Source organism: Mycobacterium sp. smrl_JER01 (assembly GCF_048513595.2).
Lineage (GTDB): Bacteria > Actinomycetota > Actinomycetes > Mycobacteriales > Mycobacteriaceae > Mycobacterium.
Genome location: NZ_JBLXXK020000001.1, coordinates 567,086 through 793,366, shown reverse-complemented (window position 1 = coordinate 793,366; position 226,281 = coordinate 567,086). Strand labels below are relative to the sequence as shown.

The window sequence follows — 226,281 nt, the reverse complement described above, 5'->3', positions numbered from 1 at the left end:
AAGCATCCGGCGCTCGTCGCGTCCCGTACCCCCAGCACCCACCAGCCGCCGTCCCGGGCCGGTCCCAGTACGGCATCGTGACCGGAGAGCACCTGCGCGCAGCCGGTGAGCTGTGCCGGGGTGACCTGCGGGGTGTCCATGCCGATCTGCACCACCGGCAACCCCGCCGACACCGCGGCGGCGTCGAGGTGGGCGTTGGCCAGCCGCTCGGCGAAACCCGGGCCACGCTGCGAGATCACGGTGAAATCGGTCAGGCGCGACCTGATCTCGTCCGCTCGGCAGGCGTCGTCGAGATCGCCGGTCAACGCGACCACCCGCGCCGCGGCGCGGGTGTGGGCCACCGCGTCGAGAGTGTCCAACAGGGCACAGGCCGCGATGTCGGCGGCGGCGACGTCGCCGAGCACGGTGGCCAACCGGGTTTTCGCCAGGCCGGGCACCGGCGCCTTGGCAACCACCAACACGCACACCGGGATCACGAGATCACCCGGTAGAAGTCCCACGCGGCGGTCGCCGACCCGCGCACCGACCCGCTGACCTTGGAACTCCCGCCGGTACGGGGACCGTAGGCCACGTCGTGCTCGGTGACCGACCAGCCCGCCCGCGCCGCCCGCACCAGCAGTTCCAGCGGATAGCCCGAGCGCCGGTCGGTGACCCCCAGCGCCAGCAGCGCGTCCCGGCGGGCCACCCGCATCGGCGCGACGTCGTGCACCTGCAGCCCGTACCGGCGGCGCAGACGCAGGCATACCGCCGCCGTACCGAGCCGGGCATGCCACGGCCACCTCAGGCCCGGCACCGGGCGACGACGCCCGACCGCCATGTCGGCGCCCCGCTCGACCTCGGCGACCAGGGTGGGCAGCTCCCGCGGATCGAGGGAGCCGTCCGCGTCGAGGACGGCCACGATCGGCGTCGCTGCTGCCAGCACACCGGCGTGGACGGCCGAGCCGTAGCCGGGTCTGTGCTCGGTGACCACCTCGGCGCCGTGGCGCCGGGCCACCTCGGCGGTGTCGTCGGTGCTGGCATTGTCGACCACCAGCGCCCGATACCCGGCCGGGATGGCCGCCAACACGCCAGGAAGACACGCCGCCTCGTCGCGACAAGGCAGCACCACTGTCACGGCGCCATCGGGCATGGTCCTCAACGTTAGGGTAACGACGCAGGTGCAGCGTCGGGCAAGCCTGACGAAAGCGTGACATCAGCCCAGGTAGTGGCGCTACCGCGCTACCCTCGGTGTGGTGACCAGGGTGCTCATCGCCGACGACGACGGCGTCGTGCGCGACGTCGTTCGGCGCTATCTCGAGCGCGACGGTCTCGACGTGTGCACCGCACACAACGGCACCGAGGCGCTGCGGCTGCTCGGATCCCGGCGCATCGACGTCGCGGTGCTGGACGTGATGATGCCCGGCCCCGACGGGATGGCGCTGTGCCGCAGCCTGCGGCGGGGTGGCGACTACTCGGTACCGGTGATCCTGCTGACCGCGCTGGGCGAGGAAGAGGACCGCATCGCCGGGCTGGAGGCAGGCGCCGACGACTACCTGACCAAACCGTTCAGTCCCCGTGAGCTGGCGCTGCGGGTCCGGTCGGTGCTGCGTCGCTCCCCTGCCACCGGGGGCGCCCTGCCGGTCGACATCCGGTCCGGGGACTTGACGGTCACGACCGCCTCGCGCACGGTGACGGTCGCGGGCAGCCCGGTGAGCCTGACCAACCGCGAATTCGACCTGCTGGTCTTCTTCCTGACCCACAGCGACACCGTCTTCACCCGCGAGGATCTGCTCAAACAGGTGTGGCACTGGGACTTCGGCGATCTGTCGACGGTAACCGTGCACGTCAAGCGGCTGCGCTCCAAGCTTGGCGACCGGCACCGGGTCCAGACGGTGTGGGGCCGCGGCTACATGTGGGCATCCGGTGCCGCCGGCTGACGTGTGGGAGATCGTCGGCTGGGCGCTGGCCTGCTCGGTGCCGGTGGTCCTGGTCGGCGCGGCGGTGGTCCGGTTGGCGCGCTCATGGTCGCTGGCGGTGAGCATGGTGGCGCTGGTGCTGATCCCGGTGCTGGCGACGTTGGCCGGGGTGCTGGGCGCGAGCGGGTTCATGATCACCCAGACGTTCGAGAAGACCGCGGTGGTGCTGGCCATCGTCTCGATCGTGACGATCCCGGCTGCGGTGATGCTGGGCCGCTATCAGGCCCGACGCACGGTGTGGGAGGCCGAGATCCGCGACTCCGAACGGGCCGCCGAGCTGTCGCGTCGACGGTTGGTCGCGTTCGTCAGCCACGATCTGCGCACCCCGCTGGCCGGGATCCGGGCGGTGTCGGAAGCGATCGCCGACGGTGTCGTGCCCGACGAGGAAGTCCGGGTGCATGCCAAACATATCGAGCACGAATCGGTTCGGCTCGCCGAGATGGTCGACGACCTGTTCGAGATGTCGAAGATCAACGCCGGTGCGCTGACACCGTCGTTCGACAAGGTCGCGCTCGACGAGGTCGTCGACGATGTGCTCGCCGCGCACCGGATCGCGGCCGAACGGGCCGGGGTGACGCTGCGGGCGAACATCCCCGAGCAGCCGGTGCGGGTGCTCGGCAGCGACCGCGCACTGGTTCGGGTGCTGTCGAATCTGGTCGCCAACGCGATCGCGCACACCCCGTCGGGGGGAAGCGTCGAGCTGGCGCTGGGCGCCGATGAGAACAGCGCGTGGGCCCGGGTCGACGACACCGGTGTCGGTATCGACGAAGCCGATCTGCCGCGGGTGTTCGACGTCGCCTACCGGGGTTCCAACAGCCGGGTGCCACGCACCGATTCGTCGCTGCCGAGCGGATCGGGGCTGGGGCTGGCGATCGCCGCCGGCCTGGTGCAGGCTCACCGCGGCACGCTCTCGGCGCACAATCTGCCGACCGGGGCCCGGTTCGAGGTGCGGCTGCCGCTCGCTTGAGGCCGGAGGGGTCGGCCGGCCGGGCCGAGTGTCCGCGAGGGTGCAGTCCGGGTAGTGGACACCCCGTCGCAGCTACCGTGTGAGCACCCTCGGCGGATCAGGCCCGCTCAGCCCGGCAGGGAGTTGCTCAGCCGTTCCGCGGCGGCCAGGTAGTCCTCGATGAACTCGCGCACCACGTCGCGGGCGGGCTTCACCTTGTTCATCAACCCGACGCCCTGCCCGACGAAATACGTCGCGAGAGCCTGCGCGCCCTCGTGCCCCTGCGCCGCCAGCACGTCGATCCGGCGGATCACCGGCTCGCACAGCATCGACTGCAGTGGCAGGCCCAACGGCTGGTGGCCGTCCTTGGCCGGAGCCCACGCATTCGTCCAGTCCGAGACCAGCTGCCGCGACGGCTTACCCGTGCGCCCGGCCGACCGCACGGTGTCGCGCGACGTCGCGGCCAGCATCTTGGCCACCGTGTGCGGCGCCGTCTCGGCCTCTTCGGTGGTCAGCCACACCGAGCCCGTCCACGCGCCGGCTGCGCCCATCGCGACCATGCCGGCCATCTGGCGGCCCGTGACGATGCCGCCCGCCGCCAACACCGGTGTGGAAACGCCCAGCGCTGCCAGTCCTTCCAACACCTCGGGAACCACCACCAAGGTGCTGACCTCACCGCAGTGCCCGCCGGCCTCGGTGCCCTGCGCGACGATCAGATCCACGCCCGCCGCGGCCTGTTTGACCGCGTGCTCCTTGGCTCCGACCAGCGCCGCGACCGGGATACCCCGTTCCTTACCCGCCTCGATCATGTAATCCGGCGGTACGCCGAGGGCGTTGGCGATCAGCTTGACCGGGTGCGTCAGCGCGACGTCGAGCAGTTCGCGGCCGGTGTCGCCCGACAGTGAGGACCCGCCGAGGCGTCGCTTCGGTTCGGGCTCGATGTAGTGGGCGCGCAGCAGCTCGTCGACCAGGTCACGATAGGCCTGCGGGATGCGGCCGGCCAGATCCGCGCTGGAGAGCTTCTCGCCCTTGCCCTCGAACTTGGCGGGCACGATCAGGTCGACCCCGTAGGGCTTACCGGCCACCGCATCGTCGATCCAGGTCAGCTCGCGATCGAGCTGCTCGGGGGTGTAGGCGGTGGCGCCGAGAACGCCGAACCCACCGGCATTGGTGACCGCGGCCACCACATCGCGGCAATGACTGAACGCGAAGAGCGGGAAATCGATACCGAACTGTTCACACAGCGCTGTGGACGTCATCGCAACAGTATGACTTGACACGCGTCAAGACGAAGGTGTGGGGCCTCGCAGCGGCGCGGTGGCGAACTCGCGCAGCCCGTCGGCGGGGTCGACCGCGGCGCGGAAACCCAGCACCTCGGCGGCCAGGGCCGGATCGGCGACGATGTGGCGGACGTCGCCGCTGCGGTACTGACCGGTGACCACCGGCGCGGCGTCGCCGCGGACCTCGCACAGCGCGGCTGCGACATCGCGGATCGACACGGGCCTGCCCGAGCACACGTTGAGCGCGCGAAACCCGTCCGGCGCCGCCGAGACCGCGGCGACGTTCGCCGCGGCGATGTCGTCGACATGGACGAAGTCCCGCATCTGGCCGCCATCCTCGTAAACCCTCGGCACCTCACCCGATTCGAGCGCGGATCGAAAGATCGCCGCGACTCCCGAATAGGGAGTGTCGCGCGGCATGCCCGGTCCGTAGACGTTGTGGTAGCGCAGCGCCACCACCGACCCCCCGGTGGCCTCGGCCCACGCCAACGCGTAGTTCTCCTGGGCGAGCTTGCTGGCGGCATACAGACTTCGCGGCTGTAGCGGCGCGTCCTCACCGACCAGCGCCCACTCGACGGGCTCACCGCCGACCGGACAGCGGTGGTCGAACACCCCGGCCTCGAGGTCGGCCCGCCGCCGCGGCCCCGGATTGACGTCGCCGTGTTCGGGACAGACATAGCGCCCCTGTCCGTACACCACCATGGAAGAAGCCAGCACCAACCGCCGGCACCCCACCGCGAACATCTGCGCCAGCAGCACCGCGGTCCCCAGGTCGTTGTGCGCCGCATAGGAGGGCGCATCGGCGGCGTTCACCCCGGCCCCGACGACCGCCGCCTGGTGACAGACCACCTCCACACCGCCGAGCGCCGCCGCCACCGCGTCGGCGTCGCGCACGTCGACCCGTCGCACGCCGCCGGGCAGGACAGCACCGTCGCCGTGCGCGGCCGGCAGCATCGCGTCCACCGCGACCACATCGTGGCCCGCCGCGCTCAGCCCGGCGTGGATACGACTGCCGATGAAACCGGCCGCGCCGGTCAGCAAAACCCTCATGGCAGATCGAAAGGCAACTGCACACCCGCATGCGGCAGGCAGTGGGTGCAGGTGCGCTCGACGTCCACCTGGTCGAGCGCCTCGTGCACCAACTTCTTGAACGGCACCAGGTTGCGTTCGAACTCGGCGAACACGTCCACCGCCCGCACGCCCTGCCCGCTCTCGATACCCGCATCCAAATCTGTCACCAAAGCGATTGCGGCATAGCACATCTCAAGTTCACGAGCCAGCACCGCCTCTGGATATCCGGTCATGTTCACCAGGGTGAAGCCCTGGTCGGCGAACCACCGGCTCTCGGCACGGGTGGAAAACCGCGGCCCCTGGATCACCACCATCGCCCCACCGTCGACGACACCGGGCAACCCGGTCACCGCGGCGCGCAACGACGGGCAGTACGGATCGGCGAACCCGACGTGGATCCCCCCGGAGTCGAAATAGGTGTCGGTGCGGCCGGAAGTCCGGTCGACGAGCTGATCGGGGACCACCATCGCGCCGGGCCCGAGCTGCGGGTCGAGGCTGCCGACCGCGCACGGCCCGAAAATGCGGCGCACACCGAGCGCGCGAAGTGCCCACATGTTCGCCCGGTACGGCACGGTATGTGGCGAGAACTCGTGTCGCACACCGTGCCTGGGCAGGAACGCGACATCGTGGGCACCCACGGTGCCGACCGTGATGGATGCACTGGGCGGGCCGTAGGGGGTGTCCAGGCTGACGCTGCGCGCGTCGGTGCCGAAGAACGAATAGAAGCCGCTGCCGCCGATGACGCCGAGCACGTGCTACGCGTCGTCCTCGTCGAGCTGTTGCGCGGCCCGCCGGGCCCCGTCGCGGATCTCGAACACGTCGGTGGCGAAACCGCCGAGGGTGTTCGCGACATCCTTGACCGCCGTGGTGATGATCGAGGTCACCTCCCCGACCGCCGATGCGCCGGCCGCGACGATCTCCTGGACCGCGTCCTTGCCGATCTCGGTCCTGCTCAGTCGGTCGTCCATGCGCCCAGTCTGCCACGGCCGACACCTGCAAGACTGACCGTCGTGGCCACTTTCGCCCAATGGGTCGAGGGGGCGCGTCCCCGCACGCTGCCCAACGCCGTCGCACCCGTCATCGCCGGCACCGGCGCCGCCGCCTGGCTGGACGCGGTGTCGTGGTGGAAGGCTGCGCTGGCGCTGGTGGTGGCCGTGGCGTTGATCGTCGGGGTGAACTACGCCAACGACTACTCCGACGGTATCCGCGGCACCGACGACGTCCGGTCCGGTCCGCTACGGCTGGTCGGCTCGAAGCTGGCGGCACCGAAGGCGGTGCTGAGCGCGGCCGTGGCGAGCCTGGCCGTCGGAGCGGTCGCGGGTCTGGTGCTGGCCTGGTTCTCCGCGCCGTGGCTGATCGCGGTCGGGGCGGTGTGCATCGCGGGCGCATGGTTCTACACCGGCGGCTCCACACCGTACGGCTACCTGGGCCTCGGTGAGGTCGCGGTGTTCGTCTTCTTCGGTCTGGTGGCGGTGCTGGGCACCCAGTTCACCCAGGCGCTACGCATCGACTGGGTGGGTGTGACGCTCGCCGTCGCGATCGGCTGCCTGTCGTCGGCGGTGCTGGTGGCCAACAATCTGCGCGATATCCCGACCGACGCGCAGACCGGCAAGATCACCCTGGCGGTGCGGCTCGGTGACGCCCGCACCAGGGTGCTCTACCAGGTGCTGCTGGCGATCCCGCTCGTGGCGACGCTTCCCCTGATGCTCGCGACGCCGTGGTGCGCGGTGGGTCTGGTCGCTGTTGCGCCCGCGATCCGCGCTGCCAGGCCGATCCGCGACGGATCGGGCGGCAGAGACCTCATCCCGGTGCTGCAGCACACCGGTCTGACCATGCTGGTCTGGGCGGTCACGGTGGCCGCCGCACTGGCACTCACCTAGCGGGTCCGGGCGGGTATCGCCGCGGGCGGGCACCGGCGACGCGCGTTTGCGCGCCCGATTCGCGTGGTACATGCAGCGGGATGAACGCTGCGCCGATGCCGAGGGAGTCCGCTGACGAGGTCCGTGAGGCGCACCGCGTCGTCGCGGCGCTGGCCGAGGCGTTCTCGGCCAAGGTGGTCGGACAGCAGCATCTGCGCGAGACGCTGCTGATCGGGCTGCTCACCGGCGGCCACATCCTGCTGGAGAGCGTGCCCGGGCTGGCCAAGACCACCGCGGCGCGGGTGATCGCCGAGTCGGTCGACGGACAGTTCCGCCGCATCCAGTGCACCCCCGACCTGCTGCCCAGCGACATCATCGGCACCCAGGTCTACGACGCGGCGACCACCTCGTTCGTCACCCAACTGGGCCCGGTGCACGCCAACGTGGTGTTGCTCGACGAGATCAACCGGTCCAGCGCCAAGACCCAGAGCGCGATGCTGGAGGCGATGGAGGAACGCCAGACCACGATCGCGGGCACCGTCTACCCCATCCCGGAGCCGTTCCTGGTCATCGCGACGCAGAACCCGGTGGACCAGGAGGGCACCTACGCACTGTCGGAGGCCCAGACCGACCGGTTCCTGCTCAAGGAGATCGTGCGCTATCCGTCCCCGGAGCAGGAGGTCGAGGTGCTCACCCGACTCGACGCCGGACTGTTCGACAAGGACCGGCACAGCAGGCCGGTGGCGGCCCTCGACGACATCCGCCGGCTCCAGCGCATCACCCGCGAGGTGTACCTGAGCCGGGATCTGATGCTCTACGCCAGCCGACTCGTCGGCGTGACCCGCGATGCCGCCAACTACCTGCCCGGCCAGATCGCGCGACTGATCGACTACGGCGCCAGCCCCCGAGCCACCATCGCGTTGTGCACCTCGGCGCGCGCGCTGGCGGTCCTGGCGGGTCGCAATCACGTGGTCCCGGGCGACATCGCCGACCTCGCGCACCGCGTGCTGCAGCACCGCCTGATCCTCGGGTTCGAGGCGGCCAGCGCCGGGGTGACCCCCGATGTGGTGATCGACGCGGTGTTGCGCGCGGTCCGGGTGCCCTGAGCGGGCGCCGATGGGCAAGCACCTCAACCGTGCCAGGGCGCACTTCGGCACCGACACCCGCGGTCTGCTCGAAGGTGGCCGGCACGCGTTGTTGCACACTCGCAGCCTGGAGTTCGACGAGTTGCGACCCTACGTGCCCGGCGACGACGTGCGCGACATCGACTGGAAGGCCTCGGCCCGCTCGGGCTCGGTGCTGATCAAGCGGTTCGTCTCGGAGAAGCACCACAAGATCCTGCTGGTGGCCGACGCCGGCCGAAACATGCACGCGATGGCCTCCGGCGGTGAACGCAAATGCGATGTCGCGCTGAACATCTTGGGTGCGCTCGGCCTGATCACACTGGGACGCGCCGACGAGATCGGGATGGTCTATGGCGACGCGCGGGGCAGCCTGCGGGTGCGGCAGCGCCGCGGCGAGAACCACATCGAGAGCATGCTGCAGAGCTACCACGCCCATACCGGCAAGTCCGGCCCCAGTGACATCGCGAGCCAGTTGACCTATGTGGCAACGCATTACCGTCATCCGCTGCTATTGGTCGTGGTATCCGACGAACCCGATCCCGACGAGCGTCTCGCCGGCGAACTGTCCCGGCTGACCGCCCGACACGACGTGATGTGGGCCATGGTCGCCGACATGCCGGCATCCGAGGCCGTGCACGGCGGCTACGACGTCGCGTCCGGTCGGCCCGTCCTCGGTTCGGCGGCGGTCGATCCGCGCGTGGTCGCGGCGTACCGGCGGGCCGAGGACCGGCGCATCCAGCATCTGGCCGAATTCATGACTGCACAGGCGGTTTCGCATGTGACGATCTCGCGCACCGACCAGATCCGGCGGGCCGTCACCGACATGACCAGGGTGTGGTCGCGTGCCGGATGACCTGCTGGAGTTCGTCAGCGGACCACCCTCCTACTCCAGGCTGTGGCTGTGGCTCGGCATCGCGCTGCTGGTGGCCGTCGTCGGCTGGTTCGCGGCCATCTTCGTCGCCACCTTGCCTGCCCAGAACCTGCGAAACACCCCCGGGCTGCGCACCTCCCACGCACGGCTGTTGCGACACCGCTACGCCAGGACCGCAGGCGAGATCACCCGCCGATACCGTGCCGGAGAACTCACAGCCCAACAGGCCGGCACTGCGCTGAGTCACACGCTGCGCAGCTTTCTGCACCAGGCCACCGGTACCCGCGCCCAGTACATGCAGTTGCGCGCGCTGGCGGCCGGAGACCTGGCCCACGCGGTACCCGTGCTGGAGGCCCTCGGCACCGCACAATTCGCCAGAGACCCCGACGTCGACGTCGGCGAACTCGGCGACCACACCGAAGAGCTGATCCGATCGTGGAACTGACATGGTGGCCGGTGCTCGCCGCCGGGATCGGCGCCCTGATCCTGGCGGTGGCACTGGCAGTTCTGCTGCCGATCCGCAGCGATCAGGAGCGGCAGCTGCCGCTGGCGCACACCGCGCGGCTGACCAGGCTGCCCGAGTACCGGGCGGTGGTGCGCCGACAGACCCGGACCGCCATGGTGGCGTTGACGCTGCTGATCCTGTTGTACACGGCGACCGCGCTGGCCAGCGCCCGCCCGAGCGGGACCTTCTGGGACGCAGACGGTTCCGACCCCCGCGACGACATCATGCTCTGCGTCGGGGCGCCGTCCACCGACGAGGCGACCGGCAGCTTCCTCGGCCACTTCGCCCGGGAGGCCGCCACCGTCTACGGGTCCGAACGGATCGGGCTGACCTCGCTGAACCGGCGGATCGTGCCGCTGACCCGCGACCATCAGTTCGCCGCCGGGCGGCTCTCGGAGTTCGCCGGCGGACGTTCGGCCGCGCCGCTGAACGCAGCGGTGACCTATGACGACTACGCACCCACCGTCGCCGACGCGCTCGCACTCTGCATGACCGGATTTCCCGACTTCCAGGCACCCGGCGACACCCGCCGCGCATTGCTCTACCTGGGCCCGGGGGCCCTGCGCGCACCCGGGGACGACCGGCCGTCGCTGTACACCGACGCCCAGGTCGCCGACATGGCGAGGCAGGCCGGAGTGCAGATCAACGCTATCGCCACCCCCGGTCGGGACACCGCCGCGCTGAGCACCGCCACCGAGGCCACCGGCGGACAGTTCTTCCGATTCGACGCCGCCGCCATCGACGGGCAACTGGACACCATCCGTGCACACCCGCCGGGGGGCACCGACGACGGCTCCGACGTGCGGGAAGACTCCCCGGTCGTCGTCCTCGTCGTCGCGCTGGCCCTGGCGGCGCTGCTGGGGGTTTCGCTGCTGGCGGTGCGACGATGAACTTCGATCCGGTTCTGCCGCCAGCGTTGCTGGCGGTGACCGCGGCGGCGCTGGTCACCCTGCGCGCGATCGCGCTGGGCCCGGCATCCCGGGCCGGACGCCGGACGGTGCTGCGGTGGTCGACCACCACCGCGGCGATGCTGCTGCTCGTGCTGGCCGCGGCGCGGCCGGGAAGCGGGACCACCGACGTCCTCGACGCCGGGCAGCCCCGGCCGGAAGACGCCAATGTCTACCTCGTCGTCGACCGGTCGGCGGATTCGGCCCGCACCGGGCCCGACGGGGTGCCGCGGATGGCTCAGATGCGCGACGACATCGAAGAACTCATCGACGCTCATCCCGGCGCCCGGTTCGCGCTGATCGGGTTCGCGTCGCGGCCGGCGATCGAGTGGCCACTGTCTGACGACACGTGGAGCCTGGAACCGGTCGTCGACGCGCTCACGCCCTACCCCGGCCCGACCGCGGCCGGCACCGAGGTCAACGCCGCCGCGGCAGCGAATGTGCTGCGCTATCAGATGATCGCCGCCGGTCAGCAGTATCCGCGAGCACCGAACCTGGTGTACTACCTCGGCTCGGGCGCACCCGAGTCGACGGCGCCCCAGGGCACGTTCGACACCGCCACGCCCGACGGCGGTGCGGTGCTCGACTACGGCACCGGCGAGGGCAGGTTGCGCGAGATCGCCGGACAACTGGAACTGCCCTACGTGGCGCGCGGAGACGGTCAACCGTTACCCCGCGACGAGGAAACCGAGCGCGATGCCGCCGCCGTCCCCGACCCCGGCGAGGCGACGCCACGCGTCGAGTTCTACTGGGTACTCACCCTGCTGGCGTCGATGTTCCTGCTGGTCGAGATCTTCTTGACCGCGCGGGATCTGCTTCGGGCCCGCGCCACCCGCCGTGAGGTGCTGTCATGACACAGGTCCCGGCCCGGATCCGGCGGCGACGACGACTGCTGCTGGCGTCGGCGGTGCCGGCACTGGTCGCCGTCTTGATCGCGGCGAAGTTGATCTCGGTTGTGGTGTTCGGTGATTCGGCGCAGCGGCACTTCGCCGCCGGTGAGATCGGCGCTTTGCGCCAGGATGTGTCGGTGCTGCAGACACTCGACCTCGTCGAACCCGGTAATGCCGCGTCGGCTGCGGGCGGCCTCGCGGTGCTCGAAGGCCGTCTGGACGAAGCGGACGCCAGCTTCTCCGAGGCGCTGGCCGGCACCGACCGCGACCGGTCATGTCCGGTGCGGGTGAACCTCGCCCTGGTGCGGGAGCGCCACGGTGACATCGACGCGTGGGAAGCACGATTGGATATGGCGCGTCAGCGCTACGAGAGCGCGCTGCAGGTGATCGCCCAAGCACCTGAGGGTTGCTTCGCCGACAACGAGGATCCCGATCCCGAGCGTCGTGCGGTGCGCCACGACGCCGACGAACGGATCACCGCCAAGATCGCGGCGCTGGGCTCGGTGGCTCCCCTCGCACCACCGGCGCCCCCTCCCCCGGGAGCGGCCGTCGCCCCGCCGCCGGCACCGCCGTTGACGGCACCCGACGAGGCCGGGCCCACCGAGGAACGTCGCCTCGACCGCGGCGGCGATCCGCTCGAAGTTCTGCGACAGCTGCTGCGCGACGGGGCCGTCGCCTAGCCCCGCCGCGTCGGCAGGTCGATCACGCCGTGCTGTGTCGCGTCATCAGGTCACGCGCGCGTGGTGCCCGTCCAGTACTCGGCGATCCTGCCGTTGGCGATGCGCAGCAGATCATTGCCGACATAGCGGGCGGGCCCGTCGCCGGTGGAGCCGGTCGCGACCCAGCGGGCCGCGAGCAGATCCCCCTCGCCGAACGGTCCGATCTCCACCGCGAACAACAGCTCCTTGAGCTCCGAGCGGGTCTGGTCGACCACAGCTTGAAGCTCGTCGGGTCCGTGCACCTCGTGGGTCGGCCAGTGCCCCACGAAATCCGGCGACACCAGATCGCCGGCGATGCGTTCACCTGCCCAGAGACCATTGATCCAACGGTGGTAGAGCCGCTGCCCCACCAACGCCTTGGGGCTAATAACACCTCTGTGGTTTGTGAGACCCCGAGGGCGGGTCATGACCTGCGGATTACTCATGACACTGTGTTACCCGCCACAGCGCTCAGCTAAGCCTTACGGCAGCACCCCGACGTTACGCCCATGGCATTGACTGTCACTTTCCGCTGGTGTCGTCCCGATCGTGGGGCCCGCCGCCCTGGCCGCGCAGCCGGGACTGCAACTGTTCCCGGTCGCGGCGACGCCTTTCGTCGATCACCGCGATGCTCGCGTTGGCTCGCCGACGCAGCGGCGTGAACAGCCAGATACCCAGCGGCAAGCCGACGACGAACGCGAACAACAGCGCGACCACGACCGGGAACTCGCGGATACCGAGCAGATGACCGGCCCCGAGGATGCCCGCCGTCAGCACCACGACGAGCGCCAACCGCGCTGCGGTGTAAGCGAGCACGTCAAGAATGAGTCGCGATCCCGCCGGTCGATCATCAGCCACGATCCGAGCCTACCGAGGACGCGTATATTGACAGGAAGGAGGTTTTGAGTGGCCTATTTGCTCCTGATTCTCGTCTTGGCCGGACTGGTGTACGTCGGCTGGCGGGTGACCCGGATGAACGCGAACCGACCGCGCACCCGGGTGATCGGACCCGACGACGATCCCGACTTTCTGCGACGGATCAACCCGCGCGACGATCAGCCGCGCCCCGACCAGCCCCGGCCCTGACCACACGCGTGCGGCGCGTGCGGCCCGGCCGCTACCCGACCGGGTCGGAGCGGCGTGCGCCCGGAAACCCGTCGGCGACCACAGCGGCCAACTCCAGCAGTGCTTCCCGGGTGTCGCGGCGCAACCGGTCCAGGCTGATCTCCGCGCCTTCCTCGAGATGCGGGTCGAACGGCACCTGGCAGACCGCCCGGCAGCGCCGCGCGAAATGATCGACCACTTTGGTCAGGTCGACCTTCGCACCGCCCCGCTTCGCCCCCGCGCGCACACCGTTGATGACGGCGATCGAATTGCGCACCATGTCCTCGTGGCCATGTGCGTCGAGCCAGTCCAGCGTCGCTGACGCGCTGCGCGCCCCGTCCACCGAGCCGGAACTGATCACCACCAGCACATCGGCCTTGTCGATGACCCCCGCCATCGCCGAGTGCAGCATGCCGGTGCCACAGTCGGTGAGCACCACGCTGTAGAAGCGCTCGAGCACATCCACCGCACGGCAGTAGTCGGCGGCGCTGAACGCCTCGGAGACCGCGGGATCGCTTTCGGAGGCCAGCACCTCAAGCCGGCTGGGCCCCTGTGAGGTGTACTGACGGACGTCGCTGTACGCGGCGATACCCTCGGCGTCCCGCAGCAGGTGACGTACCGTCGCCGGGGTCTCCACCGGCACCTTCTGGCTCAGCGTGCCGCGGTCCGGGTTGGCGTCCACCGCGACCACCCGATCGCCGCGGGTCGTCGCGAAAGTCGCTCCGAGAGTCGCGGTGACGGTCGTCTTTCCGACTCCGCCCTTCTGGGAGAGCATCGCTATCCGGTAGCAGCCCCGCAGCGGGCGCTGGACCCGCGCGATGAGCTGGTTGCGCCGAATCACCTTCGGGCTCTCCCCGACATTGATCAGCCGGCCGGATCCCCGGTAGAGCCATTTGCGCCAACCGGCCGACGGGCCGCGGTTCGCGGTGCCCAGCAACGCCACCGTGGACAGGTCCAGATAGGGGGCCTGGTCACTGCTGACGATCGGCGACACACCCTCCGGCGGCGTCGGAGCCGTCCACTCGGCGGGAACCGGCGCCATCGGATCGGAGAACCGTTGCTGTGCACGAAAACTGCTCGGCACGTTGGCCAACAGTCACTCCCCTCTCCATGTCGTCCGATTGTCGGCTCAGCCGCCCCATCCCTCTGTCGGCTCAGCCACCCCATCCGATTGTCGGCTCAGCCGACGCCAGCATACGAGTGCAGACCGACGGTCACGAGGTTGATGAAGAACAGGTTGAACACCATCGCGACGAAGCCGGCGATGTTGATCCAGGCCGCCTTGCGGTCCCGCCAGCCCGCGGTCGAACGGGCGTGCAGGTAGGCCGCATAGATGACCCACGCGATGAACGACACCGTCTCCTTGGGATCCCAACCCCAATAGCGGCCCCAGGCCTCTTCAGCCCAGATCGCACCGAAGATCACCCCGAATCCGAACACCGGAAACGCGAAGATCGTGGTGCGGTAGGCGATCCGGTCGAGGATCTGCGCATCGGGCAGTTTGGCCACGATGCGTCCGACGGCGTCGGTGCGGCCGGAGTCGCCGAGCCGCGACATCTTCACCAGGAACAGGATGCTGGCCACCCCCGCCACCAGGAACACCCCAGAGCCGAGGCTGACCACCGATACGTGGATCGGCAGCCAGTACGACTGCAGCGCGGGCATCACCGGCGCGGCATGCGAGTACAGCCACTTACCCGAGACGGTCAACAGGATGAGCACCGGAAGCAGGACGAAAACCCACAGCGACCGATACTGAGGGCGGCGCAACACCCAGGCCGCGGCCACCAACCCACACCAACAGGTGAGGTTGATGAACTCGTACATGTTGCCCCACGGCACCCGTGAGGTGGACAACCCGCGCAGCACGATGCACGCCAACAGCAGAATGATCCCGACGTAGGTCAGCGCGACGCCGGAGGTGCCGAGCCGCTCATCGAACGGGCGCCGCGGCGCGTCGACGACGACGCCGGGCGCCGTGCTGTCGCGGCTTACACCGCCGGCGCCGACCAGCTCACGGCTGTCGGCCTTGCGGCTGCGGCTGTAGGCCAGTTCGACGGCGAGCAACAACAGCGCCGCGAGCAGCACCAGCACCGACGACGTGAACGCCAGATCGGAATACCGGGCCAGCCCGATGTCGACGGCCGTGTTCATCGGCGCTCCGTTCGGTTACGAGCTGCACTCATGGGTGATCCGCTTTCTTCTCTTGCGTCGGCTCGGCGGACCCCATGTCGGCGAGAAGCCGCGCCGTCAACCGTTCGAACTCGTCGCCCCACCCGGAGTTGTCGGTGCGGGCCAGGCCGCCCAGCTCGACGTTCACCGTACCCGCCGCCCCCGGCGCGAGCCGCACCCAGACGCGGCGACGCCGGACGATCAGCGACACGAGCAGCCCGCCCATCATCGTCATCGAGAACACCAACACCCAGATCTGGGCCGGGTCGTGGGATACCTGGAGGTTGACGAACGGCACAGCGCCGTCGAACCGGACGACCGTGCCGTCGGCGAGCCGGGTGTCCTCGCCGGCCCGCAGGTTAACCCGCGCCGCCTTGGTGAGCCGCCCCTGGTCGATCATGCGCGGGTCGAGGGTGAACAGCGACTGGGGTCGTCCGGTGTCGAGCCCGGTGTCGCCGCGGTAGACGTCGATGGCGACGGCGGGGTCGTTCATCTCCGGAAACCGGGACGACAGCAATGTGCCGTCGAGTTGAGCGGTCGGGGCGAACAGACCCTGGATGGCGAGCTGGTTGCGGCGCCGTTCCCGCTCGTCGGAATACGTCCCCCCGGGCGGGTCGAATCGCATCGCCCCCGACGACAGGAACGTGATCTGGTCCTCGGGCCGCCACTGCAACGTCTGGGTGCGGGTCTGTCCGTCCGGGAAGGTCACCGAGAACGTCGGCGCGTAGCCGTGCCCCTGCAGATAGACGCGGTCCCCGCCGACGCGCAGTGGCTCGTTGACCTTCAACAGGTAGGACCGCCAGGTGCCGGTGGTCAGATCGTCGCCGGCCTGATAGTCGATGTCGGCCTGGAAACCGACCGCCTGCCCGTTCTCCAGGTAGGTGGCGGTGAAGTCGTTGACCCGCACGCACATCGGGTACAGCGATGTGCCGTCGACGGTGTTGCCGGCGCGGAACGAGTCAAAGGCGGCCGGGGATGCGGTGCAGAACCCGGGGCCGCCGTCGGCGACGACGATCACGTTGCCCTCGTAGCTGAACATCTTGCCCGCGGCGATCGCGACGAGCAGCCCGAGCAGCGAGAAGTGAAAGACGATGTTGCCGAACTCGCGCAGATAGCCCTTCTCAGCCGAGATCTCGACCATCGGCGCCGTCGCCGGAGCGGCTCCGGTGACTGCGGTCGGAGCGTCCCGGCGGGTCGTGCGGCGCCAGCCCCGCAGCCGCGCATCGACGGCCGCGGCCACCGCGTCGACATCGGCGGCCGGCACCTCGGCGGCGTGGTGCTTGGGCAACCTGGCCAGGTTGCGGGGTGCGGGGACCGGGGTGGCGCGCAGGCTGCGCACATGTTCGATCATGCGCGGGGTCAGACAACCCACCAGCGAGATGAACAGCAGCACATAGATCGCGGTGAACCAGAAGCTGGAGAACACGTCGAAGGCCTGCACGCGGTCCAGCCACGGGCCCAGGTTCGGATACTCGGCGATGTACTCGGCGACCCTGGTCTCGTTGAGGTTCCGCTGCGGCAGCAACGCACCGGGGATCGCGGCCAGGGCGAGCAGGAACAGCAGCACCAGCGCGGTGCCCATCGACGTCAGCGTCCGCCAGGTGTTGCGGATCAGGGCGAACAGCCGCGACACCGCACCCGGGGAAGCCGGGGGACGCGGGTCGGTGTCCTCGCGCGGGGGTGCGGTGACCATCAGATCGGGAGCCTGACATCGCTGACGAACGCGTCACGCACCCAGGACACGAACTCGTTCCACAGACCGGTGACCAGAGCGACACCCACCAGAATCATCAGCACGCCGCCGAACACCTGGATGGTCCGGGTATGTCGGCGTAACCAGCCCAGTCCCGCGACCGCCCGCGCGGAACCGAACGCCAATGCCACGAACGGGATCCCGAGCCCGAGGCAGTACGCGATCACCAGCACCACCCCGCGCACCACATTGCTGCCCTCGGTGGCCGAAGCCACCGCGATCACGCCGGTCAACGTGGGCCCCAGGCACGGCGTCCAGCCCAGCGCAAACACCGCGCCGAGCAGCGGGGCCCCACCAAGGGTGGAAACCTGGCGCGGCGTGAACCGGGTGTCGCGCTGCAGCATCGGCACCAGCCCGATGAACACCAGACCCATCAGGATGGTGACCACCCCGCCGAGCCGTTGCAGCAGAAGCTGATTGGTGATCAGCGTGGTCGTCATGCCGAGCACGGCGACGGTGCCGAGCAGGAAGACCACGGTGAACCCGGCCACGAACAACGCGGCCGCACCGGCCACCCGCAACCGCGCACCCTTGACCGCGACCGCCCCGGGGCCGGCGCCGCGGTCGTCGACCCCGACCACCGCGGCCAAGTACGACAGATAGCCGGGCACCAAAGGGATCACACACGGCGACGCGAACGACACCAACCCCGCGGCTGCGGCGAGTCCCATCGCCAACAACAGCGGGCCGGTCGTCGTCAGCTGGTCGATCTGGTCCAGATTCATCGCTCGGCTGCCAGCCGCTCGACGACAGGTTGTAGGTCCTCGGCGAGCAGTTCACGCAGGAACACCGCCGCCACCCGATGCTCACGGTCGAGCACCACCGTCGACGGGATGACCGTGGTCGGGTAACGCCCGCCGAACGCGATCATGGTGCGCATCGGCGGATCATAGATGGACGGAAACGTCACCCCGCGATCGATGATGAAGTCGCGAGGCGCGTCGATGTTGTTGTCGCGCACATCGATTCCGAGGAAGGCCACCCCCTGGTCGCGGGTCGCCTCATAAACCTGCTGTAGCTGGGTGATCTCGGTACGGCACGGCCCACACCACTGCCCCCAGACATTGATGACCACCACCTGACCGGCGAAGTCGTCCAGCGAGATCGTGGTGTCGGTGTCCATCAGATCGGGGCCTGCCAACGGCCCGGGAGTACCCCGGTCCGACGGCGGATCGTAGAAGATGTCGGTCTGCCCGCCAGGGGCGACGAACTCGAAGGTGCCGCCCTGCGCGACGGCGTCGCTGCCGGTGGCACAACCGGCGAGCACGGCGGTGGCCGCGCACGCCGCGAGCACCGTGCGCATCAGGGCCACCACCGGTTTCACTGTCCGGCCAACTCCGCATACCCCCAGCCGACACAGGTCCCGTCGTAAAAGTAGAACGACGTCACCGACGCGAGATTGCACATCCGCTTGGTCGGGAAATGGTGCAACGGGCGGTCGGTCATCGCGCGGCGCAGGGTCTCCACCGGCAACTGGTGACTGACGCACACCGCCTCGTGCCCCTCCGCGGCAGTACGGGCCCGGTGAACCGCGCGTGTCATGCGGGCGGCGATCTGCCGGTACGGCTCACCCCAGGACGGGGTGCGCGGATTGCGGAGATGCCACCAGTTCCGCGGATCTCGCAATGCCCCGTCTCCGGGTGAAACACGCTGCCCCTGAAAGACATTGGTCGACTCGATCAACTCGTCGTCAGTGTCGATGCGCAGACCGTGCCGTGCCGCGATGGGGGCGGCGGTCTCCTGCGCGCGCTCCAGCGGCGAAGCCACGATGTGGGTGATGTCGCGGGTGGCCAGCCAGTCGGCGACGGCCTGGGCCTGCGCCCGCCCCCGGTCCGACAGGTGGTAGTCCGGCAGCCGGCCGTAGAGGATCTTCTCCGGGTTGTGCACCTCACCATGGCGCATGACGTGCACGATCGTGGGATTGGCGCCTCCGGCACCGGAATTCTGATCGGCGCCTCCGGCACCGGGAGTCGGCGTCGTCATGCCCTCGCCTGCGCCGCGGCCCGCGCCGCCGCGGGCAGCGCCGCGGCGATGGTGTCGAATGCGTCGTCGTCGAGAGCAGTCGAGACGAACCAGCATTCGTAGGCGCTCGGCGGCGGGTAGACCCCGGCATCGAGCAGAGCATGGAAGAACGCCGGAAACCGCCACGTCTCGGTGGCACGGGCCGAGGCGAAGTCGGTCACCGGTTCGTCGCCGAAGAACACGCTGAACATGTTGCCGGCCCGCGGAATACGGTGGGCCACACCGGCTTCGGTGAGCGCGTCGCCGATCAGGCCGACCACCCGGTCGGCGTTGGCGTCCAGGGCGGCGTAGGCGGCATCGTCGGCTGCGCGCAGCGTCGCCAACCCGGCGGCCATCGCGACCGGGTTGCCGGACAGCGTGCCCGCCTGATACACCGGCCCCAGCGGGGCCAGCCGGTTCATCACCTCGGCGCGTCCGCCGAAGGCCGCGGCCGGTAGCCCGCCGCTCATCACCTTGCCGAAGGTGAACAGGTCGGCCTCCACCGGGTCCAGTCCGTACCAGCCGGCGCGGCTGACCCGGAAACCCGTCATCACCTCGTCGACGACGAGCAGTGCCCCGTGCGCGGCGGTGATCCGGCGCAGTTCGGCGTTGAAACCCGGCAGCGGTGGGACCGTACCCATGTTGCCGGGGCTGGCCTCGGTGATCACACACGCGATCTCGTCACCGAAGCGGGCGAACACCTCTTCGACCGCGGCGACGTTGTTGTACGGCAGCACGACGGTGTCCGCCGCGGCAGCGCCGGTCACTCCCGGCGACGACGGCAGACCCAGTGTCGCGACCCCGGAGCCGGCGTCGGCGAGCAATGCGTCGCTGTGGCCGTGGTAGCACCCGGAGAACTTCACGATCTTGGCGCGGCCGGTGAACCCGCGAGCCAGCCTGATCGCACTCATGGTCGCCTCGGTGCCGGAGTTGACCAGGCGCAACAACTCGACAGGTGCGACCCGCTCGATGATCTCCCGAGCCAACTCGGACTCCGAAGGGGTCGGCGCGCCGAACGACAGCCCGTCGGCGGCCACCCGCTGCACCGCCTCGACGACTGCGGGGTGCGCGTGCCCCAGGATCATCGGGCCCCACGAGCACACCAGGTCGACATATCGGTTGCCGTCGGCGTCGGTCAGCCGGCACCCGTTGGCCGAGGTGATGAACCGCGGTGTGCCACCCACGGAGTTGAATGCCCGCACCGGCGAGTTGACCCCGCCGGGGATCACCGAGGACGCGTCGGCGAACAACTTCGCGGACAGGTCGGTACTGCTCATGCCGACCAGTGTCCCAGCCGGGTCAAAAGCGTCAACTACAGGGTGTAGTGGTCACCGGACCTCGGTGAGCCGGAACACCGGATGGTCGGCGTCGGCGGGCAGTTGCCGCCAGTAGCTCTCCACCACCTTGCCCGCCAGCGGCCGATAGACGGCCATGACCGGTGCGCGCTGCTCAACCGGGATCTCGGCGGCGATATACGCGGTGTGACCGACCTTGACTTGCGGGTTCGCTCGCACATTCTTGACCCAGTCCGACTCCCCGCGCGTCGAGACCAGGTATCTGACGCCGTCGACCTCGGGCACCACAACCGGAATCTGCTGCGGGTGACCGCTGCGCCGACCCGTCACCGTCAGCGTCTCCCCCATCCCGAACACCATCGCGATCGGGTTGAAGATCCGCCTGGTGAACCACGGCGGCTTGAGGTAGGCCACCCCATGAGTGTGATCCGCGTCAGAGTGCTGCCGCAACAGCCGGGGGACGTATCCGCCACTTCCCCGCCGGGGCTGGTCGGCCGCATCATGGCGGCATGCAACTACCGCAATGGCTGGCGCGGTTCAACCGCCGCGTCACCAATCCGATCCAGCGGCTGTGGGCCGGCTGGGCACCCACGATGGGCATCCTCGAACATGTCGGTCGGCGCTCCGGGAAGCGCTACCGGACACCGCTGACCGTGTTCTCGACCCGCGACGGCGTCGCTGTGCTGTTGACCTACGGGCCCGACCGGGACTGGCTGAAGAACCTCCAGAGCGCGGGCGGCGCGACCATGCGGCGCCACGGCAGGTCCTTCGAGGTCACCGAACCCCAGGTGGTGGCCAAGGCGCAGGCCGCACAGTCGGTGACCGGGATGATGCGACCGCTGTTCGCGGTGCTGCCGTTCGAACAGGCGGTGGTGCTGCGGCGCGTCTGACGCCGTCAGCCGCGGGGCTCGACGTGCGCGCGGATCGGTCCGTGCGCCACCGTCGTGAACGGCACGTCGACCCGGAAATCGGCATCCGTCGAGCGGACCCGCAGGCTACGGATGATCGTCGCCAACGCCAGCGTGGTCTCCAGCCGCGCGAAGTGCTCACCGATGCACGACCGGGCACCGCCGGCAAACGGGACGTAATGCCAGCGGTCCCTGGCCGCCGAGTTCTCCGGACTGAACCGGTCGGGGTCGAACCGCTCCGGATCCGGCCAGACCGTCGGGTCCCGGTGCAGCGCATAGATGCCCACCGCCAGCAGGGTGCCGGCTTCGACGCGATAGCCGCCGACGTCGATGTCGCGCACCGCCAGCCGGCCCACTCCGGCCGCGGGCGGGCACAACCGCAGCGCCTCGTGCAGCACCTGCACGGTGTAGGGCAACCGCGGCACGTCGGCGGGTTCCAGTTCACGATCGCCCAGTTCGGCGGCCTCGGCCGCCACCCGGGCCTGCACGTCGGGATGGTGCCCCAGGATCCAGAGCGCATAGGTGAGCGCGGTCGCCGTGGTGTCGTGACCGGCGAGCATGAAGATCAACAGGTCGTTGCAGATGTCCGCATCGGACAGCGACAAGCCGGTCTCCGGATCCGTCGCCGCCATCAGGGCGCGCACCAGCGGCGCATCCCGGGTGGGATCGTCGCGACACGCCTGCAGGATGTCGGCGGTGACCGCCAGCATCGACGCCACCGCCGCCTTGGCCCGCCGACGGGCCGGCGTCGGCAACCAGCGCGGCGCCCGCACCGGGCGCAGGGCCCGGTCCGCGGTGTAGGACGAGGCGACGTGCATGTGCTCGGCGATCACATCGGCGCTGTCGTTGAGGTCGACGCCCAGCACCGACCGGCCCAGAGATTGCAGGGTGATGCGGCGGCACTCCAGGTCGAGGTCGACGTCACCGCCGCCCTGCCAGGTGTCGACGAACCGCTGCGCGGCCCGCGACATGTGGCCGCCGAACAACCGCACGTTCTGCTTGGTGAACACCGGCTGCAGCGCACGTTTGCGCGGACGCCACTGTTGGTTGGGCAGCACGAACAAGCTGTCCCCGGCCATGTCCTGCACTTCTTCATGGACGATGCACCGCTCCGAAAAGGCGTCATTGCGGCCGAGCACATCGCGGATGCCCTCCGGGGAGAACACCGCGACCAAGGGCGGGAACAGCCACTTCGGCGCCACTTGGACCCGGGTGATGGGTCCACCGGCGGCGCGGATCCGCAATTGTCCGGTGTCGAGTGTGCGCACCAACGCCAACAGCTGCCGGTACGGGAGCGGGTTCCTGGGCACCGGCGGCAGGCCGGCCACCCCGGTGTCAGTCCCGGCGACCACTGCGGTCATTCCACGTCAGCACCGCTCCCCGGCCCGCGGTCAGCACGGTGCCCGGCATCACCCGCAACCGGTACGGCGCCAGCCGCAGCACCGCGAACGCGTCGCAGGTGGGGCCGTCCTTCCACATCGGGATGATGGACGGGTCATAGCCCACCGGCTCCGGTCCGGTCGCGAACTTCTGCCACACCGCGGTGCGGGTGTCGTCGTCGGTGTACCACTCGGTGAGGCATTCGGCCGAACACGTGTCGTGGTTCGTGCTCCAGTAACTCACCGACACCTCGGGATGCGCGGCCAGATGGGCGCGCTTGAGCGGGGTCGGCACGGTCGCGATCCAGCCGAACAGGTCGGTGCCGTCCCACTCCCAGATCGGGTGCAGAATGCGGGTGCGGGGTTTGCCGTCATCATCGACCGTTGCCACCGAAGCCCACACGATCGAGTGGGCCATGCCGACGAAGGCGGGGGCGATCTGATCGAGCGGCGTCACGAGTTCACCTTAGGCACACGGAATTCCTCCCGCTGCCAAGGGCGTCACTCGTCGAGCTTCCTCTTGAACTCCTCGGTGTTGCGGTACTCGACGTTTCCCTCCTCGGCCGAGGTCTCGACCTTGCCCTTGTGCTCGTCGTCGACCCAGTCGGTGACCGAGGTGCCCGACACCGTCCCGCCGCTGCCGGGCAGCGTGGTGGTCTGCAGATCCTCGGAGTAGGCCTTGGCCATCTCCTTGGCCTTCTCCCGATGTTCGTCGGTGATCTCGGGCTTCTCGGTGAGTTGCTGGTCCGCTGCGCTGTCCTGGTCCATGGCTTTCGGGATGACCGAAAGTGTGATCTACGAAACACGCCGTCATGCGGGCACCGTCCGGAGCGCGGCGGGCAGGCTGGGCAGAAAGTGCTGACGGGCGAAGGCACGGATGTCGTCCGGAGTCTGCAGGGGTCGGGCGCTGGGCAGCAGCAACACCATCGCCGCGTACCGCAGGATGCAGTCGGCCAGCTCGTCGACCGCGTCGGGCCCGATGCGCTCGGCGAACCCCGGAGGAAAGATGACCCGCAACGCCTCGGCCATCCGGTCGATCGCCGCGCGGTGATACCGGCCCGCCAACTCCAGGACGAGTCCGGGTTCTTCGGTGATCATCTGGTGCAGCACCCGGTGCCGCCGGAACTTCAGGATCGACAGGGTGAACGCCTCGACGTAGTAATTCGACTGAGGGCCGGCTTCGTTGAGCTCGGCGGCGATATCGGCGAAGAGTTCGACGTTCTCGCGCTCGATCACCGCGCCGACCAGCTCGTCCTTGTTGGCGAAGCGTCGGTAGATGGTCGTGCGGCTGACCCCGGCGCGCTTGGCCACGTCCTCGAGCGCGACCCGGCGAAAGCCGTGCCGCTCGAACTCGACCACCGCGGCGTCGAGGATGTGCCGCGTGGTGTCAGTCGCTGTGGCGGGCATAACCCTTGACGGCGTAGCCGCTGTACCGCACCCGCATGGGAAGACGGTCCCACACCCAGTTCACCGGACGTGAGCGCCACAGCGCGGCGAAGCGCTGATACCGGCGTTCCTGGCGGTCGGTCCAAGGCAGCGCGAGCAGCGTCCGCGCCCGCGGCGGCAGCCCGCCGGTGGTCAGAAACGCCGCCAGCGGGTTGAACACCGGTGCGACGAGCCGCCACACCAGCGGGTGCACCGCCTTGGGCTTCGGGAAGCCTTTGGTGACGTAACCCACGCCGTATTTCGCCGACGGGTGGGCCACCACGACCCGGTCCATCATCCGGTCCCAGTACTGCTCGAATTCGGCGTAGGTCGCCGGCATCGGGCGGTCGCTGACGCCGTAGCGGCGGTACCAGGTCTTGGACTCCAGCCAGATCTGCTCGCGTTCGGCGTCGGTCAGACGCTTCACGAAGGTGTCGGCGAAGTAGTAGATCTGCTCGACGAACGTCGCGTGCGCCCAGAAATACGTCTCCGGATCCAGGGCGTGATAGCGCGCGCCGTCGGTTCCCGGCATCTCGCCTTTGACGTGGTGGTGGAAGTCGCGGACCTGCCGGCCGGCGTTCTCCTCGTCGGAGCCGTAGACGGTGTTGAAGATCGGCGGGATGGTCCGCCTGAGCCGCTCGGCGGTGTCGGCGAAGAACGTCGAATGGTCATACACACCCTGGCCGAGTTCGGCGAGCATGTTCTGCAGCACCGCCGGCCGCGGGCCGATCAGGTACATGCGGTTGTCGCCGAAGTACCGCCACACCAGGGACTCGGGGCCCAGGGGCAACGCATCGGGTTCCGCGCCACCGAGGGGTTGACTGGGGTCCGCCAGCTCCGTCATGGGCAACAGTGTTACAGATTTTGCACTTTGTTCCAACACTGGTGTGGGGCAGGCCACACCGACAGACCTGGGTGGGCCGCGACCGGGCAGCGACCGGGCGACGGGGCGTTCGCGGGGCGTTCGCGGGGGTGGGGGTTCGCGAGGGTGCACCTGTAGTCGTCAGGCGCGTCCTGTGACTACCCAGAGCGCACTTTCGCGGCCATGAGCTACCGAGAGCGCGCCCTCGCGGCGGAGCGGGCCTGCCGCAGCCGTGAGATGCCGAGGACAGCGAGCACACCGGCCGCGGTGGCGAGCAGCAGCGACAGCGTGATCATGGGCGCGGAGTAGACCTGCGACGTCGTCGACGGTTCTCCGGCGAGCACCGGGGCGACGACGACGTCGGTGCTGGCACCCAGCCAGCTCAGCACACACCCGACGGCTGCCGCGGCCGCCAGCACCAGCTGCAGGACGGTTCCCCGGCCGGCCTTCTCGCTCATGACGCCGGCTCCGGCGGGATGCGCTCCTCGATCAGATTGGTCAGCGCGGCGCGGAGCTGCTGGTGTTTGCGGGCCCACGCCTGCGCGGTGCGATCGTTGGTGAGCCGCACCCCGATACCGGTGCGCCCGCGCGGTACGCCGGTGAGCTCGCCGAGCGCCCGCGCATACTGCCATTTGGGTGTCTCGGCGCCGGTGGCCTCGGGATAGATGCGCACGATCTCGTCGGTGGGGGTGATCTCGGTGCCCTGACGCAACTTCTCGGTGGTCAACTCCACCGACGTGTGAATCCGGGCCGCCTTGACCTGGATCGCCAGGAACCCCGATACCAGCACGAAGAACAGACCTGGGACCAACCACTGGATGCCGTACCCGGCGGACATCTGGATCATCGCCATCGCCACGCCGGCCGCCGGACCGGCCAGCACCCACAGCCAGCTCGCCCCTTGCTCGTAGAACAGCACCTCGGGTGCGTCAGCGGGTTCGGTCACGCCGCGCCCTCCTGTTGGAACCACAGTCGCGCCGACGGCTGAACCAGCAGCACCGCACCGACCAGAACGGGCAGCAACCCGAGCAGGATCAGCGGCTGCGCCACCCCGACGCCCAAGGCGAGCAGGCCGATGACCAGCACCGCGGCGAAGCACAGTGCCAGCGTCGCGAGACGGAACCGGGCATCGCCGCCTCGGGCGCGGCCGACGAGAAATGCCAGCGCGCCGGCCACCAGCACCGCGCCGACGCCGCTGACCCGGTAGACCGTCAGGTAGTTGCGCACCTGATCGTCCGAGATCGCCGGCGGGATGGCTGCGCGTGCTGCCTCGAACGTCGCGGTTGCGGCCATCAGCCCGCCGACGATCATGATGACGGCGCCACCGATGATGCACCAGAATGCGAGATCGACGATGCGGGGCCTACTGGGCGGCGTGGGCGCGGTCATGGTCGGGTCAGCCTAGCGAATCAGCGGGTGAAGAATCCGTGGGAGTCTTTGCGGTGCAGCAGGTACACCCCGCCGACGATCAGCACCGAACCGACGATCACCGGAACGGCGTACGCCATCGCCGTCACGGCCGGCCGGTCCACGCTGAACAGGCTCGACACCGAATACACCACCGTCGCGATGGCCCCGCCGGTCAGCAGTGTGCGCACCCAGCGGTATCCGTGCCGCAGCAGGATCAGGAACGTCAGCACCACGGCCACCACGACAGCGACGAACACCAACGACAGCGCCAGGATCAATCCGTTCGGGAATTCCTGGACGGCGAGCAGGTCGACGACGTAACCGGCCGTCATCAACGGCAGCGCGACCACCCACAGCCAGAAGCCGGTGTCGACATCCGGCGGGCGGGCGGGAGAGGAACCGGGCGGGCGGGCGGGAGAGGAACCGGGCGGGCGGGCGGGCGAGGAACCGGGCGGGCGGGCGGGTCCGGTCGACTGCTCCCAGGGACCCGTCACGACAGCCAGTGCGCGACGTCGGCGGCCCAGTAGGTCAGCACGATGTCGGCGCCGGCACGCCGGATGCCGGCCAGCGATTCCAGCACCACCGCGGGCAGGTCGATCCAGCCCTTCTCACCGGCGGCGGCGATCATCGAGTACTCCCCCGAGACCTGGTAGGCCGCAACCGGGACCCGGGAGATCTCGGCGGTGGCCCGCACCACGTCGAGGTAGGACATCGCCGGTTTCACCATCACGATGTCGGCACCCTCCTCGAGGTCCAGCAAGACCTCGTGCAGCGCCTCGCGGCTGTTGCCCGGATCCTGCTGGTAGGTGCGACGATCGCCCTGCAGACTGGAGCCGACCGCTTCCCTGAAGGGCCCGTAGAAGCCGGAGGCGAATTTGGCCGCATAGGCCAGGATCGCGGTGTCGCTGTACCCGGCGGCGTCCAGACCGTCGCGGATGGCGGCGACCTGGCCGTCCATCATGCCGCTCGGGCTCACCACGTGCGCGCCCGAATTCGCTTGCGCGACAGCAAGTTCGACATACCGCCGATTGGTGACGTCGTTGTCGACCCGACCGGTGGCGTCGACCACGCCGCAGTGCCCGTGGTCGGTGAACTCGTCGAGACAGGTGTCGGCCATCAGCACGGTGTCGTCCCCGAGGTCTCTGGCCAGGTCCCGCAGGGCCCGGTTCAGAATGCCGTCCGGATCGACACCGATGCTGCCGGTGGGGTCTTTGTCCTCATCCCTGGGGACACCGAACAACATCAACCCACCCACACCGGCGTTGACGGCGTCGGCTGCCGCTCGGCGCAGCGACGCCCGGGTGTGCTGGAGGACACCGGGCATGGAGTCGATCGGTCGCGGTTCCTCCAGGCCGTCGGCGACGAACATCGGCAGAACCAGATGCCGCGGCTCCAGCGTGGTCTGGGCGACCAGACGGCGCATCGCCGGGGTGGTGCGCAACCGCCTGGGACGGTGTCGGGGGAACCCCACAGTTGGCTCCTCGGCTAGCGGCGGCGACTCTTCTTCCGCGGCGGCGGCAACGCCCCCTCGGCGCGCAGCCGAGCGGCGTGCTCGGCCAGTGCCTCGACCAGGGGTCCCACCGCGGCCACCTCGGGCTGGACGTCGACCCGCAGGCCGAACTCCGCGGCGGTCTCGGCCGTCTTGGGCCCGATGCAGGCGACGATGGTCCGGGCGTGCGGCTTACCGGCGATACCGACCAGGTTGCGCACCGTCGAACTCGAGGTGAAGCAGACGGCGTCGAACCCGCCGGTCTTGATCATCTCGCGGGTGTGCGCCGGCGGCGGCGCCGCACGGACGGTGCGGTAGGCGGTGACATCCTCGATCTCCCAACCGAGTTCACGCAAGCCCTCGGCCAGCGTCTCGGTCGCGATGTCGGCCCGCGGCAGCAGTACCCGATTGACCGGGTCGAAGATGTCGTCGAACGGCGGGAACTCGTCGAGCAGCCCCAGTGAACTCTGCTCACCGGTGGGCACCAACTCGGGGTTGATCCCGAACGCCCGCACGCGTTCCGCCGTCGCCTGGCCGACACACGCGATCTTCACGCCGGAGAAAGCACGGGCATCGAGGCCGAACTCGTTGAACTTCTCCCACACCGCGCGCACGGCATTGGTCGAGGTGAACACCACCCACTGGAACCGGCCGTCCACCAAACCCTTGACGGCCCTTTCCATCTGCGCCGGACTGCGAGGCGGCTCGACCGCGATGGTCGGCACCTCGATGGGCAGCGCGCCGTGACCGACCAGACGATCGCTCATCTCACCGGCCTGATCCTTGGTGCGCGGCACGAGCACGGTCCACCCGTACAGGGCGCGGCTCTCCCACCAGTTCAACTTGGCGCGGTTGGCGACGGTGCGGCCGAGGGTGACCACCAGCGTGCCGGTCAGCGGACCGGCCACTTCGGTGGAGGCCGGCTTGTCCAGCACGGCCTTGTCGAGCAGACCGCCCAGCGTGGTCTCGATCGAACGCTGTTGGCAGGTGGTGCCGTTCGCGGTGACGACGGCCGGGGTGGCGTCGGCCAGACCGTACTCGATGAGGGTCCGTGCCGCCTCCGGCAGGTGCGACGCCGTCGCGTGCAGGATCAGTGGTCCGGGGGCGGCCGCCAGCGCCGCCCAGTCGACGTTCGGATCGCGAACGTCGGCGACGGTGTGCGAGGAGCCCAGCGGCAGCCCGGCATAGGTGGGCACCGCGGAGGTGCCCGGCAGGCCGGGGACGATCTCGAAGTTCAGCTGTGTCTTGGCCAATGCGCTGATCTCGGTGATCACCGAGTCGATGGACAGCGGATCACCGGCGACCAACCGCACCACGTCCACCCCGGTACGGGCCTCGGTGGCCAGCGTCTTGGCGACCTCGGCCGGATCCCCCAGCGCGGGACGCACATCGGGCCCCCCGGGGATGACCGCGCCCTCGGCGGGAGCGGCGGCCTCGGCCGACTTGGGGGCGTCAGCGGGCTTGGCGTCTGCCGGCTTGACCGCGTCGGTGGATTTGGCCGCCGCGCCCGCGACCGGCGGCAACGGGCCGGACGGCGGAGGCAGTTCCGAGCCCACCAGGGCCAGCACCGCCTCGGGCACATCAGGATCGGTGAACACCAGGGCGGCGTTGTTCAACACCGCGCGCGCCCGTGTCGTCAGCAGGCCCGGATCCCCGGGCCCTGAGCCGACGAACGTGATGCGGCCGGGCTTGCCCTTGCGTCCTCGCAAGCTCATCAGTCTCTCCCGCCTTCGTCCAACAGATCGCGCGCTCCCAGCTCGAACAGCTCCTCGGCCACCGAGAGCCCGAGCTCCCGTGCCCGATCGGGTGTCCCGATTCCGGACGCGCGGATCACGTCGGATCCGTCCAGCGTCGCCACGCAGCCGCGCAGCGACAGCTCTTCGAAGACTCGGCCGTCCTCATCGATCGACTCGACCACCTCGGCGATCGCGCCCACCGGTGCGGAGCAACCCGCCTCCAGTTCGGCCAGCAGGGTTCGCTCTGCGGTGACCGCCGCTCGTGTGTCGGCGTCATCGAGTGTCGCCAACAGTTGCGCGAGCGCCGTATCACCGGCACGGCACTCGACGGCCAAGGCCCCCTGCGCCGGCGCCGGCAACATCTGTACCGGCTCCAACGCCTCGGTCACCGCGTCGAGGCGACCGATGCGGGCCAATCCCGCTCTGGCCACCACGATGGCGTCGAGTTCACCGCTGCTTACCCTGTTCAACCTGGTATCTAGGTTGCCTCGTAGGGGGCGGATTTCCAAACCGAGACCCAGTGCTCTAAGCTGTGCCGCCCGCCGCGGGGAGGACGTGCCGATCACCGAGCCGACCGGCAACTCTCCGAGCACCAGACCGTCCCGGGCCACCAGGGCGTCCCTGGCGTCTTCGCGCACCGGAGTCGCGGCGATCGTGAAGCGCGGGTCGGCCGCCGTCGGCAAATCCTTGTACGAGTGCACGGCCGCGTCCACCGTGTCATCGGCGATGGCTTCACGCAGCGCGGCCGTGAAGACGCCGACCCCGATATCGGCGATGGCCGCATCGGCCTGACGGTCGCCCTCGGTGGAAATGATGACCAACTCGGCGTCGTGTCCGGCCGCGATCAGCGCGTCGCGCACGGTTGCCGCCTGGGTGGTGGCAAGCAGGCTACCCCGGGTGCCGATACGAATCACGCGTCGACCTCCGGCAGTCCGACCGTCACTCGGACTGGTCGAGATCGATGGCAAGGGAACCCATTTCGTTGATGTCGGCGATGGGACCCAACTCACTGCCGGCGACCGCGTCGACGGCGTGCTGGTCGAGTTCGAACAGCTCCCGCAACGCTTCGGCGTAGCTGTCACCACCGGGCGCGCTCGCCAGCTGCTTCACGCGCACGGTGGGCGCGTGCAGCAGCTTGTCGACGACTCGGCGCACGGTGTTGGCGACTTCGTCGCGGTGCGCGGAATCCAACCCCGGCAGCCGATTGTCCAGCCTGAGCAATTCGGCCTCGACGACGTCGGCGGCGCGCTGGCGCAGCGCGGTGACGGTCGGGGTGACCTCGGCCATGCGCTGACCGGCCAGGTAGCCGGCCACCTCGGCCGCGACGATGGTGCGCGCGGCGTCGGCATCGGTGGTCGCGGCCCGGGCCGAGGGCTCCCGCAGGATGCGTTCCATGTCGACGACGAAGACGCCAGGCAGACCGGCCACCGCCGGGTCGACGTCGCGCGGCATCCCCAGATCGCAGATGACCAGCTCTTTGGGCTCCCTGACGTGGGCCAGTCCGCGGTGCACGTCGGCCAGCGAGACGACCGGACGGACCGCACCGGTGCAGCTGATCACGATGTCGGCGTCGGTGAGCAGCGGCGGCAGATGGTCGAACGGGAACGCATCGGCCGACAGTCCGTAGCTGCGGATGTTCTCGGCGAGTTTCTTGGCTCGCGGCAGCGTCCTGTTCACCACGTGGATCCGCTCGACGCCGGCGCGCATCAGCTGCTTGGCCGCCAACGCGCCCATCGAGCCGGCGCCGACCACCACTGCACTGCGGCCCGCCAGCGAGCCCACCTTCTTCTCCGCCGTCTCCAGGGCGACCGACACCACCGACGCGCCTGCGGCGTCGATCCCGGTCTCGGAGTGCACCCGCTTGCCGACGGCCAGCGCCCGCTGCGACAGCTCGTGCAGGGTGCGCCCGACGGTGTGATTGGCTTCGGCGGAGGCGTAGGCGCGCCGGACCTGGCCGAGCACCTGCGCCTCACCGATCACCGCAGAATCCAGCCCGCTGGCGACGGCGAACAAATGCTCCACGGCCGCCTCGGCATAGCGCACATAGGCGTACTTGGTCAGATCCTGCAGTGACATGCCCGAGTGTTCGGACAGCACCTGTCCGATGACCGAGAGTCCGCCGTGGAATGCCTCGACCACCGCATAGATCTCCACGCGGTTGCACGTCGAGAGCACCATGGCCTCGGTGACCAGCGACGACTGCAGCACCTGGGCGATGATCTTGGCCTGATCGGACTCGTCGTTGCTCAGTTGTTCCAGAACGGACACCGGCGCGCTGCGGTGTGAAACCCCGAAAAGCAGGACGCTCATGGCTTCCTCACCACGATCAGCACGGATTCAAAGGTAGTCGTTCACCAGCTGGCCCACCAAATTTGCTCTTGCCACCGTGAGATTGCTCCCCGCACGCGAAATGCTGGTGCACCCCTCGGGGAGGGCGTTCCGTCGCCTTCGCCGTGGGCCAGGTCACGGGACACGCGCACGGTCGCGGCGGCCCGGCGGTCAGCCGGCGAGGTCCGCGCGCAACCGGTCCTCGTCGATCTCCCAGTAACTGTGCTCGGTCCCGTCGAGCAGGATCACCGGCAGCCGGTCGCCGTACTCGGCGCGCAATGCGGCATCTCCGGCGGCGGCGGCCTGGTCGACATCGGTCACCGTCAACACGAAGGCCAGTTCCCCGGCCAGCTCGGCCAACCTGTTCGCCACGGTCGCACACATCGGGCAACCCGCACGCGTGAGCAGCTCCACCTGTCGGTCCACCCCGCCAGTATCCCGGGCAGGTGGCCTAATCTTGAAGCCGTGTCCGTTACCGGAGGATCCGAGGTCGGTTCCGGCAGCCGGGCGCAGGAACTCGCCGGTGAGGTCAGCGCCGAAGTCGCCGCCAAGGGGTTGGCGCGGGCCCTGGATCCGATCGTCAGCCCGCCACCGCCACCGCCGGACCTGACGGCGGCGGCCTTTTTCGATGTCGACAACACGCTGGTGCACGGATCGTCGCTGGTGCACTTCGCCCGTGGCCTGGCCGCCCGGGAGTACTTCACGTACCAGGACCTGGCCCGCTTCGCGCTGGCCCAGGCGAAGTTCCAGTTCACCGGGCGGGAGAACAGCGACGACGTCGCCGCGGGCCGCCGTAAGGCACTGGCGTTCATCGAGGGACGTTCCACCGCCGAGTTGGTCGCGCTCGGGGAGGAGATCTACGACGAGATCATCGCCGACAAGATCTGGCCGGGCACCCGGGCGTTGGCGCAGATGCATCTCGATGCCGGGCAGCAGGTGTGGCTGGTGACCGCGACGCCGTACGAACTGGCCGACACCATCGCCCGCAGGTTGGGTCTGACCGGCGCGCTGGGCACGGTCGCCGAGTCCGTCGACGGGGTGTTCACCGGCAGGCTGGTCGGCGACATCCTGCACGGGTCCGGCAAGGCGCACGCGGTGCGTTCGCTGGCGATCCGTGAGGGCCTGAACCTGCGCCGCTGCACCGCGTACTCGGACAGCTTCAACGACGTGCCGATGCTGTCGCTGGTCGGCACCGCGGTGGCGATCAACCCGGACGCCGACCTGCGTGACCTGGCCCGGGAGCGCGGCTGGGAGATCCGCGACTTCCGCACCGCCCGCAAGGCAGCACGGATCGGGGTGCCGTCGGCGCTGGCCCTCGGTGCCATCGGCGGTGCGCTGGCGGCCGCCGTGTCGCGCCGTGAGCAGAAGTAGATCGGTTCCACCACACCGGGACCGCAACGATCGCCGAGAACGGGGTGCCGGTGCGACGTTGATAGGCTCGCGCCGCTGTCGGCAGAAAACGGAAAGACGTGCATGGCCATCGCAGAAGACATCATCGGAACTCACTATCGGTATCCCGACTACTTCGAAGTCGACCGGGAGAAGATCCGCGAGTTCGCGCGCGCCGTGAAGGACGATCATCCGGCGCACCATGAGGAAGCGGCGGCCAAGGAGTGCGGCTACGACGCGCTGATCGCGTCGCTGACCTTCCTCGCGGTCGCCGGCCGGCGGGTGCAGCAGGAGATCTTCAACCAGTTCGACCTGCCGATCAACATGGAGCGGGTGCTGCACCGCGACCAGAAGCTGGTCTTCCACCGGCCGATCGTGGCCGGCGACAAGCTGTGGTTCGATTCCTACCTCGACTCGGTGACCGAGTCGCACGGCGCGGTGCTCACCGAGATCCGCGGCGAGGTCACCGACGACAACGGTGAACCGGTCATCACCAGCATCATCACCGTGATGGGCGAAGCCGAATCCGACACCGAAGCCGACGAGTTGACCGCGCAGATCGCGGCCAAGCGCGATGCTGCGGCACTGTCGAAGTTCGTCGCCGGGAAGAGCGCGTCGCAGGACTGAGAGCCCCGTCAGCCGAAGAAGGTGTTCCTGCGGTTGGCCAACAGCTGGTAGAGCGTCTGCTGGATGGTTTCGCGCACCTGGTCGGTCAAGTCGAACGTGATCATCGGATCGTCGGACGCGGACTCGTCGTAATCCGTGGTGTCGATGGGTTCGCCGAACTGGATGTACCACTTCGACGGCAGCGGCACCACACCCAGCGGGCCGGCCAGCGGGAACAGCGGCGTGACCGGGAAGTACGGCAGGCCGAACAGCCGTGCCATCAACTTCACGTCGGCCATCATCGGGTAGATCTCCTCGGATCCGACGATGGAGCACGGAATGATCGGCGCCTTGGTGCGCAGCGCGGCCGAGACGAATCCGCCACGCCCGAAGCGCTGCAGCTTGTACCGGTCCTTGAAGTTCTTGCCGAGGCCCTTGTATCCCTCGGGGAAGACCGCGGTGAGTTCGCCGGCGGCGAGCAACCGGTGGGCGTCGTCGGTGCACGCCATGGTGTGGCCCGCCTTACGGGCGGCCTGCCCGATCATCGGCATGTCGAACACCATGTCCGCGGCCAGCAGACGCAGATCGCGATGCGCGGGGTGTTTGTCGCGCACAGCCACCTGGGTCATCAGACCGTCGAACGGGAGCACTCCGGCGTGGTTGGCCACCACCAGCGCCGCACCCGTCTCGGGGAGGTGCTCGACGCCGCTCACCTCGACCCGGAACCACGAGTTGAAGAACACCCTCAGCAAAGGCAGGAAGACGGCGTCGTTGAGGTGCGGATCGAACCCGAATTCGTCGACGGTGTATTCACCGGTCATCCGCTTACGGATAAAGTCGGCAACCGCGGCGATGCGCTGAGCGAGCTCGTTGGGCGCCGCGTCTTCACCGCCGGCGCCGGCGGTCGAGGCCCGGCGCTGATCGATCTCGTGGACGACCGCGGCGATCTGCTCGGCCGAGGCGCGGCTGCCGGGGTCGGTCAACAGCGACGGGTGTCGCCGCGCTGCGTCGGCGCGCTGCGCCGCGGCACGCCGCTGAGCCGCACTGCGACCCGAATTCGCGTGCAGCGGTATCACTTTCGCTTTGGGCTCACCCGCCACCGTCAGTCCCTACTTCCCCCAGTTCCCCCGGCTTCGCACTTGAGAGGTGAGTTTACCGTCCCCAGCGTTGCGCCGCCGCCACCGCGCGATTCTCCACGCTCCGTATCCACCGGGGGTCCACGATCGGTGTCAGGCCGCGACCACGCACGTAGTCGTCGAAGGCCTCGGCGGTGGTCCACTTCGGCGTGTAGCCGAGCTCGGTGCGCATCCTGGTGGTGTCCATGACGCGGCCGTAGCTCAGATAGTCGAGTTGTTCACGATCGAGCTCGGTGTTGCGGGTGGCCCGCCACAGCGAATCGACCGCGACGAGCGCCGAGCGCGGCACCGGTAGCGCCAGCCGCCCGGCCCGGCGGATGGCCTGGCTCATCATGATGACGCCGGATGCCCCGATGTTGTAGGACCCGGCCTTGCCTGCCATGGTCGCGCGCTCCAGCGCGCCCAGGGCGTCCTGTTCGTGCAGCAGCTGCAGCCTTGCGTCGTGGCCGATCACCGTGGGCACCACCGGTCCCGCCAGATACCGAGATAAAGCGGTATCCATGGCCGGTCCGATCATGTTGGCCAACCGCAGAATCGTGACCGCGATGTCAGGCCGGCGACGGCCCAGCCCGCGGGCGTAACCCTCGATGTCGATGCTGTCGCGGGCGAAACCCTCGCCGGGCGGCCGGCGGCGGCTGCTGCTCTCGGTGAACAGCACCGGATCTCGCGAACTCGACCCGTAGACCTCCGACGTCGACTTCAGGATGACCCGCCGCACCGAGGGCGCCTTCTGACAGGCCGCGAACAGCTGGATCGCGCCCATCACGTTCAATTCCTTGAGCGTCGCCCGACCACCGGCGCGGGGGGAGTAGGACGCCGCGGCAGCGTGCACCACGGTGTCGACCTCGCCGTTGCGGATGACCTTGGCGATGAAGGGGTTGCGGATGTCGGCGCGGACGAATTCGGCGCGGCCCATCCGCCGCAGCAGATCCTTGCTCGGTGCGATCGCGTCGACCGCGATCACGTGGTTGATCAACGGGTTCTGCGCCAGGCGTGCGGTCAGGTACCCGCCGAGGAACCGACAGGCACCGGTGACCAGCACGACCTTCGGGTAGTTGAGACCGTCGCGGGTGTCCGAGCCGTCGTCACCGGCCCCGGAACGATCTCCAGACCGGGCCTCGGAATCCATCCAGTCAGCCTAGCGGCGGACGCAGCGCCTTACTTGCCGAGTTTTCTGCGCTGCACCCGGGTGCGACGAAGCAGCTTGCGGTGCTTCTTCTTCGACATGCGCTTGCGCCGCTTCTTGATGACAGAACCCATGAACTCCGCTACCTAGATGTGTGTGTAGATCCGTCGGATCTCGTCAGTCTCGACCGGTCACCTTACCTGGCAGCGGCCCCGGCGCCGAAATCCGGCTGCGGGATCGGTGCCCACCGACACCGGCCAAAGCCGCCGCATACCGGTCGATACGCTCAGATACCGACCCTCGCCACGTCTGACCGGCGTCCGCTAACCGGCGTCGAAGTACGAACTCTCCAACATGTCGTGGACTGCTTTGGCGTGCACCCGGAACGACCGGCCCACGCGCACCGCAGGCAGCTCGCCGTTGTGCACCAGGCGGTAGACGGTCATCTTGCTCACGCGCATCAAACTCGCCACCTCGGCGACGGTCAGAAACTGCGCTCGTGGTTGTTGGCCATCGGTCTGCCCGGCGTCTCGCGCCGCCTTCCCGCCAGCCGAATCCCGCGAAGATGGCCCGTTCATCGACGTCATCGCAACCCAATCCATCAGGCACGGGCAGTTCCAGCGGCTTCCCCACCGCTGGCACCAACCCGTGCTTACCACTGGGAGAATAGCGTGGCAGGTGGGGTTACTGCGACGGGTGTGGGCTAATCCGTTCCAAATTCATGAACTACTCGGATGTAATTCCGAGCTGTTCAGAGCGTGTTTTGGCGGCCGCGACGGCGTCGGCGACCGCTGCCCGCAGCCCACCGCGCTCGAGTTCCCGCAGTCCAGCGGCGGTGGTACCGCCCGGGGAGGTCACCGTGGCGCGCAGCTGGGCCGGCGAGGTGTTCATGGCCGACCCGGAGGCCGGATCGCCGGACGGGGTGGACTCGTCGAGGTGCTCGAGCAACATCGCGGCCGAACCGGCCATCGTCTGCACAACCAGATCGGTGGCCACCGGGCGTGCCAGACCGGCGTCCACGGCGGCGTCGACGAGCGCCTCGGCCATCAGGAAGAAGTAGGCCGGCCCCGATCCCGACACCGCCGTGACCGCGTCGATCTGAGACTCCGCGACCGTGAGCACACCGCCCACCGAATCGAACAGCTGCGAGACCTCTTTGAGGTGTTCCGGGGTGGCGAATCGGCCTGGGGCGAGCGCACTGACGCCCCCGCCGACCAACATCGGGGCGTTCGGCATGACCCGCACGACCGGTGAACCCGCGGGCAGCTTGTTCTCGTAGAACGCGGTGCTCACCCCCGCGGCCACGGTGACGAAAACCTGTTCGGCGGCGTTGCTTTCGGCGCGGGCCGCGGTATCGGCGATCTCGCCGATGAGATGCTGGACGTCGGCGGGCTTGACCGCGACGATGACATAGTTGGCAGCGTCGACCGCGTCGGCAACCGTCGTCACCAACACCGAGTACTTCTCGGACAGGTATTTCCCGCGGCCGGGATTCTTCTCGGCGACAACGAGGTCCTTGACCTGCTTACCGGCGCGCAGCAAACCTGCGAGCAGCGCCTCACCGATATTGCCACCGCCGATGATCGCGATTCTGGCCATGCCGCACAGCATTGCACGGGTGACACGGCCGTCGCCCGCCGGTCAGCACTCCGCCGACTCCACTCTGACTGTCGACTCCGCCGACTCAAGCCCGACTGTCGACTCCGCCGACTCAAGCCCGACTGTCGGCTCCGCCGACTCAAGCCCGACTGTCGGCTCCGCCGACTCAAGCCCGACTGTCGGGCACCATCGCCAGCTGACGGGTCTGCACGACGATGCGACCCTCGCAGTCGACCACGATGTGGTCCTCGTCGAACCAGTCCTGACCGATCTGGGTAGCTGTGCACATGACGCGCAACCAGCCGTCGGCCGGTCGTGCCCGCAGATAGGCCGTGAGCTGAACCGTCGGCGCCCACCCGAACCGGTTGACCCCGAACGTCACCGGCGCCGACACGTCACCGCACAGCAGCGCGAACAACACGTCGGGCGCGACCCCCTTGGGCCGAACCCAGTACTCGATGACGGGCATCCCGCCGTCCGCCCGGGGCGAGAACGTCGTCAGCGACGGTCTGATGTCGCATCCGTGCGCCAGGTGCACGACGTCGGCCATCGAATGGCCGGGGCCGATCGGCTCCAGCCCCGGCGGCGGTTCCGGCGTCATCAGCGGAACCACCGGGTTGACCGACAACAGCGGCGGCACATGGTGTTCCGGGACGCCCAGGGTGATCGCCGCACGCAGTGCCGTCCTTGTCGGCCCGCCGCCGCCATGATCATCGGCCCGCATCGCCTGTCGGAGCTCCACGTCGATCAGGCTGACCCGGCGACCACGCTTGCGCATTGTGGTCACGACCTCCATCGGGCCCGGATCGGGCGCCCACAGAAAGCTGCCGGACACCGCAATCGGTTCGACATCCGGATCGCCGAACTCGGTGCGGGCCGCGTTCGCACACAGCGCCAGCATCGCTCCCCCGTGCACCTTCGGTCCGATCGTCCAGTGCTCGTTGAGCACACCGTGATAGACGCCGTCGCCGGCCGGGGACAACGCCATCGCATCGGTGAACAAGGTCGAACCGGTCATCGCGGCATCATCGCACGCGCTCAGCGCAGCAGATGCCGGCGCGCGAACTGCAGCGACTCGGTCAACAGCGCTTCGCGTTCGGCGGCCGCGCGCACACCGGAGGTGCTGACTTCCAGGATCACGTGACCGGCGAAATCACTCGTGGCGAGCATCTGGCAGATCTCCACGGTCGGCTGGGTGCCGCGGCCGGGAACCAGATGTTCGTCGGTGGATGCGCCGCTGCCGTCGGCCAGATGCAGATGGACCAATCCCTCGCCCATCCGGCGGGCCATCTCCACGGCGTCGGTGCCCGCGGTCGCGGTGTGCGACAGATCCAGGGTGAAATGCGCGTGGCCGCCGTCGAGCGGGTCGTAGGACGGCGCGAACGCCGAGATACCGGGCCCGGGGTTACCGCCGCGCTTGCGCATCCGTTCGATCGACGTCTGCCCGGCACCGAAAAACCGGTCGGCGCGGAACGGGAACATGTTCTCGACCGCCACCATGACCTCACTGGAGGCCTCCAGTGCGGCAACCTGGTCACTGAAACCGTCGGCGTAGCGCCGCTGCCACCGGAACGGGGGATGCACCACCACGGTCTGGGCTCCGAGCTGTTCGGCGGCGCGCACACTGCGCTCCAGCTTCGGGATCGGGTTGGCACCCCAGACCCGCTGGGTGATCAGCAGGCAGGGCGCGTGCACTGACAGCACCGGCACCTCGTACTGCTTGGACAACTGGGCGATCGCCTCGACGTCCTGGCTGATCGTCTCGGCCCACACCATCAGCTCGACACCGTCGTAACCCAGCTTGGCGGCATATTCGAAAGCGGCCTCGGTCTTGAGGGGGTAGACCGAGGCCGTCGACAGACCGACCTTGATGGCGGGGCGCACGGGGGCTATCGGCTCGCGGTTCCGTCGTTCATCCGGACTGCAGCAATGCCAGCGGGCCCAGAGTGACCAGCGCTCCGACCGCCACCGCGATCAGGGTGCTCCCGATGTCCTCGGTCTTGCGGACCACCCGCACACCCACCACCAGGCCGAGTATCACCAGCACCGACAGCACCAGCGCGACGATGTTGTTCCACTTCCACAGCTGATCGAATGCGACGAACAGGCCGGCCCCGAAGACCACCGCGATGATGCTCTGGCCCACGATCCACACGCCGTGGACGAACGACGACATCCGGCGCGGCTCGCTGGGCTCGTCGTCGTCGAGGTAGTCCTCGTCGAGGTCGGTTTCGTCGACGGCGGTGTTCTGCGGCGTTGAGCGCCTACCCCGCCGAGCCAGGTCGTCGGCGACGGTCTGCCCTCCGAACAGCGGCTCCTCGGTCGAGCGCAGATACGACGGCAGTTCGTCGTCCGCGTCCTCGGCGTCGAGCTCCGGCGCCGGGACGTCGGCGTCCACCGCCAGTGCGGCTTCGTCGTCGAGATCCTCGATCTCGGGAGCATCGGCGACATCCTCGACGGTGTCGACTGCACCGCCGTCCTCGTCCACCGGATCGGGGGTCCACTGCTCGGCATCGACCGAGGAGCCCTTCCGGCCGAAGCGTCCCAGGCCGAACCGCCGGACCGGTTCGGCGTCACGCTGCTCGACGTGCGCGACATACTCGGCGACCGCGTCGGCATACTCGTCGTCCTCGAGATCGGATTTGGCGCGGGTGTGCTCGAGCCCGGCGTCTTCAATTTCGGTGTCTTCAATTTCGGCGTCTTCAGCCTCGGCGTCTTCCGCCTCGGTGTCCTCGGTCTCGGTGTCTTCCACCTCGGCGTCGGCGCCCTTCGGGGGCTCTGCCTGAGCAAACGTCTGCGGTTCAGCCGAGTCCCGCCCTTGCCGGTCCTCTGCAGGGGCCTCGTCTATGTCCTCGTCCGGCGCGGAGTCATCGGCCGGCGCTGTCTCGGTGGTCGGCACCGGTGTTCCTGCGGCGTCGGGGGCCTCGATCCCGGTCTCGGTTTCCGAACCGGCCTCCGGGCGTGTCTCCGTGGCAGGTTCGGCCGCGGCTGCCGCCGGGGCGGGCGGAGGATCATCCGGACGGACGATCGGGATCTCACCGGTGAGCTCGGCGACGGTGACCGCATCGGCGTTGCCGCGGCGCCGACGCCTCCGGCCGCCGGCCGGAGGCGCACCGATCGTGCCGTTCCTGGCCAGCAGCTCGGCGACCGAGATCGGCCGGGTGCTGCTGTGGTCGTCGTCAGATCCAGTCATCGCCTGTTGCCTTTGCGCCTCGCCGCTTCATACTCCAGCATTACGCACGGACACCGGCCGCGCGGGCCGATTCTCCGCCCACCTTGCCGTGTTTGCTCGAACCTGTCGAAGCGCCGGCTCCGCCCACCAGGGCACTGCCGTCGGCCTCGGAATCAAGTTTCCGCAGGATGAGCCCCTCTCGTAGTGCCCATGGACAGATGTCGACGCTGTCGATGCCGAGGGCTTTCATGCTCGCCTCTGCCACCAGAGCGCCCGCGACGATCTGAGGTGCCCGATCGGCGCTCACCCCTTCCAGTTCTGCTCGGTCAGCCGCGGTCATCCTAGAGATGAAATTTATGAGTTGACGAAGACCCGACGCCGTCAACGTGCGCTTGACCCGCGGACCAGCGCCGGACGGTGCGGCACCGGTCAGCCGGGCCAGCGATCGGAACGTCTTCGAGGTCGCCACCGCGAGGTCGGCCGCACCGGCCTCGGAGACGGTGGCGGCCGCCTCGGACAGTTCGTTGGACAGCCAGTCGCGCAGCATCGCGACCCGTCGGCGCCCCGGCGGATCATCGGGTAGCCATTCGCGGGTCAGCCGGCCCGCGCCCAGCGGCAGCGACAGCGCGACGTCGGGTTCCTCGTCGACACCGCTGGACAGCTCCAGGGAGCCGCCGCCGATGTCGATGTTGATGATGCGCCCGGCGCTCCAGCCATACCAGCGACGCACCGACAGGAACGTCAGCCGAGACTCGTCGACACCGCTGAGGACGCGCAGTTCCACCCCGGTCTCGTTCTTGACCCGGGCCAGCACGTCCTCGGAGTTCTTGGCATCCCGTACCGCGGAGGTGGCGAACGCCATCAGTTCGGCACACCCCGAGCTGGTCGCGATTCGGGCGAACTCGTCGACCGTCCCGATCAATCGGTCGGCGCCCCGCCGGGTCAGCTTGCCCGAGGTGTCGATCGCCTCGGCGAGCCGCAGCGAAGCCTTGGTGGAACTCATCGGGGTCGGGTGCCCACCACGACGGGCGTCCACTACCAGAAGATGGACGGTATTGCTGCCCACGTCGAGCACGCCTAATCGCACTCATCCAACCTAATGGGTCTACCGTGGGAAACCGTGACCGCATCGCCTTCGCATCCTGGTGAGGTCGAACTGGATTTCGCCCGCGAGTGGGTGGAGTTCTACGACCCGGACAATCCCGAGCACCTGATCGCCGCGGATATGACATGGCTGCTGTCGCGATGGACGTGTGTGTTCGGCACCCCGGCGTGCAAAGGCACCGTGGCGGACCGGCCCGACGACGGATGTTGTTCGCACGGCGCGTTTCTCTCCGACGACGACGACCGGGCCCAGCTCGACGACGCGGTGAAGCTGCTGACCGACGAGGACTGGCAGTTCCGCGACAAGGGCCTGGGCCGCAAGGGCTACCTCGAGCTCGACGAGTACGACGACAAGCCGAACTGGCGGACGCGAAAGTACAAGGGCGCATGCATCTTCCTGAACCGTCCCGGCTGGCCGAAGGGCATCGGGTGCGCGTTGCACCAGAAGGCCCTGGAGATCGGGGTGGAGCCGTTGACGCTCAAACCCGAGGTGTGCTGGCAGCTGCCGATCCGGCGGACCCAAGACTGGGTCACCCGCCCCGACGGTTCGGAGATCCTCAAGACCACCATCACCGAGTACGACCGACGCGGCTGGGGTGAGGGCGGCGCCGATCTGCACTGGTACTGCACCGGCGACCCCGGCACCCACGTCGGGGCCAAACCGGTGTGGGAATCCTATGCGCCCGAGCTCACCGAGCTGCTGGGCGAGAAGACGTACGCAGAGCTGGCCGCGATGTGCAAGCGGCGCAGCGGTTTAGGACTGATCGCAGTGCATCCGGCCACCCGCGCCGCCCAGTGAGCCGGTCGGCGGACAGGCCGCAGCGTGGTTCAGGTCCCGGGGCGCCGCGTCACCGGTGGACAATGAGCCGCGGTGCCGCGCCCCGACGGATCGCCGGTGCGACCGGTCTGCCCTGCAGGAAGCCCGCGACCGTGCCTGCCTCGATCGCGCGCCGGTAGACCGGCAACGCAGCGCACACCGCGTCAACCGTGACGTCGACATCACCGTCGCCGTGTGCCGCGGAGGTCACGAACGACTGCCCCAGCACCCCGCGACGCAACAATTCCTGCAGGAAAAGCGCACGGTAGGCCTGCGACGGCCGACCGTCGGCATCGCGGGTGGCGAAAACCAGACACGACGGCCGGCCCAGTACCTCGACGTGACCGGTCAGCCCGGCGTCGGCGACGGCTGCGGCCACACCGGACGCGAGTCGCCGCCCCGCGTGTTCCATCCGGGCGATCGGATCTTCGGTACGGTAGGCGGTCACGACCGCGCGAAAAGCCGCCAGCGCCGACGTCTCGGGGCCGTGCGTGGTCGACAGGAGGAAGACCCGCTCGCCGTCGGTGGCAAGTCCCCCCAATTCCATGAACTCCCGCCGGCCCGCCAACGCCGACAGCGGGAAACCGTTTCCCATCGCCTTACCCCAGCAGGACAGGTCCGGTGTCACGCCGTACACCGCCTGTGCGCCGCCAGCCGACCAGCGGAAACCGGTGATCATCTGGTCGAAGATCAGCAGCGTTGCGTACCGGTCACACAGTTCGCGCACCCCGGCCAGGAAGCCGGCGTCGGGCTCGGCGGTCGCGGTGGCCGCCTCCATCACCACGCACGCCACGTCCCCGGCAGCCAGCACCGTCGACAGGGACACCAGATCGTTGTAGCCAAACCTCAGTGTCGACGCGGCATGGTCTGCCGGGATCCCGCCGTCCATGGCGGTGGTCCCGATGAACCAGTCGTCGGTGGAGAAGAAGGGCTGATCGCAGATCGCGACCTTGACCCGCCCGGTCACCGCGCGGGCCAAGCGCACCGCCGCCGTGGTGGCGTCGGAGCCGTTCTTGGCGAACTTGACCATGTCGGCGCCGGGCACCAGATCCAGGAAGTCCTCGGCGGCAGCAACTTCCAGCGCGGTTGGCCTGCTGAAGCTGGTACCCCCGGCGATTGCCCGAGACACCGCATCGACGACAGGTCGGTAACCATGGCCGAGTGTCACGGCGCGCAGCCCCATGCCGTATTCCACGTACTCGTTGCCGTCGACGTCCCACACCCGGCACCCGTCGCCGTGGGTCAGCACCGGCGGCATGAATTCCGGGTACTGGTCGGCGCCGCGCGCATAGGTGTGCGCGCCGCCGGGAACCAGCCGGTGCAGCCGATCCTGCAGCTGCCTGGATCGGGCGAAAGTGCGCACCGGGGAGACGAATTGGCTGTCAGGGACCCAACGACCGGCCAACTGTGGCCAGCGTGCCGACACCTCGGCCAACAGGTCGTCCACAGTCAGCAGGACCCGGTCGGGCTCGGCGGCGACGAGCTCGTGAGGCGCGATGATCGGCACGTCGGTTCCGGGCATTCGCCGGCCCTGCTTGGCCGGCGACGCGTCGGCAACCCCGCCGATCAGACCGCGATGCACGCCGGCCCGGCTCAGCAGGGCCACCGCCCGGGACGCGGCGCCGTACGCGTAAACGCGCCGGCCGGCGTGCCGCTCCTCTTCGAGCCAGCACCGCAATGCCACCGCATGAGCGTCGGCGGCATCCTGCAGAACAGCCACCGACGCCGGATCACTGAGCGTTGCTTCGGCTTCCAGTAGCGCGGCCACGGTGGAGTCCGGCGCTGCGGAACCGTGTACGGCGGCCAGGAGCACTGTGCCGCCGTAGAGATCGAACGTCCAGGCCGCGGCAGCGCGCATACCCACCCGGTGCAGCAACGACACCACGGCAGGAGTGGAGTAATAGGCGAAGTGTCCGTGGCGCAACGCGTTCCACTGTCCATGCGCCACGATCGCCGACAGACTGTGGAACTGGAGCAGCAGCGTGCCCTTCGGCGCAGTCGCGCAAGCCCGCCGCCGGAAGGCCGATCTCTGGTCGGCGTCGTGCATGATCCCGAACGAATCGACCACGAGATCGGCGGGACCCGGACCGTCCCGGTAGCCACGCTCGGCCAGCAGCGGTAGCCATGTGCCGCCGTGCGGGCTGCCGAATTCTCGGACAGTGCCACCGCGGGCCAACAGTCCGGCCGCCGCGACCCGCCGGACAGCTTCGGCGGCCTGGTCTTTGAGCGCGTGAGGTTCCACCCCTCGCGGTTCAGCGGTCTCGGTGTCGTCGTCGGCGAGCTGGGCCAGGCCACATTCCGGGCACAGGTCCATCGCCAGCGGGTGCGACACTTCCGCCGGGTCGACCGCCTGGTGCGCCGGCGGGAAGTGGTCTGCCGCGGGCATCATTCCGAGATCGAGCACCCTGTGCAGCCGACCCTGCCCGCAGCCGCGGCAGCCTCCGGTGCTCATAGTCGGTCACGCTGTCCGGCCACCGGGGCATGGGCCGGGCACACCCAGTCACACGCTTGCTTCGACATGTCGCATTTCCTTGTCGAGCCTGCCACCGTCGCGCAGCTGAGCCAACCGGGCCAACCGGGTGAACCGTTGTTCCAGGTCTGCCGCAGTGAGCCCGTACCGGAGGTACGCCGAGGCCAGCTCGGCAGCGCCCTGCGCCACCGACACGGTCGCCTCGAAGCCGAGTTCGCGTCGAGCTCGGTCGAAATCCACCCGGTAGGAGCGCGGGTCGGCGCCTGTCTCCCCGGTGATGAGTACTTCCGATCCGGGCACCGCCACCGCCACGCTCTGCGCGATATCGGCGACGGTGACGTTGTTGCGCTCGCTGCCGATGTTGAAAGCACGGCAGGAGATCTCGGAAGCAGGAACGTCAAGGCAGGTGATGAAGGCGGCCGCAATGTCGCGGGCATGCACCAGCGGACGCCACGGTGTGCCGTCGGAGAGCACGCGGACCACTCCGGTCAGCACCGCCGAGGCCACCAGGTTGTTGAGCACGATGTCGGCGCGCAAGCGCGGCGAGAATCCGAATGCCGTGGCGTTGCGCAGAAATACCGGGCTGAAACCGGTATCGGCGAGCGCTGCCACATCGTCCTCGACCCGCACCTTGCTGACCGCGTACGGCGTCAACGGGCGCAGCGCGGCCTCCTCATCGACGAGTTCGTCGCCCGCGGCACCGTATACCGAGCAGGTCGAGGCGTACAGGAAGCGTGACACGCCAGCTTCCTTGGCCATCAGCGCCAGACGCACAGAGGCGTGGTGGTTGATCTCATGGGTGACCTCTGGCACCAGCGCGCCGAGCGGATCGTTTGACAGCGCAGCCAAGTGGATCACCGCATCGAAGCCCTGCAGCTGTCCGGGCTGGACATCGCGCAGATCGATGCCCAGACCGGGCAGATCGGCCGGTTGCGGTCCCAGTACACAGTCGGAGAAGAACCCGGCGTCAAGGCCGACCACCTCGTGACCAGCGGCCTGCAGCATCGGCACCAGCACGGTGCCCAGATACCCGAGATGACCTGTCACGAGCACACGTTGGGTCATACCGCACCCCGCTGCCCCAGCACCAATACCGCCTTCTCCGCCACAAACGCTTCCGCGTGCGGACTGCGGCACTGCACGCCGCGCAGCCGCGAAAGCCCGAGGAATGACTGCTCGTCGAACCAGTCGCGTCCGGTCTGCGACGGGTAGTGCTCGTGCAGCAGAAGCGCCTTCTGTGTGGCGGTGTCGGTATCGAGGGGCTGGAATACGTTGGGCGAAGGAGTATCTGACTCCCATTTGAGAATCTCGTAACCCAAGATCAGATGATCGCGAAACTCGGTGGGGATCAGTTCGGCGAGCAGGCGGTGGTCCTGGTGTGCATCACCACGGTGTGGGCCGAGCACCAGCTGCGGTTCGCACCCACGGCGGAACGCCGCCACACCGTCCTTGACCTGCTGCCAATGCGCCGGCGTCCGGCCGTCAGGCAGACCGAGCAACGTCATCGCCACCTCCGCCCCCGGACAGAACGCCGCCAGCGCTGCACGTTCCTCGGCTTCACGGGCGGTGCCCGCGCCACACAACACCAGCGCGTGCACCCGTAACCCAGGGTTATTTCGAGACAGCGTCAGCAGCGTAGCGCCGGCACCGATGGCGATGTCGTCGCAGTGCGCGCCCAGCACCGCGACGTCCCGCAGCGCACCGGTCGACAGTTCGATCACGAGGCTGCCTTGGCGTGCTCCCACAGCGCCCACGGACGGCTGCCGTTGCGGTAGCCCTCGTCGAGTTCGGCACGCTCCTTGAAGGTGTCGGCCGGCTTCCAGAACCCGAGATGTCTGTAGCCGTAGAGCTTGCCCTCGGCGGCGAGCCTGCCGCACACGTCTTCGACCAGATCGCAGTTCTCGGTGAGCAGGTCGAGCATTCGGGAGCTCAGCACGAAGAACCCACCGTTCTCCCAGATGGGCAGCCGGGAAACCGGGGTGATACCGCTGATCAGAGCCGAGCCGCCGGCGTCGCCGTCGATGTCGACGCAATGGAAGGACGACTGCGGCGGAACGATCAGCATCGAGGCGGCCGCACCCGAGGCCTTGACCTCGTCGATGATGTCGTTCATCGGAGCGTCGGTGAGCACGTCGGCATAGTTGGCCAGGAAGTACTCGTCGCCCTCGACGAACTGGCGGACCCTGCGGAGCCGTTCTCCGATGGGTGATTCCGCGCCGGTGTCGACGAAGGTGATCGACCAGTCGCTGATGTCGGTCTGCAGCAGCTCGACCTTTCCGCCCCGTATCACGAAGTCGTTGGACACCGACTCCTGATAGGTCAGGAAGTAGTTCTTGATGTGTTCGGCGCCGTAGCCGAGGCACAGCACGAACTCGGTGTGCCCGAAATGGGCGTAGTAGCGCATGACGTGCCAGATGAGCGGCCGCGGACCGATCATCTGCATTGGTTTGGGGATGGTGTCGTCGCTACCGTTGCGCATCCGCATTCCGTAGCCACCACAGAACAGCACGACCTTCATTTCAGGGTTCCTTCCGTCGGGTCGACGATGGTCAGCGTGGGGAGTGGGTACACCAGCTGTGCTCCCCAGTCGGCGGTGTAGGCGAGTTGTTCGGTGATCTCGGAGCGCAGGTTCCACGGCAACACCACGATGACGTCGGGGCGGTCCTTGTCGAGTTGCGCGGGCTCGTGGATCGGGATGCGGGTCCCCGGGGTGAATCGCCCGTGCTTGTAGGGGTTTCGATCAACGGTGTACTCGAGGAGGTCGGGGCGGATTCCGCAGTAGTTGAGCAGCGTGTTGCCCTTGCCCGGGGCGCCGTATCCGACCACCCGCTCGCCTCCTGCGCGGCATTCGAGCAGAAAGCGCAGCAGATCGTGCCGGATGGTCTGGGCACGGTGCCGTAAGCCGAGGTAGCCATCGAGGTCGTGCAGGCCGGCGTCCTGCTCGTCGGCGAGGGCCACGGCGACCCGATGCGACGGCGTCGCAGCGCATTCGCTGGGTCGCGCCCACAGCCGGATCGAACCGCCGTGCGTCGGCAGCATCTCGACGTCAACGACCGACAGCCCTCCCGCTGCCAGTGCCCGGCTGGCCGAAAGCACGGTGTAGTACTGGAAGTGCTCGTGGTAGACGGTGTCGAACTGGCCCAGCGTCACCAGGTTCAGGGCGTGGTGCACCTCGATACTGACCCATCCGTGGTCGTCGACGAGGGTGCGCAAGGACCGGGTGAATCCGCGTAGGTCGGGAACATGGGCGTAGACGTTGTTGGCCACCACCAGATCGGCCGGTCCGTGCTGGGCCCGGATGTCGGCGGCCACCCCCTCGTCGAGGAATGCCGAGATCGTCGGCACGCCCCGCTTGCGGGCTGCCGCACCGACGTTCACCGACGGCTCGACGCCCAGGCAGCCGACGCCCGCCCGAACCACATGCTGGAGCAGATAGCCGTCGTTGCTGGCCACCTCCACCACGAACGAGTCGGCACCAAGACCCACCCGCTCGGCGGCGTCGTCGACGAACATCCGGGCGTGGTCGACCCAGCTGTCGGAATAGGACGAGTAATAGGCATACTCGGTGAAGATGTCCTCGGGGGTGATCAGCGCCGGGATCTGCAGGAGCAGGCAGTCCTGGCACAGCCGCAGGTGCAGAGGATACGTCGGCTCACAGACGTCGAGTTCGGCAGCGGTGAGGAACTTTTCACACGGGGGTGTGGCGCCCAGATCCAGCACACTGTGCATCCGGCTCGAACCACACAGTCGGCACGTCATGAACACTCCTTCTGGTAACGGAAGACCGTCGTGGTTTCGTCGGCCAGCCTGATGCACCACACCGGGCTGGCGGCGAACATGTCCTCGAAGCGTTCGACGGTCTGCGGCTCGGCGTGTCCGAGGTAGTCGAGGGCGGCCTGCGCCTCGTCGGTGAACACGAAGTAGGTGTCGCCGCCGGCGGCGGCAGCCAGCGCGGTGACCTCGTCGAAGCGCGCGCTGTCGGGGAAGCCGATATCGAAGCCGGGCCATCGCTGGAAGATCGACGAGTCGTAGTTGTCGTCATAGGCCGCCAGCGAGACCGATTGGGCCGTGGCGCGGCTGGGAAAGCCTGCGGTGTGCAGATTCCACACCGTGACCGGTCCGCGCACACCGTCGGTCAGGCTGTTGATCAGTGCCAACTGAGACGGCTTCTGCACGTTGAGGTTCCAGATGCCGTAGTAACCCTGCAGCCCGGCGATGGCAATCGCGGCGAGGCCGGTGGCGGCGATCGCCGGCACGACGGTGGCCGCCCGGTGGACGGACCGACGGACTGTGACGGCTGCGACCGCCAGTGGGGCGATGAGCACCGCGCAGCCCGGCAGCGCGTACAGGTAGACGCGGAAGATCGCCTCACCGCCATAGCTGTTGAGCATCAACAACACGAACGGGGACATCGCCAGCACGACTGGGATGACCACCGACCGCTTCCGGCGCCACCACACGACGGCGGCCACCAGCGCCAGCAGCACCACCGTGGCCGAGAGTCCCCGGCACACCAGCGAGGTGAACATCTTTGCCGCCGAGCCGGCGTACTCGGTGTTTCCGGAACCGTTGGCCACCGGGTTCAAGCTCGACAGCCCGCCGTGCGCGAACACGATGTAGCTGCGCGGAATCAGATAGCCGATCAGCACCACCCCGTACGGCAGGGCGACCCACCACGGCCGGATCTGCCGGGTGAGCACAAGGACCACCACCACCCCGAAGACCCAGAACGGGGTCAGTTGATGGGTCGGCACCAGCGCGGTGAACATCCCGAAGGCCAACCATCCGGCCGCCGGTGCGGCCGGCGACGCCACCAGCGCCACCACCACCCCGAGGCCGAGCACGAATGCGAATGCCTGGGGCGCGAAGTAGTCCTGCGCCACCCAGTTCGCCAACTCGGCGACCATGACCGCCGTGAGCGCCTCGCGCCGGTTCAGGCCGAGTGTCGCGGCCAGCGCACCAATGAGCAGGGCCAGCACCAGGTGGGTGGCGGGTGCGAACCAGTGGGCCAGCGTGGTCGGGTCCAGAGCGGTCACTTCGCAGAACCACGCAAACGTGGTGAAGAACGCGGGCCATTCCCGGTAGACGTCCACACCCGACGGCGGCAGGCTGTGGTTGTTCAGCAGATAGTCGACGATCCCGAGGTGTTTGTAGGTCCAGGGGTAGATCGGCAGGTCGGTGACGAGCGTCGCGGTCAGGCGCAGTACGGCGATGACGGCGCCGATTGCCAATGCAGCAGTGACCAGCGATCCCCGGCGCACCGCTGTCACGAACGCCCAGACGAGCACGGTGGTGACCATCACGAGGACGGGCCCGGTGCCCGTGAAGAGCAGCCCGTACGGGGAATCGGCGGCATCGGCCATCCCGGGCAGCGCCACCGCCCACACACAGAGCGCCACCACGATCCACAGGTACGGCGCGCTCACCCGCCACTGGTCGGGTGCCATCGATGCCGGCCAATGAGGGATCGGGGCAGAACGGCTCCGGGCGTGCAGCAGTGCCGAAACGGCGACCGCCGCGATCAAGGACAGCAGCAACGGAACCGGAAGCCACCGGCCCGACCAGCCGAGGATCGCGGTGGCCCCCGCGACGACGGCCAGACCCGTGACCGGAACCACTGCGACAACCACCGCTGTCGGCAGTCGAATCCACAGCACGGTCGCGAGTCCGGGACCGGACAACACGAATGCTGCCAGCAGCACGGCCCGCACCGGTGACGCGAGCGGTACCAGCGACAGCGGGCCCACGACGGCGGAGGTCAGCGCGAACGTCTCGACCCGCCAAGCCGATGTCGCTACGGTGCGCAGGGAGGGCACCCGCCGCGGGGGTTCGACCTTGCGGTGCCGCCCCCGCGCCGGTGTGGGCGCGGGCGGCGCGACCGGACGCTCCAGGAGATCAGTCACCGGTCACCCGCACCCAGTCGACGATCATCGAGGCAGGAAACGGCGTGCTGTCGTCGGCAGGACCGGGCCACGTCCCGCCCACGGCCACGTTGAGCAGCAGGTAGAACGGCTTGTCGAAAACCCACTGCTGGTCGGCCGAAAGGTCCTCGGCGCGAAAGACAGTCGTGGTGCGGTCGTCGACACCCATGGTGACCACGCCGGGGGCGCGCTCCACCCAGTAGGTGTGGAACTCGTCGACGAAGGCGGGATCGATGGGGACCGAGCCCGCGAGTTTGTACTCGACTCCGTCGGTGGTGGGCCCGATGGCTCCGTTGTGGATGAACTGTGCGTCGCCGATTGTCTCCACCACGTCGAGTTCACCGCTGCGGGGCCAGTCGACGGTGTCGATGTCGCTGCCCAGCAGCCAGAAGGCGGGGTGCAGTCCGGCACCTCGGGGAAGTCGCAATCTGGCCTCGGCACGGCCGTACCCGAACGACAGACGGTCCTTGGTGGTCAACCGCGCCGAGGTGATCCGGTCACCGTCACGGCGCGCGGTGATGACCAGATGCCCGCTTCCGTCGAGTGCGGCGTTGGCCGGATCGTCGGTATAGATCTGTGTTTCGTCGTTGCCCCACCCGCCGCCGCCGACCTCACGGCCCCACCACGCCGGATTCGGTGGCGCACCGGCGGGCCCGGAGAAATCGTCGAACATCACGAGCGCGGCTGCCGCGGTAGGACGTTCGATCACAGACAGCAGCGCCAGCGGCAGGATCCCGACCACGACGACCGTCCCGACCCGTAGCCAGGTGCGACTCGCCGGCGCCGCGTGGCGCCCCCGGCCGCCGGGATCGGCGCCGGTACGGCGCAGCCAGGCGATCGCCGGGCCGATCAGTATCGCGGCGGAAAGCGCTTCCGCGGTGAAATACGCCCAGCCGACGCCGGTCACACCGAGTGACTTCGTCGCCAGAAACGACCCACCCACGATCACCACGGTCACCAACGTCTGCACCCACAGGTAGAGCGACAGCCTGCGCTGGACACGGGCGAACCCCTCGTAGGCGGCACCGACAGCCGACAGTGGCAGGAACCCTGCGGCCAGCCACAGCAGATTGTGCGCCTCGGCGCGGTACTCGGGGCCGGCGAGCCCCAGCATGAGCGGTCCGAACACCACCAAGCCCGCCGACGCCAGCACCGCCACCGCGGCCAGCATGCGCACCATCCGCCAGGACAGAGCCCCGACCTGGCCGGGGTGGGCGGCCACCTCGGCCACGTACGGGCTGACCACCAGGTGCAGCATCAGGTAGAGCGCGCTGATCATCGCCCACGCCACGGCGAAGTGGGCGTTCGCCGCAGCGCCGAGCTGGTTGACCACGATGAGGGGCACCATCAGCGGACCGAGCGACCACAGCGACGCGATACCGAAGGACGATCCGAAGTACGACCACATCTCGCGGCGCGGAGGCAGATCCGCCGCGCGGTGCCATCGCGGGTGGCTCCGGCTTCGGCGGTGCAGCACCACATACGTGCACAGCGCCGCCGCCGCGGCGGTCAATGTCCAGCTCAGCACGATGGTGACGGCCTGCTCCCAGATCGCCAGGGCGGCCACCGCAGCCAGCTTCGCCACCGCGTGAGCCAGGTTCTTCACCGCCGACCAACGCGCCACTCCGAGTCCGGCCGCAGCCTTGTCCAACAGCGCGAACACCGCCAGAACCAGCACCATCAGCGGGAAGGTCGCTCGTGCCCAATCGGTGTGGAACAACGGATCAGGCGGCACCAACGCCACCAGCGCCGTGCCGGTGAGCACTCCCATCCCGCAGACGAGCAAGAATCCACGGTTGAGCAGAACCGGTGCCCGCACTCCGGCCACCGGCAGGAACCGCTCGTAGAGCACGTCCAGGCCGAGGGTCGACATCGTCGCCAGCAGCACCGCGGAGGTGATCAGTGCCGAGGCCAGACCGACCTGCTCGGGCGGGAAGAGCCGGGCCACCACTGCCCAGAAGGCCAGCCCGAGAACGCCGGTCGACGCCGTCGACACGATCAGCGCCACCGTGTTGAACCTGAGGTTGCGCTCGGCGGGCCCGTCCGCATCGAATTCCGGGTGTCCGTGCGCGACGGTGGCGCTCACGTCAACTCCAGCAGTGGCGCGGGTCGGCGCCCTTCGCGCAGCGAGGCTCGATACGCTCGGAAACCCGCGAGGACCGAACGCCAGGCCGGGGTGCTCAAACCGTTCGGCAACAGGTGGGCCAGGTCGTCGGCGGGGCGCGATGTGGCAGCCGAGTAGGAGAGGTAGCGCAGGAACTCCGGGGCCTTGCCCACTGCCGTCGCGACCGCATCCGGCGCGGTACGACGGTCACAGGCGATCTTGGCGATCCACGCGCCCAGTCCCACCCCGTACGTCCGGCTCTGGGCAGCGAGTCCGTCACCGCTGGCCCGGTGCCGGTGCCACACGACCGCCGCAGGGTCGTACACCAGTTGACCGCCGGCACGCAGCACCCGGAAGAACATGTCGAGATCCTCGCCGCCGCCGGTCGGCGAGCCCGCCCCCAGCGCCTCGTCGAATCCACCGAGTCGCAGTAGCACGTCACGGTCGACGGCGAAGTTGGCCCCGGTGCCGTAATGCCCCACTGCGAAAGGGAACAACGGAATGTCGGCAGGAGGGTCGGCCCGGTCGAAGACCCGTACCGACATGCACTCGGACCAACCCACCCGGCTGTCGAAGTACGCCTGCGCGGGGGTCCGCAATTCGGCCGCGGGCACCAGCCCGGATACGCACGACACCGCCCGGCCACGGGTGAAGCCGCGGGCCACGGCGGACAACCAGTGCCGGTCGACCACGACGTCGTCGTCGGTGAACGCGACCACATCGCCCGCCGCCGCAAGAAGTCCGGCGTTGCGTGCCCTCGACAGGCCCGGCCTCGGCTCCTCGATCACACGTACCCGCGGGTCGCCCAGCGCTTCGACGTGACGGCGGGTCGCGTCGGTCGCTGCCGCGTTGTCGACGACGATGACCTCGAAGTTCGGATATTCCAGGGCAAGGACGGAGTCCAGCGCAGTCTGCAGCATCGCCACGCGGTCTCGTGTGCAGATGACAACAGTGATGGCAGGGGTGGGCACCTCGCCGGTCGGTGCACCGGCGGATGTCGTGGCGTCCGGGCTCGGAAGTTCGGCCAGCCTGCGGCGCAACTGCTCCACGTCGAGCAACCCGTCGACGACGTCGAGTGCGACGAAACCGAGCGGCCCGGTCCCGGTTCGCACCAGTAATCGGGCGTGGCGATAGCCTTCAGCGCCATACAGACGCAGACTCGACGGCCGGTGGACGACCGGCGTGTGGTCGGAATACGTCGCATCCCAATAGATCTCTCCCACCCAGCTGGCTCCGCTCCACTTCGGCGGCTCTGGGGTCGCCAACACCGGGTGGATGGTGATCTCGGGAACGGCGATGTCGGTCATGGCAACACGCTCCGACGGACCAGGCGCCCGCGTATATAGCCGGCGGCGGTGGCGCCCAGACCGAGGACGATCATCGCGGCACGCGCTCGTCCGCCGCGTCGGGCGGACACGAGCTCGCGGACGAGGGCCCGGGGCAACACCCGCGTGCTGTACGCCCATTCGCTGTCAAGGGATCTCACTCCGTCGGCCAGCCTCGTCACCACGGCTTTGGACAGGCCCTCGTGGTAGCAACGGCGGACGAAGTACCGCGGCGTCGCGCGATCGACCGTGACGTAGTGCCGGACACGTGCGGCGGGGTCGAGCAGTACCCGACTCGCCGGCCGCAGCGTCCGTAGCCGCAGGAACAGCTCGGTCTCCTCCCCACCCACCGGGACGGTGCCGACACGGCCGACTTCGGACCGGAACTCGCCGACCTCGGTGAGCGCTTCCCTGCGCACGGACATGTTGCACCCCAATGGGTTTCGCACCGACGCCAATCGGCGGGGCTGGCCGCGGTAGCTGCAGCCCACTACCCAGTCGAACTCTTCAGGCATCCAGCGGGGACGTTCGCCGGGCCAGACCGGCGTCGCGTGTCCGCCGACGGCGACCACCCGCGGGTCTTCGTAATGGCGCAGCAGTGCCCGACTCCACCCGGGTTCGGCGGCCGCGTCGTCGTCGACGAATGCCACCACCTCACCGGTGGCGACCCCGATACCGGCGTTTCGGGCCCCTGAGAGACCCGGAGCGCAGGCGCTGCGCGTCAGCACGATGCGCCGATCGGCGCCGAATCGCTCGGCCGAGCGCCGGTAGAGCTCGTCGTTGTGATCGATGACGACGACGACCTGCAGCTGCGGTGCACCGTCGGCGAGCACCGACTCGACCGACCGGCACAGATCGTCCCAGCGCTCGGTGGTGTAGGCACAGATCACCACCGACAGACTCTGCACCGGTCGCCTGTCCGCCGGTGCGATGTAGGGCAGTCTTCGGCAGTTGTGCACCCTCGGTTCAACGGGCACGGAAGGCCCCCTGCGGCAGCGCCTTCCGCGACACCGAACCCCAGCGGCTGCTGCGCGCACTGCTGAGCGCATACAATCCCGTCCGCCGGATCTGCATGTCGTAAGAGCGGAGCCGTCCGTAGACGACATCGCCGGCGGTGATGGGCCAGCGCGGGTCGGCGGCCAGTTGACCGGTAAAGCCGAGCAGTTGCGTGAGCTGCGACCGCGCCGAGGTCAAGGCCGTCGTCGAACCGCTGGCGATCCGGAACGCGGCGAGCGTCGTGGACAATCCGAAGAAGTCGCCGTGATCGAGTAGGCGCACCCACAGATCCAGCTCGCTGAGAAACGATGTCACGGGCCGGAAACCGCCACACCGCTCGAAGTCGGCGCGCCGGAACATGGCCGCAACGGGCGGCCCCACCGGGTTGGTGCCGCTGCGGACGATGCGCCGCACGACGCGCTCGGCCGGCTGGCGGCCGAGGATGCCGGTCAGCCCGCGCGCGGGACGCATCACCTCGCCGGCGTCATCGATGAAATCGGTGCGCGCAGAGACGAGGCTGACCTCGGGAATGGCATCGAGGACCTTGGCCTGCACACGCACACAGTCGAGGGTCAGCGTGTCGTCGGCGCAGACCAGTTTGACGTACCGTCCGCGGCTGTGGCGGACCGCGATGTTGAAGTTGTCGATCATCGGAACGGTTGTCTGGTTGCGCAGCACCCGCAATCGAGGATCGGCGAACTGCTGCAGAAGCCCAGCGGTGCCGTCGGAGCTGTTGTTGTCGATCACTACCACCTCGAAGTCGTCGCTGTCCTGCGACAGCACGCTGTCGAGCGTGGCCTTCAGATGCCGCTCTGCCTGGTAGGCGGGTATGCAGACGGATACAGCAGGGTGGGTGCGGGATTTCCCCACCGCCAGTTCCGGCGAGAACAGTACGGGTGTCATGGTCATATCACCGACAGCGCTGTGGTCTACGCCGGACACTCGGCGGACGCCGGCGCTTGGGCGGCCCGGCCGGTGAGCCCGGAGCGATGTCCGCGCATCACGGTGCGCAACACCCGGATACCGTCGCGCACGGCACGGAGATTGGAGCTGCCGTACCGACGCGGCATCTCCATGCTGGGCACCTCGGCGATGCGCAGACCGGCCTGACTGGCACGCACGGTCATCTCCGCTTCGATCTCGAAACCCGTTGCCTGCAAAGACAACAGGCCCAGATAGCGGCGGTGGAATGCGCAGTAGCCGTAGCACAGGTCGGTCAACTCACTGTCGAAGAGGCGTTGAACACCGTGAGCAGGAACTTGTTTCCCAGCCGCCGGAACGGGGTGATGTCGAGCGATCCACCACCGGCGATGAATCGCGAACCCTTCACGAAGTCGTAACCGTTGGCCAGGAAGTGCAGGTAGTGGCGGATCTCCTGGGGAGCCATGCTTCCGTCGGCGTCCATCATCACGATGACGTCACCGGTGGCCGCCAGGAATCCGGTGCGCAGCGCGTCGCCCTTACCCGTCCCGGTCTGCGGCACCACGGAGATGTCGGGGCGATAGCTGCGCGCGGTGATCACCGTGGCGTCGGTGGAATTGCCGTCGACCAGGATGATCTCGTCGACGTCGTCGGCGATCTGCTCCAGCACCCAGGCGATGTTGCGCGCCTCGTTGCGCACCGGGATGACCAGACTGACGGTCATCGCCGATCCGCGAGAGGCGCGCTGCACCGTGGTGGCGCCCGTCAGTCTCGCTCGGTCGCCGTCGATCAGGTCGGAAGCGCGCATCACCGCGGTGGTGTCATGCCCGTTCTGCGCCGCCAATTCAGTCACGCGTGACTCCTATCTGTTGAAGGACCGTGCCGCCCGGCGCGGATCCGAGGGGCCCGTCCGGGCCGCTTCTCGCCTACTCGCCGATCCACCCCGGAGCACTCAGCACACCGGCGCGCAAATCTCTCGATATTCGCTGGCCAGTCGACTTCGCCTCCCCCGGGCGACAGTTGAAAACGCTAGCACCGCTTGCTGCACTGTTCTAGGCAAACGCTATAGGTACCTGGCTAACCAAACCTGACAGATCGAGTCAGAATTCGGAGTTGCTGAGCAATGAGCCATTTGACCACTGTTTACGATGCTGCAGGACCTGCCCGCGTTCATGATGCGTGCCGGGATCACCGGTGAATTGCAGAGTTCGCCATCGTCATAGCAAACTTCTAGACGATTCCCACGACTATGCTGTGACGAACTTCACAGGGACGCGCAGCGGACTTTTTGCCGACAAAAATAGGTCGCTTGTAAAGTAATGGCAAACTTGCCATGGACACCTGACCGGGCAGCACCGCACCATGTCCGGCGGCGCGGATTCACGGCGCGTCGATCGTCACCGACCGACCGAACACGGGGAACGCCGAACACAGGAAACGCCGACGCGCGCACATCGACACGCGGACACGACGTCAGATACTCGGGCATGAACGTACTCGGGCATGGACGACCGCCCGATCGCCGCCGGGGCTACAACCGGCGGCGGAAGGACCGCGAAACGCTGAAGTCAGCCCTCGAGTTTGTAGCCCAGCCCGCGCACGGTCACCAGATGCACCGGGTTGGCCGGGTCGGTTTCGATTTTGCTGCGCAACCGCTTCACATGCACATCGAGGGTCTTGGTGTCACCGACATAATCGGCGCCCCACACCCGGTCGATCAGCTGCCCACGGGTGAGCACTCGCCCGCTGTTGCGCATCAGGTACTCCAGCAGGTCGAACTCCTTGAGCGGCAACGTGACCGCCTGGCCGTTCACGCTCACCACATGGCGCTCCACATCCATCCGCACCGGGCCGGCCTCCAGCACACCGTCGGCGATGCCGACGTCCTCGGCATCGGAACCACGGCGCAGTACGGCCCGGATCCGGGCGATCAGCTCGCGCGCCGAATACGGTTTGGTGACGTAGTCGTCGGCGCCGAGCTCCAGTCCCACCACCTTGTCTATCTCGCTGTCGCGGGCGGTCACCATGATGACCGGCACACTCGAACGTGACCGCAGCTGTTTGCAGACATCGGTGCCGCTCATACCGGGCAGCATGAGATCCAACAACACGATGTCGGCCCCGGCCCGCTCGAATTCGGCCAGGGCCGAAGGCCCGTCGGCCACCACCGTGGCCTCGAAGCCCTCTTTACGGAGGAGGAAGGCCAGGGGATCCGCCAAGGACTCCTCGTCCTCCACGATCAACACACTGGTCATCGGAAATTCAGTCCTCTCGGTCGGCAAGTGCGTCGGCATCAACGGCATCGTCGCCGTACAGATGATGGGGGATGGCCGCGGGGATCGACAGTGTGAACGTCGACCCGGTGCCCGGCTGACTCCACAACCGGATGGAACCGTTGTGGTTGGCGGCGACGTGCTTGACGATCGCCAACCCGAGACCGGTGCCGCCGGTAGCTCGGGACCGTGCCTTGTCGACACGGAAAAACCGTTCGAACACCCGCTCCTGATCCTCCGGTGCGATACCGATACCACGGTCGGTCACCGCGATCTCGATGTTCGCACCGCGGCGCCGCCGACTGATCGACACCGCAGAACCGTTGGGCGAGTATGCGATAGCGTTGGAGATCAGGTTGGCCAGCGCAGTCACCAACAGGGTCTGGTCACCGAGCACCTGATAGCCCGTCGGTGTGTCGGTGGTAACCGCGATGTCGGCGTTGTCGGCGGCGACCTTGTGCCGCGACAGCGCCTCGGAGACCACGGTGTCGACGTCGACGGCCCCCAGATCCGGCAGGCGTTCACCGCCTTGTAGCCGGGACAGCTCGATCAACTCCCCGACCATGTCGGCCAGGCGGGTGGACTCGGTCACCATCTTCTCGGCGAAGTGCTTGACGATCTCGGGGTCCTCGGCGGAGGCCAGCACAGCCTCGGCGAGCACGCCCAGCGCGCCGACCGGGGTCTTGAGCTCGTGGCTGACATTGGCCACGAAGTCGCGCCGGGTTGCCTCCATCCGGGCATGCTCTGACTGGTCGTCCACATAGACCACCGCGAACCGGCGATCCTGTTCGGTCAGCAGTTGCACGTGGCCGCGGATCGACAGCCCGGAACGCCCGGGACGGCTACGTCTGCGCGGCGACAGGTCGAAGCCGATAGGTTCACCGCCGGCCAGGGTGCGTTCGGCGGCCGACCAGGCCCGGTCGTCGAGCAAGCGGTCACGCACCAGACCGAGTTCCTGAGCGCGGTCGTTGGCGAAGACGACATCGCGGAAGTTGTCGACGACGGCGATACCCACCGGGGACTGCGACACGATGTGCTCCAGCATCTGGGACACCGTGATGCCCGACTGTTCCCTGGAGCGGCGCTGTCGGCGTTCCAGAAGGCCGGGGGCCATCCGCACCCCGAACACCACACCGACCGCCAATGCGAGCAGTGCCACCACCGCTGCGAGCAGCAGCGCCGATATGACACTCACGGGCAGATCGTACGCATTCGGTGAACGTCATCCCAGCAGCGTGCGGCCAAAACGGGACAAGTCACACGGCCAGAGACGGAAGTTCGGATCGACGTCCTCCTCTGTTAACCCGCTGTTTGCCGGGGGCCGGAACGGGACCTGCCTACTTGGCTCCCTGGGCGGCCACTGCCGCGGCTCCCGCCGCCGCCGCCTCCGGGTCGAGATAGCTGCCACCGGCCACCGTCGGTTTCAGATCCACGTCCAGGTCGTAGCGCAGCGGGATACCGGTGGGAATGTTCAGCCCGACGACGTCCTCGTCGGACATCCCGTCGAGATACTTCACCAGCGCCCGCAGCGAGTTCCCGTGCGCGGCGATCAGCACCGTCTTTCCCGCCTTCAGGTCGGGGACGATCACCTCGGTGAAGTACGGAACGAAGCGCTCGACGACGTCCTTGAGGCACTCGGTGAGCGGAGCGCCGCCGGCGATATCGGCGTACCGCGGGTCGCGGTCCTGGCTGAACTCGCTGCCCGGGTCGATCGCCGGCGGCGGGGTGTCGTAGCTGCGGCGCCACGCCATGAACTGTTCCTCGCCGTACTTGGCCTTCGTCTCGGCCTTGTCGAGGCCCTGCAGTGCGCCGTAATGACGTTCGTTGAGGCGCCAGTCGCGGTGCACCGGGATCCAGTGCCGGTCGGCCTTGTCCAGTGCCACATTCGCGGTGGTGATGGCCCGGCGCAGCAGCGAGGTGTACAGCACGTCGGGAAGACGGTCCTGGGCCTTGAGGAGTTCGCCGGCCCGGACCGCCTCGGCCATCCCCTTCTCGGTGAGATCGACGTCGACCCAGCCGGTGAACAGGTTCAGCGCGTTCCACTCGCTCTCACCGTGGCGGAGCAGGATCAGCGTCGCGGTATCTGCCATGACCCGATCCTCTCACGCCCCGGGTCGGTCGTCCGTGTCGTCGTCTCGGTCGTCGGAGAACAGATGCTCGAAGGCCTGAAGGTTCTTCAACGATTCGCCGCGCGACACCCGCCACTCCCATTCCTTCTGGATGGAGGTGCGGAACCCCAGTTCCAGCAGCGTGTTGAAATCCGAGTCGACGGCTTCCAGCACCTGGCCGAGCACGCGGTCGATCTCCTCGGCGGTGACCGAAGCCAGCGACATCCGGCCCACCAGGTAGATGTCGCCGAGATTGTCCAGGGTGTAGGCGACCCCGTAGAGCCTGCGGTTGCGCTTGAGCAGGAACCGGTACACGCCCTCGTGGTTCTCGTCGGGTTTGCGGCACACGAACGCCTCGACCCGTACCGAGTGCTCACCGATCGACAGGATGGTGTTGGTCTTGAGCCTGCGCTCCCCCGGCAACGCCACCACCAACCCGGGCAGCCCGCCGGCGGCACCGCCGTGGCGGCTGTATTCCAGTTCGTGCTCGTCGAGCGTCCGCTCGATGAGGTCCTGGACGGCCTGCTCGCTTCCCCCGCTCACGCACGCACCCCGCGCCGGATCGCGAACCGCCGGCCGCTGCGCCGGGCCGACACAGCACGCTGGTGCTGGGCGCGATGATCGGCGATGGCCCGGCCGTAGCCGGCCAGCAGCGCGTCCACGGTATGCGACCAGGAGAACGTGGCAGCGTGCTCGACGGCCGCGCGGCGCATCGGTGCCGGGTCGGCGCCCAACACCTCGCCCAGCGTCGCGGCCCACGCTGCCGGATCGTGACCGTCCACCAGCGCGCCGCTGACACCGTCGCGCACGGCGACCGGAAGTCCTCCGACCGCGGCCGCCACCACCGGGGTCCCGCAGGCCTGGGCCTCCACGGCGACCAGGCCGAAGGACTCGGAGTAACTGGGCACCGCCACCACATCAGCGGCCCGGTACACCCGGGCGAGATCTTCGCGAGACTGCGGAGGAAGGAAGGTCACCCGGTCGCCGATACCCAGATCGGCAGCAAGGTGCACAAGGTTGTTCGGGGTGGCCAGACCCGAACCCGAGGGCCCGCCCGCGATCAGGACCTGCACACCCGGCAGCAGAGCGACCGCGCGCAGCAGCACATCGGGCGCCTTCAGCGGCTGGATTCGACCGACGAACGCCACGATCCGCGCTCCCGGGTCCAGACCGAGAGCGGCGCGCGCGGCTCGGCGGTCGCCCGGCGTGAAGGTCTTCAGGTCCACCCCCGGATGCACCACGTCGATGCGTGCGGGGTCCGCGTCGTGCAGCGAAACCAATTGCTGCGCCTCATGTTCGGTGTTGACGATGAGTCTGTCGGCCTCGTCTACGACCTGCTGCTCACCGACCGAGCGCATCGGCGGCTCCGGGCTGTCCCCGGTGGCCAGCGACGCATTCTTGACCGCGGCGAGGGTGTGCGCGGTATGCACCAGCGGCACCGCCCACCGGTCGGCGGCCAACCACCCCACCTGTCCGGACAACCAGTAATGGGAATGCACGATGTCGTAGTAGCCCGGCTCGTGCGTGGCCTCGGCGCGCAGCACCCCTGCGGTGAAGGCGCACAGTTGGGTGGGCAGATCGTTCTTGTCCAGCCCTTCGAACGGCCCGGCCACCACATTGCGCACCAGCACCCCGGGAGCCACCGGCACCACCGGCTGGTCCGACGACGACGTCGCCCTGGTGAAGATCTCCACCTCGACACCGCGGGTGGCCAGTTCCAGCGCGGTTTGCAGCACGTACACGTTCATGCCCCCCGCGTCGCCAGTACCCGGCTGGGCCAGCGGGGATGTATGCACCGACAGCACCGCCACCCGGCGCGGCTGGGGCATTCCGGAAGTCGGGCCGCCCGGTTCGGTCGCTAGACGCACACCGTCATGTCTACACCGCCCGCCTGGGGCCCCGACTCAGGCACTCACTTCGGGCCTGCGTGGGTGAACCGCATTCACGCCCCGCGCGCGTCGCATCGCCCCGATCGGGTCGGCATAGAGCCCGCCGAGCGAGACGATGCCCGCCCCCGCCTCCTGGATCCGGTTGCCGAACGAGGTGACGCGGATGTCCCGGTGGGGCAGCACCGATCGCCGCGCGAACGCCTCCTCGACCAGCGGCATGCCCTCCGGGTATTCGGTGAACGCCTGCCCGCCCACCACCAGATCGTCGGGGTTGAGCATGTCACGCAGCAAGGCGACCGCCTCACCCAGTACCCGGGCGCGTTCGGCGACCAACGCGGCCGCCTGCTCGTCGCCCTGCCGGGCCGCGCGCAGCACCGCCGTGACCGTCGAGGCGGGTCCTTCGGTCGGCACGACACGTGCCCGACGAGCGGCGGCCAGCACCGCCTCGTCGCTGACCGTGGACTCCAATTGCCCAGTGCCGCCGAGAATTTCGGAGAATGCCGGCAAGCCGGCAATGGTTCCGGGCCCGCTCGCCGGGGAATGCACCTGCCCGCCGATCGACAGCGCATAGCCGACGGTTTCCCTGGCGTACACGTACAGGCTGGTGGCGGGTCTGGTGGGCTGCCGCCGCGCACCGAGGAGCAGTTCGGCGCCCGCCATGGCGTCGACGTGCGAGGCCACCGACACCGGCAGCCCCAGCGCCTCGGCGAGCACCGGACCCACGGGTGCGTCCGCCCACCCCAGGCGCGGGTGATCGAGATAGCCGGTGGCGCTGTCGACCACACCTCCGGTGGCCACCCCCGCCCAGAGCGGGCGGCGCCGGTGCCAACGGCTCAGATAACGGCGGGCACTGCCGGCGAGGCCGGTCAGCGCCGCCGACTGGGGCCCGCGCGGCGTCGGCGTCTCCACCACGTCGAGTGTGCGTCCGAACAGGTCGGCGGCCACGATGCTGGTGGTGCGGGCACCAATGTGGATTCCGAGGGTGAAGAACGGTTCATGGTTGACCTCCACGGGCACCCGGGGCCGCCCGATCGCACCGGACACCGCCAGATCCGCGCGCTCGCGCAGCACTTCGGCCTCCAGCAGGGCGGTGACCTGGCGGTTCACCGTCGCGATGCTCAGGCCGGTGAGCTGGGCGATCACATCCCGCGCGATCGGCCCCCGTTGGCGGGCGGCGGCGAACACCGTGGCGGCGGCCGCCTCGGGCACACGCAGCGCCGGTGCAACGATGTGATGAAGCAGTGCCTGCGGATAACGCCCGCCGGAGACGGTGCGCTTCGCGGAACGGGGGCGCTGCGCGATGGAGATGGTGGATGCGCTCACGGGATGGTCCTTCGTCGAGTCGGCCGGTGGGGTCAGGGCCACACCTGGGGACTCAGCGGGACGTGATCGATCCGGGCTCAGTCAGGCGCGGCGGGATGCGCAACAACAACACGCACGCCGCGCGGCAGCGAGAACTGCCTGACTGTTCCAGAACACGCGGTCAACTTAGCACGACTACGCGCACCTGCGCGAAGGGAGGATGAGTGGACCCGGTCACAGGTCGAGTCGGGTCCGTTCTGCCGGCTGGCCAGGTGGGCAGTGGGCCTAGTCTTGAGTCATGACGACGCCCACAGATTCCCGCCGGGTCGCGGTGGTCACCGGAGCCAGCGCCGGCATCGGCGAAGCCACCGCGAGAACCCTTGCCGCACAAGGCTTTCACGTGATCTGCGTGGCCCGTCGACTGGCGCCGATCCAGGCCCTGGCCGCCGAGATCGACGGCACCGCGATCGTCGCGGATGTCACCGACGCCACCGCGGTGGCCGCGATGGCCGGACGCCTGGACCGGGTCGACGTGCTCGTCAACAACGCCGGCGGCGCACGTGGACTGGAGTCGGTCGCCGACGCCGACGTCGATCACTGGCGCTGGATGTGGGAGGCCAACGTACTGGGCACCCTGCACGTGACGCGGGCACTGCTACCGAAACTGATCGAGTCGGGTGACGGCCTCATCGTCACCATCACCTCCATCGCCGCGGTGGAGATCTACGACAACGGCGCCGGTTACACCTCGGCCAAACACGCTCAGGGCGTGCTGCACCGGACGCTGCGCAGCGAGCTTCTCGGAAAACCGGTGCGGCTCACCGAGGTCGCGCCCGGCATGGTGCAGACCGAGTTCTCGCTGAACCGGTTCGACGGCGACAAGGAACGCGCCGACAAGGTGTACCAGGGCGTGACCCCGCTGATCGCCGAGGACATCGCCGAGGTTGTCGGGTTCGTCGCCAGCCGTCCCTCCCACGTCGACCTCGATCTGATCGTGGTGCGGCCGCGCGATCAGGTCAGCGGCGCCAGCGGATCCCGGTTCAACCGCAGTTAGCCCGGCCGCGTCTCAGCAGTCTTTCAGCGAACTCACCGTCAATTTCTTGGCATACGCCCGGGGCAATTCTTGGCCGGGCGGGCCACGCTGGAGTCATCCCTCCGAAGCGCCTCATCCCTACCGAAACGACTCATCCCTGCCGCAACGACGAAGTCGAGGAACTCCGATGACATCACTGCCGCTGACCGCCCTGCCGTCAGACCCCAACCTGTCGCTGGATGCGTTGATCCTGGACGCGTTCTGGACCGGCGACGAGTGACCTGAGCCGGTCGACCCGCCGAGGCAGAACCCGCCCGCGGCACTATCCGCCGGGTCGGTCGCCCACCGGTTGCGGTGCCTGCGACGGCGTCACCGGCGCGGTGCTGGGGATGCTGCCGGGGGAATCCCGGTCCGACAGGGCCGACATCGTGACCCACTCGTCCCACGGCACCGCCCAGTCCCAGATGTCGCCGTCGGCGTACGACAGCTGCAGCCGGGTGCCGGTCACCTCGACCGGGTCGCCGTACATGGCGGTGTTGAAGTACTGCTCGGCATCCTCCAGCGACAGGTTGATACATCCGTTGGTGACGTTACTGTTGCCCTGCGCCCCTGAGCTGGCCGGGTTGGCGTGGATGAACTCGCCGTTGTTGGAGATCCGCACCGCAAAACGCTCCCGGACGTTGGCGTACCCGGCCGCCGGATTGGTCATGTAGAAGTCCTCGTACTTCTCGGTGACCACGTGGATGCCGCTGCGGGTGACGTTGCGGTCCAGATCCCCTTCGCCGTAGCTACACGGGAAGTCCATGATCACGCCGGCGTCGGTGACGACCTGGATGCGATGCGACGACGCTTCGGCCTTGACCACCTGGAAACGGCCGACGCCGAAATCCAGTGTGGAGTCGGCGGCACCGTAGCCGCCGTCACCGAACGGCACACCGTAGAGCTTCGCGTCGACGTGCACGGTGGTGCCGGCCGGGTAGTACTCCTTTGTGCGCCAGTGCACGCGCGAGCCGGCGGTCTCATCGGGCAGCCACGCCCAACTTCCTTCGACCGGCGGGGTGGTGGTCACCGTCAGCGCCTTTTCCACCTCGGCGCGGTTCTGCTCGCCGATGGCCGCATCGAACTGCAGGATGATCGGCGCGGCGACCCCCACGGTCTGGCCGTCGGCGAGCTGGAACCGGCCGTTGACCTGGACCGCCGGGGTGACGGTGGTGAACGATCCGCCCAGCGCAACGCTGTCGCCGTCGCCGCCGACGACCGTGCCCGACCAGGTGTACTCGACGCCGTAGCCGAGCGGCTCGGTCACCGTGAACGAGGTCCGGTCCCGGTTCAGCGCCCCCGCGACGACCTTGCCGTTCTGATTGGTCAAGGTGACCTTCTGGAACCGGCCGTCGGCGACGTCGACTCCGACGCGGGCGGTGGGGACGACGTCGACGGAGGCGTCAGCGGGTTCGTAGGTGATCGTCGGGGACTTCGGTGCGTCGCCGGCCGCGGCACCGTCGTTCCGGTCCCCGTCGGTGGCCATACAGGCTGCCAGCGCGCTCGGCGCGACGACGCCCACCGCGAAGGCGGCGAGGGCACGCCGCCTGGTGATCGACGGCAGCGGTTCGGCAGGGCTCACGTGAACCCAGGGTACCTAGAGAGCGCACCCGACCAGCACAGGCTCGGGTGTGAGTTCGATCCCGAAGGCTGCCCGGACACCGTCGCGCACCGTCCTGGCCAGGGCGATCACGTCGGCAGCGGTGGCGGTGCCGCGGTTGGTCAGCGCCAGCGCATGCTTGGTCGACAGCCGGGCCGGCGCTTCGCCGCCGCGGTGCTCGGCTGGGTATCCCCTGCCGAACCCGGCGCGCTCGACCAGCCAGCCGGCGGCCAGCTTCACCCCGCCGGGGGCAGGGTAGTTGGGCACCGGACCGTCCACGGAGTCGGCGATCCGGTCGAATTCGGCGCGGCTGACCACCGGGTTGGTGAAGAAGGAGCCCACACTCCAGGTGTCGTGATCGGGATGCTGCGGATCGTCGTCGAGCACCATCCCCTTGCGCGCCCGCAACGACAACACCGCCGCGCGCACCCGGCCCGGGTCGGCTCGCTCTCCCGGTTCGACGCCCAGCGCGTCGGCCAGTTCGCGGTAGCGCAGCGGGGCGCTGCGACCGGACACGTCCAGCGCGAACTCCACCTCGAGCACCACCCACTTCGATGAATGCTTCACAATGCTTGTGCGGTAACCGAATCGGAGAAAATCCGGCGATACCCACAGATCCGCACCGGTGTCGCGGTCGAGCAGCCTGACCCGGCTGATGGTGTCGGCGACCTCGGCGCCGTAGGCTCCCACGTTCTGCACCGGCGTGGCACCCGCCGAGCCAGGAATCCCCGAAAGGCATTCCAACCCGCCCAGCCCGTGCGCCAACGCGGTGACCACGACGTCGTCCCACACCGCGCCCGCCTCGGCGCGCAGCACCGCACCGTCGACGACGATCCCGGTGTTCGCCAGCCGGACGACGGTCAGATCGGTCAGGTCGTCGGCGATCACCACGTTGGACCCACCCGCCAGGATCAGCGCATCGGGGCCGGCGAAGCGCACCGCCGGAGCGATCTGCGCGGTGGTGGTGCAGGTGATCAGGCGGCGCGCCGACGGGCCGACGCGCAGCGTGGTCAGGGGCGCGAGCGGCACGTGCTCGGCAAACGGCACGCCGCCGGACTCGGAAGGGACCACGGCGGCTAACGGTAGCGTGGCCAGCTATGCCACGTTCATTCGACATGGCCGCCGAATACGAGGGCACGGTCGAACAGGTGCACCGGGCGTTCAGCGACGAGCGGTACTGGCTCGTCCGGCTGCGCGACTCGGGCGCCGACCACGCCACGCTGGACGAGATGACCGTCGACCCGGAGGGCAGTATCCGCGTCAAGACCACCCAGACGCTGCGCTCCGACCGGCTTCCCGCGGTTGTCACGCAGTTCCACCGTGGGGACCTCAGTTTCGTGCGCGAGGAGATCTGGACCCCGGTGGCCGACGGCCGGGCGTCGGCGACGGTGCGAGGTTCGATCCCGGGTGCGCCCGCCGGGCTCGACGGAGATGCGGTGCTGGCCCCGCTGGACAGCAGGGCCAGGATGGCGTTGAAGGCCACGGTCGAGGTCAAGGTGCCGTTGGTCGGCGGCAAGATCGAGAACTTCATCGGCAGTCAGCTGGTGGATCTGGTGATCGCCGAGCAGCGATTCACCACGGTGTGGATCACCGAGAACAGCTGATCGGGTCTCTACCATCGAGCCATGGTGCAGGGCTTCCCATGCTCTTCGGGTATGCCGCCACTGGGGCAGGTGACCCGGGGCACCACCGGGCACAACCGGCTGCGCCGCAGCGATCGCTGGCTGGTGCATTCCTCCCGGGTGCGCACCGCACTGCAGACCGCTGAGGATCCGCTGGTGGTCGACCTGGGCTACGGCGCGAAACCGGTGACCACGCTGGAGCTGGCGATCCGGCTGCGCCAGGTGCGGGCCGACGTACGGGTGGTCGGCCTGGAGATCGACCCGGACCGGGTGCGCGCCGGGCAGGCGGTCGTACGGGCGGGGCACGCACCGGGGGTGCATTTCGCGCTCGGCGGTTTCGAACTGGCCGGACATCGGCCGGTCCTGGTGCGGGCCTTCAACGTGCTGCGCCAGTACCCGGTCGACGACGTCGCCGACGCGTGGGCCGCGATGCGTCGGGCGGTGGCACCCGGCGGGCTGATCGTCGACGGCACCTGCGACGAGTTGGGTCGGCTGTGTTGTTGGGTGCTGCTCGATGAGCGCTCTCCGGTGAGCCTCACGCTGGCCTGCGACCCGTTCGCGATCGAGCGCCCGTCCGATCTCGCCGAGCGGCTGCCGAAGGTGCTGATCCATCACAACGTGGAAGGCCAGCCCATCCACACGCTGCTGCGCGCCGCCGACCGGGCCTGGGCCAGCGTGGCCGGACACGGTGTGTTCGGCCCCCGGATCCGGTGGCGAGCGATGATGGAACTCCTTGCCGGGGAAGGCTTTCCGGTGAGCACGCCGCGACGCAGTCTGCGCGACGGAGTGCTCACCGTGCCGTGGTCTGCCGTCGCCCCCGTCGGCTGAGCCGACCGCCCGGCACGGCACGCCGGTCAGGTTCGGGGCGCTTCGGCGACCGCCTTTTCGGGAACGAGTGCCCGGTCCTGGGCACCGGCGAGGGCCTCGTCCAGATCGTCGGCGACCTGAATGTCGAGTCCGCGCAACGTCGCCGGCCTGGTCGCCAGCGCCACGACGACATAGGCCAGCAGCGAAGCCCCGAACGCGATGAAGGTCGGGTAACCGTCGAACGTCGCGTCGAAGAACCCGGTTTCGACGTAGAAGATGGTGTTGTCCACCCCGTACATCGTCGGTGTCATCGCGAACAGGCCGAGCCGCACCACCAGCCCCACCACGATGGCGGCCAGCGCGGCGGCCGCCGTCCCCCGCCGCCAGTACAGGCCCAGCACGAACGGCACGATCAAACAGGCCAGCAGCAGGTCGAACGCCAATGTCAACAGGATTCCGGTCTGCGGCACCTTGAGTGCGAACAACACCGACACCGCGGCCACCGGCAGCATCGCCCACCGGGTTGCCCGCAGCAGCGGGTCCGGTCTGCCCTCGACGTGTACACGTTTGACGTTGCCGACATTGCGGACCGCGACGGCGGCGGTGCCGAGAATCGCCCCGTTGGCGGTGCTCATCGATGCGCCGACGATGCCGGCGAGCACCAGCACGGTGAGCCCGATCGGGGCATAGTCGGCGAGCAGGACGAACAGCACCGGCCCGTCGCTGCCCTCCGGCACGACAGCGGTCGACGCCAAAGCCACCAGGGCGAACGGAATGCCGATCGCTGCTGCGCCGGCCGCGCCGATGAAACAGGCCCGGCGGGCGGTCTCCGGTGACCGGGCCGAGAAGATCCGCTGCATGAAGTCGATGGCCACGATGTCGCCGATACCCAGCGCGATCAGCGTCGCCCAGTTGATCGCGGCGCCCTGCGCCGGGTCACCGAGCTGTCCGAGATCGAACGGTCCCATACCCTCGGGAACGGTCAGCCCGTAGGTCACCGCGACCCAGATCAAGGTCGCGACCGCGGCCACCAGGATCAGGCTCATCTGCACGATCGCGGTGTAGGCGTCGGCGAGCATGCCGCCCGCGCCGGTGTAGAGCAACACGATCCCGGCGATCAACACCACACCCACCCAGTACGGGAAGCCCACGAAGTACTCGAACAGATACCCGCCCGCCACCAGGTTGCCCGCCACCAGGATCGCGAACGCCACGATCATCAGCGCCGACGAGACCATCTCCACCGGCCGGCCGAATCTCAGCCGGTAATAGTCGGGCAGCGTGGTCAGCCCCATCCGGTTCATCGGTTTGGCGAAGAAGATGCCGGTGATCAACAGGCACAGGCCCAGTCCGAGTGGCAGCGCCGCACCCGCCCAGAAACCGAACTCCGAGGACAGGTCGGTGTTGCCCAACGTCGCGTTGGTGTCCACCGCCTGCCCCATCAGAGCGGCCCCGACCAACGGCAGAGTCAAATTGCGCCCGCCGACAAGGAAATTCGTGCTGTCGCCACCCACGCGGCGGGCCACCGCGAGGCCGATCAAGGTGACGACGACAATGCTCAACCCGACACCGAGAAGAATCACCGGGAGCCTCCTGAACGTGCGCTGGAGTCTCCCGGGTTTTTGTCCCGCCGTGGAACGGTCGTGCTTCGGTGCCGGCCGCATGCACCTCTCGGACCAGACCCGGCCTGGTGGCCGACGGAACCCTAGGCGCGCCCCACACATGCGTGTGAGTCCACGTCAGGAAAGACCGTCCGCATTACGTGACGTCGCGCCGTGTGTTAACGCTGCGTTTCCTCTAGCGCTGGACAGGAATTCGGTGCCGTGCCAACAATGGTCTCAGGCGCGGCGAGTTCACCGCGCCCCGGACGAGGTGCGTCGTACCCGGTCTGCGACAAGACGGCGCGATGAGGAGAACTCATGTCCGATCGACTTGATCCGTCGCTACCCAACGCCGAAGGTGCGTGGGCCCAACAGGCCGAGGCCAGGCTCGGCGACCGTCGCCTCCGCGAGGAGATCGACCGAGGTCTCAGTTACGGACTCGAAGCCGCACCGACCATCAACGACCGCACCATCTCGACGTTCGTCCGCGGCGAGAAGCCCCACTTCGCCGGCGAGCGAGGCACATTCCTGAAGTGCCCGTTCGTCGAGGATGTCAACGAGGTCGACGACGCCGAGGTCGCGATCTTCGGCGTCCCACTCGACGCCGGCGCCACCTACCGGCCGGGAACCCGGTTCGGACCGCAGGGAATCCGCCGCTCCACCAACCTGTTCGGCACCTACAACTACGAATCAGGGGTCGATCTGCGTGAGCAGCTGAACATGGTCGACATCGGCGACGTGTTCACCATCCCCGGCAACCTGGAGAAGTCGTTCGACCAGATCAGTCAGGCGATGGCGCACGTCGCGCAGCGCGGGGTGATGCCGGTGGTGCTCGGCGGCGACCATTCGATCGGCTTCCCCACCATCCGCGGGCTCGCCCCGTACATGGACGGCAACATCGGCATCATCCATTTCGACCGCCACGTCGACACCCAGGAGACCGACCTCGACGAGCGGATGCACACCACGCCGTGGTTCCACGCCACCAACATCCGCAACGCTCCCGCAACCAACCTGGTCCAGATCGGGATCGGCGGCTGGCAGAGTCCACGCGAAGGGGTGAAGGTGGGCCGGGACCGCAAATCGACCGTCATCACCGTCGGCGATGTGGAACGGGTCGGCGTGGAGAAAATCGCGGAAATAGCGCTCGAGGTCGCGTGGAAGGACGCCAAGGCGGTGTATCTGTCGTTCGACATCGACGTCATCGACGCCGGGTTCGTGCCCGGCACCGGCTGGCCCGAGCCCGGTGGGCTACTGCCCCGGGAGGCGCTGAACCTGGTGAAGATGGTCTCCGAGCCCGGTCTGGCCGGTATCGAGGTCGTCGAGTGCTCACCGCCCTACGACTGGGCCGAACAGACCGCGCTGATGAGCTCGCGGGTCATCCTCGACAGCCTCGCCGCCCAGGTCCGGTCCGGCAAGCTCGGCCGCAAGGCCGCCAAGGCCGATCGGCCCGCCTGGGGCCCGTAACTAGACTCGCTGGCCATGGGCGTGCAGCAGCAAGAGGCCGCGCGGACGGCCATCCGGGTGGGCCTGGCCCAGATCCGCAGCGGAACCGATCCGACTGCCAACCTCGGCCTGGTCGAGGAGTACGCCACGCGAGCCTCCGAGGCCGGCGCCGCACTGGTGTTGTTTCCCGAAGCCACCATGTGCCGATTCGGGGTGCCACTGAATCGGGTCGCCGAACCGTTCGACGGGCCGTGGGCCTCGGCGGTCCGGGAGATCGCCGCCCGCGCGGGCATCGTGGTGGTGGCGGGGATGTTCGTGCCGTCCGGGGATGGGGTGCGGGTCACCAACACGCTGATCGCGACGGGCCCCGGCGTCGAGGCCAGGTACGACAAGATCCACCTCTACGACGCGTTCGGTTTCACCGAGTCCAGAACCGTCGCGCCGGGCCGTGAACCGGTGGTCATCACCGTCGACGGGGTGCGGATCGGTCTCACGCTGTGTTACGACATCCGCTTCCCCGAGCTCTACGTCGAACTGGCCGAACGCGGGGCCGAGATCCTCACCGCGCACGCGTCGTGGGGAACCGGTCCGGGCAAACTCGACCAGTGGACGCTGCTGGCCCGCGCCCGCGCCATCGACACCAACAGTGTGGTCGCCGCGGTGGGCCAGGCCTATCCCGGCGACGAGATCGCCGCGCTCGGACCGACCGGGGTGGGCGGCAGTGTGGTGACCTCGGCGCTCGGCGAAGTGCTGGCCTCGGCGGATGCGGACCCGCAGCTGCTGATCTGTGATGTCGACCTGGAGAGGATCCGCAAAGCCCGTGAGACGGTCGCGGTGTTGCGCAACCGCTCAGGTTTCGCTCATCGCGGTAGGGCACAATCGCTGGCGTGACTGATCCCTGGGCCCGTCCGCCGCAACAGCCCGGCCCGCCGCCGCAGTTTCCGCCGGGCCAACCCCCCGGCCAGGTGCCGGGTGCGGCACCTGCCACACCGCAGGGAGGTTCCTCGTTGCCGGCGAAACTGAAGAACCTGTTCAGCGATCCGCTCTCGATCGTGCTGGTCGTCGTGATCGTGCTGGCGCTGGTCTTCGCCGGACTGCTCGGCGGGGAGCTCTACGCCCGCAACCGGGCCGACACCGTCGTTGCGGGAACCGTGGAGTGCGTCGTCCAGGACGACGCCACCGCCTCGTTCGGCGTGCTGCCGCCGTTCCTCCTGCAGCACGTGTCGGGCCACTACACCAACATCCGCATCGAGACCGCCGGCAACCAGATCCGCGACGCCAAAGGTATGAAGGTCAACCTGGACATCAACGATGTGCGCCTGGAGGACACCCCGACCGGAGCCGGCACCATCGGTTCGCTGGTCGCCAACATCACCTGGAGCACCGAAGGCATCAAGCAGACCATCCAGGGGGCCATCCCGCTCGTCGGAAGCTTCGTGACCGGGGTGACGACCAACCCGAACGACGGCACCATCGAACTCGAGGGTGCCCTCGGCAGCATCACGGCTCGCCCGACGGTCGCTGACGGTGGTATCGCATTGCAGGTGCAACGGGTCACCGGCCTCGGCTTCACCCTGCCCCGCGAGGCCGTGCAGCCCGCTTTGGACGCGTTCACCTCACAACTGACCCAGGACTACCCGATGGACATCCGCGCCGATTCCGTCGAGGTCACCGATTCCGGTGTGGTGAGCCAATTCTCGACCCGCAACGCGTCGATCCCGAAGCAGACCGACGACCCCTGCTTCGCCGGGCTGTAAGGGGTCAGTCGATCTGCAGCTCCCCCATCGGTGACCACCCGTCGGCGGAGATGTCGGCATGCACGATACGTGGTGTCGCCCGCAGGGCTGGTCGCATCGCAGCCAGTCCTGCGGCGAAATGGTCCGAGGACACATGTGCCACACCCGCCCGCTGATCCCGGAATGCCTCCACCAGAACGTATTCCGACGGATTGTCCAAACTGCGTGACCAGTCGAACCAGAGGTTGCCATCCTCGGCACGCGTCGCGGCGGTGAATTCCTCCGTGATCGCCGGCCAGGACTCTCGGAAATCCTCGGACACCTCGAATTTCACCACAATGAAGATCACCGCGGGTCGCTCCTTCTAGTAGATGTTCGAGGGGCGGACCATACCTTCGGCCAAGTCACCGAAGCCGGGTGCCATGATCGCACCGGGGTTGCCCACGACCTGCTCGACGATCGCCGTCTCGGTCGTGATCAGCAGCGCGGCAATTGATGCCGCACTCTCCAACGCGGCCCGGGTCACCTTCAGCGGATCGATCACGCCCTCGTCGAACATGTCCCCGTACTCTCCTGAGAGCGCGTTGAATCCGTGCCCCAACGGCAGATCCTCGACGATCTGCACCACATCGTCTCCCTCGAATCCCGCATTGTGCGCGATCCAGTGCAGCGGCTCGGCCAGCGCCCGGCGCACGACCTGCACACCGATCGCTTCGTCGCCGGGCAGCGTCACCGCGGCCAGGCAGCGATGCGCCTGCGCCAACGCGGTACCTCCGCCGGAGACCACCCCCGCCTCCACCGCGGCTCTGGTCGCGGCCAGTGCGTCCTCGACCCGCAGCATCCGCTCCTTGAGCTCGACGCTGGTGGCACCGCCGACCCGGATCACCGCGACCCGGCCCGTCAGCCGCGCGATCCGCAGGTCAAGGCTGTCGCGGTCGGCGTCAATTCGGGCCCGCTCCCGTTGCGCCTCGAGCTGCCCGATCCGCGCCGCCACCCGCGGGGCGTCACCGTGAGCGCCCACGATGGTCGTGCTGTCCTCGGTGACGGTGATCCGGTCGCACGACCCCAGATGGCCCGCCGTCACCTCACCCAGCTCCAGGCCGGTGTCCTTGGCGATCACATGCCCGCCCAGCGCAACGGCAAGATCTTCCAGTTCGGCGACCCTACGGTGCCCGAACCCCGGCGCTCGAACCACAACCGACCGCATCGTGTGGTGCATATTGCCGCCGACGAGCAGCTGCAGCGCGGGACCGTCGACGTCCTCGGCGAGCACCATCAGTGGACGATCGGCGCGTTTGGCTGCTTCGATCGTCGGCATGATCTCCTGCACCGCGGTGATCTTGTTGTTGGTCAGCAGTACCAGCGGATTGTCCAGAACCGCTTCCATCCGATCCGGGTTGGTGACCATATAGGCCGAGGTGTAGCCGTGGTCGAACTCGATACCGTCGACAATGTCCACGCTCAGGCCCAGGCAATCGCTCTCCTCGGTGGTGATGACGCCGGCCTCGCCGACCCGCTCGACCGCCGAGGCGACGACCTCACCGATCGCATCGTCGTCGCTGGCCGCCAGCGTCGCGATACGCAGCAGATCATCTCGGCCGCCCACCGCTACTGCGTGTTCGGTCAGCGACCACAGCACCAGCGGGACGGTCTTCTCGATGCCGCGCCGCACCCGCATCGGGTTGGCTCCCGCGTCGACTGCGCGCATCCCTTCGCGCACCATCGCCTGGGCGAGCACCGTCGCGGTGGTGGTGCCGTCCCCGACCAGCCCGTTGGTACGCATCGCCACCTCCTTGACCAGCTGGGCTCCCATGTTCGCGAACGGATCGCCCAGCTGGATCTCCCTGGCGATGGTGACGCCGTCGTTGGTGATGGTGGGCGGACCGGTGAGCTTCTCCAGTACTGCGTTTCGGCCCTTCGGCCCGAGCGTCACCTTGACGGCGTCGGCGAGTGCGTTGACCCCACTCTCCAATCGGGTCCGCGCATCGCTGTTGTACCGCAGCTCCTTTGCCATGGTGTGTGTCCTTCCTTGTCGTCGAGGTCAGCGCTCAGGGCACCAGAATGGCGCGGCCACGAACTCGGCCGGCATCGAGATCGTCTATGGCGGTTTGGAATTCGTCGAGTGGATACTTGTGAGTGTGCAGAGTGACCTTGCCCTGGGCGGCCAACGCCATCAGGTCCTGTAGATCGTTGTACGAGCCGACGAGGTTGCCGATGAGGTTGATCTCGGTGCTGATGATGTCGATGGTTGGTATGTCGATGTTCTCGCCGTAACCGACGACGTAGTAGTTACCGGCCCGGCGCAGCATCGCGACGCCTTCACGGGTCGCGCCGCCCTCGCCGACGAAATCCAGGACGGCTTCGGCGCCGTGTCCGCCGGTGAGCTCCAAGATCTGCTCGACATGGTGGCCGTCGGCGACGATCCCATCGTCGGCGCCGATGTCCTCGGCCAGGGCCACTGCAGCGGGATTTCGATCGACGACGACCACCCTGGTTCCCGAGATGGCTTTGAGCACTTGGATTCCGATATGTCCCAGTCCCCCCGCCCCGATCACCACACAGGTGTCGCGGGGTCCGGTGGCACGGGCCACCTTGGCCGCGGCGTGATAGGCCGTCAGCCCCGCGTCGGCCAGGGCCGCGACGTCGGCGGGCTCCAGCGAATCATCGATCTTCACCACGCTGCGAGCCGTGGTCCGCAGGTACTCCGCGTAACCGCCGTTGGTGTCGATGCCCGGGAACTGGCTGCTTTCGCAGTGCACATCGTCACCCGAGCGACAGGCGCGGCACAATCCGCAGGTGATCAACGGATGCAGGATCACTTTGTCCCCCACCGCGACATTGGTCACCGCAGCACCCACGGCGTGCACCCAACCGGCGTTCTCGTGGCCGATGGTGTAGGGCAGGTTCACCCCGGACTTCTGCTCCCACTGGCCTTCGAGAATGTGCAGATCGGTGCGACACACCCCCGCCCCACCGATACGGACGATGACGTCCAGCGGTCCCTCCACGACCGGTTCGGCGATCTCCTGCAGCTGCAACTTGGTGTGGTACCCGACCACCTGGACCGCCCTCATGGCAGCTCCTTCGTTCTGTTGTCGACGATCTTGGGCATGACTGTGGCGCCGTCCTCGTAGCGGGTGGCCAGCAAGCCGCGGCAGAAATGTGTGTTGCCCTCCATGGAGATCCGCACCGACCGCGCGAACCGCAGCCGCATCGGGACCTGCTCGGGGGGTAGTGCCTGCCCGTCGTCGCCGACCACGACGCGACTGTTCGGGCAGATGCTGAGACCGAGCGCGAATCGCCGTCGCAGCAGTGCCGACTTGTCGCGGCCCGCGGGCAGATCGTGCAGGGTGATCCGATGAATATCCCCTTCGGCCAGCCGATCCCGATTCATCAGCCGAGTGACACAACGCTCCATTGCGGCCGAATGGGCTTTGCGTGCAAACGTGCGTCGCAACTCGTCGAGGCTGTCCTGGGCTTCGACGCCGAAGGTGCCGACGTAGCCGGCGCCCGCCGCCAGGCCGGCGTTGATCTTGTGGCTGTCGTGGTGGTCGTCGAGCAGGACCCTGACCTCGCCGGCGTCCTCGACCACCTGCAGCGCATCGAGCGCGTCGGAGGCCATCAGATAGGCGAAGTTGGGCGAGCAGAACGCCGTCGGCAACCGCAGGTGCACTTCGACACCGGTGTCGTCGAGCGTGACCGACCGCACGAAGCCCAGATCGGTGATCGGCTCGTCGAGTTCCGGATCGGTGATTGTCGACAATGCTGCCAGCACGTCGTCGATGACGCCGGTCCGCGCCATCATGGCCGTCACAGCGGCACCGCCTCTTTGGCACCTGCGGCGACCTCGACCTGGTCCTGTCCGGGCGTGGGGAGCTGCAGTTCGGCGGGCACCGGCAGGTCGTAGAGCGCCGCGGCGTTCAGCCCGAGGATCTTGCGCTTCTGGTCGGTGGTGATGGGTGCATACTCGGTCATGTCCTGCGGGATCTGGAAGTCGACGAACTTCTCGATCAGCCACTTCGGGGTCCACAGCGCGTAATCGCTGGCGAACAGGATCTTGTCCTCGCCGATCCAGTACAGCAGCTCGCCGATCACCTGGGCGAAGTACCGCGGCCGGGAGTGGATGAACGGAATCGCGACCGCCAGACCGCCGTAGACGTTGGACTCCTGCGTCGCGATCCAGCAGAAGTCCTCGAGCCGGGGTAGCCCGCAGTGCTCGACGATGAAGTTCAGCTCGAGGTAGTCGGTGGCCACCTTGTCGATGTCGGCGACGTCGAAAGCGTCCCGGTCCAGCGGCCGGATAGTCGGCCCCTTGTGCACGTGGACGTTCTTGATGCCCAGCTCGATGCATTCTTCGAGGTAGCGTCGCGACCATGGGTCGTCGAGCTTGTAACCGCGTGAATCTCCGTGCCATTCGGCGGTGTAGAGCTTGACACCTTTGAGGTTCATCCGATCGGTGTCGCGGCGCAGCTGTTCCAGACCCGACTCGCCGTAACGCGGATCGTAGGCGTGGTTATAGGTGAGCCGATCCGGGTGCCGTTGCGCCAGCCCGAACGCCTCCTCGGTCTGACCGAAGTTGTTGACGTAGAAGTCACTGAGCAGTGTGGCCTGGAAGATGGCGTGGTCGACGTAGCCGTCGACGAACAGGTCACGCATCAACCGCTCGCCGCCGTAGTAGGTGTAGGTGTCGTAGTCCCACACCTCGGACTCAGGGCTCAGATTGCGGTGATAGTCGTAAAAGCAGTCGATGAACTGCCTGCCGTGGATGTTCTTGTGATTGCTGGAACGGCCGTCCCAGATGTGGACGTGACCGTCGACGATGAAGTACGAATCGCCGTCTTTCTCATACATTCGGGCTCTCCTGATCTCGTGTGGGCTCTCGCTGCGGTCACGGGACGATGACCCCGGACAGCAGTGCGTTCATGGCTACCGGGCGGTGAGGTCGAACCCGATGTACTCGGCAGCATCCTCGGGGCTGGCGAACAGCAAGGTCCTGTCATCGAGGTGGACCATCCGGCCGTAGTGGGTTGAGCTGATCTCCTCGAAGATCGCCCCGTCGAACTCCTCGCCGAGCGCCTCGGTGAGTTCGGCGTAGTCGAATTCGATCAACCTGATGCCGTCGACGCGGATCATCGAGGGGTATTCGGTGAGTTCCACGCCTTTCTTGCTCCCCATGACATCGGCCACCACCCGCCCAACCGGGGTATTCATCAGCGTGACGCCGCACTTGTTGGAGAACTCGGTCGTCGACCCGAACTGCATGGTCATTTGGTGTGCTCCTTCTTCTCGGATGCGGTGTCGCTCTCGGATGCGGTGTCGTACTCCAGCCCGATCGAGTGGAGCAGGGAGGAGAACTTCCCTTCGGCTGCACTCAGGCTGCCGGCGAAGGTGACAGCCTTCTCCGCGGGCTGCGACCACAGCGGCTGCAGCGAGCGCGCGGCCGCCAGACAGCGCGGCACCCAGGTGTCCAGCCATTGGGTGAACAACGCCGTGTTGGCGTCGCCGTACTGCTCGTCGCGGGTGAGGATCCGGAACAGGTTGCGGGTGTAGGCGACGTCGCGGTCGTAGTCGTGTTCACCGGTGCCGACGATGGTGGGCGTGATGTAGTCGCCATTACGAGCGGCGATCTGCATCACCAGCTCGCTGCGGAACAGGGACCCGACGAGCTGCTCGAAGACGATGTTGGTGGCGAACAACAGCTGACACCAGTCCCCGACCGCGGTCAGCTGTTCGACGACCTCGCGGGTCGGTTGCCAGTCCGGCGCTGACTGCCAGACCTGTTTGTGTGCTTGTCCGTCGAATCCCCCGTCCTCCCCCACCTCTTCGGAGAGGTCGAGGTTGAACAGCGCCAGGTCCTGGGCGAACCTCAGCTTGTGGGCGGCGTTGACCGCGACCGCGGTGTTGATCATGTTGGTGGGACCCGACCGCTGAATGGACGTGAACACGTGCAGAGCCAGGCCGTTCTCGGCATGCATCCATGCGCCGAGGTTGTTGGCCAGGAACCGCAACCAGGCCGAGTTCCAGCCGTCGTAGGCGCGGGCACGCTTGGCGTTCTTCAGACACAGCTCGACCTGGCGCACCACGGCTGAATTATTGCGATAGATGGTCTGGTCCCATTCCTCGTTGGGATCCAGAAAGGCGTGCCAGTCCGACGATTTCGCGTCCGTCCACTCCTGCGGATAGCCGCCCGGCCCGTCGCCGAATCCGTAGATCCAGCCCTGGGACAGATGTCGTTCCGGATCGGGCTGCACATCGACGGTGACGTCTTCGTACATCGTCGCGCGCATCTTGGCCGGCTTGTAGTACGAGTACGTGCGGCTGCGCGAACTCGGGAACTCCAGCGCACCCGCCTCCGAGTCGGTGAATTCGATCTTGGGGAAACTGCGTGGTTTTGGCGCGGTTGGGGCGGACATGAGTGACCTTTCAGTCGAATGCAGGGCTGGTGAACTTGTCGTAGAAAATCTGGTCTTTGGGTACGGCCTGGGATTCGAGCAGTGCCAGGGCGGCATCGACCATGGGCGGCGGGCCACACAGGTAGATCTCGGATCTGGCTATCGCAGGTTCGTTGGCCGCGACCACATCGGTGACATTGCCGGATTCGACCCGCAGATGGCCGGGAAGCTCGCCGTCGATCTCCTCCGACAAGCAGGCGATGAACTCGAAATCATTGAGCCCCTTGCCGATTTGTGTGATCTCGTCCAGATAGAACAGGTCGGCTGCGGTGCGCGCACCGTAATAGAACCGCACCGGGCGAGGGCAGGACGTCTCGCCCATGTGCCGCAGCAGCGACAGGATGGGCGCCATCCCGGCTCCCCCGCCAACGCACACCACCGGCAGCACATGGCCGTCTTTGAGTGTGAACGAACCATACGGACCGGTCAGGCTGATCTCATCGCCGGCGGCGAGCCCGCCGTCCAACAGGCTTGCGAACTTGCCTCCCGGATACTTCTTGATGAGAAATTCCATTCGGCTGGAATCTGCTCCGGTGGTGGCCATCGAGAAAGAGCGGTGTTCGTCGCTCCCCGGGATGTGGATGTCGGCGTACTGACCCGGCTTGAAATCGAACGCTGCCGGTGCGACCGCCTCAAGGTGCAACGAGACGATGTCCCGAGTCATCGGGACCAGGGCGGTGATACGGGTGCGCACGTCCTGGATGGGGATGCCGCCGAGGAGTTCGTCCTCGTCGAAGTTCAACAGCTCGACCGTGCAGTCGCCGTATGCATGCGATTTGCACAGCAGCACATACCCTTCCTCCACCTCGGCGTCGTTACAGGCGAACGTGGAGTAGTCAGCCATCTGGATGTCGCCCTCGAGGACATAGGATTTGCAGGCCGAACAGCGGCCCTCCCGGCAGCCGTGCATGAGGTGGACGCCCTGACGGAACGCTGCATCGAGGATGTTCTCGTCCTCGGATACCTGGATCTCGATGCCGACGGGTTCGAAGTTGATGCGGTGTGAATCAGCCATGTCTGTCTCCTGCAATGTCGGTGGGCGGCGCGGTTGGGGATACACGCGCCGCCCACCGCCGTTGTTCTCAGGCGGGGACGCCGCCGGCCCGGTAGTCGGCGAGGTGGGCCTCGCGTTCGGCGTCCGACATCTGGTTCAGCAGAACGTTGGGGCTGTTGAACACGTTGCCGCGGATGTTGTCGAGGGTCCACATCTTGGTCGGGTCCAGATCCAGATGCGGCTGCGGGATCAGGGTCTTGCCGTCATCGCGGACGTAGCCCAGGTCCGCGACGATGTCGGCGAGGTCCTTACCGTGGTGCAGCGTCTCCCACTCCCGGAAACCGGTCAGCCGGCCCATGTTCGGGGTTGGACGGCCCTCGTACTCGCCACGGAAGGCCACCGCGTCGGTCCAGTGGCAGGTTTCCGAACAGTAGGTGCGCCACTGCCCGTCGACCTTGTCGACGACCATGTCCTGGCGCACCAGCGCCGGCACCATGCACGTCCAGCACCGGTGCGGATACTGGTAACCGACCTCCTCGAACGCAATCGGCTTGTTGCGCCCCGGATAGGCCAGCCGGTTGTAGTCCTCCCACCAGCGACCGAACTTGTTGTACCAGCCGGGGTACTTCTCTTCGAACCACTCGAAGTCCTTGTCGGTCATGGCGTCGATGCGCCAATAGTTGACCGGCCAGCCGGTGGCGAAGAAGCGGGCAACCTCGTGCACATAGTGCTTGTCGACGATACGTTTCCACGCCTCCTCAACCAGGTCGTGCGGGATGGTCAGCCCGTACTTCTCCAGCGGCAGAAGGTAACTGCGGTAATAGTCGTCGTAGATCCAGCGCCGCCACATTTCGGCGTAGCTCTCGCGGTCCTTGCGGCGGTCCTTGGTTCCGTACTCGATGAAGGTGCCGATGGCGGCGTCGACCACGCAGTGGTTGTTCCACCACGCATAGCGCAGATCGCGCTCCAGCAGCGGACGGTTGCGCTCATCGGCCAGCGCCATCAGCAGGATCGAGTAACCGTTGGAGATGTGGCGGGACTCGTCGGACTGCACCGAGTGGAACACCGTCGGCAGCAGATAGTCGCCGTTGGCGGCGGCCTCATCCGGCATCGCGACGAAAAGTGTGTTCGTGAAGGCGGTCTCGGCGACGACGGTGAGGTAGATATTGGCTGCGGTGATCGCGTCTCCGGTGATGAAGCCCTCACCGAACTGCCTGCCGATGGTGCCCGCGTAGTTGTTCGCGAACGCCTTCTCGGTGATGTCGAAACCGGCGGGGTCGATGTAGTTGTTCATATAGAGCTTCTTGAGGTTCATCTGGATCGTCGAATGCCGGACCTCGTCGATCATCTGGACCGCCAACCCGTTGTGGATCTCCGGATTCGGTACGGCGTCGATGGCCATCGGCATCGCGCGGGCCGCCGAGATCTCCGGGAAGGGGATGATCGACAGGAACAGCTTCTGCCACTCCAGCCAGCGCTGCTGGACCTGACGGAACATGTTGCCGCGGATGGCGCCGTCCATGGCGCCGTAGACGCGGTTGTCCTTCTCCTCCTCCATCGGGAAGTACGACCGCATGATCTGCTTGAGCGGATCCTTCTTCGGAGCCTTCTCGAACGTGTAGTCGGTTCCGAAACGGGTGGCCGGCGTGGCGAATGTCGGTTCCCACGACAACTCGGTGATCTTCGCGTGAGCCTTCGTCAGGCTTTGCCTACTCAAAGTGCGCCTCCTGGCTGCGGGCCGGTCTGACGCCGGCGTCGAGGACGGTGGGATGTGCGTGATGCGGTGGAGCGCCTCCGATACAACCGGGCGAGCTGACTCATAGACGTCTCACTATGAGACGTGGATCACACTCATCGAGCCGTCCGCTCCGCTGCGCCGGAAATCTCAAAATGAGACGCCGCGCTGCGCGGACACGCCTAGGCTCCCCCCAGCAGCCCATACCGACCGAGGTAGCGCCCAACCATGGTCAACGATGCCCACGCCGCCGATGCGCAACGGGCGAGGGAGCAGTTCCTCACCGCCGGCGCTCTGTTCACCGACGCCGTCGCCCCTGGTGTGCTCAACTCCTGGCGCCGCTCACGCGACCTGCAGGTTCATCCGGATCGCGTCGACCTGCCGTACGTCCGTGAACCCGACTCCGACACTCCCCTGACCCACGCCGCGGCCCCGGTGCTGCGCCGGATTGCCGACGACCTGTCCGCCCAGTCCGTCAGCGTGATCCTCACCTCGGCCGACGGTCTGGTTCTCGACCGGATCGCCGCCGATCCCCGGATCGGGCGCACCCTCGATGAGGTCCGGCTGGCCCGCGGATACAGCTACGCCGAGCGTTTCGCCGGGACCAACGGGATCGGCACCACGCTGGAGACAGGCGCCCCGGCCTTCATCCGCGGCAGCGAGCACTATGTCGGGACCTTGGGCCGGCTGGCATGTGCCGGCTCGCCGGTCCGTGATCCGATCACCCGCAGGATCCTCGGCGTGGTCGACCTGACGTGCTGGGCCGATCACGCCGACCCACTGCTGTTCGTGCTCGCCAAGAGTGCGGGCAGCCAGATCGAGGACCGTCTGCTCACGATGCGCAACGAGACCGAGACCCTGCTGCTCGACGCCTACCTGACCCACAGCAGGCGTTATCCCGCCGGTGTGTTGGCGATCGGCGGCGATGTCGTGCTGATGAACCCGCATCTACGGCAGGGTCTGGACTCGGCCGACCAGGCGGCGCTACTGGACCGGGCCTCGGAGATGGCGCGCACCGCGTCGCGCAGAACCTGCGTCGACGCCCTACCCAGCGGGATCACGGTGAAGATCTCGGCCGCCGAAGTCGTCACCGCACCAGGCAGCGTCGTATTCCACGTTGCGATGCACACCGGTGAAGCCTCACACCGGCCGGCCGGAGCGCCCTCGATACCACGCCTGGGCGGGCGCAGCAGTTCGTGGCGACGCAGCTGTGCGCAGGTCCAACGGTGCTACCGGGACCGAGACTGGGTGGTCATCGAAGGTGAAAGTGGTTCTGGCAGGTCACGACTCGGTCAGGCGGTGGCACAGTTCGTCACCCCCGAACGCACCGTGCGGATCTTGCGGCCGGCTGACTTTTCCACCGGCGACCAGTTCGTCTGCGAGTTCGACGCCGAGACCGATTGCCCGGACTTCGCGGTCATCCTCGCCGATGTCGATGAACTGCCCGACGATATTCTCGAACCGCTGACGTCGAGCCTGCAGGCGTGCGCCGGGCGCGGCTGGGTGGCGGCGACAATGAACTCCGACCGGCATTCCGCACTGGTGGACATGCTGTTGTTGCCGTTCTTCACCCACACCGTCACCGTGCCCGCACTGCGACACCGCATCGAAGACCTCGACGACCTGGTGCCGTTGCTGCTGGCAGAGCTGACCCGCGGCGCGGAGGTCCGGATGGACGCCGAGGCGATGCGCCAGCTGGCCAAGCTGCCGTGGCCGGGCAACGTTGCGCAGCTGCGCGCGGTGCTCGCCGACACCGTCACCCGACAACGATCCGGCGTCATCGGCGTGGACAAACTTCCCGCCACCTGCAGGTCGCTGACCCGGCGCAGGCTCAGTCAGCTCGAGGCCCTCGAGCGCGACGCCATCGTCCGCAGCCTGGCCGAGAACAGCGGAAGCAAGGCTGATGCGGCAGAGGCACTGGGGATGTCGCGGGCGACGATCTACCGCAAGATCAAGGATTTCGGCATCACCTGACGCTCAGTCGAGCCCGTCGAGCACCGCCCGGGTGCCGGACAGGCCGAGCCGGGTGGCGCCCGCGTCGAGCATCGCAACCGCATCGTCCGCGGTGCGGATCCCGCCGCTGGCCTTGACGCCCAACCGTGCGCCGACCGCGTCGGCCATCAGCTCGACGGCACGCACCGAGGCGCCGCCGCTGGGATGAAAACCGGTGGACGTCTTCACGAAATCGGCGCCCGCGTCCTCGGCGGCACGGCAGACGTCGACCAGCAGCGGCTCGCCGCGCAGCTGCAGGATCGCGGCCGACTCGACGATCACCTTGAGCACGGCCCCCGGCACCGCCTCGCGCACCGCCGCGACGTCGGCCCGCACGGCGCCGAGCTGGCCCCCGATCGCGGCACCGAGGTCGATGACCATGTCGATCTCGCCGGCCCCGGACTCCACGGCCAACCGGGCCTCACCGGCCTTGACCTCCGAAACATGCTTACCGGACGGGAATCCGACCACCGAGGCCACGGTCACGTGGGGCGCCAGCAGTCGCACCGCCCCGACGAACGTCGGCGACACACAGATCGCGAAGGCGCCGAGTTCGGCCGCCTCGGTGACCGTCGCCTCGATGTCGGCCTCAGTGGCCTCGGGTTTGAGCAGGGTGTGGTCGACGAGAGCCGCCACCTGAGCGCGGGAATAGGAGCCCATCAGAAGGGTTCTTCGGTACCGCCCGGATTGCACCTGGTGGCCATCATCTCGTCGGGGCCGACCTCAGGGCGCCAGGGTTCCAGATTCCAGCTCGTCTTGCCGGGCTGGGCGAACTCGGCGAAGTTCCAGTGGCACATGAACTGTTCCCGCATCCCCGGGATCGCGGCGTCCGGCGAGAGCGCCAGCACCTCGACCCACGCGGCCTCGGCCAGCGGCTGGGTGCCGGCGTGCCCAGAGATGCGACGCGCCGACGCAGTCGGGTACACCCGCAGACTCGACAGGTCTCCCCATTTGGCCCACACCGCCCGCTCGATGTACGGCGGCGCCGGCGATACCGGGGTCGCCTGCGCGGCCGGAACCGGGACAAGCGCAGGAGCCAGCACGCCCGCTGCCAGCACGGCGGCGGTCAGCAGTGCGCGCATCAGCGCGACTTTCCCTGGATCTCCAGGATCTTGGGACGCACGTCGACCAGATACACGCCCGCGGCGACCGCGGCGATCGCCACGCCCATGATGCCGAGCACCAACGCCAGCAGCACGCCGACGCCGAGGATGACGAGCCATACCGGCTTGGTCAGCTTGTCGGCCGCGGTGAAGGCATCGGGACGCTGCATCGCGGCGTGCACGAAGGCATACACCGATGCCACCAGGACGGCGATCTGCAACGCAAAGAGGACGTAACCCACCAGGCCTTGGAGCTCCACGCTCAACAGCCTATGCGGGTTACGTCCCCTTTTCGACTTCCGCCGCTCATCGGCGGTGGTGTCGGGTGCCTACTTCTGGGTGACCTTCTTGGCGGGGGCCTTCTTCGCCGGAGCCTTCTTGGCCGGAACGCTTGCGGTCGACTTCGCCGGGGCCTTCTTCGCCGGGGCCTTCTTGGCGGCCTTCTTGACCGGCTCGGCCGCCGACTCGCTCTTCTTCGGCAGTTCGACGCCCACCAGTTTGGCGGCCCGCTCGCCGACCGCGCGGGTCTGCGACGCGACGTTGCCCAGCGCCTCCTGGGTCAGCTCGACCGCCTGGTCGGTGTACTCCTCGACCCGGTTGGCCGCCTCCTCCAGTGCGGGCTGGCTGCGCAGGCGCTCCAGCGCGGCCTCGCCGCGCTCGATGAGCTTGGTGTAGGTCGACTGCGCGGCCTCGGCGTAGCCCTCGGCGAACTTGCGCAGTTCCTCGGAGGTGAGCCGATCGCGGATGTCGCCGAACTGCGCGGGCAGGTCTTCCTGCAGCTTCGCGACGCGGGCGCGGCTCTCCTCGACCCGGGATTCGGCGTCGGTGCGGGCTTCGCCGGCCCGCTCGCGCAGGGTGGCGACGATCTCGTTGACGCGTTCCAGCGCCAGGTCGGCGGCACCGACCGCGGCGAGCAGCGGGGCCTTCAGGTCGTCGATGTCGAGCTGGTTCTTGGTGGTGTCAGCCATGGCTGTGTCCTTCCTTTGCAAGGTTGAGTTCTGTGATTGATTGCGGAGTCTCGGGGATCTCTAGAGGGCGCTTGTGGTGTTCAGTCGTGGGCTCCTCGTCTGCGTCGTTGACACTGTCCCCCCGCACATAGCCCACTGAATCCGGGCCCACTGAGTCCGGGCCCACTGAGTCCGGGCCCACTGAATCCGGGGCCGCCGAGTCTGCTTCGGCGAGGGCCACCTCGTTCTGCTGACAGAACGAGGTGTAGATGTCGAGCAGCACCTGCTTCTGCCGCTCGTTGATCGCCGTGTCGGTGACGATGGCGTCGCGAACCTGGTTCGTCTCACTCGGCTCCAGGATTCCGGCTCTGATGTAGAGCACCTCGGCGGAAACCCGCAGTGCTTTGGCGATCTGGCTGAGCACATCTGCCGACGGTTTCCGCAGACCCCGCTCGATCTGGCTGAGATAGGGGTTGGACACTCCCGCTTTCTCGGCGAGCTGCCGCACCGAGACCTGGGCCGCTTCGCGCTGCGACCGGATGAACGAGCCGATGTCCTGCGCAGCGTTGGACACGACCGCGGCAAGATTTTCGTCCTGCGACATTCGTGACCTCCTCGTGCGTGGGTGACCGTTACCGACAAATCCCACGGTACGACTGGGTGCTAACTTTTGCAAGCACCCGTTAGCGCAGGTCAGAACAGTAGATGGGCTATCGAATAGATGACCAGCCCGGCCAGCGAACCCACCACTGTGCCGTTGATGCGGATGAACTGCAGGTCACGGCCCACATGGAGTTCGATCCGGCGACTCGCTTCGGCGGCGTCCCACCGCTCGATGGTGTCGGTGATGATCGTTGTGATCTCCGCCCCATACTCGCCGACCAGATGCTGGGCCCCGCGCACGATCCAGTTGTCGGCCTTGTCGCGCAGGTCGGCGTCGTCGCGCAGCGACTCCCCGATGCGGACCACGCTGTCGGCGATCCTGGTGCGCAGCGAGGACGACGGATCGTCGACCGATTCCAGGATGATGCGCTTGGCGGCCGTCCACGCGGTCTCGGCCGCCCGGGCGACCTCGTCCCGGCCCATCAGCTGTTCCTTGACGTTCTCCGCCTTCTGGATCGTGGCCTCGTCGTTCTGGAGGTCGTCGGCGAACTCGAACAGGAACTTGGTGGCCGAACGACGCAGTTCGTGATCGGGGTCGCGACGCACCTTGTCGGTGAAGTCCATCAGCTCGCGATGAATGCGGTCACCGACCAGATGGTCCACCCACCGCGGTGACCAGGTCGGCGAGTCGCGCTCGATGACGCGCTCGATGACCTCGCCGGCGTTCAGCGACCATTGGAACGCGCGATCGGCCAGCAGCTGCAGCAGAGCCTCCTGGCGACCCTCCACCAGGAGCGTGGACAGCACCCGTCCCACCGGCGGCCCCCATTGCGGCTCGGCGATGCGCTTGATGATCATCCGGTCCAGCACCTGCTGCACGTCCTCGTCGCGCAACATCTCCACCAGCACCCGCAGCACCGTCGCCGTCTCGGCGGCGACCCGCTCGGCATGGCCACGGTCACACAGCCACTTGCCCACCCGACCGGAGACGTCGGCGTCGCGCAGCTTGGTCTCCACGTTGGCCGGCGACAGGAAGTTCTCCCGGACGAAGGCCCCCAGGCCTTCGCCGAGCTGATCCTTCTTGCGCTTGATGATCGCGGTGTGCGGGATCGGGATGCCCAACGGATGTTTGAACAACGCGGTGACCGCGAACCAATCGGCGAGCGCACCGACCATGCCGGCCTCGGCGGCCGCCCGCACATAACCCACCCAGGGCGGCACAGCGCCGCGGGACTGCGCCCACGTACAGACCAGAAAGATGACGGTGGCACCGAGCAGGAAGCTCAGCGCGACCAGCTTCATCCGCCTCAGCGAGCGCCTGCGGTCCTCGTCGGCAACCGTATCCGCGCCGGCGATCGTCTCGGCGAAACTCGGTCGCTCTCCGCCGTGTCGGCCGGAGGGGGCGTCTACTCGGTGAGCCACCTGTCCATCATCCCCCGCTGGGACGACTGCCAGCGCTTGGCCACCGTATTATCGACAGGGACATAGGGAACGGATCACCGCGAACGTGGCACAACACTCCCCGCCGGTGGCGGCCAAGACCGACGGACGGAAACGGCGCTGGCACCGGCATAAGGTCGAACGCCGAAACGAGCTGGTCGACGGCACCCTCGAGGCCATCCGCCGGCTCGGCAGCAACGTCAGCATGGATGAGATCGCCGCCGAGATCGGCGTCTCCAAGACCGTGCTCTACCGCTACTTCGTCGACAAGAACGATCTCACCACCGCGGTGATGATGCGCTTTGCGCAGACCACCCTGATCCCCAACATGGCCGCCGCCCTGTCGTCGAACCTGGACGGCTACGACCTGACCCGCGAGATCATCCGCGTCTACGTCGAGACCGTCGCGGCCGAACCCGAGCCGTACCGGTTCGTCATGGCCAACAACTCGGCCAGCAAGAGCAAGGCCGTCGCCGACTCCGAGCAGATCATCGCGCGCATGCTCGCGGTGATGCTGCGACGGCGGATGGTGACCGCCGGGATGGACACCGGGGGCGCCGAACCGTGGGCGTTCCACATCGTCGGCGGCGTCCAACTCGCCACCCACTCCTGGATGTCGAACCCCCGGATGTCCGCCGAGGAGCTCATCGACTACCTGACGATGCTGTCCTGGAGTGCGCTCTGCGGCATCGTCGAGGTGAACGGATCGCTGGCCAAATTCCGCGACAGCCCGCATCCTTCCCCGGCATTGCCCTCCCAGCTGCTTGACTAGCACGCATGAGCGAGCCTGACGACCTGCCGTCCCTGTGGACCCATGAACCGCACGTCGAGTTGATGTTCCGGCCGGGAGACAAGGTGGCCGACATCGATACCGACGCCACCCCGGGATTCCGAGGGGACAAGTCCGACGCCCCCACCCTTCAGGAAGAGCGCAATGTGCGCTTCGCCGAACTGCAGGAGATGCTCTACGCCAACAGCCGTTCCGGAGACACCCGCTCGGTTCTGCTGGTGCTGCAGGGAATGGACACCGCAGGCAAGGGCGGGATCGTCAAACATGTTGTGGGAAGCTGTAATCCGCAAGGCGTCCAGTACCGCAGCTTCGGTAAGCCGACCCAGGAGGAGTTGTCACACCACTACCTGTGGCGGATCCGCAAAGCGCTGCCGACCGCCGGTCACATCGGGGTCTTCGACCGCTCCCACTATGAGGACGTGCTGATCGTGCGCGTGCACAATCTGGTCCCGCCTGATGTCTGGGAACCGCGCTACGACGAGATCAACGCGTTCGAGCGCGAACTCGTCGACAGTGGAACGGCGCTGGTGAAGGTCGCGATGTTCGTCTCGCTGAAGGAGCAGAAGGCGCGGCTCGCCGAGCGACTCGAGCGACCGGACAAGTACTGGAAGTACAACCCCGGCGATATCGACGAGCGCCTGAAATGGCCTGCCTACCAGGAGGCGTACCAGGTGATGTTGGATCGGACCTCCACCGAATACGCGCCGTGGCACATCGTGCCGTGCAACCGGAAGTGGTACAGCCGGCTGGCCATCACCGAGCTGATGATCGAAGCGCTCAAGCGGCTCAACATGTCCTGGCCGCCACCGGACTTCGATGTCGAGGCGGAGAAGAAGCGGCTCGCGTCGGCTTAGCTCCAGACCGTCAGCCTTTGACGAGGGTGAACTGTCCGACGTTGGTGATGCCACGACGGAAGAAGTCCGCACAGCCGGTCAGGTAGTGCATGTAGCGCTCGTAGACCTCCTCGGAGGTGATCCTGATCGCCTCGTCGCGGTTGGCCGCGAGGTTGGCGGCCCACATGTCCAGCGTGCGCGCATAGTGCGGCCGCAGCAGGTGAGTGCGCTCCAGCGTGAAACCGGTATCGGCGGCCAGCTTTTCGATGTCCTCGACGGCCGGCAACTGCCCGCCGGGGAAGATCTCGGTGCCGATGAAGCGCATGAACTTCAGATCCGAGATCGTCAACTTGATGCCGTTGTCGCGGAAGAACTTCTGGGTGTGCGCCAATATCGTGTGCAACAGCATCCGGCCGTCGGCCGGCAGGATGTCATATGCGCGCTCGAAGAACAGCGGGTAACGCTCGGCCTTGAACGCCTCGAACGCTCCGATGGACACGATCCGGTCCACCGGTTCGTCGAACTCCTCCCAGCCCTGCAAACGCACCTCGGCGGTCCGCGCGGTGTCCAGGCTCGCCATCAACGCCTTGCTGTATTCGTACTGGTTGCGGCTCAACGTAATTCCGATGACGTTGACGTCATACTTCTCCACCGCGCGGCGTAGCGCGCCACCCCAGCCGCACCCGACGTCGAGTAGCGTCATCCCCGGTTCAAGGTTCAGCTTGCCCAAGGCGAGGTCGAACTTGGCGATCTGCGCCTCGTCGAGCGACATGTCGTCGCGCTCGAAGTACGAGCACGTGTAGCCCATCGTCGACCCGAGGAAAAGCGCGAAGAACTCGTTGGACACGTCGTAGATCGACTGCGATTCCTCGTAGTACGGCGACAGATCGGACACGGCGTTCGACATCGGCTCGGCACCCCTTGCGGTTCTGCGCCGACCGAGAGCGCAGCAGACACCGGGGTGGGCCGCACACGTGCCCTACCGCAGTCCCGGCTGCCTTCTGAACCGGCGCGTCAATATTCCGCTACGCAGGGTAGCCAAGATCTCGGCTCGGCGCATATACCCCCGCTGAGCTGTGCCGCGGCCGTATCGGTCAGCTATCAGTAGGTGTAGAAGCCGCTACCCGACTTCTTACCGAGCTGCCCGGCCTCGACCATGCGCAGCAGCAGCGGCGGCGGGGCGAAGTGCGGGTCCCGGTACTCGTCGTACATCGAATCGGCGATCAGTTTCATGGTGTCCAAGCCGATCAGGTCAGACAGTCGCAGCGGCCCCATCGGGTGCGAGAGTCCGGCCACCACCGCGGTGTCGATGTCCTCGACGGTGGCCACCCCGGCCTCAGCCATCCGGATGGCGGACAGCAGGTAGGGCACCAGCAGCGCGTTGACGATGAAGCCGGACCGATCGCCGCAGCGCACCACCTTCTTGCCCAGCACGTCGCCGGCGAACTGCTGCACCCGCGCGATGGCCGCGTCGGAGGTCACCAACGTGTTGATCAGCTCCACCAGCGGTAGCACCGGCACCGGGTTGAAGAAGTGCAGTCCGAGCACCCGGCTCGGATTCTTGGTCGCAGCCGCAATTTTCATGATCGGGATGCTGGAGGTGTTCGAGGCCAACACGGCGTCGGGATCGGTGATGATCTCGTCGAGCGCAGCGAACAGCTTGCCCTTGACCGTCTCGTCCTCGACGATCGCCTCGATGACCAGTTGCCGGTCGGCAAGGTCGGAGAGGTCGGAGGTGAAGGTCAGGCGGGCGAGAGTCACCTCGAAGTCGTCGGCGGCCAGCTTGCCCTTGGCCTTCGCACGCTCCAACGACGCCGTGATGCGGTCGCGGCCGGCATTGGCGAGCTCTTCGCTGGGCTCGTAGACGACGACGTTCGCGCCTGCCCTGGCCGAGACCTCGGCGATCCCAGAGCCCATCTGCCCTGCGCCGACCACCCCTACACGTTCAATGCTCATCTGCCCTCTGTCCTGTTCACGTGCTGTCCTGTTCACGTGCTGTCCTGTTCACGTGCGGGCGCTCTCCCCGCATCCCGGGTAACCGCGCTTGCTGTGTGCCGCGGAGCACTTCTGCACCGACATGCGTCAGACCCCGCCCAAGATTTCTGGGCGGGGTCTGCGCTGTCAAGTTCCGTGCGGACGCCCGTGGCGCGAGCGTGCGTCACGAGCGTGCGCGATGTCTGCGTGTGGCCCGGCGTGGCGCCTGCAGACACGCACTCTCGCGGGGTGAACCGCTGTTAGTGGAACTGTCCTTCTTCGGTCGAGCCTGCCAGCGCGGTGGTCGAGCTGGTCGGGTCCACCGTGGTGGCGATCCGGTCGAAGTAACCGGCGCCGACCTCACGCTGATGCTTGGTCGCGGTGTAGCCGCGCTCCTCGGCGGCGAACTCGCGCTCCTGCAACTCCACATACGCCGTCATCTGGTTACGGGCGTAGCCGTGCGCCAGATCGAACATCGAGTAGTTGAGCGCGTGGAAGCCGGCCAGCGTGATGAACTGGAACTTGAAGCCCATCGCGCCGAGCTCCTTCTGGAACTTCGCGATCGTCGCGTCGTCGAGATGCTTGCGCCAGTTGAACGACGGTGAGCAGTTGTAGGCCAGCATCTGGTCGGGGAACTCGCTCTTGACGCCTTCGGCGAACCTCTTGGCCAGTTCGAGATCCGGGGTTCCGGTCTCCATCCAGATCAGGTCCGAGTACGGCGCGTAGGCCTTGGCTCGGGCGATGCAGGGCTCGAGACCGTTCTTGACCCGGTAGAAGCCTTCGGCGGTGCGGTCACCGGTGATGAACGGCTGATCGCGCTCGTCGACATCGGAGGTGATCAGCGTGGCGGCCTCGGCGTCGGTGCGGGCGATGACGACCGTGGGCACCCCGGCGACGTCGGCGGCAAGACGCGCCGAGGTCAGGGTGCGGATGTGTTGCTGGGTCGGGATCAGCACCTTGCCACCGAGGTGGCCGCACTTCTTCTCCGAGGCCAGCTGGTCTTCCCAGTGCGAACCGGCGACACCTGCGGCGATCATCGCCTTCTGCAGCTCGTAGACGTTGAGCGCACCACCGAAACCGGCCTCGCCGTCGGCGACGATCGGGGCCAGCCAGTTCTCCACCGAGGTGTCACCCTCGACCTTGGCGATCTCGTCGGCGCGCAGCAGCGCGTTGTTGATGCGACGGACGACCTGCGGCACCGAGTTGGCCGGGTACAGGCTCTGATCGGGGTAGGTGTGACCGGACAGGTTCGCGTCACCGGCGACCTGCCAGCCCGACAGGTAGATCGCCTTGAGTCCGGCGCGCACCTGCTGCACGGCCATGTTGCCGGTCAGCGCACCGAGCGCGTTGACGAAGTCCATATCGTGCAACTGGTCCCACAGCACCTCGGCGCCACGGCGGGCCAAGGTGTGCTCCTCGACGACGTGACCCTGCAGAGCGACGACGTCGGCGGGCGTGTAGGTACGGGTGACGCCCTTCCAGCGCGGGTTGTGGTCCCAGTCGTGCTGGATCTGCTCGGGCGACTTCGGTGTGCCAACGGTCGACATCGGGTTACTCCTTCGAGTTGCGCACTGCTGAAGGGCTTGGGACCCTCAGCAGGTTGTTAATCCTCCAGCGGTGTGGCTGGCCTGCTGATCCGAGGATGCACCACCGCATAACCGCAGGTCCACCTGTTTCGCTTGCCAATTTCCGCCAACCAATTCGGCGAAGTTGCAAAGTTTGCAAATCAGCGCCACAGCTGAAACGGTTCAGAAACTACTGGCCGGTAGCACGTCTTGGCTGGTCAGTACGCCCGTACTGTTTAACGGAAGCGATTCAGAGCGGAAAGATCGCGGCGACGGCTTTCGTCTCGTCGCCGACGGCATATGTGAGCGTTGTAACAGTCCGATCGGTCAGCTCGGGACCGAACGTGTCGGTCGATCCGGGCCGATGGACATGGCGGATGATCTCGAGTTTGTCGCCGAGTGCCACCGGCAGATCGTGCTCGATGGTCACCCGCAGCGGCCCCTTCATCAGTTCGGGCTGCGAGTAGAGGTAGTCCTCGACGACGCTCCAGTACACCGAGTTGTTCATGTGGTCGAAGATGTCGATGTCACTGACGCGGACAGGGTAGTCCCGGACGTGCTCGGCATCTGCCCGGCTACCGGCCGTCAGGTACGGCTTCCAACGCAGCCGACTCTCGTCGGTGGTGCGTCGCAGACCTTCGATGAAGTCGTCGGAGATCCGCGCCGGCCCCTGTGTCTCCCGATTGATGTTGATCCAGAACGCCTCGGATTCGACCAGACCACCCTTGCGGCCCTCGATCCGCACCCGCATCTCGCACCACCGGTTCGACGTCCCCGAGCACCACCGTCGCAGCCGCAGCATGTCCTTGAACACGACGGGCTCGATCATGTCGATCATCGTGCGTCGCACGATCCACAACGGATGGGTTTCCTCGTAACCCATCTCGCGCAGCTGATCGGTGCCGATGTCCTGAATGTGACGGGTGGCCGCATCGAATTTGAGCCTGCCCTCGCGGTCCACGTCGGCCACCCGCAGCGGCCACTGGATGTCGAAGACGTCCGGATGCGGGTCGGGGACGGGCATCATCGTCTTGGCCAGGCCTGAAGCCCCCGGGGTGGTACTCACGGACTCCGATACTGCCACATCCGACCCGCGTGCCAACGCTGCGAATTCATACTTTGCAGCGTTGTTAGTCTGGTTGATGTGGCCAAGACGTTCGTCGGCGCGCGCATCCGGCAGCTCCGCAGCGAACGCGGCTTCAGCCAGGCCGCGCTCGCCCAGATGCTGGAGATATCGCCGAGCTATCTGAACCAGATCGAACACGACGTCCGGCCGCTGACCGTGGCGGTGCTGCTGCGGATCACCGAGTTGTTCGGGGTGGATGCGACGTTCTTCGCGTCCCAGGACGACACCCGCCTGATCGCCGAGCTGCGCGAGGTGATCATGGATCGCGATCTCGACGTCGACGTCGATCCGGCCGAGATCGCCGATATGGTCGGCGCACACCCCACCCTGGCCCGCGCCATGGTGAACCTGCATCGCCGTCATCAGCTCACCACCACCCAGCTCGCCGCGGCCACCGAGGACCGGTTCAACGTCGGAAGCGGCACCGGGTCGGGATCTATCACGATGCCGCACGAAGAGGTGCGCGACTACTTCTATCAGCGGCAGAACTACCTCCACGAGCTGGACACCGCAGCCGAGGAACTCACCTCGGGCATGCGGGTCCATCGGGGTGATCTCGCCGGCGATCTGGCCGACCGATTGCGATTCGTCCACGGTGTCACCATCATTCGCCGCATCGACCTCGGCGAAGGTGTGCTGCACCGTTACGATCCGACGACCAAGCGGCTGGAGATCGGGGCTCAGCTCTCCTCGGGGCAGACGGTGTTCCGGATGGCCGCCGAGCTGGCTTATCTGGAGTGCGGTGAGCTGATCGAGAAACTGGTCGCCGAAGGCAAGTTCACCAGCGACGAGTCCCGCAAGCTCGCCCGGATGGGACTGGCCAACTACTTCGCCGCAGCGACGGTGCTGCCCTACGGACAGTTCCACGAGGTGGCGGAGAAATTCCGCTACGACATCGAACGTCTCTCGGCGTACTACGCGGTCAGCTACGAGACCACCTGTCACCGGCTCTCCACCCTGCAGCGCCCCTCGATGCGGGGCGTCCCGTTCTCCTTCGTCCGGGTCGACCGCGCGGGGAACATGTCAAAACGCCAATCCGCCACCGGGTTTCACTTCTCGTCCAGCGGCGGGACCTGCCCGCTGTGGAATGTCTACGAGACGTTCGCCAACCCGGGCAAGATCTCGGTACAGATCGCCGAGATGCCCGACGGGCGCGCCTACCTGTGGGTGGCGCGGACGGTGGAACGGCGGGCTTCGCGCTATGGTCAGCCGGGTAAGACATTCGCGATCGGCCTGGGCTGCGAATTGCGGCACGCCCAACGGCTCGTCTACTCCGAGGGGTTCGATCTGTCCGGTCACAACGCCACTCCCATCGGTGCCGGCTGCCGGGTGTGCGAACGTGACAACTGTCCGCAACGCGCGTTCCCCGCACTCGGTCGCGCGCTCGACATCGACGAACACCGCTCGACGGTGTCGCCCTACCTGGTGAGGCAGCAATGAGCACGCCTGAACGTCCGCACGAAGGAGCCCCCGATGACGCCACGGACTCCGTTCGCGTCCCACCGGGCGGGTTCAAGGACCTCGGCCCGGTCAACTGGGCGATCGCCAAGATCGGCGCCCGCGGCATCCGCAGACCCCGATTCAGCCTGATGAACGTCCTGGGCCGGCACCGGCTGCTGCTGCCGGTCTGGTTGCCGCTGTCGGCGTATCTGCTCTACGCGGGCAAGCTCTCCCGCCGCGACGCCGAAACGGTGATCCTGCGCGTCGGGCACCTGCGTGGCAGCGAGTACGAACTGCAGCAGCACCGCAGGCTGGCCCGCAGCCGGGGCCTCGATCCCGACACCCAGGCCAGGATCTTCGAAGGTCCCGACGCCGACGGCCTGACCGACCGGCAACGGCTGCTGATCACCGCGACCGACGAGTTCGTCGTCACCCGGGGGGTGTCGGCGCAGACCTGGCAGGCCCTGGCGGCTCACTACACCACCCCGCAGCTCATCGAATTCTGCATGCTGACAGCACAGTACGATGGGCTGGCGGCGACCATCGCGACGCTGCAGGTACCCCTGGACTTCCCCGACTGAGCCCGCCGTATCCGACGGTCAGTAGACGCTGGTGGTCGGTACGACCCTGTCCCCGCCGCGCGCCTTGGCTTCGTACATCGCCGAGTCGGCCGCCGAGATGACGTCGATCAGGTCGAAATCCGGTCGCGTACAGGTCGCCAGACCGATGCTGACCGTGATTGAGGGCTGGGCGGGCGCCGATACCGCGGTGCGGATTCGCTCGGCGACCGCGCCGGCCTGATGCGCCGGGATGCGATCGACGACCAGGAACTCCTCTCCACCCCAGCGCACCACGACGGCGTCCTCGCGCACGCTCGCCCGGATCCGGCGCGCGGTGCGGATCAGGACCTCGTCACCGACCGCGTGCCCCATGCTGTCGTTGACGCCCTTGAAGCCGTCGACGTCGATCAGCAGCGCGCACAGGTCGGAGGTCGCCGGCGCCCCCTCGTTGAGCCGTTTCATCGACACGGCGAGTCCCCGCCGATTGGTCAGCTCGGTCAGCGGGTCGGTCAGCGACTGCTTCGAACTGCCCTGCAGCAGCCAGAATCCGAACTGCAGAGCGGGCAGGATGCAGACGGTGACCAGCAACGCGATGACGGCCCGCGACACCGCCACCTGCAGACCGTAGTCGGGTGTGGACGCCGCCAACCAGACCGCGATGCCGACGACCGAGATCGTGCACCAGGCGATGTGGGCCAGGTGCATGCGCGGACCGTGGAAGAACACCACGTAGCCGCCCGCGCACAACAGGATCGGAATCCCCGACATGGCCAGGTTCGGGTCCCCGAACAGCAGCGCCGACAACGTCATGATGATGTCGACATACACGACCAGGGCCGCCGACTCCCGAACGGTCGGCCACGGCAGCAACGCCCAGCGCGCCGCCCAGGCCAGCGAACCCACACCGACCACGGCCCAACCGATGCGGAACACCGCGGCATCGGCTGCGGGCGGGGCGAACGCGTTCACCAGCGCGAGCACCCCCATCGTGAAGCCGATGCCGGCGATCACCCAGCGCAGGATCGGGAGGAGTCCGCAGTTGCGCAGGAAGTCGATCCGCCACTGGTAGTCGTCGCGCTGCCGCCACCACTGCGCCAGCAACCCTCGGACGGATCCGTCCCCCATTGGCACATACTAGGCACCGGTGAACGCTGTCCGATCACGAAATGCGATGTCGGACGCAATTTGTCACCGTGGCAGCTACAGGGTCACCGTGACAACTACAGCGTCACCGTGACAACTACAGGGTCACCGTGACAACTACAGCGTCACCGTGACAACTACAGGGTCACCGTGACAACTACAGGGTCACCGTGACAGCTACAGGTATGTCACGCCCAGCACGGCCAGCGAGAACAGCACCGGCGAGATCGGCAGCGCGCACAGGAATGCCGCCCAGATCTCCGACGTGCGGTCTTTGCGCCGCATTTTGTGCCAGCCCAGCAACCCGCACAGCAGACCCGCCGCGACCGACACCCCGGCCACCACGAGCACCCAGAAGGACACGTCCGACGACGAGATCGCCGCCGAGATACCGGCCAACCACAGGATGTGACCGACCACCAATCCGCCGACTCCGGCGACCCAGAGCGCCCTCAACTAGAAGTTGATCATGTGGCCGACCAAACCGTGGAAGCACTCCTGCAGCGCCTCGGACAGGGTCGGGTGGGTGTGCACGTTGCGGGCCAGCTCGTTGGCGGTCAGATCCCACTTCTGCGCCAGGGTCAGCTCGGGCAGCAACTCCGAGACGTCCGGGCCGATCAGGTGACCGCCGAGTAGCTCGCCGTACTTGGCATCGGCGACGAGCTTGACGAAACCGGTCGGGTCGGCCAGTCCGTGCGCCTTACCGTTCGCGGTGAACGGGAACTTCGCGACCACGACGTCATAACCCTCGTCCTTGGCCTGTTCCTCGGTCAGCCCGAAGCTGGCCACCTGGGGCTGACAGAACGTCGCGCGCGGCAACATCCGGTAGTCGCCCAGCGCCAGTGTCTCGGCTCCGGCGATGGTCTCGGCGGCCACCACGCCCATCGCCTCGGCGACGTGGGCCAGCTGCAGCTTGCCGGTGACGTCGCCGATCGCATAGATGTGGCTGACGTTGGTGCGCATGTAGTCGTCGATGCCGATGGCCTTGCGGTCGGTCAGCTCCACCCCGGCCTTGTCCAGTCCGAAGCCCTCGACGTTGGGCGCGAACCCGATGGCCTGCATCACCTTGTCGGCCTTGAGCTCTTCGGATTTACCGTTCTTGCTGACCGTGACGTAGACCGAGCCGTCGGCGCCCTCGTCACGGATCTGCTCGACCTTGGTGCCGGTCAGGATCTTCACGCCCAGCTTCTTGTACTGCTTCTCGATCTCCTTGGAGACCTCGGCGTCCTCGTTGGGCAGCGCGCGCGGCAGGAACTCGACGATGGTGACATCGACACCGTAGTTCTTCAGCACGTAGGCGAATTCCATGCCGATGGCCCCGGCGCCGGCGATGATGATCGACCCCGGCAGCTCCCGCGACAGGATCTGGTTCTCGTAGGTGACCACGTTCTCGCTCAGCGAGGTGCCGGGCACCAGCCGGGTGCTCGAACCGGTCGCGATGATCGCGTTGTCGAACTCGACCTTCTGGGTGCCGCCCTCGTTGAGGTCCACCTCGATGCTGTTGGCCCCGGTGAACTTGCCGTAGCCGTGGATCTCGGTGATCTTGTTCTTCTTCATCAGGAAGTGCACCCCGGCCACCCGGCCGTCGGCAACCTTGCGGCTGCGGTCGAAGGCAGCGCCGTAGTCGAAGCTCGCTTCGCCGCTGATGCCGAATGTCTTGGCTTCCTTGGTGAAGATGTGGGCCAGTTCGGCATTGCGCAGCAGCGCCTTCGACGGGATACACCCGACGTTGAGGCAGACACCGCCCCAGTACTTGGGTTCGACGATGGCAGTGCTCAGCCCGAGCTGCGCGGCACGAATGGCCGCGACGTACCCGCCGGGACCGGCTCCGAGAACAACGACGTCATAGTGGGTCACGGTTCTCACCCTAACGGGCGCGGCAAGACGAGTGCGTCCGCTGTGAGCTCCTCGATCAATGCGGGGTCGTGGCTGACGAGCACGACCGCGGCGCCGGCCGCCGAGATCTGCCGCAGCAGCCCGACGACGGCCCCGGCGGCGATCGGATCCAGCATCGCCGTCGGCTCGTCGCACAGCACGAATCCGGCCCGCTGGGTCAGCACACGGCCCAGACAGGCGCGCTGCAACTGCCCGTCACTGACCTGACCCGGAAAGCGGTCCAGCAGCTCGGGTTCCAGTCCGACGCGCACCGACACGTCGTCGAGGCGAACCCGTTCCCCACGGATCGCGGCGGGTTCGGCGATGATCTGCGCAAGTGTCCAGCGCGGATTGCAGACCAGCCGCGGGTGCTGGGCCAGCAAGGCCACCGCCCCGGTCGGCGGCGCAGGGCTGCCGTCGTAGCGGACCGTCCCGGCGTCGGGACGATGCAGACCGGCCAGCACCCGCAACAGCGTGGTCTTTCCGCTGCCCGATGCGCCGGTGACACCGGTCACCGACCCCGCCGGGGCAGCGAGGTCGACGCCGTCGAGAACCGTCCTGCCGCCGAATGCGACGGTCAGACCGGTGGCCTGCAGACCCCTCATACCGGCACTGCGCCGAGCAGAGCCCGGGTGTAGGGGTCGGCGTCACCGAGGACCTCGGTCAACGGCGCCTGGGACGCCACCGTGCCGCGGACCATCACCGCCACGTCGTCACACACTGCGGCCCGCAGCAGCGAGGGCATGTCATGGGTGATCACCAGCACCGCGGCGCCGCCGGCGGCGGCGTCACCGAGCAGTCGCCAGACCAGCGCGGCGTTGTCCGGGTCGAGCGCGGAGGTCGGTTCGTCGGCGAGCAGCAGCGCGGGCCGGCCGGCCAGCGCCGCGGCGATCGCGACGCGCTGCGCCATGCCGCCGGACAGTTCATGCGGGTAACGGTCGGCCACTCCCGGCGGCAGGGCGACGGCCGCGCACAGCTGGGCGGGGGTGCGGTCGGCGCCCAGGCGAGTGCAGACTTCGGCGAGCTGCGAGCCGACCGTGCGGACCGGGGTGAACGACGTGGCCGCCGACTGCGGCACCATCCCGATCCGGTGACCGCGCAGGGCCCGCCAGGCCCGTTCGTCGCCGGTGCGCACCTGGTCGCCCGCGATGCGGATCTGCCCCCGAACGTGGGAGCCGGGCGGCATCAGGCCCGACAGGGCGGCCGCGACAAGTGACTTGCCGCAACCGGACTCGCCGATGAGCGCGGTGACCCGACCGGCCCGCAGCTCCAGATCGACGTCATCGAGGACACGAACCGCCGCCGCGTTCCGTCCGCGGCCCAGGTCGATGTCGACGGTGAGGCCGATCAGCCGGGCCGCGGTCGTCATCTCGCGCGGGCCGGTCACCACACCGCTCCCGTGGGCGGACTGTGCCGGTTGCGCACACTGGTGCCGGCCGCGGCGAAGGCCAGTGCGGTGGCGATGAGCGCGGCGGCGGGCAGCGCAAGTGTCCACCAGGCCCCGGTGAGCACATCGCCGCGCGCCTCACTGAGCAAAGTGCCCAGACTCGCCCGGTCCGGCGAGAGCCCCACGCCGAGGAACGACAACGTGGATTCGTGCCACACCGCGTGCGGTAACAGCACCACCATCGCCACCAGTGCCTGCCCGGTCACCGCCGGCACCAGATGACGACGTGCGACGAACCAGCGGGAGGCGCCGGCCAACTTCGCGGTCTGCACCCACCCCGCATCGGCGACCGCGAGCAGTTCAGCACGCACCACGCGAGCCACGGCCGGCCAATGCGTCAGGGCGATCGAGGCGATGATCGCCAACGGGGCACCGCGCCACATCGCGGCGATCACGATGCCCACCACCAGGTGCGGCAGCGCGTTGAAACCGTCGACGAGCCGCATGACGACCGCGTCGAACCAGCCGCCGACGAGGGCGGCCAGCACGCCGATCGTCATGCCCAGGGCGGTGGCCGCCAGCGCGCACACGACGGCGATCAGCAGCGACACCCGCAGCCCCTCGGCCGTCCGCACCAACAGGTCGTATCCGGAATGGTCAGTGCCGGCAAGGTGTTCGGGGCTGGGCGGACGCAGCGCGGCGGAGAAGTCGGCGATCTGGTCACCGGCGAGGAGTGGGATCCCGACGGCGGTGACCGCGATGGCGCCGAGCACAATCCACGGCCAGTCCGGGCGCCACCGGGTGCGCACCGCTACCGGGGTGGTCATGCGGTCATCCTGATCCGCGGGTCGATGGCGACCGCGGCCGCGTCGGAGAGCGCCGAACCGGCCAGCACTGCCGCCGCGGCGGCCACCGTGAGCGCAGCAAGTAGCGGAAAGTCCAGGGCTGCAGCCGATTCCACCAGGACAGCAGCCATCCCGGGCCAACCGAACACGGTCTCGACGATCGCCGCACCTGCGATCAACTCCGGGAGCCTGGTACCCAACAGCGCCAGCGTCGGCAGCACCGAGACCGGTGCGATGTGACCGCGCAGCAGCTCCCAGCCGTACACGCCGCGGGACCGGGCGCCGCGCACCGCGTCGGAGTCGATACCGGCCACCACCGCGGCGCGGGTGGTCAGTAGCAGCCACGGGATCATCGACACGGTGAGCGCTATCCACGGCAGGATCCCGTGGCGCAGCACCCCTTCGAACGTATAGCCGGCACCCGGTGCGGCGGCCCCGGATGCCGGCAACCAGCGCAGCCCGACCGCGACGACGACGACGAGCGCGAGCGCGACCACGAACGGCGGGACCGCGGCGAAGGTGACGGAGAACCCGGTGCACAGCCGGTCGATCAGCCCGCCGCGCCGCATGCCGGCCAGGCAGCCCAACAGGACGGCCAGCGCCGTGGCCGTCAGCAGCGCCGCACCGGACAGCACGAGCGTGAACGGCATCCGTTCGGCCAGCACCGTGGTGACCGGCTGCGATTGGGTCGAGGACCAGCCGAGGTCTGCGCGGGTGAGCCCCCCGACCCACTGCCACCAGGCCTGGTACCAGGGTTGGTCGGTCTGGTAGGCCACCCGCATGGCGTCGCGCTGGGACGCGGTGGCGAACTGGTAGTTGCCGCCCAGGTAGGCGGCCAACGGGTCGAACGGCGACAGCGATGCGACGAAGAACATCGCCGCCGAGATACCGGCCGTCAGCGGAATCGCGATCGCGGTCCGCAGCGCCAGTAGCCGCGCGGCGGCACGCCACCGTCGCCCCGGACGGTCGGGGGCTGCGTGTTCGGCGACCGCGACGGTCGCGGTCGGTGTCAGCGTGTCCATGCCTGCACGTTCCACCAGGGACCCCAGGACACGCCGTGCGAATGCGGCTCCAAGATCGGCGCGCTCTGCTGCCAGCCGAGGTCGCGATAGGCGTAGGTGTGGTCGAGGAAGGCCAGGAAGACGTGTGAGGGTTCAGCGGTGTAGACGCCCTGGATCTGGCGGTACAGCTGGTCCTTCTCGGGCCCCGACGGCGACCTGCTCGCCTGCTCGAGGAGTTCGTCGAGGCCCGGCGCGGTGAAGTTCCCGGGGTTGGAGTACGGCGAGGAGTCCGGTACCCGGGTGTGCAGGGTGTCGTACACCTGGGAGTCGATGCTGTAGGGCCGGGCTCCGCCACCGAGCACGACGGCCGCATCGCCGAACCTGGTGTCGATGTCGTCCCAGCTGGTGCCGCGCGGCCGCACCTCGATGCCCAGTGGGGTCATCGCGGCTGCGTAGGCGACCGCGAGATCACGGCGCAGCGTGTCCTGGGCGTTGTAGAGCAGCTCGAAGGACGCTCGCGCGCCGTCTTTCTCGCGGATCCCGCCGGCACCGATGCGCCACCCAGCCTCGTCGAGGAGGCTGCCGGCCCGGGTTGCGTCGAAGGAGTACTGCACGGCGGGGTCATAGGCGTCGCCGTAGGCCTCTGCCACCGGCGTGCTGGCCGGACGGCCATAGCCCACCAGCACGTCGCGCACCATCGCGTCGCGGTCCACCCCGAGGTTCATCGCGAGCCGGGCACGCGCGTCGGCGGTGAACGGATTCCCGGCGGGCAGCGCGATCCCTCGCCAGTCCGCGGACTGCACGGCCACCGTCCGCACATTCTCGCCATTGACCGAATCGACAAGTCGCGGAGGGAGATTGGTGCCGTCGACGGCGCCGGAGACCATGCTCTGAGCGCGGGCATTGTCGTCGGGAGCGTAGGTGTAGACCAGACGGCGCACCTGCGCCGGTTCGCCCCAGTAATCGTCGCGTGCCACCAGTACCGCCTGGTCGGGGCGAAGGCTCTCCAGCCGGTACGGACCGGTGCCGACAGGAGCGGTGTTGACCCCCCAGTCGGCGGCCGGGCCGGCCTCGACCTGCTCCGAGGGCAGGATCCCCAGGAGCAGGTGGGGCCGTGGGTCGGCGGCGGTGTTCAACTCGACCGTCACCGCGTCGGGACCGTCGGCACGCATCGAGACGATGGGTGCCACCGACGTGGAGATCTCCGAGGCCACCGCCGGATCGCCGACCGCGGTGTAGGTCGCCACCACATCGGCGGCGTCCAGCTCGCTGCCGTCGGAGAACGCCACGCCGGAACGCAACGGAATGCGCCAGCGATTGGGGCCGGCCGGTTCGGGTTCGCCGGCGGCCAGGGCGGGCTCGAGCTCGGGTACCACGGTGTCGGTGGTGGCGCTGGGCCGGTACAGACCGTCGTAGAGGGGTGAGACGCCGGATTCGGAGTAGCCGCTGACCGGGTTGAACCCGCCGAGTGCGTAACTCTCGGCAAGGACGATCTGGTCGGCGTCCCGCTCGTCGGGGGCGCCGGCACAGCCTGCGATCAGCGCCACGAGCGCGATACCTGCCGTACCGGACCGTCGAACGATCGTCGCCCTCATCTGTCTATCTGAACATATGTGCACACTCCTGGCACGGGCGGCCGGGAGCCGCTATCCGATACCAAAGATACGAAATTCACTAGATATTGACGGAGACGTCACGTATGGTGACAGCACCGCGATGAATCAGCTGCTCAAAGCATGTCACGGCGGAAGCATTCGGTTCACTTCCGATTCATCGCGGCGTTGCTGAAATCGCACCAACGGTGCGCGTTTTCGGCGATGCCATCCGAGGGTCGCGGGTGCGGCCGAGAAGGGTCAGGCCAGATGTCGAAACACCGCAGGGTCGGACAACACCGGGCGCCCACCGCGAAGGTGCATTCGTTCCTCGGCACCGGCGTCGCCGGCGCAACCATGGTCGGGATCGGCATCATGGCCGCGCAACCGCCGGTGGACGTGCTGGCGGACACGGTCGACGTGCGGCTGACCTCCACCGGCTACGACTGCGCGCCCGGCGGCGTGGTCGACTGCGCGATCGGCGACGTGATCGAAGGCGCGTTCGGCGGTGGCGGTTCGCCCACCCCGAACGCTCTGTGGTCGGCCGATTCCACTGCCCGGCCGATGATCGGCGCGGGCGGCTGGCTGATCGGCAACGGCCTCAGCGCCGCCGAGGACTGCTCGGGTACCGCCTGCAACGGCGGCAACGGCGGCCTGCTGTGGGGTAACGGCGGCAACGGGGCCAACGGCGGCAACGGCGGCAACAGCGGCTTCCTGGCCGGCGACGGCGGTCACGGCGGCAACGCGGCCGGAGCAGGGCTCGACGGAGGCCACGGCGGCAAGGGCGGACTGTTCCTCGGCAACGGTGGCAACGGAGGCGCCGGTGGAGCCGGCTCGGCCGGGGCGGCCGGTTCCTCCGGCGGCGACGGTCAGGCCGGAACCTCGGGCGGCAACGGCGGGAAGGGTGGCAGCGGCGGCCTGCTCCTCGGCCGCGGCGGCAACGGAGGCGCGGGCGGTGCCGGCGGCGCAGGCGGGATCGGCTCCACCGGCGCCGACGGCCCGAGCGCGAGCAACGCGGGCCAGGACGGCAGCGACGGAGCCGACGGCGGTGACGGCGGTGACGGCGGCGCGGGCGGTAAAGGCGGCGCGGGAGGTTCAGGCGGATTCCTCGGCCGACACGGCACCGGCGGAATCGGCGGAGCAGGCGGCGACGGGGCGACACCCGGAGACGGCGGCCGCGGTGGATCGGGAGCCGACGGGTCCAGTGGCGGTCATGGCGGAGCAGGCGGCAGCGGCGGCACGGTGGGCCGCGCCGGAGCCGGCGGCGCGGGCGGCTTCAGCGGCAACGGCTACGCCGCCTCCGGCTCGGATGGCACCGCCGGACCGGCCACCGGGTTCTTCGGCAACGGCGGCGACGGCGGCCGGGGCGGCAACGCGCTGGCTGCGGGCGGTTCTGGTGGTGCGGGCGGCGCGGGCGGTGACGGCGGCGCGATCGGCAACGGCGGCAACGGCGGCGCGGGCGGTACAGGGATGTCGGGTGCACACGGCGCCAACCCGGTGGCCGGCGGGGCAGCCGCCGGCGGCAGCACCGGCGACGCCGGAGACCCCGGCGCCCAGGGCGGCAACGGCGCCCCCGGCGTCCTAAACCCCGACGGCACCGCGCAGTCCGGCGGGCACGGCGGTGACGGCGGCGACGGAACCTCGGCGACCGGGAACGCGGCATCGGGAGCCGGCGGCCACGGCGGTTCCGGCGCACCCGGACAACACGGCGGAAACGGCGGAAACGGTGGACGCGCACAAGGGTTCGAGGATGCCCTGGCCGGCGCGGGCGGTGACGGCGGTGCCGGCGGCGGCGGTGTGGCCGGGCAGGCCGGTGGCGGGGGTGGCGCAGGTGGAGCCGGCGGGGCCGGCGGCACGGTGCGCGGCAACGGCGGCAGCGGCGGTGCCGGAGGTGACGGCGCGCACGGAGGTGACGGTGCAGCCGGCGGCGACGGCGGCAACGGCGGCCACGGGGGCCAGGCCACCAGCAGCCTGCAGGATCCGACGACACCCCAGGGCGTCCCGTCCACACGCGGTGCGGCGGTATCCGGCGACGGTGGAAACGGCGGACGTGGCGGGCACGGCGGCGCCGGCGGCGCCGGCGGCGCGGGCGGAGACGGCGGCGCCGCGGGACAGGCCCGGGCGGTCGGCTACAGCGACGGCACGCACGGGACCGGCGGTGTGGGCGGCAACGGCGGCAACAGCGGGACCGGTGGCAACGGAGGCGTCGGCGGCAACGGGGGCGTCGGCGGCGCCGCCAATCCCGGGGGTACGGGCAGCGCCGGCGCGGGCGGCAACGGCGGCAGCGGAGGCACCGGAGGCAACGCAGGCGCAGTCGGCCACGGCGGTGCGGGCGGCAACAGCGGCAACGGCACGCGCGCGGCGTCCGGAATCGACGGAAACCTGCCGATCGAGCCCAGCGGCATGGGCGGAAACGGCGGAAACGGCGGCAATTCGACGGGCAACTATCCCGACCCGGCCGTCGGCGGCACGCCGGGCGGCAACGGCGGACGCGGCGGCGACGGCGGCAACGTCGGCCACGGCGGTACCGGCGGGAACGGCGGCAGCGGAGGGTACGGCGGTGTCGGCGTCAAGGGCGCAGGCGCCACTGAACCAGGAGCCGACGGGACCGACGGCGGCAACGGCGGGCACGGCGGAAACGGCGGTCAGGGTGGTGACGGCGGCAACGGCGGGTCGATCTCCGGCGATGCCGGAAACGGAGGACGGGGCGGCAACGGTGGCTGGGGTGGCGACGGCGGCACCGCCCTCGGCAGCGGTGGTGCCGGCACCTTCGACGTCAACGACGGCCGCGGCGGCGACGGCGGCAGCGGCGGCGACGGCGGTCACGGCGGCAACGGCGGCGACGGCGGCAAGGCCGGCAGCGCGAGCAACGGCGCCGCCGGGCGCGACGGCGACGGCGGCAACGGCGGCAACGGCGGAACCCAGGGCGGTGCAGGCGGCGGCGGTGCCGGCGCGGCCGGTACCGCCGATCACATCGACGGCGGTGACGGCGGTGACGCCGGCCTGGTGGGCAACGTCGGCACCGGCGGTCAGGGCGGCAACGGTCACGTCAATGGCAACACCGGGGCCTCCGGACCGCCGCGCACCCTCAACAACGGCGGGGGCGGTGCCGGCGGTAACGGATACAGCGCGACCACCCCGGGCGCAAGCGGCGGTAACGGCGGCAACGGCGGCAGTGGCGGCACCCTGAACAGCAACGGCGGCCGCGGTGGCAACGGCGGCAGCGGAGCCAACGGCACTGCCGGAGCGACCGGGACAGGACCCGGGGTCTCGGGCGCCGACGCACCGATCGCGGGTGGCAACGGCGGCAACGGCGGCAACGGCGGCGCAGTGCTCGGCGGCACCGGCACCGGTGGCGCCGGTGGCAGCGGAGGCGCGGGTGGCCACGGATCTGCCGGCGGTAACGGAGTGGCCGGCGCCGCGGGCACCGGTCAGAACGGCGGCAGTGGTGGCAATGCCAGTTCCGGCGGATCCGGAGGCAGCGGCGGTGCGGGCGGTGCGAACCTCGGCTCGGGCAAGGGCGGCCCCGGCGGTGCAGGAGGCCGCGGCGGCAACGGCGCCAAGGGCGGAAACGGCACCGCAGGCGGCAGCGGGACCACACCCGTCGGTAACGGTGGCTCCGGGGGTAATGGCGGCAATGGCAGCACCGGCGGGACGGGCGGCCTCGGCGGCGACGGCGGCTCGTCGGTCGGTGGAGCGGGTGGCACCGGTGGGGCGGGCGGCACCGGCGGGTCCGCAGGCGCCTCAGGCTCGGCGGGCAGCGGTGGCAACGGCACCGGCGGCGGTTCCAAGGGCGGCAGCGGAGCACCCGGGACCGCAGGCACCGCCGGCTCCAACGGCAGCGCCGGCGCCGGTGGGAGTTCCGGCGCACCGTAACCCCTGCTGTCGGCCGGCACCGCCGGCCGACAGTCGGATCCGTCAGCCGCGCAACGGTTCTCGGCTGACCGCTGTCAGCCTGCGATCCAGCCCAACCCGTAGCTGGCATACAGCAGGCCGGCGCCGACCGCCGCGGCGAACGGTGCCGACATCAGCGCGATCGCCGTCGCCGCGACGCCCGGCCGATCCTGAACCATTGCGGTCAACAGACTGCCGACGACGCACGCCACCACGAGCACCAGGACGGCGAACACCGGCAAGGTCTTGTCCACGGAGTGAAACCACCAGAAGTACAGGCCCGCCCCGGCTGCCCCGCAGACCAGCCACATCGCCGTGACGACGAGCACGAACCGCCACCGACCCACGTCTGCGGCCACCGCGGGTACCGCGACCGGGCGCGCCGGCGGCGCCGGCAGCTCGCCGGCACCGGCAGGCTCCTCGATCACCGTGCGCGGCGTGTGCTCAAGCACCGGACGCCACCTGAATCGCGGTCAGCGCCCCGAACCATCCCGGCCCGATGGCCAGGATCATGGCGCCGACGGCGGTCATCCAGCGCCGGCCCGACATCAGGATCATCAGCATGCCGATCACGCCGGGTACACCAATCACCAGCCCGATCGCGAGGTCAGGACGAATCACCGTACTGAGTTCGACTGCCACCAGCAGCGCGGCCATCATGCCGAGAGCGACGCCGATGATCATCACTCCGGCCAGCACCGATGCTCGTGGCAGCGGGATCACAATCTCGACGATAACGCCGCGGTACCGGTAAGCCGGTGCGGCGCGCCCTAGGTGCCAAGCGGAATCGAGCAGGCGTCCTGGGTCTGAGGATCGGCCTCGGAGACGATGTGTGTTCCGTCGGCGGCGGGCCGCTCACCGCGTTCGTAGGCAGCGCCGGTCACCGGCGGGACCCCAGCCAGCGCTCGGTTCTCGTCGTCGGTGAAGGCCCGCCCCCGCGACAGGAACCGCTTGCCCTCCGGGGATTCCAGGCTGAACCCGCCCCCGCGGCCCGGCACCACGTCGATGACCAGCTGGGTGTGCTTCCAGGTGTCGAACTGCGGTCCGGAGATCCACACCGGCACACCGTCGCCGACGTCGAGCACGGCGAGCAGCACATCGCGGTCACCGACCAGGAAGTCGCCGTGCGGATAGCACATCGGGGAGGAACCATCGCAGCAACCGCCGGACTGGTGGAACATCAACGTCCCGTGTCGGTCCTGCAGGGTCCGCAACAACTCGGCGGCGGCCTCGGTGACCAGCGCTCGCTTCGGAGCGTGTTCGTCGGCGGTCTGTTCGTCGGCGGCGTGCATGTCAGCCATTGTCCTCCTCGGACGCATCGGCGGCGCCGGCCGTTCGGGCAGTACGGATCGCCGGTGCGGTCGACGGCGGCAGCAGCATCCGGCGGTCGGCGGGAAACTCGATCTGCAGCTCGACCGAGCCGGCGAAGCGGTACGGCTGCGCTGCCAGCAGACCGGCGAACTGCTTGCGCAGCCGCGACATCTCGGCGCGCACCGTCACCACCCGCGACCGGTCGCCGTAGAGATCCTCGGCCAGCTGCGGCGCCGTCCGGCCCTGCCGCGAAATAGCCAGGGCACAGAGGATTTCCGCATGTCGCAGGGTCAGATCGTGGCGCCAGCTGCCGAACTCGCCGGCCATCACCAGCGACGGCGAATCCGGATCGGTGAAGTCAAGTCGCACCTGGGAGACCCGGGCATCGACGTCATCCTGTTCGGCCGGCCGCACCAGCCAGCCGCCGGGCAGCGGTTCCACCGCGCACATTCCCAGCGCGGTCAGCCACACCCGCCCGGGCCCCATCTGCTCAGGCAGCAGGATGCGGTTGTGCAACGGCATGGCGTCGACGGCCGCGACCCACCCCTCGGTGTCGACGGCCAGCGCCGGGCTGTCCATCCGCGCCAGGATCGGAGCGGCGAGCGCACGCAGCCGGTTGAGGGTGCGGTCGTGGTCCTGCCGCAGGTGCGACTCAGCCAGGCGGGCGACCGCGGCCACGAGCGCGATGGTCGTCGGGTGGACCGTCGCGGCCGGACCCGATACGTCGACCACGCCGATCACCTGCCCGGTCCGCGGGTCGCGGATCGGGGCGCCCGCACAGGTCCAGGAGTGATGGCTACGCAGGAAATGCTCGGCGGAGAACACCTGCACAGCGCGCTGCGACACGAGTGCGGTGCCGATGGCGTTGGTGCCGACCGCGCCCTCACCCCAGTTCGCACCCTCGACGAAACCGAGCCGATCGGCATTGCTCAGCACGGCCGGTGACCCGGACCGCCACAGCACCCGTCCACGCGCGTCGGCGACGACGAGGATGTTGTCCCCGTCGGCGACCAGCGATTCCAACCCGTGGGAGATCTCGCCGAGCACCTCCATCAGCCCGGACGACCGGCGCAGCATCTCCAGTGCCGCCGTCTCGACCACCGGCGTCCCACCCTCGTCCGGGTCCCGGCGCATACCGCCGGCCATCATCCGGCGCCACGACTCGCCGATGATCTCCCGGGGCCGCGCCGGAGCGCGGTGCCCGGCCATGGTTGCGTCGTAGACAGCCGACATCAACCGCGCGTAGCTGCGCGGGTCCTCACCGACCGCGACCGCGGGTTCAGGCACGGGTGAACTGCCGATAGTGCCGGCCATCAACCCCGATTGTGCTCCTCATCTCAGCGGTAGACCAGGCCGCCGTCGATCAGTCCCGCTTGGCCGGTCATATAGTCGGCATCCGGGCCGGCCAGATACGACACGAAGCCGGCCACGTCCTCGGGTGTCTGGGCGCGGCCGAGCGCGATGCCACCGACGAACTTGTCATAGGTCTCCCCTTCGGCGGCGCCGGTCAGTTCGGCGAAGCGCTTGTCGATCTCGACCCACATGTCGGTGCCGACCACGCCGGGGCAGTAGGCGTTGACGGTCACGCCGTCGACCGCGTGCTCCTTGGCGGCGGCCTGGGTGAGCGCCCGCACGGCGAACTTCGACGCGCTGTAGACGCCGAGCATCTCGAAACCGTCGTGCCCGGCGATCGAGGAGGCGTTGATGACCTTGCTGGTCTTACCGGCCTCCTTGTTGCCGAGTTCCTTGAACTTGGCCACCGCGGCCTGAATGCCCCACAGCACCCCGTTGATGTTGATGTTCCAGACCCGGGCGGCCTCCTCGGGCGTGACGTCGGCGATCGGTCCGACCAGCGCGATACCGGCATTGTTGACCATGATGTCGAACCCGCCCAACGCCGAGGCGGCATGCTCCACCGCCGCGAACACCTGCTCGCGATCACTGACGTCGGCGACGAAGGTCGTTGCTTGAGAACCTATTTCGGCGATCTCGGCGGCGACCTTGTCGATACCGTCCTGACTGACGTCTACCAGCGCGATGTCGGCGCCGTCACTGGCCAGCCGCAGCGCGATGCCGCGTCCGATGCCCCGGCCGGCGCCGGTGACCAGGGCGACCTTGCCCGTCAATGCCGTTGTCGTCATGAATGTCACTTCTCTTTCTCGATCAGCGAGGGATCAACCAGTACCTTCATCTTCTTTCCGGCATGAAGGGCTTCAAACCCCTCCTCGACGACATCGTCGAGGCGGATCCGGCTCACCCACCCATTGGTGTCGTACGCGCCCTCGGCCATCAGCGCGATCACCGCCTCGAAGTCGGCGCCGGTGTAGCACAGCGACCCCTGAATCCTGGACTCGTTCATCACCAGGTTCAAAAGCGGTGTCTCCAAAGGCTTTTCATAGATCGCCACGCTGATCATCGGTTTGCGTGAGCCTACACAGGCGAGCGCAGTGGCCACCGCGGGCGTGACACCGGCGGCGTCGAACACCGCATCGGCGCCGGCCCCGCCAGTGTGGTCGGCGATGAAGGCCGGCACCTCGGTGGCGGTCGGGTCGAGTGTGGCGGCGCCCAGCGCTTCGATGGCAGCCCGCCGGGTAGGTGACGGTTCGACGACGAACACATCGTCGAGTCCTTTGCCGCGCAACGCAAACCACAATCCGATGCCGATGGGGCCGGCGCCGAACACCATCGCGGTATCGCCCGGGCGCACGTCGGCCAGGGTTGCGGCGTGATAGGCCACCGACATGGATTCGACGAGCGCGCCGAGCTCCAGTGAGACGCTGTCAGGCAGGCGGTGCAACATGGTCGTCGGTACGACCGTGTACTCGGCCATCCCGCCGTCGGACATCAGACCGTGGAAGCCGATCTGTTGGCATACGTTGTAGTTGCCGGCGCGGCACGGACCGCAGTGGTCGCACTTGTAGATGGGTTCGACGGCGACCCGGTCGCCTTCGCTCCACCCGCTCACCCCGTCACCGACCGCGGTGATCGTCCCGGAGAACTCGTGGCCCATGGTCAGCGGCAGTTGCGCACCGGTCAGCGGATGCGGTGCGGTGGGCACGAAGATCGGTCCGGCGTAGTACTCATGCAGGTCGGTGCCGCAGATCCCGTTGAACCCGACCTTGAGCTTGACGGTGCCCGGCGCGGGCTCCGGTTCGGCGACGTCACCGACGTCGAGCTTGTTCGGTCCGTAGTACACAGCTGCTCTCATAGCGGCATGTCTATGTGACCGGCGACACAGCGCGAAAGAGTTGCAGGGGGTTGCAGGCGGTCGGGTCCGGGTTGCTTCCCGTGCTGCAACGCTTCGCAACTCTTGCGGAGGCCGGCCGTATCGGTGTGGTCTGGCTCACATGACTTCAACACTTGAACCTCAGACCACACCGGACCTGTCGCCCCAGCAACACGTCGACGCCTGGCTGGCCGACTTCGAGGCCGCACTGGCGGTGCGCGACATCGACCGGGTCACCGGCATGTTCGCCGTCGACAGCTTCTGGCGTGACCTGGTGTCTTTCACCTGGAACCTCAAGACACTCGAGGGCCGTGACCAGGTCGCCGACATGCTCGGGGCACGCCTGCTCGAGACGGACCCGTCCGGCTTCCGCACCCGCGAGGCACCGGTGCAGGACGGATCCGGGGACGACGCCGTGATCTCGGCCTTCATCGAGTTCGACACCGCTGTCGGCCGCGGAACCGGGCATCTGCGCCTCAAGAGCGACTCGGGAACGCTGCGGGCGTGGACACTGCTGACCGCACTGCAGGAACTCAAGGGCCACGAGGAGCGCAAGGGCGCCAACCGGGTCCTCGGCGCGGTGCACGGCGACGATCCGGACCCACGATCATGGGCGGAGAAGAAGGCCGCCGAGGACGCCGAGCTGGGTCGCACCATCCAGCCCTACGTGCTGGTCATCGGTGGCGGGCAGGGCGGCATCGCGCTCGGTGCGCGGCTGCGCCAGCTCGGGGTGCCCGCCATCGTCGTCGACCGCCACGAGCGTCCTGGCGACCAGTGGCGCAAGCGCTACAAGTCGCTGTGCCTGCACGACCCGGTCTGGTACGACCACCTGCCGTACCTGCAGTTCCCGCAGAACTGGCCGGTGTTCGCGCCCAAGGACAAGATCGGCGACTGGCTGGAGTTCTACACCCGCGTGATGGAGGTGCCGTACTGGTCGAAGACCACGTGCCTGTCCGCGTCCTTCGACGACGCCTCCCAGACCTGGACCGTCGAGGTGGACCGCGACGGTGAACGGCTCACTCTGCACCCGACCCAGCTGGTGCTGGCCACCGGCATGTCGGGAAAGCCGAACGTGCCGACGCTGCCCGGCCAGGACGTCTTCCGCGGCGACCAGCACCATTCGTCGGCGCACCCCGGACCGGACTCCTACGTCGGCAAGAAGGCCGTCGTGATCGGGTCCAACAACTCCGCGCACGACATCTGCAAAGCGCTCTACGAGAACGGCGTCGACGTCACGATGGTGCAGCGCAGCTCGACGCACATCGTCAAATCCGACACGCTGATGGACATCGGCCTAGGGGATCTGTACTCCGAGCGCGCACTGGCCGCGGGGATGACCACGGAGAAGGCGGATCTGACCTTCGCGTCGCTGCCGTATCGGATCATGCACGAATTCCAGATCCCGCTGTATGACCAGATGCGCGAACGCGACAAGGCGTTCTACGACCGCCTCGAGGCCGCTGGTTTCGAATTGGACTGGGGAGCTGACGGTTCCGGGCTCTTCATGAAGTACCTGCGCCGTGGGTCGGGGTACTACATCGACGTCGGTGCCTGCGATATGGTCGCCGACGGCCGGATCAAGCTGGCCCACGGACAGGTCGACCATCTCACCGAGGATTCGGTGGTGCTCTCCGACGGCACCGAACTGCCCGCCGATGTGGTGGTGTATGCGACCGGGTACGGCTCGATGAACGGCTGGGCCGCCGACCTGATCGGCCAGGACGTCGCCGACAAAGTGGGCAAGGTGTGGGGCCTGGGCAGCGACACCCCGAAGGACCCCGGTCCGTGGGAGGGCGAGCAGCGCAACATGTGGAAGCCCACCCAGCAGCCCAACCTGTGGTTCCACGGCGGCAACCTGCACCAGTCGCGCCACTACTCGCTCTACCTCGCGCTGCAGCTCAAGGCCCGTTTCGAGGGGATGGCCACCCCGGTCTACGGCCTGCAGGAGGTCCATCACCTGAGTTGAGCGCCGCCCAGAGTGCAGCCAGGGTCGTCATCCCGCGGGATTGGCAACCCTGGCTGCACTCTCGCGGCTGGGCAGTGCGCAGAATGGTGGGGTGACCGAGACCCGCGCACAGCAGACCGACACCGACGCCTACCTGTGGCTGGAGGAGGTTACCGGCGACGACGCGCTGGCCTGGGTCCGCGAGCACAACGAGCCGACGTTGACCGAGCTCGCCGGCGAGCGCTTCGAGCAGATGCGCGCCGAAGCACTCGACGTGCTCGACACCGATGCCCGCATCCCCTATGTGCGCCGCCGTGGCGGGTACCTCTACAACTTCTGGCGCGACGCGGACAATCCCAAAGGCGTGTGGCGGCGCACCACACTGGAGAGCTACCGGGGTGCCCGCGATGAGCGCTTGCGCGAAGAGCAGACGGTAACCGATGAGCGCTTGCGCGAAGAGCAGACGGTAACCGATGAGCGCTTGCGCGAAGCGCAGACGGTAACCGATGAGCGCTTGCGTGAAGAGCAGAAAATACAGTGGGACGTCATCATCGACGTCGACGAGTTGGCACGCGCTGACGATGAGAACTGGGTGTGGGCCGGCGCCGAGGTGATCGAACCGCACCACACCCGGGCCCTGGTCAGCCTGTCGCGGGGCGGCTCCGATGCCGCGGTGGTACGCGAGTTCGACATGCGGACAAGGACGTTCGTCGACGGTGGGTTCGAGCTCGCCGAAGCCAAATCGCAGGTCTCCTGGGAAGACGAGGACACCTTGCTGGTCGGCACCGATTTCGGCGCGGGCTCGCTGACCGAGTCCGGCTATCCGCGGCTGGTCAAACGGTGGCGGCGCGGTCAGCCGCTCGCCGAAGCCGAGACGGTGTTCAGCGGGGCGGAATCCGACGTGGTGGTCGCCGGCTCGCGCGACCGCACCGAGGGTTTCGAACGCACGCTGGTCAGCCGGGCCCTGGACTTCTTCAACGAACAGGTCTACGAACTGCGCGACGGTGAGTTGATCCGCATCGACACGCCCACCGACGCCAGCATCTCGATCCACCGCGAGTGGCTGCTCATCGAACTGCGTACCGAATGGACGTACGGCACTCAGCGCTACCCCGCCGGATCCCTGCTGGCCGCCGATTACGAGACTTTCCTCGACGGCACCGGCGAGCTTCAGGTGGTGTTCGCCCCCGACGAGCACACCTGCCTGCATCATTACGCGTGGACCCGGGAGCGCCTGGTGGTCGTCACGCTCGCCGATGTGGCCAGCCGCGTACAGGTGTACACGCCGGGGTCATGGATCGCCGAACCGGTGACCGGACTACCGGCCAACACCAACACGACGGTCGTCGCGGCCGACCCGCTCGGTGACGAGATCTTCCTGGACTGCTCGGGTTTCGACGCTCCGTCGCGGCTCCTGCACGGCACCGCCGGCGGTCGACTCGACGAGATCAAACGGGCCCCGTCGTTCTTCGACACCGCTGACCTCGAGGTGAGGCAGCACTTCGCCACCTCTGCCGACGGGACGCAGATCCCCTATTTTGTGGTCGGACACCGGCATCGCGAGGGTGCCGGCCCGACGCTGCTGGGCGGCTACGGCGGCTTCGAGGTAGCCCGCACACCGGGTTACGACGGCGTACTGGGACGGTTGTGGCTGGCGCGCGGAGGCACCTACGTACTGGCCAACATCCGCGGGGGTGGCGAGTACGGCCCCACCTGGCACACCCAGGCCATGCGCGAAGGTCGCCACCTGGTCGGTGAGGACTTCGCCGCCGTGGCAAAGGATCTGGTGGACCGCGGTATCACCACCGTGGAACAGTTGGGCGCCCAGGGCGGCAGCAACGGCGGGTTGCTGATGGGCGTCATGCTGACCAAGTACCCGCAGCTGTTCGGCGCGTTGGTGTGCAGCGTGCCGCTGCTGGACATGAAGCGCTTCCACCTGCTGCTGGCGGGTGCGTCGTGGGTGGCCGAGTACGGTGATCCCGACAACCCCGACGACTGGGCATTCATCTCGGAATACTCTCCCTACCAGAACATCTCGACCGACAAGCGGTATCCCCCGGTGCTCATCACGACGTCCACCCGCGACGACCGGGTACACCCCGGCCACGCGCGGAAGATGGCCGCGGCGCTGGAGGCCGCCGGCCATCCGGTGCGCTACTACGAGAACATCGAGGGTGGCCACGCGGGCGCCTCCGACAACCCGCAGATCGCCTTCCGCTCTGCGCTCGTCTATGAGTTCCTGCACCGCACCCTGGACAGGCACTGATATGACTTCCATAGGTAAATCGCTGGCCGTGGTCGGCGTGGCCGCGCTGCTGCTGGCGGGCTGTGCGCACGATGTGACCGGCACAGCGGTGACGGCGACCGGCGCGGCCGGAGCGTCGGCGTCCGGGGGTGGCGAGGACCTGTGCACCACGGTGGACGCCCCGCTGGAGGACGTCCCGAACGAGAACGACGGCGAGCCGTTGCTGCGCATCCCGGTGCCGGACGGCTGGGAACGCAACACCATGATGGACAGCCAGATCATCCGCTTCACCATCGTCTCGACGGATCTGATCGCCGACGACTTCGCCACCAACGCCGTCGTCACGCTGGAATCCGCGCCCGGCGGCCAATCCCCTGATGAGGTGTTCGATCAGAACCGGGGGAATCTGGAGACCATGATGGGCGCATTCGATCTCGATACCGAAGACAACACGACCTGCGGTTTCCCCTCGGAGACAACCCATTACACGGCTCCACCGATGGGCCCGGCCCCCGAGCGGCCGATCATCATGCACGCTGTGGTCGCCGAGGCCGACAACACCACCTATCTCGCAACGCTGACAATCCAGACCACCGATCCGGACAACCCGAAGTACATCAGCGATTCCCGGCAGATCGTGGACGGGTTCCAGCTGCTGTTGCCGGGCTCGTGAGCACCGCGTCCTGGTTGTTGTTGGGCGCCGGCGCGTTGGCCTTGCTGCTCGGCGCCGCGGTGCCCGGATGGGACACCGCGCAGCTGCCCAAACGCGCCGTCAAACGCCGCATCTACTGGACCGGCACCGCCGTCGGGGTCGTCCTGCTGTTCCTCGGCGGCCTGCCTGACGTGCAGAGCTCGGTCGCCTCGGCCGCGGCCGCGGTGATCCTGATGACCGGCTGGGCCTACTTCCGCACACCGCATATCAAGATCGGCGGCCGGATTCGTGCGGCCTACGGTCCGCACCGCGAGCCGGATCCACCACCGGCGGTGTAACGCTTGACGTTCTTCTCCGCACTACACCGGTGATCGTCGCGCAACCGTTGTGCGACACCGCGCCGAGAGGAATCGAGATGACCGCGTTCACCACTACCGAGCGGTCGCTGTCCCGTCTGGACAGCGTCGCCGCCACACTGGCCCGGTACGGGCTCGTCGTCGTCATCGCCTGGATCGGTGCGCTCAAGTTCACCGCCTACGAGGCGCAGGGCATCGCTCCGTTGGTCGCCAACAGCCCGCTGATGAGCTGGGTCTACGACGTCTTCTCGGTGAGGACGTTCTCGGCACTGCTCGGTGTCCTGGAGATCGCCGCCGCGCTGCTCATCGCGGTCAAACCCTGGTGGCCCAGACTGTCGGCGGCAGGTTCGGCCGTCGCCATCGGGCTGTTCGTCGCCACGCTGAGCTTTCTAGTGACCACCCCGGGTGTCTTCGAGGCCTCGGCGGGCGGTTTCCCGGTGCTGTCGTCGACCGGGCAGTTCCTGATCAAAGACGTCGCGCTGCTGGGCGTCGCCGTCTGGACGCTGGCCGACGCACTCAGAAGTTCGCGACCCTGACCGAGCGTGACCGGCTACCATCTCGCCGAGATGATCAGGACCTCAGCCGCCGAGGCCGACCTCATCGCCGCCCTGCGGGCGCGCGATGAGGCCGCGTTCGCCACGCTGGTCGATCAGCACACCCCGGCGATGCTGCGGATCGCGCGCGGATACGTGGCCAGCCACCAGGTCGCCGAGGAGGTCGTGCAAGAGACCTGGATCGCGTTGCTGAAGGGGATCGACGGTTTTGCCGGCCGGTCGTCGCTGCGTACCTGGCTTTTCACCGTGCTGATCAACATCGCCAAAACCCGCGGATTGCGCGACCGTTCGGACGCCGACATCGAGATCACGGCGTACACCGGCGGTACGGTCGACCCGAAGCGGTTCCGCGCCCACGACGATCCATGGCCCGGCCACTGGAAAGCCGAGGAAACCCCAGCTCCGTTCCCGGACACACCGGAGGGTTCGGCGCTGGGTGCCGAACTGCTCGCGGTGACCCGACGTGAACTGGACAAACTGCCCGAACGCCAGCGCCTGGTGGTCACCATGCGCGACATTCTGGACATGGATTCTGCCGAGGTGAGCCGGCTGCTCGCGCTCAGCACGGCCAATCAGCGCGTGCTGCTGCACCGGGGGCGCGCGGCGATACGACAGGCTCTGGAGAGCTACCTCAAGGAGACGATGTGAACGCCGAACGCCCCATGGACTGCGACGAACTCGTGGAGCTGGTCACCGGCTACCTCGACGGGACGCTCGACGTGCACACCCGCGCCCGGTTCGACGAGCATCTACTCGACTGTGACGGGTGCGCCAACTATCTGCAGCAGTTCCGCGGCACCGTGACCACCCTCGGCAGACTCGCCGAAGACGCCATCGAACCGCAGTTCCGGGACAGGCTCCTCAACGCCTTCAGGGACTGGAGCTGACCATGTCCGCACCCGAGTTCGAGACCCTGATCTACCGCACCCGCGAGGCGGTCGCCACGATCACGCTGAACCGGCCCGAACAGTTGAACACCATCGTCCCGCCGATGCCCGACGAGATCGAGGCGGCCATCGGTCTGGCCGAACGGGATTCGAGCGTCAAGGTCATCGTGTTGCGCGGCGCCGGCCGGGCGTTCTCCGGCGGCTACGATTTCGGTGGCGGGTTCACCCACTGGGGTGAGTCGATGAACACCGACGGCCGTTGGGATCCGGGCAAGGATTTCGCGATGGTCTCGTCCCACGAGACCGGCCCGACGCAGAAGTTCATGGCGATCTGGCGGGCCTCCAAACCAGTGATCGCTCAGGTGCACGGATGGTGTGTCGGCGGCGCCAGCGACTACGCGTTGTGCGCCGACATCGTGATCGCCAGCGACGACGCCGTCATCGGCACCCCGTATGCCCGCATGTGGGGTGCCTACCTGACCGGGATGTGGATCTACCGGCTGTCGTTGGCGAAGGTGAAGTGGCACTCGCTCACCGGTGAACCACTGACCGGGAAAGAGGCCGCCGCAGTGGAATTGGTCAACGAGTCGGTGCCGTTCGAGCGACTGGAGGCCCGCGTGGCCGAGATCGCCGGCAAGCTGTGCGCGATCCCGCTGAGTCAACTGCAGGCGCAGAAGCTCATCGTGAACCAGGCATTCGAGAACATGGGTCTGTCCTCGACGCAGACGCTCGGAGGCATTCTGGACGGCCTGATGCGCAACACCCCCGACGCGCTCGGTTTCATCGACCGCGCCGCGCGCGACGGGGTACGGGCCGCGGTGCAGCGGCGCGACGGGCCCTGGGGGGACTACAGCCAGGCTCCACCGGAACGCCGGCCGGATCCGCGTCACATCATCGAGCCGTAGTCCCGGCCCCCGAGCGACCCGTAAGCGCAGTACCGCGCTACTGAGGCCGGTCGTCTCAACGCAGGTGACGATTTCCCCCGGGGCACCGAACGAAGGGGCAACATCATGGCGATTCATCTGCCACACAGAGTTACGGCTTTGGCGCACTGGAGAGCTCATCATCCCAAGCACGTCAAGTCCGACTGGGATGTGCACCTGCATCCCCATCACCAGGCGTTCCTCGAAAGTGCGTTGATGGCACGGATGATGGACCGGCTGTAGCCGGTACGGCACCCACGAGCGCCGCTGCGCCGGGCTCGCCCGGCACCACCTCCTCGTCCCAGGCCGACTCTTTACGTTACGATGCCGTTTCATTATTATGGACGGCATGCACGACGTGGTCGTGATAGGCGCCGGACCGACCGGGCTGACGCTGGCGTGCGCACTGCGACTTCACGGCCTGACGGTGCGGGTGATCGATCGGGCCACAGGGCCGGCGACGACGTCGCGAGCCAACTTTCTGCACGCCAGGGGTTCAGAGGTGCTCGGCCGCATCGGGGCGCTGGGCACGCTGGCCGACGAGTCATTACGCGCCATGCGGATCACCAGCTATCTGGGTGAGCGTCCGCTCATGACATTGGAGTTCGGCGACCCCGGAATGCACACCGCCGCACCGCCGATGGTGATCTCACAAGCCAAGGTCGAGGCCGCGTTACGCGCCCGCCTGGCCTCCCTCGGCGTGACGCCGCACTGGGGCAACGGACTCTGCGGGCTGCGCCACGGCAACGGTGCGGTCATCGCCGAACTCGACGACGGTACCGAGGTGCAGACCCGATGGCTCGTCGGCTGTGACGGGACGTCGAGCACGACCCGCACCCTAGCCGGGATCGGATTTCCCGGCGTCAAGCTGACCGAACGTTGGCTGCTGGCGGACCTGCACCTGGACTGGGATCTCGACCGCGGCGGCACCACGGGCTGGATCCACCCCGACGGCCTGCTCGGTGCGATGCCGATGCCTGACCCCGGCGGCCGCGACGATCTCTGGCGGGTGTTCGCCTACGACCCGGGCCGCGCTGAGAAGCCCAGCGCAAGCGAAGTTCTGGACAGGATGCGGCAGGTCATACCGCAACGCAGCGGGCGTCGAGTGGTCGTCGGCGATGCCCAATGGCTGTCGGTCTTCACCGTGCATCGCAGGCTCGCCGACCGGTATCGGCAGGGTCGGATCCTGATCGCCGGCGATGCTGCCCACGCCCATGCCCCGTTCGGAGGCCAGGGCATGCTGACCGGGATCGGTGACGCGGAGAACCTGGCCTTCAAGCTCGCACTGGCCACCCGCGGGCTGGCCGCCGACCCGTTCGTCGACACCTACCAGGCCGAGCGCCGGCCGTTGGCGACCGATGTGCTGCGCGGTACCAGCGCGGTGACGCGAGTGAACATCGCAGGCAACCCGATCGGCCGATTCCTGCGGGACCGGATCGCGCCGACGCTGTTCAGTAGGGCGCCGATGCAGCGGTGGATCACCTACACCGCGTCCCAGCTGTGGGTGAGCTATCGCAAAGGCCCGCTGGGGGGCCGCGGCCCCAAGCCACGTCCGGGCGACCGCATTCCCGACATGGACTGCCTGCGACCCGACGGCAGCTCTACGCTGCTGCACCGCGAGCTCGGCGGGCACTGGGCGCTGCTGACACCCGCCGGCGCGGCACCAGGCTGCGCCGACGCGGTCCGACACCATCTCGCCGACTACGTCACGATGCTGACCTACGACGGAGCCACGGCGATGCTGATCCGGCCCGACGGCCACTTGGCATGGCGCGGCGCGGCCGGCGACAGCGACGGCGTAAACCGTTGGCTCACAGGCGCGTTGACAGTAGGTCGCGCCCGGTGAGCCCCCGTGGGCGGCCGAGGGACTCGGCCGCCGAGATGGCCATCCTGCGCGCCGGGCTTGAGCTGTTCATCGACCACGGCGTCGAAGGCGCCAGCATGGAACAGATCGCCCGCAGGGCCGGAGTGGGCAAGCCGACGATCTACCGGCGCTGGTCGAACAAGGAGGAACTCATCTCGGCCGCGATGGAGAGGCTGATCGTCGCAGACACCCAATGGGCGACACCGGATTCGATTGCCACGCAATCACCGTACGACCTCGTCGAGGCCGCGATCGACAGCGCCGCAGCCGCGACCACCACGCCGCAGTACCGCGCGCTGGTGGCGCGTGTCTTCGGCTCGGCGGTCAGCCATCCCGAGTTGATGGCCACCTATTGGCGCCGCCACATCCTGCCGCGCCGCCGGCTGGCGACCGCGTTACTGGAGCGGGCCCGCGAACTGGGCACCATAGCCGCCGATGCCGACCTCGACGTCGCCATCGACATGATGGTCGGTGCGGTGACCTACCGGGTGCTGCAACCCGACCCGCCCGACGCCGACGAGATGCGGCACTACCTGCGCGCGGTGTACCACCACATCGGACTGCTGCCGGGCTGACGGAAACTCCGGTGCCCCGGTCAGCACACATCACACAAGATGGGTACCTCTGCCGGACGCCCCTGCCTAGTCGTTACCCAAGGACCGGCGAGCATGCCAACGCTCCAGAACTGCCGGGATCTCTGCCATCAGAAAGGCGTAGAAGTCCCGCATCTCGGTCAGCCGGGCACGGGCCGGGCTCGACACGTTGGTGGCGACAATCCCTGCATCAGCGGCATCGAGAAGTGCGGCTATCGTCTCATTTTGGCCGGTGTACAGCATTGCCCAGGCGTCGGGCCGGAGCCGGAAATGATCACGGCGACTGCTCCGTGCGGGCACGCGCTCGGCCAGCCCGACCGCCGTCAACGTCTTCAATGCGCCCGAGATCGACCCCGCGCTGGCGTGCAGATCGTCGGCCAACTCGGCCATCGTGACGCTGGGCTGCTCGGAGAACAACAACGCTGCAAGCACCCGCGCCGTCATGCGCTGCAGCCCGTGGCCTGCGAGAACAATCGCGAGCCGCTCGGCCGCCTCATGCAGCTTGGGCGAGGGAGTCACCGGCGAAACCTCCTGCGGGTAAATAGTCTTCAATAATTTCTGAAAGTTTAGTACAGTCAGTCGCGGTGCTCCGGGAAGTCTGGTCGGAATGCGTATCCGGCTGCCCAGCGAAGGTTGACACAGACACCATGACCACCGATTCCGTCATCGACGTCCGCGATCTCACATACACCTATCCGAAGACCGCTGAACCCGCGGTGCGGGGAATGGATTTCGCCGTGGGCCGGGGGGAGATCTTCGGCTTCCTCGGTCCCAGCGGGGCAGGCAAATCCACCACGCAGAAGCTGCTGATCGGGCTGCTGCGCGGGCATGGGGGCCAGGCGCTGGTCTGGGGACGCGATCCGCTCGACTGGGGACCGACCTACTACCAGCGCATCGGCGTGTCCTTCGAGCTGCCCAACCACTACCTCAAGCTGACCGGCGCGGAGAACCTGCAGTTCTTCGCGTCGCTCTACGACAGGGCCGTCCCCGACCCTAGAAGCCTGCTTGACGACGTCGGTCTCACCGACGCGGCGGACATCCGGGTCGCCAAGTACTCCAAGGGCATGCAGATGCGGCTGACCTTCGCGCGATCGCTGGTGAACAATCCCGAGCTGTTGTTCCTCGACGAGCCGACCTCCGGCCTCGACCCCGTCAACGCCCGCCGCGTCAAGGACATGATCCTTGACCTCAAAACCCGCGGCCGCACCGTCTTCCTCACCACCCACGACATGGCCACCGCCGACGAGTTGTGCGACCGCGTCGCGTTCGTCGTCGACGGCCGCATCGTCGCCCTCGACGCACCGGCCGAACTCAAGATCGCGCGGAGCCGGCGCCTGGTTCGCCTCGAGTACCGCAGCGGCCACGGCACATTGCAGACCGCCGAGTTCCCGATGGACGGTCTGGCCGACGACCCCGAGTTCCACACTGTGCTGCGGGAGCACCATGTGGAGACCATCCACAGCCGCGAGGCCAGCCTGGACGAGGTGTTCGTCGACGTCACCGGCAGGAGCCTGGCATGAAGCGGTGGGTCAGTGCGCTATGTCTGGAAGTCACCCTGCAGGTACGGCAACGATTCCTCCATGCCGCGGTCATCTCCGGGATGCTGTGGCTGGTGATGCTGTTGCCGATGCCGCAGCACCTGCGCAGCATCGTCGAGCCCTACGTGTTGATCGGCGACATCACGATCATCGGCTTTTTCTTCATCGGCGGCGCGGTGTTTTTCGAGAAGCAAGAACGCACGCTCGGTGCCGTCATCTGCAGCCCGCTCCGGTTCATCGAGTACCTGTCCGTGAAAATTCTTGTACTTACGGGTGTTTCACTGTTCATCGCGGTATCGGTGGCAACCACGACGCACGGCACCCACTTCCGTCCGGCGTTCCTGGTGGCCGGCGTGCTGCTCGGCACCGTGGTGATGCTGCTGGTGGGCTTCATCTCGGCGTTGCCGTTCGACTCGGTCAGCGACTGGTTCCTGTCCACGGTGGTGCCGCTGGCGATCCTGTCGCTGCCGGTGATGTACATGCTCGGCGTCTGGACCAACCCGGCCCTCTACCTGGTCCCTACCCAGGGCCCGCTGCTGATGTTCCTCGCGACCTTCGACCAGGTCAGCCTCGCACCGTGGCAGGTCGGCTACGCCGTGCTGTACCCGCTGGTCTTCGCCGTGCCGCTCTACCGACTGGCCGGGGCCATGTTCGAGCGCTATGTCGTCGAGCGGTCGGGGGTGGCGTGATGACCACACCGACGACACTGAGACTTCGGGCGTGGGAAGCGTTCGGCCGCAACGATCTTCGCGGCACCTATCGCGACCCACTGCTGGTGATGCTGGTGCTGGCGCCGGCTATCTGGACGGTCGGCACCGCCGTGGTGATACCTAGATTGTCGGTCGCGCTGGCGCAGCGCTACGACTTCGACCTGGTGCCCTACTACCCCCTTGTGGTCACGGGACTGCTGCTGCTGACCAGCATCATCATCGTCGGCGGCCTGGCAGCATTCCTGGTGCTCGACGAACTCGACGCGGGGACATTGACGGCGCTGCGCGTCACACCGGTGTCGTTGGTGAGTTACCTCGCCTACCGCGCCGTCACCGTCATCGCGATCACCACGGCCTACGTGGTGGTGACGATTCCGCTGACCGGGCTACTACCTGTTTCGGTGGTGTGGCCTCTGGTCCCCATCGGGCTGGTCGCCGGCCTGTCGTCGGTGGTGACGATGCTGCTGATCGTCGCGGTGGCGAGCAACAAGGTGCAGGGAATCGCAATGCTGCGTTTACTGGGCCTGCTCATCGCCGGAATACCCTGCCTGCCCTGGTTCATCGACTCCGCGTGGAACCTCGCGTTCGGTGTGCTGCCGCCATACTGGCCGGCGAAGGCATTCTGGGTCGCTTGCGAGCAGGGCACCTGGTGGCCGTACCTGCTAGGCGGCATCGTCGTCAACACCGCCGCGGGCTGGCCCCTGCTGCGTCGGTTCGTCGCGAAGAACACCTGAGCGCGGCCGGACCGTCATGCTCGCTCTGAGCCGCGCAGCAGCCCGCCCAGCACAGCGCCGATGACGCCGAGCACCACCAACGCGCCCCCGGCCAGCAACGTGTAGTTGAGCCATTGGTGCAGGCTGCCGGCGGCGTACTCGACCATCACCTCGGACGCGGTCCGGATGTCTCCGGTGGTGTGGTCGAGGCCGGCGTCGATGAACCTTCCGGCGACCTCGATGCCTGCCCACCCCGCGGCGCCCACCAACAGCGCGGACACACCGAGCGCCGTGAGCGCCTTGCCGCGCGACCTGGCCGCAGCCAGCGTCGCCAACGCGAGCAGCCCGGCCAGCACCGCGGCACCGATGGCAGCCCACGGGCCCCAGGTGGCCAGCCAGCGCAGCTTGCCGGGCTGCAACTCGGGGGTGTCCACCGTGATCGGAACCGTAAGGGTGGGTGGCACCTGCAGGTCCAGCGTGCCCAAGGTGGCCGAGAAAGACGGATCCGACAGCATCGGCGCCACGTCGATCAGCCACTCGTCGGTGGAGTTGCCGCTGGGTACGGCTCCGGTGAACATCCACCGGTGCGCGATGCGGTTGGCCTGCGCGAACTGCTCGGGGAAACCGGCGTTGCGGGTGTAGGAGTTGGCCACCTCACCCACGAGCTCGGGGTTGAGCGAATATCCGTTCTCGGCGCCCAGCGCCACCGCCTGGGTGGTCAGCTCGGCGGCCATGGCGTCCTGAAGCCGGGCGTCGCCGCCCGCCGAAGCTGCCAGCGCCGCGTAGCCGTCCTCGTCGACGATGTGCGTCTGCGCCCACACCGCCGGGACGGCGACTGCCAGCGCAACGGTCGTGACGAGCCACAACAGCAGCGTGGCGAGAAAACGCACGCGTCCTCCTGTGCCCTGCGGCAGGTCGGGACGCGTCCCCGATCAGTCGGAGAGGGCGCGTCCCACGATGAGCGGGTCGGGCCGGCCCACCACCTCGTGGTCCTTGTTGTCGTAGTCGAACTTACTCAGTACATAACGCATCGCGTTGATGCGGGCGCGCTTCTTGTCGTTGCTCTTCACCACGGTCCACGGGGCGGTCTCGGTGTCCGTCCAGGCGAACATGTCCTCCTTGGCCGCCGTGTAGTCCTCCCATTTGTCCAGCGAAGCGAGATCGGTCGGAGAGAGCTTCCACTGCCGCACCGGGTCGACCTGGCGGATGGTGAAGCGGGTGCGTTGCTCGGAGGCTGTCACCGAGAACCAGAGCTTGGTCAGGCTGACGCCGTCATTGACCAGCATCTGCTCGAAAAGCGGTACCTGGCGGATGAACTCGGCGTGCTGCTTGGGTGTGCAGAAGCCCATCACCCGTTCCACGCCGGCCCGGTTGTACCAGGACCGGTCGAAGAGCACCATCTCCCCGGCCGAGGGCAGGTGCTCCACGTAACGCTGGAAGTACCACTGGGTCCGCTCCTTTTCGGTCGGCTTCTCCAGCGCCACCACGCGTGCCCCGCGCGGGTTGAGGTGCTCCATGAACCGCTTGATGGTGCCGCCCTTGCCGGCCGCGTCACGTCCCTCGAACACGATGACGTGGCGGTGCCCGTTGGCCTGGCTCCACTTCTGCAGCTTGAGCAGCTCGATCTGCAGCAGCCGCTTCTGCTCCTCGTAGTCCGGGCGCTTCATTCGCTCGTCGTACGGATAGTTCTCCCGCCACGTATCGACGACCTTGTCGCCGGGCTGGATCAACAGAACGGGATCGTCATCATCGTCGTCGACGACGGTGTATCCGGAGAGGTCGAGGGTCACCGGCGCAAATTATCGGCTCTCCCGGTCCGGATGGTGACGCGCAGGTGAACGCTGGGCGGCGAGCTACCTCGCCACCCGTCGGGGACGGATCAACGCGAGCTTGGTCATCAATGTGTTCATCCGCTTCAGGGCGCGCGGCGAGTTGTTGTAGTAGTTGCCGCCGGCGCCCAGATGAGTGCGCGGGCTGACCACCGTCTCGATTCGACAGTACTTACGCAGGCCCTCCGGACCGCCGAACCGGGCGCCGATCCCCGAGGTCTTCCACCCACCCATCGGGGCGGTGGTGCACATCAGGTTCGAGATCACGTCGTTGACGTTCACCCCACCGCAATCAAGTTGCAGCGCAACGGCTTCAGCGCGCTCGACATCCTTGGAGAACACCGCCGCCGACAGCCCGTACGGGCTGTCGTTGGCCAGCCGGACCGCCTCCTGGACCGTGGACACCTTCATGATCGGCAGCGTGGGGCCGAACGTCTCCTCGCTCATACAGGTCATCGAGTGGTCGACGTCGACCAGGACCGTGGGCTCGTAGAAGCTGCCCGGGCCACTGCCCCGCCTGGCGCCGGTCAGCGCCCGGGCGCCTTTGGCCACGGCGTCCTCGACGTGGCGCGCGGTGATCTCGACCTGGCTGTCGTCGATCAGCGCACCGAAGGCGAAACCCTCCCCCGCGCCCATCTTGAGTTTTTCGACGTCGCGCACCACCGCGGCGACGAACTGGTCGTAGACCTGTTCGAGTACGTACACCCGCTCGACCGAGACACAGGTCTGACCGGCGTTGAACATCGCGCCCCACACCGCGGCGTGGGCCGCCAGTTCCACGTCGGCGTCTTCGAGCACGATCATCGGATCTTTGCCCCCGAGTTCCAGGCTGACCGGGGTGAGTCGTCGGGCGGCCCGCTCCATCACCTTCGCGCCGGTCGCGCTGGAGCCGGTGAACTGGACGAAGTCGGAGTTGTCGATGACGGCCTCGGAGACCTCCCGGGCGCCCTGGGCCAACGCCAGGACATCGGGGCCACCGGAGTCCAGCCAACCGCGCAGCAGTAGCTCGGCGGTCAGCGGCGTGCGCTCGGACGGCTTCAGCAGCACCGCGCAGCCCGCGGCCAGCGCTCCGATCGCGTCCATCAAGGCGTTGGCGACCGGGTAGTTCCACGGCGCGATGATGCCGACGACGGGCCGGGGACGGTAGTGCACGGTGATCTTCTTGATCGACAGGAACGGCAGCGACGCCGGGCGCGACTCCGGAGCCAGCGCCTTGGCCATGGTCCGGACGTAATACGACGTGATCATGATGATCAGCGGGACTTCCTGGGCGGCATCTCCGGCCGATTTGCCGGTCTCGGCGATCAGCAGCCGCTCGATCTCCCCCCGGTGGGCGCCCAGCCACACCGCGTAGCGGGCCAGTACCTTCGCTCGTCCTTTCGGCCCGCGGGCTTCCCACTCCCGCTGCGCGGTCCGCAGTCCGGCCGCCACTCGGGCCACATCGGACGGGTCGGTCCAGCGCACCTCGCCGGCGACGGCGCGGGTGGCCGGGTTGATGATCGTCCCGGTGCCGGTGAACGTCGAGGAGGGAATGCCCGTGGTCACGTCAGACGTCGCTGTCATGGGTCCATGCTAACCACCGCTGTGATCCAGCTCGCACCGGGGTTTGACACCCGTCAAGTTTGCCGTCCGTCCAGCCGGGCGAGGGTCACCGTCAGGCACACCAACGCACTGGCCAGCAGCACCGCACCGATGGCATCGGTGAAAAAGTGGTAGGACACCGCCTGCCCGAGGACACCGAGCACCATCGCGGTCGCCGCCACGGCGACCGCCCATGTCGTCACCCCCAGCAGCAGGACCGCCATCGCCAGCACCACGAAGGTCACCGTGGTGTGCCCGCTCGGGTAACACAGCGCACTGCCACCGGTCGCGTCGTCCTTCACGCGGCCGAACATCCGCTTACCCACCCGGGCGGCGACCACCGCCAAGCCCGGGGTCACCACGGTGGCCGCGGCCAACCGCCAGCGGCGCTGCACCAGTGCGCCGATGAACACCACGGCGCACAACACCATGACCACGGTGCCGTCGGTGAACACCAGCAACCATCCGAACTCGGGATGACGGCGGCCCAGCTCCTGGAACCAGTCGTCGACCGGGGTGGAACCCTTGCCGACGGCGAGGCCGAGCAGGACCAGACCGGCGAGTCCGATCGGCGGCCACCATCGGATCAGCGATTTCAGCGCACAATTCCCCGGATGTAGGCAGCCTGGCCGAGGTGCTGCGCGGCGTCATCGATGATGCTGACCAACCGCGCGCCGGCCGTCACCGGTGGTGTCCAGTGCCGATCGATCACGCGGGCGAGTTCGTCGGCCGAGAGCGATGCGACGTACTCCAGCGACACCTTGTGCACTGCGTGGTAGTAGCCGGCGAGCAGTTTCGCCGGAGCACGCACCTTGGCCACCTCTTCGGGGGTGTGCCCATAGCCGTGCGCGTCGCGGGGCAGGTCGAGGGCGAACCTGTCGACCCAACCCTCGCGGAACCACACCTGCTCCGCACCGGCCAGATCGCACACCTGGGCGTCCTGCATCCGGGCGCTGTGCCAGATCAGCCATGCGATCGTGTTGGCCTGCGGCGCAGGCCGATAGTAGGCGACATCGTCGGTGAGATCCTCGGCCAGATCGTCGACATGCTCGATGAGGCGGGTGAACGAGTCGCGCAGCAGTTCCCGGGCGGTATCTATGTCGCGGCTCCCCGCGGCTTCGACATCGGCCATGTCCGCCAACCTACGCGCCGCCCGTCTGAGCGCCGTGGAACACCGCTTCGATGTTGTTGCCGTCGGGGTCACGCACGAAGGCCCCGTAGTAGCCGGGGTGGTACTCGGGCCACAGCCGCGGAGCGTGCAGCGACTCGGCACCGGCCGCGGTCGCTGCCTCATAGAAGGCCTGCACGGCATCGACACCGGAAGCCGCAAAGGCGATGTGCACCTCACGGTTGGGGCCCGTGGCGTCGCCGGAGCTCATGTCGGCGATCCAGAAGTCGGGTTTACCTTCGGTGCCGTAGCCGATGGCTACCTGAAAATCCATCTGGCGCGTGTAGCCGAGCACGCCGAGAACCTTGTCGTAGAACGCTTTCGACTTCTCCCAGTCCGCACAGTTGATTCCGAAGTGGTCGATCATGGGCTCACCGTACATTCGGGGTATGACATATGACCTCGTAATCCGCGGTGGGACTGTGGTCGACGGCTCGGGCGGAGCGCCGTTCGTCGCCGACGTGGCGATCCGCGACGGTGTCATCACCGCGGTGAACCGCGCAGACAACACCGCGGTGAACCGCGCAGACAGTCCCGCGGTGAACCGCGCAGACAGTCCCGCGGGTACCCGCGAGATCGATGCGACGGGGCTGCTGGTCACCCCGGGCTTCGTCGACCTGCACACCCACTACGACGGGCAGGCGATCTGGTCGGACCGGCTCACCCCGTCCTCGGCGCACGGTGTCACCACCGCGGTGATGGGCAACTGCGGCGTCGGGTTCGCGCCCTGTCGCCCCGCGGACCACGATGTCCTTGTCGACGTGATGGCCGGCGTGGAGGACATCCCCGGTGTGGTCATGGTCGACGGCCTGCCCTGGCACTGGGAGACCTTCCCCGAATTCCTCGACGCGCTGGACAGCGGCCGCAGGGACATCGACGTGGCGGCGTTCCTGCCGCACTCTCCACTACGGGTCTACGTGATGGGCCGGCGCGGCGTCGACCGTGAGCCGGCCACCGCCGAGGACCTGGCGATGATGCGCAAGCTGGCCGCCGAAGCCGTGCACGCCGGTGCGCTGGGCTTCGCGTCGTCGCGGTTCACCCTGCACAAAACCCAGAGCGGGCGACCCATCCCCAGTTACGACGCCGACCGGGCCGAGATCGAGGCCATCGCCCGCGGTGTCGACGACGCCGGGGGTGGGCTGATCCAGTTCGTCCCCGATCTCGTCGCCGGCGACTACGAACCGGTGTTGCAGACGGTCTTCGACACGGCCACCGAGATCGGTCTACCCGTCACCTTCACGCTGGCCATCGGCAACGCCGGGGACCCGTTCTACCTCGACGCACTGCGAATGGTGGAGAAGGCCAACGGCAATGGCGGCCAGATCACCGCGCAGATCTTCCCGCGGCCGATCGGACTGATGCTCGGACTGGAGTTGTCCGGCAATCCGTTCGTGATGTATCCCTCCTACCGCGAGATCGCTGCGCTACCCCTCGCCCAACGGGTGGCAGAGATGCGCAAACCCGAAGTCCGCGAACGTATCCTGGCCGACAAGCCGGAATCCGACGGACACCCTTTGATGTTCGCCGCGCAGGCCTGGAACTACATGTTCCCGCTCGGCGATCCACCCGATTACGAACCGGCACCGTCGGATTCGATCGGCGCCCGCGCGCAGGATCGCGGGGTGAGCCCGTCGGAGGAGGCCTACGACCGACTGCTCGACGACGACGGCCACGCCATGCTGTTGGTCACACTGGCGAACTTCCGGGACGGATCCCTGGACACCGTCGCCGAACTGATCCGCCGCGACGATGTGGTGTTGGGCCTCGGCGACGGCGGGGCCCACTACGGAATGATCTGCGACGCAAGCTTTCCCACGTACATGCTGACGCATTGGGTGCGCGACCGACCCACCGGACGGCTGCCGCTCGCCGACGCGGTGCGCGAGCTGACCTCGGTCCCCGCCCGGGTCGCCGGGTTGGCCGACCGCGGTCTCATCGCTGCGGGCTACAAGGCCGATCTCAACCTCATCGACGCCGCCGCGCTGCGACTGCACAAGCCGGTCGTGGTCAACGACCTGCCCGCGGGTGGCCGACGGCTGGACCAGACCGCCGACGGTTACGTGGCCACCCTCGTCTCGGGTGAGGTGATCGCCGAACGCGGCGTCCCCACCGCCGCCAGGCCCGGGAAACTGGTGCGCGGCCGGCAACCGGCGCCGACAGGATGACGGTGCGCGCTGCTGCTCGGGTGGCGCCTCAGGTGTGAAACCCGCAGGAACGGGGAAAGGACATGTCATGGGTCAGCTGTCCATGCCGTCCTTCCTTGCGCTCGCAGCAGCTGTCCTGATCCTCAACCTGCTGGTCAGCGGTATCCGTGTGCTGCGCGGCCCCGACATCCGCGACCGGGTGGCCGGAGTCGCGCTGCTGTCGACGACTGGGGTCGGGGCGTTGCTGGTGATCGCCGAGTTGGTCGACGAGCCGGCACTGCGGACCGCCGGTCTGGTGGTGGTCGCGCTGGCCGTCCTGATCGTGCTCGTGCTGGTCACCGGTCAACACCCGCAGCAGGACCCCAGCCCGTGATGTCGGTGGTGAGCGCGGTGTTCATCGGCGCGGGATGTCTGTTCTACACCTTGGGCACGGTGGGCATCCTGCGGTTCCCCGACCAGCGCAGCAGGCTGCACGCACTCACCAAAGCCGACAATCTCGGTCTCGGGCTCCTGGTCATCGGACTTGCGATCGCATCCGGCGCCCCGGCCACCGCCGGTCTGCTGATCCTGATCTGGCTGCTGGCGCTGGCCGCCAGTGCCACGGCTGCCGGGCTGCTCGCCCGGAGCGACACGTGATCGCTGTCACCCTGCTCGACGTCCTGCTCGGAGTCGGCGTGCTGGTCGCGGCGACGGCGGCGCTCATACATCCGGACCGGGTCGCGTCGGTCACCACCTTCCTCGCGGTCGGCGTGCTGCTGATCGCAGTGTGGGCCCGCCTGGGCGCACCCGACGTTGCCCTCGCCGAAGCCGCGCTCGCGGCCGGGGTGACGGGGGCCATGCTGATCGCGACGGTGGCCCGGGACACCGATCGGGTCCGAGCCCTACGGTGGCCGGCGCTGGCCGGCGAACTGCTCGTCGCACTCGGGCTGGGGGGCGCGCTGGGGGTGGTGCTCGTCGGCGCCGCCGCGCTCCCCGGGCAGGATTCGTTGGCCTGGCAGGCCACCGATCAGCTCGGCGAGGCGGCGGTGTCCCACCCGGTCACCGCGGTATTGCTCGATTACCGCGCCTACGACACCCTGCTGGAGATCGTGGTGTTGACGGTCGCGGCGATCGCCGCGCTGTCGCTGCATCCGCGCGGTTCGTTGCGTTCGGTGGACGTCCCTGTCGACCGACGGCCGGCCCTGGTCGGGCTGGTCCGGGTGTTGGCCCCGGTGCTGGCCCTGCTGGCGGCCTGGCTACTGGTGGCCGGATCGTCGCAGCCGGGTGGGGCGTTCCAGTCGGGTGCGGTCATCACCGGACTGCTGATGCTGGCGTTGCTGACCGGGGGCGTGCGCGTTCCACCGGGTCCGCTGCTGAGGGCGCTGATCGTGGTGGGTGCGTTGGTCTTTCTCGCGCTGGCGGTGCTGACCGCGGGCGCCGGCGGCTGGCTGCAGTTGGCCCCGCCCTGGGGCGGTGCGGCGGTGGTGGCGGTGGAGGCGGCGCTGGCCGTGTCGATCGGCGTCGCGCTGGCAGTGCTCATCGTCGCCCAGGAGCCGAGCCGATGAGCCGCATCGACTGGTTCCTCATCCTCGGGTCGGTGCTCGCCGTGCTCGGCTCGCTGCGCCTGCTGTTGAGCGCCGACGTCGTGCGCCGCATCGTCGCGCTCAACATCGCCGGCGCCGGTGTGTTCGTGATTCTGGTCGCCCTGGCCGCCCGTACCGACCCGCCCGATCCGGTGCTGCACGCACTGGTGCTGACCGGGATCGTCATCGCGGTCTCGATGACCGGGCTGGCGCTGGTCCTCAAACGCCATGCCGACGATCCCGCCGAATCCCGCCCGGCCGAGGACGACGAGTGAACCTCACCGCATGGCTGATCGGACTCCTCGTGTTCGGGCCGCTGATCGGCGCCGCTCTGGCCGCGGTGATCCCCCGTGTCGGCGCCGCGCTGTCGCTGGTTTGCGGCAGCGCGGTGCTGATCGCCGGGCTGCGGTTGGCCGGCACGGTGTCCGAGCACGGACCGGTGGCCGTCCAGCTCGGCGGGTGGGACCAACCAGTGGGGATCGGGCTGCGAATGGACGGGCTGTCCGCGGTACTGGTGCTCACCTGCGCGGTGATCGGTCTGCTGGTCGTGGTGTACGCCACCGGATCGCAGCGCACCCAAGGCAACCGCTTCTTCTTCGCGCTGTGGCTGGCGCTGTCGGCGGGACTGAACGCCGTGTTCGTCGCGGCCGACCTGTTCAACACCTACGTGGCACTGGAACTGGTGACGGTCGCCGCGGTGGGCGCGGTGGCGTTGGGTGGGCGCGCTGCGGCCGGGGCCGCACTGCGTTATCTGCTGGTCGCCGTGGCCGGGTCACTGTGGTTCCTGCTGGCGGTGGCCTTGCTGTACGCACAGGCCGGGTCGCTGTCGCTGGCCCAGATCGCCGAGCGCGCCGAAGGTCCACACGTGGCCGTCGCCCTGGTGATCGCCACCGTGGGCCTGGCGCTGAAGTCTGCGCTGGTGCCGATGCATGCCTGGCTGCCACCCGCGCACGCCGGGGCACCCTCGGCGGTGAGCCCGCTGATGTCGGCTCTGGTGATCAAGGCGTCCCTGTTCGTGTTGTACCGGCTGTGGACGACGTTGCCCGTCGACGCCGCGTTGCTCGCGGTGTCGCAGGCCGTCGGGTTGCTCGGGTGCCTCGCCGTGGTGTGGGGCAGTGTCGCGGCGCTGCGCCAGCAGCGGCTCAAGCGGGTGGTGGCCTACTCGACGGTCGCGCAGGTCGGCTACCTCGTGCTGCTGATCCCGTTGGTGGCGCCGGCGCTGACCGACGATGCGCTGCCACTGGACCGGCACGTCGCCGAACTCGCGGTGCAGGGAACGGTGGCGTTCGTGGTCGGTCACGCACTGGCCAAGACCGCGATGTTCGCAGCGGCGGGCTGTCTGCTGTACAGCTACGGCACCGACGAACTGTCCGCGCTGCGCGGTGCGGCCGCCACGCACCGGGTTCCGGTGTTCACCTTCGGCGTGGCCGGCATCGCGCTGGCCGGGCTGCCGCCGGCGATCGCGTTCACCGGTAAATGGCAGTTGCTCACCGCGGCGCTGGTTGCCGGCCAATGGTGGTGGCTGCCGATCCTGCTGTTCGGTGCGTTGCTCACCGCCGCCTACACCGTCCGGGTGTTGGCCATCGTCCTGGCCGAGCCGACCGAGCAGCCCCCTCGGTCCGGACCGCCGGCACCGGCCCGGATGCGCTACAGCGCGCTACTCGCCGCAATGGCGGCCGCCAGCCTGGGCGTGGGGTTCTCGGCGGCGACGACGCTGTCCTCGGTAGGCCTGCCGGTGGTGACGCCGTGACCGGGTCGCTGATCCCGCTGGCCATCCTGGCCACCTCGCTGCTGCCGGCGGCCGCGGTGTTCCTGCTGCCGCCGGACGCTCACCGGGCCCGCGCGGTCCTCTGCCTGGGCGGCGCCACCGCCAAGGTCACGCTGGTCGCGGCGCTGATTCCGATGGTCGCCGCCGGGGAGCGGTTCACCATCCGCAGCCCCTTCGTCCCGGGCGTCGACCTGGTGCTGAGAGTCGAACCGTTCGGCCTCTATTTCCTCGGTCTGTCCTCGGTGCTGTGGCTGCTGACCACGGTGTACGCACTCGGCTATTTCCGGGGCGCGGACCGGCTGAACCGATTTTTCGGCTTCTTCAGCCTGTGCGTGGCCGCCACCAGCGGTATCGCGCTGGCAGGAAATCCGCTGACATTCGTGATCTTCTTCGAGATGCTGACCCTGGTGACCTATCCGCTGGTGGTGCACGACGGCACCCCGGCGGCATTCCGGGGCGGCCGGACCTACCTGGCCCACACCCTGGCCGGCGGCACCGCACTGCTCATCGGCGTGGTGTGGCTCACCGCCGAGATCGGCTCCGTCGACTTCGACGAGCGCGGCAGTCCGGTGATGACCGAGTTCGGCCGGGAGAACCCGGTCGCGGCGGTGTCGATCTTCATGCTCATGCTGGCCGGCCTGGGGGTGAAGGCCGCGCTGGTGCCGCTACACGGCTGGCTACCGAGGGCCATGGTGGCTCCCGCGCCGGTCAGCGCGCTGCTGCACGCCGTGGCGGTGGTCAAGGCCGGGGTGTTCGGGGTGGTGCTGCTCGTCGACTACATCTTCGGGGTCGAGCTGGCCGCCGAACTGGGCTTGCTCACCCCGCTGGCGGTCCTGGCCGGGTTCACGATCATCTACGGCTCGGTGCAGGCGTTGCGGCAGGACGGACTGAAGGCCCGGCTGGCCTACTCGACCGTGAGCCAGGTGTCCTACGTGGTCCTCGGTGTCGCCACCACCTCGGTTCTGGCCACCACCGGCGGCATCGCCCACATCGTCAACCAGGGCATCATGAAGATCACCCTGTTCTTCTGCGCCGGCGCGTTCGCCACCGTGCTGGGTGTCAGCAAGGTGTCCGAACTCGACGGCGTGGGTCGCCGCATGCCGGTCATCTCGGCGGCGTTCACCATCGCGGCCGTCGGCATGGTCGGTATCCCACCGCTGGCCGGGTTCCTGTCCAAGTGGTATCTGGCCAGTGGCGCCGTCGACGCCGATGCGGCCTGGGTGCTCGGTGTCCTGGTGCTGTCGAGCTTGCTCAACGCCCTGTACTTCTTCCCTGTCATCGGGCGGCTGTGGTGGCGCGACGGCACCGTCGGTCCCCGGACAGCGGGTTTGGAGGGACCCGCGACACTCGTCGTCCCGACCGCCGTCACGGCCGTCCTGGTGCTCGGCATCGGCGTCTTCGCCGGCTGGATCTACTCCCCGCTGGAGTTGGCGCGGTTGATCACCGAAGGGATCTACGGACTGTGAACGATGCGGGTCTGTCCGTGATGCAGGCGCTGCTGTGGGCGCTCGCGGTGGGAGCGCCCACCGCGACCCTGGTGTTGCTGGCTGCCACCGCGTCCCGTGACCGCCGCGCCAACGTCCGGGCCCGTCGGGTGCTGATCAGGATCGCTCCGGCGACGACGGCGCCGGCAGGATTGCTGGCGCTGGTCGGCCCGGCCGCCGGGGTGCTGGACGCCCCGTGGCTGGTGCTGGGCACCCGGCTCGAAGTGGACGAGCTGGGGCGGCCGCTGCTGCTGCTCGCCGCGGTGCTCTACGGCACCGCGCTGACCGCGGTGGCGTTCAGCACCACCCCGCGAGCCCATCTGCTCTCGGCGTTCCTGCTGCTCAGTTTCCTGGGCAACTCCGGGGTGTTCCTGGCCGCCGACACCGTCAGCTTCTATGTCTCGTTCGCGGTGATGAGCCTGGCCGCCTACGGCTGCGTGGTGCACACCCGATCGGAGTCGGCCCGCCGCGCGGGGCGGGTCTATCTGGTGCTGACCATGATCTCGGAGATGGCGGTGCTCAGCGCGTTGGTGCTGGTGGTGGCCGCCGGTGGCGCACTGGTCACCGACGCCCCGGCCGCTGTCGCGAACTCCGAGCTGCGCAACGTGATCGTGGCGCTGCTGCTGGTCGGTTTCGGCATCAAGGCGGGCTCGGTGCCGCTGCACGTCTGGCTGCCGCTCGCGCACCCGGCGGCCCCGCCGGCGGCCAGCGCGGTCCTCTCCGGCGCCATGGTCAAGGCCGGTCTGATCGGCTGGCTGCGCTTCCTGCCGCTCGGCGAGGTCGCGCTGCCCGGCTGGGGGCTGACACTGACGGTGCTGGCGCTGTCGGGGGCGTTCCTGGCGTTGCCGCTGGGGGTGCTGCACAGCGATCCGAAGGTGCCGCTGGCCTACAGCACCATCAGCCAGATGGGTTTCCTGGCCATGCTGGTCGGCATCGCGCTGGGGCAACCCGACCTGGCCCCGGCCTGCGTGCTGGCCGCGGTCGTCTACGCGGTACACCACGGGGTGGCCAAGGGCGGCCTGTTCCTCGGCGTGGCGATCTGGCAGCGGCACTACGCCGGGCGTTGGCGGCTGGTGGTGCTCGCGGTGCTGGCCCTGCTGGCGATCGCGGTCGCCGGCGCCCCGCTGGGCTCCGGCGCGGTGGCCAAGTATGCGGCCAAACAGGCCGTCGCCCCGGTGGCGCTGGGCCCGGTGCAGCTGGCCGATCTGCTGCCCTGGGTGGGCACGGTGTCGACGCTGCTGCTGGCCCGCGCCGGCTGGGTGCTCATCCACGGCAAGCAGGGCCCGACCCACCACCCCGACCCCGCGCTCTACAGCTGGGTGGTGCTGGCACTGCTGGGCAGCGGCGCCACCTGGCTGCTGGCCGAACGCTGGGCGCCGCTGGTCTCGGTGCCCGGACTGGACGCGGTGACGGTCTGGGACGCCAGCTGGCCGGTGCTGGTCGGTGTGCTGCTCGCCGCGGCGGTGTGGGCGCTCTCGCACGCCGAGCTGCTGCCCCGCCGGCTGGGCCACCCTGACGGCACGCTGCTGCCCGCCGGCGATCTCGTCGTCGTGGAGGAAGCCGCGCTCACCCGGGTGGTCGCGGCGGCCCGACGCGCCGGCAGTTGGTCGGCAGCAGGTCTGACGGCGCGGGTCGCCGAGCGATTGACGCCACGCCGGCTGCCCGTTGCCGGCGACCGGTTCGAGATGGCGCTGTCGGGCTGGATCACCTCCGGACTGGCCATCATCACCGTGGCCGCGATGTTGGGGCTCGCCTTGCTGCTGGGGTGGCGGTCATGATCCGGTGGGTGCGGGCCGCGCTGCTGCGCGCACTGGTGTTCGCCGGGTTGTGGTGGCTGCTGACCGAGGGATCGGGCGCCTGGTCCTACGGTCTGCCGATCGTGACCGTTCTGACCGTGGTGACGTTGTGGCTGTCCGCGCCGGTGACGACCCCGCGCAGACCGCTACCGGTGCGGACGCGGGCAGCGCTACACGTCGTCGGCTGGTTCCTGGGCCATTCGGTCCGCGGCGCGGTCGACGTGGCGCGGCGGGCACTGGCACGGCCCGTCGACGTCGACCCGGTCGACGAGACCTTCCCGGTGCAACTGACCTCGCCGCTGGGTCGCGTACTGCTCACCGACTTCGCCACGCTGACCCCCGGAACGCTGTCGGTCGACCTCACCGAGACCCCCGACGGGCACGTCCTGCACCTGCACATCCTGCACCGCGACATCGACGCCCACGGGGCGCTGTCCGAACTGCAAGACCATCTGGCCGACCTGCTCGATCCGCCACAAACCGACCGAAAGGAACTATGACCGCTCTGCCCCACGCCGTGCCCGCCCCCCGACCCCTGCTGCGCCACGCCGGCGGCTACCTGCCCATCGAGGACCACGGTCTGATCGGCGACGGCAGCACCTGCGCGCTGGTGGCCCGCGACGGCGCGGTCTGCTGGCTGTGCCCACCGCAGTTCGACGCCCCGCCCCTGCTGGCCTCACTGCTGGACTCCGAGCGCGGCGGGCACTGGACCATCGCACCGGAGGGACTCGACGGCGGCGAGCAGCGCTACAGCGATGACACCGCCATCCTGACCACCACGTTGCGCGGTGCGGGCGGTGTGGTCGAAGTGACCGACTTCCTGGCGCTGCGGGCCGGGGCCGACCTCACCGAGATCGTGCCGTCGGCGCGCGGCCAGTTCGTCCGGATCGCCCGGGTGGTCTCGGGTGCGGTCACGTTGCGGGTCCGTTTCGCGCCGCGGCGCCGCTGTGAGTTCGGCCGAGCGGGCGGAGCCTGGCGGATCGAGAGCCCCGATCACCCCGGATTGCCGTTGCAGCTGCGGTCCTCCCACGAACTGCACCCGGCCGACCACGGTGCGCTTGAGGCGCGGGTCGAACTGCGGGCGGGCCAGAGCTACCACAGTTCGCTGGTGTGGTCCCCCGATCGTCAGACCCATATCGGCACCTCGGTGCAGACCCTGGCCGAGCGGACCGCCCAGGTATGGCGCCAGTGGGCCGCGCGCGTCGACTACGAGGGGCCGCAGCGTGGGCTGGTTCGCCGCTCCGCGCTGACGCTCAAGCTGCTCGACCACGCCTCCACCGGCGGCATCATGGCTGCGGCCACCTCATCATTACCGGAATGGGTTGGCGGCGAACGCAATTGGGACTACCGCTACACCTGGGTGCGGGATGCCGCGTTCTCCACCTACGCGCTGCGGCGTATCGGGCTGACCAGCGAGGCCAACGCGTTCCTGTCCTGGACACTGGCCTGCGCCGACCGTGACGGCAGGCCGTCGATCATGTACGCCCTCGACGGTGGCCAGCCACCTCAGGAGACCGTCGACGACGGACTGCGCGGATGGCGGCATTCGCCGCCGGTGCGGTGGGGCAACGGCGCGGCCGGTCAGACCCAGCACGATGTCTACGGCGAACTGCTCGACGTCGCCTACCAGTGGGTGCGCGCCGGCGGTGAGATCGACGGGCACCTGTGGTCGACGCTGCGGGGGCTGGCCGACGCCGCGGTGCACAACTGGCGCACTCCCGACCACGGGATCTGGGAGATCCGCGGCAGCGGACGACCGTTCACCTACTCGGTGGCGATGTGCCAGGTCGCCGTCGACCGTGCGGTGCGTATCGCCGAGTTCACCGGACACCAGGGGCCGGTGGAACAGTGGCGGGCGGCTCGCGAAGAGATCCGCGACGCGGTGCTCTCCGGTGCGTGGGACACCGACCGCCGCACCTTCACCGAACAGCTGGCCGCCGACGGGTCGCCCCGCGGCGGGTTGGACGCGTCGCTGCTGGCGCTCCCGTTGCGGCGGGTCATCGCGTTCACCGATCCACGGATGATCGCCACGGTCGAGGCGGTCCGGCGCGAACTCGACGCCGGTGACGGACTGCTTTACCGCTACCGCCACGAGGTGTCGCCCGACGGGCTGGAAGGCCACGAAGGCGCCTTTCTGCTGTGCTCGTTCTGGCTGGTCGACAACCTGACCGGCCAGGGCAGGGTGGACGAGGCCATCAAGCTCTACGACTCGCTGTGCAACCGGACCAATCACCTGGGCCTGCTCAGTGAGGAGATCGATCCGCGGGACGGGTCGTTCCTGGGGAACTTCCCGCAGGCGTTCAGCCACATCGGAGTGATCGCCAGCGGCCACCGGTTGGCGCAGGCGATCCGGGGTCGGCGATGACCGCGGCGCGCCCGCTGGTGGTCCTCGGCGGCGCCGGCGATCTGACCGCCCGGCTGCTCCTACCGTCGTTGGCGCATCTGGTCGCGTCGGGGGTCGACACCGTGCGACTGATCGCGGTGGCCGACCGCGACCTCGACGACACCCGCTACCGCGACTGGGTGAGCGCACAGTTGGCCCGCCACGATCCCGACGCGCCGGCCGGGACGCACGACATCGTCGCCGAGGCGGCGGTGTTCATCAGGGGTGACGTCACCGAGCCGCAGACCCTGCAGGCCGCGCTGCGGCACACCGACGGGGAACCGCCCATCATCTATCTGGCCCTGCCCAACGCGGTGTTCGCCGATACGCTGACCGCGCTGGAGCGGGCCGGCGTTCCCGAGGGCACCATCATCGCCGTCGAGAAACCGTTCGGCTCCGACGGTGCGGACGCCCGTTGCCTCAACGACCTGCTGCACCGGCTGGTGCCCGAATCGGCCACCTTCCGGATCGACCATTTCCTCGCCAAGCGCACGGTCCTCAACATTCTCGGCCTGCGCTTCGCCAACCGGCTGTTCGAGCCGGTGTGGAACAACCAGCACGTCGACCGGGTCGAGATCGTCTACGACGAAACGCTGGGACTGGAGGGCCGGGCCGGCTACTACGACACCGCCGGGGCGCTACGCGACATGCTGCAGAATCATCTGCTCCAGATCCTGGCGCTGGTCGTGATGGAGCCGCCGCACGCACTCGATTCCGCGTCGCTGGGCGCCGCCAAGGCCGAAGCGCTGCGTGCCGTGCGCACCCTGCGCGGGCCCGATGCCGTGCGGGCCCGCTATCTGGGCTACGCCGAGGAGGACGGGGTCGAGCCGGTCCGGGGGACCGAGACCTTCGTCGATGCCGTGGTACACGTCGACAGCTGGCGCTGGGCCGGAGTGCCGTTCCGGTTGCGGACCGGCAAAGCGCTGCGCCGGGTGCGGAAGGAGGTCTGCGTGCATTTCCGACCGGTGCCGCACTCGCCGTTCACCGGCCCGTTCCCCGAACCCAACACGCTGCATCTGGATCTCGACACCGACGCGATGACCCTCGAGCTGGACGTCAACGGCGAGAACGACCCGTTCGACGTGGAGCGGCGCCGGTTCAGCACCGACCCGGCGCCGCCGCCGGTGCCGGCCTACGCGACGGTGCTCGCTGCTCTGCTGGCCGGGGACACCACGTTGTCGATCACCGATGAGGAGGCCGAGCAGAGCTGGCGCATCGTCAGCGATCTGCTGGCCGACTGGGACGACGAGCACGGCAGGATCGACGAATACGCCCCCGGCTCGGATGGTCCGTCGTCGCCGCCGGGCTGGCCGTAGGCACGAAAAAGCCCGGTCCCCTGCGGGACCGGGCTTCTTCGTTTCTGAGCAGGACTTAGAAGTCCATACCGCCCATGCCACCGGTCGGGTCGCCGGCGGGTGCGGCGGCCTTCTCCGGCTTGTCGGCGACGACGGCCTCGGTGGTGAGGAACAGCGCCGCGATCGAGGCTGCGTTCTGCAGCGCCGAACGGGTCACCTTCACCGGGTCGGCAACGCCGGCCTTGAGCAGGTCCTCGTACTCACCGGTCGCGGCGTTGAGGCCGTGACCCGCGGGCAGGTTGGACACCTTCTCGGCGACCACACCGGGCTCCAGACCACCGTTGAAGGCGATCTGCTTGAGCGGAGCCGACAGCGCGACACGCACGATGTTGGCGCCGGTGGCTTCGTCACCCTTGAGACCGAGATCGTCGAGCGCGGGAGCCGACTGCAGCAGAGCCACGCCGCCACCGGCGACGATGCCCTCCTCGACGGCGGCCTTCGCGTTGCGGACGGCGTCCTCGATGCGGTGCTTGCGCTCCTTGAGCTCCACCTCGGTGGCAGCGCCGGCCTTGATCACCGCAACACCGCCGGCCAGCTTGGCCAGGCGCTCCTGCAGCTTCTCGCGGTCGTAGTCGGAGTCGCTGTTCTCGATCTCGGCGCGGATCTGGGCCACCCGGCCAGCGATGGCGTCGGAGTCACCGGCGCCCTCGACGATGGTGGTCTCGTCCTTGGTCACCACGACCTTGCGGGCCTTGCCCAGCAGCGCGACGTCGGCAGTCTCCAGGGACAGACCGACCTCTTCGCTGATGACCTGGCCACCGGTGAGGATCGCCATGTCCTGCAGCATCGCCTTACGACGGTCGCCGAAGCCCGGGGCCTTGACGGCGACGGACTTGAAGGTGCCGCGGATCTTGTTGACCACCAGGGTCGACAGGGCCTCGCCCTCGACGTCCTCGGCGATGATCAGCAGCGGCTTGCCGGACTGGATGACCTTCTCCAGCAGCGGCAGCAGATCCTTGACGGTCGACACCTTGGAGCTGACCAGCAGGATGTAGGGATCCTCCAGGACGGCTTCCTGGCGCTCGGCGTCGGTCACGAAGTAGCCCGAGATGTAGCCCTTGTCGAAGCGCATACCCTCGGTGAGCTCCAGCTGCAGGCCGAAGGTGTTGGACTCCTCGACGGTGATGACACCCTCGTTGCCGACCTTGTCCATCGCCTCGGCGATGAGCTCACCGATCTGGGTGTCGCCCGCGGAGATCGCGGCGGTGGCAGCGATCTGCTCCTTGGTCTCGACCTCCTTGGCCGACTTCAGCAGCGTCTGGGTGACTGCTTCGACCGCCTTCTCGATGCCACGCTTGAGGCCGAGCGGGTTGGCGCCGGCGGCCACGTTGCGCAGGCCCTCACGGACCAGCGCCTGAGCGAGCACGGTGGCGGTGGTGGTGCCGTCGCCCGCGACGTCGTCGGTCTTCTTGGCGACCTCTTTGACCAGCTCAGCGCCGATCTTCTCGTACGGGTCCTCCAGCTCGATCTCCTTGGCGATGGACACACCATCGTTGGTGATCGTGGGGGCGCCCCACTTCTTCTCCAGGACGACGTTGCGACCCTTGGGGCCCAGCGTCACCTTTACCGCGTCGGCGAGGCTGTTGAGGCCCCGCTCGAGGCCGCGACGGGCCTCTTCGTCATACGCAATTGTCTTGGCCATTGCGAAGTGTTTCCTCCGGATTGGGGATGCACGTCTTGTGGTCGGATTCGATGCCCGCGACGGACGATCGGGGCTGTGCTCGCAGATGCGGCCCCGACCTCACCGGCCCGACCTAGCACTCACTGGTCGCGAGTGCCAACTGCATTCTTAGCACTCGGCCCCGGCGAGTGCAAGGTTGACGACGGGGCTGCGGAGGCCCGCAGTCCGTCCTCGATCACCCGGACCACCCCGGTCGCCACCGCTTCGCTGTACAGCTGCGGAACCTTGCACACCACCAGGAGCGCCTTGACCTCGGCGACGCCGACGTCGTCACGGACAGTGCCGGCGCCCCGGGCCGCGGCGAGCAGATCGCCGAGCATCCCGAGGAACATCTCTTCGGCACCGGGTGCGGCGCTCTCCAGGTCCAGGCCGTAGCCGACGAGCGCGTCGACCAGACCGTGGTCGGCCGCACCGTTGCGCACCATGTCGCGGAAGAACACAAACAGCGCTTCGCCGGGGCCTTCGGTCTCCAGCAGCGTGCGCGCGTGCTCGGAGACCCGGCGCAGCCGGTGCTCCACGACGGCCACGAACAGTGCTTCTTTCGTCGGAAAGTGGCGGTAGACCGTTCCCGCTCCGACGCCGGCGCGGCGCGCGATCTCATCGATGGGGACACCGAGCCCGTCCGCGGCGAAGGTGTCGTAGGCGACCTCAAGCACACGGGCCCGGTTGCGCGCGGCGTCGGCGCGCAAGCGTCGATCGCGCGGCTCGCCGCGCCCGGGCCGAGCTGCGTCCACCAATTTCCCTTTCAGCGAACACGAACCGGGGCGCGCGTTCCGTATAGTCGACAACAACCGGAGCGACTGCCCCGTTTGACCATTCTACGAGGAGACCCGACATGACCGATTGGACAATCGCCGACATCCCCGACCAGTCCGGCCGCACCGCCGTCATCACCGGCGCCAACACCGGCCTGGGGTTCGAGACCGCCAAGGCGCTGGCGGAAAAGGGCGCGCACGTCGTGATCGCGGTGCGCAACACCTCCAAGGGCGACGAGGCCGCCGCGCGGATCACCGGGAACGTCGAAGTTCAAGAGCTGGACCTGACGTCGCTGGCCTCCATCCATGCCGCCGCCGAAGCCCTGAGAACCCGCTTCGACACGATCGACCTGCTCATCAACAATGCGGGTGTCATGACGACACCCAAGGGCACCACCAAAGACGGATTCGAGCTGCAATTCGGCACCAACCATCTCGGCCACTTCGCCCTCACCGGTCTGTTGCTGGACAAGCTCCTCGATGTCGACGGGGCCCGAATCGTGACGGTCAGTAGCAACGGCCACAAGATGGGCGGCGCGATCCACTGGGACGACCTGCAGTGGGAGCGGCGCTACAGCCGGATGGGTGCCTACACCCAGTCCAAACTCGCCAACCTGCTGTTCACCTACGAGCTGCAGCGGCGGCTGGCCCCGCGTGGCAAGACCATCGCTGTCGCCGCGCACCCGGGGACGTCGAACACCGAACTTGCGCGAAATCTGCCGGCAGCACTGCAACCGGCCGTGTCGGCCGTCGCGGGCCTGCTCGCACAGAGCTCGGCAGAGGGGGCGCTGCCCTCCTTGCGCGCGGCGACCGATCCGGGTGTCCTGGGCGGTCAGTACTACGGCCCGGCCAATCTGGCCCAATGGCGTGGTGCACCCGTCGTCGTCGCCTCCAGCGCGCAGTCCTACGACATGGCGATGCAGCGCCGGCTGTGGACGGTCTCCGAGGAGCTGACCGGGGTCACCTTCCCGGTCCCCGTGCTGTCCTGAGCCCGATCACCCGACCGCTTCCCGGCGCGGCGGGTCCGGGTCGTCCCTCCCCTGCGACGCATCCGGGTCGTCCCTCCCCTGCGACGCATCCGGGTCGTCCCTCTCCTGCGGCGCATCCGGGGGGTCCAAGGACTCCTGCACCTCCGGCTCGTCCCTCGTCTGCGGGGCATCCGGGTCGTCCAAGGACTCACCGGCATCCGGGTCGCCCGTCGACTCCGGCGCATCCCGCTGATCGTGGTCGAGCGGGTCGCGCACTCCCGGGCGGCGCTGCGGTGCCGGGTTCGCATTCAACCGCTCACCCTCACCACTCGCATCAGCGTCCATAGCGTCCGTACCGACGGCACTGTCGCCGTCATCGAGTCGTCGAGGAGCCGGCGGCGCGAGGTCACGGCGGATCTTGCCGTCCGAGAAATACGGGCGCGAGTCCCCGGGCTGATCGTGGCGGCGGTACCCGGCGTCGACGATAGGACGCAAAAAGCTGTCCGCCAGATCTACAACGCAGTCGGGAACTCCCAGATCACGGAACGGCCGCGTGAGCGGGAGGTGTGCGGTGGGCACGAAATAGGTGGTGACCGTTCCGCGGACCGTCACGTTCTCGGCGGGCACATCGGCAAGGTCCAGCCCCCAGCCTGCCGGCCCGTGGACGTAAATCATGCCCATCATCGCGTTGGCGGTAGCTATCAGGTTCCACGGCCGATCGGGCGGATCGGCCCACGGATCGTATTCTCCGATCACGATCGACGTGGGATACGGCGACTCCTGGACCCGGCTGACCCGGTAGTTCAGGATCGGGATATAGGTACCCACCTTGAAGTACTCGGCGACCCCCACCTCAGGCGACGCGATCAGGACGAATCTGATCTCGTCGGGAGCCGGGGGGTCGGGACCGTCGGCCAGTTCTGCCGCGAGCCTCGACGCGACCATACTGCCCATCGATTCGCCGATCACCACGACCTCGCCGGCGACCTGCCGGACCGCGACGGCCGCGTGCCCGACCCCGCCCCGCAGCGCGCGCTCCGTCGCAAGCGGGTCCTGCGAGTAGCGCACCACCTCAGGTGTCTCGTCATCGTGCATGGTGGCGCCGATGAACCGGTAGCTGCCCGCGATCAGCGGATAGAACGGATTGATCGGTTTGAAAAGGGTGGCCCCCGGAATCAGAACGGCTTCTTCGGCCGCGCTGACCGGATGGGCTGCCGCTGCGCCGGCGAGCAGCAGTAATGCCACTGCGACCAGAGGCTTCAGCCACTTGCGCGAAACGGCCATCGCACACTCTCCTGCTCGGCCCGTCAGGGCCGCAAATGCGACCCTGATTCTCTCACCACAGCTGGTGTCAGCGCAGCAGATTGCCACCGCCACCTGCACCATCGCGATCGTGGCGCCCGACCCCGGCCGGGCACGCTCGGCGCCGTGAAGCGGGCATCGGGAAGCCGGACGGCGGATATGCTCCCGAAGATGTCGCTGTGGGATCTCAAGCACGTCCCGCCCTACCCGCCGGCGCGCTACACAGCCGACCAGCCGGAGGTCAGTGCCTGGCTCAAACGCGGAGACGAGCCACCCGATCACGACGCGTTCGGGCTGGTGCAGTACCGCTATCTGGCCGGCCGGCGGGACACCGGAGGCGACTACGGCCTGTACCGCGTGGACATCGCACCGCGCGGCGGCGGTCCCGGGCCGCACTTTCACCGCGGCATGTCCGAGGCGTTTTTCGTGCTATCGGGCACCCTGTCCCTTTACGACGGCACCGACTGGCTGGACGGGCGCGCCAACGACTTCCTCTACGTGCCGCCCGGCGGCATCCACGGGTTCGGCAACCAGGCCGACGACCCGGCATCGATCCTGATCCTGTTCGCCCCCGGCGCGCCCAGGGAGCACTACTTCGAGGGATTGACGCAGTTGAGTGAGCTGACCGACGAGGAGCGCCGGGAGTGGTTCGTCAAGAACGACAACCACTTCGTCGAGTAGCCGGACCCAGTGCACACAGACACGCCGTATCCGGACACGCCGCGGAGATGCGATCGCGGAAGCGCCTGCCCTAGACTGCATTCCGGTCGCGCTGTCGCGGACAGCTGTTCTGCGGGCTGCCCGGGGTGACGGACAGCAGGCCTACCTGAGTTCTACATGGGAGGAGTCGTGGGTGCGGGCTGATGCGGCGCCCACGAGCGGCACCGTCGGAGCGCCCGGCGCCCAGGCGCTGCGCGGCTGGCAGCGACGCGCGCTGGTCAAGTATCTGACCGCCAAGCCCCGGGACTTCCTGGCCGTCGCAACCCCCGGTGCAGGCAAGACCACCTTCGCATTGCGCATCGTCGCCGAACTACTCGGCGAAGGCACCGTCGACACGGTGACGATCGTCGTGCCGACCGAGCATCTGAAGATTCAGTGGGCGCACGCCGCGGCGCGGCACGGCATCGCCCTGGACCCGAAGTTCTCGAACTCGAACGCCCAGACGTCGTCGGAGTACCACGGCGTCGTCGTGACCTATGCCCAGGTGGCCACCCACCCCACCCGGCACCGCGTCCGCACCGAGAACCGCAAAACGCTCGTGGTCTTCGACGAGATCCACCACGGCGGTGACGCGAAGAGCTGGGGTGAGGCGATCCGCGAGGCGTTCGATGATGCGACCCGGCGCCTCGCACTGACCGGGACGCCGTTCCGTAGCGACGACAGCGCCATCCCGTTCGTCACCTACGAAGAGGATCCCACCGGCCTCAAACACTCCAGGGCCGACCACACCTACGGCTATGCCGATGCGCTCGCCGACGGTGTGGTGCGGCCGGTCATGTTCATGGCGTACTCCGGCGAGGCCCGCTGGCGCGACAGCGCCGGTGAGGAGCATGCCGCCCGCCTCGGTGAGCCGCTGACCGCCGAGCAGACCGCGCGCGCGTGGAAGGCCGCGCTGGACCCGAAGGGCGAATGGATGCCCGCGGTGATCGCCGCCGCCGACAAGCGTCTGCAGGGCAAGCGTCAGCACGTGCCGGATGCCGGTGGCATGATCATCGCCACCGATCAGACGGCGGCCCGCGCCTACGCCGAGCTGCTGACCAAGATCACCGGCGAGGTGCCGACCGTCGTGCTGTCCGACGACAAGGGCGCCTCGGACCGGATCTCGCAGTTCTCGACGGGGACGTCGCGGTGGCTGGTCGCGGTGCGCATGGTGTCCGAGGGCGTCGACGTGCCCCGGCTGTCGGTCGGGGTGTACGCCACGAGTGCGTCGACGCCGCTGTTCTTCGCCCAGGCGATCGGCCGCTTCGTGCGCTCCCGCCGGCCGGGCGAGACCGCGAGCATCTTCCTGCCCTCGGTGCCCAACCTGCTGCTGCTCGCCAGCGAGATGGAGGCTCAGCGCAACCACGTCCTGGGCAAGCCGCACCGGGAGACTCTCGAGGATCCGCTCGACGCCGAGCTGGCCGAGCAGAAACGCGACGAGCCCGGCGAGGACGAGAACAAGGTCGAGTATCTGGGCGCCGACGCCGAACTCGATCAGGTGATCTTCGACGGCTCGTCGTTCGGGACGGCAACCCCCGCCGGCAGCGACGAGGAGGCCGATTACCTCGGGATCCCCGGCCTCCTGGACGCTGCGTCGATGCGAGACCTGCTGCGCCGCAGGCAAGATGAGCAGATGCAGAAGCGCACCGAGTCCGGTGTGCAGCCGCCGAAAACCACCCACGGGCAGCTGCGTGATCTGCGTAGCGAACTCAACACGCTGGTCTCCCTCGCGCATCACCGGACCGGCCGACCCCACGGGTGGATCCACAACGAGCTGCGGCGCCGGTGCGGCGGGCCGCCGGTGGCCGCGGCGACGCGCGAACAGCTGCAGGAGCGCATCGCGGCCGTCCGGGTGCTGCAGCGCGAGTTAACCGCCTAGGAAGCGCGGCCGGTATCCGCCGTCACTTCTCAGTCGGCGGCCAGTTTCGCCAGGTTGGCCAGTGAATTGTCCAGGTGTTCGATCGAGAACGGCGGGAATTCGATGTGCCGACGCAGTTCTTCGGGCACCGCCGACCAGTCGTAGGTCAATGTGACCCGGGTCTGGGCCGGGCCGACCGGTTCCAGCGCGTAATGCCATGTCCAGCCGCCGTACTCGACGACGCCGTCCGGTCCGGCCTGGCCGGGCTCCCAGCTGATCTCGCGCTCGGGTTCGAAAACGATGACCTTGTTGGCCATCTCGTAGTTCCCGTCGGGATGGTTGTCGTGGTACATGGCGATCCGGAACATCTGGTCGACATGGGTGAGCATCGCGCCGTCGAGGGCCTCGCGCACCCAGCCCGTCCCGTCGATGGCGGCATGCTGGGTCGGATCGGCCAGTACCGCGAAGACCTCGGCGGCGGGGGCATCGACGGTGGTGGTCACAATCATTGTCTCGGTCATGACGGTTGGACTCGATGCCGCGTGAAAACTCATCGCAGCAGCGAGATCACCTCGGCCACGTCGGGCAGCGCCGATGCGCGTCCAGCCCACTCGTCGAACACCGTCCAGTAGCTGACCCCGAACTCGCGCTGGCGGGCCACCAGCTGATCGGCCATCTGCTCGTGCGTCCCGATGAGCACGAACGGCGAGTCCAGCAGCAGCGCGGGATCGGCGCCCAGCGCCTCGCTCAGTCGGACCGCCGCGCTCTCCCGGTCGTCGGTCACCACGACAGCCTGGATCAACGCGTTCAATTCGATCTGGTCGAACCGCTCACCCGCTGCGGTGCGGACCACGGCGATGCGGTCTGCCAGTCCCGCACCGTCGAAATGGCTGAGCCGCACGCGGGTGGCGTCGCGGTTGTGGGTGATGCCCGCGAAGCCCGCGATGTCGGCGATGTGGCCGGCCAACTGCAGAACACGGGTGCCGTTGCCGCCCACCAGGATAGGGACATGGTGTGCGGGCGGGGCGACGATCTCGCCGGCCCCGGCGCACACCCGGTGGTGCTTCCCGCTGAAGTCGACCGGCTCGCCGGCGAGCAACGCGCGGATCACCGTCACGGACTCGATGAGCCGCGACACGCGGGTGGCGCCGTCGTCGAACGCGATTCCCGCGGCGTCGTACTCGGATTTCATGTGTCCGGCACCGATGCCCAGTTCGAAGCGGCCGTCGGACACCGTGGCCAGCGAGGCGCTCTCGCGTGCCGTGTCGACCGGATGGCGGAGATCATTGTTCACAACCAGTGTCCCGACGCGCAGTCGCGAGGTGACGACGGCGGTCGCGGCCGCTCCGACGAACGGCGACACTGTCGGCGCCAGGTGATCGGCGAACGTCATGACATCGATGCCCGCGGTTTCCACGCGCAGCGCGAATTCTCGGGACTGCGCTGCGCTTCGGGGCAGGGCTGCCGTGAGACCGAACCGCATCGGCCTGCGGCGGTGCGCGTCGGTGCTCACCCCGTCGACGCTACAGGTCGAGCAGGTCCGGCAGGTCAGCCACCGAGTCGATGACGTGATTCGGCTGCATCGCGAATTCGTCAGCCGCCCAACGGTCCAAAGTGTCCTGACGGAACTTGCCGGTGCGCACCAGCACGCCCGTCATCCCGACCACCTGCCCGGCGAGCACATCGTTGTTGAGGTCGTCGCCGACCATGTACATCTCGTCGGGATCGACCCCCAGTCGGGCCGCCGCCGACAAGAAGCCCTCCGGAGCGGGTTTGCCGACGGCGGTGGCCTTGCGGCCCGACGTCTCTTCCATGCCGATCAGATACATCCCGGTGTCGATGCGCAGCCCGTCGACGGTGGTCCATGAGGTACTGCGGTGCATGGCCACCACCGGAACGCCCTGGGCCATCCAGTCGTAGACCCAGGACAGTGTCAGATGGCTGTACTCCGGTCCGGCGCCGCCGAGCAGCACCACATCCGGCGGCTCCGGCGCCCGACGACCGCTGAACTCGGTCGAGTAGACGATGTCGATGCCGGGCATGTCCTCGGCGATCTGACCGCTGTTGACCAGGAAGCACCGCGCATCGGGGTAGCGGTCACGGACATAGTCCGCAGTCAGCACCGCCGCGGTGATGACCTCGTCGGCACGCACCGCCATCCCGGCCTCGGTCAGCAGGTCGGCGATCTGGGCGCGGGTCCTGGTCGTCGTGTTGGTCAGATAGGCGCGCGCGATCTGGTTGTCCGCCAACACCTGAAGAGACTCAGCCGCACCGGCGATCGGCTCCCATGACGTCACCAGAACGCCATCGATGTCGAACAACACCCCGCCGATAGCCATGCTGGCACAGTAAACCGCCGACCGGGGAGCGCAACTCGGGCCCCGCTACCGGCGTGCCCAGGAGCTCGTTGCGATCCACGGGGAGACCGTCGCCGCGATCGACCAGGCGGTGTCGGCGGGCACGTCGACGATCTCGTAGCGCTTCACACCTGCCGCCGTGGCGGCGACCAACGTGGCCACCCCCGCCCTGCGCTGCCACAGGGACTGGCGCACCGTCCATCCGATGATGCCGGAGGCGGACACACAGTCGCGGCGACGCTGGATACTGCCCTGCCTGGCCACCAGCCAGCCACCGCCGACCCGATGCCCCAGCGACCGCGCGCGGTCGAAGGCCAGAAATGCGCTGAACAGCACCAACACCGCCAATGCCGACCAACCCCAGGCCGGCACGCCGGCGGTCGCGGCCGTCACGATCAGGCCGGCCGCCACCACCGAGGGAAGCGCCATCGCCCTGGTCCACCGGCGTTGGGTCGCCGCCGGGCCATGTGCCCTCAAGGGGCCCGCGACGGCGTCGGGTCGCGCGATCAGATCGGCCAGCACCGTCTCGGCGACGCCGCGGGGGCACGGCGGAAGCAGCTGTGATGCCTCCCCCACACCGGCGACACCCGTCATCACCGCGTCCAGCCGGGCACCGCCGAACAACCGCACCAGCAGCGGCTCGCGCAGGGTGCCGCCACGCAACCGGCGCATGTCGAAGGTGTGCTCGCGCACCCGCACCAGCCCGTGCGACAGGTGCAGCACCTCGGCGTCGCGGCGCAGCAACAGATTGCCGTAGGTCAGCAGCGACTGCGCCACCGACAGCGCCACCGAAGCCAGCAGCAGGCCGGCGACGCCGACGGCGACCGCCGTGAGCACCCCCACGCTCTCCGCGACCGTCTGCGCCTGCCGACCCAGCGACGAATCGCGAAGCGCGGGAAGCAGACCCGGCTGGGCGGCGAACCCGAGCGCGGCGACGATCAGCACCAGTCCGGTGAACGTCAACGGGCTGAAACGCAACCACGTCGGCTGCCAGCGGGCCAGCACCCGACCGGTGTCGGCGCTGCCGGCCGGGGACTCCAGCGATTCGGCCAGCAGCACCGCGCGCAGGCGGCCCACCTCCTGGGCGGGCACCGCGTCGAGTTCGAACGAGGTGTCCCCCCTGGCCTCCTGACCGGTGCTGATCCGCAGGACGGTCAGGCCCAGCAGGCGGTGCAACAACCGGGCGTCGGTCGACACCGATCGAATTCGGTTGCGCGGCACCGACAGCACGCTGCGCTGCAGCACCCCGGTGCGCAGCTGCACGTCGGTGGGGCCGATCCGGTAGGTCGTGGTGAACCAGCGCGCGAGCCCGTAGCCGACCACCAGCGCCACACCGATCACCGTCCACAGCGGATTTCCGGTCGCCGAACCGACTACGAACGACCCGACCAGCACCGGGATCTGGCGGACCACTTCGTGTACGGGATGCACGAGCAGCATGCGCGGACTCAGACGGGACCATTCCCCGACGCTCACGTGGCGTCCTCGGCGCCCAGCGCGGCGATATCGGTGAGGCGGGCCACCACCCACTCGGCAACCCCGTTGTCGAGCGCCACGATGCGCACCGCCCCGGCCGACGACGCCGTCGTCACCGTCACGTTGGCCAGTCCGAACAGCCGGTCCAGCGGTCCGCGGTAGGTGTCGACGGTCTGAACCCGCGAGATCGGGGCGATTCTGCGTTCCTGGACCAGCCAGCCCGTCCTCGTGTAGACGGCCGTCGCGTCGAGATCCCAGCGGTGCACGCGGTAGCGCCACAGCGGCGCGATCACCACCGACACCACCATGCCGAGCAGGGTGCCGGCGGCCAGCAGCAGGTGCAGCCACGGCAACCGTCCGTCGAGGACGAACCACACCGCCTGACCCACCACCGCGAAGGCCCACGGGACGGCGGCCCCGATGGCCCAGACAAGCGGCGCTTTCCGGCTCGGCGGGTGCGCCGGTTCGACCAGGTGCACGCTTCGAGCCTAGTTGCGCGGGCCGGACACGGTGCGCCGCGCCCGTCCCCGACCGTAAGTTGAACCCCATGACCTCCACATGGACCGCCGCCGACGTCCCCGATCAGTCCGGCCGGGTGGCCGTCGTCACCGGAGCCAACACCGGCATCGGCTATGAGACCGCCGCGGTGCTCGCGGGTCGCGGCGCCCGCATCGTCATCGCGGTGCGCAACCTGGACAAGGGCGCCCAAGCCGTCGAGCGGATCACCCGCCAGACCCCGGGCGCCGACGTCACGCTGCAGGAACTCGACCTGTCCTCGCTGGCCAGCGTGCGCCGCGCCGCCGAGGAACTGCGCACCGCGCATCCCCGCATCGACCTGCTGATCAACAACGCCGGGGTGATGTATCCGCCCAAACAGACCACCAGCGACGGTTTCGAGCTCCAGTTCGGCACCAACCACCTCGGCCACTTCGCGCTCACCGGCCTGCTGCTGGACCGGTTGCTCCCTGTCGAAGGTTCGCGGGTGGTCAGCGTCGCTTCCATCGCCCACAACATCCAGGCCGACATCCACTTCGACGACCTGCAGTGGGAGCGCCGCTACAACCGGGTCGCCGCCTATGGGCAGTCCAAGCTGGCCAACCTGATGTTCAGCTACACGCTGGCGCGCCGGCTGGCCGCCAAGGGCGCACCCACCCTCGCCGTGGCCGCCCACCCGGGGATCTCCAACACCGAGTTGATGCGCCACATCCCTGGCTCGGGGCTGCCCGGCGTCGCCGCGCTGACCGGGCTGGTCACCAACAGTCCCGCGGTCGGGGCGCTGGCGACGCTGCGCGCCGCCACCGACCCGAAGGCGCGCGGCGGCCAGTACTACGGGCCGTCGGGCTTCCGTGAGCTGGTCGGTCATCCGGTGCTGGTGCAATCCAACCGCAAGTCCCACGACGTGGACGTGCAGGAGCGGCTGTGGACGGTCTCCGAGGAGCTGACCGGCGTGAAGTACGACCTGTGATGCGCCCTGTCGACGAACATCGGCGGGTGGTCGCCGGGCTGATTTCCACCCGGACGCCGCGCATGGTCCCGATCGCCGACGCGTTGGGCCTGACCCTGGCCGCCGACATCACCGCGCCGCTGTCGCTGCCCGGTTTCGACAACTCCGCGATGGACGGCTATGCGGTGGTCTCCGAGGACATCGCCACTGCGACCGAGGACACCCCGGTCCGGCTGCCGGTCGCCGCGGACATTCCCGCGGGCCGCACCGACGTCCCGGCGCTCGCGGCCGGCACCGCACACCGGATCATGACCGGCGCGCCGCTGCCCGCAGGCGCCACCGCCGTCGTCCCGGTCGAGGCGACCGACGGCGCCGTGGACACCGTGACGATCCGTGCGGCCACCCGGCCGGGTCAGCACATCCGCCGCGCCGGGGAGGACGTCGCCGCCGGAACCACGGTGCTGCAGTCCGGTCAGGTGGTGACTCCCGCCGTCCTCGGGCTGGTGGCCGCGCTGGGCCTCGACGAGATTCGGGTGACGCCACGGCAGCGGGTACTCGTGGTGTCGACCGGTACCGAGCTGGTCGGTCCCGGCACCCCGCTGCAACCGGGCCAGATCTACGAATCCAACGGCGTCATGCTGGCCGCCGCCGTCCGCGACGCCGGGGCCGAGGTGGTGGCAGCCCCCATGACCGGCGATGACGTCGACGCATTCCGGGACATCCTGAGCAGCTATGCGGATCGGGCCGACCTGATCATCACCACCGGCGGGGTGAGCGCGGGCGCCTACGAGGTGGTCAAGGACGCGCTGTCCGAGGCGGGAGTCGAGTTCGTCAAGGTGGCGATGCAACCCGGTATGCCGCAGGGCGCCGGCCGCCTGCGCGTCGGCGCGGACGGCATCCCGATCGTCACGCTGCCGGGCAACCCGGTCAGCGCGCTGGTGTCCTTCGAGGTGTTCGTGCGGCCGGCGCTGCGCGCCGCGATGGGCCTACCCGACACCGAGCGGCCACGGCGCACCGCGATGCTGAGCGAGGACCTGGTCTCACCGCGCGGCAAACGCCAGTTCCGCCGCGGCGTGTACGACCCGGCCACCGACACCGTCACCAGCTACGGGCCGCCGGCATCGCATCATCTGCGTTGGCTCGCCTCGGCGAACTGCCTGCTGGAGCTCGACGAGGACACCGCCGAGGTCGCCGCCGGTTCCCGGGTCCCGGTGTGGGACCTGCGATAGCGCTCGTGGTGCTGACTACTCTTCGCGCAAGCGCTCGTGGTGCTGACTACTCCTCGCGCAAGCGCTCGTGGTGCTGACTACTCCTCGCGCAAGCGCTCGTCGGTAGACTCTCGCACACGATGGCCAGACGCCCCGACCTCAAGACAGGACCAGCGCGCCTGGCGGCCCTGGTTCGCACCTCCGTTCCCCCGATGCACCGCGCCGGTCTGCCGTTTGTCGGCGCCAGCATCGCGGTGGCGCTGGCGGGCCGCAGAAGCCGCTGGTTGCGCCGCGTCGGGCTGGCGTCGGCGGCAGCCAACGCCGCGTTCTTCCGCCACCCACCGCGCACCCCGCCGACCCGTCCCGACGTTGTCGTGGCGCCGGCCGACGGACTCATCTGCCTGATCGAAGAGGAGCTACCGCCGGCCGAATTGGGGCTCCCTGCAACACCTTTGCCGCGGGTGAGCATCTTCTTGTCGCTTTTGGACGCCCACGTTCAGCGGGCGCCGCTGGGCGGTGAGGTGGTCGCGGTCAGTCACCGCCCCGGGCTGTTCGGTTCGGCGGACCTCGCCGCGGCGAGCGAGGACAACGAGCGCAACAGCGTCGTCATCCGCAACGCCGACGGCGACCAGGTCATCGCGGTGCAGATCGCCGGGCTGCTGGCCCGACGCATCGTCTGCGACGTCGAGCCCGGCGACAAGATCGGCCTCGGCGACACCTACGGTCTCATCCGCTACGGCTCGCGGTTGGACACCTATCTGCCCGCCGGGTCCCGGATCCTGGTCACGGTGGGACAGCGGACCCTGGCGGGCGAGACCGTGCTGGCCGAGTTGCCCCGATGAGGCCCCGCCTCAAGGCGCCCGTCGTCAGCGTCCGCATCCTGCCCAGCGCGATGACGGTGGCCGCGATCTGTCTGGGCCTGAGTGCGGTGAAGTTCGCACTGGACAACCGGCCGACAGAGGCGATGGCGTTCCTGGCGATCGCAGCAATCCTCGATGCCCTCGACGGCCGGCTGGCCCGCGCGTTGAAGGCCACGTCGCGGATGGGCGAGGAGCTCGACTCCCTGGCCGACGCGGTGAACTTCGGTGTCGCACCGGCATTCATCGTCTACGGCACACTACTGTCGACCTCGCGCATCGGCTGGATCGTGGTGCTGCTCTATGCGGTGTGCATCGTGTTGCGGCTGGCCCGGTTCAACGCGATGCTCGACGTCGACCAGCCCGCCTACCAGAAGAAGTACTTCACCGGAATGCCCGCGCCCGCCGGTGCGATCGGGGCGATCGGCCCACTGGCGGCCAAGATGCAGTTCGGCGACGGTTGGTGGACCTCCGAACCGGCGGTGGTGATCTGGATGATCGCCGTCTCGCTGCTCGTCGTCAGCACCCTGCCGATGCGCAAGATCCACACGTTCTCGGTGCCGCCGAACATGGTGGTCCCGCTGCTGGCCCTGCTGGCCATCGGTGTCGCGGCCGCGATCCTGTACGGCTACCTGGTCATCCTGGCCATCATCGTGGCCTACTTCCTGCACATACCGTTCGCGATCCGCACCCGCCGGTTCCTCGCCGAGCACCCCGAAGTCTGGGACGACAAACCACGACAGCAGCGTGCCGCCCGGCGGGCGATCCGCCGCACCCAGCCACATCGCCGCTCGATGGCCCGGCTGGGCTTACGCAGGCCGCCGCGTGGGTGACGTGTCCGAAGTGCACCAGACCGGCGCGGATCGATCGCCGCGCCCGCACCTGACGCTGACGGCGAGGCTGAACACGTCGGCACTGGACTCGCGCCGCGGAGTGGTCCGGCTCCACCCCGAAGCGATTGCCGCATTGGGCATCCGCGAGTGGGATGCCGTCTCGCTGACCGGTTCGCGTACCACCGCGGCCGTGGTCGGAGTCGCTCCGGCAGGCACACCCACAGGCACCGCGCTGCTCGATGACGTGACATTGTCCAACGCCGGACTGCGCGAGGACGCCTCGGTGCTGGTCGCGCCGGTCACCGTCTACGGCGCACGGTACGTCACGCTGAGCGGATCCAACCTGGCCACCCGCTCGGTCGCCCCGGCGACCCTGCGCCAGGCCCTGCTGGGCAAGGTGATGACCGTGGGTGACACCGTGTCGCTGCTGCCGCGCGATCTCGGGCCCGGCGTGTCCACCTCCGAAGCCAGCGCGGCGCTGGCGTCCTCGGTGGGTATCACCTGGACCTCGGAGTTGTTGACCGTCACCTCCGTCGATCCGTCCGGGCCGGTGAGCGTGCAACCCAATTCGCTGGTCGACTGGGGCGCGCCGGCGGGCTCGGAGCGTCCGGTGCCGTCGCAGGTCACCGGCCGGCATGTGGTCACCACCTCGGTCCAGTCCAAGGTGCCGGCGGTCAGCTATGACGATCTGAAGGGCTCGCACGCCCAGGCCGGCCGATTGACCGAGTGGCTCAAGCTCGCGCTGGACCAACCCGACCTGCTCGAAAAGCTCGGCGCGACGGCGAATCTCGGCGTACTGGTGTCCGGTCCGGCCGGGGTGGGCAAATCGACGGTGGTGCGGACCGTGTGTGCGGGCAGGCGGCTGATCGAGCTCGACGGACCGGAGGTCGGATCGCTGCGCGCTGAAGACCGGCTGGCGAAGGTGTCCTCCGCGGTCGGAGCCGTGCGCGACGGCGGTGGCGTCCTGTTGGTGACCGACGTCGACGCTCTGCTTCCCCTGCCACCCGACCCGGTCGCCACGTTGATACTGACCGAGTTACGCGCGGCGGTGGCGACCCGGGGTGTCGCGTTCGTGGCCACCACGGCGGTGCCCGACAGCGTCGACCCGCGATTGCGCGCACCGGATCTGTGCGACCGCGAACTCGGGCTGACCCTGCCCGACGGCGCGGTTCGGGCGCAGCTTCTGGAGGTGCTGTTGCGCGACGTACCGGCAGAAGAGCTCGATATCAGCGAGATCGCCGAGCGCACACCGGGTTTCGTGGTAGCCGACCTGGCCGCACTGGTCCGCGAGGCAGCTTTGCGGGCCGCGGCGCGCGCAAGTGAGACCGGTGAGGTGCCGGCGCTGCGGCAGGAGGACCTGACCGGGGCGTTGGGCGTCATCCGGCCGTTGTCACGCTCAGCCACCGAGGAGGTGTCGGTCGGCTCGGTGACACTCGACGACGTCGGCGACATGGCTGAGACCAAGCAGGCCCTGACCGAGGCGGTGCTGTGGCCCCTGCAGCATCCCGAGACGTTCCAACGGCTCGGCGTGCAGCCGCCACGCGGCGTGCTGCTCTACGGACCGCCGGGGTGCGGTAAGACGTTCGTGGTCCGGGCGCTGGCGAGTTCGGGCCGGCTCAGCGTGCACGCGGTCAAAGGTGCCGAGCTGATGGACAAGTGGGTCGGCTCGTCGGAAAAGGCGGTGCGGGAGCTGTTCCGCAGGGCCCGCGACTCCGCGCCGTCGCTGGTGTTCCTCGATGAGATCGATGCCTTGGCGCCGCGGCGCGGGCAGAGCTTCGACTCTGGGGTGACCGACCGCGTGGTGGCGGCGATGCTCACCGAACTCGACGGGATCGAACCGCTGCGCGATGTGGTGGTTCTCGGTGCGACCAACCGCCCGGACCTGATCGACCCGGCGTTGCTGCGGCCCGGCCGGCTGGAGAAACTGGTGTTCGTCGAGCCCCCGGATGCCGAGGCGCGCACCCAGATTCTGCGCACGGCAGGCAAGTCGGTACCGCTGGCCTCGGAGGGCCCCGACGCCGTCGATCTGGCGAGTCTGGCCGAGGAGCTGGAGGGGTACAGCGCTGCGGACTGCGTGGCACTGCTGCGGGAGGCCGCGCTGACGGCGATGCGACGGTCGATCGACGCCGCCGATGTGACCGCGGCCGACGTCGCCAACGCGCGCGACACCGTGCGACCGTCGCTGGATCCCGTGCAGGTGGAGTCGCTGCGGGCGTTCGCCGACACCCGCTGACCTGGGCCGGGCGTCTCCTACGGCCGGGACAGAAATAATCTTGACACTGGCTAGTTCCGGTGGCATGGTCGAACTTGTCAGCGTCAAGATTTGGAGGTAACCGTGAGCTCCAACGCCGCCACCCCCGAGGTCCGCGCCGGTGACCGCGATCGCGAGAACACCGCGAATCTGCTCGGCCTGGCGCTGGCGCAGGGGTATCTCGACATGACCGAATACGAGAACCGGCTGACCACGGTGTACGACGCGCACACCACCCCTGACCTACGCCTGCTGACCGCGGATCTGCCGGTGGCCGAGTTGCGCCGCAACGACCCCCGGCGTCGGGCAGCCCGGACCGCGGCGGCCCGTCGCGGCATCCACCTGCACGTCGCGGGTTACCTGGCCATGGTCGTCATCGTGCTCACCGTCTGGCTCGTGGTCGGACTGGCATCGGGAGCGTGGTACTTCTGGCCGGTGTGGCCGATCCTGGGTGCCGGTCTCGGTCTGCTCGCCCACGCCGCGCCCATCCGGTACGCGTTCCCCCCGTGCCCCGGCGGTTTCGCCAACGTGCGCTCTCGGTAGCAGCGGCGACGCCCGCACGACCGTGAGCGCACACTCGCGAGCCCGGCAGTGTCAGGCCGGGTCGCCGTACTCGTCGAACCAGTGCGCGAGCTTGCCGCGCCGGCTGACCGCCCGCAGCCGCCGCTCAGCAAGGTCGCGGGTCTGCGACGTCGTCACGATCATCAGTTCGTCGCCGATCTCCAGCCGGGTCACCGGTTGCGGGACGAATGGTTGACCGGCCCGGACGATGAGCGTGATCACGCTCGGATCGGGCAGCCGCAGCTCCAACACCGTCACGTTGTGCAGCCGCGACCCCGGCAGCACGGTCATGGTCAGCAGTTCGGCGCCCAGCACGTCCAACGGTGCTGCGTCCACCTGAATCTCGCGGGTGGTGTCGCGCGGTATCAGCTGCAGCCATCCGGCGACCAGTCTCAGACTGGGACCCTGGATCACGGTGAACAGCACGACCAGGATGAACACGATGTTGAGCAGTCGCCAGCTGTCCGACACTCCCGCGACGATCGGGTAGGTGCACAGCACGATCGGCACCGCGCCGCGCAGACCTGCCCACGACAGGAAGGCCTGCTCGCGCCAGGGCACCCGAAACCCGATCAGCGACACCACAACCGAGAGTGGGCGGGCCAACAGCAGCAGCACCAGGCCGGCGACGACGGCCGGCACCACCTCGTCGAGAAGCTCACCGGGCGACACCAGCAGACCGAGGATGACGAAGACGCCGATCTGGGCCAGCCAGCCGGAGCCCTCGGCGAAAGACCGCGTCGCCGACCGGTGCGGCAGGCCGGAATTGGCCAGCACCACACCGGCGAGGTAGGCGGCCAGGAATCCACTGCCATATGCCGCGCCGGCCGCGGCGAACGCGACCATACCGAGACCGAAGGTCGCCAGCGGGTACAGACCGGCTGCAGGCAATGCGATGCGCCGCAACGTCATCGCGCCCAACGCCCCGCAGCCCAGACCCAGCACGGTGCCGATCGCAAGTTGGTAGGCCAGCGTCCCCACGACCGCCACCGGATCGAGGTCCAGCGGTGTCGCACTGAACAACACCACCAGGATCACCGCGGGGGCGTCGTTGAAGCCCGACTCCGCTTCTAGCAGACCGCTCAGCCGCCGCGGCAGCGGCACCACCCGCAGCACCGAGAACACCGCCGCGGCGTCGGTGCTGGAGACGACCGCCCCCAGCAGCAGAGCCAGTTGCCAGTCCATCCCGAGCAACAGGTGCACGGCCGTCGCGGTGACCACGGTGCTGGTCGCGACACCGACCGTCGCCAACACGCCCGCGGGCGCCAGGACTTTGCGGATGTCGTTGAACCGGGTGGTGAGACCGCCCTCGACCAGGATGACCGCCAGTGCCGCGGTACCCAGCACCTGCCCGAGCTGCGGGTTGTCGAACTGCAGTCCCAGACCGGCTTCCCCGACCAGCACACCGACGCCGAGGAACAGCAATAGGCTGGGCAGGCCGATTCCGGTCGCCAGCCTGGTCGCGGCGATGCTCGCCAGCAGCACGAGGCCGCCGATGAGCAGCGCCACATAAAGCTGGTGCAGGGTCACCGGAGTCAGTAAATCAGGACCGTCCCCGGGCCGGGTGTGAAGGAGACTCGATGCGCATCGCCATTGCGGGTGCGGGCGCCGTCGGCCGATCGGTCGCGCAGGAACTCGTGGGCTATGGGCACAAGGTGCTGCTCATCGAGAAGGAGTTCACCCGCTACGAACCCGCGACGGTGCCGGGCGCCGAGTGGTTGTGGGCCGACGCGTGCGAGGTGTCCTCGCTCGAAGAAGCCGAGATGCAGGTCTGTGATGTCGCGATCGCGGCCACCGGCGACGACAAAGCCAACCTCGCGATGGCGCTACTGGCGAAAAGTGAGTTCGGGATCGACCGCGTGGTCGCCCGGATCAACGACGCCCGCAACGAATGGTTGTTCACCGAGGCGTGGGGGGTCGACGTGGCGGTGTCGACGCCTCTGGCGATGGTGGCCTCCGTCGAGGGGGCGATCGACGTCGGGCATCTGGTACGGCTGATGGCGCTCGGCAAGGACTCCCGATCGGCGCTGCAGCCGAGCGTCACCAACATCGCGAAGTTCACCCTGCCGGCGGACGGGCCGGCGGTGGGCAGGCGGGTCCGCGACCTCGCCATGCCGCCCGACAGTGCGTTGGTGACCCTGGTCCGCGGCAACCGACTGATCATTCCTGAACCGCACGACCTGCTGTGCGCCGGCGACGAGCTGCTGTTCGTCTCCGCCGCCGGTGTGGAAGAGCACATCAAAGCGGTCGTTGAGGGCACCGTAGACTGAAGCAACTCCAGAGTCAGTACGGCTGACGCTGCATGTCCACCTGCCCGACGGCAAAGCCGCCCGACAGCTGCCGCCCACGACGAGACGGAGCCATGCTCGCCATCCTCGCTGCCCACGCAGTCGCCGCCGTGGTGGCACCGCTGCTCGTATACCGCTGGGGCCGGATGGCGTTCTACCCGCTGGCGCTGGTGCCGCTGGGTTCGCTGATCTGGGTGCTGCAGAACTGGCCGGCACGGGGACAGTCGCACACCGTCGACGTCCCCTGGGTCCCCGTCCTGTCGATGGACATCACGCTGCGCTTCGACGCGCTCGCCGCGATCATGAGCGTGCTGGTGCTGGGGATCGGTGCGCTGGTCCTGCTGTACTGCGCCGACTACTTCCATCACCACGACGGCCGCAGCGAGAAGCGCCTGCCCAGCTTCGCCGCCGAACTGGTCGCGTTCTCCGGCGCCATGTTCGGGCTGGTGACCAGCGACAACATGCTCGTCCTCTACGTGTTCTGGGAAATCACCACGGTTCTGTCGTTCCTGCTGGTCGGGCACTATGCCGAACGGGCGACGAGTCGCCGTTCGGCGATGCAGGCGCTGCTGGTGACCACGTTCGGCGGGCTGGCGATGCTGGTCGGCATCGTCATCATCGGCAATATCGCGGGCACCTTCCTGCTCTCGGAACTGATCGCCGATCCGCCGTCGGGTCTGGCCGCGTCGGTGGCGGTGGTGCTCATCCTGGTCGGCGCGCTGTCGAAATCGGCGATCGTGCCGATGCACTTCTGGCTGCCGGGGGCGATGGCCGCGCCGACACCGGTCAGCGCATACCTGCACGCGGCAGCAATGGTGAAGGCCGGCGTGTATCTGATCGCGCGGATGACGCCCGGGTTCGCCGACAGCCCCGAGTGGCGGCCGACCGTTGTGACCCTCGGGCTGCTGACCATGTTGCTGGCCGGCTGGCGGGCCATCCGCGAGTACGACCTGAAGCTGATCCTGGCCTTCGGGACCGTCAGCCAGCTTGGCTTCATCACCGTGATGGTCGGGGTCGGCGGCAGCGAGATGATGCTCGCCGGACTGGCCATGCTGTGCGCGCACGCGATGTTCAAAGCGGCGCTGTTCATGGTGGTCGGGATCATCGACCACGCCACCGGCACCCGCGACATCCGACGGCTGGCCTGGCTGGGAGACCGCAGCAGGCCGTTGCTGGTGATCGGCTGCGCCGCGGCGGCCAGCATGGCCGCGCTGCCGCCGTTCTTCGGGTTCGTCGCCAAGGAGGCGGATTTCGAGACGGTGCTGCACAGTCCGTACCTGGGGGCGGCGTCGCCGTACGTGCTCGCCGGCATCGTCGCCGGATCGGTGCTGACCACCGCCTACTCGCTGCGCTTCGTGTTCGGGGCCTTCGGTCGCAAGCGGTTGCCACAGCCGAGCACGCGGGTCACCGAGATGCACCGGCCCGAAACGGGATTCCTGATCCCGCCCGCGATCCTGGCCGGCGCCGGCCTGTTGTTCGGTCTGTGGCCCGCACCCCTCGACAGTGTCCTGGGCAACTACAGCTCCACCCTGCCCAACCCGGCCGACTACCAGGGCGGTGACTACCACCTCGCGTTGTGGCACGGCGTGAACCTGCCGCTGCTGCTGTCGATGCTGGTGCTGCTCGCCGGTATCGCGGTGTACGCGGCGGCCGGGCGCGGCCAGCTGCGGTTCCTCCCGCTGGGCAACGCCGACCGCATCTACGACGCGGTGATCCGCGGCGCGGACGTGATGTCAGTGCGGTTGACCGCGCTGACCCAGCGCGGTTCGCTGCCCCAGACTCAGTCGTTCATCCTGATCACCCTGGTGCTGTTGCCCCTGGTCGTGTTGTCGCTGGGCGGGCGTGACCGTCCGGAGCTGGCGCTGTCGGACTCCCCACCCAAGGTGGTGGTCGGCCTGTTGATGATCGCCGCGGCGCTGGCGGCTGTCGTCATGCGCAACCGGCTCGCCGCGGTGTTGCTGGTCGGCGTCACCGGTTACGGCTGCGGGGCGATCTTCGCCTTCTACGGCGCACCGGATCTCGCGTTGACGCAGTTCCTGGTCGAGACGCTGACGCTGGTCGCGTTCGTGCTCGTGCTGCGCACACTGCCGGCCGAGACCAGCCATGCCGAGAACACGCGCTTCCGGGTGCCGCGGGCCGCCCTCGCGGTCGCGGTGGGTGTCACGGTCGCCACGGTGGGGGCGTTCGCCATCGCGGCCCGCACCGGGCGACCCATCGCGGAGCTGCTGCCCGAGGCCGCGTACGTCCTCGGTCACGGCTCGAACACGGTCAACGTCATCCTGGTGGACATCCGGGCCTGGGACACCATGGGTGAGGTGTCGGTATTGCTGGTGGCCGCCACCGGTGTCGCGTCGATGGTGTTCCGCAGCAGGCGCTTCGGCGCCGCACCGCGCGTCTCTGATGCCGGCCAACCCGATATCGGTCAGCTGCCCGCCACCTACAACATCAGCCCCGCCGCGGGCGACGTGACCTGGCTGCGCGGCAGCGGGCTGCGCGACCCCAAGCACCGATCGCTGGTTCTCGAGGTCGCCACCCGGCTGATCTTCCCGGTGATGATGGTGCTCTCGGCCTACTTCTTCTTCGCCGGTCACAACGTGCCCGGCGGCGGTTTCGCCGGCGGGCTGATGGCAGGTCTGGCACTGGTGTTGCGCTACCTGGCCGGTGGTCGCTACGAGCTCGGCGAGACGCTTCCGTTGGATGCGGGCAAGGTGCTCGGCGCCGGTCTCGCTCTGGCCGCCGGCACGGCCGCGGCGTCGCTGCTGCTCGGCGCCCCGGTGTTGTCCTCGGCGGTGATCGAGTTCGACGTCCCCGTCCTGGGCAGCGTCAAGTTCGTCACCGCGCTGTTCTTCGACCTGGGGGTGTATCTGATCGTGGTCGGTCTGGTCCTCGACGTGCTGCGCAGCCTCGGGGCCCGCATCGATGTCGAGATGAGTGAACAGCTGCGGCGCCAACCCGCCCGGATCGCGAGGCAGCAATGACCGTCTACCTCATCCCACTGATCGTGATCGGCGTACTGACCAGCGCCGGGGTTTACCTGTTGCTGGAACGCAACCTGACCCGGATGCTGCTGGGCCTGCTGCTGATCAGCAATGCCATCAACCTGCTGATCCTCAACGCGGGCGGACCCCCGGGAAATCCGCCGGTGCGCGGACGCACCAGCGGAACCGAGGCGGCGACCGCGGATCCGTTGGCCCAGGGCATGATCCTGACCGCCATCGTGATCACGATGGGCGTGGCCGCGTTCGTGCTGGCACTGACCTACCGGTCCTACCGCATCAACACCATCGAGGAGGTCAGCAACGACCCCGAGGACACCAGGGTGTCCCAGCTTTCCGGCAAGGAGGACGACGAACTCGAGGACCGGCCGCTGCCCGATGTCAGCCGGGACACCGATCTGCCCGACGAGCTTGACGCTCTACCCGGACACGAGGGTTCCCGATGATCGGCGCTCAGTTCGCCCCGGTGCTCACGCCGCTCCCGGTGTTGGTGCCGATGCTGGCGGCCGCGGCGACCTTGTTCGCCGGTCGCCGGCCGCGCCTGCAGCGGGTGATCGCGGTGTTCGCGCTGTCGGCGACCGTGGCGGTGTCGGCGGTGCTGCTGTATCTGGCCGACCGGGACGGGACCATCGCCGTCCAGGTGGGCGGTTGGGGCCCCACCGAGCCCGGTATGGGTCCGTTGGGGGTGACGCTGGTGGTGGACCGGTTGTCGGCGCTGATGCTGGTGGTGTCGTCGATCGTGTTGCTGGCCGTGGTGTTCTACGCCATCGGCCAGGGCATCCGGGACGGCGATGAGCGCCAACCGGTGTCGATCTTCCTACCGACCTACCTGGTGTTGTCGGCCGGTGTGTTCATGGCGTTCCTGGCCGGTGACCTGTTCAATCTGTTCGTCGGCTTCGAGGTGCTGCTCGCCGCGAGCTTCGTACTGCTGACCATCGGTGCCAGCAAGGAGAGGGTGCGGGCCGGCATCTCCTACGTGATGGTCTCGATGGTGTCGTCGCTGGTGTTCCTGTTCGGTATCGCATTGGTGTACGCCGCCACCGGAACGCTGAACCTCGCCGAGATCGCCGTCCGGCTCGACGATGTCCCGGAGGGGACCAGGATGGCGCTGTTCGCCGTCCTGCTGGTCGCATTCGGCATCAAGGCCGCCGTCTTTCCGCTGTCGGCCTGGCTGCCCGACTCCTATCCCACCGCGCCGGCGCCGGTCACCGCGGTGTTCGCCGGCCTGCTGACCAAGGTCGGCGTGTACGCGATCATCCGTGCCCATTCCTTGCTGTTCCCCGGGGGCGGGATGGATCGGGTGCTGTTGGTGGCCGGGCTGTTGACGATGTTGATCGGCATCTTCGGTGCGATCGCCCAGAGCGACATCAAACGTCTGCTGTCGTTCACGCTGGTCAGCCACATCGGTTACATGGTGTTCGGGATCGCTTTGTCGACCCACCTCGGCATGTCCGGCGCGATTTACTACGTCGCCCACCACATCCTGGTGCAGACCACGTTGTTCCTCGTCGTCGGTCTGATCGAGCGTCAGGCGGGTGCGTCGACACTGGAGCGTCTCGGCGGGCTGGCCGCCGCGAGTCCGCTGTTGGCGTTCGTCTTCGTCGTCCCCGCGCTCAACCTCGGTGGTATACCGCCGTTTTCGGGGTTCATCGGCAAGGTCGCGCTGTTGGAGGCAGGCGCCGAATCCGGATCGGTGCTGGCCTGGATCCTGGTCGCGGGTAGCGTCGCGACGAGCTTGCTCACCCTCTACGTGGTAGCCCGAGTGTGGACCAAGGCGTTCTGGCGGTCCAGGAAGGATGCCCCCGAGGGCCACTTGTCCGGACCGGCTCCGGCGGCGCTGTTGGACAACACCGAAGACACCATGGACATCGAACTGGCCGACCGCGACGACGTAGGCCGGATGCCGGTCGGCATGCTGGCACCGACCGGCGCCCTGATCGCGGTCGGACTGATGCTCACGCTGTTCGCCGGCCCGATCTTCGGCTACGCCGACCGGGCTGCCGGTGAGGTGCTCGATCGTGGTCAGTACATCGGCGCGGTCCTGGGGGGCGACCGATGAGCGCTTGCGCGAAGAGCAGAGGACACCGATGAGCGCTTGCGCGAAGAGCAGAGGATACCGATGAGGCTGCGCTCGATGAGATCCCTCGCGCTGCGCCTGTGGATGGTGTGCTGGCTCATCCTGGTGTGGGTGTTGTTGTGGGGCAACATCTCTGCCGCGAATATTCTGTCCGGCCTGGCGGTCGCGCTGGTCATCACGCTGTTACTGCCGCTGCCGCCGGTCCCGGTCGAGGGACGGTTCCATCCGCTGTCGGTGCTGCGCCTGGTGGTCACCGTGGCCTACTGGCTGATCGTCTCGTCGTTCCAGGTTGCGGCCCTGGCGGTCAAGCCGGGACCTCCTCCGCTCACCGCGGTGCTGCGGGCACACCTGCATCTGAAGTCCGATCTGGTGCTGGCGCTGGCGGTCAACATCTTGAATCTGACGCCGGGCAACATCGTCCTGGAGATCGATCAGCAGCGCCGGATGATCTACGTGCACGTTCTGGACGTCGGTTCCGACCGCACCGTCAACCGCTTCTACCACCAGGTGGACACGCTGCAGAAGCTCTTGGTGGCGTCCTTCGAACGCGATGCGGACTGGAAGCCGTCAACAGACAAGGAGGTGGATCCCGCATGATGTACGTCTGGGTCGCGGCCGGTGCGATGCTCTCGCTGGCGGCGGTCGCCACCATGTGCCGGATGCTGCTCGGTCCGACCACGCTGGACCGGTTGGTCGCCCTCGACACCCTGGTCGCGGTGACGATGTGCGCCATCGGTACGTGGGCGGCGTTCAGCCTGGACACCACCGTCACCTACAGCCTCACCGCGCTGGCGCTGATCACGTTCGTCGGCTCGGTCAGCGTGGCGAGGTTCCGCGTGCCCGACGTCGCCGATCCGGCGAACAAGGGGCCCGCACGATGACCGTCTCCGACATCATCGCCGCGGTGCTCATCCTCGCCGGATCGGCACTGGCCCTGACCGCCGCCATCGGTGTGGTCCGGTTCCCCGACACGTTGTCGCGGATGCACGCGGCCACCAAGCCGCAGGTGCTCGGTCTGCTGCTGGTGCTGGCCGGGGCGGCGATCCGGCTGCGCGGCAACATCGACGTCGGCATGCTGATCCTGACGGGCATGTTCACCGTCATCACCGCACCGGTGATCGCGAACCGGGTGGGTCAGCTCGCTTACCGGGAGCAGAACATCCGCGACGATCTGCTGACCAGGGACGAAATGCATGATTTCGCGGCCGAACGGGAATCCGGCGGCCATGACAGTTCTGGACGGTGAGCCGGACGCGACCGGTGTCGGTGTAACCCCATTGGTCACCGCGATGTCACGTGCTCGGGAGACCACCTCACCTCGTCCGCTGTTCACCGATCCGTACGCCCGGCTGTTCGTCGACGCCGCACGTGAGCAGGCCCCGGAGCAGAGCCAGGAGATCACCGATCACACTGCCGCGCATACGAAGTGGTTCGACGACTTCTTGCTCACCGCGAGCTCGGCCGGGGTGTCACAAGTCGTGATCCTCGACGCCGGTTGGGACGCCCGGGCCTGGCGGTTGCCCTGGCTCGACGACACGGTGATCTTCGAGGTGGAGCGACCGCAGGTGCTGGAATTCAAACAGCGTGTCCTCGCCCAGGCCGATGTGCGGCCCGCGGCACGGTATGTGCCGGTGCCTGTCGATGCGCACCGGGATTGGCCGCGCGAACTGAGCGGTGCCGGGTTCGATCACGACGAGCCGACGGTCTGGGTGGCCGAGGCGCTGCTGCCGCGACTACCCGCCGACGACCAGGAACATCTCCTCGGCCAGATCGACCTCTACAGTGCACGTGGCAGCCGGATCGGCATCGAGGTCGATCCGGGCGGACCCGACCACGAGTGCTGGTTGTGCGCCCGGCACTGGGAGGTCGGGTCCACCGCGACCGTGCAGTTGTTGGACCGCTACCACCGCGCCCGGCCCGGCGGCGGATCTTCGGCGGGACGTAGCGTGCTGCTCGACGGCCGTAAGCTCTGATCCCGGGGTCAGTGCATTAGCGGACGGCAGGTCACTCCGAGAGCTGAAACTCCACCATCGCCGTCACCGTGTCGACGGCCTCCGAGAGAGCGATGACCCGATCCGCCGCCGTCGGCGCGGCCAGCACCGAGTACCGGTCGGCCTGGCCCATCGGAAGCCGAGCGGTCAACGCGTACAACCACTTCGCAGCATCACCGGACGCATCGGCACCGGCGACGATGTCGCGGGCGTTGACCTGCGCACCGCGCGCAGTCGCGATCCGTTCGAACAGGGCGACGATGCGGTCCTCGATGTCGCGGATCGCGTCGACGTCGACGGCCGAACCCGGCTCGTCCGGCCACAGTTCGACCACCGCCCTGGGGTACGGGTCGTCGGGCAGCCACTCCAGGACTCGGATCCGTTCCTGCAGAGCACATTTCAACCGGTAGTGACCGGAACCCAGGTCGACACACTCGGTGATGTGCGCCAGCGCGCCGATGTCACTGCGGGTGTCCCCACCGCCGACCTCGCGCCCCGCCGCGATGAGCACGACACCGAAGGCCGGATCGTCGGCGCTCAAGCACGCCTGCACGAGCGCGGAGTACCTCGGTTCGAAAACCCGTAACGGCAGTTCTTCGCCGGGCAGCATCGCCACCTCCAGCGGAAACATCGGCACGGTCGGCATGGCCTAGAGCACCAGCTCGGCGACCAGGGCATCCACCACTGCCCGCAGGTCGCCGTCGGACTCCTCGGCGACCCGCCGCTGCCGCTGGTAGGAGGCGCCGCGGTGATAGATGTCGGGCACCCGTGCCAGTTCCTCGGTGCACGACAGCATCTTGGCCACCGGTTGCAGTCGCTGCAGCAGATCGTCGAGATCCTCGGTGACCAGACGCTCGTTGCTGTCGGCGTCTTGGATGATGATCGCGTCCAGGCCGTAACGCGCTGCGCGCCACTTGTTCTCCTGAACGTGCCAGGGCGGCATCACCGGCAGCGACTCCCCCGCCTCGATCCGCCGGTCCAGGTCGACGATGAGGCAGTGGGTCAGCGCGACCAGCGCCGAGAGCTCGTGCAGGTTCGACACCCCGTCGAAGATGCGGACCTCGATGGTTCCCAGATGCGGGGAAGGCCGGATGTCCCAGCGGACCTCGTTGATGTGGTCGATGATGCCGGTCTTCTTCTGGTCGCCGACGAAGCGCTCGAACTCGCGCCATTCCTGGAAGTGGAACGGGAGCCCGGCGGTCGGCAGCTGCTGGAACATCATCGCCCTGTTGCTGGCGTAGCCGGTGTCCTCACCGTCCCAGAACGGGGAGGACGCCGAGAGCGCCAGCAGATGAGGGTATTGGTGCAGTAGCGAGGTGATGATCGGCATCACCTTGTGCGCCGACGAGACGCCGACGTGCACGTGCACACCCCAGATGAGCATCTGCCGCCCCCACCACTGGGTGCGTTTGATCAGCTCGGCGTAGCGCGGGGCGTCGGTGAACTTCTGGGCCGACCAGTTCGCGAACGGGTGTGTGCCCGCACAGAACAGCTCCATACCGCGTTCCCGCACCACCTCACGCACCGGGCGCAGGGTGGATGCGAGATCCTGCATCGCCTCCCCGGCGTTGTCGCAGATGCCGGTGACCACCTCAACCGTGTTGCGCAGCAGCTCTTTGTGCACCCGCGGGTTCTCGCCGATCTCGGCGATCACCGTCGCGGCCTCGTTGCTGAGGTCCCGGGTGACAGCGTCGACGAGCGCGAACTCCCACTCGACACCCAGGGTCGGGCGGGCCGACCCGGCGAAGTCGATGCGGCCGTCAGCCCCTGGTGATGACACCGCACGCCACCCGCGCCCCGGCGTCGCCGGTCGCCAGGGTGGTCTGATCCGGCGGCGGATCCCCGTTCACCTGCTGGTAACGCTCCGGCGGGATGTTGGCGAAGTTGTCGGGTCGCTCGTGGATGATCAGGGAGGTGCCCTCACCGTCGAGCAGATCCTCCGCGGTGAAGGCGTCGGTGGTGGTCACCAGCATCGCCGAGCCGTCCTCGCGGACCTGCAACGAGGTCAGGTCGCCGCTGGCCGGGTGACCGGTGTTGCCGGCTACCTGGAAGTGTCCGCCGGCGGAGTTGAAGTCGGCCGGAGCCCCACCGGTCGGCGCGACCGAATCGGCCTCGCAGCGGCCCACCGAATGAATGTGCATCCCGTGGAAGCCCGGCTCGAGTTCGCCGCCGGTGGCCTCGACGGTGACAGTGGCATAGCCGTCGGAGAAGGTGATGTCGGCAGTGGCAACGGTGGTTCCGTCGGCCAACTTCAGGTCGGCCGTCAGGGTTTCCCCCCCGGCCGCCGCGCCGCCCCCGCCGTGCCCTGCACCGTGGTCGCCAGGACCGGCAGTGGGCGAGGGCGAACCGGTCCACACCGGGGGTGTGGTGCCGGGCGAATCCGAGGGCACTTCTCCGGGAGGAGCGCACGCACTCAACGCCAGTGCGGGCACTGCGAACAAGGTGGCGGCAGCGACGGACCTGAGCATGTGCAAGAGCCTAGCCGGTAACCAGTACGACCACGCCCGGCGGCTGCTCTATGAGCTCGGGCACCCGCGGGGCGACCGGCGCCTCGAGCAGTCGGCCCACCTCTTCGGCGGCCTCCTGCTCGCCGGGGGTGTCGCCGAAGTAGACCGTGGTCACCGTCACCTCCGGCACCGCGAGGTTGCCGGTTTCGGCGACGTCCCAGTCGGCGTCGCGCAGCCGGGTCGCGGTGGCTTCGGCGGCGCCCTCGGTCTCGGAGATGTTGAAGACCCGCACCTGCGGTCTGGCCGGTTCCTGCGGTGCCACGCTGGTGGTGGTCGTCGTGGCCGTGACGGTCGTCGCCGCCGACGAATCGTCGTTGTCAGAGCCTCCCAGCGACTGCAGGCCGACAAGCAGGAAGACGACGCCGAGGAACAACAGCACCATGACGATGGCACGAATGGGCAGACCCGTGGAATCTCGCTGGTTCATCGGCGCCTACTGTATCGCGGGCCTGAGCCGGCCCCGCCGTGCTTACGTGACGTCGAATCCGAGGCGGCGTGCCGCACGTGCCTTCTGCCTGCTGGCTCGCAGCCGACGTAGGCGCTTCACCAGCATCGGGTCCGCGGCGAGCGCCTCCGGGCGGTCCACCAGGGCGTTGAGCACCTGGTAGTAACGGGTCGCCGACATGGAGAACAGCTCCTTGATGGCGTCCTCCTTCGAGCCGGCGTACTTCCACCACTGGCGCTCGAAGGCCAAGATGTCGTGCTCGCGACGGGTCAGACCGTCGGTGGGCTCGGTGTCGTCCCCAGAACGCTCAGCCCGCGCGATGGCGCCGTCCATGTCGCTACTTGGACCCTTCCGGAATCGAGAATGACATCAGTGTGGTTTCGGCGAGTATTCAATCACGGCTCGGTCACCGACACCGCCACCAATCGCCGCGAGTCGGCGGCCAAAACACCGGCGTCCTGTTTGCCCCTAAGCTTCCTCGCATGGCAGTCAGACCCATCCGCATCGTGGGAGATCCCGTTCTGCACACCGCGACCGAGCCGGTGCCCGTCGGCGAGGACGGTTCGCTGCCGGCCGAGCTGGCCGATCTGATCACCGACCTCTACGACACGATGGACGCGGCCCACGGGGTCGGGCTGGCGGCCAATCAGATCGGGGTCAACAAACGGGTCTTCGTCTACGACTGCGCCGACGCGCGCAAGAAGACCTCGCGGCGCCGCGGCGTCGTGGTCAATCCGGTGCTGGAGACCTCCGACGTGCCCGAGACGATGCCGGACCCCGATGACGACGACGAAGGCTGTCTGTCGGTGCCCGGCGAGTCGTTCCCGACGGGCCGGGCCGACTGGGCGCGGGTGACGGGACTTGATGCCGACGGGACGCCGATCACGATCGAGGGCACCGACCTGTTCGCGCGGATGCTGCAGCACGAGACGGGACACCTCGACGGCTTCCTCTACCTCGATCGGTTGATCGGACGCAACGCACGCAGCGCGAAGAAGGCCGTCAAGGCCAACGGCTGGGGCGTTCCCGGACTGTCCTGGATGCCTGGTGAGGATCCCGACCCGTTCGGCCACTGAGGCTCGGTGAAGAAGCGATGACCGAGCTGCCGGAGGTCGGCTCCCGGGTGAGTCTGCGCTACCGGCTGCCGGCGGACCCGGACCGGCCGATGACCGATGTCGTGGGCCACATCGTGGACTCCGACTCCGCAACTGTGGTCCGGATCCGCACCCGGCACGGCGATGTCGTCGAGGTGGATATCGAGGATGTGCTGGCCGTCCGGGTGGTGCCCGAGATGCCGGTGCGTACCGGGCAGATCCGCAACCTCGAACACGCCGCCGCGCTGGCCTGGCCCGGAACCGAGCAGGAGTGGCTCGACGGCTGGCTGCTGCGCCACGGCCGCGGTGTCACCCGGCGCGCGAATTCGGCGGTGCCGTTGCGCTTCTCGTCGTTCAGTGAGATCACGGCGGTGGCACAGTGGTATGCCGAGCGCGGGCAACCGGCCGTCGTGTCCGCCCCGGACCGGCTGATCCGACTGCCCGACGGTGTGGTAACCGATGCCGAGAACTTGGTCATGACAACGGATGTCGAGGGTTCCGGCAGGTCGGAGGTGTCGGTCGCAGCGGCGCCCGATGCAGCATGGTTGCAGCTGTACCAGCGGGATGTGCCGGTCGACGTCCTCACCGCGACGGTGGGGGGCGAGGTCGGATTCGGCACCTTGGCCGGCGCGGCCGTGGGACGGGTGGCGGTCACCGAGGCGCCGGACGGCACCCGATGGGCCGGTATCTCGGCGGTGCACGTTTCGGAGGGCTCCCGCAGACAGGGCCTGGCACGCCGGCTGTGCCTGGGGCTGCTGGACTGGGCGCACGCGCATCGCGCCACCCGGGCGTATGTACAAGTGGTCGAAGACAATTCCGCTGCCCGCGCGCTGTATGACGCGATGGGCTTCCGGGTGCACCACCGATCGCGCTATGTCCGGGCCGAGGACCTGCTGGGCGCACGCGGTCAACCCGGGCGCACGTAGGGTTGCCGCATGCGCCTGGCTACCTGGAACGTCAACTCCATCCGCGCCCGGGTCGACCGTGTGACCGACTGGCTGGAACGCGCCGACGTCGACGTGCTGGCCATGCAGGAGACCAAGTGTTCCGACGACCAGTTCCCGACCATGCCGTTCGCGGCACTGGGCTATGACGTGGTCCACTGCGGCGTCAGCCAGTGGAACGGCGTGGCGATCGCGTCCCGCGTCGGCATCGACGACGTCCAAGTGGGGTTCGACGGCCAGCCCAGCTGGAGTGACAAGCCGGAGGTCGAGGCCGCCGCCGAGGCCCGCGCGCTGGGCGCGACGTGCGGCGGGGTCCGGGTGTGGAGCCTGTACGTCCCCAACGGGCGCACCGTGGACTCGCCGCACTACACCTACAAGCTGGAATGGCTTGCCGCACTGCACGACACCGCGGCGTCGTGGTTGCGGTCCGACCCGCAAGCGCCCATTGCGCTGGTCGGGGACTGGAACATCGCGCCGGTTGACGACGACGTGTGGGACATCTCGCTGTTCCAGGACAGCACGCACGTCACCGAACCCGAACGGGCTGCCTTCGCGGCCGTCGTCGCGGCCGGGTTCGCCGATGTGGTCCGGCCGTTCACCCCGGGACCGGGCACGTTCACCTACTGGGACTACACCCAGCTGCGATTCCCGAAGAACCGTGGAATGCGCATCGACTTCATCCTGGGCTCCCCGGCGCTGGCCGAGCGCGTCGTCGGTGCCGAGATCGCCCGTGACGAACGCAAGACCGGCAAGAACCGGGTCGGTTCCCCCAGCGACCACGCTCCGGTGGTGGTGGACCTGACCGACTGACGCACGGAAACGGGGCCGCCTCCTTGAAGGGAGACGGCCCCGTGTTCACCACCGGACGGTCACGTCAGGTCGGCCTCTTCGGGCCTTACACCGAGACTTGTTGTGCGCCCGACTACTTCACGTCGACGTAGTAGACGCTGGCACCGGTCTTGGTGTTCTGGTAAGTGCGGTCGTAGCGGTAGTCGCGGATGGTGCCGCGGATATCGCCACCTTTGTGGATGCCCACGACCGAGGCTTCGCTCAGCGGGGCTCCGGAGAGGCGGTTGACCACCACCCGGTGGCCCTGGGCCTCCAGCTGAGCGATGGTGGTGTCGGCGTTGCCGGCACTCGGGGCGGCCAGCGTCGGCGCGGCCAGCCCGAGGGTGGCTGCGGACAATCCGGCGGCGGTGGCGATGGTGGCGATGGTGGCGTTCTTCATGGTTCTGCTCTTCCCTGTGTCGGGGTCGGAGCCGTGGAGCGTGTCGCGCGGTTTCGACTTGATGGTGGTGGTTCGTTCTGCTCGATCTTGCGATCTGACCCGTTAAACCAGCAGGTCAGGCAGATAATTCCGATGGCAGAAATTGAACGGTCGATGGCAGAAACACAGCGATGAGATTTGTCGGCGGGGCTGATTACCATCGCTCACATGTTCGACAGATCGCATCCGCACCCCCAACCTCCCCGCCGCGACCTGGCCGCGTGCATCGCCGGCTCGGCTCCGCCACCCGCCCACCATCGGCCGTGCGTGGAGCGCCGGTGAAAATCCTTGTGGCCACCGAACATACGCAGGGAACACATCCCGGGGATTATCACTTCTGCATCGAACGGGAACTGGTCTGGATCCAGGACCCGTGCGACCGGGACCGCCGCGACCCCGACGGCCCGTGCGGCTGCGGGCGGGGGTTCGCCGGCGCGGCCTCCCATCGTGCCACCACCACCGCGATGGTGGTGCAGACGGAGATGAGCCGCGACGACCTGATCCTCGCGTTCACGACCAGTCTGGGCGACGGCGGTTGGCCTGTCTCCTGGGCCGAAGGAGTTGCCGACGACAATCTCGAGATTGCCGCACAGCTTCCGGTCGGTGCGATCATCACTCGCCGGCTGGAGAACTTCTTCGTCCGAGGGGCCCTGTTCTAGACACGGACCTGCCTGCTGAAGCTGCGCCCTGTTCCCTCCCTGTTCCCTAATGACGGGTCCCTGCGCTAGCGTGGCACCCGTCACCGACGCGGGAGTGCGTACCGAGCGCGCTGAGAGGACGGGTAGGCCCGTCGACCGTACGAACCTGACCGGGTAATGCCGGCGTAGGGAGAAGAGATTTCACATGTCTGATGTCACCGCTGCGACCACTGACACCAGTGCGACCACTGTCACCGATGTCACCACCGGCCCGATCCAGGGCAGCACCAAGGTCTATCGGAACGGGGTCCCGTTCCGTCGGGTGAACCTCACCAACGGTGAGCACCTCGACCTGTACGACACGTCCGGCCCCTACACCGATGGCAGCGCCGTCATCGACCTGGACACCGGCCTGCCCCGCCGGCAGGTCACTCGTGACCGCGGCACCCAGTTGCAGCGGGCCCGGGCCGGGGAGATCACCGCCGAGATGGCGTTCATCGCCGAACGAGAGGGCGTGCAGCCCGAACTCGTGCGCGACGAGGTGGCGCGCGGCCGTGCGGTCATTCCGGCCAACCACAACCATCCCGAGGCCGAACCGATGATCATCGGCAAGGCGTTCGCGGTGAAGATCAACGCCAACATCGGCAACTCGGCGGTCACCTCCTCGATCGCCGAAGAGGTCGACAAGATGGTCTGGGCCACCCGTTGGGGCGCCGACACCATCATGGACCTGTCCACCGGTCGCGACATCCACCAGACCCGGGAATGGATACTGCGCAACTCGCCGGTACCCGTGGGCACCGTCCCGATGTACCAGGCCCTGGAAAAGGTCGGCGGCGATCCGGTCAAGCTCAACTGGGATGTCTACCGCGACACCGTGATCGAACAGTGCGAGCAGGGTGTCGACTACATGACGGTGCACGCGGGCGTGCTGCTGCGCCACATCCCGCTGACCGTCGACCGCGTCACGGGCATCGTCTCGCGCGGCGGGTCGATCATGGCCGCGTGGTGCCTGGCACACCACAGCGAGTCGTTCCTCTACACGAACTTCGAGGAGCTCTGCGGGATCCTCGCCCGCTACGACGTCACGTTCTCCCTCGGTGACGGCCTGCGTCCCGGATCGATCGCCGATGCCAACGACGCCGCCCAGTTCGCAGAGCTGCGCACGCTGGGAGAACTCACCGCCATCGCCAAATCCCATGGCGTACAGGTGATGATCGAGGGACCCGGCCATATTCCGATGCACAAGATCGTCGAGAACGTGCGCCTGGAAGAGGAGCTTTGCGACGAGGCCCCGTTCTACACGCTGGGTCCGCTGGCCACCGATATCGCACCGGCCTACGACCACATCACCTCGGCGATCGGTGCCGCGATCATCGCCCAGGCCGGTACCGCCATGTTGTGTTATGTGACGCCCAAGGAGCATCTGGGGTTGCCCAACCGCAAGGACGTCAAGGACGGCGTCATCGCCTACAAGATCGCGGCCCACTCGGCCGATCTGGCCAAGGGCCATCCCCGGGCACAGCAGCGCGACGATGCCCTCTCCCGGGCACGATTCGAATTCCGTTGGGAGGACCAGTTCAACCTGTCGCTGGACCCGGACACCGCCCGGGAGTTCCACGACGAGACACTGCCCGCCACCCCCGCCAAGACCGCCCACTTCTGCTCGATGTGCGGTCCGAAGTTCTGCTCGATGCGGATCAGCCACGATGTTCAGGAAGCCATGAAGGAGAAGTCCCGCGAGTTCGCCGAACAAGGCAACCAGGTGTACCTGCCGGTCGTGACGACATGACGTTCCTGCCTTTGACCCCGCCGGGTCAGACGCCGCTGCGGGTGCTGACCATCGCCGGGTCGGACTCCGGCGGCGGCGCCGGCATCCAAGCCGATATGCGCACCTTCGCGCTGCTCGGCCTGCACGGGCTGGTCGCGGTCACCGCGGTCACGGTGCAGAATTCGGTGGGCGTCAAAGGCTTCCACGAGATTCCGCTGGACATCGTCGCCGGTCAGATCGAGGCGGTGGCATCGGATATCGGGCTGCAGGCCGCCAAGACCGGCATGCTCGCATCATCGGACATCATCGAAACGGTCGCCGATACCTGGACGGCCGAGGGACTCGACGGCACCGTTCCGCTCGTCGTGGACCCGGTGTGTGCATCCATGCACGGTGATCCGCTGCTGCATCCCAGCGCCCTGAATGCCCTCCGCGACAAGCTGTTCCCCCTCGCCACGCTGGTCACGCCGAACCTCGACGAGGTCCGCCTGATCACCGGGGTCGAGGTGGTCGACCCCGACAGTCAGCGCGACGCGGCTCGTGCCCTGCACGCACTGGGCCCGCAGTGGGCGCTGGTCAAGGGTGGACATCTGCGCTCGTCGTCGCAAAGCCCCGACCTGCTGTTCGACGGCACCGACTTCCACGAGTTCGACACCACCCGAATCGACACCGGGCACGACCACGGCGCCGGGGACACGCTCGCCGCCGCGATCGCCTGCGCGCTGGCGCACGGCCACACGGTGCCCGAGGCTGTCGCGTTCGGGAAGCGCTGGATCACCGAGTGCCTGCGGGCGGCATACCCGCTCGGCCACGGCCACGGTCCGGTGTCCGCGCTGTTCCGCCTCACCACATGATTGCGGCATGCTCACCCGATGAGCTTTGATACCGCTCTCGACGAGATCGCGGGTGTCGCCCATGAACCCGACGGCACCCCGGCGGGCGTGGTCGCGCTGACCCACGGTGCGGGCGGCAGCCGGGAAGCACCGATGCTGCGCGCGCTCGGTGACGAGTGGGCCCGGCGGGGCTGGCTCGCGGTGCGCTACAACCTGCCCTACCGGCGGCGCCGACCCAAGGGCCCGCCCTCCGGTTCGGCCGCCACCGACATCGCCGGCATCGTCGAGGCGGTCGCCACCGTGCGCGGCCTGGCCGACGGTCCGGTCATCGCCGGTGGCCACTCCTACGGCGGGCGGCTGACCTCGATGGCTGTCGCCGACGGATTGGCGCTCGACGTGCTGACGTTGTTCTCCTATCCACTACACCCACCCGGTAAGCCCGAGCGCGCCCGCACCGAACACCTGCCGCGCATCGCGGTGCCGACCGTGTTCACCCATGGCACCGCCGATCCGTTCGGGACGCTCGACGAGATCCGGCTCGCGGCAGCGTTGGTCGCGGGCCGCACCGAGATCGTCGAGGTCACCGGCGCCCGGCACGACCTCGGCTCCAGGCGGCTCGACGTTCCCGCGCTCGCGGTCGACGCCGCCCTGCGCCTGCTGCGCTGAGCTATCGTCGCTGGGTGACCGTGCCCCCGCCGGGCGGCTACCCCCCGCCGCCCCCGCTGCCCTACCCGGGTGGCCCCGCTCAGCCGTACTACCCGCCGCCGCCCCCGCGGACCAACTGGTGGGCCATCGTGTCGCTCATCTTCGGCATCATCGGTGGTGTCGTGGTCAGTCTGGTCTGCGGCATCGTCGGCCTGAACAAGGCCAAGCAGTATCGGAGTGGTCGCGGGATGGCGATCGCGGGCATCGTGCTGTCGGTGGTGTGGTCCATCGGAATCGCGGTGGTGATCGTCGCGGCGGTCACCAACGACAGCGTCAGCGCAACGAACGTGCAGCTGGGCGACTGCCTGGCCGAGATCCCGGACGGGGAACGGGTGGTCAACGTCAGAACCGTCAGCTGTGACGAGCCGCATGCCGGCGAAGTGTTCGCCGTGCTGACCCTGCCCGACGGCGATTTCCCCGGTCAGGCTGCAGTCGAGGCTTACCACGAAGAATGCGGGCCTGAGCTGCACAGTTACTCGCAGCGATCGGTGACCGACGACTCGGTGCAGCTCTACGTGCTCTATCCCACCGCGGAGACCTGGGCCGACGGCGACCGGGCGGTGACCTGCATCGCGACCTTCGACGCCCCGCGCACCGGTTCGATCAAGGACTGAGATTTCGCGGACCTCGGGTACCGTTGCGCCATGACTTCGGAGCACTTCGACGCGGTCATCGTGGGAGCCGGGTTCGCGGGAATCGGTGCTGCCATCCAGCTCAAGCGGATGGGCATCGAGGATTTCGTGATCCTGGACCGGGAGCAGGACCTCGGTGGCACGTGGTACGTCAACCACTACCCGGGACTGGCCGTCGATGTGCCCACGACGACGTACTCGTACTTCTTCGAGCCCAACCCGAACTGGTCACGGCTGTTCTCCACCGGCGCCGAGATCAAGCAGTACGCCGATGACGTCGCCGACAAGTACGACGTGCGTCGCCATATGCGTTTCGGGGTCGTGGTGGAGGGCGCCCGCTGGGACGAGGACGCCACGGTGTGGCGGGTGAACCTTGCCGACGGTGCGACGCTGGAGGCGCGGTATCTGATCACCGCGACCGGATTTCTATCCCAGCCGCACATGCCCGACATCCCCGGCATCACCGAGTTCGACGGCCGGATCATCCACACCACCGCCTGGGACGACTCCTACGACCCGGCCGGCGAGAAGATCGCCGTCATCGGCACCGGGGCCACCGCCGTACAGCTCATCCCGGAGCTGGCCAAAAAGGCCGCCGATCTGACCGTCTACCAGCGCACCCCGATCTGGGTGGTGCCCAAGCTCGACTTCGGCTTCTCCGAACGCGCGAAGCGGCTGTTTGCCCGGTTCCCGTTGACCCAGCGGCTGATTCGGGCCGTCACCGACACCATCTACGAGCTCATGGTCTCGGTGGCGGTGCTGCACAACCGCCAGACCCGCGGCCGATTCAACATCGCCGCGGGCGATCTGGCCAAGATGCACCGCTTCGCCACCATCCGTGACAAGGAGTTGCGGGCCAAGCTGACACCTGATTACGACTTCGGCTGCAAACGGCCCACGTTCTCCAACAGCTACTACCGCACCTTCACCAAATCGCACGTCCATCTGCAGGACAGCGGCATCGCGCGCATCGAACCCGACGGCATCGTCGCCAACGACGGCACCAAGACCAGCATCGACACCTTGGTGCTGGCCACCGGTTTCGACCTGTGGGAGGCCAACTTTCCTGCCATCGAGGTCATCGGCCGGGAAGGACGCAACCTCGGCAAGTGGTGGCGCGAGACCAGATTCCAGGCATACCAGGGTGTGTCGATGCCGTACTTCCCGAACTACCTGTCGCTGGCCAGCCCGTATGCGTTCCTCGGTCTGAACTTCTTCAACACCATGGAATACCAGATGCGGCACATGGACCGGCTCTTCGGCGAGGTGAAGCGCCGCGGAGCGACGACGTTCGAGATCACCGAGGAAGCCAACAGCCGCTATCTGGACCGGATGACCGCACTGCTCGGTGATTCACTGTTCACCAACGGCAGCTGCGCCACGGCGCGCTCGTACTACTACAACCCGGCCGGCGAACCCACCCTGCTGCGGCCCACCTCGACGAAACTCGCGATCCGGGAGGCGTCCGACTTCCCGATCAGTGACTATTCGATCGTCTAGTATCCGCCTGTGCCCAAAGAAAACTCGCGTGCCGCCAGCGCAGCCGGACTGCTCCTCGCCGGGGCCGGAGTGTCCCATTTCGTGGTCCCCCAGCTCTACGAAGGCGTGACGAAGTCGGCGTTCCCGACCGACACCCGCCGGCACGTCTACATCGACGGTGCCATCGAGACCGCCGTCGGTGTCGCGATGGTGTCCCAGAAGACCCGCACGTTCGCGCTCGTCGGGCTGGTGCTCTACCTGCTCTATCTGGGCGGCAACGTCGCCCGTAACCGGTAGCGGCCACCGAGGTCACCCACCGGCACCTTCCCGTCCGGGCCGCTCATCGAGACTGTGGCCACGGCGGTACTTCCGGCCCAAACCCCGCCGTGAGCGCAGTCTCAACGCGTCCGCGCGGCCCACGCCGTCACGACTGGCGGCACACGGCGCGATGGTGTGTAGTCGCTGAATGGCATTCGCGTGGCGTTATGTGAGCTCGAGGTCCGACCCGGATTTCGTGGTCGCACCCGAGGAACGTCTGAGCTGGCCCCGCACCGTGGGGCTGGGGGCCCAGCATGTGGTCGCGATGTTCGGTGCGACATTCCTGGTGCCGGTACTCACCGGCTTTCCGCCGGCCACCACGCTGCTGTTCTCCGGCGTCGGCACCATCTTGTTCCTGGTGATCACCGGCAACCGGCTGCCCAGCTACCTGGGATCGAGCTTTTCGGTCATCGCGCCGATCGTGGCGATCGAGGGCGCAAACCGGATGGGCACCGCGCTGGGCGGCATCGTGGCGCTCGGGCTGACGCTGACGGTGATCGGCGTCGTCGTGCACTTCGCGGGCAGCCGCTGGATCGACCTGGCGCTACCGCCGGTGGTCACCGGCGCGGTGGTCGCGCTGATCGGGTTCAATCTGGCGCCCACGGCGAAACTGAACTTCGAGGCCGACCCGCTGCTCGCGTTGGTGACTCTTGTCCTGCTGGTCGCGGTGCTGGCGTTCTTCCGCGGCATGATCGGCCGGCTCGCGATCGTGCTCGCGGTGCTGACCGGGTACCTGCTGGCGCTGTTCCTCGGGCGTCTCGATCCCGATGCGGTCGCCGCGGTGTCCGCGGCGCCCTGGGTCGGGCTGCCCGAGTTCCAGGCGCCGACGTTCTCGTTGTCGGTGCTGCCCCTGTTTCTGCCTGCGGTCATCGCGTTGGTGGCGGAGAACATCGGCCACGTCAAGTCGGTCGGCCAGATGACGAAACGGGATATGGACCCGCTGCTGGGTCGGGCATTGGCGGCCGACGGGGTCGCGACGACGCTGGCCGGTTTCGGTGGCGGATCGGCGACGACGACCTACGCCGAGAACATCGGCGTGATGGCGGCGACCCGGGTGTACTCGACGGCCCCGTACTGGATCGCGGCGCTGGTGGCGATCGTCCTGTCGCTGTGCCCGAAGGTGGGTGCGGTCATCGCAGCCACCCCCAGCGGTGTGCTCGGGGGTGCGACCGTGGTGCTCTACGGTCTGGTCGGGATCATCGGTATCCGGATCTGGCTGACCAATCACGTCGACTTCGCCACACCGATCAATCAGATGACCGCGGCCATCCCGCTGATCATCGGTATCGCCGACTTCACCTGGAGTGCCGGAGATCTGACGTTCACCGGCATCGCCCTGGGTTCGATCGCGGCGCTGCTCATCTATCACGGCATGCGGATGCTCGGTTTCAGGCAGGGTCGAGAAGAGCCGACGGACCGCGACTCATCAGCTGCCTTGCCACAATGAGGCGCTGAATCTCGCTGGCCCCCTCCCAGATTCGTTCGACGCGCAATTCGCGGAACATTCGCTCGGCGACATTCTCGCGCATGTAGCCGCGGCCTCCGAAGATCTGCACCGCGCGGTCGGCCGCCCGGCCCGCCATTTCCGAGCAGTACAGCTTCGCCATCGACGCCTGCCCGTGCAGCGTTTTGCGGTCCAGTCCCGCGTCGATCGACCTGGCCACCTCGTAGAGCATGGTGCGCGCGGCGAACAGTTCGGTGGCGGTGTCGGCGAGCATGCCGGCCACCAGTTGATGTGCGCCGAGCGGGTGCCCGTCGACGATGCGGTCCCGCGCGAACGCCGTGACGTCGTCGAGCAGTCGCTGCGCGGCCCCGACGCAGCGCGCCGCGACCATCATTCGCTCGAACCGGAACCAGTCCTGGGTGAAGGTCATCGGACCACCCTCGGTCCCGACCAGATTGCTCACCGGCACGCGTGCCGAGTTGAACGCGACGATGGGGTGTTCGTCACCGATATTGTGCGAATACTTGGGTGTGCGAACGACTTCCACGCCGGGCCAGGGCAGGTCCACCACGAGCAGCACGTGGTCTCCGGCATGCGGGCCGTCGTCCAGTACCCCTTCGACGAAGACGTAGTCCGCCAGGTTGAAGGAAGTGACGTGCCATTTAACCCCGTCGATGACGTACTCCTCGCCGTCGCGGCGCACGGTGGTGCGCAGCGCCGAGACGTCCGATCCCGCGAATTCCTCGGTGATCGCGTACGCCTCGTGTTTGTCTCCGCGCACTGTCGGGAGCAGCCAGCGCTGCCGCTGGTACCCGGTGGCCACCTCGGGCCACCATTGCGGCGGGGTGGCCATCACCCATCCGAGCCCGTTGGTGACCCGGCCGCACTGCTCCTGGACCAGGATCTGCTGCAGGGCGGTGCATCCGCGGCCGCCGACGGAGGCCGGCATGTTGGTCGCGTACAAGCCCCGTGCGATCGCGCGCGCCCGGTGCTCGGCAGTGACCTCCTTGGGCAGGACTCCGCCGGCGAGTTCGGCCTCGACCTCGTACGGCATCAAGGATTCGACGAATTCCCGGGCGGTTTCGCGGATGCGCTCATCCTCGTCGGTCAGGCCGTACATACCGCCGCCTCCCTCTTGACTGAGCGTTCAGTCTATGTCAGCGTTTCCGGATATGACCAGCATCCGCAGCGCCGACGTCGTGGTGGTCGGTGGTGGAACGGTCGGGGCGTGGACTGCCGTGCTGCTCGCCGAGGAGAGTGGGCTCGACGTCGTCCTGTTGGAGGCCCGCACCCTCGGCGAGGGCGCAAGCAGCCGCGCCGCGGGCATGGTGCGCGCGCAGGGCGGTACCCAGACCGCGATCCGGCTCGGGCTGCGCAGCCAGGAGTTCTACGCGCACAGCGGTGACCGCTTTCCGATCGACTGCGGATTCGTCCGGCAGGGCTATCTGATGCCGTGCTTCACCGCGGTCGAGGTGGACCAGGCTCGGGACCGGATCGCCCTGCAGCGCTCACTCGGCCTGCAGGTCGAGTGGTGGTCGAGCACCGAGGTGGACAGCCGCGGAACCGGTTTGGCCACCGGTGTCACCCTGGGCGCCTCGTACGCGCCCGGGGACGGGTACATCGACGCCCCCCGCAATGTGCTGGCCTACACCGCGGCGCTGACCGCGTGCGGGGTCGAGGTGCGGGAACGGTGCGCGTTCACCGGTCTGCGGGTCTCCGGCGGGCGCGTCGTCGGCGTCGACACCGCCGACGGGCCCATCGACACCGGGCGGGTGGTCCTGACCGGCGGCCCGGAGCTCGCCGAGGTCGGCGCCCGGGCGGGCGCACGGATCCCCGCGGGCGGCACTCGGCACCAGGTGGTGGTCACCGCCGCGCTGACGCGCGAGGTGACCGAGCTGCCGATGGTGTTCGACGTCTCGTCGGGCATCTACTGGCGGCCCGGCGACGCCGGCGGTCTGCTCTGGGGCATGAGCAACCCCGACGAACAGCCGGGTGCGTCAACTCATTTCGACATCGACTACTACCGCGTCGCGCGCCGGCGGTTGGAGCACCTGTTCCCCGCGGCCACCGGTCTCGGACTGCAACGCATATGGGCCGCCACCATCGACTACACGCCCGACCACCTGCCGATCCTGGGCCCGTTGCGCACCGAGGACGGGCCGATCGAGGGCGCCGTCGTGGCCAGCGCCGCCGGGCACGGCATGATGTGGGGACCGGCGGTCGCCCAGGTTGCCGCCGACCTGACCGAGTCGGGTCACTGCAACTGGCTCGATCTCGACGACCTCGGGCTCGATCGCTTCGATGCCGACGGCAACAGCCGACTGGCACCGGAACCGATCTCCCTGCCGTTCCCCGAGACCGCCTACGAGAGGACGCCCCGATGACCCCGGCTGTACTCACCTCGCTGCTCCCCGGCGCGGCGGACGCCGAGTTGGAGGACTGGGGTCCGCTCACCGAGGCCACCGGGGCGCCGATGGCTGTCCACGGCGTCGAGATGTGGGTTGACGGTGCCAGATCGGCGGGAATCTGGCAGTGCTCGCCCGGACCGTCCTATTGGCGGCAGGAGGAGAACGAGGTCATCTATCTGCTGTCGGGCCGGATGACGGTCACCCCCGACGGCGGCGATCCCCTGGACGTGAACGCCGGTGACATCGCCGTGTTCCCGCTCGGGTGGGCCGGCACCTGGGTGATCCACGAGACCGTGCGCAAGGTCTACGTGGTGTTCTGAGTCCCGATCTGCAGCACGTCGACGGCGACCGTGCCGGTCGGGGACACGATCACCGGGTTCGCCTCCACCGCGTCGTAGACGTCGGCGAGGTCGACCGCCATCCGGCCGAAGGCGGCCACGACATCGGCCAATGCGCCGATATCGGCCGGCGGCGAGCCGCGCCATCCATCGAGCAACGGGCGAATACGCAGGGAATCGAGTAGTTCGTGCGCCCGGTCGACCGACACCGGAGGACAGGCGAGGGCCCGGTCGTCGAGCAACTCGACCAGTGTGCCGCCGGCCGCGACCACCACCAGGGGCCCGAACGCCTCGTCCCGGACGAACCCGACCGACACCTCGATGCCCGCCGGCGCCATCGCCGACACGGTGACCCCGGGTCCGAGAGCACTCATGGCGGTGTAGGCCCGACACAGCTGGTCCTGGTCGCCGATATCGAGCACGACCCCGCCTACGTCGCTCTTGTGTTGTGCTGCAGTCGTTTTCACAGCGACCGGGTATCCGATGGCGGCGGCCGCAGCGAGGGCGCCGGCCAGGCTGTGGGCGGTACGGGTAGGCACCACCGGAATTCCGTAATGCGCGAGCAGCTCGAAGCCGGTGGCCCGGGGAGGGCGTCGGTCGCCCGAGTGCGGATCCGACGAGGGTGGATACCAGGGCGGGTCGACCGGCAGCGGCCAGCGGGCGAGGTGGCCCATTGCGGCGACGCCACTGCGCACACTCTCCAGCACCGCGACTCCGTGCTCGCGGAGCCGCCGGGCGGTCGCCCGGTCGACGGCGGACGGCACGGACGTCAGCACCGCCAGTGCGGCATCGGTGGCCGCGCGGACGTCGAGCACCGCATCCGCGTACGCGGTGTCGCCGTCGAACTCGGTGACGAGGTCCACCGCCAGGGCGGTCACCGCGACAGCGGGGTCGTCGGCCATCGCGCGCAGGCAGACCCCGAACAGGCTCCGGGTGTCGGCTCCGGTACCCCACACGTCGAGCGGATTGGACGGCGCCAGTCCGTCGTCGAGCCGGTCACCGATCCTGGTCAGCGTCTCGGGCGACAGCTGGGCGAACCCCACCCCGAGGTGGTGCGCGAGGTCGGCGGTCAGAGCCCGTTCGGCACCGGAATCATGGACGGTCGCGATCCCACCCCGCCGTGATCGCCGCCTCGCCGCGAAAAGCTCCACGGTGTCGGTGAACTCGGCCATATCGGTCACGTGCACGGCGCCCGTCGATGTACAGAACGCGCGCCACGCGGCGCTCTCGCCGGCCAGCGCACCCGAATGCGCGGCCACCATCATGCGCCCCGGCGGTGAGACGCCCACGGTGAGGACGACGACAGGGACGTCGCACTCGGCGGCGCGCAGCAGCGCCCGTCGTAGCCGCGGAAGAGCCCGCGGCGTCTCCAGCAGCAACGCGACGATCCGGGTGTCCGGGTCGTCGAGGGCGTGGTCGAGGTAGTCCGCGGTGTCGGTGACCAGCTCCTGCCCCGAGGACACCGCGAGCCGAAAACCGAAGCCGCGGTTGGCCCGAAGCATGGTGGAGAACGCCGACCCGGAGTGGGTGATGAGGGTGATCCCACCCTCGGCGAGCGGGTAGGGCTCCAGGTAGCCCAGGGCGCGGACACCGGCGGGAACGTTCACGAAACCCATGCACCCCGCGCCGCACAACGCCATCCCGGCTTCGGTGGCGATGGCGGTCAGTTCCGCGCGCAGTCCGTGCGCGGAGCCGAACACCACCGCCGAACGCACCCCGGCGTCCGCCGCCGCGCGCAGCTGGGCGATCAGGGCCGCATCCGGCACCCCCAGCAACGCCAGATCGACCTCCCGGTCGAGCTCGGCCAGCGTTGCCGCGCAGGGCAGATCGCCGATCCGGCGGTGGCGCGGGTTCACCAGCGCAACCTGCGGCGCGCCCCGCATGGCCTCGATGACCATCCGCTCACCGAAGGTGCCCGACCTCGGACTGGCGCCGACCACGGCGATGGACCGGGCGCCCAGCATGGCCGCGACGGCCGCCGCGCGATCGTTCATCGCCTCCAGAAGCGCTTTCTCCCGTCCGCCAGTGCTGCCCGCGCGGCCTGCCATCCCGGAATCCCGCACACCCCGCCGCCGGCGTGGGTACCCGAGCTGCCGTTGTACAGGCCCTCGACCGGCGTGCGGTAGTCCGCGTAGCCCGGCGCCGGGCGCATGTGGAACAGCTGCTCCAGCGACAGCTCGCCGTGGAAGATGTTGCCGCCCAACAGACCGTATTCCTGTTCCATCTCGTAGGGCCCGACGATGTCGCGGTGGGTTATCGACGCCTTGAAACCGGGGGCCACCTCGTCGTAGAGATCGATGAGCCGGTCGGCATACGCGTCGAGCTCCTCGGTGTGCGGGGCGTCGGCCCATTCGGCGGGAACCCACTGGGTGAACAGCGACATGATGTGCGTGCCATCGGGATTGAGGGTCCTGTCCAGCGTGGTCGGGATGACGCCGTCGCTGAACGGGCGCAGGGCCGGTCGGCCCAGCCGGGCGTCCTGGAACGCGGCCTCGATGTAGTCCATCGTCGGCGCCATCTCGACCGATCCGGTGTGATGTTCGGCGACACCGCTGCTGGGATCGGCGGTGAAGTTGGGCAGCTGTTCGAGCGCCAGGTTGATCTTGACCACACCGCTGCGGGTCTTGTAGCGCTCGATGTCGGTGACGAAGTCCTCTGGTAGCTCGTATCGCGGAATATGTTCGAGGAAAGCGGTTTTCGGGTGCAGAGTGGTGACCACGACCGGGGCGTGGATCTCCTCGCCGGTGTCGAGAACGGCGCCGCGGACGCGGCCACCGCCGACCAGAAGCCGGACGACCCTGGCGTTGGTCCTGATCTGGGCGCCGAAGGCGCGTGCCGACGCGGCGATCGCCTCGGAGACCGCGCCCATCCCGCCTTCGGGATAACCCCAGCTGCCCAGCTGCCCGTCACCCACGTCGCCGATCGAATGGTGGGCCATCACGTAGGCGGTGCCGGGTTCGTAGGGGCCCGCCCACGTTCCGATCACCCCGTTGACCGCGAGCGCACCTTTGATCTGGGGTGACTCGAACCAGTCGTCGAGCAGATCGGCGATGCTCATGGTGAGCAACCGGGTGACGTCGGCGGTCATCCGGGTGGAGATGCCCCGCTGACTCCACACCAGCTTGGCGAGATCGAGCAGGTCCGACGGTCGGCGCGAGCCGATGTTCGGTGGCACCTGGGTCAGCAGCGGGCCGATGACTTCGGCGATCCCGGCCAGCCAGGCGTTCCACTCCGGCCAGGTGTCGGCGTCCTTCTTCGACCACTTCGCCAGCTGTTCGTAGGTTCGCGCGGGATCGTCCTCGTAGATGATCAGTGACCCGCCCTCGGGAAACGCCTGGTAATAGGGGCCCATGGGGTGCACCGTGTAGCCGTGGCGCTCGAGGCCCAGTTCGCGCACGATCGTCGGGGGCATCAGGCTCATCACATACGACAGCCTGGTGACCCGCAGTTGCGGCGCGTCCGGCCAGGGGGCCTCGGTGGTGGCGGCCCCGCCCACCGACCCGCGCGATTCCAGCACCAGGGTGCGCGCACCCGACCGGGCCAGGTACGCAGCGGATACCAGCCCGTTGTGCCCGCCGCCGATGACGAGGGCGTCGTACTCGTTGGCCATGACAGACCTCTCGACTGGGTTTGACTGACTGTTCAATCTAACCAAGTGTTAGGGTTGGGACAAGAGCACCGACGCACCCGGAGGACGCTGACCTGATGGCCGAGCCCGCACCCGCCACCGAACAGAACGAGGCGAGGCGCACCGAGATGCTGCGCGCCGCAGCCGAGCTGATCTGCGAACGCGGCTTCGGCGACACCCGCATCGCCGACGTGGCCAGGCGGGCCGGGGTGAGTTCGGCACTGGTGATCTACTACTTCGGTACCCGGGACCGCCTGTTGGTGGACGCGTTGCGCTATTCCGAGGAGTCGTTCTACGAGGCGGCCGAGAAGATGCTCGCCGAGATCCCCTCGGTGCGGGAACGTCTGTCCATGCTGATCCGATGGACGTGCGTGCCCACGGCCGACAACGAGATCCCCGGTGCGTGGGGGCTCTGGTTCGATCTGTGGGCTCAGGCGTTCCGGCACAACGAGATCAAGGCGGGACGGGTGGAACTCGACGCGCGCTGGCGGACGATGATCGTCGACGCGATCGGCTCGGCCGACGACTACGAGGTCGACGCCGCGGTGGACGCACGGATGTTCGCGCTCGAGTTCGCCGCGATGCTCGACGGCCTGTCGATCCAGGTGGCGCTGGAGGACCCCGAGATCGACTCCGACGTCGCCTATGACATCGCGATGCGGTTCGCCGAGCGTGAGCTGAACCTGACCTCCGTCGCTAGGCGGAACTGAGCTCGACCACCGGCTTGGCCGCGCTGCGCGCCAGCACCCGCACCGCGTCGTGGGTGCACACGCAGTTGACCCGGTCGCCGGGCCGATGGGCCACCGATTCCGGCCCCGATCGGTTGGGCACCTCGACGACCAGGTCCGCCGGGACCCCGACGTCGACGTGGATCTGTGTGCAATTACCCAGATAGACAACGTGTTTGACGGTTCCCTCGATGCAGTTGCGCTCCGGCCCCACCGGGGCCCCGCGGGTCTGGATGTCGATGCGTTCGGGCCGTATCACGACCGCGGCCGCGCCGCGGGCCGGTACGTCGTCGACGGCGGCGGTCAGCGTCGTGCCCAACACCGCACAGGCCGCCCGGCCTGCCGTGGTCTCCACGACCTCGGCGTCGAAGATGTTGGCCGCTCCGAGGAACCCGGCCACGAACGTGGTCGCCGGCGCCGAGTAGATCTCCTGGGGCGGCCCGACCTGCTCGACGCGACCCTCGGCGAGCACCGCGATCTGATCGCTCATCGTCAGCGCTTCCTCCTGGTCGTGGGTGACGTAGACGAAGGTGATACCGATCTCGCGCTGCATCGCGCGCAGTTCCAGTTGGAGCTGCTTGCGCAGCTTGGCGTCCAGCGCGCCGAGGGGTTCGTCGAGCAGCAGCACGCGCGGTCGCAGGACCAGCGCGCGAGCCAGCGCGACGCGCTGTTGCTGACCGCCGGAGAGCTGCGCGGGCTTGCGGCGGGCGAAGGTGTCCATGCGAACCAGATCCAGCGCTTCGCCCACCCGCCGGCGCGCGTCGTCGCGGGACACCTTCTGGTACCGCAGGCCGAACGCGACGTTGTCGGCGACGGTCAGGAACGGGAACAGCGCGTAGGTCTGGAACACGGTATTGACCGGCCTCTTGTGCGGCGGGTCGGCTGCCACGTCACGACCGTCGAGTTCGATCCGGCCCGAGTCGGGTCTTTCGAAGCCGGCGATCATGCGCAACGTGGTCGTCTTGCCGCAACCGGACGCGCCCAGTAACGAATAGAACTGTCCCGCAGGGATGTCGAGGTCGATAGCGCTGACGGCGGGGACGCCGCCGAAGGATTTCGCCAGCTGGTGCAGCCGGATCGCGCCGCCGGTCATCGGCCCCGGCCGGTCAGCGCGAGACTCCCACCGCGCCCGCGAACCCGGCGAAGTTCGCAGCGAACCTGTCGACATCCTCGGCGGAATGCTGCACCGACAACAACCATTGCTCGACCTTGCCCCACGGTGGGAGAAACACCCCACCATTGTGCTGCATGAGCCAGTGCAGATGTCCCAGTCGGGCGTCGACCTGGAGGAAATCCCGGTACTCGCGAACCGGCTGCGCGCGGAACGTCACGCACCCCTTCGCGCCGACCGTCACCACGTGCCATCCGGCGCCCGCCTCGGCCACCGCGGCCTCCAGCGCGCCGCGCAGACGTGCCGACAGTGCGTCGAGGTGCGTGTAGCTGTCCGCGGTCAGCACCTGTGACAGTGTGGCGCGGGCGGCCGCCATCGCCAGCGGGTTCCCGTTGAAGGTGCCCACCTGCTCATACCGGCCGTCGGCGATCAGCGACATCACCGCCCTGCTACCCCCGAGAGCCGCCACTGCGATGCCGCCGCCGAGCGCCTTTGCCAGGCACACCAGGTCGGGCACCACACCGGTGAGCGCGGTGACGCCGCCCGGCCCGGTGGTGAAACCGGTCTTCACCTCGTCATAGATCAGCAACGCCCCGTGGGCATGCAGCAGATCGCGCACGGCTGCCAGGTACCCGTCCGCCGGCGCGATGATGCCGGCGTTCATCATCACCGGCTCCAGGATCATCGCGGCGATACGATCCCGGTGCGCGGCCAGCGCCCGGGCCACCGCCTCGACATCGTTGAACGGCACCACGACGACGAGATCGGTGATGGCACCCGGTATTCCGCTGTTGCCCGGAACGTTGTTCGGGGCCTCACGCGGTCCGATCTCATCGGCTTCGGGCAGCACGGACACCTGCACCGAGTCGTGGTGGCCGTGGTAGCAGCCCTCCACCTTGATGACCAGGTCACGACCGGTGTAGGAGCGGGCCAGGTGCACGGCGTCCATGGTCGCCTCGGTTCCGGAGTTGGCGTACCGCCACAGCGGCAGGTCGAAACGCCGGGACAGTTCACCGGCGATCCAGATCGCATCCTCGGTGGGCTGAGCGAAATGCGTGCCACGCCTGACCCTTTCGGTCACGGCATCGACGATCGCCGGATGCGCGTGCCCGGCGATGGACACCCCGTAGCCGCCGTGCATGTCCACATACTCGGTGCCGTCGACGTCGTAGACCTTCGAGCCGCTGCCGTGGCTCATCCAGACCGCCTGAGGTTCGGCGATCTGCCAGTTCGAGGTTGCCCCGCCGGCCAGGTGGTGACCGGCCTGCGCGATCAACTCGGTGCTGCGCGGTTGCCGCCGTAGGAAGATCTGCTCCTGCTCGGCGATCCGCTCGTCGATGCCTGCCGTGGTCACGTGCGTCGCCGACGAAGACACCGCGGATCCTCCGCTCGTATCGGTTGACTGAGCATTCAGTCTATGCAACAGTCCTACCAGCGACAAGACGCGAGATCAAACGGGGAGGCCCTGATGCCAGCACCCACCACCCGCCGACAGTTCCTGACCCGTGCAGCACTTCTCGCGGCCACCGCACCCGGGCTCGGAGCCCTGCTGAGCGCCTGCGGTGGCGGCTCGGATTCCGCCGGCCCCGCCCCGAGCCTGCAGCTCGCCTCCCCGGACAACCCGGTCACCTGGGACATTCCCGAAGACAATCAACCGATCGCCGACGGCCTGGCTCCCGAGCAGGGCACCTTGAAGCTCTACAGCTACGCCGACTACGTCAGCCCGGACGCGGTGAAGTCCTTCGAGGACAAATACGGTGTCACCGTGGAGATCTCGACATTCAACGACGGCGGTGAGGCGCTGACCAAGCTGCGCAGCGGGGTCGACTTCGACATCTACAACGCCAATTACACCGAGATCAGCCGGTTGGTCAACGGCGGTTTGCTGCGACCTTTGAACCACAGCTACATCACCAACATCGGCAATGTGTGGCCCAGCTTCACCAATCCCTGGTACGACCAACAGTGGCGGTACAGCGTCCCGTACACCATCTACACCACCGGCATCGGGTGGCGCACCGATCAGGTGCCGGCCGACATCGCCACCCTGCCCAACCCGTACGACGCGTTGTGGGATCCGCAGTACCGCGGTAAGACCGCGGTACTCGACGATTGGCACACCACGATGGCGATGGTGTTGCTGCGCAACGGCATCACCGACGTCAACACGTCCTCGGAGGCCGACCTGGCCATGGTGGGCGAACAGCTGCGCAGCCTGATGGCGGCGACGTCGCCGCGGGTCACCATCACCGCCTACAACGACCTGCCGGCCGGGCAACTGGGGCTGGCCGCGATGTGGTCGGGCGACATCATCAACGCCCAGTCCTACCTGCCGGACGGCACCGGGCCCGAGGTGCTGCGCTACTGGTTCCCCGCCGACGGCCGGGGCATGGTGGACAACGACATGCTGGTGACACTCAAGGGTGGGAAGAACCCGGTGCTGGCGCACCTGTTCCTCAACCACATGCTCGACCCCGAGGTCGCGATGCAGAACTTCACGGCGGTCGGCTACCAGCCGCCGCAGAACTCCATCAACCCGGCCACTCTGGTCGCCGAGGGCTTCATCCCGGAGAACCTCTCCGCCGCGATCGTCGACCCGCAGTGGTTCGACACGGGTTTCCGCGTCCTGGAACTCGATCCCGCCAACGAGGCCGCGTGGCAGGACGTCTGGCGCACGTTCAAGGCCGGCGGCTCCTGAACCGGTCCCGCGGGATCTGGCCCGCACTCGCCGCACCCGGCGTGATCTGGCTGCTGCTGTTCTTCGTGGCGCCGATGTACGTGGTGCTGTGCATCGTGTTCGGGACCGTCGACCCCATCTTCCGCACCGCGGTGCCGGTGTGGAATCCGCTGCAATGGGACCCTACCCAGTTCATCTACGTGCTGACCCACATCGTCGGACCCGACGGTGTGTACGGACCGGCCCTGCTGCGCACCGCGGTGTTCGTGTTCACCGCCAGCGCACTGTGCCTGCTGATCGCGTTCCCGGTCGCATACTACGTGGCGCGGCTCTCGGGTAGCCGCAGAGGACTGCTGTTGACCCTGTTGATCGCACCGTTCTGGATCAGCTACATGATGCGGATGTTTGCGTGGGTCAACCTGTTACAGGACGACGGATTGGTCAACTCCGTCCTCGGCCTCGGCGGGGTGTTCACCCCGCAGATCAACTGGCTCAACGGACAGCCCGTCGTGGTGATCCTCGGCCTGGTCTACGGCTATGTGCCGTACATGATCCTGCCGCTGTACGCCGGTCTGGACCGGCTGTCCCAGCCGGTGCTGGAGGCCTCACGCGATCTCGGTGCCGACCGGCTGTCGTCGTTCTGGCGGGTGACGCTGCCGCTGAGCCGTCCGACCATCGTGGCCGCGGTGTTGCTGACCTGTCTTCCGATGCTCGGCGACTATTTCACCAGCGACATGCTCTCGGCATCGCCGAAGACGGCCATGGTCGGAAACCTGATCAACGACAGCGTGCTGACCCCGGGCCAGACCGGGCAGGCCGGCGCATTCGTCGTGCTGGTTTTCCTGGTGGCACTGCTGCCGATGCTGTACTACATCAGAGTCACCGCCCGCCGCGACGAGGTGGCGTCGTGATCCGGCCCGGCCGCGGGCCGATCGCGTGGTGGAACGATCCGTGGCGCCCGCCGCGCGTGCTGGTCGCGGTCACCGTCGGCTACCTGCTGTGGTCACTGCTGCCGGTGCTGATCGCGGTGCTGTACTCCTTCAACGACGGCCGTTCCCGCACTGTCTGGCAGGGCTTCTCGTTCCGCTGGTACTGGGGCGACGAGACGCTTTCGGTGTGGCATGACGCCACCCTGCACAACGCGCTGCTGCAGACGTTGCAGCTGGGCGTGCTCACCACGATCATCACCGTGCCGCTCGGGGTGCTCTTCGCGCTCGGCATCGACCGGTGGCGGGGCAGACTCCCCGCGGGAGCCAACTTCCTGATGCTGCTCGCCTTCGTGCTGCCCGAAGTGCTGCTGGCGGTGTCGCTGCTGTTCGTGATCACCACGGTGGCCTTGCCGATCCAGCTCGGAACCACCGCGCAGGTGATCGGCCTGGTGACCTTCCAGGTCTCCTATCCGGCGGTGTTGGTCCGGGCCCGGCTGGCCACCATCGGCCCGCAGTACGAAGAGGCGGCGATGGATCTGGGTGCGTCACCGCTGGGAGCGCTGCGCCGGGTCATCATGCCGATGCTGATGCCCGCGATCTTCGCGAGCACGGTGCTGGTGTTCGCCGACGTCATCGACGACTTCGTCCTGGTGCGCTATCTGTCCGGCGGCGCCGCGTCCGAACCGGTGTCGGTGAAGATCTACAACACCGCCCGCGGAGCGCCGACCCCGGCTCTGAACGCGTTGGCCACCTTGTTGCTGGTGACCGCGCTGACCGCGGTGACCATCGGGTACCTGGTGTTCCGCCGGATGACCCGCAACGACGAGACCACCGCCGACCGGGGTATCGGCGCCTTCGCCGGAGAGGTGTAGGTCCGCGCACACTGGCGCCGCCATGCCCCCGGCCCTAGACTGACTGTATGTTCAAACAGTATCCGCCGGCCCCGTTGCCCGCCGACGGTGTGGCGGCCGCGCTGGCCCCGTTCGGCCGGTCCCGGATGCTGCCCCGGGAGGCTTACGTCGACCCCGCCGTCTTCGCCTGGGAGCAGCGACACCTCTTCTCCGGGTGGACCTGTGTGGGTTACACCGCCGACCTGGGCGCGGTCGGCGCCCAGAAGGCGGTCGGCGCGGGCCCCACCGGGGTTCTGCTGGTGCGCGGCGAGGACCGTGTCCGGGCGTTTGCGAACACCTGCCGGCACCGCGGCCACGAACTGCTGCCATGTGCGGGCACCACCCGGGGCCGCGCCATCGTGTGCCCCTATCACGCCTGGTCGTACCGGCTGGACGGAACCCTGCGCAACGCACCCGGTTTCGGCGACGCGGAGCACTGCTCCGGCGGGGAGTTCGATGCCGGGGAGTTCGGGCTCACCGAGCTGCGTCTGATCGACTGGCACGGCTGGCTGTTCGTCGATCCGAGCGGCGAGGACGCCGAATTCTGCGATCACGTCGCGGGTCTGGAGCAGATCGTCGGCCCGTACCGGCCCGAGGAGCTCGTCATCGTCGCGCGTCACTCCTACGAGCTGGCCACCAACTGGAAGGTGATCGCCGAGAACTACCAGGAGTGCTACCACTGTGCCAGCATCCACCCCGAACTGACCCGCATCAGCCCGCCCACCAGCGGTGCGAACATCGACCTGCCGGGCTCCTGGATGGGCGGTTGGATGTCGATCGTCGACGAGGCGGAAACGATGTCGCTGACCGGCAAGAGCGGCGGCGTGGCGATCGAGGGCCTTTCCGATCACGAGAGACGCAGTGTCATGTACCTGGTCGGCTATCCCAACCTGTTGGTCAGCCTGCACCCCGACTATGTGATGACGCATCTGATGACACCGCTGGCCGCCGACCGCACCCACGTCGAGTGCGCCTGGGCCTTCCCGAAAGAAGTTGCCGCCCAACCGGATTTCGACCCGTCGTATGCGGTCGACTTCTGGGATCTCACCAACAGACAGGATTGGGCGGCATGCGAGTCGGTGCAGCGCGGGCTGAGCAGCCCGCACGCCACCCCGGGACCGCTGGCGCCCGACGAGGACGGCGTCTACCAGTTCGTCACCAGGGTGGCTAGGGCGTACGCCGGTCCCGCTGGTCACGCCCCGGCACCCCGTTGACCCCGTCGATCGACTCCCCGTAGGTACCGATCGCGTACGCCGCCGCGGACGACATGATCGCCAGGGCATCCCTGTCGATGTTGTCGATGTTGTCGAGCCGGGTGTGGTAATTCGGATCGAACGCCACGCCTTCCCGTCCACCCCAGAGCCGGGCCTGCACCTCGGTCTTTCGTTGCGAGGAACCGGTGGTGAGCCCGCCGACCGGTACCCCGGCGGCCAGAAACGGACCGTAGTCGGTGATGCGGGTCAGCGGTATGTCGGCAGGGCGCACCCCCGAGAGCTGCAGCCGGCCGGCAAGTGTGCGTTCGATACCCGCCGAGCCCTTCGGCGCCGGGGTGATCTCGCCGGTCTCGGTGGACTGGTCACCGTCGTCGGTGAAGTACCCGGCGTTGGGTGAGCCGACCATGTCGAAGTTGAGGTACAGCGCGATGTCGTCGAGGTCTTCCTTGCTGAGCGACTGCAGGTACTTCCTGGTGCCGTCCATCGAGATCTCCTCGGCGCCCCAGAACGCGAACCGCACCGTGTTGGCGACCTGCGGTTGTGCGCCCAGTTGCAGCGCGGTCTCCAGCACCGTGGCCACACCGGAGCCGTTGTCGTTGATGCCGGGGCCGGACGCCACACTGTCGAGATGCGCGCCGACCATCACGACGTTGCGGTCGTCGCCGGTTCCGGTCTGTGCGATGACGTTTCGTGACGTCGTCAGGACCGGGCGGTTGTCCAGGACGAGCGTGACCGGCGCCTCGGTGCGACGCAGCGCGGCGTCGGCTGTGGGTTCGATGATCCCCACCGGGATGGTCAGATCGTGGTAGTAGCCGGGGGTGAACAGGGTCGGCGGAGCCCCGACGGGCCGCGACGGGGTGGCCTGACTGACCACGAGCATGCCGACCGCACCCTCGGCCAGTGCGACTCGTTGTTTGGTCACCACCGAACATCCGCTGTCGTCGACCACGGTGACGGCCCCGCGCACGGACACGTCACCGTAGTCGGCGGCGGCGCAGCCCGCGGCGCGGCGGGGCCGCAGCGTGATCGCCCGCAGTCCCCCCGCCTGAGTGGTGAGCAGCAGCGAGGCCTGCTCGACGCGGAAGTCGCGCCCACCGACCGTCAGCCGCGGGCTGCCACCCTGCGAGCCCGACAGCCGGTCGAACTCCGGCGTCGCCACATCGAAACCCTTGTCGCGCAGCATCTGTGCCACATAGTCCACGCTGGCGTGGTAGCCGGGCGAACCGTCGGCGCGGTTCCCCCCGTGGGTGTCGGCGATGTCCTGCAACGCCTGCAGATGCCGGTACACCCCGTCGACGGTCACCTTGTCGGCCAGTTCCTGGCCCAAGGGCGCAGGCGGCGGGCTGCCGGTCGCACATCCGGCGAGGAGAGCGAGCACCGAGACCAGCGCCGCGACCCCCCGCGCCGACACGCTCGTCACTGGTCGGTCAGTTGGTGCCGGACACGGTCGTCGCGCACCGGTATCCCGTTGCGACCGCTCTGATCCTGAGCATAGAGCCCCACCGCGTAGGCGACACCACTGCCGTGGATCTGCATGGCGGTGCGGTCGATGTGCTCGAGGGTGTCCGACTCCTTGTGGTAGTTCGGGTCGAAGGGCTCATCGGCCTGCCCGCCCCACAGCTCGGCCTGCTCCGGCGACATCTTGTCCTCCGCGCCCGAGAACAGGCCGCCCGCAGGCACTCCCGCCCGGGTGAAGGCGTCGTAGTCGGACCTGCCGTTGTACGAGGTGTCCTGACCCGGTTTGCCGGCCCGGTCGAGATAGGCCGTCAACATGCGCTCGATACCCGCCGAACCCTCGGGTACCCGCGGCACACCTTCGCCCGGCCCCGGCGGTGTCGACTGGTTGCCGTCCATGGTGAAGTACCCGGGATTCGGAGATCCGACCATGTCGAAGTTGAGGTAGAGCGCGATGTCCTTGAGCGCCTCGGCGTCCAGAGAGCTCACATAGTCGTTCGAGCCGAGCAGCCCCTGCTCCTCGGCGCCCCAGAAACCGAACCGCACCGCGTAGTTGACCTCGGGTGAACTACCCAGCTGCACAGCTGTTTCCAGCACGGCAGCGACGCCCGAGCCGTTGTCGTTGATGCCGGGACCTTCCGGCACGCTGTCCAGGTGCGCACCGACCATGACCACGTCGGAGGTGCCCCCGGTCTTGGTCTGCGCGATCACATTGCGGGTCTGTTCGACGCGGACACCGGCATTGAGGTTGAGCACCGCCGGTGCGCCCTGCTGAGCGCGCAACCGGTCGCCGATCTCCTTGGTCACGTAGACGACCGGGATCTTGACGTCGGTGGACTCACCCAGCGTGCCGGCCCCGAGGTCGCTGCCGTCGTTGTTGGCCACGATCAGCGCCGCGGCACCCAGATCGGCGGCCACCGCCTGTTTACCGCCGAACGGGCAGGCGCCGCGGTCGACGAGCACGACCGCGCCCTGTAGTCGCAGGCCGTCGTAGTCGCCGGCCGTACAGCCGGGCGTGTCCTCCGCCGGGGCCGCCACCAGCGGCCCCGACGCCCCATCGGGACCGGTGCCGATGGTGAACTGCATCGGTCGCGCCTCGGCGCCGGCACCGGCCACCACCAGTGACGGCTCGTCAGCCCACGGGATGCGGACCTCGAATTGCGGGGTGTCCACCACGAACCCGTTGTCCCGCAGTGTTTCGGCGACGTACTCGACGCTGGCGTCGTAGCCGGGGGTGCCCAGTGCGCGGTTGCCACCGTTGGCGTCGGCGATCTCCTGCAGCCTGGCCAGGTGCGCCATCAGCGCGTCGGCGCTGATCTGCTGCGACAACCCGTCGGCGAACTCGGCGGCCAGTGCGGGTTCGGGGGCGTGCTGCGGCTCGGGAGCTACCTCTCGGCTACAGCCCGCCACGACCAGTACGGCGACAGCCAGCACGGCCAGGAGTCTTGAGCGGGTCACGCCACCACGTTAGCGCGACCCGCCGCGGGCCCCGAGATGGTCGAGGACCGCCGCGGCGGTCTCGGCGGGGCGTTCGATCTGGACGAAGTGCCCGGCATCCTCGATCAGCACCACCCGGCTACCGGCGGGCAGCACCGCACCGATCCGTTCGGCGAACCCGGCCTGCATCGCACCGTCCTGCTCGCCTTGGATGTGCAGGATCGGCACCCGTGGCAGCGCGAAGCACCACCTGTGCAGATCCGCATAGCGGGCGGCGGGACGCGATGGCCGGACCACGGCCCGGTAGTAGCCCACCGCAGCCCGGCGGTGCGCCGGGCTCGGCAGCGCGCACAGCGCGTCCTCCAACTCGGCAGCGGTGTCATGACCCGCGGGACCCCAGTCCCGCCACAACCTCGGGATGACGCGCGGTAGCAGTCGTTCGGGCAGCCCGGGCAGCTGGAAGAACAGGATGTACCAACTGTTGCGAAGCTGGCGCGGCATCATGCGCAGCTGCCGCAGTATCGGGCCGGCTGCCTCGTTGATCGCCCGCACCGGCGGCACCGCGATCGAGATATGTGCGGCGAAAGGAGATTCCGGGTAGGCCGCGATCGCGCTGGCGGTGAACGCACCCCAGTCGTGACCGATCAGCACGGCGTCCGAGGGCGCACCGAGTTCGCGGTGCACCGCCAGCGCGTCATACATCAGCGCACCGATGTGGTAATCCCCGTCGGGAGCGGGACCGGTCGGCGCGTAGCCTCGCGCGAACGGCGCCACCACCCGCATCCCCTTCTCGGCGAGCAGCGGCGCCAGCTTCTGCCATCCCCAGGCGCTGTCGGGGAAACCGTGCAGGCACAACACCAGACGACCGTCGGGTGGACCCCACGCCAGCGCCTCGACCTGCAGATGCGGCAGGCTCAGGGTGAGGGTCTGCGGTGCGGTCACGTTGTCCTCTCCGTCAGGCGGTCGCCCGCAGTACTTGTCCGGGATCACCTGTGCGGCACCGGGTCACCGAGGTCCGCCGGATCAGGTGTCACGCCGGTTGACGGCGACGAGCGCCGCGGCGAACACGACCACGACCACGACCATGAAGTATGCCAGTGCTCCCACATCGCTCCAGGGCAGCGCGAACTCCGGGAACGGCCACTGCACGTCCAGGAAGCGCAGCACGTTGGCGAACGGCAGGTAGGGGCCGATCTGCCAACCTCGGCCGGGCAGGTTCGCCAGCAACGGCTCGACCAGCAGCGGCCACAACAACAGCACCGTCACCGCGCCCGCGGTGTGCCGCAACAGCACCGCGACACCGACGCCGAGTACGGCGGCCAGCGCGGCGTAGAGGGCCACGGCGGCGGCGAAACCTGCAGTGGCCGCGGGCGTGAGCGCATCGCCGACACCCGGATCGGCGAACCACCGCGCGACCAGCGCGGCACCGATCACCATCACCGCCGCCGACACTGCCGAGAACACCGCCGCGACAAATGCTTTGGCGCAGACCACCAGGGTCCGGTCCGGCGTCGCCATGAACGTGGTGGCGATCAGACCGCTGCGGTACTCCCCGGTGACGGTCATCGCTGCGACGATCATCAGCACCGGGACGCCGAACACCGCCACCCCCAGCCCCGCGTCGGGCGGGGTCAGCCGCGCGTAATCGTAGGCGACGGTGGCCTGCAATGCGGCCAGCGCGAAACTGAGCCCGGCAGCCGCCGCCACCGACCACAGCGGCGAACGCAACGTGGTCAGCTTGATGCGTTCGGCGTTGACGACGGCGGCGGCGTTACCGGTCATCGGGTCCTGCCCCGGTACTCGGTGGCGTCGTCGGTCAACGCCAGATAGGCCTGCTCCAGCGAGACCTGCTGCGCGGTGAGTTCGTGCAGCGCGAGCGCGTGCCGCGCCGCGATCTCGCCGACCGTCTCGGTGGTGGTGTCGCGCACCGTCAGCGCGTCGGTTCCGGTGACGACGGTCAGTCCGGCCGCGGTGAGCGCGGCGCGCAGGTCCTCCAGGCGTGGGCTGCGGACCCGGACCAGTGCCGCGCCGGTGTTTCCGATGAAGTCGGCCACCGTGGTCGCCGCGATCAGCCTGCCCTTTCCGATCACGACCAGACGGTCGGCGGTATTGGCCATCTCCGACAACAGGTGGCTCGACACCAGCACGGTGCGGCCCTCGCCGGCCAGCGTGCGCATCAGCGTGCGGACCCAATGGATCCCCTCGGGATCGAGACCGTTGACCGGTTCGTCGAACAGCAGCACCGGGGGGTCACCGAGCAGCGCAGCGGCGATGCCCAGCCGCTGGCTCATCCCCAACGACAGTGTCGCCGCCCGCGAGCCCGCCACCGCGGTCAGCCCGACCACGTCGAGCACCTCGTCGGGCCGGTCCTTCGCGAGGCCGTTGGCGGCGGCGATCCACCGCAGGTGGTTGCGCACCGTGCGGTTGGGGTGCAGCTGTTTGGCGTCCAGGAGCGCGCCGACGGTGCGCAGTGGATTCTTCAGTTGCCGGTATGTCTTGCCGTCGATGGTGGCGCTGCCCGAGGTGGGGTGGTCGAGGCCGAGCAGGATCCGCATCGTCGTGGTCTTGCCCGCACCGTTGGGCCCCAGAAACCCGGTCACCACGCCGGGTTCGATGGTGCAGGTCAATCCGTCGACGGCCCGGAACGGGCCCCGCGAGGTTCGAAAGACCTTGGTCAGCGCCGACAGTTCGATCACGTGGTCGCCGCCACGACGAGATCGGCGACCGCGCGCATCCCGTCGGCGTTGGGATGCAGTGGCGCGGGCCGACCCGGGATCGGGACACCGAACCGGGTGGTCCATGGTTCCCGGGACCAGGCGTGGTGTTGCCTGCTGGCTTCCGCGGCGCGCACCAGGCCGCAGCCGGTGGCAGCGGCCGCGTCGGCGGTCAGTTGTTCCAGCGTGGCCGCGATGTGCCGGCCCAGCGTCAATTCGGCCGGGGGCAGCGGGGGCGCGTCCCCGGTCGCGGGCAGCAGGGTCAGGTAGTCGACGAACAGCACGGTGGCCCGCGGTGCGCGTTGGCGGAGCTGCCGACCGACCTCCACCAACGCGCTCCCGACCTCGCCGAGCGCGAGATACCGCGCCGCCGGATCGAGCAGATCGCGCATCCGGGGGCCGAGTAGCGGCACCGAACGCAGCAGCCGGGGCAACCCGGCCACGAACAACATCGGGACGTAGCCGGCGTCGTTGCCGCCGATCGTCACCGTGACCAGTGACTCGGTGCCGTCGAGGGCACTGATCTGTGGCGGCGCGCCGTGCTGCGATTCGGACAACACGTGGGACGTGGTGGCGCCGGAATAGGTGACGTCGACCAGGTCGAGACCGAGCGCGTCGGCCACCAGGTGCGGATAGTTTCGTGCCGAACGTCCCGCCGCGCGCGGTGAGCCCGGCACCCGGGGCTTGATCCCCGGCCCGGCGGCCATCGAAGAGCCCAGGGCCACATAACGTTTCACAGCGCAGGGCGTTTCACAGCGCGGGGCTGCTTGCCTGGGCCCAGAACCTCTTCGGGATACGGCCGGCCCGCCGCGCCAGATAACCGGCCCGCACGGCGGAGGCCATCGCGGCAGCCATCGCCGGCGGATCCGCGGCGCGGGTGACCGCGCTGGCCAGCAGCACGGCGTCGCACCCCAACTCCATGGCCAGCGCGGCATCGCTGGCGGTGCCGATCCCGGCGTCGAGGATGACGGGCACCCCGGCCGCGTCGACGATCATCTCGATGTTGTGCGGATTGGCGATGCCCAGCCCGGTGCCGATCGGTGACCCGAGCGGCATCACCGCGGCGCAGCCGATGGCCTCCAGGCGCCGGGCGAGAACCGGGTCGTCATTGGTGTACGGCAGCACCACGAAGCCGTCATCGACCAATTGTTCGGCGGCGCGGACCAATTCGACGGCGTCGGGCAACAGGGTGCGCTCGTCGGCGATCACCTCGAGCTTGACCCAGTCGGTGTGCAGCGCTTCGCGGGCCAGTTGGGCGGTCATCACCGCTTCGGCCGCGCCTCGGCAGCCGGCGGTGTTGGGCAGCGGGGTGATGCCCAAACGGGCCAACAGGTCGAGCACACCGGTTCCGCCGTCGGCGTCGACCCGGCGCATCGCGACAGTGGTCAACTCGGTTCCGGAAGCAGCCAGCGCCGATTCCAGAACCGCGAGGTTCGTGGCTCCGCCGGTGCCCAGGATCAGCCGGGACCGGAATTCACGGTCGGCGATGCGCAGCGCGCCCGTCGACACGTCGCCCACCGTCACATCAGTCACCGTCACATCAGTCACCGTCATATCAGCCACCCTGCACCGCCGTCACCACTTCGACCTTGGCCCCGTCGGTCAGCGCGGTGTCCCACTGCGACCGTGGGATCACCGACCAGTCCACCGCGACGGCGATTCCCTTCTCCGGGAAGCCGAGTTTGTCCAGCAATGCCGCCACCGTCATGCGCTCGTCGACCTCCACTGCTTCGTCGTTGACCGTGACCTTCATCGAACCAGTGCTCCTTCCAGCTCGGCGGCGATGGTCTGCGCCGTCCACGGCGCCAACAGAAAACCCGAACGGCCGTGCCCGGTCGCCACCAGTGTCCGCTCGTCGAGCCTGCCGACGACGGGCAGGTTGTCGGGGGTCATCGGGCGCAGGCCGGCACCGACCTCGGCGAGCTCGTACTCGCCCAGCGCCGGGATCACGGCGCACGCGTCGTTGAGCAGATCGCGCACCCCGCTGACCGTCGGCGCGGTGTCGCGCCCGTGCTCATACTGGGTCGCGCCCACCACCACTCCGTCACCGCGCGGCACGACGTAGACCTGTCGCCCGTGCACCCGGGCGCGCACCACCCGCTGCGGCACCGGCAGACATCCGCGCCGCCAGCGCAATCGCAGCACCTCGCCCTTGACCGGACGCACCGGCAGACCGGGCCACAGCGTGGGGGCGTCGATGCCGTTGGCGATCACGACGTTGTCCGCGGTCAGCTCGGCCAGCGAGGTCACCGGGGGCGCCCACCGGACACCGAGGCGCTCACAGTGGGCAGCCAGCCCCGCCACCACGGCCCGGTTGTCCACCGCCAGCTCCGTCTCGGCCCGGAATCCGTGCCGGATACCCTGCGCCAGAAGCGGTTCGATATCGCGCGCCGCGGTCGTCGGTGTCACGGGATGACCCTGGTCGGTCAGCCACGTCGCGACCGTCCGCAGGTCGGCGGCATCGGCCCGGTCGACGGCCACGACGAGGGACTCCCGGGCAGTGACGACGTCGGCGGCCAACCCGTCCAGAAAGCCCTCGTGCCAGAGCCGCAGTGACTCCAGACCGATGGCGAGCAGCCGTTCCTCACCGGGCCAGCCCTCACTGTGCGGGGCGAGCATCCCGCCCGCCACCCACGAGGCGGCGGTCTGGTCGCTGTGATAGCTGTCTCGCTGGCCGCCGGCGTGGCACACCTGCACGCTCCAGCCGTCCTGCAGCGCGCGTCGCGCCACCGACAGCCCGATGACACCGCCGCCGACGACGGCCAATGTTCCTCGGGGCTGGGACGACATGTCTGGCTCCCTTCGCCGGCATGACCCGGATCAGGTGTGACGGTAAGTGCCGGCGAGCTCACTCTCAGTCCCCGTACCCGGGACTCCCGTGTGGTCGCCTACCACCCTACGTCGCGTCGCGGCTGGCACCCTACGTCGCGTCGCGGCTAGCGTTCGAGTGTGCGTACAGCCCGCGAGTCAGACAACACGGCAGGGTCAGACACATCGGACCCGCAGCCCGCCGCCAGGTCAGGGCCCCGGCTGGACCGGGCGATGCTGTACCTGTGCACCGACGCCCGCCGCGAACGCGGCGATCTGGCCGAGTTCGCCGACGCAGCGCTGGCCGGCGGGGTGGACATCATCCAGCTGCGGGACAAAGGTTCCGCAGGCGAGCAGCGGTTCGGTCCGCTGGAGGCGCGCCAGGAGCTCGCGGCGCTGGAGATCCTGGCCGACGCGGCGCGCAGGCATGCCGCCCTGCTCGCGGTCAACGACCGGGCCGACATCGCGGTCGCGGCCGGGGCCGACGTGCTGCACCTCGGGCAGGACGATCTGCCGCTGACGGTGGCGCGCCGCATCGTCGGGGAGCGCATCGTGGGCCGCTCGACGCACGATCCCGACCAGGTCGACGCCGCGGTCGGGGAAGACGTCGACTACTTCTGTGTGGGACCGTGCTGGCCGACGCCGACCAAGCCGGGACGCCGGGCGCCCGGCCTGGAGCTGGTGCGGTCGACGGCGGCGCTGGGTGTCGACAAGCCGTGGTTCGCGATCGGCGGCATCGACGCCGACCGGCTCCCCGAGGTACTCGAGGCGGGGGCGCGACGCGTGGTGGTGGTGCGGGCGATCACCGCCGCCGAGGACCCGCAGGCGGCCGCCCGCAGGCTCGCCGGGATGCTCAGCTCTGCGGGTTGAGCAGCAGCGGGATGGCGGCCGTCACCTCGCGCAGTCGATCCCAGCTCGCGGCGAAGCCCGGATGCAGCGGCAGATCGGCGACCTCGTCCTCGGCCACCCAGCGCAACTCGGCACTCTCCCGGTTGGGGACGGTGTCCAGCTGTTCGCGGGCGTCGGCGATGACCGTCGTGTACGTCCATCCGGAGACCTCCGCGGTGACCACGGTGGTCCGCACGGTGACCTGCTCGGGGGGCAGGCCGGCCTCCTCGTGCGCCTCGCGCACGGCCGCCTGCTCGGCGGTCTCGTGACTGTCCCGGGCACCGCCGGGCAGTCCCCAGGTGCCGCCCTGATGGCTCCACGGCGCCCGGTGCTGCAGCAGCACCGACGCCGAACCGTCCGGGCGGGGGGCCCGCAGCAGCAACCCGGCGGCACCATGTCGGCCCCAGTACGCATTGCCGGCCGCCGACACCACCCAGCCGTCACCGTCTCCGCGCACGCGTTCCAGAATAAGGAACTCGTCACCGAATCGTGGCAGTTGATTCGCCACACGCCGCACCGGCAGCTCTTAGAATTCCCTCATAGATGCGACCCTAGCTAGAGTTTGTGGCTGAACGACGGCCGGAAAGATCGAGACCAGGATGAGGTCCGCGCAGACGTGACTGTGGAGTTGGCGCACCCCTCGACCGAACCTCTTGCGTCACGGTCGCCGACGGCGTCTGGCCATCCGCGCTGGTGGTTCCTCTGGACCACCCCCGGGCGCATCCTCAGCATCGGACTGGTGCTCGCCGCGTTGGTGGTCGCCAGCGCGTTCGCGACCTCGACGACGATCAACGACCGCCAGCAGGCGTTGACGACGGTGCTCAACCACACCGAGCCGTTGTCGTTCGCCGCCGGGCAGCTCTACACCACGCTGTCGGTGGCCGACGCCGCCGCGGCCACCGCGTTCATCGCCGGCGCCGAACCGCGCGCGGTGCGGCAGCGCTACGAGCAGGCCATCACCGATGCTTCCGTCGCGGTGACCCGCGCGTCGAGCGGACTGACCGAGGAACCGCTGGTCCAGCTGCTGGGCCGGATCAATGCCCGCCTGGCCGTGTACACCGGGCTGGTGGAGATCGCCCGGACCAACAACCGTGCGGGCAACCCGGTCGGTTCGTCGTATCTGTCGGAAGCGTCGGCCCTGATGCAGCAGCAGATCCTGCCCGACGCCCAACGGCTCTACGAGGAGACCTCGGCCCGGGTGGACGCCGAGACGACAGCCTCCACCCGGATTCCGACACCGGTGATCCTGGTGGTGGTCGCCACCCTGCTGTTCGGGGTGTTCGCCAACCGCTGGTTGGCCAAACGCACCCGGCGCCGCGTCAACGTCGGTTTCGTCGCCGGCGGCCTCGCCGTGTTGATCATGCTGATGTGGGTCGGCACCGCGCTGGTGATCTCGACCAGCGACAGCCGCAGTGCCAAGGAGACCGCCGCCGAGTCCCTCAAGACCGTCACCACGCTGGCGATCACCGCGCAGCAGGCGCGCGCCGACGAGACCCTGTCGCTGATCCGCCGCGGCGACGAGAACATTCGCAAGCAGTCCTACTATCAGCGCATCGATTCGATGAAGGAACAGCTCGCCCGCTACCTGGCTCGGGACGATTCGATCGACAAGACCGATCTGGCCGACGCCGGGGCGCTGCTGGACCGGTGGCGTGCCGCCGATGACCGGATCTCGGCCTACATCGCGGTGGGCAACTATCAGGCCGCGACGCAGGTCGCACTCGGCACCGGGGAGGACGACTCCACCCCGGCGTTCGACAAGCTCGACGAGGCGCTGTCCAAGGGCATCGAGCAGAGCCGCAACCAGTTGCGCAACGACATCGTCAATGCGCGCCGGGTGCTGTCCGGCGCGACGGTCGGCGCGGCTGCACTGTCGATCGCGGCGGCCGTGGCGGTGGCGTTGGGCATCTGGCCGAGACTGAGCGAGTACCGCTGATGAGTAATCCCGTGTCGAGCATCCCCTGGGCCAGGGGCCTGGGCGCACTGCTGCTGGCGGTGCTGGTGCTCGGCGGATGCTCGCAGGCGTCGCCGGTGGTGCCGACGCCCAGCGTCACACTCGCGCCGCCGACGCCCGCGGGGCTGGAGGAGCTGCCCCCGGAGCCGGCGCACGCTCCTTCGGCGGCAGACGACGACTGCGATCTGCACGCCAGCCTGCGGCCGTTCGACAACGAGGAGGACGCCGAGAACGCAGTGGCCAACATCAGGGCCCGCGGCCGCCTGATCGTGGGCCTGGACATCGGCAGCAATCTGTTCAGCTTCCGCGATCCGATCACCGGGGAGATCACCGGTTTCGACGTCGATATCGCCGGCGAGATCGCGCGTGACATCTTCGGTACCCCGTCGCAGGTCGAGTACCGGATCCTGTCCTCGGCCGACCGCATCGCCGCGCTGCAGAACAACGAGGTCGACGTGGTGGTCAAGACCATGACCATCACCTGCGAGCGCAAGAAGCTGGTCAATTTCTCCACCCCGTATCTGGCCGCCAACCAGCGCATTCTCGCCCCCCGCGACTCCAACATCAGGCAGTCGGCGGATCTGTCCGGCAAACGTGTCTGCGTGGCCAAGGGCACCACCTCGCTGGAACGTATCCAGCAGATCACGCCGCCCCCGATCATCGTGGGCGTGGTGACGTGGGCCGACTGCCTGGTCGCCCTGCAGCAGCGCCAGGTCGACGCGGTCAGTACCGACGACTCGATCCTGGCCGGGCTGGTGTCCCAGGATCCGTATCTGCACATCGTCGGGCCTTCGATGAACGAGGAGCTCTACGGCATCGGCGTCAACCTGCACAACCCGGACCTGGTGCGGTTCGTCAACGGCACATTGCAGCGGATCCGCCGGGACGGCACCTGGAACACGTTGTACCGCAAGTGGTTGACCGTTCTGGGCCCGGCCCCTGCTCCCCCGGTGGGGAGGTATACGGACTGATGACCGAACCGGACGACGTGGACACCGCCGCCGAGCTGGACGAGGGCCCGGGCACCCAGCCGGCGGGCTTCTCGGACCTGGCCGATGACACCATGTCGACAGTGCGGCCGATGGCCACGCAGGCGGTGTTCCGCCCCAACTTCTTCGACGACGACGATGACGACAGCGATGCGGTTCACAGCGGGGACACCGAACCGCAGTCCACGACGACGACGGTGACCCGCAAGATGTCTCCCACCCGCAGGCTCGGCGGCGGTCTGGTGGAGATCCCGCGGGTTCCGGCGCGAGATCCGCTCTCGGCGTTGATGACCGACCCGGTGGTGGCCGAGTCGAAACGGTTCTGCTGGAATTGCGGCCGTCCGGTCGGCCGCTCGACGAAGGACGGCAGGGCACTGTCGGAGGGCTGGTGCCCGCATTGCGGTAGCGCGTATTCCTTTCTGCCGCAGTTGAACGTCGGGGACATCGTGGCCGACCAGTACGAGATCAAAGGCTGCATCGCCCACGGTGGACTGGGTTGGGTGTATCTGGCGTTCGACAAGAACGTCAACGACCGGCCGGTGGTGCTCAAAGGACTGGTCCATTCCGGCGATGCGGAGGCACAGGCCATCGCCATGGCCGAACGTCAATTCCTCGCCGAGGTGACCCATCCCGGGATCGTCAAGATCTACAACTTCGTCGAACACGACGACAAACACGGCAACCCGGTCGGCTACATCGTGATGGAGTACGTGGGCGGCACCTCGCTCAAACAGGCCACCCGGCAGCGCAAGTCCGAACGCTCCCTGCTGCCGGTCGCGGAGGCGATCGGTTTCATGCTGGAGATCCTGCCCGCGCTCAGCTACCTGCACTCGCTCGGGCTGGTGTACAACGACCTCAAACCCGAGAACATCATGGTGACCGAGGACCAGCTCAAGCTGATCGACCTCGGCGCCGTGTCGCGGATCAACTCGTTCGGGTATCTCTACGGCACGCCTGGCTACCAGGCACCCGAGATCGTGCGCACCGGTCCGACGATCGCGACCGACATCTACACGGTGGGCCGCACCTTGGCGGCGCTGACGCTCAAACTGCGCACCCGAAAGGGCCGTTACGCCGACGGTCTCCCGGAAGAGGATCCGGTGCTGGCCGAGTACGACTCGTTCGGCAGGTTGCTGCGGCGCGCCATCGATCCCGACCCGCGGCGTCGCTTCGGCAGCGCCGAAGAGATGTCCAGCCAGCTGATGGGCGTGCTGCGGGAGGTCGTGGCCACCGACACCGGCACGCCGCGGCCCGGCCTGTCGACGACGTTCAGCCCGTCTCGGTCGACGTTCGGCATCGACCTGCTCGTCGCCCACACCGATGTCTATCTCGACGGTCAGGTGCACTCGGAGAAGTTGACCGCGCAGGAGATCGTCAGGGCGTTGCAGGTACCCCTGGTCGATCCGACCGACGTGGGTGCGACGGTGCTCTCGGCGACGGTGCTCAGCCAGCCGGTGCAGACCCTGGACTCGTTGCGCGCCGCGCGGCACGGCGCCCTGGACTCCGAGGGCATCGACCTGAGCCAGTCGGTGGAACTTCCCCTGATGGAAGTGCGCGCGCTGCTGGACCTCGGCGACGTCACCAAGGCCACCCGCAAGCTCGACGATCTGGCGAACCGGGTCGGTTGGCGCTGGCGGCTGGTCTGGTTCCGCGCCGTCTCGGAACTCCTGACCGCCGATTATGACTCGGCGACAAAGCATTTCAGTGAGGTGCTGGATACGTTGCCCGGCGAGCTGGCTCCCAAGCTGGCGCTGGCGGCGACCGCGGAGCTGGCCGGAACCCCCGACGAGCGCAAGTTCTACGACACCGTGTGGTCCACCGATCACGGGGTGATCTCGGCGGGCTTCGGCCTGGCCCGGGCACTGTCGGCAGGCGGTGACCGCGACGCCGCGGTCCGCACCCTTGACGAAGTCCCGGCCACCTCAAGGCATTTCACGACTGCACGATTGACCAGCGCGGTGACCTTGCTGTCCGGCCGGTCCACCAGCGAGATCACCGAGAAGCACATCCGCGACGCGGCCCGCCGGGTGGAGGCACTGCCCGACACCGAGCCCCGGGTTCTGCAGATCCGCGCGCTGGTCCTGGGCACCGCGATGGACTGGCTGGCCGACAACACCGCCAGCACCAACCACATTCTCGGCTTTCCGTTCACCGAGCACGGGCTGCAGCTCGGCGTCGAGGCCTCGCTGCGCAGCCTGGCCCGGGTGGCGCCGACCCAGGCGCACCGCTACGCGCTGGTCGACCTCGCCAACAGCGTCCGGCCCATGTCGACGTTCTGACCCAGCAACTACGGATTCGGTTGCTGCAAGACCGTGAAGTGCCGAGACCCCGTGCGCAGTCAACCGCATGTGGGTGACATACGGGCAAAACACCAGGTGAAGGTACATACATGTGATTTTCGGACGGATATGGTCAAGCGACGAATTCCGTAGTATCGTGACGCGCATCACAAGGTGAGTCATCGGCGCAGCTTTGAGACCCTAGGGCCCGATCCCTGACTGCACCCAACAACGAATCACGTGTTCGGCTGATTTCGTGTAGGGGAGTCCACATGTCCATATACGATCCACTGCCCGCATCGAGCACCCAGCGGGTGTTCCGGCCGGATCCGACCTCGTTCGAACTGCGCGAGGAGCAGCACCGAGCCACGTTCTCGGCGTGTGAACTGCCGCCGGCGACCGTGCTGGTGACCATCCACGGAGAGATCGACGCCACCAACAGCATGGCGCTGGCGCGCTATATCGAGAAGCGGCTGGGCGCGGCCCGCAAGCTGATCCTGGACCTGCAGACCGTCGAGTTCTTCGCGGCGTCGGGGTTTGCCGCGCTGTCCAACATCAACATCGTCTGTGCCCGCAGAGGTGTGCGGTGGAGTCTGCTGGCAGGCCCCCACGTTCGCCGGCTGTTGACGATCTGTGACCCGGTGCGTGAACTACCCGTCGCCGAGGCCGGCGGCAAGTATTCCCGTACACGCCCGGGCAATCGCCAGCTCCTCATTCGTGGGTATCACTAGCACCGTTGTCGGTGCTCCATCCGGGGAGATGCGGCGTGCGGTCCTGCTCGGGCTCTCGTTGAGGTGTTCGTCGAGCTCCACACCGAACGCCGTCAGGCCGGTCAGCGCGTCGCGGCGCACCGCCGCATCGTTCTCCCCGATCCCGGCGGTGAACGTGATCACGTCGGCCGCACCGAGGGTGGCCAGGTAGGCGCCGAGGTACTTGCGCAACCGGTGGATGTACACGTCGTACGCCAATTGCGCTGCGGGGTCGCCCGATTCGATGCTGCGGTGCAGCTCCCGGAAGTCGACCTGGCCGCCCAGGCCGCGCACCCCGGATTGGCGATTGAGCATCGTCTCGATCTCCTCGACCCCCATTCCGGCTGTACGCCAGAGATAGAAGATCAGGCCGGGGTCCACGTCACCGGAACGGGTCCCCATCACCAGACCCTCCATCGGGGTCAGGCCCATCGAGGTCTCGACCGGTCTGCCCCCGAGGATGGCCGACACCGAGGCGCCGTTGCCCAGGTGCGCCACGATCTGGCTGAGCGACTCCAGCGGCGCGCCGAGAAATGCCGCGGCCTGCTCGCTGACGTACTGGTGCGAGGTTCCGTGGAACCCGTAGCGCCGGATCTGCCATTCGTGCGCGACCTCGGCGTCGATGGCGTAGCTGGCCGCCGCCGGCGGCAGGTCGTGAAAGAACGCCGTGTCGAAGACCGCGATGTGTGGCAGGTCAGGCAACGCGTCGCGGGCCACCTCGATACCGAGGATCGCCGGCGGATTGTGCAGCGGTGCAAGCGGTGACAGATCCCGCAGTTGAGTGATGGTCTCCTCGTCGATGACGGTCGGCCGGTAGAGATTCGGTCCCCCGTGCACCACGCGGTGCCCCACCGCGACCAGTCCGAGTTCCTCGAGCCGGTGACCGTCGGCCGCCAGCGAGTCGAACACCACCTGCATGGCCTCGGCATGGTCGGCCACCCCGTGCCCGTCACCGCCCGAGTCCCCGATCCGCTCGACGATCCCGTCGGCGACGAGAGTGCCCGAATCCGGCTCGACAACAGCATATTTCACCGACGAGGAGCCGGAATTGAGTACCAGAACCGACCGCGCCACCGCACTCACCCCTGCGCCTGGATCGCCGTGATGGCCACGGTGTTCACGATGTCCTCGACCAGCGCACCCCGGGAGAGGTCATTGACCGGTTTGTTGAGGCCCTGCAGCACCGGGCCGATCGCGATGGCACCGGCGCTACGCTGCACGGCCTTGTAGGTGTTGTTGCCGGTGTTGAGGTCCGGAAAGATCAGCACGGTGGCGTGCCCGGCCACCGACGAATCGGGCATCTTGGTCTGCGCCACCGACGGCTCCACCGCGGCGTCGTACTGGATCGGGCCCTCGACCAGGAGCTCCGGAGCTCGGGAGTGCACCAGTTCGGTGGCCTTCCTGACCTTTTCCACATCGGCTCCGGTGCCCGACGTTCCGGTCGAGTAGGACAGCATCGCCACTTTCGGTTCAATGCCGAACTGCGCTGCGGTGCGTGCCGACGAGATGGCGATGTCGGCGAGTTGTTCGGCGGTGGGGTCGGGGACGATGGCACAGTCGCCGTAGGCCAGCACCTCGTGGGCCAGACACATCAGGAAGATGCTGGACACCGTGGAGACGTCAGGTTGGGTCTTGATGATCTCGAAAGCCGGCCGCACGGTGTGCGCCGTGGTGTGCCGCGCCCCGGACACCATCCCGTCGACCATGTCGTTGTGCACCAGCATGGTGCCGAAATACGAGACGTCGTGGATGATTTCGCGCGCCTGCTCCACCGTGATCCCCTTGTGCGCCCGCAGCTTCGCATACTGCTCGGCGAACTGGTCACACAGTTCGCTGGTCTGCGGGTCGAGGATGTCCGCGCTCGACAGGTCCAGTCCGAGTTCTGCCGCGCGCGCCCTGACCTGCGCTTCGTCGCCCAGAATGGTCAGATCGGCCACACCGCGGTGCAGCAGCCGACCGGCTGCCCGCAGGATGCGGTCGTCGTTGCCTTCGGGAAGCACGATGCGCTTGCGGTTCGCCCGCGCCCGATCGAGGAGTCGATACGCGAACATCTGCGGGGTGACCACCGACGGGATCGGAATGGCGAGGTGCTCGAGCAGTTCCGCGGTGTCGACGTGGGCTTCCATCAGTGTCAGCGCGGTGTCGATCTTGCGGTGTGACTTCGAGGTCACCCGCCCCCTGGTCGCGGCCACCCGGCTGGCGGTTTCGAAGGTGCCGAATCCGGTCTCGATGACCGGTAACCGCAGGCCCAGCCCGGATACCAGCGAGTCGATGGCCGGGTGCAGGGTCAGACCGCCGTTGAGGATGACCGCCGACAGCGACGGAAACCCTTCGGCGGCGTGCGCGCTGAGCACCGCGAGCACGACGTCGGAGCGGTCACCGGGGGTGATGACGGCGACGCCCTCGGTGAGGCGTTCCAGGACATGCTCGGCCGTCATCCCCGCTACCAGCACGTCGAGAACTTCACGATCGAGCAGGACGGAATCCCCCTGCACCAGCCTGCCTTCGACCGAGTTCTGCAGTTCGGCGACCGAGGGGGCCACCAGCAGCGGCTCCTCGGGCAGCACATAGCTTCGAGGGGCGACCTTGGCCAGTGCGTCGGCAACCTCGGCCAGCTGGTCCGGGTCACACCGGTTCACCACCACCGCCGCGGTGTAGGCGTGCTGGGCGGCGATCTCATCCATGCACACCTCGGTGACGTGGGCCACCTGGCTGGGCGTTCGTCCCTTGGCTTTGACCGCGAGCACCACCGGTGCGCCGAGATTGGCGGCGATCCGGGCGTTCACCGACAGCTCACTGGGCGCTGCCACATCGGTGTAGTCGGTCCCGACCACCAGCACCGCGTCGCATCGGTCGGCGACCCGGTGGAACCGGTCGACGATCTCGCTGAGCGCCGCGTCGGGATCGTCGTGCAGCTGCTGGTAGGTGACTCCGACGCAGTCCTCGTAGGGCAGGCCCGCGGTGGTGTGGTCCATCAGCAACTCAAGGATGTAGTCCCGTTCCTCCGTGCCCTCCGCCGTTCGGGTGTCGCCCCGGGTGATCGGACGGAACACGCCGACCCGGGCCGCCGTGGCCGAGAGCTGATGCAGGATGCCCAGCGCAATGGTCGATTTTCCGGTGTCACCTTCCGGTGACGCGATGTAGATGGGATATGTCGCTGCCTTGGGGGAATCGGGCACGTGTCAAAGCCTGCCCGTCAGCTGGCCGTCATGTCCACCGGTACCTGCAACGTGGCCAGCAGTCCGCGGTGGTCGGCGCCGGGCACCACGACGGTCTGCGCGATCGCCGCCGAACAGTTCTTCGTCAGAATATGGTCGATGCCGATGAGCGGTGGCCGCATCCCGCGTCCGGGATAGGTGCGTGCCAACCCGGCCCCGGCGTCGGCGCCGGCATCGCCGTACCCCTGCTCCAGCAGCCTCCGGAACGGAGCCATGTCGGCGGTGGCGTTGAAGTCCCCGGCCACGATCACCGCGCCCGCCCCCGCGGTGGTGCCCACCTCGCGCAGCGTGTCCGGAAAGCGTGTGATGTCGGAACGCCAAGTGCCGATCGGCATCGGCCACGGCGCGGCGAGGTGCACCGAGAGCACCGTGGCATCCACGCGCACCCCCGGAATGCGGATCCGGGCGCCCACCATCGGCAGTGCGTAGCCGTCGATGCGCCCGGAGTGCACCACAGGGTGCCTGCTCCAGATGCCGATTCCGGAGGCTTGGGGGGCAGGCACGATCACCCGGTGCGGGAACACCGCGTCCATTCCGGCCGCCGACAGCCCGTCGGCAGCCTCCTGCGTCATCTCCTGCACGGCCACGACGTCGGCGGTCGCGCCGGCCAAGGACACGAACGCCGCCGGGTCTGCTTGTCCCATACCGAGATTGGCCGTCAGAACCCGAACCTCCACAGCGGCCGGATCGGATGCCGGTGGACCCAGGTAGCGCGGCACATACACCCACATCAGCGCGACGGTGACCGCCACCGCGACCAGGGTGAGCAGCCAGCGTCTGCCGAGGACGAGCAGCAGCATCGCCACCGGCGCGGCGAGCGCGAGGTACGGCGCCGCCGCGGCGACGATGAGCGTCGGGTGCCCGGTGACGGGCAGATGGCGCACACCGAGCGCCGCCGTTGCGACGGCGAGGGCGGCCAGGCCCAACAGCGTCGCGAAAATCCGGATCATCCCGCCCGGGCCGGCGTCGTCTAACCGAGCTTGCGCAGCCTCGGTTCCAGGTCGCGCTGGAAGAGCTCCAGGAAGCGTCGCTGATCGTGACCGGGCGCGTGGAAGACCAGATGGTTGAGGCCGTAGCCGACATAGTCAGCGACTTTGGCCACCGCCTCGTCGGGATCGGAGGCGACGATCCAGCGCTTGGCGACCTGCTCGATGGGCAGCGCGTCGGCGGCCTTCTCCATCTCCATCGGGTCGTCGATGGAGTGCTTCTGCTCGGCGGTCAGCGACAGCGGCGCCCAGAACCTGGTGTTCTCCAGTGCCAACTCCGGATCCGTGTCGTAAGAGATCTTGATCTCGATCATCCGATCGATGTCCTGCGGATTCTTACCCGCCGCCTCGGCGCCCTCGCGCATCGCCGGGATCAGCTTGTCCTGGTAGAGCTCCGCGCCCTTGCCCGACGTGCAGATGAAACCGTCGCCGGCCCGGCCGGCGTACTTGGCCACCTGCGGTCCGCCCGCGGCGATGTAGATCGGGATGCCACCCTCGGGGACGTCGTAGATCGATGCGCCCTTGGTCCGGTAGAACTCACCCTCGAAGTCGACGCGGTCGCCGAGCCACAGCTCCCGCATCAGCCGGACCGACTCCCGCAGCCGCGCGTAGCGCTCCTTGAATTCCGGCCACTCCCCCTCGTATCCGGTGGCGATCTCGTTGAGAGCCTCACCGGTGCCCACACCGAGGAAGATCCGGCCCGGGTACAGGCATCCCATCGTGGCGAACGCCTGGGCGATGACCGCCGGGTTGTAGCGGAACGTCGGGGTCAGCACCGACGTTCCGAGCTGCAGCCGCTTGGTGCGCTCCCCCACCGCGGTCATCCACGCCAGCGAGAACGGCGCATGGCCACCCTCGTGCCGCCACGGCTGGAAGTGATCGCTCACGGTGGCGCTGTCCATACCGTGCTCTTCGGCGGCGACGGCGAGTTCGACGAGTTCGCGTGGCGCGAACTGCTCCGCCGACGCCTTGTAGCCCAGTTTCAGTTCAGCCATAACCTAGTTTCTACACTCGACCCATGGCACCGGTTCTGACGGCCGTCACCGACAACGTTCATTTCGCGCAGACCGACCTGGTGAACTGGACCCTCGTCACCGGCGGCTCCGGCGCCCAGGCCGGTGTCGTCCTGATCGACGCGGGCTTTCCCGGCAGCCGCGGCGACGTGCTGGAGTCGCTGGGCCGGCTCGGGTTCGGCGCTGCCGATGTCCGCGCAATCCTGTTGACCCACGCGCACATCGATCATTTCGGTTCGGCGATCTGGTTCGCCGCCGAGCACGGCACTCCTGTCTACTGTCACGCCGACGAAGTCGGTCATGCCAAGCGCGAGTATCTGGAGCAGGCCTCCCCCCTGGCCGTCGCCGCACAGGCGTGGCGGCCCCGCTGGCTCACCTGGTCGGTGGCGATCATCCGCAAGGGCGGTTTGCACCATGGCGGCATCGCCGGCACCGCCGCACTGACCGAGGAGGTCGCCGCCGCATTGCCCGGCGCGCCCAAGTGGGTCCCGACGCCCGGACACACCGGCGGGCACTGTTCCTATGTTGTCGACGGTGTGCTGGTCAGTGGGGATGCGCTGGTGACCGGCCATCCGGTGTCGACTCGGCGAGGCCCGCAGCTGCTGCCGCCGGTGTTCAACCACGACGAGGACGCCTGTCTGCGCAGCCTGGACGCGCTGGGCATGCTCGACACCGAAGTGCTCCTGCCCGGGCACGGTCCGCTGTGGCGGGGATCGGTCCGGGATGCGGTGAATCAGGCCAGCGTCTTGTAGCCGAGCAGGAAGATCGCCGTCAGTGTCAGGCCGCAGGCGATGACGATCGACGGCATCAGGATCATCGTGTCGAGTTCCTCGTCGTCGAGCACGTCGGATTCGAAGCGGCCGAACAGGACCCGGGCGATTCCGGTTCTGCGGAAGGTGTGCACAAGGCCCCGCACAGCTCTGCTGTCCCGGCGGCGACCGACGTACACCCGTGAGAGCGCGCCGACGATGAACGTCAGCGCGGCCGCGGCCAGGATCAGCCACCCGACGGTCGTCTGCGACACGTCCGCCAGCCTATCGCCCCGACCGGCCCTGCCGGGTGCGCCTTCTTCCCTGGTGACCGGTCATGCGAGCGTCTTGAGGAAGGCGACCGGATAGACCTCGCCGTCGGCCTGCAGCGGCTCGGACAACCGCGTGTAACCCATCGACAGGTACAGCGCGACAGCCTCGGGCTGGCGGTCACCGGTGGTCAGATAGATACGGGCGTAACCGCGTGCTGCGATGTCGGCTTCGAGCCGGGACACCAGCGCGCGGCCGTAGCCCCTGCGCCGGTGGTTCGCGTCGGTCCAGATCCGCTTGAGCTCCGCGGTGGTCGCGTCGAAACGCCGGAACGCGCCCCCGGTCACCGGTTTTCCGTCCACCAGCCCGATCCACAATCCGCCGTGCGGGGCGGTGAACTCCGCGGCTGGGTATCCGCGCAGCCAGGCCCCCACCTTGTCCCGGGAGCCCCCGTAGCGCTCGGCGTATTCGACAGCGAGCTCGTCGAGCAACGGTGCGGCCAGGGGGTCGTCCTGGGCGACGGCCACAAACCTCACACCGGGTCCCGACACGTCCGGCACACCGGCACCGGCGGATGGCCGGGCATTTCGAGGATGGTCCATCACTGGCCGCGCGTGTTCCCACGCCACCGCTCATCCATCAGATACGCCCTCCTCGTCGGCGCCCCTGCTCGTCGGGCGCGGGTTGCTGACTATAGCCACCGGCGTCCACCCCCTTCCCACAAAAACTTGACACATGTAAAGTTCGCCGGCATGGACAACATCCGCGGCAAGACCGTCGCCATCACCGGAGCGGCCCGAGGCATCGGATACGCGACGGCCGAGGCCCTGCTCAAGCGCGGAGCACGCGTGGTCATCGGCGACCGTGACGTGGCCCTGCAGGAGTCCTCGGTGGCCAGGTTGGGCAACCTCGGACCGGCATCGGGTTATCCGCTCGATGTGACCGACCGCGAATCCTTCGCGAGCTTCCTCGACAAGGCCCGCACCGACGGCGGCGGTCACATCGACGTGTTGATCAACAATGCCGGCGTGATGCCGATCGGCCCGTTCCTGGAGCAGTCCGAGCAGTCCATCCGTTCCTCCCTCGAGGTCAACCTCTACGGCGTGATCACCGGATGCCAGCTGGCCCTGCCGGACATGATCGCCCGTCGGCGTGGCCACATCATCAACATTGCGTCGCTGTCCGGGCTGATCCCGGTGCCGGGACAGGTCGTCTACGTCGGTGCGAAATTCGGCGTGGTCGGGCTGTCGGCGGCGCTGGCCGACGAGGTCGCACCGCATGGCGTGCACGTGTCGGTGGTGATGCCTCCGTTCACCAAGACCGAATTGATCTCGGGCACCAAAGAGACCGCGGGGACCAAACCGGTCGAGCCCGAGGACATTGCCGCGGCCATCGCGAAAACGCTTGACAAGCCGAAGACCCATGTGGCAGTCCCGCCGTTCCTGCGGTTCACCGCGCAGGCCGCTCAGATGCTGGGGCCACGCGGTCGCCGCTGGATGAACAAGAAGCTCGGCCTCGACCATGTGTTCCTGGACTTCGACACCACCAAGCGTCAGGGCTACGAACAGCGCGCGCAGTCCGCGCTCGGGGTGGTCGAAGGCCCGCAGAAGTAGGCCCTGCCGTCGGTAGGCCCGCCTTGCCTTCCGGTCGCCGAACCGTCACCTGCCGGACACCCAGAGGTTGACGATTCTTCGTGCTGCGTTCGCCGCACCCGGGGTATGCCCCTGTCGATCGACGCATGCCGCTGACACCGCTGCCGATTCCGAGGGGAACGCGACCACATGAGCGACGACGAGACGATATGAGCGACCACCACGACAGCGACCACCACGACAGCGACCCCGACGACCTCGACCGTGAGCTCCAGCAGATGTTGCGGGAAGCCGAAGAGACAGTGGCACAACTGAAGGACGCCCTGCGGGCGCGACGCAACCTCAGTGCGCAACATGCCGAAATCGACCGCCTGGAGGAGCATCTGGCGAACGCCCGGGTGCGCTGGACCGAGGTCCGGCAATTCCTCAACATCGTCTGGCGGGAGATCACCGCCGGAGCGAACACGGTGGCGAGCCGTCCGATCCAGCCCGGGCGGCCGGGCGCCAACGGGGGTGAGCCCGGTGCCTGAGCGCCGACATCTCACAATGCTGGCGGCCGCCGCGCTGACCCTGTCCGCCTGCGGAACCACCGTCGACCAGTCACCGCCGATCTCGGTGTCCGGATCGGCCACCGTCGCGCCGATCACCGAAGCGGTGGCCCGGGAGGTTTCGCCGTCGACGTCGCCGCCGAAGGCACGTTGGACGGATTCGCCCGGTTCTGCACCGGCCAGACGGCGATCAACAACGCCTCGGTCGCCATTCCCGGGCCCGGCGAACCCGTGGATTTCGTCGCACTGTGCGCCGAGAACGGAGTCGAATTCGTCGAAGTGCCTGTCGCACTGGATGCGCTGAGCATCGTCCGCAACGAGGACAACACGTTCGCGAGGGATCTGACGCTGGCCGAGCTGCGCAGTATCTGGTCACCGGACTCTGAGGTTCAGACCTGGCAGGACATCCGAACCGAGTGGCCCGATCGCGCCATCTCGCGCTACGGGAGACCACCAGGATCTGGCACCTTCGACTACTTCACCCACTTCGTGGTCGGTCAAACCGGTTCCATCACCGAGGATTATCGCAGCACCGACGACATGGCCGAGCTGTCCTCGTGGATCGCGAGTGATCCTGACGCACTGGGCTTCATGGGCGTGGGAAGTTACCTGGCCGCCGACGTAACCCATCGCGACCGGATGACCAACGTCGCGGTCGACGGAGTCCTGCCCTCGCTGGAGAACTCGCGCGAGGGCCGCTACAGCCCGTTGACGCGTCCACTGTTCCTGTACGTATCCACCGCCGCGCTCGACGAGGACCCACGCGTCGGCGACTTCGTGTCCCACTATCTGGAGAATGCGGCGGCGACCGTCCCGCGCGTCTACTTCTATCCGCTCTCCGCGGAGTCCTACCGGCTCGCCCAACAGCGCCTCGAACAGCGTTTCACCGGAACGGCTTTCGACGGCGACCCATTCTCCGAACGCTCGGTCATCGACGCGCTCAGCGGCTGAGCACGGCACGGTGTCATCTGTCGTTCATCTTGCGGACACGGACCGGACGTCCAGTCTTACCGTCGATGTTCTGCACTCGGCTATCCGTCGGTGTCCCCACCTACCTGATCCGAAACAGGAGCCCTTATGGCGGTCCCGTCGCCAACGCACCGCTCGACTCCCGATGAACACGTCAGCGACACCAAACCTGCGCGGCCACAACGGGGTCCACTCGATTTCCTGGGCCTGACCGGGCGTGCACAGCGCGGCGCCGACTGGCTCGGCGTGGCACTCGGCGTCTACGTCCTGATCACCGCGGTCAGCGTGATCGGCGCCGGCTTCAAGTCGGCTACCGGCGACCAGGCCGGCGAGTTGTTCCAGTTCGCCACCAATCCGCTGGTGGGGCTGATGATCGGCGTGTTGGCCACCGCGGCCACCCAGTCGTCGTCGACGACGACGTCGATCACCGTGGGACTGGTGGCCGGCGGCCTGCCGATCGAGATCGCGATACCGATCCTCATCGGCGCCAACATCGGTACCACGCTGACCAACACGTTGGTCAGCGTCGGCATGGTGGCCAACAAGGACGACATCCGCCGGGCGTTCTCGGCGGCCACCGTCCACGACTTCTTCAACCTGCTGGCAGTTGCGATCTTCCTGCCGCTGGAGATCGCGTTCGGCGTGCTGCGCCGCACCTCCGAATGGCTGGCCGCGCAGGCTTCGGGCAGCGACGGCGGCATTGTCGCCGCGATCTTCGGCGCGATCGGCTCCTTCGTCTCCGCAGTGACCGACCCGGGCGCGGACGGTATCGAGTGGCTGGTCGGGCCGTTGCCGGACCCCTGGGCCGGCATCGTGCTCATCGTGATCGGTATCGCACTGATCCTGCTGGTCATCAATCTCATCGGCCGGCTGCTGCGCGTGCTCATGGTCGGCAGGGCGGCCCAGGTCCTGCATGCGGCCATCGGCCGCGGGCCGTTGACCGGCATCGCGTCGGGGGCTGTGGTGACCACGATGGTGCAGTCGTCGTCGACGACCACCAGCCTGGCGGTGCCGCTGGCCGGCTCCGGCACGTTCTCGCTGCGCCAGATCTATCCGTTCACCGTCGGGGCGAACATCGGCACGACGGTGACGGCGCTGATCGCCGCGTTCGGGTTCACCGGAATCGAGGCCACGCTGGCGCTGCAGGCGGCGTTCGTGCACCTGTTGTTCAACCTGTTCGCGACCGCGCTCATCTTCGGCACCCCCATGCTGCGGACGCTGCCGCTGCGCGGCGCCACCTGGCTGGGCAACCTCGCCGCGCAGCGCAAGGTGTATGCGGTGGTGTGGGTCCTCGGCGTCTTCGTGGTTCTGCCGTTGGGATTGATCGCGGTCACCAGCATGGTCTGAGCCACTCACGCCCGCGGGGCGGCCCTCGGCGCGTCCGGTGGGGGCCACCGCGTCGCCGGATCAGGATGGGCGGGATCAGGTCTCGCCGAAGGACGGCAGCGGTGCCCCGAGCCGATGCGCCTCGATCACGTCGAGGTGATCGAACAGTTCGTCGAGTCCGAACTGGTAGTCGTCGCCGGTGCCGACGAACACCACATGCGCGATCTCGCCACCGTCGTCGGGGGTCAACAGCACCACCGTGACGTTGACGGCCTCCTGCTCGTCGGGGATGTCGGCCTCCGAGGGCGGCCAATACCACGCCACCCCGGTGTCGTCGTCGGCGTCCTCGGAGAACTCCCAGCCCCGCGCCGTCAACCTGGCGTCGAAATCCTCGAGCTCGGAGGCGATCCCGAGTTCGTCGGCGACACGAGCCGGTACCCAGGGCCGGTCCCTGGCGGCCTGACGCTTCCTACGCCGAGCCTTCTTCTGATCTGATCGCCTGGACAATTACCCCAGGGCCCGATCCAGGTCGGCGATCAGGTCCTCGGTGCCTTCCAGCCCCACCGAGATCCGCACCACGCCGTCGCCCAGACCGATCGCGGCGCGCCCCTGCGGGCCCATCGCCCGGTGCGTGGTGGTGGCCGGATGCGTGATCAACGATTTGGCGTCGCCGAGGTTGTTGGAGATGTCCACGATCCGAAGCTTGT

The 226,281-nt window shown here is 68.3% G+C and carries 231 protein-coding genes, 2 pseudogenes and 3 riboswitches (2 of these 236 only partly in view); of the genes and pseudogenes, 96 read left to right on the top strand and 137 right to left on the bottom strand.

Features of this window, described 5'->3' with window-relative positions; genetic code table 11:
• Together ACNUDN_RS03835 and ACNUDN_RS03830 are read right to left on the bottom strand one after the other, a co-directional pair.
• On the bottom strand, positions 1-476 hold the 5' portion of the coding sequence (locus ACNUDN_RS03835; protein WP_419120711.1) for a TIGR04282 family arsenosugar biosynthesis glycosyltransferase. The gene continues 199 nt to the left of window position 1, outside the view; the window shows 476 of its 675 coding nt (coding positions 1-476); its start codon is at positions 474-476; its stop codon lies off the left edge, out of view.
• Positions 473-1,129, bottom strand: a complete 657-nt coding sequence (locus ACNUDN_RS03830; RefSeq protein ID WP_419120710.1) for a glycosyltransferase family 2 protein — start codon at positions 1,127-1,129, stop codon at positions 473-475. Before ACNUDN_RS03830 ends, ACNUDN_RS03835 begins: the two co-directional genes overlap by 4 nt.
• A gap of 103 nt (positions 1,130-1,232) precedes the next feature.
• Between ACNUDN_RS03830 and ACNUDN_RS03825 the strand changes: the two genes are divergently transcribed.
• Both ACNUDN_RS03825 and ACNUDN_RS03820 read left to right on the top strand, forming a co-directional pair.
• Entirely contained in the window at positions 1,233-1,916 is a 684-nt protein-coding gene (locus ACNUDN_RS03825; RefSeq protein ID WP_419120709.1) for a response regulator transcription factor, read from the top strand.
• The gene (locus ACNUDN_RS03820; RefSeq protein WP_419120708.1) at positions 1,903-2,922 is read left to right on the top strand and encodes a sensor histidine kinase; all 1,020 of its coding nucleotides are present in this window, start codon (positions 1,903-1,905) and stop codon (positions 2,920-2,922) included. The genes ACNUDN_RS03825 and ACNUDN_RS03820 overlap by 14 nt, the downstream gene beginning before the upstream one ends.
• A gap of 107 nt (positions 2,923-3,029) precedes the next feature.
• Here the strand turns inward: ACNUDN_RS03820 and ACNUDN_RS03815 are convergent, their stop codons facing one another.
• From ACNUDN_RS03815 to ACNUDN_RS03800, 4 genes are read right to left on the bottom strand one after another with little or no spacing between them, the layout of a single operon-like run.
• On the bottom strand, positions 3,030-4,160 hold the full coding sequence (locus ACNUDN_RS03815; protein WP_419120707.1) for an NAD(P)H-dependent flavin oxidoreductase: 1,131 nt from the start codon (positions 4,158-4,160) through the stop codon (positions 3,030-3,032).
• Between the two features lie 24 nt (positions 4,161-4,184).
• Positions 4,185-5,231 (bottom strand): NAD-dependent epimerase/dehydratase family protein, encoded by a 1,047-nt coding sequence (locus tag ACNUDN_RS03810; protein WP_419120706.1) that lies wholly within the window; start codon positions 5,229-5,231, stop codon positions 4,185-4,187.
• A complete protein-coding gene (locus ACNUDN_RS03805; protein WP_419120705.1) occupies positions 5,228-6,004 on the bottom strand; it encodes an S-methyl-5'-thioadenosine phosphorylase in 777 nt (258 codons plus the stop codon). The genes ACNUDN_RS03810 and ACNUDN_RS03805 overlap by 4 nt, the downstream gene beginning before the upstream one ends.
• Positions 6,005-6,007: 3 nt before the next feature.
• Positions 6,008-6,220 carry a hypothetical protein gene (locus ACNUDN_RS03800; protein WP_419120704.1) on the bottom strand — a complete coding sequence of 71 codons (213 nt, stop codon included), beginning with the start codon at positions 6,218-6,220 and terminating at the stop codon, positions 6,008-6,010.
• 42 nt (positions 6,221-6,262) lie between these two features.
• On the opposite strand from ACNUDN_RS03800, the gene ACNUDN_RS03795 reads away from it, so the two are divergent.
• The 7 genes from ACNUDN_RS03795 to ACNUDN_RS03765 all read left to right on the top strand — a co-directional run bounded on the left by ACNUDN_RS03795 (position 6,263) and on the right by ACNUDN_RS03765 (position 12,128).
• Entirely contained in the window at positions 6,263-7,132 is an 870-nt protein-coding gene (locus ACNUDN_RS03795) for a 1,4-dihydroxy-2-naphthoate polyprenyltransferase (RefSeq protein ID WP_419120703.1), read from the top strand.
• 95 nt (positions 7,133-7,227) lie between these two features.
• A complete protein-coding gene (locus tag ACNUDN_RS03790) occupies positions 7,228-8,217 on the top strand; it encodes an AAA family ATPase (protein ID WP_419120702.1) in 990 nt (329 codons plus the stop codon).
• Positions 8,218-8,227: 10 nt separating this feature from the next.
• Positions 8,228-9,088, top strand: a complete 861-nt coding sequence (locus tag ACNUDN_RS03785; protein ID WP_419120701.1) for a DUF58 domain-containing protein — start codon at positions 8,228-8,230, stop codon at positions 9,086-9,088.
• Positions 9,078-9,551, top strand: a complete 474-nt coding sequence (locus ACNUDN_RS03780; RefSeq protein ID WP_419120700.1) for a hypothetical protein — start codon at positions 9,078-9,080, stop codon at positions 9,549-9,551. Before ACNUDN_RS03785 ends, ACNUDN_RS03780 begins: the two co-directional genes overlap by 11 nt.
• Positions 9,542-10,501: a hypothetical protein gene (locus tag ACNUDN_RS03775; protein WP_419120699.1), complete on the top strand. Its 960-nt coding sequence runs from the start codon at positions 9,542-9,544 to the stop codon at positions 10,499-10,501. Before ACNUDN_RS03780 ends, ACNUDN_RS03775 begins: the two co-directional genes overlap by 10 nt.
• Positions 10,498-11,412 (top strand): VWA domain-containing protein, encoded by a 915-nt coding sequence (locus ACNUDN_RS03770; protein WP_419120698.1) that lies wholly within the window; start codon positions 10,498-10,500, stop codon positions 11,410-11,412. Before ACNUDN_RS03775 ends, ACNUDN_RS03770 begins: the two co-directional genes overlap by 4 nt.
• Positions 11,409-12,128 (top strand): hypothetical protein, encoded by a 720-nt coding sequence (locus ACNUDN_RS03765; protein WP_419120697.1) that lies wholly within the window; start codon positions 11,409-11,411, stop codon positions 12,126-12,128. The genes ACNUDN_RS03770 and ACNUDN_RS03765 overlap by 4 nt, the downstream gene beginning before the upstream one ends.
• 50 nt (positions 12,129-12,178) lie before the next feature.
• Here the strand turns inward: ACNUDN_RS03765 and ACNUDN_RS03760 are convergent, their stop codons facing one another.
• Positions 12,179-12,592, bottom strand: coding sequence for a nuclear transport factor 2 family protein (locus ACNUDN_RS03760; RefSeq protein WP_419120696.1), 414 nt, complete (start codon positions 12,590-12,592; stop codon positions 12,179-12,181).
• Between the two features lie 76 nt (positions 12,593-12,668).
• The gene (locus tag ACNUDN_RS03755; protein ID WP_419120695.1) at positions 12,669-13,004 is read right to left on the bottom strand and encodes a DUF4229 domain-containing protein; all 336 of its coding nucleotides are present in this window, start codon (positions 13,002-13,004) and stop codon (positions 12,669-12,671) included.
• A gap of 48 nt (positions 13,005-13,052) precedes the next feature.
• Here ACNUDN_RS03755 and ACNUDN_RS03750 point away from each other — a divergent pair, with 48 nt between their 5' ends.
• A complete protein-coding gene (locus tag ACNUDN_RS03750; RefSeq protein WP_419120694.1) occupies positions 13,053-13,232 on the top strand; it encodes a hypothetical protein in 180 nt (59 codons plus the stop codon).
• A gap of 31 nt (positions 13,233-13,263) precedes the next feature.
• Here ACNUDN_RS03750 and ACNUDN_RS03745 read toward each other — a convergent pair whose 3' ends face one another.
• The 8 genes from ACNUDN_RS03745 to ACNUDN_RS03710 all read right to left on the bottom strand — a co-directional run bounded on the left by ACNUDN_RS03745 (position 13,264) and on the right by ACNUDN_RS03710 (position 20,885).
• Positions 13,264-14,292, bottom strand: coding sequence for a MinD/ParA family ATP-binding protein (locus tag ACNUDN_RS03745; RefSeq protein ID WP_419125006.1), 1,029 nt, complete (start codon positions 14,290-14,292; stop codon positions 13,264-13,266).
• 137 nt (positions 14,293-14,429) lie between these two features.
• On the bottom strand, positions 14,430-15,404 hold the full coding sequence (gene ccsB, locus ACNUDN_RS03740; protein WP_419120693.1) for a c-type cytochrome biogenesis protein CcsB: 975 nt from the start codon (positions 15,402-15,404) through the stop codon (positions 14,430-14,432).
• A 28-nt stretch (positions 15,405-15,432) separates the two neighbouring features.
• On the bottom strand, positions 15,433-17,115 hold the full coding sequence (gene resB / locus ACNUDN_RS03735; RefSeq protein WP_419120692.1) for a cytochrome c biogenesis protein ResB: 1,683 nt from the start codon (positions 17,113-17,115) through the stop codon (positions 15,433-15,435).
• Positions 17,115-17,900, bottom strand: coding sequence for a cytochrome c biogenesis CcdA family protein (locus ACNUDN_RS03730; RefSeq protein WP_419120691.1), 786 nt, complete (start codon positions 17,898-17,900; stop codon positions 17,115-17,117). Before ACNUDN_RS03730 ends, resB begins: the two co-directional genes overlap by 1 nt.
• Positions 17,897-18,499: a TlpA disulfide reductase family protein gene (locus tag ACNUDN_RS03725; protein WP_419120690.1), complete on the bottom strand. Its 603-nt coding sequence runs from the start codon at positions 18,497-18,499 to the stop codon at positions 17,897-17,899. The genes ACNUDN_RS03730 and ACNUDN_RS03725 overlap by 4 nt, the downstream gene beginning before the upstream one ends.
• Positions 18,496-19,077 carry a histidine phosphatase family protein gene (locus ACNUDN_RS03720; protein ID WP_419125005.1) on the bottom strand — a complete coding sequence of 194 codons (582 nt, stop codon included), beginning with the start codon at positions 19,075-19,077 and terminating at the stop codon, positions 18,496-18,498. The genes ACNUDN_RS03725 and ACNUDN_RS03720 overlap by 4 nt, the downstream gene beginning before the upstream one ends.
• 77 nt (positions 19,078-19,154) lie before the next feature.
• Positions 19,155-20,453, bottom strand: coding sequence for a glutamate-1-semialdehyde 2,1-aminomutase (gene hemL, locus ACNUDN_RS03715; protein ID WP_419120689.1), 1,299 nt, complete (start codon positions 20,451-20,453; stop codon positions 19,155-19,157).
• Positions 20,454-20,504: 51 nt separating this feature from the next.
• A complete protein-coding gene (locus tag ACNUDN_RS03710; RefSeq protein WP_419120688.1) occupies positions 20,505-20,885 on the bottom strand; it encodes a nitroreductase/quinone reductase family protein in 381 nt (126 codons plus the stop codon).
• A gap of 95 nt (positions 20,886-20,980) precedes the next feature.
• On the opposite strand from ACNUDN_RS03710, the gene ACNUDN_RS03705 reads away from it, so the two are divergent.
• A complete protein-coding gene (locus ACNUDN_RS03705) occupies positions 20,981-21,361 on the top strand; it encodes a nitroreductase family deazaflavin-dependent oxidoreductase (RefSeq protein WP_419120687.1) in 381 nt (126 codons plus the stop codon).
• Positions 21,362-21,366: 5 nt separating this feature from the next.
• Here the strand turns inward: ACNUDN_RS03705 and ACNUDN_RS03700 are convergent, their stop codons facing one another.
• From ACNUDN_RS03700 to ACNUDN_RS03635, 14 genes are all read right to left on the bottom strand, one after another.
• Positions 21,367-22,740 (bottom strand): cytochrome P450, encoded by a 1,374-nt coding sequence (locus ACNUDN_RS03700; RefSeq protein ID WP_419120686.1) that lies wholly within the window; start codon positions 22,738-22,740, stop codon positions 21,367-21,369.
• Complete coding sequence (locus ACNUDN_RS03695) at positions 22,715-23,215, bottom strand: pyridoxamine 5'-phosphate oxidase family protein (RefSeq protein WP_419120685.1); 501 nt, start codon at positions 23,213-23,215, stop codon at positions 22,715-22,717. The genes ACNUDN_RS03700 and ACNUDN_RS03695 overlap by 26 nt, the downstream gene beginning before the upstream one ends.
• 44 nt (positions 23,216-23,259) lie before the next feature.
• On the bottom strand, positions 23,260-23,526 hold the full coding sequence (locus ACNUDN_RS03690) for a hypothetical protein (protein ID WP_419120684.1): 267 nt from the start codon (positions 23,524-23,526) through the stop codon (positions 23,260-23,262).
• 42 nt (positions 23,527-23,568) lie between these two features.
• Positions 23,569-24,165: a TetR/AcrR family transcriptional regulator gene (locus tag ACNUDN_RS03685; protein WP_419120683.1), complete on the bottom strand. Its 597-nt coding sequence runs from the start codon at positions 24,163-24,165 to the stop codon at positions 23,569-23,571.
• Positions 24,146-25,027 (bottom strand): oxygenase MpaB family protein, encoded by an 882-nt coding sequence (locus ACNUDN_RS03680; RefSeq protein ID WP_419120682.1) that lies wholly within the window; start codon positions 25,025-25,027, stop codon positions 24,146-24,148. The genes ACNUDN_RS03685 and ACNUDN_RS03680 overlap by 20 nt, the downstream gene beginning before the upstream one ends.
• A 206-nt stretch (positions 25,028-25,233) precedes the next feature.
• Positions 25,234-25,503 (bottom strand): hypothetical protein, encoded by a 270-nt coding sequence (locus ACNUDN_RS03675; RefSeq protein WP_419120681.1) that lies wholly within the window; start codon positions 25,501-25,503, stop codon positions 25,234-25,236.
• The gene (gene mce1N / locus ACNUDN_RS03670; RefSeq protein WP_419120680.1) at positions 25,500-25,991 is read right to left on the bottom strand and encodes a transport-regulating membrane protein Mce1N; all 492 of its coding nucleotides are present in this window, start codon (positions 25,989-25,991) and stop codon (positions 25,500-25,502) included. The genes ACNUDN_RS03675 and mce1N overlap by 4 nt, the downstream gene beginning before the upstream one ends.
• Positions 25,988-26,434, bottom strand: coding sequence for a hypothetical protein (locus tag ACNUDN_RS03665; RefSeq protein ID WP_419120679.1), 447 nt, complete (start codon positions 26,432-26,434; stop codon positions 25,988-25,990). The genes mce1N and ACNUDN_RS03665 overlap by 4 nt, the downstream gene beginning before the upstream one ends.
• Positions 26,435-26,454: 20 nt before the next feature.
• Positions 26,455-26,949: a hypothetical protein gene (locus ACNUDN_RS03660; RefSeq protein ID WP_419120678.1), complete on the bottom strand. Its 495-nt coding sequence runs from the start codon at positions 26,947-26,949 to the stop codon at positions 26,455-26,457.
• Positions 26,946-27,926, bottom strand: a complete 981-nt coding sequence (gene hemB / locus ACNUDN_RS03655) for a porphobilinogen synthase (RefSeq protein ID WP_419120677.1) — start codon at positions 27,924-27,926, stop codon at positions 26,946-26,948. Before hemB ends, ACNUDN_RS03660 begins: the two co-directional genes overlap by 4 nt.
• Before the next feature lie 14 nt (positions 27,927-27,940).
• The gene (locus ACNUDN_RS03650) at positions 27,941-29,659 is read right to left on the bottom strand and encodes a bifunctional uroporphyrinogen-III C-methyltransferase/uroporphyrinogen-III synthase (RefSeq protein ID WP_419120676.1); all 1,719 of its coding nucleotides are present in this window, start codon (positions 29,657-29,659) and stop codon (positions 27,941-27,943) included.
• A complete protein-coding gene (hemC, locus tag ACNUDN_RS03645; protein WP_419120675.1) occupies positions 29,659-30,594 on the bottom strand; it encodes a hydroxymethylbilane synthase in 936 nt (311 codons plus the stop codon). The genes ACNUDN_RS03650 and hemC overlap by 1 nt, the downstream gene beginning before the upstream one ends.
• Before the next feature lie 25 nt (positions 30,595-30,619).
• Positions 30,620-31,990, bottom strand: coding sequence for a glutamyl-tRNA reductase (locus ACNUDN_RS03640; protein WP_419120674.1), 1,371 nt, complete (start codon positions 31,988-31,990; stop codon positions 30,620-30,622).
• A 189-nt stretch (positions 31,991-32,179) separates the two neighbouring features.
• Entirely contained in the window at positions 32,180-32,434 is a 255-nt protein-coding gene (locus ACNUDN_RS03635) for a glutaredoxin family protein (protein ID WP_419120673.1), read from the bottom strand.
• Between the two features lie 39 nt (positions 32,435-32,473).
• On the opposite strand from ACNUDN_RS03635, the gene ACNUDN_RS03630 reads away from it, so the two are divergent.
• Positions 32,474-33,379 carry an HAD family hydrolase gene (locus tag ACNUDN_RS03630; protein ID WP_419120672.1) on the top strand — a complete coding sequence of 302 codons (906 nt, stop codon included), beginning with the start codon at positions 32,474-32,476 and terminating at the stop codon, positions 33,377-33,379.
• Positions 33,380-33,481: 102 nt separating this feature from the next.
• On the top strand, positions 33,482-34,024 hold the full coding sequence (locus ACNUDN_RS03625) for an FAS1-like dehydratase domain-containing protein (RefSeq protein ID WP_419120671.1): 543 nt from the start codon (positions 33,482-33,484) through the stop codon (positions 34,022-34,024).
• Between the two features lie 8 nt (positions 34,025-34,032).
• Here the strand turns inward: ACNUDN_RS03625 and ACNUDN_RS03620 are convergent, their stop codons facing one another.
• From ACNUDN_RS03620 to ACNUDN_RS03580, 9 genes are all read right to left on the bottom strand, one after another.
• Entirely contained in the window at positions 34,033-35,103 is a 1,071-nt protein-coding gene (locus ACNUDN_RS03620) for a lysophospholipid acyltransferase family protein (RefSeq protein WP_419120670.1), read from the bottom strand.
• Between the two features lie 52 nt (positions 35,104-35,155).
• On the bottom strand, positions 35,156-36,268 hold the full coding sequence (locus ACNUDN_RS03615; protein WP_419120669.1) for an SDR family oxidoreductase: 1,113 nt from the start codon (positions 36,266-36,268) through the stop codon (positions 35,156-35,158).
• 29 nt (positions 36,269-36,297) lie between these two features.
• Positions 36,298-36,399, bottom strand: a complete 102-nt coding sequence (locus ACNUDN_RS03610; RefSeq protein WP_003402602.1) for a 30S ribosomal protein bS22 — start codon at positions 36,397-36,399, stop codon at positions 36,298-36,300.
• A gap of 189 nt (positions 36,400-36,588) precedes the next feature.
• Positions 36,589-36,852, bottom strand: coding sequence for a helix-turn-helix domain-containing protein (locus ACNUDN_RS03605; protein WP_419120668.1), 264 nt, complete (start codon positions 36,850-36,852; stop codon positions 36,589-36,591).
• Positions 36,853-36,991: 139 nt separating this feature from the next.
• Complete coding sequence (gene proC, locus ACNUDN_RS03600) at positions 36,992-37,864, bottom strand: pyrroline-5-carboxylate reductase (protein ID WP_419120667.1); 873 nt, start codon at positions 37,862-37,864, stop codon at positions 36,992-36,994.
• A 166-nt stretch (positions 37,865-38,030) separates the two neighbouring features.
• Complete coding sequence (locus ACNUDN_RS03595; protein WP_419120666.1) at positions 38,031-38,882, bottom strand: thioesterase family protein; 852 nt, start codon at positions 38,880-38,882, stop codon at positions 38,031-38,033.
• Between the two features lie 20 nt (positions 38,883-38,902).
• Positions 38,903-39,748 carry a sugar phosphate isomerase/epimerase family protein gene (locus ACNUDN_RS03590; RefSeq protein ID WP_419120665.1) on the bottom strand — a complete coding sequence of 282 codons (846 nt, stop codon included), beginning with the start codon at positions 39,746-39,748 and terminating at the stop codon, positions 38,903-38,905.
• Positions 39,749-39,776: 28 nt separating this feature from the next.
• Positions 39,777-41,057 (bottom strand): Rv0497 family membrane protein, encoded by a 1,281-nt coding sequence (locus ACNUDN_RS03585; protein ID WP_419120664.1) that lies wholly within the window; start codon positions 41,055-41,057, stop codon positions 39,777-39,779.
• A gap of 40 nt (positions 41,058-41,097) precedes the next feature.
• Positions 41,098-42,123 carry a Ppx/GppA family phosphatase gene (locus ACNUDN_RS03580; RefSeq protein WP_419120663.1) on the bottom strand — a complete coding sequence of 342 codons (1,026 nt, stop codon included), beginning with the start codon at positions 42,121-42,123 and terminating at the stop codon, positions 41,098-41,100.
• A 12-nt stretch (positions 42,124-42,135) separates the two neighbouring features.
• Between ACNUDN_RS03580 and ACNUDN_RS03575 the strand changes: the two genes are divergently transcribed.
• The gene (locus ACNUDN_RS03575) at positions 42,136-42,939 is read left to right on the top strand and encodes a DUF3109 family protein (protein WP_419120662.1); all 804 of its coding nucleotides are present in this window, start codon (positions 42,136-42,138) and stop codon (positions 42,937-42,939) included.
• A gap of 49 nt (positions 42,940-42,988) precedes the next feature.
• On the opposite strand, the gene ACNUDN_RS03570 is transcribed toward ACNUDN_RS03575, so the two are convergent.
• From ACNUDN_RS03570 to ACNUDN_RS03490, 17 genes and pseudogenes are all read right to left on the bottom strand, one after another.
• Entirely contained in the window at positions 42,989-45,409 is a 2,421-nt protein-coding gene (locus ACNUDN_RS03570; protein WP_419120661.1) for a glutamate-1-semialdehyde 2,1-aminomutase, read from the bottom strand.
• 48 nt (positions 45,410-45,457) lie between these two features.
• Positions 45,458-46,492 (bottom strand): NAD-dependent epimerase/dehydratase family protein, encoded by a 1,035-nt coding sequence (locus ACNUDN_RS03565; RefSeq protein WP_419120660.1) that lies wholly within the window; start codon positions 46,490-46,492, stop codon positions 45,458-45,460.
• The gene (locus ACNUDN_RS03560; protein ID WP_419120659.1) at positions 46,489-47,148 is read right to left on the bottom strand and encodes a PIG-L deacetylase family protein; all 660 of its coding nucleotides are present in this window, start codon (positions 47,146-47,148) and stop codon (positions 46,489-46,491) included. Before ACNUDN_RS03560 ends, ACNUDN_RS03565 begins: the two co-directional genes overlap by 4 nt.
• The gene (locus ACNUDN_RS03555; RefSeq protein WP_419120658.1) at positions 47,145-47,945 is read right to left on the bottom strand and encodes a glycosyltransferase family protein; all 801 of its coding nucleotides are present in this window, start codon (positions 47,943-47,945) and stop codon (positions 47,145-47,147) included. The genes ACNUDN_RS03560 and ACNUDN_RS03555 overlap by 4 nt, the downstream gene beginning before the upstream one ends.
• Complete coding sequence (locus ACNUDN_RS03550; RefSeq protein WP_419120657.1) at positions 47,942-49,186, bottom strand: methyltransferase domain-containing protein; 1,245 nt, start codon at positions 49,184-49,186, stop codon at positions 47,942-47,944. Before ACNUDN_RS03550 ends, ACNUDN_RS03555 begins: the two co-directional genes overlap by 4 nt.
• Positions 49,183-51,330 (bottom strand): hypothetical protein, encoded by a 2,148-nt coding sequence (locus ACNUDN_RS03545; RefSeq protein WP_419120656.1) that lies wholly within the window; start codon positions 51,328-51,330, stop codon positions 49,183-49,185. The genes ACNUDN_RS03550 and ACNUDN_RS03545 overlap by 4 nt, the downstream gene beginning before the upstream one ends.
• Positions 51,323-52,090: a glycoside hydrolase family 16 protein gene (locus tag ACNUDN_RS03540; RefSeq protein WP_419125004.1), complete on the bottom strand. Its 768-nt coding sequence runs from the start codon at positions 52,088-52,090 to the stop codon at positions 51,323-51,325. Before ACNUDN_RS03540 ends, ACNUDN_RS03545 begins: the two co-directional genes overlap by 8 nt.
• 1,340 nt (positions 52,091-53,430) lie before the next feature.
• Entirely contained in the window at positions 53,431-54,759 is a 1,329-nt protein-coding gene (locus tag ACNUDN_RS03535; protein WP_419120655.1) for a glycosyltransferase, read from the bottom strand.
• A complete protein-coding gene (locus tag ACNUDN_RS03530) occupies positions 54,756-55,754 on the bottom strand; it encodes a glycosyltransferase family 2 protein (protein ID WP_419120654.1) in 999 nt (332 codons plus the stop codon). The genes ACNUDN_RS03535 and ACNUDN_RS03530 overlap by 4 nt, the downstream gene beginning before the upstream one ends.
• On the bottom strand, positions 55,744-56,676 hold the full coding sequence (locus ACNUDN_RS03525) for a glycosyltransferase (RefSeq protein ID WP_419120653.1): 933 nt from the start codon (positions 56,674-56,676) through the stop codon (positions 55,744-55,746). The genes ACNUDN_RS03530 and ACNUDN_RS03525 overlap by 11 nt, the downstream gene beginning before the upstream one ends.
• A 26-nt stretch (positions 56,677-56,702) precedes the next feature.
• Positions 56,703-57,547, bottom strand: a pseudogene (locus tag ACNUDN_RS03520) (glycosyltransferase family 2 protein).
• A 715-nt stretch (positions 57,548-58,262) separates the two neighbouring features.
• The gene (regX, locus tag ACNUDN_RS03515; protein ID WP_419120652.1) at positions 58,263-58,949 is read right to left on the bottom strand and encodes a two-component sensory transduction protein RegX; all 687 of its coding nucleotides are present in this window, start codon (positions 58,947-58,949) and stop codon (positions 58,263-58,265) included.
• Positions 58,950-58,956: 7 nt separating this feature from the next.
• The gene (locus ACNUDN_RS03510; protein ID WP_419120651.1) at positions 58,957-60,162 is read right to left on the bottom strand and encodes a sensor histidine kinase; all 1,206 of its coding nucleotides are present in this window, start codon (positions 60,160-60,162) and stop codon (positions 58,957-58,959) included.
• A 142-nt stretch (positions 60,163-60,304) separates the two neighbouring features.
• On the bottom strand, positions 60,305-61,057 hold the full coding sequence (locus ACNUDN_RS03505) for a phosphoglyceromutase (RefSeq protein WP_419120650.1): 753 nt from the start codon (positions 61,055-61,057) through the stop codon (positions 60,305-60,307).
• A gap of 12 nt (positions 61,058-61,069) precedes the next feature.
• A complete protein-coding gene (locus ACNUDN_RS03500) occupies positions 61,070-61,618 on the bottom strand; it encodes a type III secretion system chaperone family protein (RefSeq protein WP_419120649.1) in 549 nt (182 codons plus the stop codon).
• A complete protein-coding gene (mshA, locus tag ACNUDN_RS03495) occupies positions 61,615-62,904 on the bottom strand; it encodes a D-inositol-3-phosphate glycosyltransferase (protein WP_419125003.1) in 1,290 nt (429 codons plus the stop codon). Before mshA ends, ACNUDN_RS03500 begins: the two co-directional genes overlap by 4 nt.
• A gap of 75 nt (positions 62,905-62,979) precedes the next feature.
• Positions 62,980-64,266 (bottom strand): ROK family protein, encoded by a 1,287-nt coding sequence (locus tag ACNUDN_RS03490; RefSeq protein WP_419125002.1) that lies wholly within the window; start codon positions 64,264-64,266, stop codon positions 62,980-62,982.
• Between the two features lie 298 nt (positions 64,267-64,564).
• On the opposite strand from ACNUDN_RS03490, the gene ACNUDN_RS03485 reads away from it, so the two are divergent.
• Positions 64,565-65,320 (top strand): SDR family oxidoreductase, encoded by a 756-nt coding sequence (locus ACNUDN_RS03485; RefSeq protein ID WP_419120648.1) that lies wholly within the window; start codon positions 64,565-64,567, stop codon positions 65,318-65,320.
• Positions 65,321-65,621: 301 nt separating this feature from the next.
• On the opposite strand, the gene ACNUDN_RS03480 is transcribed toward ACNUDN_RS03485, so the two are convergent.
• Together ACNUDN_RS03480 and ACNUDN_RS03475 are read right to left on the bottom strand one after the other, a co-directional pair.
• A complete protein-coding gene (locus ACNUDN_RS03480; RefSeq protein WP_419120647.1) occupies positions 65,622-66,920 on the bottom strand; it encodes a L,D-transpeptidase in 1,299 nt (432 codons plus the stop codon).
• Between the two features lie 15 nt (positions 66,921-66,935).
• Entirely contained in the window at positions 66,936-68,009 is a 1,074-nt protein-coding gene (locus ACNUDN_RS03475; protein ID WP_419120646.1) for a UDP-N-acetylmuramate dehydrogenase, read from the bottom strand.
• 26 nt (positions 68,010-68,035) lie between these two features.
• Between ACNUDN_RS03475 and ACNUDN_RS03470 the strand changes: the two genes are divergently transcribed.
• Both ACNUDN_RS03470 and ACNUDN_RS03465 read left to right on the top strand, forming a co-directional pair.
• Positions 68,036-68,542 (top strand): DUF2505 domain-containing protein, encoded by a 507-nt coding sequence (locus ACNUDN_RS03470; protein ID WP_419120645.1) that lies wholly within the window; start codon positions 68,036-68,038, stop codon positions 68,540-68,542.
• Positions 68,543-68,593: 51 nt separating this feature from the next.
• The gene (locus tag ACNUDN_RS03465; protein ID WP_419125001.1) at positions 68,594-69,388 is read left to right on the top strand and encodes a class I SAM-dependent methyltransferase; all 795 of its coding nucleotides are present in this window, start codon (positions 68,594-68,596) and stop codon (positions 69,386-69,388) included.
• Positions 69,389-69,414: 26 nt separating this feature from the next.
• On the opposite strand, the gene ACNUDN_RS03460 is transcribed toward ACNUDN_RS03465, so the two are convergent.
• The gene (locus ACNUDN_RS03460; protein ID WP_419120644.1) at positions 69,415-70,950 is read right to left on the bottom strand and encodes a high affinity choline transporter 1; all 1,536 of its coding nucleotides are present in this window, start codon (positions 70,948-70,950) and stop codon (positions 69,415-69,417) included.
• A 26-nt stretch (positions 70,951-70,976) separates the two neighbouring features.
• Positions 70,977-71,087, bottom strand: a riboswitch (guanidine-I (ykkC/yxkD leader).
• 122 nt (positions 71,088-71,209) lie between these two features.
• A riboswitch (guanidine-III (ykkC-III) riboswitch) is annotated at positions 71,210-71,275 on the top strand.
• Positions 71,276-71,286: 11 nt separating this feature from the next.
• On the opposite strand from ACNUDN_RS03460, the gene ACNUDN_RS03455 reads away from it, so the two are divergent.
• Genes ACNUDN_RS03455 through ACNUDN_RS03445 form a run of 3 tightly spaced genes read left to right on the top strand, consistent with a single transcriptional unit; the run spans position 71,287 to position 74,171 of the window.
• On the top strand, positions 71,287-72,435 hold the full coding sequence (locus ACNUDN_RS03455) for an agmatinase family protein (protein WP_419120643.1): 1,149 nt from the start codon (positions 71,287-71,289) through the stop codon (positions 72,433-72,435).
• 51 nt (positions 72,436-72,486) lie between these two features.
• On the top strand, positions 72,487-73,305 hold the full coding sequence (locus tag ACNUDN_RS03450) for a carbon-nitrogen hydrolase family protein (protein WP_419125000.1): 819 nt from the start codon (positions 72,487-72,489) through the stop codon (positions 73,303-73,305).
• The gene (locus tag ACNUDN_RS03445) at positions 73,302-74,171 is read left to right on the top strand and encodes an LmeA family phospholipid-binding protein (RefSeq protein WP_419120642.1); all 870 of its coding nucleotides are present in this window, start codon (positions 73,302-73,304) and stop codon (positions 74,169-74,171) included. Before ACNUDN_RS03450 ends, ACNUDN_RS03445 begins: the two co-directional genes overlap by 4 nt.
• Positions 74,172-74,175: 4 nt before the next feature.
• Here the strand turns inward: ACNUDN_RS03445 and ACNUDN_RS03440 are convergent, their stop codons facing one another.
• The 9 genes from ACNUDN_RS03440 to ACNUDN_RS03400 form a co-directional block, all read right to left on the bottom strand.
• The gene (locus tag ACNUDN_RS03440; RefSeq protein ID WP_419120641.1) at positions 74,176-74,499 is read right to left on the bottom strand and encodes a putative quinol monooxygenase; all 324 of its coding nucleotides are present in this window, start codon (positions 74,497-74,499) and stop codon (positions 74,176-74,178) included.
• Positions 74,500-74,514: 15 nt separating this feature from the next.
• On the bottom strand, positions 74,515-76,164 hold the full coding sequence (groL, locus tag ACNUDN_RS03435; protein ID WP_419120640.1) for a chaperonin GroEL: 1,650 nt from the start codon (positions 76,162-76,164) through the stop codon (positions 74,515-74,517).
• Positions 76,165-76,198: 34 nt separating this feature from the next.
• A complete protein-coding gene (locus ACNUDN_RS03430) occupies positions 76,199-77,224 on the bottom strand; it encodes an NAD(P)-dependent alcohol dehydrogenase (protein ID WP_419120639.1) in 1,026 nt (341 codons plus the stop codon).
• Positions 77,221-77,955, bottom strand: coding sequence for an iron-sulfur cluster assembly protein (locus ACNUDN_RS03425; protein ID WP_419124999.1), 735 nt, complete (start codon positions 77,953-77,955; stop codon positions 77,221-77,223). Before ACNUDN_RS03425 ends, ACNUDN_RS03430 begins: the two co-directional genes overlap by 4 nt.
• 5 nt (positions 77,956-77,960) lie before the next feature.
• Positions 77,961-79,001, bottom strand: coding sequence for an amidohydrolase family protein (locus ACNUDN_RS03420; RefSeq protein ID WP_419120638.1), 1,041 nt, complete (start codon positions 78,999-79,001; stop codon positions 77,961-77,963).
• A gap of 75 nt (positions 79,002-79,076) precedes the next feature.
• Positions 79,077-79,418 carry a propane 2-monooxygenase effector subunit MimD gene (gene mimD, locus ACNUDN_RS03415; protein WP_419120637.1) on the bottom strand — a complete coding sequence of 114 codons (342 nt, stop codon included), beginning with the start codon at positions 79,416-79,418 and terminating at the stop codon, positions 79,077-79,079.
• A complete protein-coding gene (locus tag ACNUDN_RS03410) occupies positions 79,415-80,563 on the bottom strand; it encodes an aromatic/alkene monooxygenase hydroxylase subunit beta (RefSeq protein ID WP_419120636.1) in 1,149 nt (382 codons plus the stop codon). The genes mimD and ACNUDN_RS03410 overlap by 4 nt, the downstream gene beginning before the upstream one ends.
• 10 nt (positions 80,564-80,573) lie before the next feature.
• Positions 80,574-81,617 (bottom strand): 2Fe-2S iron-sulfur cluster-binding protein, encoded by a 1,044-nt coding sequence (locus ACNUDN_RS03405; RefSeq protein WP_419120635.1) that lies wholly within the window; start codon positions 81,615-81,617, stop codon positions 80,574-80,576.
• A gap of 67 nt (positions 81,618-81,684) precedes the next feature.
• A complete protein-coding gene (locus ACNUDN_RS03400; RefSeq protein ID WP_419120634.1) occupies positions 81,685-83,313 on the bottom strand; it encodes an aromatic/alkene/methane monooxygenase hydroxylase/oxygenase subunit alpha in 1,629 nt (542 codons plus the stop codon).
• A gap of 246 nt (positions 83,314-83,559) precedes the next feature.
• On the opposite strand from ACNUDN_RS03400, the gene ACNUDN_RS03395 reads away from it, so the two are divergent.
• Positions 83,560-85,305, top strand: coding sequence for a sigma-54-dependent Fis family transcriptional regulator (locus tag ACNUDN_RS03395; RefSeq protein WP_419120633.1), 1,746 nt, complete (start codon positions 83,560-83,562; stop codon positions 85,303-85,305).
• Positions 85,306-85,308: 3 nt separating this feature from the next.
• On the opposite strand, the gene deoC is transcribed toward ACNUDN_RS03395, so the two are convergent.
• The 6 genes and pseudogenes from deoC to ACNUDN_RS03365 form a co-directional block, all read right to left on the bottom strand.
• Positions 85,309-85,983, bottom strand: coding sequence for a deoxyribose-phosphate aldolase (deoC, locus tag ACNUDN_RS03390; protein WP_419120632.1), 675 nt, complete (start codon positions 85,981-85,983; stop codon positions 85,309-85,311).
• A complete protein-coding gene (locus ACNUDN_RS03385) occupies positions 85,983-86,405 on the bottom strand; it encodes a DUF2599 domain-containing protein (RefSeq protein ID WP_419120631.1) in 423 nt (140 codons plus the stop codon). Before ACNUDN_RS03385 ends, deoC begins: the two co-directional genes overlap by 1 nt.
• Positions 86,405-86,686 carry a DUF2516 family protein gene (locus ACNUDN_RS03380; RefSeq protein WP_419120630.1) on the bottom strand — a complete coding sequence of 94 codons (282 nt, stop codon included), beginning with the start codon at positions 86,684-86,686 and terminating at the stop codon, positions 86,405-86,407. Before ACNUDN_RS03380 ends, ACNUDN_RS03385 begins: the two co-directional genes overlap by 1 nt.
• A 69-nt stretch (positions 86,687-86,755) precedes the next feature.
• Positions 86,756-87,394, bottom strand: coding sequence for a heparin-binding hemagglutinin (locus ACNUDN_RS03375; protein ID WP_419120629.1), 639 nt, complete (start codon positions 87,392-87,394; stop codon positions 86,756-86,758).
• Positions 87,395-87,590: 196 nt separating this feature from the next.
• A pseudogene (locus tag ACNUDN_RS03370) lies at positions 87,591-87,977 on the bottom strand (helix-turn-helix domain-containing protein); the annotation flags it as partial.
• A gap of 89 nt (positions 87,978-88,066) precedes the next feature.
• Positions 88,067-89,398 (bottom strand): DUF445 domain-containing protein, encoded by a 1,332-nt coding sequence (locus ACNUDN_RS03365; RefSeq protein ID WP_419120628.1) that lies wholly within the window; start codon positions 89,396-89,398, stop codon positions 88,067-88,069.
• Between the two features lie 85 nt (positions 89,399-89,483).
• Between ACNUDN_RS03365 and ACNUDN_RS03360 the strand changes: the two genes are divergently transcribed.
• Both ACNUDN_RS03360 and ACNUDN_RS03355 read left to right on the top strand, forming a co-directional pair.
• Positions 89,484-90,188 (top strand): TetR/AcrR family transcriptional regulator, encoded by a 705-nt coding sequence (locus tag ACNUDN_RS03360; protein WP_419120627.1) that lies wholly within the window; start codon positions 89,484-89,486, stop codon positions 90,186-90,188.
• 5 nt (positions 90,189-90,193) lie between these two features.
• A complete protein-coding gene (locus tag ACNUDN_RS03355; protein ID WP_419120626.1) occupies positions 90,194-91,060 on the top strand; it encodes a polyphosphate kinase 2 family protein in 867 nt (288 codons plus the stop codon).
• 10 nt (positions 91,061-91,070) lie between these two features.
• Here the strand turns inward: ACNUDN_RS03355 and ACNUDN_RS03350 are convergent, their stop codons facing one another.
• The 4 genes from ACNUDN_RS03350 to ACNUDN_RS03335 form a co-directional block, all read right to left on the bottom strand.
• Positions 91,071-91,946: a cyclopropane mycolic acid synthase family methyltransferase gene (locus ACNUDN_RS03350; RefSeq protein WP_419120625.1), complete on the bottom strand. Its 876-nt coding sequence runs from the start codon at positions 91,944-91,946 to the stop codon at positions 91,071-91,073.
• 194 nt (positions 91,947-92,140) lie between these two features.
• The gene (locus ACNUDN_RS03345; protein WP_419120624.1) at positions 92,141-92,995 is read right to left on the bottom strand and encodes a 3-hydroxybutyryl-CoA dehydrogenase; all 855 of its coding nucleotides are present in this window, start codon (positions 92,993-92,995) and stop codon (positions 92,141-92,143) included.
• A gap of 278 nt (positions 92,996-93,273) precedes the next feature.
• Positions 93,274-94,560 (bottom strand): isocitrate lyase, encoded by a 1,287-nt coding sequence (gene aceA, locus ACNUDN_RS03340; protein ID WP_419120623.1) that lies wholly within the window; start codon positions 94,558-94,560, stop codon positions 93,274-93,276.
• Positions 94,561-94,828: 268 nt separating this feature from the next.
• Positions 94,829-95,605 carry an acyl-ACP thioesterase domain-containing protein gene (locus ACNUDN_RS03335; protein ID WP_419124998.1) on the bottom strand — a complete coding sequence of 259 codons (777 nt, stop codon included), beginning with the start codon at positions 95,603-95,605 and terminating at the stop codon, positions 94,829-94,831.
• 117 nt (positions 95,606-95,722) lie between these two features.
• Here ACNUDN_RS03335 and ramB point away from each other — a divergent pair, with 117 nt between their 5' ends.
• Positions 95,723-97,144: an acetate metabolism transcriptional regulator RamB gene (ramB, locus tag ACNUDN_RS03330; protein ID WP_419120622.1), complete on the top strand. Its 1,422-nt coding sequence runs from the start codon at positions 95,723-95,725 to the stop codon at positions 97,142-97,144.
• Positions 97,141-97,725 (top strand): carboxymuconolactone decarboxylase family protein, encoded by a 585-nt coding sequence (locus ACNUDN_RS03325; protein ID WP_419120621.1) that lies wholly within the window; start codon positions 97,141-97,143, stop codon positions 97,723-97,725. The genes ramB and ACNUDN_RS03325 overlap by 4 nt, the downstream gene beginning before the upstream one ends.
• An 18-nt stretch (positions 97,726-97,743) precedes the next feature.
• Here ACNUDN_RS03325 and ACNUDN_RS03320 read toward each other — a convergent pair whose 3' ends face one another.
• The 8 genes from ACNUDN_RS03320 to ACNUDN_RS03285 form a co-directional block, all read right to left on the bottom strand.
• On the bottom strand, positions 97,744-98,829 hold the full coding sequence (locus ACNUDN_RS03320) for a GGDEF domain-containing protein (RefSeq protein ID WP_419120620.1): 1,086 nt from the start codon (positions 98,827-98,829) through the stop codon (positions 97,744-97,746).
• Positions 98,830-99,024: 195 nt separating this feature from the next.
• Positions 99,025-99,303 (bottom strand): hypothetical protein, encoded by a 279-nt coding sequence (locus tag ACNUDN_RS03315; protein ID WP_419120619.1) that lies wholly within the window; start codon positions 99,301-99,303, stop codon positions 99,025-99,027.
• Positions 99,304-100,704 carry a dihydrolipoyl dehydrogenase gene (gene lpdA, locus ACNUDN_RS03310; protein ID WP_419120618.1) on the bottom strand — a complete coding sequence of 467 codons (1,401 nt, stop codon included), beginning with the start codon at positions 100,702-100,704 and terminating at the stop codon, positions 99,304-99,306.
• Between the two features lie 5 nt (positions 100,705-100,709).
• Complete coding sequence (locus ACNUDN_RS03305; RefSeq protein WP_419120617.1) at positions 100,710-101,327, bottom strand: ABC transporter ATP-binding protein; 618 nt, start codon at positions 101,325-101,327, stop codon at positions 100,710-100,712.
• Complete coding sequence (locus ACNUDN_RS03300) at positions 101,324-102,091, bottom strand: ATP-binding cassette domain-containing protein (RefSeq protein ID WP_419124997.1); 768 nt, start codon at positions 102,089-102,091, stop codon at positions 101,324-101,326. Before ACNUDN_RS03300 ends, ACNUDN_RS03305 begins: the two co-directional genes overlap by 4 nt.
• A 14-nt stretch (positions 102,092-102,105) precedes the next feature.
• Positions 102,106-102,936 (bottom strand): ABC transporter permease, encoded by an 831-nt coding sequence (locus ACNUDN_RS03295; protein ID WP_419120616.1) that lies wholly within the window; start codon positions 102,934-102,936, stop codon positions 102,106-102,108.
• Positions 102,933-103,976: an ABC transporter permease gene (locus ACNUDN_RS03290; RefSeq protein ID WP_419120615.1), complete on the bottom strand. Its 1,044-nt coding sequence runs from the start codon at positions 103,974-103,976 to the stop codon at positions 102,933-102,935. The genes ACNUDN_RS03295 and ACNUDN_RS03290 overlap by 4 nt, the downstream gene beginning before the upstream one ends.
• Positions 103,964-105,550, bottom strand: coding sequence for an ABC transporter substrate-binding protein (locus ACNUDN_RS03285; protein WP_419120614.1), 1,587 nt, complete (start codon positions 105,548-105,550; stop codon positions 103,964-103,966). Before ACNUDN_RS03285 ends, ACNUDN_RS03290 begins: the two co-directional genes overlap by 13 nt.
• Positions 105,551-105,817: 267 nt before the next feature.
• Here ACNUDN_RS03285 and ACNUDN_RS03280 point away from each other — a divergent pair, with 267 nt between their 5' ends.
• The gene (locus ACNUDN_RS03280) at positions 105,818-109,423 is read left to right on the top strand and encodes a PE family protein (protein WP_419120613.1); all 3,606 of its coding nucleotides are present in this window, start codon (positions 105,818-105,820) and stop codon (positions 109,421-109,423) included.
• Positions 109,424-109,497: 74 nt separating this feature from the next.
• Here ACNUDN_RS03280 and ACNUDN_RS03275 read toward each other — a convergent pair whose 3' ends face one another.
• The 6 genes from ACNUDN_RS03275 to ACNUDN_RS03250 are packed head-to-tail and all read right to left on the bottom strand — an operon-like array spanning position 109,498 to position 113,960.
• Entirely contained in the window at positions 109,498-109,893 is a 396-nt protein-coding gene (locus tag ACNUDN_RS03275; protein ID WP_419120612.1) for a hypothetical protein, read from the bottom strand.
• Positions 109,886-110,164, bottom strand: coding sequence for a putative holin (locus tag ACNUDN_RS03270; RefSeq protein WP_419120611.1), 279 nt, complete (start codon positions 110,162-110,164; stop codon positions 109,886-109,888). The genes ACNUDN_RS03275 and ACNUDN_RS03270 overlap by 8 nt, the downstream gene beginning before the upstream one ends.
• A gap of 47 nt (positions 110,165-110,211) precedes the next feature.
• Entirely contained in the window at positions 110,212-110,742 is a 531-nt protein-coding gene (locus ACNUDN_RS03265) for a DUF779 domain-containing protein (RefSeq protein ID WP_419120610.1), read from the bottom strand.
• Positions 110,735-112,066 (bottom strand): helix-turn-helix domain-containing protein, encoded by a 1,332-nt coding sequence (locus tag ACNUDN_RS03260; protein ID WP_419120609.1) that lies wholly within the window; start codon positions 112,064-112,066, stop codon positions 110,735-110,737. Before ACNUDN_RS03260 ends, ACNUDN_RS03265 begins: the two co-directional genes overlap by 8 nt.
• A 23-nt stretch (positions 112,067-112,089) precedes the next feature.
• Positions 112,090-112,893 carry an acetoin reductase gene (locus tag ACNUDN_RS03255; RefSeq protein WP_419120608.1) on the bottom strand — a complete coding sequence of 268 codons (804 nt, stop codon included), beginning with the start codon at positions 112,891-112,893 and terminating at the stop codon, positions 112,090-112,092.
• 5 nt (positions 112,894-112,898) lie between these two features.
• Entirely contained in the window at positions 112,899-113,960 is a 1,062-nt protein-coding gene (locus ACNUDN_RS03250; RefSeq protein ID WP_419120607.1) for a 2,3-butanediol dehydrogenase, read from the bottom strand.
• 139 nt (positions 113,961-114,099) lie between these two features.
• Between ACNUDN_RS03250 and ACNUDN_RS03245 the strand changes: the two genes are divergently transcribed.
• The 11 genes from ACNUDN_RS03245 (at position 114,100) to ACNUDN_RS03195 (ending at position 123,979) form a co-directional block, all read left to right on the top strand.
• A complete protein-coding gene (locus ACNUDN_RS03245) occupies positions 114,100-115,944 on the top strand; it encodes an NAD(P)-binding domain-containing protein (RefSeq protein ID WP_419120606.1) in 1,845 nt (614 codons plus the stop codon).
• A gap of 91 nt (positions 115,945-116,035) precedes the next feature.
• Entirely contained in the window at positions 116,036-118,189 is a 2,154-nt protein-coding gene (locus ACNUDN_RS03240) for a prolyl oligopeptidase family serine peptidase (protein WP_419120605.1), read from the top strand.
• 1 nt (position 118,190) lies between these two features.
• Entirely contained in the window at positions 118,191-118,841 is a 651-nt protein-coding gene (locus tag ACNUDN_RS03235) for an LpqN/LpqT family lipoprotein (protein ID WP_419120604.1), read from the top strand.
• Complete coding sequence (locus tag ACNUDN_RS03230; protein ID WP_419120603.1) at positions 118,838-119,158, top strand: hypothetical protein; 321 nt, start codon at positions 118,838-118,840, stop codon at positions 119,156-119,158. Before ACNUDN_RS03235 ends, ACNUDN_RS03230 begins: the two co-directional genes overlap by 4 nt.
• A 77-nt stretch (positions 119,159-119,235) precedes the next feature.
• The gene (locus ACNUDN_RS03225; RefSeq protein ID WP_419120602.1) at positions 119,236-119,712 is read left to right on the top strand and encodes a YkgB family protein; all 477 of its coding nucleotides are present in this window, start codon (positions 119,236-119,238) and stop codon (positions 119,710-119,712) included.
• 6 nt (positions 119,713-119,718) lie between these two features.
• Entirely contained in the window at positions 119,719-120,378 is a 660-nt protein-coding gene (locus ACNUDN_RS03220) for an RNA polymerase sigma factor (protein WP_419120601.1), read from the top strand.
• Positions 120,379-120,392: 14 nt separating this feature from the next.
• Complete coding sequence (locus ACNUDN_RS03215; protein ID WP_419124996.1) at positions 120,393-120,617, top strand: anti-sigma factor family protein; 225 nt, start codon at positions 120,393-120,395, stop codon at positions 120,615-120,617.
• A gap of 2 nt (positions 120,618-120,619) precedes the next feature.
• On the top strand, positions 120,620-121,522 hold the full coding sequence (locus ACNUDN_RS03210) for a crotonase/enoyl-CoA hydratase family protein (RefSeq protein WP_419120600.1): 903 nt from the start codon (positions 120,620-120,622) through the stop codon (positions 121,520-121,522).
• Between the two features lie 138 nt (positions 121,523-121,660).
• Positions 121,661-121,783 carry a hypothetical protein gene (locus ACNUDN_RS03205; RefSeq protein ID WP_419120599.1) on the top strand — a complete coding sequence of 41 codons (123 nt, stop codon included), beginning with the start codon at positions 121,661-121,663 and terminating at the stop codon, positions 121,781-121,783.
• Between the two features lie 97 nt (positions 121,784-121,880).
• Positions 121,881-123,386 carry an FAD-dependent oxidoreductase gene (locus ACNUDN_RS03200; RefSeq protein ID WP_419120598.1) on the top strand — a complete coding sequence of 502 codons (1,506 nt, stop codon included), beginning with the start codon at positions 121,881-121,883 and terminating at the stop codon, positions 123,384-123,386.
• Between the two features lie 35 nt (positions 123,387-123,421).
• Complete coding sequence (locus tag ACNUDN_RS03195) at positions 123,422-123,979, top strand: TetR/AcrR family transcriptional regulator (protein WP_419124995.1); 558 nt, start codon at positions 123,422-123,424, stop codon at positions 123,977-123,979.
• A 66-nt stretch (positions 123,980-124,045) separates the two neighbouring features.
• Here ACNUDN_RS03195 and ACNUDN_RS03190 read toward each other — a convergent pair whose 3' ends face one another.
• The gene (locus tag ACNUDN_RS03190; RefSeq protein WP_419124994.1) at positions 124,046-124,498 is read right to left on the bottom strand and encodes a GbsR/MarR family transcriptional regulator; all 453 of its coding nucleotides are present in this window, start codon (positions 124,496-124,498) and stop codon (positions 124,046-124,048) included.
• Positions 124,499-124,644: 146 nt separating this feature from the next.
• Here ACNUDN_RS03190 and ACNUDN_RS03185 point away from each other — a divergent pair, with 146 nt between their 5' ends.
• The 3 genes from ACNUDN_RS03185 to ACNUDN_RS03175 are packed head-to-tail and all read left to right on the top strand — an operon-like array spanning position 124,645 to position 126,979.
• Entirely contained in the window at positions 124,645-125,517 is an 873-nt protein-coding gene (locus tag ACNUDN_RS03185) for an ABC transporter ATP-binding protein (RefSeq protein WP_431959320.1), read from the top strand.
• Positions 125,514-126,224: a fluoroquinolone export ABC transporter permease subunit gene (locus tag ACNUDN_RS03180; RefSeq protein WP_419120597.1), complete on the top strand. Its 711-nt coding sequence runs from the start codon at positions 125,514-125,516 to the stop codon at positions 126,222-126,224. Before ACNUDN_RS03185 ends, ACNUDN_RS03180 begins: the two co-directional genes overlap by 4 nt.
• Entirely contained in the window at positions 126,224-126,979 is a 756-nt protein-coding gene (locus ACNUDN_RS03175) for an Rv2686c family ABC transporter permease subunit (protein WP_419120596.1), read from the top strand. The genes ACNUDN_RS03180 and ACNUDN_RS03175 overlap by 1 nt, the downstream gene beginning before the upstream one ends.
• Before the next feature lie 14 nt (positions 126,980-126,993).
• On the opposite strand, the gene ACNUDN_RS03170 is transcribed toward ACNUDN_RS03175, so the two are convergent.
• From ACNUDN_RS03170 to ACNUDN_RS03145, 6 genes are all read right to left on the bottom strand, one after another.
• Positions 126,994-127,848: a hypothetical protein gene (locus tag ACNUDN_RS03170; RefSeq protein ID WP_419120595.1), complete on the bottom strand. Its 855-nt coding sequence runs from the start codon at positions 127,846-127,848 to the stop codon at positions 126,994-126,996.
• Positions 127,849-127,890: 42 nt separating this feature from the next.
• Complete coding sequence (gene ppk2 / locus ACNUDN_RS03165; RefSeq protein WP_419120594.1) at positions 127,891-128,748, bottom strand: polyphosphate kinase 2; 858 nt, start codon at positions 128,746-128,748, stop codon at positions 127,891-127,893.
• A gap of 63 nt (positions 128,749-128,811) precedes the next feature.
• Positions 128,812-130,350 carry an aldehyde dehydrogenase family protein gene (locus ACNUDN_RS03160; protein WP_419120593.1) on the bottom strand — a complete coding sequence of 513 codons (1,539 nt, stop codon included), beginning with the start codon at positions 130,348-130,350 and terminating at the stop codon, positions 128,812-128,814.
• Positions 130,351-130,403: 53 nt separating this feature from the next.
• Entirely contained in the window at positions 130,404-130,823 is a 420-nt protein-coding gene (locus tag ACNUDN_RS03155; protein WP_419120592.1) for a phosphatase PAP2 family protein, read from the bottom strand.
• A gap of 140 nt (positions 130,824-130,963) precedes the next feature.
• Positions 130,964-131,500: a mycothiol transferase gene (locus tag ACNUDN_RS03150; RefSeq protein ID WP_419120591.1), complete on the bottom strand. Its 537-nt coding sequence runs from the start codon at positions 131,498-131,500 to the stop codon at positions 130,964-130,966.
• A gap of 10 nt (positions 131,501-131,510) precedes the next feature.
• A complete protein-coding gene (locus ACNUDN_RS03145; RefSeq protein WP_419120590.1) occupies positions 131,511-131,903 on the bottom strand; it encodes a VOC family protein in 393 nt (130 codons plus the stop codon).
• A 22-nt stretch (positions 131,904-131,925) separates the two neighbouring features.
• Between ACNUDN_RS03145 and ACNUDN_RS03140 the strand changes: the two genes are divergently transcribed.
• The 11 genes from ACNUDN_RS03140 (at position 131,926) to ACNUDN_RS03090 (ending at position 143,989) form a co-directional block, all read left to right on the top strand.
• Positions 131,926-133,701: an N-acyl-D-amino-acid deacylase family protein gene (locus ACNUDN_RS03140; RefSeq protein WP_419120589.1), complete on the top strand. Its 1,776-nt coding sequence runs from the start codon at positions 131,926-131,928 to the stop codon at positions 133,699-133,701.
• A gap of 67 nt (positions 133,702-133,768) precedes the next feature.
• Positions 133,769-134,053, top strand: coding sequence for an MrpF/PhaF family protein (locus ACNUDN_RS03135; RefSeq protein WP_419120588.1), 285 nt, complete (start codon positions 133,769-133,771; stop codon positions 134,051-134,053).
• Positions 134,053-134,316 (top strand): cation:proton antiporter, encoded by a 264-nt coding sequence (locus ACNUDN_RS03130; RefSeq protein ID WP_419120587.1) that lies wholly within the window; start codon positions 134,053-134,055, stop codon positions 134,314-134,316. The genes ACNUDN_RS03135 and ACNUDN_RS03130 overlap by 1 nt, the downstream gene beginning before the upstream one ends.
• The gene (locus tag ACNUDN_RS03125) at positions 134,313-135,224 is read left to right on the top strand and encodes a hydrogenase subunit MbhD domain-containing protein (protein ID WP_419120586.1); all 912 of its coding nucleotides are present in this window, start codon (positions 134,313-134,315) and stop codon (positions 135,222-135,224) included. The genes ACNUDN_RS03130 and ACNUDN_RS03125 overlap by 4 nt, the downstream gene beginning before the upstream one ends.
• Complete coding sequence (locus ACNUDN_RS03120; RefSeq protein WP_419120585.1) at positions 135,221-135,517, top strand: NADH-quinone oxidoreductase subunit K; 297 nt, start codon at positions 135,221-135,223, stop codon at positions 135,515-135,517. Before ACNUDN_RS03125 ends, ACNUDN_RS03120 begins: the two co-directional genes overlap by 4 nt.
• A complete protein-coding gene (locus ACNUDN_RS03115; RefSeq protein ID WP_419120584.1) occupies positions 135,514-136,992 on the top strand; it encodes a complex I subunit 5 family protein in 1,479 nt (492 codons plus the stop codon). Before ACNUDN_RS03120 ends, ACNUDN_RS03115 begins: the two co-directional genes overlap by 4 nt.
• Positions 136,989-138,476 carry a proton-conducting transporter transmembrane domain-containing protein gene (locus ACNUDN_RS03110; RefSeq protein WP_419120583.1) on the top strand — a complete coding sequence of 496 codons (1,488 nt, stop codon included), beginning with the start codon at positions 136,989-136,991 and terminating at the stop codon, positions 138,474-138,476. The genes ACNUDN_RS03115 and ACNUDN_RS03110 overlap by 4 nt, the downstream gene beginning before the upstream one ends.
• Positions 138,473-140,272 (top strand): proton-conducting transporter transmembrane domain-containing protein, encoded by a 1,800-nt coding sequence (locus ACNUDN_RS03105; protein WP_419120582.1) that lies wholly within the window; start codon positions 138,473-138,475, stop codon positions 140,270-140,272. Before ACNUDN_RS03110 ends, ACNUDN_RS03105 begins: the two co-directional genes overlap by 4 nt.
• Positions 140,269-140,790: a Na+/H+ antiporter subunit E gene (locus tag ACNUDN_RS03100; RefSeq protein WP_419120581.1), complete on the top strand. Its 522-nt coding sequence runs from the start codon at positions 140,269-140,271 to the stop codon at positions 140,788-140,790. The genes ACNUDN_RS03105 and ACNUDN_RS03100 overlap by 4 nt, the downstream gene beginning before the upstream one ends.
• Positions 140,787-142,655 (top strand): glycoside hydrolase family 15 protein, encoded by a 1,869-nt coding sequence (locus ACNUDN_RS03095; protein WP_419120580.1) that lies wholly within the window; start codon positions 140,787-140,789, stop codon positions 142,653-142,655. The genes ACNUDN_RS03100 and ACNUDN_RS03095 overlap by 4 nt, the downstream gene beginning before the upstream one ends.
• Complete coding sequence (locus ACNUDN_RS03090; protein WP_419120579.1) at positions 142,652-143,989, top strand: glucose-6-phosphate dehydrogenase; 1,338 nt, start codon at positions 142,652-142,654, stop codon at positions 143,987-143,989. The genes ACNUDN_RS03095 and ACNUDN_RS03090 overlap by 4 nt, the downstream gene beginning before the upstream one ends.
• A 55-nt stretch (positions 143,990-144,044) precedes the next feature.
• Here ACNUDN_RS03090 and groL (ACNUDN_RS03085) read toward each other — a convergent pair whose 3' ends face one another.
• Positions 144,045-145,670, bottom strand: coding sequence for a chaperonin GroEL (groL, locus tag ACNUDN_RS03085; protein ID WP_419120578.1), 1,626 nt, complete (start codon positions 145,668-145,670; stop codon positions 144,045-144,047).
• Between the two features lie 119 nt (positions 145,671-145,789).
• Entirely contained in the window at positions 145,790-146,443 is a 654-nt protein-coding gene (locus ACNUDN_RS03080) for a TetR/AcrR family transcriptional regulator (protein WP_419120577.1), read from the bottom strand.
• 101 nt (positions 146,444-146,544) lie between these two features.
• Between ACNUDN_RS03080 and ACNUDN_RS03075 the strand changes: the two genes are divergently transcribed.
• Complete coding sequence (locus tag ACNUDN_RS03075; RefSeq protein WP_419120576.1) at positions 146,545-147,453, top strand: SDR family NAD(P)-dependent oxidoreductase; 909 nt, start codon at positions 146,545-146,547, stop codon at positions 147,451-147,453.
• Between the two features lie 6 nt (positions 147,454-147,459).
• Here ACNUDN_RS03075 and ACNUDN_RS03070 read toward each other — a convergent pair whose 3' ends face one another.
• Positions 147,460-148,716 carry a PE-PPE domain-containing protein gene (locus tag ACNUDN_RS03070; RefSeq protein WP_419120575.1) on the bottom strand — a complete coding sequence of 419 codons (1,257 nt, stop codon included), beginning with the start codon at positions 148,714-148,716 and terminating at the stop codon, positions 147,460-147,462.
• 189 nt (positions 148,717-148,905) lie between these two features.
• Here ACNUDN_RS03070 and ACNUDN_RS03065 point away from each other — a divergent pair, with 189 nt between their 5' ends.
• Together ACNUDN_RS03065 and ACNUDN_RS03060 are read left to right on the top strand one after the other, a co-directional pair.
• Positions 148,906-149,415, top strand: a complete 510-nt coding sequence (locus tag ACNUDN_RS03065; protein WP_419120574.1) for a cupin domain-containing protein — start codon at positions 148,906-148,908, stop codon at positions 149,413-149,415.
• Positions 149,416-149,587: 172 nt separating this feature from the next.
• Positions 149,588-151,312 (top strand): DEAD/DEAH box helicase, encoded by a 1,725-nt coding sequence (locus ACNUDN_RS03060; RefSeq protein ID WP_419120573.1) that lies wholly within the window; start codon positions 149,588-149,590, stop codon positions 151,310-151,312.
• Positions 151,313-151,341: 29 nt separating this feature from the next.
• Here ACNUDN_RS03060 and ACNUDN_RS03055 read toward each other — a convergent pair whose 3' ends face one another.
• Genes ACNUDN_RS03055 through ACNUDN_RS03035 form a run of 5 tightly spaced genes read right to left on the bottom strand, consistent with a single transcriptional unit; the run spans position 151,342 to position 155,603 of the window.
• Positions 151,342-151,812, bottom strand: coding sequence for an SRPBCC family protein (locus tag ACNUDN_RS03055; RefSeq protein ID WP_419120572.1), 471 nt, complete (start codon positions 151,810-151,812; stop codon positions 151,342-151,344).
• A 29-nt stretch (positions 151,813-151,841) separates the two neighbouring features.
• Positions 151,842-152,774, bottom strand: coding sequence for a TIGR03621 family F420-dependent LLM class oxidoreductase (locus tag ACNUDN_RS03050; RefSeq protein WP_419124993.1), 933 nt, complete (start codon positions 152,772-152,774; stop codon positions 151,842-151,844).
• Between the two features lie 40 nt (positions 152,775-152,814).
• Positions 152,815-153,630 carry an HAD-IIA family hydrolase gene (locus ACNUDN_RS03045; protein WP_419120571.1) on the bottom strand — a complete coding sequence of 272 codons (816 nt, stop codon included), beginning with the start codon at positions 153,628-153,630 and terminating at the stop codon, positions 152,815-152,817.
• 45 nt (positions 153,631-153,675) lie between these two features.
• The gene (locus ACNUDN_RS03040; protein ID WP_419124992.1) at positions 153,676-155,088 is read right to left on the bottom strand and encodes a PH domain-containing protein; all 1,413 of its coding nucleotides are present in this window, start codon (positions 155,086-155,088) and stop codon (positions 153,676-153,678) included.
• A gap of 32 nt (positions 155,089-155,120) precedes the next feature.
• Positions 155,121-155,603: a PH domain-containing protein gene (locus ACNUDN_RS03035; protein ID WP_419120570.1), complete on the bottom strand. Its 483-nt coding sequence runs from the start codon at positions 155,601-155,603 to the stop codon at positions 155,121-155,123.
• A gap of 68 nt (positions 155,604-155,671) precedes the next feature.
• On the opposite strand from ACNUDN_RS03035, the gene ACNUDN_RS03030 reads away from it, so the two are divergent.
• From ACNUDN_RS03030 to ACNUDN_RS03005, 6 genes are all read left to right on the top strand, one after another.
• Positions 155,672-156,589 (top strand): SDR family NAD(P)-dependent oxidoreductase, encoded by a 918-nt coding sequence (locus ACNUDN_RS03030; protein WP_419120569.1) that lies wholly within the window; start codon positions 155,672-155,674, stop codon positions 156,587-156,589.
• Entirely contained in the window at positions 156,589-157,797 is a 1,209-nt protein-coding gene (moeA, locus tag ACNUDN_RS03025) for a molybdopterin molybdotransferase MoeA (RefSeq protein ID WP_419124991.1), read from the top strand. Before ACNUDN_RS03030 ends, moeA begins: the two co-directional genes overlap by 1 nt.
• Positions 157,798-157,916: 119 nt before the next feature.
• Positions 157,917-158,618: a phosphatidylserine decarboxylase gene (locus tag ACNUDN_RS03020; RefSeq protein WP_419120568.1), complete on the top strand. Its 702-nt coding sequence runs from the start codon at positions 157,917-157,919 to the stop codon at positions 158,616-158,618.
• The gene (gene pssA / locus ACNUDN_RS03015) at positions 158,615-159,466 is read left to right on the top strand and encodes a CDP-diacylglycerol--serine O-phosphatidyltransferase (RefSeq protein WP_419120567.1); all 852 of its coding nucleotides are present in this window, start codon (positions 158,615-158,617) and stop codon (positions 159,464-159,466) included. Before ACNUDN_RS03020 ends, pssA begins: the two co-directional genes overlap by 4 nt.
• A 10-nt stretch (positions 159,467-159,476) precedes the next feature.
• On the top strand, positions 159,477-161,699 hold the full coding sequence (locus ACNUDN_RS03010; RefSeq protein ID WP_419124990.1) for an AAA family ATPase: 2,223 nt from the start codon (positions 159,477-159,479) through the stop codon (positions 161,697-161,699).
• A 102-nt stretch (positions 161,700-161,801) separates the two neighbouring features.
• Positions 161,802-162,260, top strand: a complete 459-nt coding sequence (locus ACNUDN_RS03005; protein ID WP_419120566.1) for a DUF1707 domain-containing protein — start codon at positions 161,802-161,804, stop codon at positions 162,258-162,260.
• Between the two features lie 51 nt (positions 162,261-162,311).
• Here the strand turns inward: ACNUDN_RS03005 and ACNUDN_RS03000 are convergent, their stop codons facing one another.
• Positions 162,312-163,808 carry a potassium/proton antiporter gene (locus tag ACNUDN_RS03000; protein WP_431959308.1) on the bottom strand — a complete coding sequence of 499 codons (1,497 nt, stop codon included), beginning with the start codon at positions 163,806-163,808 and terminating at the stop codon, positions 162,312-162,314.
• Positions 163,809-163,858: 50 nt separating this feature from the next.
• On the opposite strand from ACNUDN_RS03000, the gene ACNUDN_RS02995 reads away from it, so the two are divergent.
• The 8 genes from ACNUDN_RS02995 to ACNUDN_RS02960 all read left to right on the top strand — a co-directional run bounded on the left by ACNUDN_RS02995 (position 163,859) and on the right by ACNUDN_RS02960 (position 171,612).
• Entirely contained in the window at positions 163,859-164,548 is a 690-nt protein-coding gene (locus tag ACNUDN_RS02995; protein WP_419120564.1) for a potassium channel family protein, read from the top strand.
• A gap of 92 nt (positions 164,549-164,640) precedes the next feature.
• Positions 164,641-167,544 (top strand): Na+/H+ antiporter subunit A, encoded by a 2,904-nt coding sequence (locus tag ACNUDN_RS02990; RefSeq protein ID WP_431959306.1) that lies wholly within the window; start codon positions 164,641-164,643, stop codon positions 167,542-167,544.
• Positions 167,541-168,008, top strand: coding sequence for a Na(+)/H(+) antiporter subunit C (locus ACNUDN_RS02985; protein WP_419120563.1), 468 nt, complete (start codon positions 167,541-167,543; stop codon positions 168,006-168,008). Before ACNUDN_RS02990 ends, ACNUDN_RS02985 begins: the two co-directional genes overlap by 4 nt.
• The gene (locus tag ACNUDN_RS02980; protein WP_419120562.1) at positions 168,005-169,621 is read left to right on the top strand and encodes a Na+/H+ antiporter subunit D; all 1,617 of its coding nucleotides are present in this window, start codon (positions 168,005-168,007) and stop codon (positions 169,619-169,621) included. The genes ACNUDN_RS02985 and ACNUDN_RS02980 overlap by 4 nt, the downstream gene beginning before the upstream one ends.
• A gap of 75 nt (positions 169,622-169,696) precedes the next feature.
• Positions 169,697-170,236, top strand: coding sequence for a Na+/H+ antiporter subunit E (locus tag ACNUDN_RS02975; RefSeq protein WP_419120561.1), 540 nt, complete (start codon positions 169,697-169,699; stop codon positions 170,234-170,236).
• Positions 170,233-170,520, top strand: a complete 288-nt coding sequence (locus ACNUDN_RS02970; RefSeq protein ID WP_419120560.1) for a monovalent cation/H+ antiporter complex subunit F — start codon at positions 170,233-170,235, stop codon at positions 170,518-170,520. The genes ACNUDN_RS02975 and ACNUDN_RS02970 overlap by 4 nt, the downstream gene beginning before the upstream one ends.
• On the top strand, positions 170,517-170,885 hold the full coding sequence (mnhG, locus tag ACNUDN_RS02965; protein WP_419120559.1) for a monovalent cation/H(+) antiporter subunit G: 369 nt from the start codon (positions 170,517-170,519) through the stop codon (positions 170,883-170,885). Before ACNUDN_RS02970 ends, mnhG begins: the two co-directional genes overlap by 4 nt.
• Complete coding sequence (locus tag ACNUDN_RS02960) at positions 170,866-171,612, top strand: SAM-dependent methyltransferase (RefSeq protein ID WP_419120558.1); 747 nt, start codon at positions 170,866-170,868, stop codon at positions 171,610-171,612. Before mnhG ends, ACNUDN_RS02960 begins: the two co-directional genes overlap by 20 nt.
• A gap of 31 nt (positions 171,613-171,643) precedes the next feature.
• On the opposite strand, the gene ACNUDN_RS02955 is transcribed toward ACNUDN_RS02960, so the two are convergent.
• Genes ACNUDN_RS02955 through napA form a run of 5 tightly spaced genes read right to left on the bottom strand, consistent with a single transcriptional unit; the run spans position 171,644 to position 174,915 of the window.
• Positions 171,644-172,276: an LON peptidase substrate-binding domain-containing protein gene (locus ACNUDN_RS02955; protein WP_419120557.1), complete on the bottom strand. Its 633-nt coding sequence runs from the start codon at positions 172,274-172,276 to the stop codon at positions 171,644-171,646.
• Positions 172,277-172,279: 3 nt separating this feature from the next.
• Positions 172,280-173,410, bottom strand: a complete 1,131-nt coding sequence (locus tag ACNUDN_RS02950) for a glutamate--cysteine ligase (protein ID WP_419120556.1) — start codon at positions 173,408-173,410, stop codon at positions 172,280-172,282.
• Positions 173,391-174,098: a superoxide dismutase[Cu-Zn] gene (sodC, locus tag ACNUDN_RS02945; RefSeq protein WP_431959302.1), complete on the bottom strand. Its 708-nt coding sequence runs from the start codon at positions 174,096-174,098 to the stop codon at positions 173,391-173,393. The genes ACNUDN_RS02950 and sodC overlap by 20 nt, the downstream gene beginning before the upstream one ends.
• Positions 174,099-174,108: 10 nt before the next feature.
• On the bottom strand, positions 174,109-174,564 hold the full coding sequence (locus ACNUDN_RS02940; RefSeq protein WP_419120555.1) for a LytR C-terminal domain-containing protein: 456 nt from the start codon (positions 174,562-174,564) through the stop codon (positions 174,109-174,111).
• A gap of 42 nt (positions 174,565-174,606) precedes the next feature.
• On the bottom strand, positions 174,607-174,915 hold the full coding sequence (gene napA / locus ACNUDN_RS02935) for a nucleoid-associated protein NapA (RefSeq protein ID WP_011778008.1): 309 nt from the start codon (positions 174,913-174,915) through the stop codon (positions 174,607-174,609).
• Positions 174,916-175,064: 149 nt separating this feature from the next.
• Here napA and ACNUDN_RS02930 point away from each other — a divergent pair, with 149 nt between their 5' ends.
• The 3 genes from ACNUDN_RS02930 to ACNUDN_RS02920 are packed head-to-tail and all read left to right on the top strand — an operon-like array spanning position 175,065 to position 177,430.
• Positions 175,065-175,658 carry a peptide deformylase gene (locus ACNUDN_RS02930; RefSeq protein WP_419120554.1) on the top strand — a complete coding sequence of 198 codons (594 nt, stop codon included), beginning with the start codon at positions 175,065-175,067 and terminating at the stop codon, positions 175,656-175,658.
• A 17-nt stretch (positions 175,659-175,675) separates the two neighbouring features.
• Positions 175,676-176,602 carry an N-acetylglutamate synthase, CG3035 family gene (locus tag ACNUDN_RS02925; protein WP_419120553.1) on the top strand — a complete coding sequence of 309 codons (927 nt, stop codon included), beginning with the start codon at positions 175,676-175,678 and terminating at the stop codon, positions 176,600-176,602.
• A 9-nt stretch (positions 176,603-176,611) separates the two neighbouring features.
• Positions 176,612-177,430, top strand: coding sequence for an exodeoxyribonuclease III (locus ACNUDN_RS02920; protein WP_419120552.1), 819 nt, complete (start codon positions 176,612-176,614; stop codon positions 177,428-177,430).
• 112 nt (positions 177,431-177,542) lie between these two features.
• On the opposite strand, the gene ACNUDN_RS02915 is transcribed toward ACNUDN_RS02920, so the two are convergent.
• Complete coding sequence (locus tag ACNUDN_RS02915; protein ID WP_419120551.1) at positions 177,543-177,848, bottom strand: hypothetical protein; 306 nt, start codon at positions 177,846-177,848, stop codon at positions 177,543-177,545.
• A 317-nt stretch (positions 177,849-178,165) separates the two neighbouring features.
• Between ACNUDN_RS02915 and ACNUDN_RS02910 the strand changes: the two genes are divergently transcribed.
• The 8 genes from ACNUDN_RS02910 to ACNUDN_RS02875 all read left to right on the top strand — a co-directional run bounded on the left by ACNUDN_RS02910 (position 178,166) and on the right by ACNUDN_RS02875 (position 185,710).
• Positions 178,166-178,546, top strand: a complete 381-nt coding sequence (locus tag ACNUDN_RS02910; protein WP_419120550.1) for a DUF7715 family protein — start codon at positions 178,166-178,168, stop codon at positions 178,544-178,546.
• Positions 178,547-178,624: 78 nt separating this feature from the next.
• Positions 178,625-178,734, top strand: a riboswitch (TPP riboswitch).
• Complete coding sequence (gene thiC, locus ACNUDN_RS02905) at positions 178,731-180,317, top strand: phosphomethylpyrimidine synthase ThiC (protein ID WP_419120549.1); 1,587 nt, start codon at positions 178,731-178,733, stop codon at positions 180,315-180,317. It overlaps the preceding riboswitch by 4 nt.
• Positions 180,314-181,150, top strand: a complete 837-nt coding sequence (gene thiD / locus ACNUDN_RS02900; protein WP_419120548.1) for a bifunctional hydroxymethylpyrimidine kinase/phosphomethylpyrimidine kinase — start codon at positions 180,314-180,316, stop codon at positions 181,148-181,150. The genes thiC and thiD overlap by 4 nt, the downstream gene beginning before the upstream one ends.
• 18 nt (positions 181,151-181,168) lie before the next feature.
• Positions 181,169-181,795: an alpha/beta hydrolase family protein gene (locus ACNUDN_RS02895; protein WP_419120547.1), complete on the top strand. Its 627-nt coding sequence runs from the start codon at positions 181,169-181,171 to the stop codon at positions 181,793-181,795.
• A gap of 14 nt (positions 181,796-181,809) precedes the next feature.
• A complete protein-coding gene (locus ACNUDN_RS02890) occupies positions 181,810-182,448 on the top strand; it encodes a DUF4190 domain-containing protein (RefSeq protein ID WP_419120546.1) in 639 nt (212 codons plus the stop codon).
• Between the two features lie 30 nt (positions 182,449-182,478).
• Positions 182,479-183,966 carry a flavin-containing monooxygenase gene (locus ACNUDN_RS02885; protein ID WP_419120545.1) on the top strand — a complete coding sequence of 496 codons (1,488 nt, stop codon included), beginning with the start codon at positions 182,479-182,481 and terminating at the stop codon, positions 183,964-183,966.
• A gap of 9 nt (positions 183,967-183,975) precedes the next feature.
• Complete coding sequence (locus tag ACNUDN_RS02880; RefSeq protein ID WP_419120544.1) at positions 183,976-184,242, top strand: DoxX-related protein; 267 nt, start codon at positions 183,976-183,978, stop codon at positions 184,240-184,242.
• 169 nt (positions 184,243-184,411) lie between these two features.
• Positions 184,412-185,710 carry a uracil-xanthine permease family protein gene (locus ACNUDN_RS02875; protein ID WP_419120543.1) on the top strand — a complete coding sequence of 433 codons (1,299 nt, stop codon included), beginning with the start codon at positions 184,412-184,414 and terminating at the stop codon, positions 185,708-185,710.
• Here the strand turns inward: ACNUDN_RS02875 and ACNUDN_RS02870 are convergent.
• Positions 185,652-186,827, bottom strand: coding sequence for an acyl-CoA dehydrogenase family protein (locus tag ACNUDN_RS02870; protein WP_419120542.1), 1,176 nt, complete (start codon positions 186,825-186,827; stop codon positions 185,652-185,654). The genes ACNUDN_RS02875 and ACNUDN_RS02870 overlap by 59 nt on opposite strands.
• Before the next feature lie 34 nt (positions 186,828-186,861).
• Between ACNUDN_RS02870 and ACNUDN_RS02865 the strand changes: the two genes are divergently transcribed.
• Together ACNUDN_RS02865 and ACNUDN_RS02860 are read left to right on the top strand one after the other, a co-directional pair.
• Positions 186,862-188,091, top strand: a complete 1,230-nt coding sequence (locus tag ACNUDN_RS02865; protein ID WP_419120541.1) for an NAD(P)/FAD-dependent oxidoreductase — start codon at positions 186,862-186,864, stop codon at positions 188,089-188,091.
• Entirely contained in the window at positions 188,088-188,435 is a 348-nt protein-coding gene (locus ACNUDN_RS02860; protein ID WP_419120540.1) for a cupin domain-containing protein, read from the top strand. The genes ACNUDN_RS02865 and ACNUDN_RS02860 overlap by 4 nt, the downstream gene beginning before the upstream one ends.
• Here the strand turns inward: ACNUDN_RS02860 and ACNUDN_RS02855 are convergent.
• Positions 188,420-190,501, bottom strand: a complete 2,082-nt coding sequence (locus tag ACNUDN_RS02855; protein WP_419120539.1) for an acetate--CoA ligase family protein — start codon at positions 190,499-190,501, stop codon at positions 188,420-188,422. The genes ACNUDN_RS02860 and ACNUDN_RS02855 overlap by 16 nt on opposite strands.
• Entirely contained in the window at positions 190,444-192,063 is a 1,620-nt protein-coding gene (locus tag ACNUDN_RS02850) for a phytoene desaturase family protein (RefSeq protein WP_419120538.1), read from the bottom strand. The genes ACNUDN_RS02855 and ACNUDN_RS02850 overlap by 58 nt, the downstream gene beginning before the upstream one ends.
• Positions 192,064-192,158: 95 nt before the next feature.
• On the opposite strand from ACNUDN_RS02850, the gene ACNUDN_RS02845 reads away from it, so the two are divergent.
• Positions 192,159-192,791, top strand: coding sequence for a TetR/AcrR family transcriptional regulator (locus ACNUDN_RS02845; protein ID WP_419120537.1), 633 nt, complete (start codon positions 192,159-192,161; stop codon positions 192,789-192,791).
• On the opposite strand, the gene ACNUDN_RS02840 is transcribed toward ACNUDN_RS02845, so the two are convergent.
• Positions 192,778-193,902 carry an ABC transporter ATP-binding protein gene (locus ACNUDN_RS02840; protein WP_419120536.1) on the bottom strand — a complete coding sequence of 375 codons (1,125 nt, stop codon included), beginning with the start codon at positions 193,900-193,902 and terminating at the stop codon, positions 192,778-192,780. The two genes, ACNUDN_RS02845 and ACNUDN_RS02840, sit on opposite strands and share 14 nt — an antisense overlap.
• Positions 193,903-193,915: 13 nt before the next feature.
• Complete coding sequence (locus tag ACNUDN_RS02835; protein WP_419120535.1) at positions 193,916-195,295, bottom strand: aspartate aminotransferase family protein; 1,380 nt, start codon at positions 195,293-195,295, stop codon at positions 193,916-193,918.
• Positions 195,296-195,388: 93 nt separating this feature from the next.
• Between ACNUDN_RS02835 and ACNUDN_RS02830 the strand changes: the two genes are divergently transcribed.
• From ACNUDN_RS02830 to ACNUDN_RS02815, 4 genes are read left to right on the top strand one after another with little or no spacing between them, the layout of a single operon-like run.
• Positions 195,389-196,618: a polyamine ABC transporter substrate-binding protein gene (locus tag ACNUDN_RS02830; protein WP_419120534.1), complete on the top strand. Its 1,230-nt coding sequence runs from the start codon at positions 195,389-195,391 to the stop codon at positions 196,616-196,618.
• On the top strand, positions 196,576-197,508 hold the full coding sequence (locus ACNUDN_RS02825) for an ABC transporter permease (RefSeq protein ID WP_419120533.1): 933 nt from the start codon (positions 196,576-196,578) through the stop codon (positions 197,506-197,508). Before ACNUDN_RS02830 ends, ACNUDN_RS02825 begins: the two co-directional genes overlap by 43 nt.
• Positions 197,505-198,398: an ABC transporter permease gene (locus tag ACNUDN_RS02820; protein WP_419120532.1), complete on the top strand. Its 894-nt coding sequence runs from the start codon at positions 197,505-197,507 to the stop codon at positions 198,396-198,398. Before ACNUDN_RS02825 ends, ACNUDN_RS02820 begins: the two co-directional genes overlap by 4 nt.
• 47 nt (positions 198,399-198,445) lie before the next feature.
• Positions 198,446-199,630: an aromatic ring-hydroxylating oxygenase subunit alpha gene (locus ACNUDN_RS02815; protein ID WP_419120531.1), complete on the top strand. Its 1,185-nt coding sequence runs from the start codon at positions 198,446-198,448 to the stop codon at positions 199,628-199,630.
• On the opposite strand, the gene ACNUDN_RS02810 is transcribed toward ACNUDN_RS02815, so the two are convergent.
• The 9 genes from ACNUDN_RS02810 to thiO all read right to left on the bottom strand — a co-directional run bounded on the left by ACNUDN_RS02810 (position 199,584) and on the right by thiO (position 208,026).
• Positions 199,584-201,041 carry a M28 family metallopeptidase gene (locus ACNUDN_RS02810; protein ID WP_419124989.1) on the bottom strand — a complete coding sequence of 486 codons (1,458 nt, stop codon included), beginning with the start codon at positions 201,039-201,041 and terminating at the stop codon, positions 199,584-199,586. The genes ACNUDN_RS02815 and ACNUDN_RS02810 overlap by 47 nt on opposite strands.
• 5 nt (positions 201,042-201,046) lie before the next feature.
• Positions 201,047-202,543, bottom strand: coding sequence for a M28 family metallopeptidase (locus tag ACNUDN_RS02805; protein ID WP_419120530.1), 1,497 nt, complete (start codon positions 202,541-202,543; stop codon positions 201,047-201,049).
• Between the two features lie 9 nt (positions 202,544-202,552).
• A complete protein-coding gene (locus tag ACNUDN_RS02800) occupies positions 202,553-203,464 on the bottom strand; it encodes an alpha/beta fold hydrolase (RefSeq protein ID WP_419120529.1) in 912 nt (303 codons plus the stop codon).
• Between the two features lie 81 nt (positions 203,465-203,545).
• Entirely contained in the window at positions 203,546-204,304 is a 759-nt protein-coding gene (locus tag ACNUDN_RS02795; protein ID WP_419120528.1) for an ABC transporter permease, read from the bottom strand.
• A complete protein-coding gene (locus ACNUDN_RS02790; RefSeq protein WP_419120527.1) occupies positions 204,301-205,218 on the bottom strand; it encodes an ABC transporter ATP-binding protein in 918 nt (305 codons plus the stop codon). The genes ACNUDN_RS02795 and ACNUDN_RS02790 overlap by 4 nt, the downstream gene beginning before the upstream one ends.
• Complete coding sequence (locus tag ACNUDN_RS02785; protein WP_419120526.1) at positions 205,215-205,973, bottom strand: SGNH/GDSL hydrolase family protein; 759 nt, start codon at positions 205,971-205,973, stop codon at positions 205,215-205,217. Before ACNUDN_RS02785 ends, ACNUDN_RS02790 begins: the two co-directional genes overlap by 4 nt.
• 13 nt (positions 205,974-205,986) lie before the next feature.
• Positions 205,987-206,790: a thiazole synthase gene (locus ACNUDN_RS02780; protein ID WP_419120525.1), complete on the bottom strand. Its 804-nt coding sequence runs from the start codon at positions 206,788-206,790 to the stop codon at positions 205,987-205,989.
• Between the two features lies 1 nt (position 206,791).
• Positions 206,792-206,989, bottom strand: a complete 198-nt coding sequence (gene thiS / locus ACNUDN_RS02775; protein WP_419120524.1) for a sulfur carrier protein ThiS — start codon at positions 206,987-206,989, stop codon at positions 206,792-206,794.
• Positions 206,986-208,026, bottom strand: a complete 1,041-nt coding sequence (gene thiO / locus ACNUDN_RS02770) for a glycine oxidase ThiO (protein WP_419120523.1) — start codon at positions 208,024-208,026, stop codon at positions 206,986-206,988. Before thiO ends, thiS begins: the two co-directional genes overlap by 4 nt.
• A gap of 252 nt (positions 208,027-208,278) precedes the next feature.
• Between thiO and thiE the strand changes: the two genes are divergently transcribed.
• Positions 208,279-208,914 (top strand): thiamine phosphate synthase, encoded by a 636-nt coding sequence (thiE, locus tag ACNUDN_RS02765; RefSeq protein WP_419124988.1) that lies wholly within the window; start codon positions 208,279-208,281, stop codon positions 208,912-208,914.
• Here thiE and ACNUDN_RS02760 read toward each other — a convergent pair.
• Entirely contained in the window at positions 208,898-209,389 is a 492-nt protein-coding gene (locus ACNUDN_RS02760) for an NUDIX hydrolase (protein WP_419124987.1), read from the bottom strand. The two genes, thiE and ACNUDN_RS02760, sit on opposite strands and share 17 nt — an antisense overlap.
• Positions 209,390-209,548: 159 nt before the next feature.
• On the opposite strand from ACNUDN_RS02760, the gene glnX reads away from it, so the two are divergent.
• The 4 genes from glnX (at position 209,549) to ACNUDN_RS02740 (ending at position 214,885) form a co-directional block, all read left to right on the top strand.
• Positions 209,549-210,868 (top strand): protein kinase G-activating protein GlnX, encoded by a 1,320-nt coding sequence (gene glnX / locus ACNUDN_RS02755; RefSeq protein ID WP_419120522.1) that lies wholly within the window; start codon positions 209,549-209,551, stop codon positions 210,866-210,868.
• Entirely contained in the window at positions 210,868-211,857 is a 990-nt protein-coding gene (locus tag ACNUDN_RS02750; protein WP_419120521.1) for a glutamate ABC transporter substrate-binding protein, read from the top strand. Before glnX ends, ACNUDN_RS02750 begins: the two co-directional genes overlap by 1 nt.
• On the top strand, positions 211,857-214,154 hold the full coding sequence (locus ACNUDN_RS02745; protein WP_419120520.1) for a serine/threonine-protein kinase PknG: 2,298 nt from the start codon (positions 211,857-211,859) through the stop codon (positions 214,152-214,154). Before ACNUDN_RS02750 ends, ACNUDN_RS02745 begins: the two co-directional genes overlap by 1 nt.
• A gap of 272 nt (positions 214,155-214,426) precedes the next feature.
• Positions 214,427-214,885, top strand: coding sequence for an STAS domain-containing protein (locus tag ACNUDN_RS02740; RefSeq protein WP_419120519.1), 459 nt, complete (start codon positions 214,427-214,429; stop codon positions 214,883-214,885).
• On the opposite strand, the gene ACNUDN_RS02735 is transcribed toward ACNUDN_RS02740, so the two are convergent.
• The 4 genes from ACNUDN_RS02735 to fgd are packed head-to-tail and all read right to left on the bottom strand — an operon-like array spanning position 214,805 to position 220,102.
• Positions 214,805-215,977 carry an acetate kinase gene (locus tag ACNUDN_RS02735; protein ID WP_419120518.1) on the bottom strand — a complete coding sequence of 391 codons (1,173 nt, stop codon included), beginning with the start codon at positions 215,975-215,977 and terminating at the stop codon, positions 214,805-214,807. The two genes, ACNUDN_RS02740 and ACNUDN_RS02735, sit on opposite strands and share 81 nt — an antisense overlap.
• Positions 215,978-215,982: 5 nt before the next feature.
• Positions 215,983-218,082 carry a phosphate acetyltransferase gene (gene pta, locus ACNUDN_RS02730; RefSeq protein WP_419120517.1) on the bottom strand — a complete coding sequence of 700 codons (2,100 nt, stop codon included), beginning with the start codon at positions 218,080-218,082 and terminating at the stop codon, positions 215,983-215,985.
• A 17-nt stretch (positions 218,083-218,099) separates the two neighbouring features.
• A complete protein-coding gene (locus ACNUDN_RS02725; protein WP_419120516.1) occupies positions 218,100-219,071 on the bottom strand; it encodes an endonuclease/exonuclease/phosphatase family protein in 972 nt (323 codons plus the stop codon).
• Positions 219,072-219,091: 20 nt separating this feature from the next.
• Entirely contained in the window at positions 219,092-220,102 is a 1,011-nt protein-coding gene (fgd, locus tag ACNUDN_RS02720) for a glucose-6-phosphate dehydrogenase (coenzyme-F420) (protein ID WP_419120515.1), read from the bottom strand.
• Positions 220,103-220,125: 23 nt separating this feature from the next.
• Between fgd and ACNUDN_RS02715 the strand changes: the two genes are divergently transcribed.
• On the top strand, positions 220,126-220,872 hold the full coding sequence (locus ACNUDN_RS02715; protein WP_431959287.1) for an MBL fold metallo-hydrolase: 747 nt from the start codon (positions 220,126-220,128) through the stop codon (positions 220,870-220,872).
• Here ACNUDN_RS02715 and ACNUDN_RS02710 read toward each other — a convergent pair.
• Together ACNUDN_RS02710 and ACNUDN_RS02705 are read right to left on the bottom strand one after the other, a co-directional pair.
• Positions 220,854-221,144 (bottom strand): hypothetical protein, encoded by a 291-nt coding sequence (locus ACNUDN_RS02710; RefSeq protein WP_419120514.1) that lies wholly within the window; start codon positions 221,142-221,144, stop codon positions 220,854-220,856. The genes ACNUDN_RS02715 and ACNUDN_RS02710 overlap by 19 nt on opposite strands.
• A 60-nt stretch (positions 221,145-221,204) precedes the next feature.
• Positions 221,205-221,666 (bottom strand): GNAT family N-acetyltransferase, encoded by a 462-nt coding sequence (locus ACNUDN_RS02705; protein WP_419124986.1) that lies wholly within the window; start codon positions 221,664-221,666, stop codon positions 221,205-221,207.
• Positions 221,667-221,891: 225 nt separating this feature from the next.
• Between ACNUDN_RS02705 and ACNUDN_RS02700 the strand changes: the two genes are divergently transcribed.
• The 4 genes from ACNUDN_RS02700 to ACNUDN_RS02685 all read left to right on the top strand — a co-directional run bounded on the left by ACNUDN_RS02700 (position 221,892) and on the right by ACNUDN_RS02685 (position 225,595).
• Positions 221,892-222,752: an SDR family oxidoreductase gene (locus tag ACNUDN_RS02700; RefSeq protein ID WP_419120513.1), complete on the top strand. Its 861-nt coding sequence runs from the start codon at positions 221,892-221,894 to the stop codon at positions 222,750-222,752.
• 188 nt (positions 222,753-222,940) lie between these two features.
• The gene (locus tag ACNUDN_RS02695) at positions 222,941-223,261 is read left to right on the top strand and encodes a hypothetical protein (protein WP_419120512.1); all 321 of its coding nucleotides are present in this window, start codon (positions 222,941-222,943) and stop codon (positions 223,259-223,261) included.
• A 168-nt stretch (positions 223,262-223,429) separates the two neighbouring features.
• Positions 223,430-224,230: a substrate-binding domain-containing protein gene (locus tag ACNUDN_RS02690; protein WP_419120511.1), complete on the top strand. Its 801-nt coding sequence runs from the start codon at positions 223,430-223,432 to the stop codon at positions 224,228-224,230.
• Between the two features lie 126 nt (positions 224,231-224,356).
• The gene (locus ACNUDN_RS02685; RefSeq protein ID WP_419120510.1) at positions 224,357-225,595 is read left to right on the top strand and encodes a Na/Pi cotransporter family protein; all 1,239 of its coding nucleotides are present in this window, start codon (positions 224,357-224,359) and stop codon (positions 225,593-225,595) included.
• A gap of 75 nt (positions 225,596-225,670) precedes the next feature.
• On the opposite strand, the gene ACNUDN_RS02680 is transcribed toward ACNUDN_RS02685, so the two are convergent.
• Positions 225,671-226,081: a hypothetical protein gene (locus ACNUDN_RS02680; RefSeq protein WP_419120509.1), complete on the bottom strand. Its 411-nt coding sequence runs from the start codon at positions 226,079-226,081 to the stop codon at positions 225,671-225,673.
• Positions 226,082-226,281, bottom strand: the end of a protein-coding gene (locus ACNUDN_RS02675) for an O-succinylhomoserine sulfhydrylase (RefSeq protein ID WP_419120508.1). Its footprint extends 1,036 nt past the window's final position; 200 of the gene's 1,236 nt are visible here — the last part of the coding sequence; its start codon lies off the right edge, out of view — the gene reads right to left on this strand; its stop codon occupies positions 226,082-226,084.

Excerpts from the sequence above, each read along its gene's own strand:
- aceA (WP_419120623.1), bottom strand. The coding sequence starts at position 94,560 with ATGTCGACCGTTGGCACACCGAAGTCGCCCGAGCAGATCCAGCACGAC.
- ACNUDN_RS03650 (WP_419120676.1), bottom strand. The coding sequence starts at position 29,659 with ATGAGCTTGCGAGGACGCAAGGGCAAGCCCGGCCGCATCACGTTCGTC.
- ACNUDN_RS03335 (WP_419124998.1), bottom strand. The coding sequence starts at position 95,605 with ATGATGCCCGTCCCCGACCCGCATCCGGACGTCTTCGACATCCAGTGG.
- regX (WP_419120652.1), bottom strand. The coding sequence starts at position 58,949 with ATGACCAGTGTGTTGATCGTGGAGGACGAGGAGTCCTTGGCGGATCCC.
- resB (WP_419120692.1), bottom strand. The coding sequence starts at position 17,115 with ATGGTCACCGCACCCCCGCGCGAGGACACCGACCCGCGTCCCCCGGCT.
- ACNUDN_RS02955 (WP_419120557.1), bottom strand. The coding sequence starts at position 172,276 with ATGCCGACCGTGCCGATGTTTCCGCTGGAGGTGGCGATGCTGCCCGGC.
- ACNUDN_RS03720 (WP_419125005.1), bottom strand. The coding sequence starts at position 19,077 with ATGCGCCATGGTGAGGTGCACAACCCGGAGAAGATCCTCTACGGCCGG.
- ACNUDN_RS02870 (WP_419120542.1), bottom strand. The coding sequence starts at position 186,827 with ATGTACGGCCTGACCGACGAGGATGAGCGCATCCGCGAAACCGCCCGG.
- ACNUDN_RS03030 (WP_419120569.1), top strand. The coding sequence starts at position 155,672 with ATGACCTCCACATGGACCGCCGCCGACGTCCCCGATCAGTCCGGCCGG.
- ACNUDN_RS03565 (WP_419120660.1), bottom strand. The coding sequence starts at position 46,492 with ATGACCCAACGTGTGCTCGTGACAGGTCATCTCGGGTATCTGGGCACC.
- ACNUDN_RS03455 (WP_419120643.1), top strand. The coding sequence starts at position 71,287 with ATGTCCGATCGACTTGATCCGTCGCTACCCAACGCCGAAGGTGCGTGG.
- ACNUDN_RS02840 (WP_419120536.1), bottom strand. The coding sequence starts at position 193,902 with ATGACCGGCGGCGCGATCCGGCTGCACCAGCTGGCGAAATCCTTCGGC.
- ACNUDN_RS02685 (WP_419120510.1), top strand. The coding sequence starts at position 224,357 with ATGGCGGTCCCGTCGCCAACGCACCGCTCGACTCCCGATGAACACGTC.
- ACNUDN_RS03760 (WP_419120696.1), bottom strand. The coding sequence starts at position 12,592 with ATGAGTAATCCGCAGGTCATGACCCGCCCTCGGGGTCTCACAAACCAC.
- ACNUDN_RS03055 (WP_419120572.1), bottom strand. The coding sequence starts at position 151,812 with ATGACCGAGACAATGATTGTGACCACCACCGTCGATGCCCCCGCCGCC.
- mnhG (WP_419120559.1), top strand. The coding sequence starts at position 170,517 with ATGACCGTCTCCGACATCATCGCCGCGGTGCTCATCCTCGCCGGATCG.
- ACNUDN_RS03485 (WP_419120648.1), top strand. The coding sequence starts at position 64,565 with ATGACGACGCCCACAGATTCCCGCCGGGTCGCGGTGGTCACCGGAGCC.
- ACNUDN_RS03305 (WP_419120617.1), bottom strand. The coding sequence starts at position 101,327 with ATGAGGGGTCTGCAGGCCACCGGTCTGACCGTCGCATTCGGCGGCAGG.
- ACNUDN_RS03690 (WP_419120684.1), bottom strand. The coding sequence starts at position 23,526 with ATGGACCAGGACAGCGCAGCGGACCAGCAACTCACCGAGAAGCCCGAG.
- ACNUDN_RS03430 (WP_419120639.1), bottom strand. The coding sequence starts at position 77,224 with ATGAGGGCGGTCCAGGTGGTCGGGTACCACACCAAGTTGCAGCTGCAG.
- ACNUDN_RS03810 (WP_419120706.1), bottom strand. The coding sequence starts at position 5,231 with ATGAGGGTTTTGCTGACCGGCGCGGCCGGTTTCATCGGCAGTCGTATC.
- mshA (WP_419125003.1), bottom strand. The coding sequence starts at position 62,904 with ATGCCCCAGCCGCGCCGGGTGGCGGTGCTGTCGGTGCATACATCCCCG.
- thiE (WP_419124988.1), top strand. The coding sequence starts at position 208,279 with ATGCTGTACCTGTGCACCGACGCCCGCCGCGAACGCGGCGATCTGGCC.
- ACNUDN_RS02795 (WP_419120528.1), bottom strand. The coding sequence starts at position 204,304 with ATGACCGGTAACGCCGCCGCCGTCGTCAACGCCGAACGCATCAAGCTG.
- fgd (WP_419120515.1), bottom strand. The coding sequence starts at position 220,102 with ATGGCTGAACTGAAACTGGGCTACAAGGCGTCGGCGGAGCAGTTCGCG.
- ACNUDN_RS03765 (WP_419120697.1), top strand. The coding sequence starts at position 11,409 with ATGACACAGGTCCCGGCCCGGATCCGGCGGCGACGACGACTGCTGCTG.
- ACNUDN_RS03675 (WP_419120681.1), bottom strand. The coding sequence starts at position 25,503 with ATGAGCGAGAAGGCCGGCCGGGGAACCGTCCTGCAGCTGGTGCTGGCG.
- ACNUDN_RS03665 (WP_419120679.1), bottom strand. The coding sequence starts at position 26,434 with ATGACCGCGCCCACGCCGCCCAGTAGGCCCCGCATCGTCGATCTCGCA.
- ACNUDN_RS03525 (WP_419120653.1), bottom strand. The coding sequence starts at position 56,676 with ATGACACCCGTACTGTTCTCGCCGGAACTGGCGGTGGGGAAATCCCGC.
- groL (WP_419120578.1), bottom strand. The coding sequence starts at position 145,670 with ATGGCCAAGACAATTGCGTATGACGAAGAGGCCCGTCGCGGCCTCGAG.
- ACNUDN_RS02715 (WP_431959287.1), top strand. The coding sequence starts at position 220,126 with ATGGCACCGGTTCTGACGGCCGTCACCGACAACGTTCATTTCGCGCAG.
- hemL (WP_419120689.1), bottom strand. The coding sequence starts at position 20,453 with ATGAGCAGTACCGACCTGTCCGCGAAGTTGTTCGCCGACGCGTCCTCG.
- ACNUDN_RS03830 (WP_419120710.1), bottom strand. The coding sequence starts at position 1,129 with ATGCCCGATGGCGCCGTGACAGTGGTGCTGCCTTGTCGCGACGAGGCG.
- ACNUDN_RS03090 (WP_419120579.1), top strand. The coding sequence starts at position 142,652 with ATGACCGCGGCGCGCCCGCTGGTGGTCCTCGGCGGCGCCGGCGATCTG.
- ACNUDN_RS03135 (WP_419120588.1), top strand. The coding sequence starts at position 133,769 with ATGGGTCAGCTGTCCATGCCGTCCTTCCTTGCGCTCGCAGCAGCTGTC.
- ACNUDN_RS03285 (WP_419120614.1), bottom strand. The coding sequence starts at position 105,550 with ATGAGGGCGACGATCGTTCGACGGTCCGGTACGGCAGGTATCGCGCTC.
- ACNUDN_RS03295 (WP_419120616.1), bottom strand. The coding sequence starts at position 102,936 with ATGACCACCCCGGTAGCGGTGCGCACCCGGTGGCGCCCGGACTGGCCG.
- ACNUDN_RS02860 (WP_419120540.1), top strand. The coding sequence starts at position 188,088 with ATGACCCCGGCTGTACTCACCTCGCTGCTCCCCGGCGCGGCGGACGCC.
- ccsB (WP_419120693.1), bottom strand. The coding sequence starts at position 15,404 with ATGAACACGGCCGTCGACATCGGGCTGGCCCGGTATTCCGATCTGGCG.
- ACNUDN_RS03265 (WP_419120610.1), bottom strand. The coding sequence starts at position 110,742 with ATGGCTGACATGCACGCCGCCGACGAACAGACCGCCGACGAACACGCT.
- ACNUDN_RS03075 (WP_419120576.1), top strand. The coding sequence starts at position 146,545 with ATGACCGATTGGACAATCGCCGACATCCCCGACCAGTCCGGCCGCACC.
- ACNUDN_RS03325 (WP_419120621.1), top strand. The coding sequence starts at position 97,141 with ATGAGCACGCCTGAACGTCCGCACGAAGGAGCCCCCGATGACGCCACG.
- ACNUDN_RS03465 (WP_419125001.1), top strand. The coding sequence starts at position 68,594 with ATGCCGCCACTGGGGCAGGTGACCCGGGGCACCACCGGGCACAACCGG.
- ACNUDN_RS03195 (WP_419124995.1), top strand. The coding sequence starts at position 123,422 with ATGGCCATCCTGCGCGCCGGGCTTGAGCTGTTCATCGACCACGGCGTC.
- ACNUDN_RS03555 (WP_419120658.1), bottom strand. The coding sequence starts at position 47,945 with ATGAAGGTCGTGCTGTTCTGTGGTGGCTACGGAATGCGGATGCGCAAC.
- ACNUDN_RS02850 (WP_419120538.1), bottom strand. The coding sequence starts at position 192,063 with ATGGCCAACGAGTACGACGCCCTCGTCATCGGCGGCGGGCACAACGGG.
- ACNUDN_RS03225 (WP_419120602.1), top strand. The coding sequence starts at position 119,236 with ATGACCGCGTTCACCACTACCGAGCGGTCGCTGTCCCGTCTGGACAGC.
- ACNUDN_RS03385 (WP_419120631.1), bottom strand. The coding sequence starts at position 86,405 with ATGCGCGCACTGCTGACCGCCGCCGTGCTGGCAGCGGGCGTGCTGGCT.
- ACNUDN_RS02855 (WP_419120539.1), bottom strand. The coding sequence starts at position 190,501 with ATGGCAGGCCGCGCGGGCAGCACTGGCGGACGGGAGAAAGCGCTTCTG.
- napA (WP_011778008.1), bottom strand. The coding sequence starts at position 174,915 with ATGGACGGCGCCATCGCGCGGGCTGAGCGTTCTGGGGACGACACCGAG.
- deoC (WP_419120632.1), bottom strand. The coding sequence starts at position 85,983 with ATGGGCTCCTATTCCCGCGCTCAGGTGGCGGCTCTCGTCGACCACACC.
- ACNUDN_RS03785 (WP_419120701.1), top strand. The coding sequence starts at position 8,228 with ATGGGCAAGCACCTCAACCGTGCCAGGGCGCACTTCGGCACCGACACC.
- ACNUDN_RS03255 (WP_419120608.1), bottom strand. The coding sequence starts at position 112,893 with ATGACGACAACGGCATTGACGGGCAAGGTCGCCCTGGTCACCGGCGCC.
- ACNUDN_RS03290 (WP_419120615.1), bottom strand. The coding sequence starts at position 103,976 with ATGGACACGCTGACACCGACCGCGACCGTCGCGGTCGCCGAACACGCA.
- ACNUDN_RS02750 (WP_419120521.1), top strand. The coding sequence starts at position 210,868 with ATGAGTAATCCCGTGTCGAGCATCCCCTGGGCCAGGGGCCTGGGCGCA.
- thiD (WP_419120548.1), top strand. The coding sequence starts at position 180,314 with ATGACGTTCCTGCCTTTGACCCCGCCGGGTCAGACGCCGCTGCGGGTG.
- ACNUDN_RS03505 (WP_419120650.1), bottom strand. The coding sequence starts at position 61,057 with ATGGCAGATACCGCGACGCTGATCCTGCTCCGCCACGGTGAGAGCGAG.
- ACNUDN_RS03705 (WP_419120687.1), top strand. The coding sequence starts at position 20,981 with ATGCAACTACCGCAATGGCTGGCGCGGTTCAACCGCCGCGTCACCAAT.
- ACNUDN_RS03585 (WP_419120664.1), bottom strand. The coding sequence starts at position 41,057 with ATGACTGGATCTGACGACGACCACAGCAGCACCCGGCCGATCTCGGTC.
- ACNUDN_RS03395 (WP_419120633.1), top strand. The coding sequence starts at position 83,560 with ATGGTCAACGATGCCCACGCCGCCGATGCGCAACGGGCGAGGGAGCAG.
- mimD (WP_419120637.1), bottom strand. The coding sequence starts at position 79,418 with ATGACCATGCAGTTCGGGTCGACGACCGAGTTCTCCAACAAGTGCGGC.
- ACNUDN_RS03235 (WP_419120604.1), top strand. The coding sequence starts at position 118,191 with ATGACTTCCATAGGTAAATCGCTGGCCGTGGTCGGCGTGGCCGCGCTG.
- ACNUDN_RS02975 (WP_419120561.1), top strand. The coding sequence starts at position 169,697 with ATGAGATCCCTCGCGCTGCGCCTGTGGATGGTGTGCTGGCTCATCCTG.
- ACNUDN_RS02895 (WP_419120547.1), top strand. The coding sequence starts at position 181,169 with ATGAGCTTTGATACCGCTCTCGACGAGATCGCGGGTGTCGCCCATGAA.
- ACNUDN_RS03065 (WP_419120574.1), top strand. The coding sequence starts at position 148,906 with ATGTCGCTGTGGGATCTCAAGCACGTCCCGCCCTACCCGCCGGCGCGC.
- ACNUDN_RS03375 (WP_419120629.1), bottom strand. The coding sequence starts at position 87,394 with ATGGCTGACACCACCAAGAACCAGCTCGACATCGACGACCTGAAGGCC.
- ACNUDN_RS03320 (WP_419120620.1), bottom strand. The coding sequence starts at position 98,829 with ATGGGGGACGGATCCGTCCGAGGGTTGCTGGCGCAGTGGTGGCGGCAG.
- ACNUDN_RS02920 (WP_419120552.1), top strand. The coding sequence starts at position 176,612 with ATGCGCCTGGCTACCTGGAACGTCAACTCCATCCGCGCCCGGGTCGAC.
- ACNUDN_RS03770 (WP_419120698.1), top strand. The coding sequence starts at position 10,498 with ATGAACTTCGATCCGGTTCTGCCGCCAGCGTTGCTGGCGGTGACCGCG.
- ACNUDN_RS03200 (WP_419120598.1), top strand. The coding sequence starts at position 121,881 with ATGGACGGCATGCACGACGTGGTCGTGATAGGCGCCGGACCGACCGGG.
- ACNUDN_RS03160 (WP_419120593.1), bottom strand. The coding sequence starts at position 130,350 with ATGACAGCGACGTCTGACGTGACCACGGGCATTCCCTCCTCGACGTTC.
- ACNUDN_RS03140 (WP_419120589.1), top strand. The coding sequence starts at position 131,926 with ATGACATATGACCTCGTAATCCGCGGTGGGACTGTGGTCGACGGCTCG.
- ACNUDN_RS03350 (WP_419120625.1), bottom strand. The coding sequence starts at position 91,946 with ATGTCGAACGCCGTGTCCGATCTGTCGCCGTACTACGAGGAATCGCAG.
- ACNUDN_RS02780 (WP_419120525.1), bottom strand. The coding sequence starts at position 206,790 with ATGACGGTGACTGATGTGACGGTGACTGATGTGACGGTGGGCGACGTG.
- ACNUDN_RS03425 (WP_419124999.1), bottom strand. The coding sequence starts at position 77,955 with ATGATGGCGCGGACCGGCGTCATCGACGACGTGCTGGCAGCATTGTCG.
- ACNUDN_RS03700 (WP_419120686.1), bottom strand. The coding sequence starts at position 22,740 with ATGACCGCAGTGGTCGCCGGGACTGACACCGGGGTGGCCGGCCTGCCG.
- ACNUDN_RS03260 (WP_419120609.1), bottom strand. The coding sequence starts at position 112,066 with ATGGCCGGCACTATCGGCAGTTCACCCGTGCCTGAACCCGCGGTCGCG.
- ACNUDN_RS03130 (WP_419120587.1), top strand. The coding sequence starts at position 134,053 with ATGTCGGTGGTGAGCGCGGTGTTCATCGGCGCGGGATGTCTGTTCTAC.
- ACNUDN_RS03355 (WP_419120626.1), top strand. The coding sequence starts at position 90,194 with ATGAGCGAGCCTGACGACCTGCCGTCCCTGTGGACCCATGAACCGCAC.
- ACNUDN_RS03100 (WP_419120581.1), top strand. The coding sequence starts at position 140,269 with ATGATCCGGTGGGTGCGGGCCGCGCTGCTGCGCGCACTGGTGTTCGCC.
- ACNUDN_RS03605 (WP_419120668.1), bottom strand. The coding sequence starts at position 36,852 with ATGACGTCGATGAACGGGCCATCTTCGCGGGATTCGGCTGGCGGGAAG.
- ACNUDN_RS02930 (WP_419120554.1), top strand. The coding sequence starts at position 175,065 with ATGGCAGTCAGACCCATCCGCATCGTGGGAGATCCCGTTCTGCACACC.
- ACNUDN_RS03210 (WP_419120600.1), top strand. The coding sequence starts at position 120,620 with ATGTCCGCACCCGAGTTCGAGACCCTGATCTACCGCACCCGCGAGGCG.
- ACNUDN_RS03550 (WP_419120657.1), bottom strand. The coding sequence starts at position 49,186 with ATGACGTGCCGACTGTGTGGTTCGAGCCGGATGCACAGTGTGCTGGAT.
- ACNUDN_RS02915 (WP_419120551.1), bottom strand. The coding sequence starts at position 177,848 with ATGAAGAACGCCACCATCGCCACCATCGCCACCGCCGCCGGATTGTCC.
- proC (WP_419120667.1), bottom strand. The coding sequence starts at position 37,864 with ATGGCCAGAATCGCGATCATCGGCGGTGGCAATATCGGTGAGGCGCTG.
- ACNUDN_RS03345 (WP_419120624.1), bottom strand. The coding sequence starts at position 92,995 with ATGAGCATTGAACGTGTAGGGGTGGTCGGCGCAGGGCAGATGGGCTCT.
- ACNUDN_RS03680 (WP_419120682.1), bottom strand. The coding sequence starts at position 25,027 with ATGACGGAGCTGGCGGACCCCAGTCAACCCCTCGGTGGCGCGGAACCC.
- ACNUDN_RS03180 (WP_419120597.1), top strand. The coding sequence starts at position 125,514 with ATGAAGCGGTGGGTCAGTGCGCTATGTCTGGAAGTCACCCTGCAGGTA.
- ACNUDN_RS03215 (WP_419124996.1), top strand. The coding sequence starts at position 120,393 with ATGGACTGCGACGAACTCGTGGAGCTGGTCACCGGCTACCTCGACGGG.
- ACNUDN_RS02885 (WP_419120545.1), top strand. The coding sequence starts at position 182,479 with ATGACTTCGGAGCACTTCGACGCGGTCATCGTGGGAGCCGGGTTCGCG.
- ACNUDN_RS02940 (WP_419120555.1), bottom strand. The coding sequence starts at position 174,564 with ATGAACCAGCGAGATTCCACGGGTCTGCCCATTCGTGCCATCGTCATG.
- ACNUDN_RS03570 (WP_419120661.1), bottom strand. The coding sequence starts at position 45,409 with ATGAGCACCGGAGGCTGCCGCGGCTGCGGGCAGGGTCGGCTGCACAGG.
- ACNUDN_RS03070 (WP_419120575.1), bottom strand. The coding sequence starts at position 148,716 with ATGGCCGTTTCGCGCAAGTGGCTGAAGCCTCTGGTCGCAGTGGCATTA.
- ACNUDN_RS03730 (WP_419120691.1), bottom strand. The coding sequence starts at position 17,900 with ATGAATCTGGACCAGATCGACCAGCTGACGACGACCGGCCCGCTGTTG.
- ACNUDN_RS03250 (WP_419120607.1), bottom strand. The coding sequence starts at position 113,960 with ATGAGAGCAGCTGTGTACTACGGACCGAACAAGCTCGACGTCGGTGAC.
- ACNUDN_RS02845 (WP_419120537.1), top strand. The coding sequence starts at position 192,159 with ATGGCCGAGCCCGCACCCGCCACCGAACAGAACGAGGCGAGGCGCACC.
- ACNUDN_RS02875 (WP_419120543.1), top strand. The coding sequence starts at position 184,412 with ATGGCATTCGCGTGGCGTTATGTGAGCTCGAGGTCCGACCCGGATTTC.
- ACNUDN_RS03095 (WP_419120580.1), top strand. The coding sequence starts at position 140,787 with ATGACCGCTCTGCCCCACGCCGTGCCCGCCCCCCGACCCCTGCTGCGC.
- ACNUDN_RS02815 (WP_419120531.1), top strand. The coding sequence starts at position 198,446 with ATGTTCAAACAGTATCCGCCGGCCCCGTTGCCCGCCGACGGTGTGGCG.
- ACNUDN_RS03175 (WP_419120596.1), top strand. The coding sequence starts at position 126,224 with ATGACCACACCGACGACACTGAGACTTCGGGCGTGGGAAGCGTTCGGC.
- ACNUDN_RS02695 (WP_419120512.1), top strand. The coding sequence starts at position 222,941 with ATGAGCGACCACCACGACAGCGACCACCACGACAGCGACCCCGACGAC.
- ACNUDN_RS03405 (WP_419120635.1), bottom strand. The coding sequence starts at position 81,617 with ATGGCTGATTCACACCGCATCAACTTCGAACCCGTCGGCATCGAGATC.
- ACNUDN_RS02700 (WP_419120513.1), top strand. The coding sequence starts at position 221,892 with ATGGACAACATCCGCGGCAAGACCGTCGCCATCACCGGAGCGGCCCGA.
- ACNUDN_RS03280 (WP_419120613.1), top strand. The coding sequence starts at position 105,818 with ATGTCGAAACACCGCAGGGTCGGACAACACCGGGCGCCCACCGCGAAG.
- pssA (WP_419120567.1), top strand. The coding sequence starts at position 158,615 with ATGAGGCCCCGCCTCAAGGCGCCCGTCGTCAGCGTCCGCATCCTGCCC.
- ACNUDN_RS02995 (WP_419120564.1), top strand. The coding sequence starts at position 163,859 with ATGCGCATCGCCATTGCGGGTGCGGGCGCCGTCGGCCGATCGGTCGCG.
- moeA (WP_419124991.1), top strand. The coding sequence starts at position 156,589 with ATGCGCCCTGTCGACGAACATCGGCGGGTGGTCGCCGGGCTGATTTCC.
- ACNUDN_RS03185 (WP_431959320.1), top strand. The coding sequence starts at position 124,645 with ATGACCACCGATTCCGTCATCGACGTCCGCGATCTCACATACACCTAT.
- ACNUDN_RS03300 (WP_419124997.1), bottom strand. The coding sequence starts at position 102,091 with ATGACGACCGCGGCCCGGCTGATCGGCCTCACCGTCGACATCGACCTG.
- ACNUDN_RS02830 (WP_419120534.1), top strand. The coding sequence starts at position 195,389 with ATGCCAGCACCCACCACCCGCCGACAGTTCCTGACCCGTGCAGCACTT.
- ACNUDN_RS03145 (WP_419120590.1), bottom strand. The coding sequence starts at position 131,903 with ATGATCGACCACTTCGGAATCAACTGTGCGGACTGGGAGAAGTCGAAA.
- ACNUDN_RS03685 (WP_419120683.1), bottom strand. The coding sequence starts at position 24,165 with ATGCCCGCCACAGCGACTGACACCACGCGGCACATCCTCGACGCCGCG.
- ACNUDN_RS03595 (WP_419120666.1), bottom strand. The coding sequence starts at position 38,882 with ATGACCGGTTCGACCTTGTTCACCGATGCGATGGCGTTGTCCCCGGCC.
- ACNUDN_RS03610 (WP_003402602.1), bottom strand. The coding sequence starts at position 36,399 with ATGGGTTCTGTCATCAAGAAGCGGCGCAAGCGCATGTCGAAGAAGAAG.
- ACNUDN_RS02980 (WP_419120562.1), top strand. The coding sequence starts at position 168,005 with ATGATCGGCGCTCAGTTCGCCCCGGTGCTCACGCCGCTCCCGGTGTTG.
- ACNUDN_RS02740 (WP_419120519.1), top strand. The coding sequence starts at position 214,427 with ATGTCCATATACGATCCACTGCCCGCATCGAGCACCCAGCGGGTGTTC.
- ACNUDN_RS03420 (WP_419120638.1), bottom strand. The coding sequence starts at position 79,001 with ATGTATGAGAAAGACGGCGATTCGTACTTCATCGTCGACGGTCACGTC.
- ACNUDN_RS02985 (WP_419120563.1), top strand. The coding sequence starts at position 167,541 with ATGACCGTCTACCTCATCCCACTGATCGTGATCGGCGTACTGACCAGC.
- ACNUDN_RS02745 (WP_419120520.1), top strand. The coding sequence starts at position 211,857 with ATGACCGAACCGGACGACGTGGACACCGCCGCCGAGCTGGACGAGGGC.
- sodC (WP_431959302.1), bottom strand. The coding sequence starts at position 174,098 with ATGCTCAGGTCCGTCGCTGCCGCCACCTTGTTCGCAGTGCCCGCACTG.
- ACNUDN_RS03615 (WP_419120669.1), bottom strand. The coding sequence starts at position 36,268 with ATGGATTCCGAGGCCCGGTCTGGAGATCGTTCCGGGGCCGGTGACGAC.
- thiO (WP_419120523.1), bottom strand. The coding sequence starts at position 208,026 with ATGTCGTCCCAGCCCCGAGGAACATTGGCCGTCGTCGGCGGCGGTGTC.
- ACNUDN_RS02970 (WP_419120560.1), top strand. The coding sequence starts at position 170,233 with ATGATGTACGTCTGGGTCGCGGCCGGTGCGATGCTCTCGCTGGCGGCG.
- ACNUDN_RS02925 (WP_419120553.1), top strand. The coding sequence starts at position 175,676 with ATGACCGAGCTGCCGGAGGTCGGCTCCCGGGTGAGTCTGCGCTACCGG.
- ACNUDN_RS03040 (WP_419124992.1), bottom strand. The coding sequence starts at position 155,088 with ATGCTGCTCGTGCATCCCGTACACGAAGTGGTCCGCCAGATCCCGGTG.
- ACNUDN_RS03625 (WP_419120671.1), top strand. The coding sequence starts at position 33,482 with ATGGCCATCGCAGAAGACATCATCGGAACTCACTATCGGTATCCCGAC.
- ACNUDN_RS02865 (WP_419120541.1), top strand. The coding sequence starts at position 186,862 with ATGTCAGCGTTTCCGGATATGACCAGCATCCGCAGCGCCGACGTCGTG.
- ACNUDN_RS03245 (WP_419120606.1), top strand. The coding sequence starts at position 114,100 with ATGACTTCAACACTTGAACCTCAGACCACACCGGACCTGTCGCCCCAG.
- thiS (WP_419120524.1), bottom strand. The coding sequence starts at position 206,989 with ATGAAGGTCACGGTCAACGACGAAGCAGTGGAGGTCGACGAGCGCATG.
- ACNUDN_RS03575 (WP_419120662.1), top strand. The coding sequence starts at position 42,136 with ATGGGTCTACCGTGGGAAACCGTGACCGCATCGCCTTCGCATCCTGGT.
- ACNUDN_RS03020 (WP_419120568.1), top strand. The coding sequence starts at position 157,917 with ATGGCCAGACGCCCCGACCTCAAGACAGGACCAGCGCGCCTGGCGGCC.
- ACNUDN_RS02960 (WP_419120558.1), top strand. The coding sequence starts at position 170,866 with ATGACAGTTCTGGACGGTGAGCCGGACGCGACCGGTGTCGGTGTAACC.
- ACNUDN_RS03790 (WP_419120702.1), top strand. The coding sequence starts at position 7,228 with ATGCCGAGGGAGTCCGCTGACGAGGTCCGTGAGGCGCACCGCGTCGTC.
- ACNUDN_RS03050 (WP_419124993.1), bottom strand. The coding sequence starts at position 152,774 with ATGCGGTTCGGTCTCACGGCAGCCCTGCCCCGAAGCGCAGCGCAGTCC.
- ACNUDN_RS03045 (WP_419120571.1), bottom strand. The coding sequence starts at position 153,630 with ATGGCTATCGGCGGGGTGTTGTTCGACATCGATGGCGTTCTGGTGACG.
- ACNUDN_RS03535 (WP_419120655.1), bottom strand. The coding sequence starts at position 54,759 with ATGACCGACATCGCCGTTCCCGAGATCACCATCCACCCGGTGTTGGCG.
- ACNUDN_RS03640 (WP_419120674.1), bottom strand. The coding sequence starts at position 31,990 with ATGAGCGTCCTGCTTTTCGGGGTTTCACACCGCAGCGCGCCGGTGTCC.
- ACNUDN_RS03800 (WP_419120704.1), bottom strand. The coding sequence starts at position 6,220 with ATGGACGACCGACTGAGCAGGACCGAGATCGGCAAGGACGCGGTCCAG.
- ACNUDN_RS03410 (WP_419120636.1), bottom strand. The coding sequence starts at position 80,563 with ATGTCCGCCCCAACCGCGCCAAAACCACGCAGTTTCCCCAAGATCGAA.
- ACNUDN_RS02725 (WP_419120516.1), bottom strand. The coding sequence starts at position 219,071 with ATGATCCGGATTTTCGCGACGCTGTTGGGCCTGGCCGCCCTCGCCGTC.
- thiC (WP_419120549.1), top strand. The coding sequence starts at position 178,731 with ATGTCTGATGTCACCGCTGCGACCACTGACACCAGTGCGACCACTGTC.
- ACNUDN_RS03815 (WP_419120707.1), bottom strand. The coding sequence starts at position 4,160 with ATGACGTCCACAGCGCTGTGTGAACAGTTCGGTATCGATTTCCCGCTC.
- ACNUDN_RS03470 (WP_419120645.1), top strand. The coding sequence starts at position 68,036 with ATGCCACGTTCATTCGACATGGCCGCCGAATACGAGGGCACGGTCGAA.
- ACNUDN_RS03745 (WP_419125006.1), bottom strand. The coding sequence starts at position 14,292 with ATGGCGCCGGTTCCCGCCGAGTGGACGGCTCCGACGCCGCCGGAGGGT.
- ACNUDN_RS02990 (WP_431959306.1), top strand. The coding sequence starts at position 164,641 with ATGCTCGCCATCCTCGCTGCCCACGCAGTCGCCGCCGTGGTGGCACCG.
- ACNUDN_RS03120 (WP_419120585.1), top strand. The coding sequence starts at position 135,221 with ATGAGCCGCATCGACTGGTTCCTCATCCTCGGGTCGGTGCTCGCCGTG.
- groL (WP_419120640.1), bottom strand. The coding sequence starts at position 76,164 with ATGGCAAAGGAGCTGCGGTACAACAGCGATGCGCGGACCCGATTGGAG.
- ACNUDN_RS03150 (WP_419120591.1), bottom strand. The coding sequence starts at position 131,500 with ATGGCCGATGTCGAAGCCGCGGGGAGCCGCGACATAGATACCGCCCGG.